The organism is Pigmentiphaga litoralis (assembly GCF_013408655.1).
Classification (GTDB): Bacteria; Pseudomonadota; Gammaproteobacteria; order Burkholderiales; family Burkholderiaceae_B; genus Pigmentiphaga; species Pigmentiphaga litoralis_A.
In genome coordinates this window covers 860673-1087955 of record NZ_JACCBP010000001.1, presented here as the reverse complement: position 1 = coordinate 1087955, position 227283 = coordinate 860673, and the positions used below count along the sequence as shown (strand labels likewise).

Below are 227283 nucleotides of genomic sequence, written 5' to 3'. Positions count from 1 at the left end.
CGTGGCACGCGCGCTGGCCGAGCTGGGTGACGATCGGCCCCGCCGCATCGTGTATGTCTCGTGCAACCCCGCCACGCTGGCCCGCGACGCCGAAGTGCTGGTGAAAGAGGGCGGCTATGTGCTCAGCAAGGCCGGCGTGATCAACATGTTCCCGCACACGGGGCATGTGGAATCGATTGCGGTGTTCGACCTGGCATAAAAAAAGGGCCAATGCGCTGCGGCAGTGGCCCTTTCAATTGCTCCGGGTCTCAAGCCGGAGCCCTACTCACCGGTTACTCGCGGCTGCCGCCAAAGATGCCCAGCAGCGCAAGCAGGTTGGCAAAGACGTTATAGACGTCCAGGTAGATCGCCAGGGTGGCCGACACGTAGTTCGTCTCGCCGCCGTTCACGACCCGCTGCAGGTCCACCAGCATGAATGCCGAGAAGATGACGATGGCCATGACGGACACGGTCAGCATCAGCGCAGGCAGCTGCAGGAAGATGTTGGCCAGGCTGGCCAGGATCAGCACGACGGCGCCGACCATCAGCCACTTGGCCATGCCCGACAGGTCACGCTTGATCGTGGTGGACAGCACGGCCATGGTGCCGAATACCGCCGCCGTGCCGCCAAAGGCCGTCATGACCAGCGTGGCACCGTTGCTGAACCCCATCACGAAACCTATCATGCGCGACAGCATCAGGCCCATGAAGAACGTAAAGAGCAGGAGCAGGCCGACGCCCACGCCGCTTTCCTTGTTCTTTTCAATGGCGAACATCAGGCCGAACGCGCCGACCAGGAACAGGATGGCGGTGATGCCGGGGCTGCGGCCCATGACCGAAGCCAGGCCCGTGGCCATGCCGATATAGGCGCCCAATACAGTAGGCACCAGCGAAGCTGCAAGCAGCCAATAGGTATTGCGCAGCACTCGGTTGCGCACGACCGCACCGGGCGCAGCCCCGGCACGATTGAGGGTGGTGGTACGACTCTCGTTCATTTTGAGCGACTCCTTGATGGTCTTTTGCTCGAACAACCCCGCGAACGGGCTGATAGGTATGAGACACAGAGTATGCACCAGGGTTCCCCGTGACACATCGCCACGGCATCCTGTTTGCACTGACCTACGTATCGCCTTGTCCCCATGATACAATTTAAGGTTAGTTTCACCCCAAAGTATCTGTTTTTATTGGAGTTTTTGATGGCTATCGAGCGTACCCTTTCGATCATCAAGCCGGATGCCGTTGCTAAGAACGTCATTGGCCAGATCGTTTCCCGTTTTGAAACCGCTGGCCTGCGCGTTGTCGCAGCCCGCCTGGTGCAACTGTCGCGCGCCGACGCCGAGCGTTTCTACGCCGTGCACGCCGCACGTCCTTTCTTCAAGGACCTGGTCGACTTCATGATCTCCGGTCCTGTGTTCGTCCAGGCGCTGGAAGGCGAAGGCGCCATCCTGAAGAACCGTGACCTGATGGGCGCAACCGATCCCAAGAAGGCCGAGAAGGGCACGATCCGTGCTGACTTCGCCGACAGCATCGACGCCAACGCCGTTCACGGCTCCGACGCCCCGGAAACCGCAAAGGTCGAAATCGCGTTCTTCTTCCCGGAACTCGAGATCCACAGCCGTTGATTTGCCTAGCTCCCTGCCCAACCTGGAGGTTGAGATGACCGATATCTCGACAATTACCCCCGCAAGCCCGACGTCGCCCGACACGCCCAAGCGGATCAATCTGCTCGGCCTGGACGGGGACTCGCTCGCGTCCATGGTGGGGCAGTGGGGCGACAAGCCGTTTCGCGCCAAGCAGTTGCAGCGCTGGATACATCAGCGCGGCGTGGCCGAATTCGACGAGATGACCGACCTCGCAAAATCGTTCCGCGCCACGCTGGCGGACCGATGCGAGGTTCGGGCGCCTTCCGTCATTACCGCCCAGAAGTCGTCCGACGGCACCCGCAAATGGCTGCTCGACGTCGGCAACGGTAATGCCGTTGAAACCGTATTCATTCCTGAAGATGACCGCGGCACGCTCTGCATTTCGACGCAAGCGGGCTGCGCGGTGGCCTGCCGGTTCTGCTCGACCGGCCACCAGGGCTTCAACCGCAACCTGACGGTCGATGAAATCATCGGCCAGTTGTGGCTGGCCCGCCGCACCATCGAAGCCGACGGCCAGGGCGCGCGCGTGGTCCACGCTGGCGCGCAAGGCGCCGCCGGTCTGGCGGGTGGTGGCATTGTTCCCACGGCCAATACCGACCACCGTGTCATCAGCAACGTCGTGATGATGGGCATGGGCGAACCGCTGCTCAATTACGAGCCGACCGTCCAGGCCCTGAAGCTCATGCTGGACGACAACGCCTACGGGCTGTCGCGCCGCCGCGTCACGCTGTCCACCTCGGGCGTCGTGCCCATGATGGACCGCCTGTCGCAGGACTGCCCGGTGGCCCTGGCGGTGTCGCTGCACGCGCCGAACGACGCGTTGCGTGACGATCTCGTGCCGCTGAACCGCAAGTATCCGCTGCGCGAGCTTATTGCCGCCTGTCAGCGCTACCTGGCGTTTGCACCGCGCGACTTCATCACGTTCGAATACATCATGCTCGACGGCATCAACGATGCCGACGAACATGCGGCCCAGCTCATCGACATCGCGCAGCAGGTGTCGTGCAAGTTCAATCTGATTCCGTTCAACCCCTTCGCCCTGTCCGGCCTGAAGCGCTCACCCCCTGCTCGGGTGCGCCTCTTCGCACAGCGGCTGATGGATGCGGGCATCGTGACCACCGTGCGCAAGACGCGCGGCGACGACATCGATGCCGCGTGCGGGCAACTGGCGGGCGAGGTCAAGGACCGCACCCGCTTCAAGGAAAGAATGGCCACCGACAGCCGGTTCGGCCGTATCGTCGAGGTGCATGAATGAGTGAAGGGCAGGGCGCAATGACCGGTGCAAACGACGCGGCAGCCACTGGCGCGAGCAGTACGGCCACGACGGCCGGTGCAATGCTGCGCGAAGCGCGCGAGCGGCGGGGCTGGTCGCAAGACGAAGTGTCGATCCGTCTCAAGTTTGGCGTGCGCCAGATCGCGGCGCTGGAAGACGAACGCTGGAGCGACCTGCCGCATGGCATGTCGTTGCGCGGCTTCGTGCGCAACTATGCGCGTGTCCTGGAAATTCCGCCCGAACCGCTGCTGCAGGCGATGGGCCCGCGCCTGGAAACGGGCGACCCCGTGTCGTTGGCCCAGGCTTCGTCCCTGTCGAGCCCGCTCGCGCAGTCCGGCGGCCGCGCGTGGCCCAAGGCCGGGCGCAAGCGTCCGGCGCCCTGGATCATCGGCGGCTTCATGCTGCTCGTGGCGATCGCGCTGGTCGCGTATGCCCTGACGCAGCAGGGCGCCCTGTCCGTGCTGACCGGCTCGCCCAAGCCGTCCACGACGGCCCTGGCGCCGGTGGCGCCAGCCACGGAATCGACCGAATCCGTCGCGCCGCCCAACACCACGCCGACCGGCTCGAATGAACCCCTGGGTGTGACGCCGGGCACGCCGGCGCCGCCTGTCGCCGCCGCCGCTGCCGTGGCGCCTCCCGCGGCCACGCCCGAACCCGCCGCGGCCGCGCCTGCTGCCGCCAATGCCGATGGCCTGGTCATCCACACCCGCGAAGCCAGCTGGGTCGAAGTGCGCCGGGCCAATGGCACGGTGGCCATTTCGCAGATCGTGCCCCCCAACACCGACGTGTCGGTCGAAGCTTCCGCCGCGCCGCTGCGCATCGTGATCGGCAACGTCAAGGGCGTGGACGCCCAGTGGCGCCGCGCGCCGCTCGACATGAGCTCGTCCCGCCGCGACAACGTCGCCCGCATGACGCTGAACTGAGAGTCACCCCACGTACCATGCAGACCCCTCACGATCCCCTTACTACCGGCACCGCCCAGACCGCTGCTGCCGCGCCGTTCCCCGCGGGTCCGGCGCCGCGCCGCGCGACCCGCCAGGTCCACATCCGCTGGGACGGCAATGTCGTTGCCGTCGGGGGCGGGGCGCCCGTGGTCGTGCAGTCCATGACCAACACCGACACGGCCGACGCCATCGCCACGGCGATCCAGGTCAAGGCGCTGGCGCTGGCCGGGTCCGAAGTGGTACGTATCACGGTCAACACGGCCGAAGCCGCCAAGGAAGTGCCTGCGATCCGTGAACAGCTGGACCGCATGGGCATCTACGTGCCGCTGGTGGGCGACTTCCACTACAACGGCCACAAGCTTCTGACGCAGTACCCCGACTGCGCGCAGGCCCTGTCCAAGTACCGGATCAACCCGGGCAACATGGGCACCGGCAAGCGCCGCGACGACAATTTCGCCCAGATGATCGATGTGGCCAACCGGCACGACAAGCCGGTGCGCATCGGCGTCAATTGGGGCAGCCTGGACCAGGACCTGCTGGCCCGGATGATGGACGACAACGGCCGCCGCGCCGTGCCGTGGGAAGCGAGCGCTGTCATGCGCGACTGCCTGGTGGTGTCGGCGATCGAAAACGCCCAGCGCGCCGAAAGCCTGGGGATGCCGTCCGACCGCATCATCCTGTCCTGCAAGGTCAGCAACGCGCAAGACCTGATCGCCGTGTATCGCGACCTGAGCGGGCGGTGCGACTACCCGCTGCACCTGGGCCTGACCGAAGCCGGCATGGGCAGCAAGGGCATCGTCGCGTCCACGGCGGCAATGGGCATTCTGCTGCAGCAGGGCATCGGCGACACGATCCGTGTCTCGTTGACCCCGGAACCCAATGGCGACCGCAGCACCGAAGTCGTCGTCGCCCAGGAAATCCTGCAAAGCCTGGGTCTGCGCGCCTTTGCGCCGGTGGTGGTGGCTTGCCCCGGCTGCGGCCGCACCAGCAGCACCGTATTCCAGGAACTGGCCGCCAGCATCCAGGGCTATCTGCGCGCGCAGATGCCCGTGTGGCGCTCGCAATACCCCGGCGTCGAATCGCTGCACGTGGCCGTCATGGGCTGTGTGGTCAACGGTCCTGGCGAAAGCAAGTTTGCCGACATCGGCATCAGCCTTCCCGGGTCCGGCGAACAACCCATCGCTCCGGTGTACATCGACGGCGAACGCAGCCTGACGCTCAAGGGCGATCACATTGCCGAAGAATTCCAGGCATTGGTCGAAGACTACGTCAGCCGCCGGTACGGCGCGCCGGCCACGGCCGCCACGACCACCACGGACGCCTGAACGCGGTTCTTACCGCGATACCAACAACAAGACACCATGGCAGATACTTTCCAGAAACTTTCCGCGATTCGCGGCATGAACGACATCCTGCCGGGCGATTCGGCCCAGTGGGACAAACTCGAAGCGCTGGTGCGCGACTGGCTGCGCAGCTATGGCTATCGCAGCCTGCGCACGCCCGTGCTCGAACACACCCGTCTGTTCACCCGCGGCATCGGTGAAGTCACCGATATCGTCGAAAAAGAGATGTACAGCTTTACCGACAGCCTGAACGGCGAGTCGCTGACGATGCGGCCCGAATTCACGGCCGGCATGGTCCGCGCCACGGTCGAGCACAATCTGATCTACGAACGGCCGCAGCGCGTGTTCGCGATCGGCCCGGTGTTCCGCCACGAACGCCCGCAGCGCGGCCGCTATCGCCAGTTCCACCAGATCGATGTCGAAGCGCTGGGGTTTGCCGGTCCGGATATCGACGTCGAACTGATCCTGATGCTGGCGCGCCTGTGGCGCACCCTGGGCCTGACCGACATCCGGCTCGAAATCAATTCGCTTGGCTCGGCCGACGAGCGCCTGGCCCATCGCCAGGCCCTGATCACGTACCTGGAAGGCTTTCAGGATCAGCTGGATGAAGACGGCAAGCGCCGCCTGTACACCAATCCGCTGCGCGTGCTGGACACCAAGAACCCGGCCCTGCAGACCATGGCCGACGGCGCGCCGCGCCTGCTGGATTTCCTGGGTCCGGAATCCCTGGCGCACTTCGACGGCGTCAAGCAGCGCCTGGATGACGCGGGGGTGGCCTATCGTATCAACCCGCGCCTGGTGCGTGGCCTGGACTACTACAACCTGACCGTGTTCGAGTGGGTGACCGACCGCCTGGGCGCGCAGGGCACCGTGTGCGGCGGCGGCCGCTACGACGGCCTGATCCAGTTGCTGGGCGGCAAGCCCGCGCCGGCAGTGGGCTTTGCGATCGGCATGGAACGCCTGCTGGACCTGTGGACGCAGGGCGCAACCATTGAACCCACGCCGGAATGCGACGTGTACGTGATCCACCAGGGCGAAGCCGGCGCGCGCCGGGCCGCCGCGGTGGCCGAAACGCTGCGCGACGCCGGGCTGGACGTGATCCTGCATGCGGGCAGCCCCAGCTTCAAGTCGCAAATGAAGCGGGCCGACGCCAGCGGCGCCGAATTCGCGGTCATTTTGGGTGACGACGAGATCGCCGCCGACGAAGCCAGCCTGAAGGCGTTGCGCCGCGAGGCTGCCGTCAACCAGCGCCGCGTGCCGCTGGCGGCACTGGTCGACGTGATCATTGCCGAACTGTCGCAGACCGATCCGGACTGATCCGCTGCCGCACCGCGTTTCGCGGGAGTCGGCGGAATCCGGTAACCTCCCGCACTGACATCGCGCAGGCCGCCCCTTACGGCAGGTCTGCGTTCTCTGCCATTGACATTAACCGGGGCATGCATGGCCTACGATTTAGAAGAACAGGAACAGATTGAATCGCTGAAGGCGTGGTGGGCCAAGTACGGCACCGCCATCCTTGGCATCGTGGCGGTGTGCCTGCTGGCCGCCGCGGCGTGGAATGGCTGGAACTGGTATCAGCGCCGCGACGCCGCCCAGGCCATGGCGCAATTCGAAGTGCTGGAAAAGGCCGCGGACGCAGGCGATATCGCCCGCGTCAAGGACAGCGCAGGAACCATCCTGGAAAATTTCGGCCGTAGTGCCTATGCCCCGCGCGCCGCACTGATCGCGTCGAGCGCCTACGCCAAGGCGGGCGACGCCCGCGCCGCCAAGGCGCAGCTGCAGTGGGTCGTCGACCGCAGCAAGGACGACGCCTTGGTGCCGGTCGCACGCCTGCGCCTGGCCGGCCTGCTGCTCGACGAAAAAGCCTACGACGACGCCCTCAAGCAGCTGGGCGCATCGCGGCCGGACGCCTTTGCGGCGCTGTTCGCGGACCGCCGCGGCGACGTGCTGATCGCGCAGGGCAAGCGTGACGAGGCGCGCGCGGCCTACAAGGAAGCGCTCGACAAGCTGGATCCGGCCACGGATCTGCGCTCGTCCATCCAATTGAAGCTCGACGCCTTGGGCGGGGCATGACAGGAACCGTATGGCCATCACATTTCAGCAACGTCACGTTTCACCTCGCGTCCCCGCACTGATGCGCGCCGTCGCCGTCGCGCTGGTCATCGGCGCCCTGGGCGGATGCTCGCTGTTCGGGGGCAACAAGCCCCGCTACGTGCCCGCACCCCTCACCACCTTCACGCCCAACCTGACGGTCAACGCCGTCTGGAGCGTGTCGGCCGGCAACAAGTCAGGCGTGGGCTTCGTGCCGGTCGCCGTCGGCAATTCGGTCTATGCCGCGACGGAAAACGGCACGGTCGGCAAATACGACCTGACCACCGGCGCCACCCAATGGCGCGGATCGGCCAAGCAGACGCTGTCGGCCGGTGTCGGCAGCGACGGCAAGATCACTGCCGTGGCCACGCCGCGCGGTGAAGTCATCGCCTTTGACGACAATGGCCAGATCAAATGGACGGCGCAGGCTACCAGCGAAGTCACCGTGCCGCCACTCGTCGCCGAAGGCATGGTCGTGGTGCGCAGCGGCGACTACCGCGTGCAGGCCTTTGACGCCGAAACCGGCCGCCGCCGCTGGAGCGTGCAGCGTCCGGGCCCGGCCCTGGCCTTGCGTGCTCCCGGCGAAATGCTGCTGTCGAACGGTTTTGTATTTTCGGGTCTGCCCGGCGGCAAGGTCATCGCGATCTCCACGGCCAATGGCGCCATGCGTTGGGAAGGCACCGTGTCGAACCCGACCGGCACCAGCGAACTGGAACGTGTCTCCGACGTGGTCGGCGCCCCGGTCATTTCGGGCCGCCTGCTGTGCGCAGTGACCTACCAGGGCCGCATCAGCTGCTTTGATGTCAGCAGCGGCAACACGACGTGGTCGCGCGAATTTTCCAGCGTGAACGGCATGTCGGCCGACGTGCGTTTTGCGTACTCGGCCAATGACAAAAGCGTGGTCTACGGCTTCGCGCTCGACGGCGGCGCCAATGTCTGGAAGCAGGACGCGCTGCAGCATCGCAGCCTGACCGCCCCGGTCTCGCTCGGCCGCGCCATCGCGCTCGGCGACTATCAGGGTTATGTGCATTTTCTCGGGCGGGAAGACGGTCGTCTTCTCGCGCGCATTGCCACCGATGGCAGTGCAATTGTTTCGCGGCCCCTGGCAACCACACGGGGCTTGATCGTTCAAACCTCGAAGGGCAACCTGGCGCTGCTTGGTGTTGGCGAATAAAGGTTCTTGAGTTCAATGAAACCAGTGGCATTCAAACCGGTTGTCGTCATCGTGGGACGGCCCAACGTGGGGAAATCCACGTTGTTCAACCGGCTCACGCGTTCGCGCGACGCCCTCGTGGCCGACCTTCCGGGTCTGACACGGGACCGCCACTATGGCGAGGGCAGGGTGGGTGACCATCCATTCATCGTCGTGGACACGGGCGGCTTCGAGCCGGTGGCCAAGGAAGGCATCATGGCGCAGATGGCCAAGCAGACCGTGCAGGCCATGGTCGAGGCTGATGTCGTCATTTTCCTGACCGACGGCCGTATCGGCCTGACCGGTCACGACCGCGAAATCGGCGAGCGCCTGCGCAAGTCGAGCCGCAAGGTCGTGCTGGCGATCAACAAGGCCGAAGGCATCTCGCACGCCACGGCAGCCGCCGAGTTCTACGCGCTGGGCCTGGGCGAACCGCTTCCGATTTCGGCCGCGCACGGCGACGGCGTGACCGAGCTGATCGAGATCGCCCTCGAAGGCATGGTCGAGCCGCTGCCCGAACCGGAAGAGTGGGACGGCTACAGCCCGATCGTTGCCCCGTCCGAAGACGAATTCGTGCCGATCGACCCGCTGTCGCACCGCGTCAAGCTGGCTATCGTGGGCCGCCCCAACGTGGGCAAATCGACTCTGGTGAACACCCTGCTGGGTGAAGAGCGTGTGATTGCGTTCGACCAGCCGGGCACCACCCGCGATGCGATCGAAATCGACTTCGAACGCGGCGGGCGTTCGTACACGCTGATCGATACCGCCGGCCTGCGCAAGCGCGGCAAGGTATTCGAGGCGATCGAAAAGTTCTCGGTCATCAAGACGCTGCAGGCCGTCGAGGCCAGCAACGTCGTGCTGCTGATGCTGGACGCCAGCGCCGAGATCTCGGACCAGGACGCGCATATTGCCGGCTTCGTGCTTGAAACCGGCCGCGCGCTGGTGGTTGGCGTGAACAAGTGGGACAGCATCGACAGCGAAAAGCGCGACGAGATCAAGCGCGAGCTGGAACGCAAGCTGCGCTTCCTGTCGTTCGCCAAGGTGCATCACATTTCGGCGCTCAAGAATTCGGGCATCAACCCGCTGCTGAAGTCGGTGCTGGACGCGCACGCCGCGGCGTTTGCCAAGCTGTCGACGCCCAAGCTGACGCGCGAGCTTCAAGAAGCGCTGGAACAGCAGCAGCCGCCCCGCCGCGGCATCTTCCGTCCCAAGATGCGATATGCCCATCAGGGCGGACAGAATCCGCCGCTCATCGTCATTCACGGCAATGGCCTGGACGACATTCCCGATTCGTACCGCCGGTATCTGGAATCGCGATTCCGGGAAACTTTTAAACTCCAGGGCACTCCACTTAGAATCGAGTTCCGGACCAGCGACAATCCCTACAAGGACAAGGCGCCGGTCAAGGCGGTCGATCCGAACAAGCGGCCACGACCGCGTGGACGGAGCCGTTGAAAGGGGCGCATACGTCCTTATATAGGGTGTGTAGTTCGATGATTTAAGCCGATAGTTTTCGGTGATTCATGCAGTCATGTAGGCTAGTTTGCTCGGGGAAAACCCGGTAAAGTAGCCAGGTTGGCATCCGCCAAGAAAAACACAACCAGGAGCCCACTTATGAGCAATAAAGGGCAATTGCTACAAGACCCATTCCTTAACGTGCTTCGTAAAGAACACGTACCAGTGTCTATTTATCTGGTGAACGGTATCAAGCTACAAGGCCAGATCGAGTCGTTCGATCAATACGTGGTGCTGCTGCGGAACACTGTGACGCAAATGGTTTACAAGCACGCCATATCAACCGTGGTGCCATCGCGCCCGGTCAACTTCCAGGTTGAACCCACTGCTGACTGATCGCAATCCGGCAGCTTCAGACAGGCCGCCGCCAAAGGCGCTGATCGTCAGCGTCAATTTCGGCGAGCCTGACTTCGAAGCACAGACCGAAGAATTCCATATGCTTGCGCAAGGCGCAGGCGCAGAGATCGTTGACACGATCATCTGCAAGCGTGCCCGCCCCGATGCCAAACTCTACGTTGGCACGGGCAAGGCGCAGGAGATCGCGTTGGCCGTTCAGGCCAACGACATTGAACTCGTCCTGTTCAATCACAACCTGACCCCCGCCCAGCAGCGCAACATCGAACGCGAGATCAAGGTCCGCGTGGTCGATCGTGTCGCGCTGATCCTGGACATTTTTGCGCTGCGCGCGCAGAGCCATGAAGGCAAGCTGCAGGTCGAGCTTGCTCAGCTGCAGCACCTGGTCACGCGCCTGACACGGATGTGGACCCACCTTGAACGTCAGCGCGGCGGTATCGGCATGCGCGGCCCGGGTGAAGCCCAGCTCGAAATGGACAAGCGGATCATTGCGGACAAGGTTCGCATGCTCAAGGAACGGCTTGGCAAGCTGCAGAAGCAGCGCCAGACCCAGCGGCGTTCGCGCGCCCGGGGTGGTGCGTTCTCGGTGTCGCTGGTCGGCTATACCAACGCCGGCAAGTCCACCGTGTTCAACGCCCTGACGGCTGCCGATGTGTACGCGGCCGACCAGTTGTTTGCAACGCTCGATACCACCACCCGCAAGGTGTGGATCGAAGGCGCAGGCTCGGTGGTGGTGTCCGACACGGTCGGATTCATCCGCGAGCTGCCCCACATGCTGATCGCCGCGTTCCGCGCGACGCTGGAAGAAACGATCCATGCGGATCTGCTCTTGCACGTTGTCGACGCCGCCAGTCCGCAGCGGGACGAACAGATCGCCGAAGTCGACAAGGTGCTCGAGGAAATCGGCGCTGCCGACATCCCGCGCATCCTGGTCTTCAACAAGATTGACCTCACTCATCTGGAGCCCGGGGTCGAGCGTGACGAGCGTGGTACGATTTCGCGAGTGTTCGTCAGCGCGACAGAACGCCTGGGGTTCGATGCTTTGCGGGGAGCGATCGTCGAAGCCAGCCAGGCAGAACCCGTGGTTGTCAGCAGCATCGACAATGACGACCCGCGTTTTCGTACGCAGTCTCCGTCCGTCAGCCCTGCGGCTGACGCCCGCTCCTGAGCGGGCGGGTTCCCCCGTCCGCCTCGCTTTCTAGCAAAGATGCGTCTGCCTTCGATATCAAGAATATTCAATCTGAACGACTCGAACTGGGGCCGCGGTAATAACGGTTCCGGCAATGAGCCTCCACGTCGCCCAAACAACAACAACGACGGCGGCAAGAACAACAATAACGGCGGACCTCCCGACCTGGACGAACTCTGGCGCGACTTCAATCGTCGCCTGGGCGGCCTGTTCGGGCGCAAGCCGGGTGGCCCGCGCGGTGGCGGCAATGGCGGTGACAACAACGGCCGATTCTCGCCGTCGCCACGCGGCGCCGGGATCGGTGTCGGCGTCATCGGCGGCATCGTCGTCCTGCTGTGGCTGGGCTCCGGCTTCTTCATCGTCCAGGAAGGCCAGGTCGCGGTGGTGACGCAGTTCGGCAAATACAAGGAAACGACGCGCGCCGGCTTCCAGTGGCGCTTGCCGTATCCGATCCAGTCGCACGAGATCGTCAACCAGTCGCAACTGCGCACGATCGAAGTCGGTTTCCGCAACAATTCGCGCAGCAAGGTGCTGCAGGAATCGCTGATGCTGACCGACGACGAAAACATCGTCGACATGCAATTCGTGGTGCAGTACCGCCTGAAAGAGGGTGGGGCACGCGATTACCTGTTCAATTCGCGCAATCCCGACGAATCGGTCAAGCAGGCGGCCGAATCGGCCATGCGTGAAGTGGTCGGCAAAAAGAAGATGGACTTCGTCCTGTACGAAGGCCGGACCGAAGTCGCCGCCGAAGTCACCAAGCTGATGCAGAACATCATGGACATCTATGGAACGGGCGTGCTGATCAGTACGGTCGCCATCCAGAATGCCCAGCCGCCCGAGCAGGTCCAGGCCGCGTTTGACGACGCCGTCAAGGCCGGTCAGGATCGGGAACGTCAGGTGAACGAAGGTCAGGCGTATGCCAACGAAGTGATTCCGCGCGCTGCGGGCGCCGCATCGCGTCTGCTGCAGGAAGCCGAAGGCTACCGCTCGCGTATCGTCGAAAACGCCGAGGGTGATGCATCGCGTTTCACCCAGGTGCTGACCGAGTACCAGAAGGCCCCGGGCGTGACCCGCGATCGTCTGTATCTCGACACCATGCAGGAAGTGTTCACCAACGCGTCCAAGGTGCTGGTCGATACCCGTTCGGGCAACAACCTGCTCTACCTGCCGCTCGACAAGATCATGCAGCAGGTATCGAAGGAATCGTCGGCAGCGGTAGCGGCACGGTCCAATGGCAGTTCGAGCACGATGAACAACGGTACGGCATTGCCTTTGCCCGCACCGATGTCCAGCAGCGTGCCCGAACCCACCCCACGGGAAGCCCTGCGCTCCCGCGACCGTAACGTCCCCCGTTGAGACAAGGAACCCCGTCATGGATCGTCTGATTCCCACCGTGGTCGGCCTGCTCATCGCTCTGGCCGCACTTTCTTCCTGCGTTTTCGTGGTCAACGAACGCAATTACGCTGTTGTGTTTGCCTTGGGTGAAATCAAGGAAGTGATCAGTGAACCGGGGCTGTATTTCAAGCTGCCGCCCCCGTTCCAGAACATCCAGCAATTCGACAAGCGTGTCCTGACCATCGACGCGACCGATGTCGAGCGCGTGCAGACTTCCGAAAAGAAGAACCTGCTGATCGACTCGTTCGTGAAGTGGCGCATTTCGGACCCGCGCACGTATTACGTCACCTTCGGCGGCAACGAACGCGCCGCCCAGGAACGTATGTCGGCGCTGCTGCGTGATGCATTGAACGCGTCGATCAACCGCCGCACCGTCAATGATGTCACTTCGAAAGAACGCGACAAGATCATGCAGGAAATCCGGACCAACACCGCCGCGGCCGCCAAGCTGCTGGGTGTGGAAGTGCTGGACGTGCGCTTGAAGCGTGTCGACTTCGCCCCCGAGATTTCCGAGTCGGTGTATCGCCGCATGGAAGCCGAGCGCAAGCGCGTCGCCAACGAGCAGCGTTCGATCGGCGCCGCCGATGGCGAAAAGATTCGCGCCGATGCCGATCGTCAGCGTGAGGTCATCATCGCCGAAGCGTATCGCCAGGCACAGAAGACGATGGGTGAGGGCGATGCGAAGGCATCGGCCGTGTATGCCCAGGCGTTTGGCCAGGACCGCGAGTTCTACAAGTTCTACAAGAGCCTGGAAGCGTACCGCGCGTCGTTCGCCAACAAGGGTGACGTGATGGTGGTGGACCCGAGTTCGGAGTTCTTCCGCTTCATGAAGTCGGCAGGCGGCAACGCCAGCACGCCGGCACCGGCGCCCGCACGATAAGCGGGCAGGCACCAACGTGGCGTTCCGGCAGCGGATTGATCGCTGCCTGCGCCACGGCGGGGCCGGTCCCTTGATTTTGTCCCCGAACGAGTGGACAATAGCGTGTAAGCCAAGAGTCGAGTCGTTTCCTGCGTAGTGCACCGTTCAAGTGCATGTCATCAGCAGGGACCCACCCCGACACAAGCTTGGAAGAAGCGGTTGATGGGCTTGCACTGTGTGCACCCCCGTAGCCGCTTTTTTTTCGTCCATTGATTTTTCATCGTCTTTACCGAGAATCCCGCATGGGCAAATGGCTGTTGCCCGAGAGCCTGGCAGATATTTTGCCGGCCGAGGCCCGGCGCATCGAAGAGTTGCGCCGACTCCTGCTAGACCTGTATCGCACCTACGGCTACGAGTTGGTACTCCCGCCGCTGGTCGAGTATCTCGACTCGCTGCTGTCCGGCAGCGGTGGCGATCTGGATCTGCATACGTTCAAGCTCGTCGACCAGCTTTCGGGCCGGTCGCTGGGCATTCGCGCCGACATGACGCCGCAGGTCACGCGTATCGACGCGCACCTGCTCAACCGTGCCGGCACGACCCGTCTTTGCTATTACGGCAGCGTGCTGCATACCTTGCCGCGGGGCCTCTGGGCCACGCGCGAGCCGCTGCAGATCGGCGCCGAAATCTATGGGCATGCCGGTCCGGAAGCCGATATCGAAGCGCTGCAGCTGGCGGTCGAAAGCGTGCGCCGCGCCGGTGTTCCCAGCTTTCGGGTCGACCTGAGCCATCTGGGGGTCGTGCAGGCGCTGCTGGATGCCGACCCGGCGGCCGCGGGCTTGTCCGACGTCATTTTCGGCCTGCTGCGCGACAAGGACGTTCCTGGACTGGCCGCGCTGGCCGACCAGCTGCGTCCGGACACCGCCAAGGCCTTGCAGGTCCTGCCGACGCTGTATGGCGACCTGGACGTGCTGCAGCGTGCGCGTGACGTGCTGCCGGCCTTGCCGCGGATTGCCCAGGCGCTGGACGCCCTGGCCACGTTGGGCCGGGCGCTGGGTGACCAGCCGGTAGGCGTGGACCTGGCTGACGTGCATGGCTTCCAGTACCACACCGGCATTGTGTTTGCGGTGTATTGCCCGGGCTGGCCGAATGCCATCGTCCGGGGCGGCCGGTACGACGACGTGGGCGAGGTCTATGGCCGCGCGCGTCCGGCCACCGGTTTCAGCCTGGACCTGCGCGAACTGGCGGGGCTGTTGCCCGCGCCGATCGCCAGCCCGGCCATCAGCGCGCCGTGGGGTCTGGAGCCTGCCCTGGTGCAGGCCGTCCGCACGCTGCGCGACGCCGGTCATATCGTCGTCCAGGTTCTTCCCGGCCACGAGCACGAGCAGCAGGAATTCCTGTGCGACCGTGCGTTGGTCTTGCGTGACGGCAACTGGCAGGTCGTGCCGCTGTCGTCCCCCCAGGCTGCGTCGTAGGCGCATCATCCTTATTTGAAATCTGAGCGCCCGTCGCGGGGCTTACTACAAGAGAAGCAGAATCAGCATGGCTAAGAATGTCGTCATTATCGGAACCCAGTGGGGCGACGAGGGCAAGGGCAAGATCGTCGACTGGCTGGCCGAGTCCGTCCAGGGCGTCGTGCGTTTCCAGGGCGGTCACAACGCGGGCCACACGCTGTGGATCGACGGCAAAAAGACCATCCTGCGCCTGATTCCGTCGGGCATCATGCACGCTGGCGTCACCTGCTACATCGGCAACGGCGTCGTGCTGTCGCCCGAAGCGCTGCTGCGTGAAATCGACGAACTGGAAGCCGCCGGCCTGGAAGTGCGCAAACGTCTGCGCGTGTCCGAAGCCTGCCCGCTGATCCTCCCGTACCACGTCGCGATCGACCAGGCGCGTGAAGCGCGCAAGGGCGACGCCAAGATCGGCACGACCGGCCGCGGTATCGGCCCGGCCTACGAAGACAAGGTGGCGCGCCGCGCCATCCGTGTGCAGGACCTGTACGATCCGGCTGCCTTCGACGCCAAGCTTGAAGAAGTGCTGGAATATCACAACTTCGTGCTGGTGAACTATCTGGGCGGCAAGGCTGTGGACGCGGCGCAAGTGCGCGACCAGGCAATGGCGCTGGCCCCGGTGCTCAAGCCCATGGTGGCCGACGTGGCCAACGAATTGTTCGAAGCATCGGCTGCCGGCAAGCGCCTGCTGTTCGAAGGCGCGCAAGGCGCGCTGCTCGACGTCGACCACGGCACCTATCCGTTCGTCACCAGCAGCAACTGCGTGGCGGGTGCCGCGTCGGCCGGCGCGGGCGTGGGTCCGCAAACGCTGGAATACGTGTTGGGCATCACCAAGGCCTATGCCACGCGCGTAGGCTCGGGTCCGTTCCCGACCGAACTCGACGACGACGTCGGCGCTCACCTGGCCAAGGTCGGCAAGGAATTCGGTTCGGTCACAGGCCGTCCGCGCCGCTGCGGCTGGTTCGACGGCGCCGCGCTGAAGCGTTCGATTCGCCTAAACGGCATTTCGGGCCTGTGCATTACCAAGCTCGACGTGCTGGACGGTCTTGAAACCATCAAGCTGGGCGTTGGCTACAAAGTGAATGGCGAATTCCGCGACGTGCTGCCGTATGGCGCCGCCGCCGTCGCCAACAGCGAACCCGTGCTGGAAGAAATGCCGGGCTGGACCGAGTCCACCGTGGGCGTGACCGAATACGACAAGCTGCCCGTCAATGCACAGAACTACCTGAAGCGCGTGAGCGAAGTCTGCGGCGTGGGCATCGACCTGGTGTCGACCGGCCCCGACCGCTTGGAAACCATCGTGCTGCGCCACCCGTTCAAGGCCTGAATTCGCGGGTCTTGCCTGTGATGCATCATGCCCCGGACCGGTTCCGGGGCCACTTTTTTATCGATAAGAATCAATAACGACATGTCAGAAGATAATGACAAGCACCTGTGGGTCAGCTGGGACAAGTATCACCACCTGATCGAGCAATTGGCCCTGACGGTGCATCAGTCGGGTTGGAAATTCGACCAGATCGTGTGTCTGGCGCGCGGCGGTGTGCGCGTTGGCGACGTGCTGTCGCGGATTTTCGACGTTCCCCTGGGCATTCTCGCAACCAGCAGCTATCGCGAGGCCGCAGGTACGGAGCAGGGCGCATTGGACATCGCCCAGTTCATCACGATCACGCGTGGCTCGCTGGGCGGCAACGTCCTGCTGGTCGACGACATGGTCGACACGGGCAACACGTTCGACAAGGTCCATCAGCATCTGCTGTCGCAGTTCTCGGCCATTACCGAGATGCGCACGGCCGTGCTGTGGTTCAAAGGGCACTCCAAAGTCGTGCCCGACTACTACGTCGACAAGTTGCCTACCAATCCCTGGATCCACCAGCCGTTCGAGGACTACGACACGCTCCGTCCTTTCCAGCTGGAAGCCTGGATCCGCAAGGGCGAGGCCGGTTGATCGGTCCTCTGGCATCCGCCGGCGCCTTGCCGCCGGCGCGCCCCACGCGGGCATCGCACAATCATCCCCATCGCGCTGCCGCCCGCGGCGCAGGCCCGGCTTGCCTGCGCAACATGATACGAACGGTGTATTCTATTCAGGCCGGAAAAAATTACCGGTGGAACACTGTTCCGGGTACGCCTTGCCCGGGTTTGCCTTGCAGACCCTTGGCGTCTTCCTTTTACTTTTTGTTCGAGCAGCCTCTGCGCCTGGCCCCTGCGTCCCTGAGCAATACCCTTTCAACACGTGGCTTCGACACGACGTCGAACCGCCGCGGGCTCATTGACACCCTGGCCGCAGCAGTTGAGCTGTGTGCAGACGCAAAAAAGCCCGTCATTGCGATGAACACATGTTCGTGGAACACGCGTTCAACCCAATGCACGGGCGACTTTGCTGCACTGTCGACGCTGGAATCCAAATCAAACCAAGTGGATATCCAGGCAATGACTCAATCGACACTGCGTACCGACGTTCAGACAACTGATATTCGTTGGTGCCCAGAAGAGGACTCGAACCTCCACACCTTTCGGCACACGGACCTGAACCGTGCGCGTCTACCAATTCCGCCATCTGGGCACTGTTGTGATGAACGTTCAACGCATTCGTTGGCGTCGCTCAACAACCTAGCCGCGCATTCTATAGAGATTTTTGACCTTTGACAAACCGATCGCATAACAATTCGCCCAACGCACCTCAGGACTACGATCCGGAAGTGCCGACACGCGAAAAGATCCTGGCCACGCTGCGCGAAGCAGACGGTCCGCTGTCGCCGGATGACCTGGCGGCTACCCTGGGTGTCGACCCGCAAAGCATCGGCTTTCAGCGCCGTCTGGGCGCCATGGAGCGCGACGGGCAACTGATGCCCAACCGCAAGGGCGTGCTGCTGCTGGCCGACAAACTCGACTTTATTGCTGGCCGCGTCCAGGGCCATCGGGACGGCTTCGGCTTCCTGATCCGCGACGACGGCAAGTCCGATATCTTCCTGACACCGAAGGAAATGCTGAAGGTCCTGCATGGGGACCGCGTCCTGGTGAAGCTGTCGGGCAACGACTATCGCGGCAAGCCGGACGGCATCATCGTCGAGGTGATCGAACGCCGCACCAATCGCCTGGTAGGGCGTTTCCTGAACGAGCGCGGCCTGTATATCGTCGTGCCCGAAGACCAGCGCATCAAGCATGACGTGCTGATCCACGAAAGCGACATCGGCGATGCGCAGCATGGCCAGGTGGTCATGGTCGAGATCGTCGAACAGCCGACGCGTCATAGCCAGCCCATGGGCCGCGTGGTGGAAATCCTTGGCGAGATCGATGATCCCGGCATGGAAATCGAGATTGCGGTGCGCAAGTTCAACGTGCCGCATGAATTTTCGGAAGCGGCGCTGGCCCAGGCCGCCAAGCTGCCGAACGAAGTGCGCCGCGGCGATCTGGCGGGCCGTATCGACCTGCGAGACGTGCCGCTGATCACGATCGACGGCGAAGACGCCCGCGACTTTGACGATGCCGTGTATTGCGAGCCCGTCGAGCTGGGTACCGGCACGCGCAAGCGTCCGGGCTGGCGCCTGATTGTGGCCATTGCCGACGTCGCCAACTACGTGGTGCCGGGCAATGCGCTGGACGTGGACGCGCTGGAGCGGTCGACCAGCGTGTACTTCCCGCGCCGCGTGATCCCGATGCTGCCCGAAAAGCTGTCGAACGGCCTGTGTTCCCTGAACGAACATGTGGACCGCTTGGTGCTGGTGTGCGACATGGTCATTCCGGCGACCGGGTCCAAGGCCGGCACGGTGCAGGCCTATCAGTTCTATAACGCCGTCATGCACTCGCATTCGCGCACCACGTACAACGAGGTCTGGAGCGCCTTGCAGATGCCGCACGGCCCGGCGGCGCGCAAGCACGAACATGTGCTGCCGCAGATCGGCAACCTGTACCAGTTGTTCCTGGTCTTCCAGGAGGCCCGCAAGGCCCGTGGCGCGATCGATTTCGACACGGTCGAAACGAAGATCGTCTGCAACGAAGTGGGCCGCATCGAAAGCATCGTTCCGTATGTGCGCAATGACGCGCACAAGGTGATCGAAGAGTGCATGCTGGCCGCCAACACCTGCGCGGCCGACTTCATGGACCGCAGCAAGCATCCTGGCCTGTTCCGGATCCATGAAGGCCCGACGCCCGAAAAGCTGGCGTCTCTGCGTCAGTTCCTGAAGACGCTGGGCCTGTCGCTGGGGGGCGGCGAAAAGCCGACCGCAGCCGATTATTCGGCGCTGCTGGCCAGCACCAAGGGCCGCCCCGACGCGCCCCTGCTGCAGACCATGTGCCTGCGGTCCATGCAGCAGGCCATGTACAGCCCCGACAACGCAGGCCACTTCGGCCTGTCGTATCCGGCCTATGCCCACTTCACGTCGCCGATCCGCCGCTATCCCGACTTGCTCACGCACCGCGTGATCAAGGCGCTGCTGCAGGCCAAGCGGTATGTGCCGCAGGCGCTGGACGGTGCCGCACCGGTGGTGGCCGAAAGCATCAAGGAACACGAACATGCCCTGTGGGAAAAGCTGGGTCTGTTCTGCTCGAGCAACGAGCGCCGAGCCGACGACGCCTCGCGCGATGTCGAAGCATGGCTGAAGTGCTGGTTCGTCCGCGAAAAGGTGGGCGACGTCTTCAGCGGCACCGTGACCGGTGTGGCCACCTTTGGCGTGTTCGTCACGCTGGACGACCTGCATGTGGAAGGTCTGGTGCACGTGTCGGAACTGGGCGCCGAGTACTTCCAGTTCAACGATTCGCTGCACGAACTGCGGGGAGAGCGGACCGGCATGCGCTATCGCCTGACCGACAAGGTGCAGGTGCAGGTGGCGCGTGTGGACCTGGAAGCGCGCCGCATCGAGTTCAAGCTTGTGAAGGGCGTGAGCTACGAAGGCATCCGCAAGGCGCTGGCCCGGGACGACAAGCCTGCCGACGAGGACACCCGTCCCGCGCGCAAGGCAGCGGCTCCGAAGCCGGCCGGCCTGAAAGGCCAGACGCTGAAAGCGGCGCGCCGCCCGTCGGATGACGGCAGTTCTGCCAAGCCCGGCAAGCGGGCATCGGGCAACAAGCGGACCGCGCGCAAGCGTCATTGATGCCAGGGCCCCGCCTTAGGGCGGGGTTTTTGGTTTAATAGCGGTGAACGGCGCTGCCTGAGCAGCGCCGCATGTTTTTCAGGAATCAAGATATGGCAGCCAGCCAGATACTGATCGGGTTCCATGCGGTGTCGGCGCGTTTGCGCTTTGCCCCGGAATCGATCAAGGAACTTTACGTCGAAGCCATGCGCCGGGATCGCCGCATGCTCGCCCTTATTGAACAGGCGCAGGCCGCCGGCAAGTCGGCGCGCGCGGTCGGCATGGAACGGCTTGAAGGCCTCGCCAAGGGCCAGCGTCACCAGGGCGTTGTGGCCCTGGCCGACTCGCTGGAATTGGCGATGGACATCGACGAAGTGCTCGATGACGCGACCGAACCCGCCTTTGTGCTGGTGCTGGACGGCGTGACCGATCCGCACAACCTGGGCGCCTGCCTGCGGACCGCCGACGGCGCCGGCGTGCAGGCCGTGATCGCGCCGCGCGATCGCGCCGTGGGCATCAACGCCACCGTGCAACGCGTGGCGTGCGGCGCTGCCGACACGGTGCCTTACCTGACCGTCACGAACCTGGCCCGCACGTTGCGTGCGCTGAAGGAACGTGGCGTGTGGGTCGTGGGTACGGACGACGAAGCAGAAAAGTCGATTCATGATATCGACGCGTCGCAGCCCATTGCCTGGGTGCTTGGCGCCGAAGGCGAGGGCATGCGCCGCCTGACGCGTGAAACGTGCGACGAACTCGTGAACATCCCGATGGCGGGGTCGATCGAAAGCTTGAACGTCAGCGTGGCGTCGGCGGTCTGCATGTATGAAACCGTGCGTCAACGCGCGGCCAAGAAGGCAGCGAAGTAGGGCGGAGGGGGGCAAATGCATTTCGGCAGCGACAACATGGCGGGGGCGTCGGCTCCGGTGCTGGAGGCCGTGATGGCCGCGAACGAAGGCGCCGTGTCGTCGTACGGGAACGATCCGTGGTGCGACGCGGCCCGTGCGCAGCTTGCCGGCATCTTTGACCATGACGTGAAAGTGTTCTTTGCGAGCACTGGCACGGTGGCCAATTCCCTGGCCCTGGCTGCCCTGGTGCCGCCCTGGGGCGCGGTGCTTTGCCACCGGCAGGCCCATGTCCTCATGGACGAATCCAGTGCCCCCGAATTCTTTACCGGCGGTGCGCGCCTGGTGACCTTGCCGGGCGATGCCCCCAAGGTCACGGCGGCGTCCTTGCGCCGCGGCCTGCGCGTTGCGCCGCATGCGCCGCACAACGTCGTGCCCCGCGCACTGACGCTGACGCAGGCCAATGAAAACGGCCTGGTCTATACCCCCGACGAACTGGCCGAGATCGGCGCCACCGCGCGCCAACTGGGCCTGAAGATCCACATGGACGGCGCGCGGTTTGCCAACGCGCTGGCCTCCTTGAACTGCGCGCCTGCCGACATCACGTGGAAGGCAGGGGTGGACGTGTTGTGTCTGGGCGCGTCCAAGAACGGCGCGCTGATGGCCGAGGCCATCGTGTTCTTTGACGAGGCGGCAGCCGTCGATTTCGACTACCGGCTGAAACGCGCGGGCCAGATGGCAGCCAAGGGTCGTTTCTTTGGCGCGCAATTTGCGGGTTGGTTGACCGACGACCATTGGCTGACCTTGGCGCGCCATGCCAACGCCATGGCAACACAGTTGTCCGACGGCCTGGCTGCCGTGCCGGGTGTCGAGTTGGTCTGGCCGACGCAAGCCAATGAGGTGTTCACGATCGTTCCGGCGCTGATGGCGGAACGGCTGCGGGCCGAGGGTGCGGTGTTCTATGACTGGACGCCAGATGCGCTGCCTGACGGCCGGGACATTGCTGAAGACCAGGCCTATGTCAGGTGGGTGTGTTCGTTCAACACGCGCCAGGAAGAGGTCGACGAACTGCTGGCGCGCGCACGCGCGAGTTAGCGGGGGGGGGCACGCAGGCGCGGCGTCGCTGAGGGCGCGAACTGCGCCCCGGCGCTCGGCGCTCAGGCGCTCAGGACGCGACTCGGCGCTCAGGCGGCAACGCGGTGCTCAGGCCCCTAACCGAGCTCGGGCGCTCTGGTGCTCGGGCTATCAGGCCACGAAGCGTGTCATGCCCTTCGGGGGTCGGCAGAACGAGTACAGCGCCAGGTCGGCCTGCGTGGCCAGTTCGATGGCCAGCGCGCTGGGCGCTGAAATCGTCGTCAATGCCGGGTAGCCCATCCGCGCGCATTTGCGAACCAGTTCATAACTTGCCCGGCTCGACATGGCCACGAAGCCTTCGGGCACGGTGCCCCCGTCGGCTTCTTGCGCAAGCCAGCCGATCAGCTTGTCGAGCGCGTTATGTCGACCGACATCTTCCATGACCTTGTACAACGTGCCATCGGGCAGCGCCCAGGCGGCAGCATGCACGCCGCCCGTCACCTGGTTCAGCGGCTGGTGGTCGGGCAGGGCCGACATCGCGGCCATGACGGTGTCCAGGGACAGGCCACGCGTCCAGGCTGGCCGCGTGACAGGCCCGCTATGCAGATCGAGCGCAGCCAGGCTGTCGATGCCGCACAGGCCGCAACCGGTGCGCCCGGCCAGTGAGCGGCGGCGGTCTTTCAGCCGGGCGAATTCGGCGGACCCGATGGTCAGGTGGACTTCGATGCCCAGCGGACTGCCCTGCAGTTCGATATCGCGGCACGCATCGATGCCATCCAGAATGCCTTCCGACAACGCGAAGCCCAGCGCGAACGCTTCCAGATCCGCCGGGGTCGCCATCATCACCGCATGCGAAATGCCGTTGAACACCAAGGCAATCGCGGTCTCTTCAGCAACGACGACATCGATGGCCGTATCGGCATCGGGTGTCGCGCGTCGAGCCGCTACGGCGCGGGACGTCGGCACGGTGGTCAGGTCACCATAGGCGGCCTGGCCATCGGCACGGTCGGTTCGGCCGCCGGCGCCCGGCGCAAAGGCACAGGCTTGCAGGTCCACCGAAAGGGGAGGGCTCGCCATCGTCAAGGCTGCTGCAGGGCCTGGCGGCCTGCGGGCGTGATCGTGATGTTCCAGACACCGTCCGTCTGTTCGACGCGGACCCAGCCCGGGCCGCGGCGGTTGCCGAAGCCGTCGCCCATCAATGCCAGCGCGCGCAAGACGACGCTCGCGCGTTCGCCCAGGCGTTTGGACAGCCTGGGAAGGGAAACGCCCGTGGGGTATTCCTGCAGGATGGCGAGTAGGGCTTCAGGCGAGGGTGTCTGCATCGGTGGTCGACGTCGAGTCGCTCCGGGCGTGGGCATGATGCGGCGTCAGCATGACCGGGATGGATTTCGAAGTTGGAGTGCGCGCCTGGTCGGCAAAGCTCGACAGGGGCACCAGGCCGTTCGTCTCGGGATAGTAGCTTGCGATACAGCCTCGCGGAATGGCGTATTCCACGAGGAGAAAACGGTCCACGCGACGCGTCTTGCCATCGGTATCGATGCTGGTCAGGTCGACCCAGTCGCCCGCCTTCATGCCCAGCGCGCGAATGTCGTCGGCATGGATGAACACCACGCGGCGATGACCATAGACGCCGCGATAGCGGTCGTTCATGCCATAGATGGTGGTGTTGTACTGGTCGTGCGAGCGGACGGTGGCCAGGTTGAACACCAGGGCGTCTGTCTGCTGGCGCGCCTGATGGATCGGCAGGTCGCGCGGGATCGGTTGCGCAAAGAAATTGGCCTTGCCGGTGGGGGTGTTCCACACCCGTTCGGACGCGGTGTTGCGCAGCCGGAAACCGCCCGGGTGACGCAGCTTGTCGTTGAAGCCGGCAAAATCATCGAACACCTGTTCGATCAACACGCGGATGCGGTCGTAGTCTTCGATCAGGCCGAGCCAGTCGATCCGGCTATCGGGCAGCGTGGCCTTGGCCATGCGCGCAACGATCGCGGGTTCGGACAGCAGGTGGTCGGACGCCGGCGGATTGATGCCCGACGACAGGTGCACCATGCTCATGGAATCTTCGACCGTGACGCCCTGTGCGCCGCCCGCCTGCATATCGATTTCGGTACGTCCCAGGCAAGGCAGGATCAACGCGTCCTTGCCGTGCACCAGGTGGCTGCGGTTCAGCTTGGTCGACACGTGCACGGTCAGCGCGCATTGGCGCAGCGCGGCTTCGGTGACGGCGGTATCGGGCGTGGCGCTGGCAAAGTTGCCCCCCATGCCGATAAACACGCTGGCCTTGCCGTCGCGCATGGCTTCGATCGCCGCGATCGTGTCGAAGCCGGCCGCACGCGGGGTCTGGATGCCAAACACGGCGTCGAGGCGATCCAGGAATGCCTGCGAGGGCTGTTCATAGATGCCCATGGTGCGGTCACCCTGCACGTTGCTATGCCCGCGCACCGGGCAGGCGCCGGCACCTGGCCGGCCAATGTGCCCGCGCAGCAGCAACAGGTTGGTGATCATCTGGATCGTGGCCACCGAGTGCTTGTGCTGCGTGATGCCCATGCCCCAGCACGCGATCACGGCCTTGGCGGCGATGTAGGTGTCGCCCGTGGCGCGCAGCTGGGCCTCGGGCAGGCCCGCTTCCGCTTCGATCGTTTCCCAGCTTTCCGCACGAACGTCGGCCACGAACGCGTCGAACCCGTTGGTATGTTCGGCGATGAACGCGGTATCGAGCACGCGCGGTTGACCGGAAGCCACAGCCGCGTCATCGGCCTCGATCACATGCTTGATGATGCCTTTGATCGCGGCCAGGTCGCCGCCGATCCGCAACTGGTGGTAGTCGGTGCTGATGAAGTTGGAGCCGAGTCCCAGCATGGCCATCGGGCTTTGCGGGTTGGCGAACCGTTCAAGCCCGCGTTCACGCAGGGGATTGAACGACACGATGCGCGCGCCGCGTTTGGCGGCGTCGCGCAGTTCGCCCAGCATGCGCGGATGGTTGGTGCCCGGGTTCTGGCCAAAGATGAAGATGGCGTCGGCGCGCTCGAAGTCGTCTAGCGTGACGGTGCCTTTGCCGACGCCAATGCTGGACCGCAGGCCGGTCCCGCTTGGCTCGTGGCACATGTTCGAACAATCGGGAAAGTTGTTGGTGCCAAATTCGCGCACGAACAGCTGATACAGAAATGCAGCCTCGTTGCTGGTCCGGCCCGACGTGTAGAAGATGGCCTGATCCGGATCGGGCAGGGCACGCAGGTGCCGGCCGATTGTGGCAAAGGCATCGTCCCAGCTGATCGGCACGTAGGTGTCCGTGGCGGCGTCGTAGGCCAGCGGCTCGGTCAGGCGGCCCTGGTCTTCCAGGAAGAAGTCGCTTTCCTGCAGCAGCGACGCGACGGGATGCTTCCTGAAGAAGTCGGCCGTTGCGCGGCGCGATGTGGCTTCGGCGGCCACTGCCTTGACCCCGTTTTCACAGAACTCGAAGGTCGACGCGTGATCGCGGTCCGGCCAGGCGCACCCTGGGCAATCGAAGCCGTCGGGCTGATTGGCCGACAGCATGGTCTTCGCGCCCTTGGCCGCAATGCCATGGCCCAACAATTGGGTAGCGACGCTTTTGAGTGCGCCCCAGCCGCCGGCCGGGTGGCGATAAAACTCGATCTTCTGGGTTTTCATGAGGGTGCCTGTAGTTGCGCTGCGTGGCCCGGACGTCACATGCCTGGGAAGAAGCCCGGCGGCACGGTATGGCCAGCAACCTCACATGTTAACGAATTGGCTGGGAGAACTGGCAAATTCCCCTGCGGCCATGTCGTCTGGCCATGCGGTGCGGCCCCGTCTGGCCCAAAGGAACGGGCCAAAAAAAAGCGACCCGCGGGGTCGCCCTGTAGTACTGACACGTGCCGTGCTGACTCGTTCAGTGCTGACTCGTTCCGTACGAGATCAGTTCATCAAACGGCCGACACCGGGCTTGCCTGGCACGGCAGGCGTGTCGGGCGTGCGGCGACGCTGTTTGAAGGGCCAGGGGCTGCGGTTGGGCGCGGAGGCCGATCCGGAACCAGAACCGGACCCGGCAGCCTGCGCGAGAGGCTCGGCCGCGGCAAGGGAGGCGGTCGACGCGGCGGCCGCTGCAGCAGCCGATGCTGCCGACGCAGCAAGATTGGCCGCGATGTGGATCAGCGACGTGCGCAGTGACCCACGGACTTCAGGCACCGGACGGGCAGCCTTCTGGTTGGCGAGCAAGGCCTTGGCAATCCCGCTTGCCGGCGGGGTTTGCCGCGTGCGCAGGCGGACCTGCGGGGCAGGCAGGCTCAGGCTGATGACCGGATGCGCGTGGGGCCGGGCAGGGTCGATCCGCTGCAGGTGGACCGTATCGCCAATGGGTGACTTGACCTGCAGCTGCAATGGCGCGGCCGACACGGCCGAGGCAGGCAATTGATCGTGACTCTGACCTGCGCTGAACAGGAAGACCGGGCAGCGCGACAGACGACCCGCGAGTTGCAAGGTGCGGATGACGTTGGCGTCGGCCGCGGCCAACGGCGGCATCCAGACCACGACTGCGCCGAAGATCGCGTCCTGCAGGTCGGCTTCGATCGACGCCATGCCTTCGAGCGGCGACGCGCTGCGAACAATGCGGACATGGTTCAGGTCGATGCCGTACTGGATCAGCGTCGGTGCATACGACAGGTAGGCGGGCACCAGCAGCGCCACCGTACGGCCGGTTTGCGTCAGTTGCCGCAGGCAGGGTGCCAGCAGGCGCAGTTCCCCCGCGCCATTGCGCGGGATCAGGATCTGCGTTACGCCGGCCGCAGGCCAGCCACCGTCGGGCAGGGCGGCGTCGAGCGTTGCAAAGCCGCTGTGTATGCCAGGGCGAGTCACGGTCATGGTCAATCTCCGGTTAGTGGAGGATGCCGGCGCGGATGAGACCGACGGCAATGCCTTCCACAGCAAAATCGTCGCGGTCCCGGCTGACTTCGATAGGCTGGAAGTCGGGGTTTTCAGGCAGCAGTTGCAGGCCCGCGGAGGTGTGTTTGAGGCGTTTGACGGTCACCTCGTCGCCCAGGCGGGCCACGATGATCTGGCCGTCGCGGGCCTCGGTCGTTTTCTTGACGGCGAGCAGATCGCCTTCCAGGATGCCGGCGTCACGCATGCTGAGCCCGCGCACTTTCAGGAGGTAATCCGGACGCATCGAAAAGAGGGCTTCGTCGACGCCTATGCTCTTGTCGATATGTTCGGCGGCAAGAATCGGGCTACCTGCCGCGACACGTCCGACCAGGGGCAACATCAGTTGGGCAAGCGCCGCGGGCAAGGCAAGCGGTTCCGCGACGGGTTCGTTGACCAGCCGGATGCCGCGCGACGTACCCGCCGCGAGTTCGATCACGCCCTTGCGTGCCAGGGCTTTCAGGTGTTCTTCGGCGGCGTTGGGCGAACGAAAGCCCAGCTGCTTGGCGATTTCGGCACGGGTGGGCGGGAAACCGGTAAGGCGGATGGCCTGACGGATCAGGTCGAGAATTTCTTGCTGACGGGCAGTAAGCTTGGGCATGGTTGCTCCGCAAAGGCCGCTGTAGCGGTAAGGACTAGCGGTACTGACTGACGTTGCTGACTGACGGTACTGGCTAGCGGTGAAGCTGGAAGACCGACGCTGCTCTGTACGTTTATCCAGTAGCTGTATTTTTATACAGTGTTTCGCTTTGCGCAAGCAAAAGCTGGGCTGAACCGTCCGGCCCGAGCCGGCGGCGCAACAACCAGGCGGGCGGGCGGCCCCTGTCTCGCGCAGGTTTCGCTGTCCTGCCACGCGTCTCTTGCTTTCTTGCCGCGGGTCAGTGATAATCATTGGCTAACTTTTGTGCAAGCGGTTTTCTGTCTAGCGCAAAGCATTGAGCGCGGGCAGCAACAAGCACCCGTAGCATTCAGCACCCGCAGCATTCAGCACTACCTTTTTTTTGGCGCGGATCGATGATCCCGCGCCACCGTCGGCGCCCAGATGCGCCGCTCCGATCCCGCAAAGTGTCTGCGTTATCGATCTTCGAAGCTTGAAGATCGGTCAACCATGGATCGGATTTAACCCTTGTCCGCCTACAGACGCTGGCGGACTAACTCTCTTCGAAAGAAGGGTATCCACAAGGAGCTTCGATGCGTCACTACGAAGTGGTATTTATTGTTCACCCGGACCAGAGCGAACAGGTTCCGGCCATGGTCGAGCGTTACAAGACGCTGATTACCGGCCAAGAAGGCGTCATTCACCGCCTGGAAGATTGGGGCCGCCGCCAACTGGCATACCCGATCCAGAAGCTCGTGAAGGCGCACTACGTGTGCATGAACATCGAGTGCAATCAAGCTACGCTCGACGAACTTGAACACGCTTTCCGCTACAACGACGCCGTGCTGCGTCACCTGGTCGTGAAGCTGAAGAAAGCTGAAACCGCTCCGTCGCCGATGATGAAGATCGTCGAGCGCGAAGAGGCTCGCAAGGTTTCTTCCGAACCCGCCCAAGCCGAGGCTTGAGCGCAGGTTCCACACCGGAACACAGGTCGATGTCCATTCCCTGGGCAACGCGTTGAACCGGGTTCAACTGACGGCGGAAGTCGTCGAGTGCAAGCCTCTCAGGTACACCCCCGCCGGGATTCCGGTGCTGGAACTGATGCTTGCGCATGAATCCGAAGTCATGGAGGGCGGCAGAGCACGCCGCGTCGACATGACCGTCAGCGCACTGGCCATTGGCGATCTGGCCCGCTCGCTCGAACGCACGGCGCTCGGCAAGCGGATGCAGATCCAGGGATTTCTGGCAGCGACCCGGAAAGGGTCAAGCAGACTGAGGTTGCACATTCAGCAGGCGGTCACGGTGGCGCACAGCGCGACTGACCCGGCTGCCGCAACGCCGGTCTCTGGTAATGAAACGGATTGAATACCCAAGGGGTACATCATGGCCGCATTTGGCAAACGGAAAGAAAAGAAGAAGTTTGGTCAACAAAACCCGCTGTTCAAGCGTCGCAAGTTCTGCCGCTTCTCGGCAGCGGGTGTTGACCAGATCGATTACAAAGATGTCGACGTGCTGCGCGACTTCATCCAGGAAAACGGCAAGATCATTCCTGCTCGTTTGACGGGTACGAAGGCGCACTACCAGCGTCAGCTGGATACGGCCATCAAGCGTGCGCGTTTCCTTGCGCTGCTGGCCTACACCGACAACCACAACAGCTGATTGGCGGGAGCACATTATGCAAATCATCTTGCTTGAAAAAGTCATCAACCTCGGCGGTCTGGGCGATGTGGTCAAGGTCAAGAACGGCTATGCCCGTAACTTCCTGATCCCGCAAAAGAAAGCCAAGCGTGCCACGCAAGTCGCTCTGGCTGAATTCGAAGCCAAGCGCGCTGAACTGGAAAAGGCGCAAGCCGAAAAGCTGGCCGCCGCGCAATCGGTAGGCACCAACCTGGAAGGCCAGACCGTCCGTATCTCGCAGAAAGCTGGTGTTGACGGCCGTCTGTTCGGTTCGGTCACCAATGCTGACGTGGCGCAAGCCCTGCAGCAGAATGGTTTCCCCAGCGTGGAAAAGGGCATGGTTCGCCTGCCCAACGGCCCGCTGAAGACCATTGGCGAGTTCCCGGTCGAAGTCGCTCTGCACACCGACGTGGCGGCCAACGTCACCGTCATCGTGTCGGGCGAAGGCTGATCGGCCTGCCTACGGAAACGGGCGTCTGCGGCAGTTTCTGCTGACGCCGCCCGGCTTCATGCATTGAAAAATACCGGCTTCAGGGCCGGTATTTTTTCGTCCGCAACGAACGTCACGATCCGCATCACCCCATCAGATCCGCCAGCGTCAGCGCAAGCACGCAAGTTGCCTTGCGCAGGTCTTCCAGGCGCAGGTTCTCGTCGGTGTTATGTCCACGGGCTTCCATCAGCGTCCGGGGGCCCGCGCCGTACAGCACGGTCGGAATGCCCCGGGCGGCGTAGTGGCGGGCATCGGTGTAGAGCGGCGCGCCATGCACCGGCACGGCCACGTTCATGACCTGCGCTGCCCGGGCCTTCAGCGCCGCGATCAACGGCGCGGCGGCGGGCAGTTCAATCAGGGGTTCGGCCAGCAAGATCCGCCGGATCGTGACTTGGATGCCGGGCGCGGACTCGACGGCGTCTTCAATGATGCGGCGCAATTCGCCTTCGGCATCGAACCCGGCCTCTTCGGGAATCATCCGCCGGTCGATCCGCATCGTGACCCGGTCGGGCACGACATTGGTGTTGATGCCGCCGTGGATCAGGCCCACGTTCAGGGTCGCGCAGTCAATGCCGGGCACGCGGGACCGTTGCCCTGCCAGTTGCCGCCGGTAGGCGTACAACGCCTGCAGCACGTGCGTGGCGCCTTCCAGTGCGTCGATGCCAGTGTGGGGCATGGCCGCGTGCGCCTGCTTGCCGATGACTTCGACTTCCAGGTGCAGGCACCCGTTGTGGGCCGATGTGATCCCGTAAGCGAATCCGGCCGCGATGGCGTAGTCCGGCCGGGTCAGGCCCTGGTCCAGCAACCACTTGGGGCCGACTTCACCCCCGGTTTCTTCGTCGTAGGTAAAGTGCAGTTCCACCGTGCCGTTGAACGGCGCCCCGCGGGATTCGGCGTCGATCAGGGCCAGCAGCGCCCAGGTGTAGGTGGCAAAGTCCGACTTGGATACCGCCACCCCCCGGCCGACCATGGCGGCGCCTTCGGGTGGGGTGACGATGTCGCCCCCGTAGGGGTCGTGGGTCCATCCCTGGCCGGGCGGCACCACGTCGCCGTGCGCGTTCAACGCAATGGTGGGTCCGCCCTGGCCGAAGGTGCGGCGCACGATCAGGTTCACCGCCGATTGCATGCCGACCGCGGCCAGCGCATCGGCAGGTACCGGGTGGGTCTCGACCGCAAGCCCGAGCGATTCCAGCCGGGCCCGGGCCGCCTCGCCATGGGGCTGGCAATCGCCCGGCGGATTGTCGGACGGGACCTGGACCAGCGCCTTCAGAAAGGCGATCTGCTCCGGATGATGGCGATCGATGAAGCCGATCAGGCCTGCGCACGTCGGATCAAGGGTAAGCGTCATATCAAAAGCCTCATCAGGTGCCAACGCAGGCATCAACGCAAGGATCCCCACCTTTCTGCCGGGTAAGTATCTTCGCATTGGCCGCGAGGATTCGCAGCAACGATACCCCCGCCCGAACCCGCCAGCCTATCCGGCGTTGCCCTGCGCGGGTTTGTCCGGTCTGCCAGGGGGGCGGGTACACTGTCGACCTTCAAGGCCGAATCGCAGGCCGAGTTCGATGTCAAGGTTGTGCCTCCTGAATGAACGCTCCAGATCCCCAGATTGAAAACCTACGCATTCCCCCGCATTCCGTCGAGGCGGAACAGTCCGTTTTGGGCGGCCTGCTGCTGGACAATGCCGCGTGGGACCGTATTGCCGATGTGGTGAAAGAAGAAGACTTCTATCGTTTCGACCACCGCATCATTTACCAGCACATTGCGCGGCTGATCGCGCTGGCCCGGCCGGCCGACGTCATCACTGTCTACGAATCCTTGCAGACGTCCGGCAAGGCAGAGGACGCCGGCGGTCTGGCCTACCTGAATTCGCTGGCGCAGAACACGCCGTCGGCTGCGAACATCCGCCGTTATGGCGAAATCGTTCGTGACCGGTCGGTGCTGCGCAAGCTGGTGACCGTGGCGGACGACATCTCGTCGGGCGCTTTCAATCCGCAAGGCAAGGACACCCGGCAGCTGCTGGACGAAGCCGAATCCAAGATCTTCCAGATCGCGGAAGAGGGCGCCCGTGGCGCAGGCGGCTGGCAGGAACTGCAACCGTTGCTGACCAAGGTGGTCGAGCGGATCGACGAGCTGTACCACCGCGACAGCACGTCCGACGTGACGGGTATCTCTACCGGGTTTTCGGATCTGGACAAGATGACGTCGGGCCTGCAGGCCGGCGACCTGATCATCGTCGCGGGCCGCCCGTCCATGGGCAAGACGGCGTTTTCGATCAACATTGGCGAAAACGTGGCGGTGGACCAGGGATTGCCGGTCGCCGTGTTCTCGATGGAAATGGGCGCGTCGCAGCTCGCGATGCGGGTACTGGGATCCATCGGCTACCTGGACCAGCACCGCCTGCGGACCGGCAAGCTGCTGGACGAGGACTGGCCGAACCTGACCCATGCCATCACCAAGATGCAGGATACGCAGCTCTACATTGACGAGACGCCTGCGCTGACGTCGATGGAAGTGCGCGCCCGCGCGCGCCGCCTGGCGCGCCAGTGCGGCACGCTGGGGCTGATCATCATCGACTACCTGCAGCTGATGTCGGGCAATACCGGCGGCGAAAACCGCGCCACCGAAATTTCGGAAATCAGCCGGTCGCTGAAGGGTCTGGCCAAGGAGCTGGGCTGCCCGCTGATCGCGCTGTCGCAGCTGAACCGAAGCCTGGAACAGCGTCCGAACAAACGCCCGGTGATGAGTGACCTGCGGGAATCGGGCGCTATCGAGCAGGATGCGGACGTGATTCTGTTCATTTATCGCGACGAGGTCTACAACCCCGACACGCCCGACAAGGGCACCGCCGAAATCATCATCGGCAAGCAGCGGAATGGCCCGATCGGCACGGTGCGGCTGACCTGGCAGGGGCAGTACACCAAGTTCCAGAACTTCTCGGCAGCGCAATACTAGGCGTGCGACCCGGCGCGCGCGATGGCATTGCCCGGGGCGCGTAGGAAGAAACACGCATTTTGCTGCCAGCCCCGGCATGAAGCTCTGCTAAACTGCGCCCGGTTTTAAACGCGTCACATATCTGTCATATGGCGCAATGAGAGGACGCGATGTTTGCACGCTTCATGCCTAAAGAGGCACGTTTTTTCGATATGTTCGTGGCCCACGCCGATCTGTGCAAACAGGGCAGCCGTGAACTCGTTGCGCTGTTGGCCAATCTGAAAGACGCCGACGTTCGTATCAAGAATATCGAGACGCTGGAAAAGAAAGCCGACAAGATCACGCACGACACGGTCGATCTGTTGCACAAGACCTTCATCACGCCGCTCGATCGTGACCAGATCCACACGCTCATCACCACCATGGACGACATCCTCGACCTGATGGAAGACGTGGGGCAGTGCATCACCTTGTACGACGTGCGCAGCGTCACCCCCGACGCCTGCGCGCTGGCCGACATCGGCGTGCAGTGCTGCGACCGCATCTTCATGGTCGTGAGCCTGATGCACGACCTGACGGATACCGAAAGCATCATGAAGATCTGCGGCGAGATCGATCGCCTGGAATCGGATGCGGATCGGGTCATGCGCCGCGGCATGGGACGCCTGTTCCGTGACGAAGCCGATACCCGCCAGCTGATCAAGATGAAGGCGGTGTACGAAACGCTGGAAGAGATCACTGACCGCTGCGAAGACGTCGCGAACCTGATTGAGGGCATCGTCCTCGAGAACGCCTGAGGCGATCGAGACCATGGATACGCTCCACATCAGTCTCACCACGCTGGTATTGCTGGTCGGATTGGCGCTGATTTTCGACTTCATGAACGGGTTTCATGATGCCGCCAACTCGATTGCCACGGTTGTGTCGACCGGCGTGCTCAAGCCTCACCACGCGGTGGCGTTTGCCGCGTTCTTCAACTTCCTGGCGCTGTTCATCTTTCACCTGAAGGTGGCGGCGACGGTCGGGAAGGGCATCATCGATCCGGGTCTGGTCGACCATTACGTGATCTTTGCCGCGCTGATCGGCGCGATCGCATGGAACGTGATCACCTGGTACTTCGGCATCCCCTCGTCGTCGTCGCACGCGTTGATTGGCGGCATCGTGGGCGCCGGTCTGGCCAGCGCCGGCCCGGCCGCATTGGCGGGCTCGGAAATCCTCTACGTGGTCGCCTTTATCGTGATCTCGCCCTTGCTGGGATTCTTCCTGGGCGGTCTGCTGATGCTGATCGTGTCGTGGCTGATGGTGGGGGTCAAACCCTTGAAGGTCGACAAGTGGTTCCGCCGCCTGCAGCTGGTGTCGGCCGGGTTGTACAGCCTGGGCCACGGCGGCAATGACGCGCAAAAGACGATCGGCATCATCTGGCTGCTGCTGATCGCCGCCAACGTGCCGGGCGCCCGCGAAGAAGTCCCGGCGTGGGTCGTCATCAGCTGTTATGTCGCGATTGCCCTCGGCACGATGTTCGGCGGCTGGCGGATCGTGAAGACCATGGGTCAGAAGATCACCAAGCTCAAGCCCGTGGGCGGCTTTTGCGCCGAGTCGGGCGGGGCGCTGACCCTGTTCCTGGCCGCGATCCTGGGCATTCCAGTGTCGACGACGCATACGATCACCGGCGCCATTGTTGGCGTGGGCACGACCCGCAAATTCAGCGCCGTGCGCTGGGGATTGGCCGGCAATATCGTGTGGGCGTGGATCCTGACCATTCCGGCCTCGGCATTGGTGGCCGCCGGGGCGTGGTGGGTAGGCAAAGCGCTGTTCTAAGGACGGCGATGATCCAGGGCAGCAGCCCCGTTCGTGGCAGCCGGCCCGCCCAACGGGTTTGATGCGTGGCGTAAAAAAGGCGGTGTTCGCAAGAACGCCGCCTTTTTTTTACCTTGGCTACACGCTGGCCGGACCCGTGCGCCGCTTGGGGGGCACCACATATTGCCGCAGCAGGCCCGCGGCTACGCCGGCGTAGACCAGCACTGCCGCCGTGACCCATCCGGCCCGCAACTGCACGCCGTAGAACGCGCCGGTGATCAGGGCGCCGGCCAGCCAGACCGCACCCAGCAGCACGAAGGATCCCATCCACCGCCACGCGACCCGGTCGGCCGGACGGTGGCGGCTGGCGCGGAACTGCAGCGCCGCCGCCGTCAGCAGGACAACCATGATGGGCAGGGCCGGCACGCGGGGCACGATGCTGTCACCCGCCGCCATGCCGGCCAGGCCCAGGGCCCACCACACGGCGAACGGCGCGATGATGGCCGCCAGCGTGCGCTGCCGGATCAAGGCGCCAGGAAACAGCAGCAGCACCGCCATCAGGGTGCAGCCGAACACGGTCGTGGCGGTGTGGCTCACGACCATCAGGTGGCGGAAACTGTCGCCCGCGACGGCCAGGTCCCGCGTGCGATAGAGCGTGGCCGCCGACACCGACAGCAGCACCATGACCCCGCTCAGCCCGAACCAGCGCGCCGCGGCGGCTGCCGGCCGCACCAGCCATACCCCGACTGCCAGCATGAAGGCCGCGCTGGACAGGCCTTGCCGCCACCACCAGGCCGAGGGCAGGGCGCTGATGGGGCGCTGGGCGGGGGTGACCACGGTCTGCGCCAGCGCGCCGAAACGCGTCTTCCAGCTGAGCAGCACCGGTTGTTGGAGCAAACCAGCCAGATGCGACTGGCGGGCAAAGAAGCGCTGCTGGTTTTCGACCGTGTCCAGATGACTGGCGGTGGACGCTAGGTCGTCAGCCCGGACCCGGATGGCGCCACTGCCGGTAAACGTGGCTAGATCCAGCAATTGGGCGTCCTGTCCCAGCGCATGCGCCGGCCCATAGGGAACGGCATCGGCCAGGACCCCATGTTCGGATTCCCCGGCGCGCAGTTCCAGGCCCAGCCAGGGTTGCTGCAAGGCCGCCCACAGGACAATCGCGTTCACGGCAAGGCATGCCAGCAGCGCCAGAAGGGCGATGCGGCCGGCATGCGGGTGCCTGAAAACGACGCGGGGAAGGGGCATGAACAAATGGGACATCCAACAGGTATGTGGGCGGATGATGCAGTAATCCTGGAAGGTGTTCAATCGCGTGGGCGCAGCGGTCCGTAAGGATGAAGGCGGATGGCCGGAAAAGTGAGTAATCGCGTAATATCGCTGGCGTTGTGTAACGTGCAGTCGTCATCCACCCCCACTGAGCGCCGCCACCATGACACCCACCCCGATCGCCCGTCTGCTTGATTCCCCCGCCGTGAATGTGTTTGCCCGTGTGCTGCTGACCTTCATGTACTGGGGCAGCGGACTGTCGAAGCTGATCGACTTCCAGGGGGGCGTCGGCGAAATGGCGCACTTTGGCCTGGAGCCTGCCTGGCTGTTCAATGTGATGACCCTGGTGGTGCAACTGGTTGGCTCGCTCATGATCATCTTCAACCGCTACGCCTGGCTGGGCGCGGGTGCGCTGGCCGTGTTCACCATCGCGACGATCCCGGTCGCCCACGCGTTCTGGACCATGCCGCAGCCGGCGGCCACGCTGGAAATGTATGTCGTCATCGAGCACATTACCGTGCTGGGCGGCCTGCTGATGGCTGCCATCCTGGCGCAGCGATCGACGCGGGGCGGGGCGCTGCCCGGGCGCGCGGCGTAACGCCGCCTTATTTCTTATTTTTCAGGACCAGCATGATTCGCCATATTGTGATGTGGAAGCTCAAGGACCACGCCGAAGGCGCCAGCCGCGCCGACAATCTTGCGAAGGTGAAAGCCTCGCTGGAAAGCGTGAAGGACTGCGTGCCCGGCATCGTCGAATTCGAAGTGGGCATTGCCACGCCCGGCATGGAAGCAACGTTCGACGTGGTGCTCAATTCGCTGTTCGACAGCCAGGAAGCGCTCGATGCCTACCAAGGGCATCCGACCCACGTCGCCATCAAGCCTTTCATGTCGGCCATTCGCGCCGGACGGGAGTGCATGGATTATGTCGTGCCCGCACGCGCTGATCGATGACGCGTCCCGCAGAAGGCCCCCTGACACCGCCGTCCATTCCGTTTCTTGACTGGCTGGGCGGGGAATTCATCATTGCCGAAGCCGGGCGGTGTGAAATCCGCCTGCCCATGCACCCCCATCACCAGAACAGCTGGCACGTGGGGCATGGCGGCGTGATCATGACCCTGCTCGACGTCGCCATGGCCAATGCTGCCCGGTCGGACCATCCCGAGCGGCCTGGGGCGGCCACCGTCGAAATGAAAACCACCTTTGTGCGGCCCGGCAAGGGCGCGGTGCTGGTGGCGCATGGGCATTGCTACCACCGGTCCACCACCATGGCGTTCTGCGACGGTGAATTGCTGGACGAAGACGGCGCCCTGGTCGCCAAAGGCACCGGCACGTTCAAGTTCATACGCAAGTCGCTGGCGACGCCGCAGCGATGAGCGTGGGTGGCCCGATGGCGTTCCCCCCGCTGCAGCACCCGCGTCCGCTGGATCCGCAGGTGGCCGACCTGGTGTCGCGCATCCACCGGGCGAACCGGCCGCCGTATTGGCAGTGCACCCCCGAAGGCGCGCGCGAATTTCACGAGAAGGCCAGCAAGATCCTGGAGATTGCGGCGCAGTCCGTGGCCGACGTGCGCGACGTGGACATTCCCGTGGCGGGCGGACGCATTCGCGCCCGGCTATATGCCGGGCATCTGGCCGCCACCACGGCGCCGCTGGTGATCTTTACCCATGGCGGCGGCTTTACCATCGGCAGCGTCGACAGCTACGACGCCGTCTGCCGCATGCTGGCCAACGGCGCGGCCTGCAAGGTGCTGTCGCTGGACTACCGGCTTGCGCCCGAACATCGCTTTCCCACCGCCGCGCAGGACGTGTTCGACGCCTGGGAGTGGGCGTTTGGCGAACATCGTGAACTGGGCATCGACCCCTATGCGGTGGTCGGCATGGGCGATAGCGCCGGCGGCACGCTGACGGCGCAGGCCACGCTGCGCGCGCGGGACGGCGGCTTGCCCTTGCGCGGCCAGATCCTGTTGTACCCGGGCACCTGCGCCTGGCAGGACACGCCGTCCCACGCCGCCTATGCCAACGGCTACCTGCTGGACGCCAGGACGGTCCAGTGGTTCTTCAGCAATTATCTGCGGGACGACGCCGACCGCCTGGACTGGCGGTTTGCCGTGCTGGATGCGCCGGACTGGCGCGGCGTTGCGCCAACCTTCCTGCAACTGGCCGAATGCGATCCGCTGGTTGACGAGGGACTGGCCCTGGCCAACCGCTTGGCAGCGTCCAACTGCCATGTGACCTGCACCGTCTATCCGGGCGCCGTCCACGCCTTCTACAACATGGGCGGCGCGCTGCGTGTCGCCCGGCAGGCGCACCGGGACAGCATCGCCTATTTGCGGTCGGTCTTTGACATCGCGAACGTGGCCTGACGCACCTGGGCGGGCGCCATCGCGGCTGCCTGTTTGGCGTTGTCAAAACTGCGTTCCACCACCTCGGCCTGGTCGTTCCTGACCTGGATGACGGTCTGGGCGCGCGTGCCGTAGGTCGGGCTGACAATAAAGGCCGATGACAGCGTGCGTTCCCATTCGATCGGGACGCCGGTGCTGGGCAGGTCCAGGTCTTCGGCTTCGGCCGGATCGCTGAGCAGGGCCAGGTAGGCGGGCACCTTTGCTTCGGTGGCCTTCAGCATGGCCAGGTGGCCCGCCGTCCGCACGACCTTGGGCCAGGGCGTGTCCAGCACGGCGTTGGACAGACCATACACCCCCGCTTCAAGGGACACCGGCGCCACGGTCGGGTAGCCGCCCGGGCGATGCCCGAAATACCAGAGGGCGGGGTGGTCCCCGTTCAGGATGCCGGTGACCAGATTGAATCCATTGAACTGGCCGGCGCTGCGCGCCACGGTGTCCAGGTAGGCGCCGGGCGACGCCGTGCCGGTCAGGAAGTCGGCCACCAGGTGCCCGCGCGACAGCAGGTTGGCCCGGTAGGTGTTGGCTTCACGGTAGTTGGTCAAGGCCGCAAAGCGGCCGGACCGGGTGACGCCCATCCAGGTGCCGCCGGCCATGAGGTCACGGCCGGCCCACAGGTCGGGGGCATCGTCCCACCAGTCGGCCGGGGCTGTGGGACGGGTGTAGAACTCGTCCCGGTTGGCCACGACCACAAGGCGCTGGGGGCCGGTGGGATCCCAGGCGAAGGCAATCAGACACATGTTGCAAATTACTCGATGCTGCCGAAGTCGAGGGAAACGGGAATGTCCTCGAAGATTTCTGCGTGACGCGGGCTGGCCAGCCGCGCGCTCAGGCCCGAACTGATCGCGGCCGCGTTGATGGCGTGTTCCAGCGCGCCGATATCCCACACATTCTCGTAGGTTTCCATCCAGGTGCTGACTCCGTCGCGCAGTTCCGGACGGCGTTGCAGCGCGGTGCGGTCGCACCAGGGCTTGCCGGCGTCGAGCACCTGGAAGGCCAGCAGGCGAGCCGCTGCCTGATCGGCGTCGGCAAGCTTGTAATACACGTAGAGATGAGAAGACACGGACATGGGACGACCCTTCAGTCAAAAAAAGCAGGCACCCCTGGATGGCGGGGCGGCAGTGGGCCGGAGCGGCTGACGCGGATTCCGGACGCCGTGGGCGGCGTCCGGTCATCCGGGCAGGGCGTCTGTGTTTCCTGGGCGCGGGCGGCCAGGGGTCAGGCGCCCTTGTCGGCCAGGGGATAAGGAAGCGGGAGCACCGTCAGCACAGGGCCATCGGCGGCGCCCAGGTGCACCGTGCCACTGTCCATCGAGACGAACGTGCTTTCGAACAGCACGGCCACCTGCGACGGGGCGGTGTCGCCGGGCTGGGCGGACAACGCCGCGTTGACCACCCGGCCGCAAGGCTGGGCGGGGTCGGCGCTGTGGAAAATATCGGTGCCGGGCAGGGCGGCGGTTTGCATGGCCTTGGCCTGCACGTCGGCCGCCTGGGCGGTGGCGCGGAACATGCGGCGCTTGAGCTTGCCCAGGTAATGGCTGCGCGCGACCACTTCCTGGCCCGGATAGCAGCCTTTGGTGAAGCTGACGCCACCCACCAGTTCCAGGTTCACGGTCTGGGGCACGAATACGTCTTGCGTGGCGGCGATGATCCAGGGCAGGCCGGCGGCAATGTCATCGGCCTGCCAGGCCGACGCGTCGGCCCGCAAGGCGGTGGCGCCCAGCATGCCGATGGCGGCTGCCACGGTGTCTTCCGTGCCCACCCACCACCAGCGCGCGTGCACGCCGTCGGCCGATTCGGTGGCCGCCGGGGCCGCGATCCACGTGCCGCTGGGCAGATCGACCCGGTCCCAGGCGCCGCGCGGCAGGTCGCCAAAGGCCGCGTTCAATGCGGCGATGCCGCCCTGACGGGCCGTGACGCCAATGACCTTGAGCGGCGCCGCAGCCAGCTTGACCTTGGCGCGCAGCACGAACATGGACAGGCGCTTCTGGAAGGCGGCGGCCAGATCGGACGACACCATCAGGTAGCATCCGCCGTCGGCGGCCTGGGGTTCGGTGCGCGCGTTGTCCATCCACACCACGCCGCTGGCCAGCAGACGGCCCTTGGCCGTGCAGTAGCCGGCCAGACGCGCCTGGTGGGCGCCCAGCGACTTGACGTCCTGCGTCAGCTGGCCTTGCAGGAAGGGAATCGTGTCGGCGCCGGCGGCGTGCACCACCGACAGCATGTCGAGCGGCGTGAGGGCGACAGCGCCTTCGGCCAGCCCGGCTGCGGGAACAGGGGATAATGCGTGGAGCGCATGCATAGTGGGTAAGCCCCGGAAGATGATCGAAGTATTATAGGCAGCCCATGCAAAAACCACATTTCTCCAACAAACGACTGATCGCAATCGTGATCCTCGTGCCCTTGCTGCTGGCCGGTCTTGTCGCCGCCGGTGGCTTCTATTGGCTTCGTGCGCCCCTGGCCCTGTCGGCCGACAAGGTCGACTTCGTGATCGACGAAGGGTCGAGCCTGCGCAGCATCGCCCGGCAGCTGCAGAAAGCCGGGATCCCGGTTCATCCCGATGCGCTGGTCGCCTTTGCGCGCCTCACCGGCACCGATCGCAAGGTCAAGGCGGGCGGGTACGAGATCGTCCGGGGGGATTCGCTGTGGACGGTGCTGAACCGCCTGACGCGTGGCGACGTGACCCAGCGGGACGTGACTTTTATCGAAGGCTGGAACTACCGTCAGATCCGGGCGGCGCTGCGCCGGCACCCCGACATCCGCCATACCCTGGACGGCGTGGACGACGCGACGCTGCTGACGCTGCTGGGCACCACCGCCACCCATCCCGAAGGGCTGTTCTTTCCGGACACCTACCTCTTTTCGGTGGGGTCGAGCGACATCGATATCCTGCGGCGCGCCTATCGCGCCCAGGCGCATGAGCTGGAAGTGGTCTGGGACAAGCGCGCCGCCGATCTCCCGCTGAAGACGCCGTACGAAGCGCTGATCCTGGCGTCGATCATCGAAAAGGAAACCGGCCACGAAGCCGAACGGGACCGCATTTCGGGCGTCTTCATCAACCGGCTGCGGATCGGCATGCCGCTGCAGACCGATCCGACCGTGATCTACGGCCTGGGCGAGAGCTTCGATGGCAACCTGCGCCGCCGCGACCTGCAGGCGGATACGGCGTGGAACACCTATACGCGGCGCGGGCTGCCGCCCACCCCGATCTCGAATCCTGGCCGGGCATCCTTGATGGCGGCCGTGCTGCCCGAGCCGCACAAATACCTGTATTTCGTGTCGCGGGGCAATGGCACGAGTGCTTTTTCCTCTTCGCTGGACGAACACAATCGCGCCGTGGGCACCTATCAGCTGGGCCGCGGCCAAAAGAAATGATGAGCACACCGACTTCCTTACCGCCGCGCGGCCGTTTCATCACCCTGGAAGGGGTGGACGGCGCCGGCAAGAGCACGCACGTTGACTGGCTGGTGGCGCAACTGCGCGACCGGGGCCTGTCCGTGGTCCAGACGCGGGAACCCGGCGGCACGCCGCTGGGCGAAAAGCTGCGCGATTTGCTGCTGAACGACCCGATGCGGCTGGACACCGAAACGCTGCTGATGTTCGCGGGCCGCTGCGAGCATCTGCATACCGTCATCCAGCCGGCGCTGGACGCCGGGCAGTGGGTCGTCTGCGACCGGTTTACCGACGCCAGCTACGCCTACCAGGGCGGTGGCCGCCAGCTGGGCGCAGCGCGCATTGCCGCGCTGGAAGCCTGGGTGCAGGGCGACCTGCAGCCGGATCGGACCTGGTTGTTCGACGTGCCGCTGGCCGTGGCGCGCGAGCGCCTGAACCGGTCGCGAGACCTGGACCGCTTCGAGCGGGAAGGGGACGCTTTCTTTGAACGGACCCGCGCGGCCTACCATGCGCGCGCCGACACGTCGGGCGGGCGTATGCGCATCGTCGATTCCAGCCGCAGCATCGACGCGATCCGGGAAGACCTGGCTGCGGACCTGGCCGGGCTGCTTGCGGGTTGGCCGGCATGAGCGTGCCGCAGTTCTACCCCTGGCAGGTGGAAACCGCGCGGGAATGGCTGGGCGCGCAGCAGCGGGAACGGTTCGCCCACGCATGGCTGATCCACGGCCTGGCTGGCATCGGCAAGGTCGAATTTGCCCGTGCCGCGGCGGCGGCGCTGCTGTGCGAGTCGCCGCAGGGCGGGCTGGCCTGTGGCGTGTGTTCGGCATGTACCTGGTATGGGTCGGGCAACCACCCGGACTTCCGGCGCATCCGCCCCGAAGCCGTGGCTTTGGCCGAAGGGGTGCTGGAAGACGCGCTGGATGGCGACATGGACGAGCCGGCCGAAGCGGGCAAGGCAGCCAGCAAACGCGCGCCGTCCAAGGAAATCCGGATCGAACAGATCCGGTCGATGGAATCCTGGGTCAATACGGGCACGCACCGGGGCGGTTTGCGGGTGGTCGTGCTGTATCCGGCCGAAACGCTCAACACCATTTCGGCCAACGGGCTGCTGAAGGTGCTTGAGGAACCGCCGCCCCACACCGTGTTTCTGCTGGTGTCCGACGCCCCAGACCGCCTGTTGCCCACCCTGGTATCGCGGTGCCGGCGTCTGCCGCTGGCCACGCCGCCCGCCGACGTCGCCCTGCCGTGGCTGGAAGCGCGCGGCGTGAAAGACGCGGCGGCGCAATTGGCTGCGGTAGGCGGTGCCCCCGTCGCCGCCGCGCGCCGCATCGAAGCCGATATTCCGGTGCGGGCCGACTGGCTGGAAACGCTTGCGCAAGCCCTGGCGCGCGGCCAGGCGCCCGATGCCGGGGCGCTGGTCGACACGCTGGACAAAGTGCCCGCCACCGAATGGATCGACGCGCTGCAGCGCTGGTGCACCGATCTGGCGCTGCTGCAGGCGGGCGTGCCGGTGCGCTATTTTCCCTCGTTGGCCGACCCGCTGGGCAAGGTGGCCGCACGGGCCAGCCGGCATGCCGTGGCCGATATGGCGCGCTGGCTGACCCGCCAGCGCCGGATTGCGGCGCACCCCTTGAACGCCAAGCTGTTCGCCCACGACGCGATGCTGCGTGTCACGGCGGCGTGCCTGAAAGCAGCCTGACGGCCCGACCCATTCCCTTTTTAGAGCTGACCTGTCGCCATGTTCGTCGATTCCCACTGTCACCTGAACTTTCCTGAACTGCGCAAGCAATTGCCCGACATCCTTGAGGCCATGGACCGAAATCAGGTGGGGCATGCGCTGGTTGTGAGCGTGAACCTGCCGGATTGGCCCGAACTGATGGAAGTCGTGCACAGCCAGCCCAGGCTGTGGGCGTCCGTAGGCGTGCATCCGGATTACGAGGACACGCCAGACCCATCCGTGGAAGAGCTGGTGCGGCTGTCGGCCACCGACAAGGTGGTGGCGATTGGCGAAACCGGACTGGACTATTACCGACTGACGGGCGACCTGGAGTGGCAGCGGGAGCGTTTTCGCCGCCATATCCGGGCCGCGCGCGAGGTGGCCAAGCCCCTGATCATCCACACCCGGTCGTCGTCAGAAGACACGCTGCGGCTGATGCGGGAAGAGGGCGCGGCGCAAGCCGGCGGCGTCATGCACTGCTTTACGGAGTCCCAGGCGGTGGCGGATGCCGCCATCGACCTGAACTTCTACATCTCGTTTTCGGGCATCGTCACGTTCAAGAACGCCAAGGAACTGCACGAGGTCGCGCGCACCATTCCGCTGGACCGGCTGCTGATCGAGACCGATTCGCCCTATCTGGCGCCGGTACCCCATCGCGGCAAGCTCAATGACCCGTCCAAGGTAATCCACGTCGCGGAGCGGATTGCCGATTTGCGAGGGCTGACGGTGGCCGAAGTGGCCAAAGCGTCGACCGATAATTTCTTCCGTCTTTTCAAAGGGATAGCGCATTGACTTGATGCTCTTGCATATTCTGAGCATCCCATCGCGATCTTGAGACTTCACTTGAGGTTGGTGTGGTTAACGCCAAAAACATGCTTATGAATCAAGTGCTTGCCCAACATATTGAAGGTGAATGATGTCTAGTCGTTTCACGCATTCCGCATATCGTTTGGCAGTGTCCGCCGCTGTCGTGGGTGGGCTGGCCGCCGGTTGGATGGTGCCGAATCCTGCGCAGGCCCAGACCCAGAGTCAGGGCCAGCCCAGGGCGCAGGCCGCCACAGCAGGGCAAACCGCCAGCAAGCCGGCGACCGCTCCAGCCGATTTCTGGATCGATATCGCCAACGACCGCGCTGCCAACGTCAAGAAGTTCCTGGCCAAAGGCGTGAGCCCGAATGCCGTCAACGGCAATTCGAACAGCCCGCTGCTGGAGGCGATCAAGGTCGAGGCCTGGGATACCTACGCGGTGCTGATGGCCGACAAGCGCATCGACCTGAACCAGCGCAACTTGCTGGGCGAGTCGCCGCTGATGTATCTGGCGATCAAGAACGACCTGGCTCGCACCAAGGCGATGATCGACCGCGGTGCCGAAGTGAATCAGCCCGGCTGGACGGCCTTGCACTACGCAGCCACGGCAGGCGCCGATGACATCGTCCGGTTGCTGATCGAGAAATACGCCTATATTGACGCCGAATCGCCCGACAAGTCGACGGCGCTAATGATGGCGGTGCGTTACGGCCATGAATCGACCGTGAAACTGCTGCTGGATGAAAGCGCCGATGGCTATGCCCGCAACGAGGCCGGCAAGAACGCAGTGGACATCGGCAATGAAACGGGGAACCAGCGTATCGCCCAATACGTGGTCGAGCGCCTGAACGAAGAGAAGCGGCGCAAGGCGGCGTCGGGGCGCTGACAGGGCACCTTTACGGGGAAAGCGCCGGGTGAACCGAATTCCAGCTTTCCGCGCTAACCTGTTGATCTGTTTGATGTTATAGGGAGCGTCCGCAGCGCTTCCACCACGACCTGGGCAGGCCGCAGGATGTGTTCGCGTGCCAGTGCCACCGCCTTGCCCACATCGCGGTCCAGGGCGGCATCCATCAGCTCCCGGTGGTCCGCATCGGGATCGCTTAACTCGATCCGCCGGGCAAACGCCCGATATCGCTCGGCGTGCAGGAACATCTGTTCCAGCGCTGCCAGCATCCGCTGCGAACCACAGGCGCTGACCAACGCCATGTGGAAGGCGCGATGGGGCTCATCGAAGTGCGGGTTGCCCATCGGCGGCTCGGTGCTTTCGTATCGGGGCACCTTGCGCACGCGGTGATACGCAACGATCACGCGTTCTTCCCACACGCTGTCTCCCCGGTTGATCGACGCTGTCAGTGCCGCTTCGGACATGAGCAGGCGGGCTTCGCACAGGTCCATCGCGTCGTCGGCGGTCACCGGCGCGGCCAGAAAGCCGCGCTGTTCGGAATGGTGGACCCAGCCTTCCGCAGTCAAACGGTTCAATGCTTCCCGCAAGGGAATGACGCCGCAGGCATAACGGGCGCTCAGCGCCTGGATGCGCAGGCGTGCGCCCGGAACCAGCCTTGCACTGATCAGGTCGTTGCGCAGCGCCTGGTACACCAGGCGGATCAGCGTGGGCCGCGGCTCCGCGCCGTCATGCGGTGCCGGCGTGCGGGCAGGCGACCGCGAGGGCAACTCGGCCGGCAACCTGGCTGGCAACTCAGGCGGCAAATCGGGCGGGATGGAACCGTTGGGATCAGTCACGGTTGAGTAAGTAGTCAGGACTCGCGCATTGTACGGTGGCTTGTCGGTCTACCTACAATCCCTGAATGTCGCCTCGAAAATATATGATTTAAGCTCTGGCACCGCCTCGAGCTGGTGCACGGCGGTGCCCGCCGCTGCCTGTTGCCCACTGGGATCACACAGGCCGAGCGGCCCCTGCTTGCGCGTGGCTTCCGACCTTGCCGCTGCGACGGACACCGCAGGCGTGCCCGCCAGTCGCAGCGTGAAGCCGCCTGGTGCACGCAGCCTGCCGAAGCGCACGTTGTGCCGATCTGTCGCCGACCCGGCGTGAATGCAGCCGCCGGCCGGCCAAAATTCTGTAAATACAATGACTTGAAAGGGGAATGTCATGCGAATCATCACGTTTTCGCTGACGCCGGATGGTGGGCCGCGACCGGGTTTGTGGCTAGACGATGGCGGTGTGCTGGACGTGCAGCGCGCGTTTCATCTGGCTGTCGCATCGGGCACATTGCAGGCCCCGCCCGACATGGCCGAGGCCTTTACCTCGGTGCACGGCATCATTGCGCATGGCTACACCGCGCAGCGCGTGCTGTTCTGGATGGCGACTGCGGCGCGAAGCATCGCCATGGCCGCGGCGCGCGTGGCCCGTGAAGACATCCGCCTGCTGGCGCCGATTCCACGGCCAGCCAAAAACGTATTTTGCGTAGGCCGCAATTACGTCGACCACGTCAAGGAAGGCTACGCGGCGCAGGGTCTGGCGGTAAAGCTGCCCGAACACATCCAGCTGTTCAGCAAGCCGCCCACGACCGTGATCGGGCCGGGCGCCGGCATCCCTTACGACGCCAAGGTGACCCAGAAGCTGGACTACGAAGTCGAACTGGCCGTCGTGATCGGCAAGACCGGGATCAATATCGCCGAAGCCGACGCCTACGAGCATATCTTCGGCTACACGATCATCAACGACATCAGCGCGCGCGACCTGCAGCGCCGGCATGACCAGTGGTTCAAGGGCAAAGGGCTGGATGGCTCGTGTCCCATGGGGCCCTGGATCGTGACGGCCGATCAGATCCCCGATCCGCAAGATCTGGCGCTGACCCTGTCGGTCAATGGCGAGCTTCGGCAGCAGGCGCGCACCTCGCAGATGATTTTCGACCTGCGGCGCATCATTGCCGAGCTGTCGCGCGGCATGACGCTGGAGGCCGGAGACGTGATCGCGACCGGCACGCCCTCGGGTGTCGGCTATGCCATGGATCCGCCGGGACTGCTGTCGCCCGGCGACATCGTGGAATGCGAAATCGAGCACATCGGTACGTTGGTCAACCCTGTCATTGCTGTCTGAGGAGTCCCCATGCCGTATCCGCACCGTGACGTGCCTGCCACCTGGCCCGCGCAACGCCCGCTGGCCGTTCCCATCAGCATCATGCTCGAAGGCTGGGCCGACGACACCGCACCGGGCATCGGCCCCATGGGCAATCCGCTCAAGGCGGGCGTGCTGGACCGGCAGGCGATTTCCTGGGCCGAGTACGGCGCCAAGGTCGGCGCCTGGCGCATTCTGGATCTGCTGGACCGGCACCAGGCCCGGGCCGTGTTCTATGTCAGCGGCGTGGTGGCCGAACGCTATCCGGACCTGCTGGCTGCGATCGTGCAGCAGGGGCACGTGGTTGCCGGGCACAGCTGGAGCCAGCACATGATTCCGGCCTATCTGTCGGAAGCTGAAGAACGGCAGGACATTGCCCGCTGCACCGAGGTACTGACACAGGCCAGCGGCAGCCGGCCCATGGGCTGGATCAGCCCGCGCTGCACGCCCAGCCGGTCAACGGCCCAGTTGCTGGCCGAGGCGGGGTACGCCTGGCATGCGGATACCTTCGATTCCGATGTGCCGTATGCGCTGGACACCCCGGCCGGCCCGATCACGGCCATGCCGTTCTCGATGGAAATCAACGACATGCCGCTGTCGGTGCGGTATGGCAATGAACCGCAAGCCTATACCCGCGCGCTGGCCCGCGTGCTCGACAACTGGGGCCTGCTGGGCACGCCGGCCTGCCTGGACATGACGCTGCATGCGCATGTATACGGCCGTCCGGCTGGCGCGATCGAATTCATTCACGCCATTGATCTGGTGCGCCGCCATGAACAGGTGGCGTGGCTGACGCATCATGCCGAGCTGTCGGACATGATGGCGACGCAGGTCCGGTAAGGCGTCCCCCGCCGTCACACCAGGTCCAGCCGCCCCGGCGCGACGCCCTTGAACACGGTTTCCAGCTGGTCCGGGCGTAGCCCGTACAGCCGCTGGAACACGCCGCCGAACACGCTGCGGTAGTCGTTCAGCACCGGATAGTCCCGGTCCTGGAACAGGGTGGCCTGGCTGACGGCGACCTGTTCGCCTGCGATCCGCCCGCCCCGGACGTTGCCGCCCATCACCCAATAGACGGTGCCGTGGCCGTGGTCGGTGCCGCGGTTGCCGTTTTCGCGGAAGGTGCGGCCAAATTCGCTGATCACCACGACCACCGTGTCTTTCCAGGCCGGGCCCATCTCTTCGGCAAACCCCGCCAGGCCGCGTCCCAGTTCGTCGAAGCGGTTGGCCAGGTAGCCGGTCGCGCCGCCCTGGCCGACGTGGGTGTCCCACCCGCCCACATCCACGAAACCGATCTGGAACCTTGACGCCATCAGTCGCGCCATGCGGCGTGCGTCCCGCTCGAAGCCTTTGGCGGACACGGCATTGCGGCTGGCCGCGTCCATTTCCTTCGCGGCGGCTTCCTGCACCGCATCGCGCACGGCAAAACCTTCGGCAACCTGCGCTTTCCAGGCCGTCTGCTCGTACATGGCGGTGATCGCGGCGGCCTGGCGGGCGTCCACCCCGCCTTTGCCTTGCGCGCCCAGCGCCACGTTGGGCACCTGCGCGTCGCCCCGGAACACCAGCGGCGGCTGGCTGGTGAACGCGACCGGGGCGGGGCGGGAGCGATCGGCATTGAGCACCCCGGCCAGCCGGCCCAGAAAGCCGGACTGATAATCGCGGCGGGCAGTCAGCGCCTGACCCATTTCGACCGTGTCCTGCGTTTCGAAGTGACTGCGGCTGACATCATCGGTGCCCGCAAAGGGCACCCAGGCCAACTCGCCCCGTTGATAGAGGGGATATAGCGACTTGGCCAGGGCGGGATGCAGCCCCCAGTCCGCCGTCAGGGGCAATGCCGCGCCAGGGTCTGCGGCGGCGCCGGCCGCCGGTCGGGCGATGGCAAGCGTGGGCCGCGACTGATAGTAGAAGCTGCTGGAGATCGGCACGAGCAGGTTCGCCGCGTCGTAGGCGCCGCGAAGGAAGACCACCAGCAGCCGGGACGATCCGGCGGCCGGCGCGGCGTACAAGGCGCCGCCCCGCGCGGCCAGCGGCAGCAGGGCCAATCGTTTGAGCAGGTCTCTACGGTGCATGTCGGCTCCTTGCGGCAGGGTAAAGGGCGCCGGTCACCGCGCCATGAATTCCGGGGAAGCCAGCAGCAGGGTGTTCCATTCCTGCTGGGACGTCGCCTGTTCCAGCGCCGCCCGGGTGCCGGCCGCCAGGCGATCGCGCATCGCCTGGTAGTAGACCTCGTTGGCCAGTTGGGGAAAGGCGGGGGCCGGCGCGGCATCGGGGGCATCGCCCCGGAACAGGCCGGCGCTGCTGTATCCCACGGTCCGGGCAATCTCGAAGCGGGTCGTCATCTGGCCGGACCCCGACCATGCGTCCGCCGTCAGGGGATAGCCATCGGGGGTTTCGTGGCCATACAGGGGCTGGCCCAGGCGGCCAAGCCAGTTCTGGATGGGCGCAACGTTCAGCACGGGGCGATCGCCATAGGCCAGCCGGACGGCGGACACGACGTAATGCAGCGGATCCTTGAACTTGCCGGGTCCTTCCAGCGACGCGGCAAAGGCCGGCGACTGGAACAGCGTGCGCATGACGGCGCCAATGTCGCCCTCCGTGCGCGTAAAGGTGGCCGCCATGGCGTCCACCAGGGCGGCGGGCGGATCGTCGGCCACAAAGGCCATCGCCAGGCGCTGGCTGATGTGTCTGGCCGTTGCCGGCGATCGGCTCAGGCGGTCCAGGGCCTCGTCGATCTCGGCCAGGCCTTTGCGAGTCAGCGGCGCGCCCAGCAGGACCTTGTCGCCGTTGTCGTGCCGTGCCGGATTGAACTCGAACAGGCCGTCGCGCACGTACGCGTCGCGTTGGCGGGGGGGCAGGGCAGGCGGATCACCCGCGGTGCGCACGCCCAGGCCGGTCAGCACGCGGGCCAACTCCTGTACGTCGTGCTGGGTGTATCCGCCCCCCACGCCCAGCGTGTGCAGTTCCATCAGTTCGCGCGCAAAGTTTTCGTTGATCCGCCGGTTGGCGTTCTGATCATTGTCCAGATAGCGCAGCATGGCCGGATGGCGGGCCGTGGCGCGCAACAGGTCCCGGAAATGGCCCAGGGCATGCGGGCGGATGGCGCGATCCTCGAAGTCACCCACCAGCACGCGCAGGTCGCGTTTGCCGGCGTAGACATTGAAGTGGTTCACCCAGAACGCCGTCATCTGTTCCTGCAGTTGCCGGGGCGAGTACAGGTCGCGCAGCAGCGACCGGGCCGCGGCTTCGCGTTGCAGGCGGTTCATTTCCTGTTGCCAGGCAGTCTGGGCGGCTTTCTTTTCGGCGTCGTCCGTCAGGGTACGCAGGGTTTTCTGCCGGTCTTCCATGTCGGCGGCCAGCGCGGCCACGGGTTGCCGGGTCAGGGTCATGGCGTCGATCTGGGCCTGCACGGCGTCGGGCAGCGGTGCGTGGGGGTCGGGCCGCAGTTGGTCATCCAGGAAGGCGGCCGTGCCCATGACGGCGATCTGCCGCGCCGACGACGGCGTCGCGCCCCAGGTGACGCGGTTCAGCAGTCGTTCCTGGGCCGTGGGCGTGTTGGCCAGCAAGGGGTAGCCGTCCGCGTTGCCGTGACGGCCCGGTGGCGTGGCGCAGGCGGTCAGCAGCAAGCCCAAGGTCAGGCAGCTGGCCCACCGCACGCGGGTAGGCCAGCTGCGGGCGCTTCGCGCGGCCTGGCGGGCCATGGCGGGGACGGCAGCGGGGGCAGCGGGGGCAGCGGGGGCAGCGGGGGCAGGGCGGGCATTCCACAACAGCACGAAGGGGTGTCTCCAGCAACCAGGCCACACGATAAACGGTGCGGTGGCTATCAGCATGCGCCTGATTACCTTTCATTGTGCTGGACAGTTGTCACATGGATGCGGCGTCATCGAGCGCCAGACTCGCCGCAACGGAAGGAAAGTACGTAGAATCGATGAGCCGCCGTGCACACCGATGGTGCGCGGCGTTCCAAACCGATCGACAACCGATCGACCGCCGCAGTTCACGCCCCCGCGGATCACCTTGCGGGCCACCCTCACGGAGACGACGATCGCCATAGCCTCGCCCACGCCCGTTCCGCCCAGCGGCAGTCCGTCCGCCAGTCGCACACCCGCGTCGTCGATCCGTAATCTCAAGCTGGTCCAGAGCCGCCATCGGCTCGCCATCCTGGTTACGTTGGCCTTGACCTTGGTCGTGCAGTGGTCGGCCACCCTCTATTGGGTCGTTGCCGAGGGCAATGCCACACGGCTGCGCGCCGAAGACGTCTTGCGGCAGATGACGATCGCCATGCGCGAGCAGTCCGAACGGCTGCTGCACGACGTCGATTCGTCGGTCAAGACCGCGAAGTTCTGGATGGACACGCATCCGGGCGACGATCCCCGTACCGATCCGGAATTCGGCCGCCTCATTACTTTGCTGCGGGATTCGTCGGGTGGGCTGATCGACATTCATGTGGTGTCCACCGACGGGCTGTCGTACAGCCTGCCGGCGCAGCGCGGCGTCGCGCCGCAGAACGTGGCGGACCGGGACTTCTTCAAGGCCTACAAGCAGTCGCCTGCATCGAACATGATGATCGGCGCGCCGGGACGCACGCCGGGCACCCTTCAGCTGGCGGTGCCGGTCGCGTCCAGGCTGGACCGCCCGCTGCATGGCATTTCAATGGTCTACGCGTCGATCGAGATCCGGCACCTGAGCGGCATGTACGAAGACATCCGCTTCAAGCCCAACGGCACGGTGGCGCTGCTGCGGGACGACGGTGTCGTGCTGGTGCGGGCGCCCTTCGTGGAACAGTACGTGGGCAGGTCGATCGCCGATGGCTACGACTACCTCCGGCACATCAAGAATGGCCAGTCGGGCATGTATATGTCGGGCAATTCGGCGCTGGACGGGCTGGAGCGGCTGGTCAGCTTCATCCGGCTGACCGACTATCCGCTGACCGTGATTGTGTCGGCCGGCGGGGAGGACACCTTTCGCGCCTGGAGAGAAACTCGCCGCCTGTCCATCATCACCGGGCTGGTCATTTCGGCGCTGCTGCTGGCCGGCGCCCTGGGCGGCTTCTACGTGCTGGGCGTGGTGCAGCAGTCCGAAATCACGCTGCGCCGGCTGGCCCTGTTTGACGCACTGACGGGCTGGCTCAACCGCCATGCCTTCGACGACGCCGCGCAGCGCGAATTTACGGTGGCGGGCCGCCAGTCACGGCCTTTGACGGTCATGTCGCTGGACATCGATCACTTCAAGCGGGTGAACGACACCTACGGGCATGCGGCCGGGGATATCGTGCTGCGCAAATTGAGCCGGCAGTGGGGCAAAAGCTTGCGGTCGTCCGACATCACGGGCCGGCTGGGGGGCGAGGAATTCGCGGTGATCATGCCGGACACGGGCGCCGAGCAGGCGGCCGACATTGCACGGCGGCTGCTGGAAGAAACGCGGGCGCTGGTGATCGAGGTCGATGGCGCCATGATTCAGGTCACGCTGAGCATTGGCCTGGCCACCCTGTCACCTTTCGATTTCAGCTTTGACGACCTGCTGCGGCGGTCCGACGACGCGCTGTATAGCGCCAAGCGGGAAGGGCGCGACCAGGTGGTGGTCGCGCCGTCGCAAAGCTGACCGGCTGACGTAGATCAACGGCATCTACATCAACCGCATTTACATCAACGGCATTTACATCAACCGCGTTTACATTAACCGCATGCGAAAGCGCTTGCCCTTGATGTTGCCCTGGCTGAGCGTGGCGCACGCCTCTTTGGCAATGCGCCGGTCCAGCGCCACAAAGCTTGCAAACTCGGCAATATGGATCTTGCCGACCTGATCCTTGGCCAGGCCGCCGTCGCCGGTCAGTGCGCCCAGGATGTCACCCGGGCGCAGCTTGTCTTTCTTGCCGCCCTGGATGCACAGCGTGACCATCGGTGCGCGCAGCGGGCCGCCGGGCGCGGGCGTCAGCGTCTTCAGGTCCGACCAGCGGATCGGCTTGCCCTGGTAGTTCTCGATCAGGTTGGCCCACCGCATTTCATACGGGGCGACCAGGTTCAGGGCCAGGCCTTTTTCCTGCCCGCGGCCCGTGCGGCCGATACGGTGCACATGCACTTCGGTGTCTTGCGTCACGTCCACGTTGATCACGGCGGCCAGCGAGGCAATGTCCAGCCCGCGCGCGGCCACGTCGGTCGCGACCAACACCGAACAACTGTTGTTGGCGAACTGGATCAGCACGTCGTCCCGCTCGCGCTGTTCCAGGTCGCCATGCAAGGCCATGGCGCTGAAACCCCGGGCGACCAGTTCTTCGGCCAGCTCCCGCACCTGCACCTTGGTATTGCAAAAGGCGATGGTGGACGCGGGGCGGAAGTGCTCCAGCAATTGGGCGACGGCGGCGTTGCGTTCGTCGGGATTGATTTCAAAAAAGTGCTGTTCGATCTGGCTGGCGTCGACCAGGGATTCGACCTTGACCTCGGCCGGGTTGCGCATGAAACGGGCGCTGGCCTTGCGGATGTCTTCGGCATAGGTGGCCGAAAACAGCAGGGTCTGGCGTTTGGGCGGGCAGGCCGACACGATGCGGATCGCGTCTTCCATGAAGCCCATGTCGACCATGCGGTCCGCTTCGTCCAGCACCAGGGTCTGGAGCTTGGTCAGGTCGATGCTGCCGCGGTCGATGTGATCGATCAGCCGGCCGGGCGTGCCGACCACGATGTGGGCGCCGTGCTCCAGCGATTCGACCTGCGGGCGGATGGGCGATCCGCCGGTCAGCGTCAGGGTCTTGATATTGCCGGCAAAGCGCGCCAGGCGGCGCAGTTCCCCGGCCACCTGGTCCGCCAGTTCGCGGGTCGGGCACAGCACCAGGGCCTGCGTGCCGAAGTCGGCGGCGGCCAGCTTGTGCAGAATGCCAAGGCCGAAGGTGGCGGTCTTGCCGCTGCCGGTCTTGGCCTGGGCGATCAGGTCGCGGCCTTCCAGGATCAGCGGCAGGCTTTCGGCCTGGATCGGCGTCATGTCGGTGTATCCCAGGCTGTCAAGATTGGCCAGGATGGCGGGGGCCAGCGGCAGACTGGAAAACGAAGTGGTGGTCACGATAGGCGCCAATACGAGCAGAAAGGGGCAAAGTCTAGCAGGCAGCCCCACAAAGCGGGGATTGGTGGGGCGCGGGATGGGAAGGGACGCGCGCCGCCCGGTAGAATGGCGGTCTGTGTTTCCACCCCTTTTTCCGCTTCCCCGGACTGCCGACCTGACCCTGATGACCGACTCCGTTCGCCTTGCCAAACATATTGCCGATACCAAGGGCTGCTCGCGCCGCGAGGCTGAACAGCTGATCGAAGGGGGCTGGGTCCGGGTGGACGGCAATGTGGTGGAAGAAGCCGGATTCCGCCTGGCGGCCGGTCAACAGACCGAAATCGACCCCAACGCCAAGCCCGTGCCGGTGGACCCGGTCACCATCCTCTGGCACAAGCCGGCGGGCTTCGACGTGAGCGGCAACAGCGATCCGGCGCTGCATAAATTGACGCAGGACACCCGGCTGCCGACCGACCGGTCCCCGCTGCAATTCCTGCGAAAACATTTGTCCAACCTGGAACTGGTCACGCCGATCGACGCGGCGGCCAGCGGGCTGGTCGTGCTGACGCAGGAATTTCGCATCGCCCGCAAGCTGCGGGACGACGCGCCGCGCATCGAACATGAATATCTGGTGGAAGTGACCGGCAACATGGCGCCCGACGGCCTGACGCGCCTTAACGCAGGCGGCTTCTATAAAGGCAAGGTGGTGCCGGCCGCCAAGATCAGCTGGCAGAACGAAACGCGCTTGCGGGTGGCCATCAAGACGCCGCCGGAAGGGCTGATCGACCACCTGTGCGCGCAGGTCGGCCTGAAGGTCAAGACGATCAAGCGCCTGCGGATCGGCCGCCTGCCAGTGGCCGGGCTGGAGCCGGGCCAGTGGCGCTATCTGCTGGGCTACGAGCGCTTCTGACCAGGGGATGTCGGGCATGAACACGTCAGGAAAGGGCGGGGCAGCCAACGGCGCGTCTCTGGCGCCAGGCTTCATGGTCGTCCACAGCAACCGGCTGGAAGACTTGCGCAGCCTGGCAGTGTCGTGGATGCAGCGTTACCCGCTTGCGCCGCTGGAAAACGAAGTGATCCTGGTACAAAGCAACGGCATCGCGCAGTGGCTGAAGCTGGCGTTGGCCGAAGACCCGGCGGCCGATGACACGGCGTCGGCGCCGGGGGCTGGGGGGTCTTCGTTCAGCGGCGGCGGCCATGGTTGCGGAATCGCGGCCGCGATTGACGTGCAGTTGCCGGCCAGTTTCCTGTGGACGGCGTATCGCGCCGTGCTGGGGCGCGCGTCGATCCCCGAAAGCTCGCCGCTCGACAAGGCCAGCCTGACCTGGCGCCTGATGCGCCTGTTGCCCACCCTGATCCACCAGGAATCCTTTGCGCCGCTGCGCCGCTTTTTGCACGACGACGCGCAGATGCGCAAGCTGCACCAGCTGTCCGAACGGCTGGCCGATCTGTTCGACCAGTACCAGGTGTATCGCGCCGACTGGCTGGACGACTGGGCCCATGGCCGCGACCAGCTGATCACGTCGCGCAAGGGCGTGCGGGTGCTGCAGGGACAGGAATGCTGGCAGCCCGCGTTGTGGCGCGCCTTGCTGGAAGATGTGGGCGCCGAAAGCATGTCGCAAAGCCGCGCCGGGGTGCATCAGCGTTTCATGGCCACGCTGCGCACGCTGGAAAGGCGTCCGGCCGGGCTGCCGCGCCGGCTCATGGTGTTCGGCATTTCGTCCATGCCGGCCCAGGCTCTGGAAGCGCTGGCGGCGCTCGGCAAGTTGTGCCAGGTGCTGCTGTGCGTGCACAACCCGTCGCAGCATCACTGGACCGACATCGTGGCCGACCAGGATCTGCTGCGTCACCAATATCAACGCCAGCGCCGCAAGCCGGGCATGCCGGCCGTGATCGACGCGGACGTGCTGCACCGCCACGGCCATCCGCTGCTGGCGGCGTGGGGCAAGCAGGGCCGCGACTACATTCACCTGCTCGACAGCTTTGATGCGCCCGATCAGTATCGCGAGGCCTTTGCGGACGTGAGCGATCGGCGCATCGACCTGTTCACGGAACAGCCGGCCGACACCTTGCTGACCCAACTGCATGACGACGTGCTGCAGCTGCGGGCCATGGAAGAAACGCGCGACACCTGGCCCCCCGTGGACCTGGATGCCGACACGTCGATCCGCTTTCATGTGGCGCACGGCCCGCAACGCGAAGTCGAAATCCTGCACGATCAGTTGCTGGCGCGGTTCAGCGCCGACCCGACCCTGCGGCCGCGTGACGTGATCGTGATGGTGCCTGCCATCGACACCTACGCGCCCCATATCCAGGCTGTCTTCGGGCAGATCGACCACACCGACGACCGCCACATTCCGTTTACGCTGGCCGACCAGGGGCAGCGCGGCCGCGAGCCGCTGCTGATCGCGGTCGAACATTTGCTGCGGCTGCCCGAAAGCCGCTTTGCCGTCAGCGACGTGCTGGACCTGCTGGATGTGCCCGCATTGCGCCACCGCTTCGGCATCAAAGAGTCGGACCTGCCCACCCTGCATCGATGGATACAGGGCGCCGGTATCCGTTGGGGACTGGATGCCGCGCAGCGTGCGTCGCTGGACCTGCCGGGCGGCATGGAGCAGAACACCTGGCGCTTCGGCCTGCGGCGGATGCTGCTGGGGTATGCGGTGGGGCAGGGCGACAGCTTCGACGGCATCGAACCGTATGACGAGATCGGCGGGCTGGACGCCGCGTTGATCGGGCCGCTGGCCGGCCTGCTCGACGCGCTGGACACCACGCGCGATCAATTGGCGATCGATGCCGACCCCATGATCTGGGTGGCGCGGCTGCGCACGATGCTGGCCAGGTTCTTCCTGGCCGATGACGACCGGGACGTGGTGCAGCTGGGCCGGCTGGAACAGCTGCTGGAAGACTGGGAAACCACGTGCGACAGCGTGGGCCTGACCGAACCCTTGCCGTTGACCGTGGTGCGCGAAGCGTGGCTGCAGGCGCTGGACCAGGGGCGGCTGAACCAGCGCTTTCTGGCGGGCGCCGTCAACTTCTGCACGCTGATGCCGATGCGGGCGATTCCTTTCCGGGTGGTGTGCCTGCTCGGCATGAACGATGGCGACTATCCGCGCGCGCAGCCGCCGCTGGACTTCGACCTGATGGGCGGGGACTACCGGCCCGGCGACCGTTCACGACGCGAAGACGATCGGTACCTTCTGCTGGAAGCGGTGCTGTCGGCGCGCGAGCAGCTGTATATCAGCTGGGTGGGCCGCAGCATTCGCGACAACAGCGAGCGGCCGCCGTCGGTCCTGGTGGGGCAGTTGCGGGATCACCTGGCGGCAGGCTGGCAGACGGTGGATGACAGCGACCTGCTGGACGGGCTGACGGTGGTGCATCCGCTGCAGCCGTTCAGCGCGCGGTATTTCCTGCCGTCTTCCGGTAGTGATGACGCCGGGGCGGGTGGGGGGCAGGCAGGGGGTGTTGTAGCGGGGGGTGTGGCGTCGGCGTCGTCCCTGGCAGGCAACCGCGGACTGTTCAGTTACGCCCGCGAATGGGCGGTGCTGCACGGCGGAGGCGATGACATAAGCGATGACCTAGGCGATGGACAGGGGGCGGCGGGCTTCGGGTCAGGCTTCGGCCCCGGACCGGCGTCAAGGCCAGATTCCGGGGCGGGGGCGTCTCTGCACCTGACGACTGCCTCGGCCAATGCATCCACTGCACCCACTGCCTGGACGCCGCCCGATGCGATCGACGTGGCCGAACTGCAGCAATTCCTGCGCGACCCGCTGCGGACGTTCTTCAATCAGCGTCTGAAAGTCTTTTTTGACGACGACACGCCCGAAGCGGTCGACGATGAGCCCTTTGCCCTGGACCCGCTGCAGCGTTATGCGTTGAGCGACAGCCTGCTGCAGGCCGGCATGGCCGCGACGACCCATGACGAAGCCGAAGATGCCCTGGCCCGCCGTGCCACACAGCTGCGCCGCAGCGGCGTGCTGCCCATGGCGGGCTTTGGCGAAAAGCAGCAGGCCGGCTTGTTGGTGCCGCTGCCCGACCTGCTGGCGCGCTATCGCCAGGCGCGCAGCGCGTGGCCGGTGGAAGTCGCGTCCCCCTGGCCCATCGATTTCCATCATGGCAAGGTTCGGGTCGAAGGCTGGCTGGGCGGCTTGCGCCAGGCGGACGGCGACAGCGGGCGGCATGCGGTGCTGACCGCCGTGCCCAATGGATTGCTGGCATCGGCGCGCGCCTTGAAGTGGCATCGCCTGACGCGCCTGTGGGTGACGCACCTGGCTGGCAACGCAAGCGGGCTGGACCTGACCAGCATCGTGGTGGCGTCCGACGTGACCTTGACGTTCGAACCCGTGCCGCCGGTGTACGCGGCCCAGGTGCTGAACGAGCTGGTGGACGGCTGGCTGGCCGGCATGGCCGAGCCCCTGCCGGTGGCGCTGCGCAGTGCGTTCGTGTGGCTGGCGAATGTCGAAGCGGGGCAGGCGACCGGCGCGCGGACCGGCGCGAGCCACGATGATGCCGCGGCGGCGTCCATGCATGCCAAGGCCTATGACGAAGCCCGCAAGGTGTACGAAGGCGGTTTCAACACGACCGGCGAAATGGCGCAGAACCCGTATCTGGCCCGCCATTACCCCAGCGCCGAAGCCCTGTTTGCCGACGGCCGCTTTGCGCACTGGGCCGAGCGGCTGTACCGGCCGCTGTTCGAAGCCGGGACGGCTGCTCTGGAAACCGCCGTCAAGGCAAAGGCGCCGGAATGACGACGCGCAAATTGAACCCTGCCAACCGACGCCATGATGCGGACAGTCGGAACGATGCGGACGAGGGGAACGATGCCATTGACCGCGCCAACGCCGACGCCAGGCCTGACGAACGTGACAGCACGCCGATGTTCGACACGCCGATGTTCGATTCATCGGTGACGGAGGCGGATGACGACGCCCCCATGTTCCCGGATTCGCAACTGGGGTCGGCCGCGGACGATGAACCGATGTTCGCGAATGACGCGCCGATGTTCGGTGGGGCGTCACCCTCCGCCGTACGGGATGACGGGCCAATGTTCCCGGAAGACACCCCGATGTTTCCGGATGACGGCAGCGCGGTCGGGCGCGATGGCGGCGATGACGACGCATTCTTCTTCAATGAAGGCGACGATCAGCAAGACCACGACGCCGACGACGCCGATGCAAACGCGGACGCCTACGCCGACCCCGACGACATCGACGCCGGCAACGACGACGACTTCGTCGAAGACGATCTGTCCGACGCGCCCCTGGCGCTGCGCTTCCCGTTGCAGGGCAGCCGGCTGATCGAAGCCAGTGCCGGGACCGGCAAGACCTTCACCATCTCGGCGCTCTACGTGCGCCTGGTGCTGGGCCACGGCGGCCCGGGCCTGGCGTTCCCGCGCGAGATGGCGCCGCCCGACATCCTGGTGATGACCTTTACGGACGCGGCCACGCAGGAATTGCGCGACCGCATCCGCGCGCGGCTTGCCCAGACGGCACGGTTCTTTCGCGAAGAGATCGCCGCGCCCGATCCGCTGATGGCGCGGCTGCGCGCCGGCTATCCGCGCTCGGCCTGGCCGGGCAATGCCAGCAAGCTGGACATTGCCGCCCAGTGGATGGACGAAGCGGCCGTATCGACCATACACGGGTGGTGCCAGCGCATGTTGCGCGAACATGCGTTCGACAGCGGCAGCCTGTTCACCCAGACCCTGGCCACCGACCACACCGATCTGCTGGCCGATGTCGTACGCGATTACTGGCGGCAGCACTGCTACGGGCTGACCGGTACCGCGCTGGATTGGGTCGAAGCCAACTGGAAGACACCCGACACGCTGCGCGCCAAGGTCACCGGCCTGCTCGGCGCGACCGAGCCTTCGACGCATCTGGTACCCCTGGGCGACCTGATTGCGCAGACGCTGGAGGAACGGCGGCGGCATCTGGCCGACCTGAAGGCCCCATGGGCGGCATGGATGGCGGAACTGATGCCGCTGATCGAGTCCGCCTGCGCCGCCAAGCAGGTGGACGGGCGCAAGCTGCAGGTGGCGCGCACGCGGGGCTGGTGCGATCTGGTGACCGCGTGGGCCACGACGCCCGAGGTCGACGTGCTGGACATCAAGACCGGCTTTGAACGCCTCACCACCCAGGGCATTGCCGACGTGTGGAAAAGCGGCACGCCGCTGACTCACCCGGCGCTGGACGCCATGCCTGGACTGCAGCGCGCGCTCGCATCGCTGCCGCAGCCCGACACGGCGCTGCTGCGGCATGCCGCGCAATGGGTGCGCCACCGTTTCGACCAGGAAAAACGCCGTCGCGCCGAAATGGGGTTCGATGACATGCTGCAGCGGCTGGACGACGCCCTGCATGGCGAAAACGGTGACCGGCTTGCCGACCTGATCCGTACGCAGTTTCCTGTCGCGATGGTGGACGAGTTCCAGGACACCGACCCGGTGCAATACCGCATCTTCGACAAGGTCTACCAGGTCGAGCAGAACCGCGACGATTGCGCGCTGTTGATGATCGGCGACCCGAAGCAGGCCATTTACGCGTTTCGCGGCGCCGACATCTTCACCTATCTGCGCGCGCGGTCCGCAACCGAGGGCCGGCACGCGTCGCTGGACACCAACTTCCGGTCCACCCACGCCATGGTCGCGGCGGTCAACCGGGTGTTTGGCATGGCCGAAGACCGACCGGCGGGGCGGGGCGCTTTCCTCTTTCGGCGTGGCAGCGGCAATCCCGTGCCGTTCCTGTCGGTGGCCGCGGCGGGGCGGAAAGAAGGTTTTACGGAACGCGGGGCTTTGGCACGGGCTGAACTCGAGCCGGGCGGGCTGACGAGGGATGCCGGACGCCACAGCGCCGCGATGCCGGCAAATGCGGCCCACGGCGATGCGGCACATGGCGATGCAGCACATGGCGATGCAGCATCCGGCAATCCGACAGCCGGCCACAGCGCTGCGTTGACGGTCTGGCATATGGCCAGCGACGCGCCGGTCGGCAGCGGCGGCTATCGGCATCACTTCGCCGGTGTCTGCGCAACCGAAATCGTGCGCCTGCTGAATCTGTCGTCACAGGGCGAAGCCGGCTTTGCACGCGACAATGCGCCGGGCTCACCACTCACACCGCTGCGCCCCGCCGACATCGCCATCCTGGTCCGCGACTTTGCCGAAGCCCGCGCCATTCGCAGCGCCCTGTCGCAGCGCGGGGTACGCAGCGTCTACCTGTCGGACAAGGATTCCGTGTTTGACGGTCAGGAAGCCAGCGACGTGCTGGCTTGGCTCAAGGCCTGCGCCGAGCCCGACCTGGACCGCCCCCTGCGCGCCGCCCTGGCCACCCGCACGCTGGCGTTGCCGCTGGCCGCGCTGGAACGCATCAACCAGGACGAACGCCATTGGGAAGACCGCGTCATGCAGTTCCGCCAGTACCGCGGGCTGTGGCGCAAGCAGGGCGTGCTGCCCATGCTGCGGCGCCTGCTGCACGACTTTGACCTGCCGCGCGCGCTGATGCAGCGGCCCGATGGCGAACGTGTGCTGACCAACCTGCTGCACCTGGCCGAACTGCTGCAGCAGGCCGCATCGGAACTGGACGGGGAGCAGGCCGTGATCCGGCATCTGGCCGACCATCTTGGCCAGCCCGGGCAAACGGCGGAAGAGCAGGTGCTCCGCCTGGAAAGCGATGAACAGCTGGTGCGCGTCGTCACGGTGCACAAGTCCAAGGGCCTGGAATATCCGCTGGTCTTCCTCCCCTTTGTGTGTGCCTTCAAACCCGTGGATCCGGCCCGGCCCCCGGTACGGTTTCACGACGCGCAGGGGAAGCTGGTGGTGCGTACCGCACCCGATGCTGACGACGTAGCGCGTGCCGATGACGAACGCCTGGCCGAAGACCTGCGCCTGTTATATGTCGCGCTGACCCGCGCCCAGCATGCGTGCTGGCTTGGCGTAGCCGATCTGAAGCGCCGGGGCGATGCGTCGGTGCTGCATCGGTCGGCGCTGGGCTACCTGCTGGGGGGCGGAGATCCACTGCCGCACAGCGGGGCGTTGGCGCAATGGCTGGATGAACTGACGAAGGTAAGTGCGGAGTCGGGCGATGTGGTGTCGGGGGGTGCGGTGTCAGAAGACACGGCACTGCCACCCCCTGCATTAGCGCATCCGGCACTGCGCGTCGTGCCCGCGCCCGAGGTCACACGAACGTTCCTGCACCAGCCGCAGATCAGGAAGCGGGCGCCCGACGTGCGGCGGCCGCAGCGCAGCAAGGCGGATCACTGGTGGATCGCGTCCTACAGTGCACTGACGATCGCGGATCAGCGGGTGGCGAGTGATGACGGGTTCGACTCGGCCATGCTGGATGCGGGTCCCGATGAACGCGCTGTGCAGGATGAACACCTTGCGCACATTGACCAAGGTCGGGCGATGGAAGCGGGGGAAAGAGGTGCCGGCACGGGCGCCGGCGCCCTTGGCCTTGAAGGCGCCGAAAACGACCTGGGCGACGACCGCTGGGCGCGCGATGCCGACCCTTCAGGCCCCAGCGGCTTCGACGGTGACGACAGTTCCGTTGACGACCTGACCGCCAGCGATCTCGACCTGCTCGCGTTCGGTGACCGCGACGCGGACTTTGGCGATCCCCAATACGGCGACCTGAGCCCCGACACGCCCGAAGCGCAGAAAGCCTTTGACGACGACGTGCCCGACGCCGGCGACGCGTTGAACGCCGCCTACGCCACCGGCAACCCGGGCGTCGGGCTGCACGGTTTTCCGCGCGGCCCCAACCCGGGCACCTTCCTGCACGGCTTGCTGGAATGGGCCGGCGACGAAGGCTTTGGCACGGCCGCCGCCGACCGCGCCGCATTGGTCGACGCCGTGGCGCGGCGCTGCAATCGCCGGGGCTGGGAAGCGTGGATCCAGCCCCTGAGCGACTGGCTGGCGGCCCTGCTGGTATGTCCGCTGCCCACGGGCGCAGGGGCACCGGTCAAACTGTCCGGGCTCGACGCCTATCAGGTCGAAATGGAATTCTGGTTCCAGAGCACCCGGGTTGACGTCACACGTCTGGATGCCCTGGTCCGCCGCCACACCCTGGGCGGCGCGCCCCGCGCCCCCGCCAACCCGGCCTTGCTCAACGGCATGTTCAAAGGATTTATCGACCTGGTGTTCGAACATGACGGCCGCTACTACGTGGCCGACTACAAATCGAACTGGCTCGGCGACGACGACGCCGCCTACACGCAAGACGCCATGCGCAAGGAAATGCTCAAGAAGCGCTATGACTTGCAATACGTGCTGTATCTGCTTGCGCTGCATCGCCAACTGAAGGTGCGTTTGCCCGATTACGACTATGACCGGCACGTGGGCGGCGCGCTGTATCTGTTCCTGCGCGGCAGCCGCGCCCCCTCGAAAGGCGCCTTCCACACACGTCCGCCGCGCGCATTGATCGAAGCGCTGGACGCCTTGTTTGCAGGCCGCAGCCTGACCGGAGTCGCGGCATGAAGAAGAAGCCCGTGGTAGCAGAAGGGCAGGGCGATCTGTTCGCCGGCATGCCGTCGCCAGCAGCGGAAGACGCGCGCGATGACAAGGCCAATCCGGGTGCTGTGTCCGCCCTGCGTGAGCCGGAAGAACTTCCCCCAGCGAACGGTTTGGCGACGGGTTCGGCGCCCGCGACGCCATCGCCGCATCTGGATGACAGCGCGGCGCTGATGACCGTGCTTGAGCAATGGACCCAACGCGGCTGGCTGCGTGCCTTGGACCTGGCCTTTGTCGGCTTCCTGGACCGGCTGCGCCCGGAAGCTGATCCACGCCTGCTGGTTGCCGCTGCCTTGGCCAGTCATCAACTGGGCCACGGACACGTCTGCCTGGACCTGGGCGCGACGCTGGACAGTCCCGACTTTGCCTTGTCCCTGCCGCCCGAAGGGGACACGGGTCGGGGACCGACGCCCTTGCCGTCCGACGTGCTGGCCGGCCTGGATGTCGACGGGTGGCGCGCCGCGTTGGCGGGCAGTCCGCTGGTGGAACAGGTCGATGGCACGCACTTGATTGCCAGCAACGACCCGGCGCTGGCCGACCGTCCGCTGGTGCTGCTGGGCCACCGGCTGTATCTGCGCCGGTACTGGCGCTACGAGCGGCGGGTCGGCGACGCCTTGCGCGCGCGGCTGACCCTGCCGGCTACGCCGCCACCTGACCTGGCAGACAGCATGGGCGCGCTGTTTCCGCGTTCGCTGGCGGCCACCGCCGAAGAATCCCGCACCGATTGGCAAAAACTGGCCTGCGCGCTGGCCGCCCGGGGCGCCTTCAGCATCATCACCGGCGGCCCGGGTACCGGCAAGACCACCACCGTCATCCGCCTGCTGGCGCTGCTGCAACGGCCCGCGGTCGAAGCTGGACAGCCGCTGCGCATCCGCCTGGCGGCGCCCACCGGCAAGGCAGCGGCACGCCTGTCCACATCAATCGGCGAACAGGTCAGCCGGCTGGACGTGGCCGACGACGTGCGCGCCGCCATCCCGACCGACGTCACGACCCTGCACCGGCTGCTCGGCAATCGCCCCGACAGCCGTCATTTCCGCCATCACGCGGGGCATCTGTTGCCGCTGGACGTGCTGGTGATTGACGAAGCGTCGATGGTCGACCTGGAAATGATGGCGGCCGTCCTCGATGCCTTGCCACTGCACGCCCGCCTGATCCTGCTGGGCGACAAAGACCAGCTGGCGTCGGTGGAAGCCGGCGCCGTCCTGGGCGATCTGTGCCGCGATGCGGAGGCCGGCCGCTACAGCGATGCGACGCGCCAGTGGCTGGAAGCCGTCAGCGGCGACCCCGTGCAAGATCCGCAATTGCTGCCCGGTACCGATGACGACTACCCGCTTGCCCAGCAGACCGTGATGCTGCGGCTGTCGCGCCGTTTTGGTGAAGGCAGCGGCATTGGCCGGCTGGCACGTGACGTCAATGCGGCCGATGCCGATGCCGCGCAGGCGACGCTCGAAGCCTTGTCGCGGCAACCCGGCAGCGACACCCGGCACATCGAACTGGAACGTGCCGGCGCCAAAGCCTTGGAAACGCTGGTGCTGGACGGGTACCCAACCGGTACGTCGTATGACGGCGGTGCACCGCAGGGGGCATTCGAAGGCAACGCGCCCATGGCTCAGGGCTCGCGGCACAACGACGAAAGCCCGCCCTCGGCCCAGGGTTCGGGATACGACCCGCGCAGCGCGCCCTCGGCTCAGGGCTACGGACATTACCTGGACGTTTTGCGCCGTGAGCGTCCCCCGGCATCCACCGGCCCCGACGATCCGGCCTGGGCGGCGTGGGCCAGCGCCGTGCTTGCCGCCTTCGACACCTTCCAGCTGCTATGCGCGGTGCGCAAAGGCGACTACGGCGTCGAACGGCTGAACGCCCGCATCGAAACGGCGCTGGCCGCACGCGGCGGTATCGATCCCCGCCAGGCCTGGTACGAAGGGCGGCCCGTGCTGGTCACCCGCAACGATTACGGCCTGGGCCTGATGAATGGCGACGTCGGCATTGCGCTGATGCTGCCCGAAGCCCAGACCCTGAACGGCGCGCCGCGCGAATCCCGGCTGCGTGTCGCCTTCCCGCGCAACGACGGCAGCGGCGCCTTGCGCTTCGTGTTGCCCAGCCGGCTCGGCGCGATCGAGACCGTGTACGCCATGACTGTGCACAAAGCGCAAGGGTCGGAATTTGCGCATACCGCACTGATCCTGCCCGAAGCGTTGAACCCGGTGTTGACGAAAGAATTGATCTACACGGGCATCACACGCGCCAAGACGCGCTTCACATTGATCGAACCCCGCCGCGGTGTCTTCCGGGACGCCGTCGGCCGGCGCGTGAAGCGACTCAGCGGCCTGGTCATGCACCTGTCGCAGGGGGACGAGGGGGAGGCGTCATGACAGCTGGGACTCGCAGTAACAACGGCGTGTGCGCGCGCGTCGTCGCAACAGGAACGCCCGCCAAGGGTGAAGCCGACAGGGCAGCACGTTCATGACCAGCGACCTCTTCGACGCCTTGCCCGACGCCCCGGGCAACCCGCAGCCCCTGGCCGACGGCGCCTGGCTCTTCCCTGGCTTTGCCCGGGCCGACGCCACGGCTCTTTTGGCCGCCATCCATTCCGTGATCGAGGCCGCGCCCTTGCGCCACATGGTCACGCCAGGCGGACACGAAATGTCTGTCGCCATGACCAACTGCGGCCCCTTGGGCTGGGTGTCCGACGCGCGCGGCTACCGGTATTCACCCACTGATCCCCAAACCGGCCAACCCTGGCCGGCCATGCCGTCGGGGCTGCGCAAGCTGGCAATCCATGCAGCCGAACGCGCCGGCTACCCGGCTTACGAACCCGATGCCTGCCTGATCAATCGTTATATTCCCGGCGCACGCATGTCGCTGCACCAGGACAAGGACGAGCGCGACGCGGCCGCACCGATCGTCTCGCTATCGCTGGGACTGCCCGCGACCTTTCTGTTTGGCGGCATGAAACGCGCTGATCGGCCGCAGCGCTACCGGCTGGCCCATGGCGACGTGGTGGTGTGGGGCGGCCCGTCGCGGTTCGTTTTCCACGGCGTCGCGCCCTTGGCCCAGGGGCATCACCTTGACGTCGGGGGCCACCGGTTCAACGTCACGTTCCGGAAGGTGACCTGATCAAGAACGCGCCTTTACACGGGCGCCTGACTGCGCACCCACGCATCCACCGGTTCGCGCGACGCTTCGATAAAGTCCGCCGCCTCGGCCAGGAACGATGACCCCTGGCGAAAATATTCGATCGATACCCCGTGCAAGGCGTTCTTGAGATCGCTGGCCGACACAAAGTCCGACGCCAGAAATTCCTGATAGGCCGGCTGGGCATTCAGGCACAACTCCACAGCCTGGTGATAACTCTGCTGCGCAGTCGTCGCCTTGGCTTCTTGCAGCATGTCATCGATCTCGGCCAGGTTTTCCCCCCGCGCGTTGTAGAAGAGCTGCGCGAAGCCGCCCTGGTCCACGTTGTACTGGAAGAAACTTGCCAGGTAGACCATGAACACGCGTGGGGGAGGGCGCTGCGAATTGTCCGCATGCTGCAGCGTTTCCTGGATGACCCGGTTCAGCTGCGCAAGCAGGTCAGTGGTGTGAACAAGGGATTCGGGCGTCATGGCAATTCCGTAGGCGAAAGGCTAGCCATGACCTTACACGCTCCAGCCCGCGGGGCGGGCTACCAAGCGTGACGACGCAGGGTGACGACGCAGATTGACGACGCAGGGGCGACGACTGCCGGCGCCCTCGTCCTTTTGGCGCATGGCACCTCGTCCTTCCGGCAACTAGGATCGTCCGGTGCGTCTGCGTCTCACTCCATCGCGTCGCGCATCCCGGGGGGGACGTTCACAATGTGGCGAATGGTGAGGCGAGGCGTGTGGGGAGCGCTGGCGGTGTCGGCGCAATTGCTGGTGGTGCCACCCGGCTGGGCCGGAGAGGGAGACGTGCTTGGTCCGGCCCCCAGCAGCCGAGCCACGCTCGACAGGTTCGACGACGCGGATGTCAACGCACGGCGCGACGCGATGGACACGGCTGCCGTCACCTTCCCGATGGAAATCCTTGAATCCCGCGGCGGATACGTCAAGGTCAAGGACGGCGCGGGCACCGACATGTGGCTGCGCAGCAGCCAGCTGCGGATCCGGCGCGATGTTCCGGCCACCGTATGCGTCGCCAGCAATCGACCTCACTATCAAGCTTCAACGCCCGGCATTGCCAGGGATTGCCCATGACCGCCGGCAGCGTTGCGCGCGGCCAGGAGGGTCTGCACGCGCGCGGCCCCGATCGCCTGGCCCTGCGCATCACGCTGACGTCGGCCCTGGCAATCCTGACAGCTTGCGAAACGATGCCGAAGGCAATTTCCAACCTGCCGTTCGCCGACAAGCTCACGTCAGCGCCGTCCGTACAGGGCGCGCTGCCGCCGCCCGAAGCCCGCACCTGGCCCGACAACTATGCCGATGTGATGAACCAGCGTGCCCGAGGCTACGGACTGGCGCGCATGCCGAATGCCGAGGCGTACCTGAACGCCCTGCATGCCCGCATCAAGACCCTGGCGGGTGTGCCGCAATGGCCTGGGCGGGTCTACGTGCTTGGCAGTCCCACCCTGGACGCCTACGTGACGTCGGCAGGAAACATCTACCTTTCCCAGATGTGGCTGGCATCGGCAGAGAGTGAAGACGAAATCGTTGCTCTGCTTAGCCATGAGTTCAGCCATGTCTATCTGCACTATCACCAAATTGACGCCTCGGTGCAGGAAGGCGATCAGGCGGCCGGACAGGCCGCCTTCACCGTCGGCCTGATTGAAAAGCCGGTGCGCGGCTGGAACCACACCGACACGCTGTCGACCAGCTACGCGCTGGGCCGTGACGTGATTGCCTCGGCATGGGGCCGGTCGCAGGAATCGGCGGCCGACAATCTGGGACTGAACCTGAGCCTGAAGCTGGGTTACGGCTACGAAGCCGGATTCAAGACGCTGCTTGAACGCATCGCGAGCTGGGAAGAGCAGAATGCGGCCAGGCAAAAAACGTTGCGTGCGGAACTGCAGGATCCAACAGGTCAGGCAACCGCTGCACGAGTCATGCAGGAGCAGGCACGCAAGGTCGTCCCAAACAGCGGTGCGCTGAACGCGCCGATCAAGGAAGCGTCGGCCAGCGTCGGAAACTGGGTGGCGCAAAGTCGTGATCAGTTGGGGCAGTGGTGGAAGTCGGCCAACAGCAGCCATCCGGATATCGCTGCGCGGATGGACACCTTGGCCAGGTCGGTCGACGCCTTGCCGCCGACGCGGGAAGATCCAGCAGGGCGCGTCGCGCCGTGGAAGCAGATGCAGTCGGATCCCCAGACCGCGACCATCCTGAACAACTATCGGCTGGCGACCCAGGCGCTGGCCAATCTGGAAGATCCCAAGGCACCCGCGTTGGCGCAGCAGGCTGCAAGCGAACCGACCGCGCGGCATGCCTTGCCCTTGCTGGCGCTGTACAAATCGCGGCTGGCGCAGCCTGCGCGTGCCGTCGCGGTGAATGCAAAGGACCCGGGCGCCGTGCTGGATGCCAATTTGACGTCGGACGCGGACCGCAGCTGGGCCGTGTACCTGGAACGCGCCATGCAACTGCAGTCGTCGCGGCAGTATCCGGCAGCCAGACGTGTGATGGACACCGGCTTTGCCTACTTCGACACGGCACGCGATGCGTGGCCCGAAGCGATCCGGTTTACCGGCCAGACGCAGGGGTGGCCGCAGGCAAAAACGCTGGCCGCAAGCTGCGCCAAACGCTTTGCCGGCATGGCAGCGGCGTGCAACGAGGCCGCCAGCAGCCCGGCCGAGCAGACCGCAGCCAACGCGGACCGCCTGCGCAAGGAAAGGCAGGTCGTCGACCAGGTCATCAAGACGCGATGAGCGCCGAGCATCCGGCTGACGGGGTGCCTGCCCGGGCAAGCGCCGCCGTGGACGGCGTTCCCTCGGGCTTCGATCCGCCCGGTGCGCTTCCCCGCCACGTGGAGGACGGAATTGTCTGCACGCACTTCGGTCGCTGGCTTCGCGATGCCATCCCGCAAGCAACAGAGCCCGCCAGGACGCCCACTCAGTTCGTGACCGCCTACGTCATGCTCGTCGTCATTTCGCTGCTGTTATTGGCGCTCGGCAGCCAGATCAACGGCGGCAGCCTGGCCGTCACGCGCTACTTTGCCCGAGGGCAAGCCCCGATCAGCGGACTGGCGTACGACTCGGCAGCCCGCAACCGGATTCTGGTGGTGCTGTACGACAGTCAGTTCCTGGCAGCCAACCGGTCGCCGTGGCCGCTGACCTATGGCGAGCATGCCGACTGGCTGGACCGCCTCGTGCCAGACGACAAGAACCTGCCTGCCGGCATCCTGGTCGACATCACGTTCGGACAGGCAAGAGTGGATCGCACGCTGAGCGAACTTGGCCAGACCTTATGTCGGATCAGGAATCAACATAAGGTGCCGATATTCCTGGCCGGCATCCCGTCGCCCACGACCGGGCAACTGCAGGTGCGTGCGGACCTTCAGGCAGTACGCGACCGGCAGGCGTCACGTGACCAGCCGCGGGATCCCTGTTTTGAATTGGTGGGCGCCTCCATCAGCCTGGATCCCGTCGACCGCCTGGTGTGGAGCTATCCGGTCGCCAGCTACCTGCACAATCAGGAATGGCAAAGCCAGCCCCCGAATGATCAGGCGCGGCCGGCGTTCCGCAGCGCGGCGTTCGCCATGGCGACGGCGGTGACACGGGCGCCAGGCACCGATCCCCGCAATCCGACGCTGGTGCCTGCCTTGGCCCTCAGCAAGGTCGGGCCAGCGCCGCCGGCCATGGCCCTGGTGTGGGGCGCTACGCCTGCCGAGCCCCTGACGGCCAACAATGCCACCATCCGCACCGGCGACGCCGCCGCGCGGCAGGTTGCGGACGGGGAGTGGCGCCATTGCACGCTGACACCTTCAGCGGCGTCGATGTGGTTCCCTGGCTTCCTGCAGCGCCTGGTGGGACGGACGCCGCCGCCGCGGCCGTGTCCCTATCATCAGACCCTGTCCATGGCGGAGGTGGGCAGCATGGAACCTGCCCAGCTGGCCGCGATTGTCCGGGACCGTTATGTCCTGGTTGGCGCAGCGATCCCCGGCTACAACGACCTGATCGAAACGCCAGTGCATGGAACGCTGCCCGGCGTCTACCAGCATGCGATGGCGCTCGACAATCTGCTCACCTATGGGGACCAGTACCGGCTGGACGAGTCCTGGAGTCTGCTGCCATCGACGCATCTGTGGGTACCCGGTCTGCTGGTGATCTGCATCGTGTTCGGGGTGCATCAAGGCTGGCGATGGCTGCGGATCGGGGCAGCCGGCTGGGCAAGAAATTACGCCGGTGGCGGGCCTGCAGACAGTCATCGCGGAGCTGGGCGCCGTGTGTGGGTCTATCTGCTGACCGGGGATAACGGCGCGCTGCCGACGTCGGTCTGCGATCGCGTCGCCCATGCGATGGTCAAGGTGCTGGGATGGGTCGTGCGCATCCTGCTGCAGGCGGCGATCGCGGCGGGCATGATTATGTTTCTGCAAGCGCATTACCGCATCGGCATGCTGCCCATCGCGGAGTTGGTCGGCATGACCCTGGTGGCCGAAGGGCTCCAGCATGTGCATCGTTTCGCCGGCATGCTGCGGGGGGATCCGGAGCATGCCGGCAAACATTGATTCGCTTATGCCCTCGACACCCGCAACACCGACGTCGCGCCGCCTCCACATGCGATCCCCAGCGTGATGACCTGTGCGTCGATGGACGCGGCGCGTGTCGGATCTTCTCCGGTGCCCGGGTTGACCGGATAGGCCGGGAACGCGGATGCCGCAATGGATAGGCGCAGCGACTCGCCTGCGGCCACGGTGACGCATGTCGACTGCATCGTCACGTCCACCAGCGGATCCGCGGGTGGCGTCCGGAAGTGCCGATAGCCGTCCGTCAACGCAATCGACTGGCCCGAAGGCGTCACCCGGGACAGCACGCATGACACGTCGAACGACGGCCGGTCGCTGGTGACGGTCAGGCGCGCGACGACGTCGCCGGCGAGCGTCAACGGGGAGGGCAGCGGCGCGGTCGTGAACGTCAGCACGTCGCCGCGCGCATCGATGCCGGATCGGTCCGCGGGTCCGTTCGGCACGCCAAAGGCGCCGCCAAACGCAGGCACCGGCCGCCAGGGATCGTGGGCGACATAGGCGGTGGTTGGCCCCGAGGTCCGTGCCGCTGTCGATGCCGCCGCCGACTCCATCCAGGAAGCGGCCTCAGCACTCTGCACGTCAGCACCCGCTATTGCTTCTACAGCAAAAGCCATCGGTTCCGCCCGAAGCAGCTTGCCATCGGCCGAGTCGATCGACGCCTTGCCTGACGTCGACAGCACCCAATCCACCGGCGCATCAGGCCACGCGTCAAACTCGCGCCACGCTTTGCTGCCCAGGTCGAACAGGCGCATCGGCTTCGCCTGGTCCACGCCGTTGTCCGCGCCTTTCAGCCACCGGTCGAACCATTGCACTTGCAGTTCATCCATGCCGCCATCGGCCGCCGGTCCAAAGTCCGTGCCGCCCACCTTGCGCACCCACGGAAAATGCAGCCAGGGCCCGACGACCAGCCGCGACGGCACGCCGGCACTGGCGACGGCGCGAAAGCCTTCAATCGTGGGTTCCAGAAATGTGTCGTACCACCCGCCAATGAACAACATGGGCAGCTTGCGCGCCGCGATCTCCGGCAGGCGGGCCGCGGCGGATAGCCCCGTCCAATAGGGATCCTCCGCCGGCGTGTCGATCCACCGATGGTAGTGACTGATCTCGCGATGCCGCTCCATATACGCGGGCCGGGCCTGCACCGTTTCGTACAGCGGCAGCCCGCGCGAGGCGGCCATCAATTCGGTAAAGGCCTGCGTCATGCCTTCATGCCGCGCCGTGTCGGCCGCCAGCTGCGTCGCCCAGCCCAGCGAGCCCTGCAGCCGCAGCGCGCCGTTCACATGGCTCCACCCTTCGCGGCCTTGCCAGGGACCCATGGCTGGGGCAATGGCTTTGAGGGCAGGGCAGTCGTCGCCCGCCAGGATCAGCTGGTTGAAGGCCTGGTACGAAAAGCCGTACATGCCGACGGTGCCCGTGGTGCCTGGCAGCTGGGCAGCCCAGGCGATGGTGTCGATGCCGTCTTCGCGTTCATGTTCACCAATGCGGAAGAAGCCTTCGGACGTGCCGCGGCCGCGGATGTCCTGGATCACAACGACGTAGCCATGCGCGGCATACCAGGCCGGGTGGGCATAGCAGACGGTGGACGCCACGCCGCGTCCATACGCTTGCCGCATCAACAGGACGGGGTAGGGGCCGCCGGTGGCGGGCTGCCATACATCGGCGTCCAGACGCACGCCGTCGCGCGTGGTCATGGACAGGGTGCGGGCGGGCAGAACGGGCAGCATGGACATGGTCAGATGGCACCTTCCGCCAGCAGCGTCGCGCGCTGTTCCCACGCCCGCAACTTGCCCGGGTTCAGCAATCCTTGCGGATCGAAGTCCGCCTTCTTCGCCAGCACGGCCGGGTTCGGCTTGCCCTGCTTGCCATCCTCGACCACATACACATGCGGATTGTTGATGTGCACTCCGCGATCGCGATGCATCTGCATCAGTTCCTGCAGACGTTCCTCGGTCGAAAAGCGGATCAGCTGCAGCCCGCTGCAATTGATCGCGCCTTCCTTGGTCCGCAAGAACTCCAGGTGCATCAATACCTCGCCGTCCAGTTCGCGGTGGATGTCCTTGATCTGCTGCACATAACGTGTCGGGTCGAACGCGCTCTGGATGTAGGTCAGCGACTTGTCGATCTTCATGGCGTGCAGCGTGGTGTGGTTCCACGTGAATTCGATCAGGGTCTTGCGGGATTCGATGACGTCTTCAGCCGACTTGCGATAGGTAATGCGACCGCCAAATGCGTCAAGCAGACCCAGCATGCCCGGCTCCGATGATTCGGCCAGCACCAGCAGCACGGCGTGGCAGCCGTCAGGCAGGTGATCGGCCAACGCCGTCATGTAGCTGGGGATGGGCGCGGCCAGCAGGCAGATTTCCTTCTTGATCATGCCCGGCCCCGATGCCACGGCGGCAGCAAAGTCGACGGCTTCATCAAAGCCGTCGAACACCGCCACGCATTCCATCCAGGACTGCACCGGGGCAAGGGCGACTTCCACTTCCAGCACGATGCCGTTCGTGCCGTAGGCGTGATGCAGCAGCATGGCGTCGGCGCCGCGCAATTCCAGGATGCGCGGTTCGGCTTCCACGGTCATGACCTTGATGCCGAGCACATTGCCCGGCGCAGCCAGCGGGCCGTAGGTGATGGACCCGGCACCGCCAAATCCGCCGCCAAACAGGCCGCCCAGCGTCGCGCTGCGGAAGGTGGACGGCAGCCAGCGCAATTCCAGGCCGGACTTGCGGGCGTATTCGTCAAATTGCGCCAGACGGATGCCGGCCTGCGCGCGGCCGACACCATTGCGCGCCCAGCAAAAGCCGTTGTAGCCGCTCATGTCGAGCACGACGCCGCCATGCAAGGGAATCGCCTGGCCGTAATTGCCGGTGCCGCTGCCGCGGATCGTGATCGGCACATTGGCCGCCGCGCATGCCGCGACCACCCTGCGCAGTTCGTCTTCGGTCCGGGGCCGCACAGCGATGTCGGCGCTTTTGTCGGCCAGTTGCCGCTTCAGCACCGGGCTGAACCACGCAAAATCCTGCGACAGGCGAGCGACCCGGGACGTGTCGGTGACCCAATCCAGATCGGGGATCAAGCCGGGGAGGGCCGCGGCGGATGCGGCAACGGCGGACGTATCGAAGGCGGACGCGCCGACGGGGGACGCATCGACGGGCATCGTACGGAAGGCGGGCGACTGTGAGGCGGACGAATCTGCGGGCATGGCGGTTCCTGGACAGGTCCGGTCATGCGGTCAACCCTGGGCTGAGCAACGCTGACCGATTGATTTGATCGTTCGGTCAAATTAAGCAATCGCCGTGCCATCCTAGGCCTTGCTGCTGTCGTCGGGGCCACGGGCCTCGCACGGCCCGCAGGTGCGCTACAGCGGTGCGAGGCCGCAGCCGAGCAGCACCAGATTAGTGATTTCGCGCACGACCGTATCGCGGGGCAGGGGAAGAGACCTATCCGGCGGGTCCGACCGGCTGACGTCACCTTCGGCATCACTCGCCACATCGTCTTCGGCGTGCCCTGTCGCCTGCAGCATCACCCGCACTTGCAGCGCGTAATCGGCGTAATGCTGCGTCATGGCCCAGATGTGCATCAGCAGCAGGCGCGCGTCCAGCGCGCGCAGCTTGCCTTCGGCCACCCAGCGCTCGATCAGGTCGATCTTGGTCTGTGTCGACGCCAACGCGACCGGCCAATAGCTGCCCAGGTTGGGACCGCCATCCAGCAGCTCGCGGGTGAACAGTCGGGACAACATCGGATTGTCGAGCGAATAATCCACCTTTTCGCGAATGTACCGGACCAGCACGGCGCGCGGATCGTCTTCCTGGCCGTCGACCACGAACACGTTGGACCATCCTGCCAGCACTTCACGCAGCAGTTGCTGGTACAGCTCGTCCTTGCCGGCGATGTAGTAATGCAGTTGCGGTTTGGTCAGCCCGGCGCGCTGCGCGATCGCCTGCGTCGACGCGCCCTTGAACCCGTGCTGACTGAATTCAATGATCGCGGCGTCGCGGATCGCGGCCAGGATGCGGGCGCGGCCCGGGCGATTCCGGGTGCGGGGTGCGGCGGCAACAGGCGATTCCATGGGCGGCAAGGAAAAAAGGAGGAGGGTGGGGGAGGAACGACAGCAGCAGGGCCCCCGGACCGGGCTGCCGGGAATTTAAGCATGAAACCCCGTCCGCGCCGAGGCTGCCCCGCAGTCGTCAGGCCCTATGATGTCGGACTGACGCTTACGTCTTACCCCACGCAAGGAGATCTGCCATGCCCCATTCCCCGCTCGCCACTGTGCAGGCGTTGGTGTTCGATGTTTTTGGAACCGTGGTGGATTGGCGTAGCGGCGTGGCGGCCCAGGCGGCGACTTTTCTGGCCGCCCAGGGTCAGGCGTCCGCCGATCCGTACGCATTTGCCGATGCCTGGCGCAAGCGCTATGCGCCCGCCATGGCCGATGTGCGCCAAGGCAAGCGGCCCTTCGTGCGGCTGGACGTGCTGCATCGCGAGAACCTGGAGGCCATCCTGCCGGACTTCGGCATCCAGCGAAAAGACGTTGCCGACGACGCGCTGAACACGCTGAATCTGGCGTGGCACGCACTGGCGCCGTGGCCCGATTCGGTCGCCGGACTGAGGCGCCTCAAAAGCCGCTACATCATCGCGCCGCTGTCCAACGGCAACATCCGGCTGATGCTGGACATGGCGAAGCAGGGCGGTCTGCCGTGGGATGCCATTCTGGGCGCCGAAGTGGCCCAGGCGTATAAGCCGGCGCCCGAAGCCTACCTGCGCACGGCCGATGTGCTGGGACTCGACCCCTCGCAAATGTGCCTGGTCGCCGCGCACAACGGCGATCTGGCTGCCGCACGCGCCTGCGGTTACCGCACCGCGTTCGTAAAGCGCCCGACCGAACATGGCCCGAACCAGACCACCGATCTTGCGGCCGCGCAGGATTGGGAGGTGATCGTCGATGACTTTGGCGCGTTGGCGACGGCGTTCGGGGTCTGATGATGGGTGCTGTCGTTCACGCCGTCCATCTCAGCCCGACCCATAGCTTCAGCAAGACCACCCAGTTCAGCATCCGTGTCCTGGAAGGCCTGGGCGTGGAAGGGGACGCGCACATGGGCGTGACCGTCAAACACCGGTTTCACGTCAAGCGCGATCCGACCGCCCCCAATTTGTGCCAGGTCCACCTGATCCCGGACGAACTGCACGACACGCTGCAGGCGGCCGGCTTTCCGGTCACGGCCGGGCAGTTGGGCGAAAACATCACGACTCGAGGCATGACCCTGGCAGACCTGCCAGTTGGCACGCGGCTGGCCATCGGCAACGACGTCGTGCTGGAACTCACGGCCATGCGCAACCCGTGCGTCTGGATCGAACGTTTCATGCCGGGCCTGCTGGCGCAGGTCAAAACGACGGATGAAAACGGGAAAGTGATCCGCAAGGCCGGCGTCATGAGCATCGTGCTGCAGGGCGGTGAAGTTCATGCCGGCGACCCGATAGCCGTCACCTTGCCGCCCTTGCCGCACCGCGCGCTCAAACCGATCTGACGGGTCGGCCTGCACGCGGGCGGGCCGTGGGCGCCGCTGTTTCAGCCGGCCATTACTTGGGCGCCTGGCGGAACCAGCCGGCCAACGACAGGCGGTCACGGGTGGACGGCAGCACTTCATGCGGCATGTCGGCGGACATGAACAAAACCAGCCGTCCGGCATCGGGCTGCACATCGATCGATGCCGACCCCGGCGGATGCAGCCGCAGCGCGCCGCCATCCGCCAGCGACCATCCTTCGTTCAGATACAGCACAGCCGACACCACCCGCGCATCGTTGTCCCGGAATCGATCCAGGTGCCGCACGTATCCCGCGCCCGGCGCGTAGCAGGCAAAGTGCGTTTCGTAGTCTCGCAGACCCAGAAAGAACTGGCCATTCAACGCATCACGCACGCCGTCCATGACCTGCATATACGCATCGCAGGCAGGCGACAGTCCCCGTTCCAGCCAAAGAATCCGGTCGCCCCGCAAGGTCGGCACCGTCACGCGCGCCGAGCCGATCCCCACGCCAGCCGGCCGGAAGCTGCCGTCATCCGCGCGCTGGCGGCATTCGGCGGCAAGCTCGGCTGTGAGCAAGGAGGGCAAAAACAGGGGCTGGTCGGCCCAGCCATGATCGGCCAGGTGATCCAGCGTCGCGGCAAGCAGGATCCCGGAGGGGCACAAAGGCGCGGGCACGGGCGCAGACACGGCGATACCCGCGGCAAGCGGACACACGGACGACATAAGACGAGGACTTCCTGGCGATCGGGCGGTACGGCGACCTGTCGATAGCCAAGATCAGCTAGCGTCCTGAGTGCGTCGTCGAATCGGAATCGGCGTGATTCGACGGCGGGTGCGTGGCGTTCATTATGCCCGGTCGGCGGGCTCAACCGTACGGTTCACCAGGCGTTCAGCCTCCTGGATGGGCAGCGCGCCGCGCTTGCCCAGATAGCGGACGAAAGACGCCATCGGCACCGCCCCACACGCGCAACTTCATAACTCGCATAATGTATATTATGTCAACTCACGTTGATACGTAAAAGGACGGGTTGGCCATGCACGCCCTCCAACCCGTCCCACCTATCCCTTTACCGATCCGACACCTTCACCACCACCGTCTTGATCTGCGTGTAATGGTTCAAGGCCTCGGCGCCTTTCTCCCGGCCGTAGCCTGAATTCTTGAACCCGCCAAACGGCGTCTCCACGCCGCCGCCGTGGTAGTTGTTCACGTACACCTGCCCGGCATCCAGCGTTCTGGCCATCCGCATCGCGCGGTTCACGTCCTGCGTCCACACGGCGGCGGCCAGGCCGTAGTCCGTGGCATTGGCGATCGCCACGGCATCCGCCTCGTCATCGAACACCATCACGCTCAACACCGGGCCAAAGATTTCTTCCTGAGCCACCCGCATGGCGGGCGTGACGCCGGTCAGCACCGTTGGCGCAACGAACCAGCCCTTGCTGCCCACGCCATCCGGACGGCCGCCGCCGCAGGCAACCGTGGCGCCTTCATTGCGCGCTACGTCCAGATAGGACAAGACCCGATCGTATTGATCGCGCGTGGTCAACGGCCCCATGGATGCGCCGTGCCGGGTGTCGCCCACCTGTTCCTTGGCGGCCAGTGCCGCCAGACCGGCGACCACCTGGTCGTGGATGCCGCGTTGCACCAGCAAACGCGATCCGGCCGAGCAGATCTGGCCCGAGTTGCCCATGATGGCGGCATAGGCGGCCGGAATGGCGGCGTCCAGATCCGCATCGTCGAACACGACATTGGCCGACTTGCCGCCGAGTTCCAGGCTGAGCGGAATGATGCGTTCGGCCGCGACGGCGCCGACTTGCCGGCCCGCCCGGATTGATCCGGTAAACGTCACTTTGCGCACGAGCGGATGGCCGACCATGGCCGCGCCTGCTTCGGCGCCGTAGCCCGGCACGACATTCAGCACGCCGGGCGGCAACCCTGCCGCGCTGGCGATACGGGCAAGTTCCAGGCAGGAAAACGGCGTTTCTTCAGACGGTTTGACGACCGACGTATTGCCGGCGATCAGTGCCGGCGCAATGCCCCGCGCGGCCTGTTGTAACGGCGAATTCCACGGAACGATGTTGCCGCACACGCCGAACGGCTCGCGAATCGTGAAGGTGTGCAAGGCAGGATCGCCCACCAAGGTTTCGCCTCCCAAGGCATGGGCCAGGTCCGCGTAATAGTCGAAATACCGGGCGGTCACGGCCACGTCGTTGCGGGACCGTGCCAGGGCCTTGCCGGTTTCTTGCGCCTGCAGCGCGGACAGGTCCTCGGCCTCGGCCCGGATCGCCGCAGCCACGTTGCGCATGATCTCGGCGCGCCGGGTCACGCCCAGCGCTTTCCAGGCCGGAAACGCGGCGTGGGCGTCTTTTACCGCGGCATCGATATCGGCTTCCGATCCGCGTGCCACGCGCGTCAACAGGTCTTCGGACGCCGGATCGACCTTGTCGAAGTATTGCCCGTCCAGCGGCGCGCGCCAGTTGCCGTGGATGAAATGGTCATATTGCGTTTTCATGGTCTCCCCTACCCTCAATTCATGGTCATGCCGCCGTCGACCGTCAGGTTCTGACCGGTCATCATGCGGGCTTCCGGACGGACCAGGTACGCCACCGCGCCGGCAATATCGCCTGGCTGCAGGTCTTCGTGCATGGCGCGCGCGTCGCGTGATCCGGCAAGCTGGCTTTCCCGTTGCCCTGCCGTGGCCATGACGCCATCGCTCAAGGTAAAGCCAGGGGACACGGTATTGACGCGTACGCCAGACTCGCCAAGTTCACGGGCCAGAACGCGGGTCATGGCCAGGACGGCGCCCTTGCTGGCCACATACTGCAGCAGCATGGGATTGCCCTTGGCGACGGCAGCCGACGCAATGTTCACGATCACGCCCGCCTTGGCCTCGCGCATTGTTGGCGCGACCATGCGGCAGCAATGCCAGACGCCCTCCACATTGACTTCGAACACCCGGCGCCATTCGTTCGGCGGAATCTGGTCGAACGGCCGCTTGGCCAACGACGTGTAGATGCCGGCATTGTTGATCAGGACATCGATGCGCCCGTATCTTGCCAGCACCGCCTCGGTCATGGCCTGGACCTGTTCCGCGTCGCTCACATCGGCGTCATGGCCAAGCGCGTGCTCGCCCAGGTCCTGGGCGGCGTCGGCCGATCCTTTCAGATCAACGATCACCACCTCAAAATCGTCTTCAATCAGGCGGGCTGCGATCGCCCGCCCGATTCCCTGCGCGCCACCGGTCACGATGGCGACGCGTGCTGTGTGTCTGTCCTGCATGCTTCGGTTTCCTTGCATTCAATTCATGGTGGCGCCGGAATCCCGGGCGATGGCTCCCCAGCTGTCCTTTTCCTTTACAACAAAGCGGGAAAAGTCCTCGGGCTTGCTGATGACGGGCTCGGCGCCAATCGCGTTGAGCTTTTGCGTGATGGCGGCCGAATGAAAGCGGGTGTTCAAGGCGTCGGCCAACTGCGCGACCAGCGCGGGCGGCGTGCCCTTGGGCGCCCACAAGCCATACCAGTTGGTCAGCACATACGACGGCAGGCCCGACTCTTTCATCGTGGGCACGTCCGGCAGCATGGACGACCGTTCGGGTGTCGTCACCGCCAGGGCCTTCAGCTTGCCCGCCTTTACGAACGACAGCGAAGACGTCATGGAGTCGAACATGACCTGCACCTGCCCGCCCATCAGGTCGGTCAGCGCGGGCGAGCTGCCCTTGTAAGGCACATGCAGCAGATTGACGCCCGCCACTTTCTTGAACAGTTCGCCGGCAAGATGCGGTGCGCCGCCATTGCCCGCGGACGCAAAGGCCACCTTGCCCGGATGGTCCTTGATATAGGCAATCAGTTCGCGCACGTTGTTGACGGGCAGCGATGTGGGCACCAGCAGCGTCAACGGGACCTGCACCAGCTGCGTCACCGGGGTGAAGCTGTCGATCACGTCAAAGCTCACCTCCTTGAAGATGGCCGGGTAGATGACGTGCGCGGACGCGTTCACAAGCAAGGTCGCCCCGTCCGGGCGGGCGCGCGCCACCATGTCGGCGCCGACCATGCCCCCTGCCCCGGCCTTGTTTTCCACCACGACCGTCACGCCGAGCGACTTGGCCAGTTCATCGGCGGCCATGCGGGCGGCGATGTCGGTCGGCCCGCCGGGGGGATATGGCACGATCATCCGCACGGGGTTGGCGGGATACGGACCGGCTGCTCCGGCGCCGGCCGCCATGGCAAACAGCAAGCCTGCGCAGACGGCCCGCGCGGACGGCGTTAATGAAAGGCGGAAGGGCTTCACGTTGTCTCCTGTCGTTATGGATCTTGTGCAGGCAGTGTAGGAAGGACGTCGCCTATTAGTAAAATGCATTCGATTCGACCAATAATGCATGTATTGCATAAATCGGCGTACCGGCGCATTCCATGCACAACTTCGACATCCTCGGGCTGGAGGCCTTTGTGGCCATTGCCGACCTGGGCAGCTTCACGCGCGCGTCGCGCTACCTGCATATTTCCCAGACGGCGCTGAGCCGCCGTCTGGCCAAGCTGGAGACCGCGGTGGGCGGCGCGCTGATCACGCGGAGCACCCGTGCGTTGCAGCTGACGCAGCCCGGCGCGCTGTTCCTGCCGCGTGCCCGGCGGCTGATCCGCGAACTGTCGGTGGCCATGCAGGAACTGAAAGAAAACACGATGCAGGGATACGGCCAGGTCATTTTTGCGTGCCTGCCCACGATCACGGCCAACTTGCTGTCGCCGGCCATCGCCGCCTACGGGCGCCTGTTTCCGCGCAATCGCCTGCAGATCCTGGATCGTTCGGCCACCGAAATCCGGGACGCCGTGCAGCGGGGCGACGCCGAATTCGGCATTTCCGTGCTGGCCGGCGACACCGACAGCCTGGTACGCCGCCGCCTGTTTTCCGACCCCATCGCCCTGGCCTGCCCGGCGGACCATCCTTTCGCCAACAGCAAGGCGGTGTCGTGGGCGGACCTGAAGGACCAGGCCCTGATCGGGATTGGTGCGCTGAGCGGCCTGCGGGTGCAGATCGAAATGGTGGCCAAGCAGCATGGGTTTCCGATTCGCCATGCCTATGAAGTCCAGCATCTGGCGACTGCGGTCGGCCTGGTGGCGGGCGGCGCGGGCATTGCGGTGCTGCCCCGAGGCGCCTGCAGCGGCTTGGGCGCGGCAGGCTTGCGGGTGGTGCCGCTGGTCGAGCCCCATGTCGAACGGGTGATCGAAATTTTTGTGCGGGAAGGCCACGTGCTGTCACCCGCCGCCGAGCCCTTGTTCACGCTGCTGGTCGACACCTTGTCGGACAAGGCGACGGCGGAGGCAGCATGACGGCACGCAAAGCGGACGTCACCGCCTCGCGTTATCCCGACACCCCCGACGGCCGCTACTTCGTCGTGCGCGGCCGCCTGTGGCGCAAGTCGAATCCGTCGTTGTCGGAAGACGATCGCGCGGTGCTGGTCAAACAATTGATGGATGCACGCCGGGCCTTGCGGGGCACGCCGCCCCAAGCGGAAAGCGACGCAGCCCATGCCGCCGTCGACCAGGCCAAGACGGCGCTGGGCGAACGGGGCCCGGTCTGGTGGACCGACGGCGCGCCCGACTACAACCGCAAGATGGTAAAGAACACGCCGTATGCGGCGTGGTTCGCGGGGTTGACCGACACAGGGGATTGAAACGGCAGGCGGGACGACGGAAAGGCGACGTGACGGGCCGACGTCCCCCATGGCGACGCCCCGGCACCCGCTTCTTCCCCGATCCGCATTTCTGCTTTGTCATCCCGGTGCTGGGACTGCGTCCCCGGGCTTCCTATACTCGTGCCAACTCGAAAGGCGCCCTTGGCAGCCGACATAGCCGAGCACAGGAGACCGCATGACCCCACTTCGTTTCACGGCATCCGCCGTGGCCGCCGCCGTCGTTACGATCGCGCTTCCCCTACACGCCGCCCACGCCGCCGACACCTGGCCCAGCCGTCCGATTCGCCTGGTCGTCCCGTACGCCGCGGGCGGCCCGACTGACGTCATTGCCCGTCTGATCGCACAAAAGATCGGCCCGTCTCTGGGCCAGGCCGTTGTGGTCGAGAACAAGCCCGGCGCTGGCGGCACCATTGGTGTCGACAACATGGTGCGCGCCACCGGGGATGGCTACACGATCGCGCTCGCTGCGCCGGGCCCCCTGGCCGGCATGCAGACCTTGATGAAAGTGCCCTACTCGCTGGATGACATCCAGTATCTGACCCTGGTCGCGCGGATCCCGGCGGTGATTGCCGTGAATGGCAAGTCGCCCTATACGTCTTTGAAGGACCTGATCGCGGCCGCCAAGGCCAAGCCGGATGCGCTCAACTACAGTTCGGCCGGTGCCGGCACCACGCCGCACATTGGCGCCGAACTGTTCAAGCAGGAAGCCGGCATCCGCATCACGCACGTGCCCTACAAGGGCGCCGCCCCGGCGGTCACTGCCGTGTTGAGCAACGAAGTGCAGATGACGATGGTAGATCTGACGCCCGTGCTGCCGCACGTTGCCACCGGTGGCATGCGGGTGCTGGCGATCGCGGGCAAGCAGCGCGCAACGCAGCTGCCGGATGTGCCAACCACGGCCGAAGCCGGTATGCCGAACGTGTTGATGGACACCAATTACGGCATTATTGCCCCGGTGTCGACGCCGCCTGAAGTGGCGACCAAACTGCGCAACGCCATCGTGGCTGCCTTGCAGGACCCGGAACTGAAGCAGAGCTTTGCCAAGCAAGGCGCGGATGTGCAGACGTCAACGCCCGCCGAATACCGCGCGTTGATGAAGCAGGAAAACGCCAAGTGGCAGAAGGTGGTCACGCGCGGCAACATCACGCTGGAATGACCTGACGTGACATGACGTGGCACGGCTGGCGTTCAGCTCGGGCCGTTCCGCACCGAATGGCCTGGGCTGCCCCGATCGTTCAATGTTCTTGGCAGCCAAGCCCTTTGCCCTGCCCGACTGCCCCCGTGCCCTGTCGCACTGCATGCCCTGCCCTGCCTGCCCGCCCCCACCTATCCAGGATCGCCATGCCCATCGTTTCAACTGCCATTACCCCCTGCACGCAAGGCCTGCACGACGCCCAGTGGAAGTTTGCGCGCGCAAAGGTGCCGCAGCTGGAAGGCTGGGTGCTCAGCCTGACGGACGACGAAGGCAATGTGGGACGCGCCTATGCGCATGCCATTCCTGCCATCTCCACGCATGGCGACGGCGCGCGATCGGCGCTGGAATTCATCACACCCTCCCTGGTCGGCCGGGATGCGACCGATATCGCCAGCATCATGGAAACCGTTGACGTGCAGCTGGCTTTCCAGCCAAGCGTCAAGGCCGCGGTGGACATGGCCCTGCATGACCTGCTGGCGCGGAAATTGGGGGTTCCCATCTACGTGCTGCTGGGCGGCAAGCTGCGGGACAGCGTGCCGCAGTCGCGGATCCTGCCGATCAAGACGCCGGCCGAGATGGCGGCGATCGCCGCGCGGCTGGCCGAAGAAGGGTATGGCCAGCTGAAGTTGAAGCTGGCGGGCGACACGTCACTGGATGTGCAGCGTATTGCCGCGGTGCGGGACGCCGTGGGCGATGCCGTCGTCCTGACGCTGGACCCGAATCAGTCGTATCACGCCAAGCAAATGATCAGCGCTTTCAGCAAGATGGAACGTTATGACATTGCCTTGATCGAGCAGCCCGTGCCGCAGCGGGATTGGGCGGGACTCAAGCTGGTGACAGACACCTTGCCGGTCGCGATCGAGGCCGACGAAAGCGCCCAGACGCTGGACGATGTCTACCGTCTGGTCACGGACCGCGTGGCCGACGTGATCAATCTTAAGGTAACGAAGCTGGGCGGTTTCCGCCGCTTCATGGATGCCGCACGCATCTGCGATGCGGGGGGTGTCGGATGCCGCATGGGCGCCGCCTTCGGGCCGGCATTGATGCAATCGGCCAGCCTGCAGGCCGCAGTGGCGTTGCGCGCCCTGCCCTACGCCTGCGAGCTGTCCGAACATCAACATCTGAAAGACGATCCCTTCACGCCGTTGCCCGTCGTGAAGGGGGTGATCCACTTGCCCGAGGGGCCGGGCTGCGGCGTGACGTTCGCCGATCAGACTTCGTCGTAGTCGCTGCCGCCGTCGTCAAAAAAGCCCGAGCCGAAGTCATCGTTGGACGTGTCGTCGGCCGCGACCTGCTCCTTGTTGCCGCCGCCCCAGTCCCAGGTGTCATTGCCGTCATTCGCCGTGGCGTCGTTACCGCTCGCGGCGTCGTTGCCCTGGTTGCTGTCCGCCAGCGCATCGGGCTTGGCATGTTCCGCCGCGTTCGCATTGGCGCCGTGACCGCCGAACAGTCCGCCCAGCAGGTTGCCGAGCATCATGCCGCCGGCCACACCCATGGCTGTTTGCGCGGCGCCCGCCAGAAAACCACCGCCGCGCCCTGCCGGTGCAGCAGCCTGCGCAGGCGCCATATTGCTGCCTGCGGGCGGCGCCGCGCCCAGGGGTTGACCGCTAGGCGTCAGGGTTTGCGACGGTGACCGTCCGTCATTGAACGCACTGGCGCCCGCCGCCGACGTGGTGGTTCCGGGCGGAGGCGTCCGGCCAAAGTAGCCGCCACTTTCTTCCAGACGACCCGATGCCTGGGCGGGCGCCGCGTTGGCCGCGCCCTGTGCCGGGCTGAATCCGCCCGAACCCATTCTGGCCTCGGCGGCCTTGAGCGCCTGTTCCTGCATCAGGACCGTCTGCGCCAGGTAATACGCTGCGCCGGGCATGGCGTCGATGCGCGCCTGAATATAGGCTTCGGCTTCGGGATCACGCGCGGTGCCGTTGCGGCCCACTTCTTCCATGCGTGCAAACAATCCCTGGATGGCTTTGCGGTCTTCGATGTCCATGACGAACACTCCTACGGTACGTCCCGTCATCCGGACGGGGCGGCATTAATGGGCCAGCAGCAACTGGGGCAGCATTGCGCGGATCCGCCGACGTAACGGCCGATCCGTCGATCGATGGATGCAGCATATGCCATGCATCCCGTCGGTATGACCGGAGCCGCTGCGGCTTGCTCCAGCCATTTACCGCTGCTTACGCTTGACTCGACCGCCGCAGGCTGAAGGCGGGTCCGTCATCCTCGCCTTGCACCAGCAAGACCGGCACGCGGCTCAGGCGCAGGACACCTTCGGCCACGCTTCCCATCAACAATCGGCGAACCCCCCGGCGGCCATGCGTCCCCATGACGATGATGTCCACCGACGCCTCACGCGCGGCCTGGTCGATGGTGATGGCGATGCCACCCGGGGCAAATGGCTCTTCGATCAGGCGTTCGCTGTGCGCAACGCCCGCCGTGGCCAACTCGGCGGCAGCCCGCTGCAGGTAATCACGACCGGCATCCAGCAGCTTCTGATTGGCGGCAGCGGGCGCGAAATACCCCACGTCATCCGCCGCGCCCGCGTCGTCGATCACATGAACCAGGTGGACTTCACATGAAAGCGCCTTGCCGAGCTTGATCGCTTCCTTCAATGCCAGTGCGGCGGGCGTGCTGCCGTCGACAGCAAGCATGATGCGTCGGTACATGGGATTCTCCTTGCCGGAAACATCGATAGCCGGATTATGCGCGAGGCCGGTCCGGTGTGGCGTTGTCGGGCAGGACAGAAAGCGCCATGGGACAAAAGCGTCCGAGCGCGAAAAGAAAGGGGTTCGGGTAAGCTCTCGCCACCTTGCTCCCTGGCGCTTCCGATGACATCCCGCCCTGCCCTGCCGCCCCGCTCGCCAACCTCCCCTGCGCCGTCGTCCGGCGCGCCGGAACGTCTGTCGGTGTGGGATCACGCCAAGCGCGAATGGCTGCTGTGCATCGCTGTCGTGCTGGCGCTGGTGCTGGCCGTGGCCGATCCGCAGCCGGGCGAACGTTATCTGGAATGGCTGGATGGCCCCACGCTGGCGGGCCTGTTTGCGCTGCTGGTGGCGACCCAGGCCGTGCGGCGCAGCGGGTATGTGCAGGCGGCCGCGTGGCAGCTGACCGACCGGATGACGAGCCTGCGCGGGCTGGCGTTGGCGCTGGCGGCGGGCGCGGCGGTGTCATCCATGCTGCTGACCAACGACGTCAGCCTGTTCCTGCTGGTGCCCCTGACCCTGGCCATTGCCCAGACGCTGGACCTGCCCGATCCGGTGCGCCGGCGAATGGTGATAGTGCTGGCGTTTGCGGTGAATGCGGGGTCCATGTTGAGTCCGATCGGCAACCCGCAGAATCTGTTGATCTGGCAGGTGTCAGGCGTGGATGCCTGGCATTTCGTGCTGTGGATGCTGCCGGCGTGTGCGGTCAACATGGTCGCGCTTGCGTTGTTCATTTTGCTGGCGTTTCCGTCGAAGTCCGCTGCCCTATCGGCGGCAGCGTCAGATTCGAAGACAGCCTCGACGACGACAGCAACATCAACCGCAACTTCGACGAAAGCGTCAGCCGCTACCATCACCGCCACGCGCGGTGGCCCTGCCCGTGCTGCGCGCGAAGACACGCCTCGCAAACCAGCCCTGGCATTGACGGCCGCCGCCATGCTGATTGCCACCATCGTGCTGCTGCAGGCCGGACACGCCTATGTGGCCGGGCTGGTGGCGGCACTGCTGTTTCTGGTGGTGGACAGGACGTCTCTCAGGCAGGTCGACTGGGCCTTGCTGGCCACCTTTGCCGCGCTGTTCATCGGACTGGGCCACCTTGCCGATTGGGGGCCTGTTCAGGCGCTGGCACGGCAAGTGGACTGGGCGCATCGCCTGACACTGTTCGCCAGCGGCGCCGGCCTGTCGCAGATCATCAGCAACGTGCCGGCCACCGTGTTCCTGTCGCAGTTCACCAAGGAATGGCAGACCCTGCTGATCGCCGTGAACGTGGGTGGCTATGGCCTGGCCATCGGATCCATGGCGAACCTGATTGCGTTGCGGCTGGAAGGCTCGAAGCGGATCTGGTGGGACTTCCACGTGTACAGCGTCCCGTTCTTCGTGGTCGTTGCCGCTGCGACGTATGCGATCGCCGTGGGAATCTGACCGCAGCTACGTCGACGTCGACACCAGCAGCAACACCACCCCCACCAGCACCAATCCCACCCCCAGCCGTTCCCGTCCGGTGGCGGTCTGTGCAAACACCTTGCGCGACACCACCTGCGCAAACAGGACTTCAAGCAGTCCCAAGGTCCGGACATTCACGGTCGCGGTCAACGCAAAGGCGATGTACCAGAACTGGGACGCCACGGCGCCGACGCAGCCTGCCAGCAAGGACGAACGCCACGATCGCAAGATCGCCAGCAGCACGTCACGCTTGAAGACCAGCAGCCACACCACAAGAATGATCGTTTGAAGGACCAGGCCCGCGACCAGCGTGGACGTGGCCCGCAGCACGAAGGATCCGCTGTCCAGCGACAGCAAGGCCCCACGAAAGCCGACCGACGACAGAGCAAAGCCGGCGCCCGACGCAATACCCAGCAGCGCGGGCCGCCAGCCCGAACCCGCCAGGGTGGCGCCCTTGCCTTTCAGGGACATGAGCACGACGCCGGTTGTGGCCACGATCACCGCGCACGCGCCCCACACCGACAAATGATCGCCGAGCACGACCACGCCGAACACCGCCACCTGCAAGGGCTCGGTCTTGATATACACGGTGGATAGCGCAAAGGATCGCAGCTGCATCGTCGCCAGCATCAGCGCCGTGGCGGCGATCTGCGTCACCGCCGCCCCGGCCACAAACGCGGCAAAGCGCCAGTTGAACGCGGGCAGGCTTTCGCCGCCCACCATCAGCACCACGACCAGGAACACCAAGGAAAACGGCAGGCCATACAGAAAGCGGACCTGCGTGGCGCCAATGGTGCCCAGTGTATCGGTCAGCCGGTGCTGCATGGTGTTGCGGGCGGTCTGTGCGGCAGCGGCGATGACCGTCGCAGGTATCCAGAGCAGGGTCAGGTCCACGGGACGACGCCAGGAAGACAGAAGGGGCCGATCATACGCGATGACCTTGAAGTCACACCAGGGTGACGCAAGCTGCGCAACGCCCGGACCGCCGCCGCCTTAAGGCGGCGAAGCCCCGCACCGGCGCATCAGTCCTGGCCGGCCCTCGCGGGCAGCCGCTTGGGCACACCGAACAAGGTCAGCGTGTATTCGGTCAGCTCATACCCCAGTTCATCTGCAATCGCTGCCAGCCGCTTTTCGATGTCGGGGTCGAAAAATTCCATGACCTCGCCGGTCGCCTGGGACACCAGATGGCCATGGTGCCGCTCGCCGTCGTTCAACTCGTAGACGGCCTTGCCGCTGCCCAGCTGGCTGCGTTTGAGCAGCCCCGCCTGGTCGAATTGCGTCAGGACGCGATACACAGTGGCAAGACCCAGATCGACGTGGTCCTGCGTCAGGATCTTGTAGACATCCTCGGCGCTCAGGTGCCGGTGCGAACTGGTCCGGAACACGTCAAGGATCTTCATGCGGGGAAAAGTCACCTTCAGTCCACTGGACTGCAGGTCGATCGGGTCGGTACTCATGGGCGCTCCAGACACGCAAGGAAAGCGGAGAGGAAGACGGGTGGACGCCAGCCAGCGCCAGTCATTACCCGCCCGCAACCTATTGTGCACCCGCCGCGCAGCCCCGCAGGGCGCCGTTACACCGCGTCTTTCATTCGCGGTATCCACGGGATTGCCGTCACGCCCGCGAACACCATCAGGCCCACCACCACCGACCACAACACGGAATCCAGCCCGCCGCCGAAGCCATGCACCGCGAGGCTCCCGATGCCCACCACGACGATCACGCGCAGCACGCCTGCGGCCACCGGCCAGTGCATCCGCCGCGCGCCCTGCGACGCGAAGTACAGCGACAGGCCAATGCCGATCAAGCCATAGAACGGCGCCACGGTGCGCAGGTAGCGCACGCCGATCTCGATAGCATCGGCATCATGCGTAAACAACCCCAGCCAGGCGTGCGGGAACACTGAGGCGCCCAATCCCACGGCTTCGGTCACGGCGGCAGCCACCAGCGCGCCGGTCCAGGCCACCTGGCGCGCGCGCTGCCACTGCCCTGCGCCCACATTCATCCCGACCATCGCAACCAGTCCACTACCGACGCCGAACACGATAGGGATCTGCAGATATTCCAGGCGAATCCCCAGCCCGAACCCCGCCAGCGCGTGCGTCCCGAGCGGACTGACCAATGTCGTCGCCACCACCACGGCCAGATTGGTCGTCAGGTTGTTGATCAGGGCCCAGCCCCCCACGCCCAGGATGTCGGCAAACCCCGCCCAGTGCAGGCGGTGATGCCAACTGAGCTTGAGGCCGCCCGTGCCGCGCACCAGCTTGAACAGCAGGATCGCCGTGGCCAGCACGTAATACAGCACCAGGGCCAGTCCGGCGCCGGCAATGCCCATCGCCGGAATGGGACCCAAGCCGAAGATCAAGACGGGCGACGTGACAAACAAGACCAGGGTGCCCAGCGTCAGCACGATCGCCGGCAGGGCCATGTTGCCCGTGCCCCGCAGCACGCTCGCCATCAGGTTGGCCACCCACAGAAAGATGGCGCCCAGGAAGATGACGTTGGAATACGTCAGCGCCGCCTTCAGCGCCTCGCCCTGCCCGCCCATGGCGGAATACAGCAGCGGCCCGCCCGCGATGGCTGCGACCCTAAACAAAACGCCCGCGGCAATGGCCAGGACGAAGGCGTGCAGCGCCAGGGCCTCGGCGTGTTCATGCCGGCCGGCGCCCAGGGCGCGCGCAATCGCGGACGAGACGCCGCCGCCAATGCCGCCCGCCGACATCATCTGCATCAGCATGACAACCGGAAACACCAGGGCCGCGCCCGCCAGCGCATCGACGCCCAGCAGACCCACGTAATAGCTTTCCAGGAAGTTGGCGGCCGCCTGCGACAACATCATCAGCAGGTTGGGCGCCGCCAGCATCAAAATGGTGGCCAGCACGGGGCCGTGCAGCAAGCGCTGCGCGCGCAGCGCGGCTGCGGTAGGCGGCGCGCCGGACGGCGATGAGAGGGAAGAAGCCGGCGCCGACGCCGCCACGCCTGGCCCCGATGACGATGGCGCCAGCGGACTAGACATCGCTGTCGCCAATCAAGGATCGCAACGACGCCCTGAGAATATCGTCCGACAACGGGCTGCCCCGTGTCGCACGCGCCAAGGTCAATGCCCCGACCAACGTCGCCAGCTGCGCCAGCGCCACATCACGATCGCCCTGGGCCGAACGTTCACCCGACGCGGCCATCAGCCGTTCGATCATGCCTTCCAGACCCTTCAGGAACGCGTCCCGCACCGGCTTGCCATCGGGTTCGCGAGCCACATCGGCGGCAAGCGCCACAGCAGTGCATCCGGTCCCCGCCCGCTCGCGGTGCCCCGGCGAAAGATACGCGGCAACGTAGCGGGCAAACTGGTCAGCCTCGGGCCCCCAGTCCTGGAAGCGCGCCTGCCATTTCAACGCGGAGTCTTCAAACGCGCGTTGACAGGCGATCGTGGCCAGGTCGTCCTTGGACGCGAAATGACCATAGAAGCCGCCGTGGGTCAGGCCCACTTCGGCCATCAGGTTGGACACACTGATGCCATTGAGCCCATGTTCGCGAAACAAGCGGGCCGACGCATCGGCAATGGCCTCGCGGTGTGCGGCGGCCTGCTCTCGGGACACTCTTGCCATGCCAATTCTCCAGCAAAAATCCATCTTACATTACGACCGTCATTAATACTAGCATGCAACCCGTACAGACACTCACTTCTTCCCACGGAACACGCGTGTAATATCCCGCCATCTCTGACCGCCCTGCCGCCCTTCCCGGGAGGCGACATCCAATGTCCTTCAAAGACCAGCTTTTCGTCCTCAGCCAATATGCGGCGCCGCATGACCTGATCTCGAAAGCGTTTGGTGCCGCATCGGAATGCCGCACGCCCGCCATCAAGAACTGGATGATCACCACGTTCATCCGCAAGTACGGCGTGGACATGAACGAAGCCTTCCTCCGTGATCCGCTCGCCTACGACACGTTCAACGCCTTCTTTACCCGCGCGCTCAAACACGGCGCGCGGCCGCTGGACACCACCGACGGCGCGGTGTTGTGTCCCGCCGATGGTGCGGTCAGCCAGCTGGGCCGGATCGAGCAAGGCAATATCTTCCAGGCCAAGGGTCACAGCTTTACCGCACGCGACCTGCTGGGCGGCGATGCGGCCCGCGCCGCACCGTTCATGAACGGGCAATTCGCCACCGTGTACCTGTCGCCGCGCGACTATCACCGCGTGCACATGCCGCTGGCCGGCACGCTGCGCGAAACGATTTACGTGCCCGGGCGGCTGTTTTCCGTGAACCCGGTCACGGCCAGCCAGGTGCCGGGGCTGTTTGCCCGCAACGAACGTCTGGTCTGTATGTTCGACACCGAACTCGGGCCGATGGCCGTGGTCCTGGTCGGCGCGATGATCGTGGGATCGATGGAAACGGTCTGGGGCGGACGGGTCGCGCCGCACAGCCCCGATGTGGTGGTCAAGCGCTACACCGCAGACGGCGCGTCGCCGGTCCGCCTGGACAAGGGCGCCGAGATGGGCCGCTTCCTGCTGGGATCGACAGTGGTCTTGTTGTTCGGCGCAAACCGGGTGCGGTGGGATCCCAAGTTTGCAGCCCTGGTGCCGACGCGGATGGGTGAACGCATGGCGATGCCCTATCCGTAAGGGAAGGCAGCAAGGGTGGACTGTACCCACGGCACGATGCTGTAGGGGCGAAATGCAGATTGCCACTATGCGGTAAACGTACCCACCAATAAAACTACCCGCCAATAAAAACGCCGCCGTGCTTGCGCAGGGCGGCGTTTTCATTTGTGCCTGGAACCTTCAAGGATGCTGCCACGCAGCGGGGCATAACGCGTTGACGCCGTCATCCTCGCCACGGCAGCGCCCAGGCAAGCGCCTGGCGCGCAGCTTAGTAGTACACGTGCTCGCCGCGGTTGGCCTTCCATTCCTGTTCGATAAAGGCCGCGTCTTCGGCGTTCTTCGGACGCACGCCAATCAGGATGCCGCCCTTTTTCACGCCTTCTTCATAGTGGCGAACGCGCTCTTCCGGAATGCCCCAGCCGACCAGTGCGCCAACCAGGCCGCCTGCCGCCGCACCGGCGCCCGCACCGGCAAACGCTGCTGCCAGCGGGCCGGCGATAACCAGGCCCAGGCCTGGCAGGACCAGCGACGTGCCGATGGCCGCCACCGCCGCAGCGATTGCGCCGATCGTGCCGCCAATCGCGCCGCCGACGCCAGCGCCCTTCGCGGCCTTGTTGCCCAGTTCGGTCTCTGCCAGTTCGGTGTTGCCGAAATGGGTGGCGCGCGTGTCGTCCGACATCACGACGTTGATGTCATCGCTGCCGTAGCCGCGCGTGCTGACGGAGTTATAGGCGCGCTCGGCGGATTCGCGGTCGTTGAACAAACCGGTGACAGGACGGGTATCGCTAAACGTATCAGCCATGGATGTGCCTCTTTTTGTGGGTGTTGGGTAACGGTTGAGTTCAAGCAATCGGCGTTCCCGCCCCCGCAAGCCCAGCGCCATCAACGGATTGCGCAAAGTTGTGGACCCTGCTCGGCAATAATCACCGGACACTTTTGCAAATCTCTCCGATTCTGCCGATTCGCACGCCTTTCTCGTCTCACTTCCGCACTTTGGGCAATCCAGCTACAGGTAAACCCGGTATTTGAAGTAACCTCGCGGGCTGCAATCACCCCTTCCCTGCCCCTCATTAATGATCCGTTTCCAGCAAGTCACCCTCATTCGCGGCATCAAGCCGCTGCTCGACAAGGTCGATGTCCTCCTCAATCCGGGCGACAAGATCGGCCTGATCGGGGCCAATGGCGCCGGCAAGTCGAGCCTGTTCGGCCTGTTGCGGGGTGAACTGCATCCGGATCAGGGCGACCTGAGCTTCCCGCCCACCTGGCGCGTGGCCTACGTGGCGCAGGAAACGCCCGCACTGGACCGTTCCGCCATCGACTACGCCATTGACGGCGACGTGGGCCTGCGCGCGCTGGAAGCCCGCCTGACCGAACTGGAAAGCGAACCCGACACCGCCGAGAACGGCCTGATGATCGGTGAGCTGTATGGCCTGCTGGCTGACGCCGACGCCTACACCGTGCGGTCGCGCGCCGAACAGCTGCTGCTGGGCCTGGGATTTTCGCTGGCGCAGATGGACGAACCGCTGACGAGCTTTTCGGGCGGCTGGCGCATGCGCCTGAACCTGGCGCAGGCGCTGATGTGCCCGTCAGACCTGTTGCTGCTGGACGAGCCGACCAATCACCTGGATCTGGATGCCATCATCTGGCTGGAAGACTGGCTCAAACGTTATCCCGGCACGTTGCTGGTCATTTCGCATGACCGCGACTTCCTGGACGAAGTGGTGAACGTGATCGTCCACATCGACGATCGCAAGCTCAAGCGCTATTCGGGCAACTACAGCTCGTTCGAACGCCAGCGCGCCGCGCAGATGATTCTTGCGCAAGGCATGATGGAAAAGCAGCAGCGCCAGCGCGCGCACCTGAAGTCCTTCATCGATCGCTTCTCGGCCCAGGCCAGCAAGGCCCGTCAGGCGCAAAGCCGGATCAAGGCACTGGCCAAGCTGGAAGAGATCGCCCCGCTGCGTCCGCCGGCAGAATTTTCATTCACCTTTCGCGAACCGCTGCGCGCGCCCGATCCCCTGCTGATCATGGACGGTGTGCAGGCAGGCTACCGGCTGGGCGAACCTGAAGACAAGGCCGCGGCGCACAAGGTCATCATCGACGGCATCAATTTTTCACTCCAGGGCGGCCAGCGTATCGGCCTGCTGGGCGTGAACGGCGCGGGCAAATCCACGTTCATCAAGACGATCGCCGGCGAATTGCAGGCCTTGAGCGGGGACACCGTGTTCGGCAAGGGCCTGTCGATCGGCTACTTTGCCCAGCATCAGGTCGAAATGCTGCGCCACGACGAATCGCCGCTCTGGCACATGAACAAGATCGCGCCCACCACACGCGAGCAGGAACTGCGCAACTTCCTCGGCAGCTTCAACTTCGCGGGCGACATGGCGACGGCATCGATCAAGCCGTTTTCGGGCGGTGAAAAGGCGCGGCTGGCCCTGGCGCTGATCGTATGGCAGCGGCCCAACCTGCTGCTGCTGGACGAGCCGACCAATCACCTGGATCTGGAAACGCGCGAAGCGTTGACCATGGCGCTGGCCCAGTTCGAGGGCACGCTGGTGCTGGTATCGCACGATCGGCATTTGCTGCGCGCGACGACCGACCAGTTCGTGATCGTGGCCGACGGCGCGGTCAAGCCGTTCGACGGGGACCTGGACGACTACAAGAGCTGGCTGTTCAAGACGAAACTGGCGGCAAAGGCATCGGCGGCGCTGCAATAAGTCGCGGACCGGTGCCGGGCGCGATCGACCCAGCGGTGTGGGTTCAGCTGACCGCAGGGCGGTGATGCCTAGCGCTGCGTGTTGAGCTCAGCGGCCGAGGTGGTCGTAACCGACGCCGCGTCACCTGCTGCTTCTCTGGCCAATGCTTCGAGCACCAGCCGGTCTTCTTCAAAGGTCAACGCCACCTTGGACCGTTCATAGCTGCGCCAGGCCTGACGGCGCGCTGCCTCGGCCAGCCTCCCCTTCGTGCCCAGGCTCACGGCGCCCAACGCTTTCTGCGTCCGCACACCAATTTCGATCAGGCTGGCGCCGTCGCGCGACAGCGGGTCGAACGTATCGCGGATCAGGTCGGCCTCATCCAGCTCCACCAACGTCAGATGCGTGAAGCGCCCAGGCTTGGCCGACGCCTCGTCTTCGGGCGCCACGGCCGTATCGATCAATATGCGGGCCAACGCGCTGATCACACCAATTGCGGTACCGGGATCGTTGACCGCCGCCGACAAGGCCCGCTGCCCGATTTCGGCCATCACGATCACGCCAAAGCGCGGGTCCTGCTCAAAGCTGCGCTCCGCGCCGATCACAAACGCCGCCTCCAGCTTGCGCTGTTCGTCGACCGACAAGGCTGGCGGCTGGGACCACACCGCCACGACCCGCGCGGGGTGCAGCATCGCGCCCGGACGAACCACGATGTGCAGCGTCGCCTTGGCCTTTTTTGCGGCCTCGTTCAACCGGCCCATGTCCAGATGCTGCAGGTAGCCCGTTTGCGACAAATGCAAAGGCACGCCATGCACCGTCTGCGCCGGAGCAGGCATCGCACCCAGCAAAGGGTCGCGCCGATAAGCTTGCAATGAGGTGACAGCGGCAGCTTCCACCGTGGCGATCGTGGTGCTCAAGCGGCCGATCGACGACAGGGTCTGGATCCACCGCAACAGCGACACGATGATGTAGATCAGCACGCAGATCGTGCCGGCCAGCAGCACGAAGCGGCCGGCGGGGCCGTAGTACCCGACCCCCAGGGCACACAAGGCGATGATGGCGTAGATGAACGCCGCGATGAAGCTGGCGATCGCCGACTGGGCGCGGTCGTCGGCCATGACCAGACGGGTCGCGCGTGGCGTGGCGGACGTCGATGCCGACGTGAACGCGCCCACCAGGATCGATAGCGAAAAGGTGCTGACCGCCAGCATGCTGGACGCGATGATCGTCAGCAGCCCCTGCAGGGTGCTGCGCTCGATATCCGGCACGGCGCTGTCGGGCACGTAGTAATTGGCGACGGCAGCGATCAGGGCGGCAAAGACGGCGAACACGCTCCACAGCGTAGGCCGCCACCACATCTGGGCGCGAAGCCGGTGCCACAACAAGGTCAATCGAAACATGGAACGCCCGGGGTCAAGTGGCAAGGATGAGCCTGCATCCTAACGGCATCGCCGATGCGCCGGGTAAGGCACGGTAACCGGGGCCGTCGAATGGTTACGCGGCTGCAGTTCGCGGTGACGCCGGGGAAGGTTACGCGGCTGCTGTTGGCGGTGACGCTGGCGATCACCGCCAACAGCCAGATTCAACTGCCCGGCCGGTCCGCGTCGCGGCGCTTGCGCCGTTTGCGCAGCACCGGCTCGGTCAAGGCCGCGGCCGTCGCGGCGATCAGACCGGCAGACCACCGGCGGTCGTCCCACCGGTCCCCAGGAATGGCGAACCAGGGCTTGGCGCCCGGAAACGGAAAGCCGTCTTCCACCTCGCCCAGGTACTCACGGCCTGCGTCGGTCGCCTTCAGGTAGACCTGATCGCCAACGACCAGCGCCACGACCTTGCCATCGCAATACACCGCGTATTCGCCAAACATCTTGCGCGACGTCACGATGCCCGCGTCTGCCACTTGCTCCAGCAGGTAATCGATGGTGCTCTGGCGGGTGCCCATGGCAGCTGGGTGCGTGGCTTACGCCGCGGCGTCGCGACCGGTTGCGGAGTCGGCTGCGGAACCGGCCGCGGCCGTGGTCGATGCGGTCGATGCGGTCGTTGCGCTTCCTGCGGGCGCCGCGGCGTCGACCCGGATCGTGACCGACATCGATTCCGTCTTGCCCGGCGCCACCACCAGCACGTCGTCCCAGACCCGCGCCGTTTCAATGCAGACCATGCGCTGCCAAGCGTCATCCGGAAACTGCGACAGCCGCGCGGCCTTCTCCACCCACGGGTTCCACACCACGGCGGACCGCGACTGCGATGCCTCGATATGAATGCGGCGCTGCCAGCCCGGATCCACGATCTCGATTGCCCGGTCGATGCCCGTGTAGATCCGGTCCGTTTCGCCCTCGATCCGGATCGGCCCCGTCTGCGTGACAGGCTCCCAATTCCGCATCGTGTCGATGTAGGTCGTGTCTTCCAGGCCTTCAATCGTGATCTGACGGCTGTCGCTGACCGCAAAGTACGTATGCAGCGCCTGGCTCACCGTGATTGGCGCGTCGCCGAAATTATGGGTGCACAGCTGGATCTCCAGTGTTTCGCCCATGCGGAAACGAATCAGCAGATCGGCCGGGTGCTTCCACTCGCCCGACCCATTGGGCATGTGGCAATGAAAATCCATCACCACCCGCCCGGACTCCGCCGTTGCTGCGCCCGGCTCCCACTCCACGCCGCGCACCACGCCATGCGCAGGCGCCGCGGCATCGGGGGCAAACATGTCGCGCACGGGCTGCGGATTGCGCGCCAGGTCGCCAAACCACGGCCAGCACACCGGCACCCCGCCCCGCAGCGGCTGACCCCGCAGAAACTTCGCGTCCTCGCTCAGCCAGACAATCGGCGGCTGGCCGTGCGGCGTGTAGCTGAGCAGTTGCGCGCCCTGCGTGGCAATCAGGGCTTCCGCCCACTGGGTGCGGACCCGCCAGCAGGCAAGCTCGCCCATCTGGACGGATTCGATCGTGGCGGCATCGGGCGCGGCGGACATACGGGTGTTCCTTGGTGACGGCGGGGTGTTCGGGATTGCCGGATGATGCCCGGCATGTCTGGCAGCGCAGCGCGCGTGCGCGCAACGCCATCGGCCTGCCGGGCAGCGCAAGCTGCGAAAGTATGGCGGCTTTTTCGGCCGCCTGCCACACCACCCAAACGGCTGGCACAACCGCTAACGGTTTGGTGGTACGCGTGGGCGTCGGGATGGCGGGATCGCGCAGGCAGGCATTTCAGCAGGTGGCCGTCTGATTGGCCATCATGGGCCTTCATCCGTGAACAGGTCCGTGCGGGGCGCCGGGCGACTGGGACCTGCCACGTCACCGTGCGTGACGCTGCTGGCATAGCGGTAATGGCTGGCGGCGAACCAGGGTGCGGACTTGCCGTTGTCCAGGTCTTGATGCGTTGCTGCCTGGATCAGTGAGCGCGCGAGCGCTTCGAGGCCATCCAGTCGCTCAACCGCCGTCGCCTCAACCAGGAAGATCCATTCTTTCCCCGCAGGCGCCTCATCCACGTTCCGCATGGCTTGCGGCCCCGCCGACTCGACGCGTCCGACCGTCACCGACGTCACGATGTGCCGGGCGCCTTCAGCCAGCAGGCGATGCGCGCTCTGCGTCATGGCGTCGTCGCTGCCCTCTATAAGCACCACCCGCAACACCAGCAAGGCGCTTGCGCGTGATGTACCTGCCAGGGCGACTTGCCGGCAGGGTTTGCGCAGAAACTGCGACAACGCCGGGCGCATCGACGCGCTCCACGGCGTCGGGTGGTCGACCAGATCCTGATAGGCCGCCGTCTCCAGCGCGGACAGATCATTCAAGTCGTAGCGGGTGAAATAGCGCGGCTGCCCCGGACGCGTGGCGACATAACGCGTGCCGGACAAGAAGCCCGGCGCCCAGACCCGTTCGGGCACGTGCTCCAGCGTGTGCCACCGTTCATAGTCTTCCCGGCGAGATGGATCGATGTCGTTCCACAGCGCCAGGAACGCAGCGGCTGGTGCGGCGTCCCGGCTCACTGGCGTGCCTTTTTTGGCTGGTGGCGGCTGGCCTTGGCTTCAGCGGCTTTGGTGTTAGCAGCTTTGGCGTGAGCGGTGGCCTCGGCCCTGGCAATCTGCTGCTGCCTTGCCAGCTCACTTTGCAGGCGTTCACACGTGGCCTGCCAACGGCCGCTGTCTTCGCGCGCTGCGGCCAGCCGGCCTTCCGACTCGCCGAGCCGCGCCTGCAACGACCCGATCTGGTTCTGCAGTGTCGCGACGGCGCGGGCCTGCTCGGACATCGTCTCGTTCAGCTTTTGCTGGGCCTGCTCCAGTTGTTTGGCCAGGCGATTGCTGCGCTGACGTTCCTGGTCCAGGTCCAGCAAAGCACGCCGTTCGATCGCCACATGGCGTGCCTCGGACGCCGCGCTGTCCTCTCGGAATTTGTCGAGCTGGGCATTGAATGTCGCCAGGATCTTTTCCGTGTCCGCCTGGGCGGCCTGCAGTTCCTTGCGAGCCACATCGCGCTCGCTGGCTGCGATGGCCTCGGCCTGCGCAGCGGCGGCCAACTGACGGGCGTGCGCTGCGTGATCGGTGGTCCGCTGATCCGCCAGGCGGGCGTAGGCGGCCTCACGATCCGCCAGGCGACCCGACAGATCGTCTGCACGCCGCCGCTCGGTGCCGAGCAACGCAGTCAGGCGAGCCTCGGCAGCTTCAAACGCCGCCGCCTGGTCGCGCGCAACGGCTTGCGCCGCCCTCACCTCCTCCGCCGCTTCGGCGCGGGACGCCGTCAGCCCGTCCGTCGCCGCCTGCTGCGCCAGCGTCCACATCGCCGCCAAGGATTCCGCCGCCGCCGTCTTGAGCGCGTCGGGCAGGTCAGGATGCTCAATGCGCACCCGGCTTTTCTCGCGCAGTTCCTGCCAGAACTGGCGCAGCGTATCGGACGGAACAGACATGCTGCCACGACGCACGAGCTGGTACAGGCGATTTACCGTCGGCGTGATGCCGTACCGCAGGAACATCAACGCGCACACCTCTTTGTAGAGGAGCTGCGTATTCGGAAACTGCTTTTTCAGCTCTTCAACGTCGGCGGCAAGCTGGTTTTCGTCTACGGCGGGCGTGATCATGCGGCATCCTTACGTAATATCAAATATTACTACGTAATACGTAATTATATTGAACAAAGACGCTTGTTTTTTGACATTATTGTTCTACTGTCAAATAATTATGGATGTTTGTCTGAATCGGATCGGAAATCGTGGAGACGTGCGGCTCGCGAGTCCTGGAGTTTGGTCGAGACGCGTGGAAGGTGGTCCGGCGCCCGTGCATTGAGGCTACGGAGAGATTTGCGCTCAAGTCGCCATGGAGCTTGATCGACGCAGGTTCAGAGCGGCGTGGCTGGGGAAAACAAGCGTTTTCAGCCAATTCACCGCAGGTACGCCGCGGGTCAGCAGAATCAAAACGCCATCACCGGGAAAAACAACCGTTTTCAGCCAATTTCACCGCAGGCCTGCCGCGGGTTAGCGAAAACGGGCACTTGGCGCCGGAGGGCGCGATGCAAGGCTCGCCGCGTCCCTCAGTGGAAAATGGACGCGTGATGCCAAATCAACGAACGCGTCATCGCTCTTTGCCCGGCGCGATCGATGCCTGATGCGGGGATCAGAGATGCAAAAAACGCGCGATGCAAGACTCGTCGCCTGCCTACCCGCAAAAATGGAAGCCATGGATGTGAAGCCTGAAAAACCTGCCAGTGCAGCTACTACCGGGATCGCCCCGGCGTCACCCGTCCTGGCTTTGCTGTTTGACCTGTCCAGCGAACTCGATGGCAGCGCAGGCAGCAATCGTGCGACCGCCGCCCGCTCACAGATCGCCGCCAACGCCGACATCGACGCGCTCAAAGCCTGGCTGGCCCGCTTCACCCAGACCAAAACCACCTTCGACAGCTACCGAAAGGAAGCCGAGCGCCTGCTGTTATGGTCAGTGATCGAACTGCGCAAGCCCCTGGCCTCCCTGACGCACGAAGACCTCCTGGCCTATCAGCGTTTCCTGGCTGACCCGCAGCCTGCGCACCGATGGGTGATGCCAGCCGGCCGCAAGCGGGCGCGCGGCGACGCCGGATGGCGACCGTTCGCCGGCCCGCTCTCCCCCGCCAGCCAGCGCCAGGCCATCGTCATCCTCAACACGCTGTTCTCGTGGCTTGTGCATGCGGGGTATCTGGCCGGCAATCCCTTGTCGCTGTTCCGGCAGCGGCAACGTCATGCCGCCCCGCGCGTGGTCCGCTACCTGGACGATGCGATGTGGCAAGAGGTCAAGGCGACGATTGCGGACCTGCCCCGCGACACGCCGCGGCATCTGGAGCACTACTACCGCGTCCGCTGGCTGTTCACCCTGCTGTACCTGAGCGGCATGCGGATATCCGAGGTGGCCAACAACACCATGGGCGCATTCTTTCCCCGGCGGGACCGCGCAGGCGCGACGCGTTGGTGGCTGGAAATAGTCGGGAAAGGCGACAAGCTGCGCCTGGTGCCGGCCACCACGGAGTTGATAGACGAACTGGCCACCTACCGCCGCGCATCCGGCTTGCCGCCCGAGCCCGCGGCCGGCGAAACGCGCCCGCTGCTGGCGCCCATTGGCGGCAAGGCGCGGCCCATGACCCGCAGCGCCATCCACATCATCGCGAAACAGGTGTTCGCCCGAACCGCCGACCGGGTGCGCGCCCGCGGGCCTGACCATGCCCACACGGCAGACATCCTGGACGCCGCATCGGCCCACTGGTTGCGACACACAGCCGGTTCGGCCATGGCAACGGGCGACATGGACCTGCGCCACGTGCGCGACAACCTGGGCCACGCCTCGCTAACCACCACCAGCCGCTACCTGCACAGCGACGACGACGCCCGCCACCAGGCAACCGAGGACAGCCATCGGTTGGGGTGGTGACAAGGCGGCGAGGCCCAGCGGTGAGGCCCGGCGGTGAGGCCCGGCGCCAAGCCCCCCGCGGTCACAAAGCCATGGGGCAGCGCGGGTCGGTCATAATGCCCGTAACGCCTCCTGCACCCGGCACTCGCGCTTGTCTACGCGGCCGCCTTGCCGGCACCGCATCCTGGTTCCCCACGGTAACTGTTGCCCATGCTCCACCCACCCCTGCCAGTCCGATTCGCCAACTGCCGCGCTGCAATCCAATGGGCGCGCCGAAGCCTGCCCGCCTTGACGCCATCGCTTGCGATGGCTGCCTTGACGGTCGCCGCAGCAACGACAGCAACCGCATCAACCGCATCAACCGGCACAACAACGGTCCACCAGGCGAAGGTGACGATGTCTGCGTCTGCCGCTGTCACGTCGGTCCAGCCAAACCTGACGAACTTTTTAGCGGCCAGCACCACCACCCCTATCCCTATCACGCCGACGATAGCCGCAACCCCAACCATCCCAGCCCCAGCGATCCAGCTCGCGGCCGCGACCGGCAAACCGGCCCGCTCCGGCGCGTCCATCTACAGCGTCAGTTGCGCGTCCTGTCACACCTACGGCATGCGCGGCGCGCCCAAGCTGACCGATAAGGCTGCCTGGGCGCCGCGCCTGGCGCAACCGCCCGGCACGCTGACCGCGCACGTCATCAAAGGCCTGGGCTGGATGCCGCCGCGCGGCACGTGTTCGGCCTGCTCCGACGACGACATCCAGGCCGCCGTCGACTACATGGTGTCCCGCCTGCCCACGCGCTGACCCGTCTGGCGACGGGAACGCCCCCTTTCTGAAGGACCTTCCGTGCCCTACCTGCAACTCGACGTCAACGCGCATTACCCGGTGGAAACCAAACAGCGGCTGGCCGCGAAAATGTGCGAGACCTACGCCGACATGATGTCGGTCGACATCCGCCGCATCAGCGTCGCGATCCGCGAACTGGGCGACGGCGGCGTCTGGCGCATACCCGAAGCGGGCAGCGAGCCCGTCCAGGTGTCGATGTTGATGCTGGACATCCGCCGCGGCAGGCCGGCCGAGCAGCGCATGGACGTCGCCCGCGCCCTCTGCGCTCACTGCATCGAAGTCTTGGGCTTGGCCGAAGATCGCCTGAACGTCGAATTCACCCAGCATGACGGCGACGAGATGTACCACCCGGCGCTTGGCGGATACAGTCCGGACTGGACGCCGGGCGAGGCCTGATCGAGGTTCGAACCAGAGCCTGCCAGACCGACTCCACTGCCAGACCAACCCCACTTTGCTGCCGACCCCTTGCCATGGGAGAACGATCGTTCTACCATGGTGCGCATGCCGCCGAACCCCATTCAGAAGAAGCATCCCAGCCCCGACCCGTTCTCCCGCTTGCTGGAAACTACCGAGTCGCTCGTCTATCGCAACGGCATCCACGCCACGGGTATCGATGCGATCGTCAAGGCTGCGGGTGCGTCCCGCAAGACGGTGTACGCGCATTTCGGGTCGAAAGACGTGCTGGTCGAGGCTGCCTTGCGTGCTCGCCATGACCGCTGGATGCACTGGTTCCGCACCGAAACGCTTGCCATCGGGCACGATGCCGCTGCCCGCCTGCTGGGCATGTTCAAGGTGCTGGAAAGCTGGTTTGCCGACCCGGGTTACCACGGCTGCGCGTTTCTGAACGCGGCGGGTGAAATCGGGGACGCGGCATCGCCGATCCGGATGCTTGCGCAGGAACACAAGGCGGATCTCCTGGCATTCATTGTCGAGACGGCTTCCGGGCTCGATGTGCCGGCCGCCGCCCGGACCACCCTGGCGCGCCAATGGCTGATCCTGATCGACGGCGCCATTGCCGTTGCCATGGTCAGCGGTGACGCGGCCGCGGCGCGAGACGCCCAGGCAGCCGGCGCGGCCTTGCTGGCCGCCATGTCCGCGCCCCGTTAGACCCTACCCCTTCGCCCCCCTCGACTCAACCGAAAGGTCTTCCATGTCCGAACCCGACCGCCCGCCTCTCCCGCCTTTCAACGAAACCACCGCCACGCTCAAGGTCCGCCTGGCCGAAGACGCCTGGAATGGCCGCGACCCGGCCAAGGTGGCGCTGGCCTACACGCCCGACAGCCGCTGGCGCAACCGGAGCGAGTTTGCGACGGGCCGGCCCGAGATCATCGCGCTGCTGACACGCAAGTGGGCGCGCGAGCACGAATACCGGCTGATCAAGTCCTTGTGGGCGTACCAAGGCAACCGGATTGCCGTGCGCTTCGCGTACGAATGGCACGACGACGCGGGCCATTGGTTCCGGTCGTACGGGAATGAAAACTGGCTGTTCGACGCCGCCGGTTACATGGCGCAGCGCCATGCCAGCATCAATGATCTGGCGATCAAGGAGGCGGACCGGGCCTTTCTGTGGCCCCAAGGCCGCCGGCCCGACGACCATCCGGGGCTGGAGCACTTCGGGTTCTAGGGCGCCGGCAACACCATTCGGCCGCGCAAGGGTCGCCGTCGAACGCCCCGGCCGCATAAAAGCCGGGTCGCCACGGCGCCGTTCACCCGCTTACGCAGCCGGCGTTTGCGCCCAGAACGCGTCCAGCTGCGCCACCCACCGGGCTTTCTCTTCGTCAGTCGCAAACGCGGCTTCGAGGCTGTTGCGGGCAAGCAGATACCCGGTCTCTTCACCCAGGGGCAGCGCTTCGAACACCGCCAGGTAGTTCGTATTCAGATAGCCCCCGAAGTACGCGGGGTCGTCGGAATTCAGGGTGACAGCCACACCGGCGTCCAGCAGCATGGGCAGGCTGTGCGCTGTCATGTCGTCGAATACCTTGAGCTTCACGTTCGACAGCGGGCAGACCGTCAGGGCGATCTTTTCGGCGGCAAGGCGCTGCAGCAGCGCCTGATCTTCGATCGCCGTCACGCCATGGTCGATGCGTTCGGCATGCAGCAGGTCCAGCGCGTCACGGATGTTCTGCGCCGGGCCTTCTTCGCCGGCGTGGGCCACGCGGCGCAGTCCCAGGGCTTCGCACCGGGCAAAGACGCGGGCAAACTTTTCGGGCGGATTGCCTTGCTCGGACGAGTCCAGCCCGACGCCGATCAACCGGGGCACGGTCTTGAAACAGGCTTCGGCCGACGCCAGGGTCGCAAACGCGTCCTCTTCCGACAGATGCCGCAGAAAGCACAGGATCATCCGGCTCGACAGGCCGTGGCGGGCTTCGGCGTCGTCCAGCGCGCGGGAAATGCCGTTCACGACGACCTCCACGGGCACGCCGCGCGCGATATGCGTCTGGGGATCGAAAAAGATTTCGGTATGGACGATGTGGTCAGCCACGGCGCGTTCCACGTAAGCCCACGTCATGTCATAGAAGTCCTGTTCGGTCAGCAGGACACTGGCGCCTGCGTAATAGATGTCCAGGAAGGACTGCAGGTCGGTAAAGGCATACGCATCCCGCAGCGCGTCGACCGACGGGTACGGCAGCGTGACGCCATTGCGCTCGGCCAGCGCAAAGATCAGCTCGGGTTCGAGCGACCCTTCGATATGCATGTGCAGCTCGGCCTTGGGCATGGCGCACAGCTTGCGCGCCAGGGGCGACTCGGAAAACAGGGTGGACGACGAGGTGGTGGGGGCAAGAAAGGACATGCTCGGGCTCCGTGGCAACTCGACGCGCACGGGCGAACGAGGATCGATTGTCGCGCGGCCGCAAAAATGGGGGTGTCGCGGCGCGTGTTCAGCGTGCTTTGCGAAGGAATGTGTTTCACTTGAAGGCACGTCCGGCGCCCTGAATACGGGCCTGTCGCCCGATGCGCCGGACCGCGTAGATTACCATTCGGGGCGGCCGCAGCCGGTGTGCTAACGTCACTGTCGCGTGCCCCCTTTCTCTTTTGCTGCACAATTTCGTATGCCGACCCCCTTGCTCCGTTCCGTTGACGACTCCACTCCCGTTCGTTCCGCCCCTCACGCCGCGCTGACCTTTACCGCGCCGCCTGAAGTGCGCGTGCTGAGCGACATCCTGCCCGACGACCCCCTGCTGATGATGGGTGCCGGGCCGGTGCCGATTCCCGAGGCGGTGGCGCGAGCGAATTCGGTGGTGATCAACCACCTGGGCGCCACGATGTCGACGATCATCTCGCAGGTCAAGGAGATGGGCCGGTACGTCTTCCAGACCAAGTCGGAATGGGTCATGGGCGTGGCCGGTCCGGGTTCGGCGGCCATGGAAATGGCGATCAGCAACCTGGTGCTGCCGGGCCACAAGGTGCTGTGTGTGGTGAACGGCTTTTTCAGCGCACGAATGGCTGAAATGTCGCGCCGCCTGGGCGCCGAAGTCATTACCTTCGATGTGGACGGCCATCACTACGCGCCGGCCGACGAAGTCGAAGCACTGATCGCCAAGCACCGTCCGGAATGCCTGACCATCGTGCAGGGCGAAACGTCCAACACGGTGTTCAACCGCGAACTGCCCGCCATTGCCCGCGCCGCGAAAAAGTACGGCTGTCTGGTGATCGTGGACGCCGTCTGCACGCTGAGCACGATGCCGCTGCAGATGGACGACTGGCAGATCGACGCGGTGATTACCGGCGGCCAGAAGGGCCTGTCGTCAATTCCTGGCGTGTCGCTGATCGCGTTCTCGAACGAAGCCTGGGACCGCATCAACAGCCGCACCACCACCAACTCGCACTGGTGCCTGGACGCCAAGCTGGCCGAAAATTTCTGGCACAAGGGCGGCTACCACTACACGGCGCCGGTGTCTGGCGTGCTGGCGCTGCACGAAGCCCTGCGCCTGGTCTGCGCCGAAACGCTGGAAGAGCGCTTTGCACGCCACTACCGCTGCTCGCAGGCGCTGCAGAACGGGATCGAGGCCATGGGCCTGCGCCTTTTCACGCCGCCCACCTCGCGCCTGAATTCGGTGGTCGGCATCGCGATCCCCGACGGCATGAACAACGCCGACATCTGCGCGCACATCTCGAACCGTTATCACGTCGAGATTTCCGGCTCGTTCGGCCTGCCCATGGTCCGTATCGGACAAATGGGCGAGCAGTGCCGCGCGCACAACCTGTTCCGGACGCTGCATGCGCTGGGTTCGACCGTGCGCGACATGGGCGGCAAGGTGGACCTGCCCGCCAGCATGGCCACGCTGGAATACAGCCTGCATAACGCGCTGGTCTGATCTCGCGCCGGCTTCTTCCCGACCTTACGCCGCGCCGCCCGTGTGCTTGTCACGCGGGCCGGTCGCGGCGGCGTTTCCTGCCTGTATCGTGACGACCCCATCCATTCCTGCCGACGATCCGGCTCCCGAACCGCCCGAGCGCCCTGGCGACAACCAGTGCTGCCAAAGCGGCTGCGAGCCCTGTATCTTTGATCTCTACGCCGAAGACATGCAAGCGTGGCGGGACGACTTTCGCGCCTGGGAAGTGCGCCAGGCCAGCCGCAAGGCCGCAGGCTGATCCAGGCTACGCCTGGCCCGCCACCACGTTCACACTCATCGCGATGATGAACACGTTCAGGAAGAACGCGATCACGCTATGCACCAGCGCCATGCGGCGCAGATGGCGGCTGGTGATCTGCACGTCAGACACCTGGAACGTCATGCCAATCACCAGCGCAAAGTACGCAAAGTCCCAATAGTCGGGAGGCTCGGCGCCCGGAAATTCCAGGCCCTGATGGGCTGCGCCATAGTTGCCATAAAAGCCGTGGGCGTAATGCAGCGCGAACATCACGTTCATGTACAGCCAGGACAGCAGGATGCTGCCGATGGCGATGACCACCGGCCACGCGCCCCCGCCGCCCTTTCCCAGCCGCAGTTCGACGCCGAGGGCCAGCAGCACCACGGCAGACAGCAGCACGCTCGTCCACAGGATGCCCCATCGCCCCACGTCTTCTTCCTTGGCGCGATGGCGCATGGTGTCCGGCGTGGACTTGGCAAATACGTAGGCGGTGGTCGACAGGAAAAAGAAGGCGGCGGCATCAAAGCCCAGCAGCAGGCACAGGGGCCACGCCGTGTGGCTCATCCACAAGGCAGTCGCAACGGCGACAAGGATCAACGCCGCAACGAACAGCCGTGGATGGGCGCGAACCACCAGGAAGCGGGCGTGAGAAGGAGCGGTGACAGTCACGAGGACTCCGGCAACGGAACAACGGATGAGCAAGCAGTCAGACGCCAGTGTGCCGGGGTCTGGACGTGTTAACTATGACAGCTTGCTCGTCTGCTGCGATTTGTGACACTTCGACGCGAAATGGGGGTATCCCAACGCGTGCAACTGCCGTTAACTAGGCCGTATCCCGTGTTGTATGCAACAACGAACTCATGCACCCCATGTCCTCCGTCACGCCGATCCGATTCACCGGTACCTTTCATTCCGCCTTTGCCGTCAATGGGCCCGGTTGCGCCGGCTGCCGCGACGGCGAAGAGCTGGGTTTCGACTTCAGCTATGCGTATCAACCGATAGTTGACCTCGACAACAACACGATCTTTGCGCACGAAGCGCTGGTCCGCGGTCCGGAAGGCGAACCCGCGTCGTCAGTTCTGGGACGTGTGACCGACGACAATCGCTACCGTTTCGACCAGGCCTGCCGCCGCAAGGCCATCGAAGGCGCGGCCGATATCGGCTTGTCGCAGCGCCTGTCGATCAACTTCCTGCCCAATGCGATCTACCAGCCCGAAGTCTGCATCCGCACCACGCTGGAAGCTGCCCGCCAACACGACTTTCCGGTCGAGCGCATCATTTTTGAGGCGACGGAAGGCGATCGGGTCGAAGACGCCGCGCGGCTGGCGGCGATCCTGCGGTATTACCAGCGCAGCGGCTTCCTGACGGCGATTGACGATTTCGGCGCCGGGTATGCCGGCCTGACGCTACTGGCCGAATTCCAGCCCGACATCATCAAGCTGGATATGGCCCTGGTACGCAATATCGACTCCAGCGTTCCACGCCAGGCCATTGTGAAAGGCCTGATGCGGACGTGTTCGGATCTTGGCATCCAGGTCATTGCCGAAGGCATTGAAACCCTGGCCGAGCGCGACTTCTTCTACAACGAAGGCGTTCGCCTGATGCAGGGCTATCTCTTCAGCAAGCCGGCGTTCCAGTCGCCGGGCTCCATCAACCCGTCGTCCTGGGTGTAACTGCCCTATAGGGACTCCGCACCTGAAGGCAGCGGCGCCAGTTCCATTGGCGCCAGCGGCACCGGGTCGGGCAAGGATGCCGGCGCGATCGGCATCACATCCACGTCCTCGCACCCTGGCAAGGGCACACTCGCCAACACGCATGCCGCGCTGGCGCTGCCGATGTCATTGATCGCCAGCGCCAATGCGTCGCCCAGCCGGCGCAGATCGTCCTGGGTCAGCCACCGGTCCAGGCCGCCCTTGCCATAGGTCGTTTCAAACGTGATGGCATTGACCCGGTCCTGCTGCGATCGCCACCACCAGCTTTCAGGAAAGAAGTGGTTCAGGAAGTTTGCGCCGCCGTCTTCATTTTCGGTGGTGACCTGCCCTTCGTAATAGGACGCCGTCAGTGCGACCAGGTGTTGCTGCTTGCGCCACAGCCGTTGTTCGGCAAGACCAAACTCGTCTTCGCCCCCGAAGTGCGGGATGAAGAATGCCGGCATGTCCACCGCGGCGTTCGATGCATGCAGATTGAGCGCGATGTCGAACCGCCCGCCGGCCTGCAGTACCGGCAGGATGCCACCCCGCAGCACCACCTGGTTTTCATACGGCGCCGGCGCGTCGCCGGGCACGTCGGCGCCTGACGCGTCGAATCGCCAGCTGTCTTCCAGGTTCACACTGGCTGGCGTCGTGCGGTAATTGCCCGCGATGACGCCGTCGGGGTTATGCATCGGCACGATCTTGAAGATATAACGCGACCGCAGGGACCGGCCGACGGCGTCATCAGCGAGCACACGCGGAATCAGGCCTTCCAGCAGGAACGATGGACCTGTCTCGCCGGGGTGCGTCCGGGCATGAAGCCAGACATACCGCTTCGGCACGCCGGGGATGGAAAGACTCGCATCTTCAAGGGTCAGCAGCGTGATGGGTTTTTGGTAGACCGGCGAGATGCCCAGGGTTTCGCGCCGGACCAGGGGCGACGCCGCCAGGCGGTTCAGGAACGCATCAAGGTCGGCCGTGGTGTACGGGAAGGTCCGTGCAATCGACACCGGACCGGAAAAGGCTTTGCGGATCGTTGCGCGGCAGTTGACCAGCGCCTGGCCGCGGCACCCCTGCCAGCTGATCTCGTCGTCGCGAAAATGGGTCCACTGCACGCCGTCGTACGAGTACACCGGCATGACCGGGTATCGGGATCCAAAGCCGTCAAACTCCAGCGTCAACGGCCGGTCCGGAGACACGTTGGCGACCTTGACATAAAACCACGTGCGGAAGCTCGCAGGCAGGCCAGGATCGTCATTATCGTTCTTGAGCGACAGCCGCCAGGTCGTTTCCTGCGGATCCAGGGCGCGGATGGCGCCGATGCCCCCGGACTCGAAATCGCTGGTGAACACGGGGCGCACGCGCGCCAGGTCGGCCGCTGGCCCCGCCGGACCGGTGGCGCAGGCTTGCAGGGCGAGCAACAGGCTGACGGCCAGGGCGCGCCAGAAGGGATGTCTCATGGTGCGGATGCAGAGGGGCCAAGGGATGGCCATTATCCCCGAAGGTGTCATCCCGGGTGGTGACCCGGCCCGGCCAACGTTGCGTCGCGTTGCGAATCTTTCGGCAATCACACACCGTGGCCGGGGCTACACCGGCTGCGCAGGGCACGCTGTGCTATATATCGTCGATATTCATCGTACCGACGGCCCTTGCCGCCGTCCCCCACGAGCAAGACATCATGACCGACCTGTCGACACCCCCCTCCCAACCCGATCCCGCGCAGCAGGCGCGTCCCGAAGCGGTGCCCTTGTGGCCGCTTGAACAGATCGTGGCCGATCTGCGCGCCGAACGCATGAAGTGGCGATCCGCCCAGCAGCGCCGTATCGAACCGGGCGCCCGCGAACTGCCATCGACCGACGTGCTGCGCGAGATCGTCGCCGCCTTTCGCGGCGCCCTCTTCCCGCTGCGCCTGGGCCCGGCCGATCTGCGCCCCAGCAGCGAAGATTATTACGTGGGCCATACGCTGGACGCAGCCTTGCACCGCTTGCTCGAACAGGTGCGGCTGGCCTTGCGTTATGAACACCGCACCTTGGGTTCGCCGTCGCCCGACGTGGAACAGCAAGCCATTGCGATCGTCCATGATTTTGCAGCCAGCCTGCCGCGCGTGCGGGCCTTGCTGGATAGCGACGTGGAAGCGGCTTTCTATGGCGATCCGGCGGCAGGCAGCGTCGACGAAGTGCTGCTGTGCTATCCGGGGGTGGTGGCGCTGATTCATCACCGGCTGGCGCACGAACTGTATCGCCGCGGCGCGCGCCTGCTGGCGCGGATCGTGGCCGAAATTGCGCATTCGCAGACCGGGATCGACATCCACCCCGGCGCGCAGATCGGCAGCGCCTTTTTCATTGACCACGGCACGGGCGTGGTGATCGGCGAGACGGCTGTGATCGGCAATCGCGTGCGGCTCTATCAGGCCGTCACGCTGGGTGCCAAGCGCTTCCCGACCGACGAGACGGGGGCGCTGCAAAAGGGCTTGCCGCGTCATCCCCATGTCGAAGACGACGTCGTGATCTACGCCGGCGCAACCATCTTGGGCAACATCACGATCGGCAAGGGGTCGACGATTGGCGGGAATGTGTGGCTGACACGCAGCGTGCCAGCCGGCAGCCACGTGACCCAGGCCAGCAGCCACCAGGAATGCCCCGAAAGTTGAACGGGACAGGCCGGCGGCAATGCGGCCGTGGGATGGGGCCGGTCCAGGCCTCGGGCTGACCTGGGCCTGACCTGGGCCTGACCTGGGGCTGACCTCAACCAAGCCGAATCCTGGCCGCCCTAGCCGGCCTTCATGCAGGTGCTGACGAAGCTTTTGTAATCGTCGCCCTTGCGTCCGGCGCCCTGCTTGCTGCAGGACGCCATCCTTTCCTGCGATGTCATGGGCTTGGCTTTCAGGCACTGGCTCATGAAGCCTTTGTAGTCATCGCCCTTCTTGCCCTTGGCCTGCCCATTGCATTCGGCCATTTTCGTCTGCTGCGCGGTCTTGGGTTTGGCGGCGGGGTCAGCCGCCCCGGCCGCTTGCCCAGCCATTTGCGCCTGCACCGGCCCGGCCAGCAACGCGCCGAACAGTGCCCCAGCCATCAGTCCATGCTTTACGCCCATCGCAAGATATCGCTTCATTGCCTGCTCCAGAGACCGCACGCCGGCCTGCGCGGGATGGCTGACCGGATCAGCGCATTATCTGCCTCGGTCCCGTAAAGCTCAACCGTGCTAAGGGTGCAGGTCGTTGCGGTCTTTCCGCTTGGTCACGGTGACGCAACCCGTCTCCCCATCCACGCAGACCCAGTCGCCCGTTTCGATCACCGACAACGGGTCCTGATCGAAGTCCGTGACCGAGGGCGCATGCGTGACGACGGCTCCCAATGCCATCTTGGTGGTCATCTCGTTGAATAGCATGGCGGCCGGCGCCACGCCGGCGATGCGCGCGATATGGAATTGCCCGGACCAGCCCGACGACCCTTTGGCGCCCGGGAACACCAGCACCTTGCCCGCGAACGAGACGCCGCGCAGTTCGTGGCGGGTTTCGATGATGGTGCCGGTGCGCGGGTCGATGCCGCCCCAGCCCGAGATCCGCTCGCGCGTGACCAGCGCTTCGCCTTCGGCCACGCCGCCGACAATGGCCCGGCCCCGCAAGGTGATGGAGCTCATCGCAGTCCCCCGTTCCAACGCCCGGTCACCGCCGCGTCGATGCAGTCGGCGGTGGAGCCGAACCACGCCTGGATGCCCATGATCGCGGGCAGATAGTGCACCTGCTTGGCCGAATCCACCGCTGCCACCTTCACCCCCTTTGGCATGACGCGGCCCAGGGCCGAACAGGTGTCCGACATCAGAAAGCCACCGGCTTCGGTAATGATGCGCGTATAGCCGTTCTGGTCGCAGATCTGCTTGGTGGCGCGCGGCGTGAAGATCCACAGATTGGAATTCACATGCACCTTGCGGCCTTCGAGCAGCTGGCACACTTCCCAGATCTGTTCGATGCTGTAGTGCGGACAGCCCAGCATCACGAAGTCCACATCCACGTCCGACGCTGTTGCATTCAGATTGTCATAGGTCTCGCGCAACTCCTTGCGGCCAAACACGAAACGCTCGATGGGCCGGTTGCCCCCAAAGGCGGCTTCGACACTGGGCGCTTCGGGCGTGTACCCGGGGATGTGATACATCTCCACCCCGCCTGACGACGCAGCCGCGGCGCCGAAATGCTTGAGGCGGACCATGTTCGGCGCCCGGCCGATGCCAGTGATCACGGGAACGCGATCCTGTACCCGGTCACCCACGAAATAGCCCAGCATTCCCCAGTCCGACATGCTCTCGATCGGCACGTCGACGTCAATGGCGTGCGTGCCGCGGCGATTTTCGTCGATGTGGTAGCCCCAGTACGGAATCTTGCCGGTCAGCATCGCCGCGCCGGTGCTTTCACGGCCTTCGGCATTGGACTTGGCGCCCAGCACGGCGTTGATGTAGATCACGGCGGACGATTCCATCCAGGCGCAATGTTCGCCGCGCGCAGGCAGATTGCCGACCTGGTACGGCGCGCAGGTGTTGAGCAACTGCACGCCCAGGCCGGCGCTGTAGGCGTCGCCCTTGCGGAAGATGCGCACCACGTCTTCGCCCACCCCTTGCTCGGCCGCGTGTTCGGGATCGATGCCCTGCTGCAGGTGACTGCTGTACACCGACACCTTTGGGATGCGCACCACTTCGCGCGAATCCAGATTGAATTCCGAAAAGACGGCATCCAGGCCACCCGCCTCGTCGGCGTATTTGCGCATGAACGGCGTGGTCGCGCCGATCGTACCGGCAACGTTGCGGGTATCGACCAGGCGTTCCGCCCCCAGGGCATTGCCGTAGCGGACCAGCAAGTCCATGGCCTTCTGTTTCGCGATGCCGTGCTCGCCGTCGTACATCGCCTGTTCGTGATCGGTCAGTCTCATCTCACCTCCTGAATGCGCGGCGTCACGCTCCAGGCGGACGCTGCGTCTAGGCCGCGCTGGATGCGTGACCCGGGGTCGGCACGAAGCCCCCCACTTCCCTGGCGATCGCCCTTGCGGTCGCCAGCAACATCGGCGCGACATCCTGCCGAAGATGCGCTTCGGAAAACAGGAACGCCGGGCCGCCACAATTGAGGGCGACGATTTCGCCGCCCGGCACGACCAGCGGCACCGCCACCGAATGAATGTCGCGGTGGAATTCCCCCAGCGACATGCAATAGCCATGCACATCGGCGTCATCCCGAGCCCGGGTGTAGCCGGCCTTCAGGCGGCGCCATTCGTCCGCTCCCGCCCCATCGCGCAACTGGGATTCCAGGCGCTCGCGCTCGCGGATGTCGCTGACCGCGCTGAGGTACGCGCGGCCCAGCGCCGAACTCACCATCGGAAACCGCGATCCCACCCGCAGCCGCGCCAGCAGCAATGCTGCACGGGGGGACGCCGTTTCCACCAGCACCATGTCCAGGCCATCCCGCACGCCCAGATACACCGCACCGTTCGCCTGGTCGGCCAGCGCCGCCATGTGCGGCCGGGCAAAGGCCCGCAAGTCGATCCCGCCCAAAAACGCCTGCGCCAGGGAAACGACACCGGCGCTCAGTGAAAACCGTTCGGTCCCGGCGGCCTGCTTCATCAGCCCCAGGGCCACCAGGGTCGTCGCCAGACGCGTCACGGTGGGCTTCGGTATGCCGGTCATCCGGGCCAGTTCGGCATTGCTCAGATCACGCACGTCTTCCCGAAAGCACCGCAGGACGGCAATGCCGCGCTCCAGGGCCGACACCGTGGCGCCTGCAGGCGTGTCGTCGGTATCGCCGATTGCCGGGGCGCCGGGGGAAGTCTTGCCGCGTGATGCCATCATGGTCTCCAGGGCGGCGCGCCGGGGCGGGCGGGCCGTTCTACAAAGGGAACGATGCGCAGAACGTATCGTGCAGCCATTATAGGAAGGCGCCTTGGCCTTGCGATCCCGGGGCAGGACATTCCTGTCCTGGCAAATCGGCTTGCGGCCCTGGATTTCCATGGATCCGGACGCAGAGTCGGTCAGTCGGCCACGGCGCCTGTCGTCTTGACGACCTTGGCCCACTTCGCCATTTCGCTCTTGATGTAGGCATCGAACTGGGCCGGCGTATTGCCCACTGGCGTCATGCCGATATCGTTCAGGCGCTTCTTGAATTCAGGCGTCGCCAGCACGCTGGCAATGTCCTTGCTGATCTTGTCGACGATGTCGGGCGGGGTCGCGCGCGGCACCACCAGGCCGAACATGCTCTGCACATTGAAACCAGGCAGCGTCTCGGCCACGGTCGGAATATCCGGCGCGCTCGGATCGCGCTGCGCGCCGGCCACGGCCAGCGCCTTCAGCTTGCCGGCCTTGATGTACGGCATGGACGAAAACAGCGGGTCGATCAACAGCGGCACCCGTCCGGCCATGACTTCCGTGTAGGCCGGACCGCTCCCCTTGTAGGGGATGTGCAGCATATCGATCGACGTCTCGGTCTTCAGCAATTCGCCTGTCAGGTGCATGGAACTGCCACTGCCCGGAGAGGCGTAGCTCAACTTGCCGGGCGACTGCCTGGCCATGGCGACCACATCGGCAATCGAATTTGCCGGGAAAGACGGTGTCGCCGTGATCACGATCTGCGAGGTCGCCATCAGCGACACGCCCGCCAGGTCCTTGATCGTGTCGAAGGGCAGCTTGGGCCGCATCGCCGGGTTGATGACGTGCGACGTCACCACCATGCCGATGGTCTGTCCGTCGGGTTCCGACCGGGCCACGAAATCCGTGCCGACAACCGTGTTGGCGCCAGGTTTGTACATGACGACGACCGGCTGGCCCCAGGTCCTGGTCAGCTGTTCCGACACCAGGCGGCTCAGGATGTCGATCGCGCCGCCCGGCGCGTTCGGAACGATCAGGGTGACCGGGCGCGACGGATAGTCCTTTGCGGTGGGGGTGGGGGTGGCGCCGGCCGCCGGCAAGGCGCTCATCGCCAGGGACGTCAGGCCGGCCGACACACAGGCCAGGGCGCGCAGCATCGTTTTCATCGTGTCTCCTTGCGGGCCAGGCCCGGCCGGCGCTCGGGGCGCCTGTTGTATCGACTGGCTGCCACGGGAGGTGTCGGCGGGCCGCGCTGGCGAACCTGTCAACAACGCCGTATCAGCGAATGGGCACGATTTTGATCCTCCGCCCAATCGAAGTCAATTATTCTGGAACGCTATTTCATAATATTTAGAGGTATCCGGGAAGGAGTTCAGGCAGGTGGCACGGCTGCGTAACAAAGCGCGATGGGAGGACGTTTTCGTCCTGCCCGCGCCTGCAGATGCGCGCCTGACGCGGTACATTGGCAGCCTTGTTTCCGCCTTGCCAGGACCTGCCTCATGACGACGCCTACCCTCCCCGTGCTTGCCACACCGCTCACCTCTTCCGCCGTCCGCGTGATGCTGCTGGGATCGGGCGAGCTCGGCAAGGAAGTGATCATCGCGCTGCAGCGCCTGGGCGTCGAAGTGATCGCCGTGGACCGCTATCCGAATGCGCCCGGCCATCAGGTAGCCCATCGCGCGCACACCGTTTCCATGACTGACCGCGACGCCTTGCGCGCCATCATCGACCTGGAACAGCCGCACGTCATCGTCCCCGAGATCGAGGCGATCGCGACCGACCTGCTGGTCGAGCTGGAGTCGGCCGGTGTCGCACGGGTCACGCCCACGGCCCGCGCCGCGCAATTGACCATGAACCGGGAAGGCATCCGCCGCCTGGCGGCCGAAACGCTGGGGCTGCCCACGTCGCCCTACCGCTTCGCCGCCACGCTGGATGAACTGCGGGATGCGCTGGACCACATCGGCTACCCGTGCATCATCAAGCCGGTCATGTCCTCGTCCGGCAAGGGCCAGTCGCGCCTGGATGGCCCGCAAGACATCGAGTCTTCCTGGCGTTATGCGCAGGAAGGTGGCCGCGTCGGCGCCGGCCGGGTCATCGTCGAAGGCTTCATCCGCTTCGACTACGAAATCACCCTGCTGACCGTGCGTGCGGTCGGCGCCGACGGCCAGATCCATACCCATTTCTGCGATCCGATCGGCCACGTCCAGGTCGATGGCGACTATGTCGAAAGCTGGCAGCCCCAGCCCATGGCCGACAAGGCGCTTGAACGCGCGCGCGACATCGCGCTCAAGGTCACGGGCGAGCTGGGGGGGCTCGGCCTCTTCGGGGTGGAACTGTTCGTTGCGGGGGATGAGGTCTGGTTCTCTGAAGTCAGCCCGCGCCCGCACGACACCGGCATGGTCACGATGATCACGCAGGCGCAGAACGAATTCGAGCTGCATGCCCGCGCCCTGCTGGGCCTGCCGGTATCGACGGCCTTGCGCCAGCCCGGCGCCAGCAGCGTGATCTACGGCGGCGTCGACGCCAAGGCCGTGCAGTTCGACGGCGTGGCGGCCGCGCTGGCCGAGCCGGGTACGGATATCCGCCTGTTCGGCAAACCGGAATCGTTCGTCAAGCGCCGCATGGGGGTGGCGCTGGCCGTTGCCGATACGGTCGATGCGGCGCGTACCAAGGCCAAGGCGGCATCGGCCAAGGTCACCCCTCGGGCGGTGTCTGACCCGGCGCAGGGCCAGGGCTGAGGACCCCCAATGGCTTCTTCGCCCCTGCTGGCGCTGTTCTGGTTCCGCCGCGACCTTCGTCTTGCCGATAACGTCGGCCTGTTTCGCGCCCTGACCGAGAACGACGCGGTCATACCGGTGTTCATTTTCGACAAGGACATTCTTGACGAGCTGCCCCGGCAGGATCGGCGGGTGGCCTTTCTTCACGGCGCCATTGCCGATCTGAAGGCCCGCCTTCAGGCTGCCGGATCGGACCTGGTCGTGCGGCACGCCCGGGGGCGGGAGGCCATCCCGGCGCTGGTCAAGGAGTTTGGCGCGTCGGCGGTCTTCACCAATGAAGACTACGAGCCCGATGCCCATCAACGGGACGCGGCCGTGATCGACGCCCTGGATGCCCTGGGCATTCCGCTGCGCCTGTTCAAGGACACCGTGATCTTCAGCAGCAGCGAGATCCTGACCAAGCAGGGCCGGCCGTACACCGTGTTCACGCCATACAAGAATGCATGGCGCAAGGCGCTCAAGCCCGAGCACTATGCCGAGGCGCCCAGCATGGACCACCTGAAGTCGCTCAAGAAGGTCGATGGCGGCAAGATGCCGACGCTGGAAGCCTTGGGCTTCGAGCCTTTGTCCAGCAAGGATCCGCATCCCGAGCCCACACCCGACGGCGCGAGCAAGCGGCTGGACCGCTTCGTGGCCAAGGTGATCGATGGCTACAAGCAGTCTCGCGACCTGCCGGCCGTGCCCGGCACGTCCTACCTGTCGGTGTACAACCGCTTCGGCCTGCTGTCGGTCAGGCATCTGGTACGGGCGTCCCTGAAAGCCATCGAGGGCAGCCAGGGCGCCGCGCGCGAAGGCGCCGAAACCTGGTTGAGCGAGCTGGTCTGGCGCGACTTCTACTTCCAGTTCCTGTACCACCACCCCACCGCCGTCGACGGCCCTTACCGCGAGGAATATACGGCGCTGGAATGGGAAAACGACGATGGCCTGTTCCAGGCATGGTGCGACGGCCAGACCGGCTACCCCTTGGTCGATGCGGCCATGGCGCAGATCAACAGCACCGGCTACATGCACAACCGGCTGCGCATGGTGACGGCCTCGTTCCTGACCAAGGACCTGCTGGTGGACTACCGCAAGGGCGAGGCCTACTTTGCCGTCGCCCTGATCGACTACGACCAGGCGGCCAATAACGGCGGCTGGCAGTGGGCAGCGTCGACCGGATGCGATCCCCAGCCCTACTTCCGCATCTTCAGCCCATCGCGTCAAAGCGAACGCTACGACCCCGACGGCGAATTCATCAAGCGGTTCCTGCCTGTCTTCAAGGACGTGCCCGGCAAGTATCTGCATGCGCCGTGGGAACACACGGCCAAGCTGGCCGAGTACGGCATCGAACTGGGCAAGCATTACCCCAAGCCGGTGGTGGATCATGACGAGCGCCGGCTCAAGGCCCTGGACATCTTCAAGGCAGCGCGGGCGGCTGCTCAACGGTAAGGCCTGATTTACACTACGCGGCAGGTGGCCGGGACCCTGACTTCGTGTGGGCGTGGCCTCTGCATCTTGCCTGTTTCCTCCCGCCAGCCTGCGTCCTCCTTCCGACCCCGGCCCCTACTCGTCGTCAGTCCACCCCACTCCCGTGCCCCAGACTCCCACTACTTCACGCCCGCTCGTCGTGGCCGCCATCATGGCGTCGATGAGCATGATCGCCATCGAGGCGACCATTGTCGCCACTGCCATGCCCCAGATCGCCGCCGACCTGGGCGAGCTGCGCTACTACAGCTGGGTGTTCGCGTCCTTCCTGCTGACGCAGACCGCCATGACCGTCGTGTTCGGCAAGCTGTCAGACCTGTACGGCCGCAAGCCCATGGTGCTGTTCGGCATTGCCGTCTTTCTGATCGGGTCCATCCTGGCAGGGTACGCGTGGTCCATGACCTCCATGATCGTGTTCCGCCTGATCCAGGGCGTGGGCGCCGGGGCGGTGCAGCCGGTGGTCATGACGATCATTGCCGACCTGTTCCCGGGACGGGAACGCGGCAAGGTGCAGGGCTGGCTGGCCAGTGTGTGGGCGATTTCCGCGGTGCTGGGGCCGATGGTGGGCGCGCTGATCATCCACAAGTTGTCGTGGGCCTGGATTTTCTGGATGAACATTCCGGTCGGGCTCGCGGCGGCCTGGGGTTTCATCAAGTACCTGCACGAAACGCCCAAACGCAAGGAAAGCTCGATCGACTTCCTGGGTGCGGCGCTGTTCACGGCCACCGTGGCCGCGGCGATGATCGCCCTGACCGATGCAGGCACGACCGACCACGTGCGCGCGTGGAGTGCTGCCGGCGCGTTTGTCGTCTTCCTGGTGCTGTTCCTGCTGCAGGAACGCCGGGCGGCCGACCCGATGATTTCCTTCGCGCTGTGGGGCCGCCGTCCGATCGCCGCCGTCAATGGCGCGATGGTGTTTGGCAGCATGTGCATCATGGGCCTGACGACGTTCCTGCCCATGTACGTGCAGGGCGTCATGCACCGCACGCCGGTCGTCGCCGGGCTGGCGCTGACGATGGTCATGCTGGGCTGGCCGGTCGGGTCCACGATCGCCGCAAAGCTGTTCCCGCGCTACGGCCTGCGCCGCATGCTGATCATTGGCAGCTTTCTGGTGCCGATGGGCGTGTTCGTCTTCATCTTCCTGAACCCGGACAGCAGTCCGCTCCTGGCCGGGTTTGGCTCGCTGGTCATCGGTTTCGGCATGGGATTCATGGGCGTCTGTTCGCTGGTGCTGGTCCAGGAAATTGTCGAACCCAACGAGCGCGGTGCGGCCACCGGATCCAATCTGTTCGCCCGCAATCTGGGCAGCACGATGGGGGCGACCTTGCTGGGCGCGGTCTTCAACTACGGCCTGGCCCACACGTCCGGCATCGCGGCGGTGACGTCCGAGCAACTCAAGCAGGTACTGGAAAATTCCGCCGGCGCGGCCGCCATCAGCGGGCCGGTGCAGCAGGCCATGCACCAATCGCTGCACATCACCTTCTACGCCATGCTTGTGGTGTCGGTGCTGGTGGTCGTGCTGATGCTGTTGATTCCGCCGGTGCCGCTGGCCGAATCCCGCGCGCGGGCCAAAGCGCCGGCCGACGCGGCGTCGAACGCGGCGCACCAAGGGTGACGCACCAGGTGTGGCGCACCGCCTGCTATCGCAGCCCGACCAGCGCTGCCACCGTCGCAACCACGGCCAGCACCAGCGTCGGGTAGAACGTGAGCGCAAAGCCGAGCGCGCGCGACGGCGCGCCGCCCGAATAGCCGCGCCAGAACAGGACCCGGCCGACCACGAACAGCATTGCCGCCGCCGGCAAGGCCGCCTGCCATTCCCGCGGCAGGGTCACGGCCCAGATCAGGTAGGTCGGGATGGCCAGGACGACTTGTTCGAGGGTGTTCTGCAAAATGGCCTGATAGTTGCGCACCGTCCAGCTGCCGCCGGTCATGCCGCGACTGCCCGCCATGCCGGCGCCGGTCAGCCCGCTGCCGGCCAAGCCGCTGCCGTCGATGTCTTCGGCATGCAAAAAGCGGTGCCGCGCCATCACCCCGATCACGGCGGCCAGGCACAGCAACGGCAACAGCGCCCAATGCAGCGCCGCAACCAGCGACGCCGTCGGCCCGATCAACGGCAGCAAGGCTCGCGGCGCAAGCGCGATCATCAGGACCAGCAACAGCAAGGTCATCGCCATCCCGATACCCATGCCCCGCAACACGCCACGTTGAACCGTGCGGTGCGTGGCGGTGGCGGGTTGACGTTCCGGGGTCGGGCGCAAGGTGGCAGTGCGGCGCGGGGGCGTGGCGGTCGTTCTCAAGGCGGCGACTCCGTGGCGCGGCGGGCGCGGCGGCTGCGGGTGTGGACCCAGCGGACCGCCACAGCGTGAATGGGGGCTGTCTCGGGTCGCGCGCCGGGGGTCGTCAAGTACGGAGCGAGCCGCACTGGGGGCGATCATGGGATGCGCGACGTCGGACTGCGTTTCGCAGTTGACAGCCTGGCCAGTAGACCGCAAATCGCGCAGGCCTCGGATCGGTCAGATGGCGCAGTCGGACGGCCCGCGCGGATGAGGATGATGCGCCCGGGCGTTTGCACGAGCCGCGCCATGCCGCCCGGGAGGCGCAGATCAATAATGCGGCGGCAACTCTTCCCGCAGGCTGCGGAACGGCGTGGCGCCTTCCGGCACCTGCTGGCGCAGATCCGCGACTTCGCGCGCCAGCTGCTCGATCAGTTTCTGCTGCCGCACGATGGTCTCGTTCAGCTGATCAAGCAGGTCTTCGGTAAAGCTCGCCTTGATCTCGAGTTCGTTCAGGCGATGTTCCAGGGCCTGCGTGTCGGTCACGCCGGCTCCATGCCATTGTCCTGCTTGATGCCCGCCGTATCGGCCGACACCATGTAGTCGAGCAAGGCGCGCGCGGCGTCGGGCTGCGTGCTGGACGCGGCGATCCCGCCCGAAAACGTCGTCATCAGCTGAATGGAGGGCGGCATCGGGCCCAGGATGGTGATGCCTTCGATCGGCATCAGTTCGCTCAGCTGCTGGAAGCCCAGGTCCACTTCGCCCTTGGCCATGAACGCGCCGACCGGTACGCCCGGGGGCGCCAGCACGATACGATCCTTGATCTGTTCCGTGATGCCCCAGCGGTCGAACAGCTTCGCCAGGTAGACGCCGCTCGGGCCGGTCGAATAACCGATCGAGCGTGCCGCCAGAATCGCTGCCTTGACCGAGGCTTCGGAACTGATGTCGACGGCCGGTTCACCCTGGCGGACCGCGATCGCCACGCCGGACTGGACGATATCCGTCCGGCTGCCAGCAACGAGGCGCTCCTTGCCGGTCAATTGATCGATGACATTGGCGGCCAGCACCACGATGTCCATGGCCTCGCCCGCTTCCACGCGCCGCGCCGCTTCGACGCCCCCAACCGAAATCAGCTCGACATCCACCTCGGCAGCCGCCGGGTAACGCGCCACCAGATCGGCCAGCAGCGCCTTGGTTGCCATGGAAGAAAGGATGCGGATGGGAGTCGCCATGAAGTCACCTTGTGTGATCGGTTGAGCGCGGGGCCCGGCATTACACCATACGCCAGCTTCAATCCTCGATGCCGCGTTCCGCCAGGTATTCCTCGTACGGACCGTGGTAGTCGACGATCTCGCCCGATGGCAGGATTTCGATCACGCGAGTGGCCAGGCCGGACACGAACTCGCGGTCATGCGACACGAACAGCAGCGTGCCCTGGAATTTCTCAAGTGCGAACTGGAGCGATTCGATCGATTCCATGTCCAGGTGGTTGGTCGGTTCGTCCATCAGCAGCACGTTGTTCTTGGTCAGCATCAACTTGCCGAACATCATGCGGTTCTTTTCGCCGCCTGACAGCACCGGCACGGTCTTGACGATGTCGTCGCTGGAAAACAGCAGGCGGCCCAGGATCGAACGCAGGGTCTGGTCGTCTTCACCACCCAGGCGCCAGCGGCCCATCCAGTCGAACAGGTTGTCGTCGGTCTGGAACTGGTCGGACACGTCCTGGGCCATGTAGCCCAGGTTGGCGTTGTCGGACCATTTCAGGCGGCCGCCGCTGGGTTCCAGGTCGCCGGCCAGCATGCGCAGCAGGGTCGTCTTGCCCACGCCGTTCGCGCCGATGATGGCGATCTTTTCGCCTGCTTCGACCATCGCCGAGAACGGCTTGATGACGACCTTGTCGTCATAGGACTTGCGCAGGTTTTCGATCTCGACGGCCTGGCGGTGCATGATCTTGAGCGGTTCGAACCGGATGAACGGGTTCTGGCGCGACGACGGCTTGACCTCGACGGCTTCGGACTTGATCTTGTCGATCATCTTCAGGCGCGACGTGGCCTGGCGGGCCTTGGACTTGTTGGCCGAGAAGCGGCGCACGAAGTCCTGCAGGTCGGAAATGCGTTCCTTGGCCTTGTTGTTGCTGGCGCTGATGCGCTCGCGCGCCTGGGTCGACGCAAGCATGTAGTCGTCGTAGTTGCCCGGATAGATGCGGACTTCGCGGTAGTCCAGGTCGGCCATGTGGGTGCAGACCTGGTTCAGGAAGTGGCGATCGTGACTGATGATGATCATCGTCGACTGATAGCCGTTCAGCACGTTTTCAACCCAGCGGATCGTGTTGATGTCCAGGTTGTTGGTCGGCTCGTCCAGCAGCAGGACGTCGGGGCTCGAAAACAGCGCCTGAGCCAGAAGGATCCGCAGCTTCCAGCCCGGCGCGATTTCGCGCATGGGCAGCTGGTGCTGTTCGACCGGGATTTCGAGGCCCAGCAGCAGTTCGCCCGCACGCGCTTCGGCGGTGTAGCCGTCATATTCGGCGAACTTGGCTTCCAGTTCGGCCGCGTGCATGTAGTCGTCGTCGGTCGCATCCGGATTGGCGTAGATGGCGTCGCGCTCGGTCATGGCCTGCCACATTTCTTCGTGGCCCATCAGCACGACGTCCAGCACGCGGATGTCTTCGAACGCAAACTGGTCCTGGCGCAGCTTGCCCAGACGCGTGTTCGGTTCCAGCGCCACGTTGCCCGCGGTCGGCTCCAGGTCGCCGCCGATGATTTTCATCAGCGTCGATTTGCCGCTGCCGTTCGCGCCGATCAGGCCGTATCGGTTGCCTTCGCCGAATTTGACCGAGACGTTTTCGAACAGGGGTTTGGGACCGAACTGGATGGTTAGGTTAGCGGTAGAAATCACGGCTGGTATGGACTCGCTGGAGGACGGTGTGTGATCAGAAGGGGGTGCCGGTGCAAGGCGCGCGATGGCGCGGCGTGCGGCGATCGATCAACCCGGTAGTGTATCAAGGCTTGGCACGCGAGGATAGGCAAGGCCGGCGCCGCGTCGGATCAATTCGCGTTGGCGAAGCGTTTTCGCGACAACTTGTCAGAAGATTGAATCAAGTAGCGGCGGATCCGTGCGTGTTGCGCGCAGAAGACCAGGCTGTTTTTGTCACATTTTCTTGCGCCGCCCGGCAAGAATGACACACGGGTTTGTTACCATTGGGCAGTGGCAGTACCCCGGAGGCCGCGCTCCGGGTGCCGCCCGCGCTCCGCCGTGTCGTGCTTGCCTTCGTGTCTGCCCCATACGCCCGTCCCTCGCCGCCGCTTCCCCGCGCGACGAGCACGGTGCTGCGTCGGGCCCGTGCGGGCGACGCGCGGCGGGCTCGCCGCACTTCCGTCAATTCACAATTACAAAGAGCGAAGCACGCTACATGTCGCTATTGACCCTTGTCATCCTTCCCTTCATCGGCAGTGTTCTGGCGGGCCTTCTGCCCGCCAATGCCCGCAATCGGGAAGCCTGGCTTGCCGGCTTGATCGCTTTGATCGGCACCATCCAGGTGGCGATGTTCTACCCCGACGTCTCTTACGGCGGCATCGTCCGCTATGAAGCCGAATGGCTCCCTACCCTTGGCCTGAACTTCTCGCTGCGGATGGACGGCCTGGCGTGGGTCTTCTGTCTGATGATCCTGGCGATCGGCCTGCTGGTGGTGCTGTATGCGCGCTACTACATGTCGCCCGAAGACCCGGTGCCGCGCTTCTTTTCCTTTTTCCTGGCCTTCATGGGGTCCATGCTCGGCATCGTGCTGTCGGGCAACCTGATCCAGCTGGCGCTGTTCTGGGAACTGACCAGCCTGGTGTCCTTCCTGCTGATCGGGTATTGGCACCACCGCGCGGACGCCAGACGGGGCGCGCGCATGGCGCTGACGGTCACGGCGGCGGGCGGCCTGTGCCTGTTCGCGGGCATTCTGGTGCTGGGCCACGTGGTCGGCAGCTACGACCTGGACGTGGTGCTGGCGTCGGGCGACCTGATCCGCTCGCATCCCTCGTACACCGTTGCGCTGGCCCTGATCGCGGTTGGCGCGCTGACCAAAAGCGCGCAGTTTCCTTTCCATTTCTGGCTGCCGCACGCCATGGCCGCGCCCACCCCGGTGTCGGCCTACCTGCATTCGGCGACGATGGTGAAGGCCGGCGTGTTTATCCTGGTCCGGCTCTGGCCGGTGCTGGCGGGCACCGATGAATGGTTCTGGATTATCGGCGGCGCGGGTCTGTGCACGCTACTGCTGGGTGCGTACGCCGCCATCTTCCAGCAGGACCTGAAAGGCCTGCTGGCGTATTCCACGATCAGCCACCTGGGCCTGATCACGCTGCTGCTGGGCCTGGGCAGTCCGCTGGCCACGGTGGCGGCGATCTTCCACATCATGAACCACGCGACCTTCAAGGCGTCGCTGTTCATGGCGGCGGGGATCATCGACCATGAAAGCGGCACGCGCGACATCCGCAAGCTCAGCGGCCTGTACCGCCTGATGCCGGTCACGGCAACGCTGGCCATGGTGGCCAGCGCGGCCATGGCGGGCGTGCCCCTGCTGAACGGCTTCATCTCGAAAGAAATGTTCTTTACCGAAGCCGTGGTGGTGGGCGACGCCATCGGCATGAAGTACGCGCTGCCGATCGCGGCGACAGTGGCCGGCGCGTTCAGCGTGGCGTATTCCCTGCGCTTCATGCATGACGTCTTTTTCGGTCCCCCGCCCAAGGATCTGCCACGCACGCCACACGAGCCGCCCCGCTGGATGCGCTTTCCGGCCGAACTGCTGGCGTTTGCCTGCCTGCTGGTTGGCATCATCCCGAGCTATACCATCGCCCCTTTCCTGGCGACTGCCGCGCGCGCCGTACTGGGGGACGAAGTGCCCCATTACAGCCTGGCGATATGGCACGGGTTCAACCTGCCGCTGGTCATGAGCTTTGTTGCGCTGGGCGGCGGCGCCCTGCTCTACATGACGCTGCAAAAGACCCTGCGCCTGAGCACCGTGGAACGCCTGCCCCTGCTGTACCGCCTGAGCGGCAAGCGCAGTTTTGACCGTGTCATGGCGCTGTCGACGGCGTTTGCCGAGCGGCTGACCGGCGGCCCGGGCACGCGCGGCCTGCAAACGCAGCTGCTGTGCATCGTGTGCATGGCCTTGCTGGTAGGCACCGTGGCGCTGTACGGCACGGGCGACCTGCGTGGCCCTGTCGCGCCGTCGGCCGTCGATCCGTTGTTCGCGCTCATGTGGATCATCGGCATCGTGTGCGCGGTCGGCGCGGCTTACCAGGCCAAGTATCACCGGCTGGCGGCCCTGACGCTGCTCAGCGGGGCCGGACTGGTCACCTGCGTGACCTTCGCATGGCTGTCCGCGCCCGATCTGGCGCTGACCCAGCTGGCGGTTGAAGTGGTCACGACCATCCTGATCCTGCTGGGCCTGCGCTGGCTGCCCCGCCGGAAAGAACCGAAGGAACTGGGCATCCGCACCCCCATGGGCGCCTGGTTCCACCGGGTGCGCGACTTTGCGATCGCCGTGGCGGCGGGCGGCGGCATGGCGCTGTTGGCCTACGCGATGCTGACGCGTCCGTACCCGGATTCGATCGCCAAGTTCTTCCTGGACAATTCCTTGCCTGGCGGGGGCGGCGGCAACGTCGTCAACGTGTTGCTGGTGGACTTCCGTGGCTTCGATACGCTGGGCGAAATCACGGTGCTGGGCATCGTGGCATTGACCGTGTATGCGCTGCTGCGGCGCTTCCGGCCGGCGCCGGAAAGCATCGCCCTGCCGCATCAGCAGGTCGACCAGGGCAAACGGTCGCCCACGGCGGGCCCGGGCCACGACGCCGCATCCGCCTACCTGGTGGTGCCCGGCGTGATGGTGCGTGCGCTGCTGCCGGTAATCGCCATGTTCGCGATCTATCTGTTCAACCGCGGCCACAACCTGCCGGGCGGCGGCTTTGTGGCGGGCCTGGTCATGTCGGTCGGCCTGATCCTGCAATACATGATGGGCGGCACGACCTGGGTCGAAAGCCACCTGAAACTGAACCCGCAACGCTGGATCGGGCTGGGCCTGCTGTTTGCCGTCATCACGGGCGCGGGCGCCTGGATGTTCGGCTATCCCTTCCTTACGTCCCATTCGGCGCACCCGATCCTGCCCCTGGTGGGTGAAGTGCCGCTGCCCAGTGCTTTCCTGTTCGACCTGGGCGTGTTCACGCTTGTGGTCGGCGCCACGCTGCTGATCCTGACCGCGCTGGCCCACCAATCGATCCGTAGCCATCGCGCGATCCAGCACACGGCAGCCGCCGAAGGGAGCCGTTGATGGAACTCGTCATCAGTATCGCGATCGGGGTCCTGGGCGCATCGGGCGTGTGGCTGCTGCTGCGGCCCCGTACCTTCCAGGTCATCATGGGCCTGTCGCTGATTTCCTATGCCGTCAACCTGTTCATCTTTTCGATGGGCCGGCTGTCGATCAATCAACTGCCCATCATCGGAGGCGATCGCCCCTTGTCCCTGGAGCATTACGCAGACCCCCTGCCCCAGGCGCTCGTCCTGACTGCCATCGTCATCGGTTTTGCCATGACGGCCCTGTTTCTGGTCGTCCTGCTGGCGTCACGCGGCCTGACCGGCACTGACCACGTCGATGGCCGGGAGGTCGAATGATGGGCTTCCTGATGGACCACCTGATCGTCCTGCCTATCGTCCTGCCCATGGCGGTGGGCGCGTTCATGCTGCTGCTGGGCGAACGCCGCACCTGGTTCAAGGCGTCGCTGAACGGCCTGTCCACCCTGGCCATGCTGGCCATTGCGATTGCCCTGCTCCGGCAGGCCGACAACGGCGTGCCGGTGTCGGTTGCGGTCTACCTGCCCGCCAACTGGCAGGCGCCGTTCGGGATCGCCCTGGCGGCGGACCGCCTGTCGGCGCTGATGCTGCTGATCACGTCGGTGCTGGGCCTGGCCTCGCTGATGTTTTCGGTGGCGCGCTGGCAGCGGGCTGGCGTGCATTTCCATTCGCTGTTCCAGTTCCAGCTGATGGGGCTGAATGGCGCATTCCTGACCGCCGACCTGTTCAACCTGTTCGTGTTCTTTGAAGTGCTGCTGGCGGCGTCGTACGGCCTGCTGCTGCACGGGTCGGGGCCGGACCGTGTCAAGGCCGGCCTGCATTACATTGCCATCAACCTGACCGGGTCGATGCTGTTCCTGATTGGCGTCAGCATCATCTATGGCATTACCGGGTCGCTGAACATGGCCGACGTGGCCCTGCGCATCGGCCAGGTCGCCGCCACAGACCGCAGCCTGCTCGAAGTGGGCGCGGCGATTCTGGGCGTGGCCTTCCTGATCAAGGGCGGCGCCTGGCCCATGAACTTCTGGCTGCCGCCGTCCTACGCGGCGGCCAGCCCGCCGGTCGCGGCGGTGTTCTCGATGATGACCAAGGTCGGCATCTATGTGCTGCTGCGCCTGTCGCTGCTGCTGTTCGGCGACAACGCGGGCGACTCGGCCGGCTTCGGGCATGACTGGCTGCTGTACACGGGCCTGGTCACGCTGGGCTTCGGTGGCATCGGCATGCTGGCCGCGCAGAACCTGGGCCGGGTCGCGGGCTACAGCGTGATCATCTCGTCGGGCACCTTGCTGGCTTCGATCGGCTTTGGGCGCGTGGGGGTCACGGGCAGCGCGTTGTTCTACCTGCTCAGCTCCACGCTGGCCCTGGGCGCCTTCTTCCTGCTGATGGAACTGGTCGAACGCAGCCGCACCTTCAGTTCCGACCTGCTGGCGATCACCCGCGAAGCGTTCGGGCTGGACCTGCCGACCGACAACGACGACAACGACCACACCAACGTGGGCGTTGCGATTCCGGCCGCCATGGCTTTTCTGGGGCTCAGTTTCATTGCCTGCACGCTGCTGCTGACCGGCATGCCGCCGCTGTCGGGCTTCATCGCCAAGTTCTCCTTGCTGACCGACGTGTTGAACCCCACGGGGCTGACACCGGATTCGTCCGTCGAGATCACCATGACGGCGTGGGTGATGCTGGCCCTGCTGATCGGCACGGGCCTGACCGGGGTGATCGCGCTGACCCGCACCGGCATCCGCGTGTTCTGGGCGCCGTCGGGCCGCGCCGTGCCGCGGTTGCGGGTGATCGAGACCTTCCCGATCGCCGCGCTGCTGGTCTTGTGCGTGATCATCACACTGCGCGCGGAGCCCGTCATGCGCTATATGGATGCGACCGCGGCGGCGCTGCACGCCCCCGACGACTACATCCGCAGCGTGCTGTCGGCCCGGCAACTGACCGAGTCGGCCACGCAAGCTCCAAGCAAGGTCACCCTGGAGGCCCGTCCATGATCGCGCGCATCCTTCCCTGGCCTTTCATGTCGGCCTTGCTTCTGATCATGTGGCTGCTGCTGAACCAGACGATTGCGTTCGGCCACATCGTGCTCGGCGCCGTGCTGGCGATTGCGCTGCCGCTGCTGACGTCGTCGCTGCGGCCCACCAAGGCGCGGGTGAAGCGGCCCGGCGTGATCATCAAGCTGTTCCTGATCGTGACCTGGGACAGCCTCCTGTCCAACATCGCCGTGGCGCGCATCGTCCTGGGCAGCAAGAAAGCCCGCGACAACTCGGGCTTCATCAAGGTGCCGCTGGACCTGCGGGACCCCTACGGCCTGTCCACGCTGGCCGTGATCCTGACCGCGGTGCCCGGCACGGTGTGGAGCGAGTTTTCGGAAGATGGGGACATCCTGACCGTGCACGTGCTGGACCTGACCGACGAAACAACGTCGATCCGGACCATCAAGGACCGCTACGAAAAACCGCTGATGGAGATTTTTGAATAATGTCGCTTCTTTCCATCGCGACCCTGTTCGCGTCGGCCTGCTTCTGCATCGCGATGCTTTTGGCCATGCTGCGCGTGCTGCGCGGCCCGGCGGCGCAAGATCGCGTGCTCGCCCTCGATACGCTCTACATCAACGCCATGCTGTTGCTGCTGGTGCTGAGCATCCGTTTTGCCAACACCCTGTATTTCGAGGCTGCCCTGTTCATCGCGCTGCTGGGCTTTGTCAGTTCGGTGGCCATGGCCAAATTCCTGCTTCGCGGCGAGGTGATCGAATGACGGTGGCGCATCAACTGCCCTTCTGGGCGGAAATCATCGTCTCGCTGCTGCTGGTGATTTCAGGGGTGGTGACGCTGATCGGCACCCTGGGCCTCTGGCGCTTTCGCAACTTCTATCAGCGCATGCACGGCCCGACCATGGGAAGCTCGCTGGGCCTCGGCACGATCCTGCTCGCGTCCATCATCGCTTTCAGCCTGCAGGAAGAACGGCCGGTCCTTCATGAAGTGCTGGCCTGGGTGTTCCTGACGCTTACCATTCCCGTGACCACCATGATGCTGGCGCGTGCCGCGCTGTACCGTCACCGCCGCGAAGGCAAGAACGTGCCGACCCGTCACAAGCCGGACGATGACGACGCGAACGAGATTCGCCCCACGCACGACGAAGAAAGCTGACGTACGACGCCGTACGCAGCACACTGCCTGCAGAAGCGGCGGCCCCTCGCGGGCCCCGCAGGCAGTCCCCAAGGCAGATTTGCTTACAAACCGGCTGAGCCACGGATAACCGCAGGTTAAACACTGCGGCGACAATACGCACCAGTCAAAAGGCAGATAGGTTTGGGTGATAATCGGCCTGTCGCCATCCACAACAACAACAGTCTGGCCACATGATTTCCATCTATCAGCTCAAGCCGCGCTTCCAGGCCCTGCTCCGGCCGCGTGTCGTCCAGTTGCACGCGCGGGGCGTCACGGCCAATCAGGTCACCGTGTTCGCCGCGGTGGTGTCCGTCCTGTTGGGGCTGTTCCTGGCCTTCCAGGCCAATCACCCCTGGCTGTTCCTTCTGGTTCCCGTCTGGATGTTTGCCCGGATGGCGCTCAACGCCATCGACGGGATGCTGGCGCGTGAATTCGGCCAGCAGTCCCGTCTGGGCGCCTATCTGAACGAGCTGTGCGACGTGGTGGCCGATGCCGCCTTGTACCTGCCCTTTGCAGCGCTGTTTGGCGTGGCCACCGGCTGGGTGATCCTGGTGGTGCTGCTGGCCACGATCAGCGAATACGCGGGCGTGCTCGGGCTGATGGTCGGCGCGACCCGGCGCTACGACGGCCCCATGGGCAAGAGCGACCGCGCCTTCTGCTTTGGCGTGCTGGGCCTGGCGGCGGCGATCGGCGTGCCGGCCTTCCTGCTCAATCTGCTGTTGATCGTCGTGGCTGTCCTGCTGGTGGTCACGATCTACAACCGGGTGCACCGCGGACTTGTCGAAGCGGCGGCCCTTACTCCCACCGAATAGGAACGTCGCATGCGTGCCGGCCAGTCCCTTACCTTTACGACCCACGACCAGCAGACCCTGTTCTATCGCCATTGGCCCGCCCAGGTTGAAACCGCCGGCGTGCCGCGCCGCGCCCTGATCCTGTTCCACCGTGGCCACGAGCATTCAGGCCGGATCGGGCACATTGCGGACGAGATCGATCTGCCCGGCTACGACGTGTTTGCGTGGGACGCACGCGGTCATGGCGAGTCGCCCGGTGAACGCGGCGACAGCCCCAGCGTCGGCACCAGCGTGCGCGACATCAATACCTTTGTGCAGCACCTGTGCCGCACGCATGACATCGCGATCGGCAACATGGCGGTGATCGCGCAAAGCGTGGGCGCCGTGCTGGCCGCCGCCTGGGTGCACGATTACGCGCCCAAGATCCGGGCGCTGGTGCTGGCGTCACCGGCATTCAAGGTCAAGCTGTACGTGCCGTTCGCGCTGCCTGGACTGCGGCTGATGCGCCGGTTTCGCGGCAACTTCTTTGTGAACAGCTACGTCAAGGCCAAGTTCCTGACCCACGACCCGGCGCGCATCGCGTCGTATGACAGCGATCCGCTGATCACCAAGGCGATCTCCGTCAACGTGCTGTTGGGACTGTACGAGACTGCCGAACGTGTCGTGGCCGATGCGCAGGCCATCCAGGTGCCGACCCAGGTGCTGGTGTCGGGGTCGGACTTCGTGGTGCACCGCGGGCCGCAGCAGCGTTTCTTTGATCGCCTGAGCCATCCGCGCAAGGAACTGCACATCCTGCCCGGCTTCTTTCACGACACGCTGGGCGAGCGGGACCGCGCGATTCCGATCGGCCGCGCCCGCCGCTTCATTCAGCAGCAGTTCGATCAGCCCCTGCAGCGATTGAGCCTGCTCAATGCAGACCGGGTCGGGCCGTCCTGCGCCGAAGCGGAAAGCCTGGCGACACCGCTGCCGCCGAATTCTCTACGCGGCCTGTACTGGCGCTTTACCCGGGCCAGCCTGGGCTTTGGGCGGCACTGGTCCACCGGCATCAAGCTGGGACACGATACCGGCTTCGATTCGGGGAGCACCCTGGATTATGTCTACCGCAACCAGCCCGCCGGCAAGACGCCGATCGGCCGGATGATGGACAAGAACTATCTGGAATCGATTGGCTGGCGCGGTATCCGCCAACGCAAGCTGCATGTGGAAGAACTGCTGCGGCTGGCCATGGCGCGGCTGCGCGCGCAAGACCGGCCGGTGCGGATCGTCGATATCGCCGCGGGGCACGGCCGTTATGTGCTGGACGCCTTGACCACGCGCGGCCCGCTGCCCGAGTCCATCCTGCTGCGGGACTACAGCGACATCAACGTGCGCGATGGCCGCGCGCTGATCGACGAACGGGACCTGGCCGACATTGCCCGGTTCGAGCGTGCCGATGCGTTCGACCGGCCCAGTCTGGCCGCCATCGATCCCCGCCCTACCGTGGGAATCGTGTCGGGCTTGTACGAACTGTTTGGCGACAACCGGATGGTGTCGCAATCGCTTGCGGGCCTGGCCGATGCCATCGAACCCGGCGGCTACCTGGTCTACACCGGCCAACCGTGGCATCCGCAGCTGGAACTGATCGCGCGCGCCCTGACCAGCCACCGTGACGGCACGGCGTGGGTCATGCGCCGGCGCAGCCAGGACGAAATGGACCAGCTGGTCGAAGCCGCAGGGTTCCGGAAGGTGGAACAGCGGATCGACGAATGGGGCATCTTTACGGTGTGCCTGGCGCAGCGCGTGGGCGGATGACCACCGCCCTGCCCGCAGGCGCAGGCGCGCCCGACGCGTTGCTGCAACGCCCGCGTGGGCTCTGGAAGCGAGCGGTGCTGTGGCTATTGCTGCTGGCGCCGCTTTTTTTTGGCACCTATGGCTTTGCCACGTGGGCGACCGCGCAGCGTGCAGAGGTGGGCAGCGTCGTGTTTGGATGGGAACATCTGATTCCCTTGTGGCCGTGGACGATCGTTCCCTATTGGTCGATCGATTTGCTCTACGGATTGTCCTTGCTGGCGTGCGCGACCAAGCGTGAACTGGATACCCATGGCCGCCGGCTGCTGACCGCGCAGGCGATTGCGGTGACGTGCTTCCTGCTGTTTCCGCTGCGGTTCAGTGTGGACCGGCCCGCGCAAGACGGCGTGTTCGGATGGATGTTTGACGTGTTGATGGGCTTCGACAAGCCCTTCAACCAGGCGCCGTCCTTGCACATCACGCTGCTGGTGGTGCTGTGGGTGTGCTTCGCGGCGCATTCGCGGGGCATCTGGAAGCTGCTGGTGCATGGGTGGTTCGCGTTGATCGGACTGTCGGTGCTGACAACGTGGCAGCATCATTTTGTGGATCTGCCGACTGGTGTGCTGGCCGGATGGCTGTGTGTGTGGCTGTGGCCGGATCAGGGGCCGAGTCCGTTGGCGCGCGGTCGTGGGACGAAGGTTCTGCGAGCAGGTCCCGGGTGGCGTGGTTTGCCAGCGGATCAAGGCCGGAGTTTGCTGCGGTCGGGTCATGGGCCTGAGGCTGCTGGCGAGGCAGGTTTGGGTGCGAGCAAGGCCGCTCTGGGTGCGGGCGCGGCCCCTTTTGGTGCTGGCGAGGCGCCTTTTGCTACGGGCGATGCCCCTCGGGCTGCGGCCCAGGCGCGGCGACTGGCGTGGCGGTATCTGGCGGGCGCGGTGGTGTTTGCGGTGCTGGCTTGCCTGGGCGGCACGGCACTGTGGTTGGCGTGGCCTGCGTTGTCGCTGGGTTTGGTCGCGTTGAACTACGCGTGGCTCGGCCCGGCCGGATTCCAGAAGCGGGCCGATGGCACCCTGAGTCCGGCGGCGCGGTGGCTGTTCGCGCCGTACCTGTTGGCGGCGCGGATCAACGCGGCATGGTGGACGCGGCGGCATCCGCACGCGGATGCAGTGGCCGATGGTGTGTGGCTGGGGCCATTACGGGCGTGGAAAGCCGGGGCGTCGGAAGAATACGCAACGGATCGGGTTGCAGCGGACGCCTACGCAGCAGTTGAATACGCAGCGAATCAATCCGCAACGGATCGGGATGCAACGCATGAATACGCAGCGAATGAATACGCGGCGGATCAATACGCAACGGATCAACCCGCAACGGATGGGGATGCAGCGCATGAAGATGCAACGGATCGGGATGCAGCGAACCGTGACGCAGCGACCCCTGAATCTGCGGGCCTTCTCCCGAACACAGCGGCACGCAATGCACTGCCCACGTCGAACGCTCCGATGTTTGCCGGACTGATCGACATGACGGCTGAAATCGGTGCCGATCCTGCGGGTCGTGCGTATGCCACCTTCCCGGTTATGGACCTGACCGTCCCCAGTGTCCTGGCCTGCCAGGCGGCCGCGGACGCCATCGAACAGATGCGGCAGCGTGGCCTGGTGCTGGTTGCCTGTGCACTGGGCTATTCACGCAGCGCCACGGCGGTGGCGGCATGGCTGTTGTCGACGGGCCGCGCCACGTCGGTGGACGATGCCATCGCGCAGTTGCAGCGTGCCCGCCCGCAGATCGTGTTGACGGCGGCGCACCGCGCGGTGCTCGATGCCGTCAAGGATGCCGGGCTGCACACCTCAGCGCCGTCAGCTGCGCCTTTCTGTTCACCTCCCCTCCCACCGCCTCTTCCACCGGAAACGCCCCATGCCGTCTGACCTCGGCCTGCTCACCCTGGCCAGCGTGCTGCGACGCGGACGGCAGCTGGATCATCTGTCGTCGTCGATCACGATCATCGCCCTGGCCTGGGGGCTGCTGCAATGGCCGATGGGCTTCGGCACGCGGGTGGGCAGCGCGTTGGCGACGTTGCTGGTGCTGGTGGGTGTGCTGCAAAAGATCTGGGCGATGCGGGTGGCGCTGGACGCCGATCTGTTTGATGCGCTGGGGCGTGGGGACGCCGACGGCGACGCAAGCGACCCGCGCAGCGGTGCCGAGCGGCGTGGTGACGGGGCTTCTGGTGACGGGGCTTGTGGTGACGGGGCTTCTGGCGACGCGGCTTCTGGCGACGGCGACCTTGAGAAGACCAGGCAGGCGAGCGCGTCGTCGCTCAGCGCGCGGCTTGCCACCCGCCTGGCCGCCATGGACGCCATGCTGGTCGGCACCGGCTTGATGCCTGCGCGCCTGGCTGGCCGGCCGCTGGCGCCGCGCACCCACGGGGCCTTGCGTCTGCTGGTCGTCCAGGCGGCAATTGTGGGATTCCAGGTGGCGTTGACGCTCAGCAGCCTGCTGGCCATGCCCTGGCTGTTTCCTGCGTATTGATAGCGGCAGCCCCAGCCATGACGTCGACGCCAGACAACACGCCCCCACGTATCACGCCCCCACCTGTCACGCCCCCACCTGTCACGCCCCCACACGCCGCCGGCCCGTTCGATCCCGATCCCCGCATTCCCCCTCGCCCCCCGAAGGACTCCAGCATGTTTGCGCCCGTTGCCGCTCTTGCCATCACCGCCGGCGCTCGCGCCTTGACTGGCGCGCGTGCCTTGTGGCTGGGCTGCGCGCCGCAGCCGGTGCAGCGCATCTACTTTGCCAATCACAGCAGCCATGCCGACTTCGTGTTGTTGTGGTCGTCGCTGCCGCCGGCGTTGCGGGCTCGCACCCGGCCCGTGGCGGGCGCGGACTATTGGCACACCAGCGCCACCCGCCGCTATCTGATCCACAAGGTCTTTAATGGCGTACTGGTTGAACGCCAGCGCAGCGACCCGTCGGCCAACCCGTTGCAACCGATGCTGGACGCGCTGGACGCAGGCGATTCCTTGATCCTGTTTCCGGAGGGTACCCGCAACATGGAAGAAGGCCTGCTGCCGTTCAAGAGCGGCATCTATCGGCTGGGCCTGGAACGGCCGGCAGTGGAGCTGATTCCGGTGTGGATCTCTAACCTGAAGCGGGTGATGCCCAAGGGTAGCGTGATCCCCCTGCCGCTGCTGTGCACCTTGAGTTTTGGCGCGCCGCTGCACGTGGCGGAGGGCGAATCCAAAGAAGATTTTCTGGAACGCGCCCGCAGTGCCTTGCTGTCGCTGTCGACGGAGCAGGTGTGATGACGACTTTGTCTTGCAGCCCTGGCCCTCGCACCACCCTCTTCTGCACCTCGCTTCCCGTCGCGAGAACCCCATGGGCGATCTGATGCACGACCATACCTTCCTGCTGTTCGCCGGCATTGGCGCCGTGCTGGCGTTTGCCTCGCTCGTCGGCTTCCTGCTGAAGTGGCGCGCGGGCCCCGGACCGCATTCGGTCATCGACAACCTGAACTCGCGGATCAATGCCTGGTGGGTGATGGTGCTGGTGATCGGCCTGGCCTTCCTGCTTGGGCGCTGGGCCGTCATTTTGCTGTTCTATGCGGTGTCGTTCTATGCGCTACGCGAATTCATCACCCTGGCCCCCACGCGGCGCGGCGATTACCCGGCGCTGGTGGCGGCGTTCTATCTTGCGCTGCCGCTGCAGTACATCCTGATCGGCATGAACTGGTATGGCATGTTCGCCATCTTCATTCCGGTCTATACGTTTCTGCTGCTGCCGATTTTGTCGACCCTGCATGGCGATGCCACCCGGTTCCTGGAACGCGCGTCCACGGTGCAGTGGGGCCTGATGATTGCGGTGTTCTGCATTTCCCATGTGCCTGCCCTGCTGACGCTGGACATTCCTGGCTACGCCGACCGCAATCTGCTGCTGATCGCCTATCTGGTGATCGTGGTGCAGTCGTCGGACGTGCTGCAGTATGTGTGCGGCAAGCTGGTCGGCAAACGCAAGATCGCGCCGCACCTGTCGCCATCCAAGACACTGGAAGGCTTTGTAGGCGGGCTGGCGCTTGCGTCCTTGCTGGGCGCGGCGTTGTACTGGATCACGCCGTTCAATCCCTGGCAGTCCGGGCTGATCGCGCTGCTGCTGAATCTGCTGGGATTCTTTGGCGGGCTGGTGATGTCGGCGATCAAACGCGATCGCGGCGTGAAGGACTGGGGCCACATGATCGAAGGCCACGGCGGCATGCTGGACCGCCTGGATTCGGTGTGCTTTGCGGCCCCGATCTTTTTCAATGTGGTGCGTTACTGGTGGACCTGAGGCCGACTGGCTGGGCGTGACGGCGTTGGCGGAACGCGGGCAAGATGTGCCCGCGGCCGCGGCCGCGGACTAGCGGGCGATAGTGGTGTCAGGCATGGTCGTGGTCGTGGCCGTGGCCGTGGTCGTGATCATGGTCATGGTCATGGTCATGCTCACCGTGGTCATGATCATGACCTGCATGATTCCGCTCATGCGCCTCGAACACCAGATGCGCCATGCCGTCTTCGGTCGCGATGCCGACCCGTTCGCCCACCGGGAGCGTCGCCTTGGTCTTGACGTGGCCAAACGGCAAATCCGTTACCACCGGCACCTTCACTTCACGGCGCAGCCACGCATGGACCGACGCCATGTCGTACCCGCCATCCAGCGGCGATAGTTTGTAGTCGGTAAAGCTGCCTAGCACGATGGCTTTCTGTTTGGCCAGCACGCCCGCCTGGTGCAGTTGCAGCAGCATGCGTTCGACTCGATAGGGGTGTTCGTTGACGTCTTCCAGGAACAGCACGCCGCCCTTGATCTTGGGCAGGTAGGGCGTGCCGATCAGGGACACCAGCATGGCCAGGTTGCCGCCCCACAGTACCCCGCGGGCATCGACCGGGTCTGCATCCGGGCTGTCGAAGCTCAGCACTTCCAGCTCGCCGCGCAGCGTCTCGCCAAACAGGGCCGCGGTCAGGTCGTCGACGCGCTTGCCGCCAAAGTCGAACACGGCCATCGGGCCTGCATAGCTGACTGCGCCGGTCTTGGCGAGCAGGGCCAGTTGAAAAGCAGTGAAATCGCTGTGGCCGATGAAGGTCTTGCCGCTGTCGGCCATGGCCTTCCAGTCGATGCGGTCCAGCAGCCGCGACATGCCGTAGCCGCCGCGGGTCGCCATCACGAACTGCGACTTTTGCGTGGCGGCACGCTGCAAGGCAGCCAGGCGCTGCGCATCGGTGCCCGCGAATCGTTCGTGGCGCAACGACGCGCCTCGATCCATCGATACCTTGAAGCCTTCGGCGGACAAATGGGTTTTGGCCCGCACCAGGGTCTCGGGATCCAGCACCGCACCCGACGGCGACACCAGGTAGATGCCGGGCCGGGCGGGCGCGCGGCGGCGCGGGGTGGGCGCAGCAGCGGCGTTGGCGTCGGGGGCGTCGCAGATCGGGCAGGCAGGCATGAACGGGGAATCCAAAGCAAAAAAGGCAGCCGCATTGTCGCCCGGAACGCCGGCGCGGCCAAACGCGCGAAGGGGTGCGCGCCAGTGAACGGCCGGGGACCGACACCCGCGAACGCGCGGCCGACGCAAGACCGGGTCGGCGCCATCCGTCCTTACGCAGCCGGGTCAGTCGCCTCGCCATCCGTCAACGCATCGGGCACGACCTGCGGCCCTGCCCCGGCCCCTTCCCGTTCCGCCAGTCTCCTTGCCTTTACCGCATCCCGCCTTGCCCGGAAGAAGGCCCGCAGCAGGTCCGCGCATTCCGCGGCCAGCACGCCGCCTTCCACCACGGTCTGGTGATTCAGCTGCGCCACCGCCGGCAGGTCGATCGTGCCGCCACACACCCCTGTCTTGGGATCCGGCGCGCCAAACACCACGCGCGCCAGCCGGGTATGCAGCATGGCGCCCATGCACATCGCGCACGGTTCCAGCGTCACGTACAAAGTGGCGCCGGGCAGCCGGTAATTGCCGACCGCGGTGCACGCGGTGCGCAAGGCAACGATCTCGGCATGGGCCGTGGGGTCGCTGTTGCCGATCGGGCGGTTGGATCCTTCACCCAGCACCCGGCCATCCGCAGCCACCAGCACGGCGCCCACCGGCACTTCGCCCCGGTCCCACGCCTGCCGGGCCAGCACCAGCGCCCGCGCCATGTGATGGCGATCCACGGCGGCGTGATCAACTGGCAAGGCGCCTGGCAGGCCGCCCGGGTGGCCGCCTGCAGGGCCACCTGCAAGGCCGCCCGCGTGGCCGCCTGCCAATGCGCCTGCCCCGCTCTGCGACCCGGCGTGCGCCTTGGCCGCCGAGCCGATCTGCGCGTCGCCCCCCTTCCCCGGCCCCGCCACCCTTATTTCTCCACCGGGTGCCCGGCGGCGATCCAGGCGTCGATGCCGCCGGTCAGCGGCCGCACGCGCTGAAAGCCCTGCCGGCGCAGCTGCGACGCCAGCTGCGCGGCCGAAATCTCGTTCGGGCAGGCGCAATACACGATCACTTCATCATCGGGCCGGCCTTCCAGCACGAAGCCTTTCATGCCTTCGATCGGCACGGCAATCGCGCCGGGAATGCGCCCTTGCTGCTGCAACAGCGGCGTGCGCACGTCCAGCACCGTGGGTGTCAGGCCCTGGTCGTGCAGTTCCTTCAGTTCCGCCACGGTCACGCGCGCCATGTGCAGCGACCGCAGCAGCGTGTGCCGCTGCCACAGCTTCTTGCCGATAAAGACCGCGAACACCACGGCCACCAGCAGCAGTCCCCACTTGCCCAGTTCGGCCAGGGCAATCAGCAGTTCGTCGATGCCGCTGCTGAAGATGGAACCCAGCGCGATGGCCGACCCGGCCCAAAGCGCGGCGCCCAATCCGTCAAACAGAATGAAGGTGCGGCGCGGCGTGCCGACCATGCCGGCGAGCGCGCTGGCCAGGGACGCAAAGCCCGGAATGAATTTGGCGACCAGCAAGGACCAGGCGCCCCACCGCGCATACACGGACGCGGTCTGGCGCACGCAGGTGTCAGGCGAAATCGAAATGCGGCACAAGGTCGACATGACGCGTCCGCCATACCGCTTGCCGGCTTCATACCAGATGGTGTCTGCCAGCAGGGCCGACCCGATCGCCACCGCCAGCAGCAGCGGCGCCGACAGCTCGCCGCGCCCCAGCATGGCGCCGGTGATGACCAGCGTGGGATAGGCGGGAATGGGCGCGCCGAGCTGTTCCACGAACACGTTCGCGAACACGATCAGCAGGCCATATTGCTCAATCAGATGGAAAAGGAAGGACATGACGCGGGGATTCCTTGCGCGCGTGCTGGCGCGGTCGGAACCCGGCGGCAGCAGCCGAGGGGCATTCTACTCCTGCCCCCCGGCTGCCCCGACCCGCGCGATCAGCTGATGACTTTCATGCCGCCAGATCGAAATACAGGACTTCGGCGTCCTGGCCGCCTTCGAACACGACTTCGCGTTCGTCGGACACCTTCAGTGCATCGCCGGCCTTGAGCACCTGCCCGTTTACCGTGAGCGCGCCACGCGCCACATGCACATACCCCTTGCGGCTGGGATCGATGGCCTGCACCACACGTTCGCTGCCATCCAGCAGGCCGGCGTACAGCGTGGCGTCCTGGTTCACGGTCAGGGATCCGTCACGACCATCGGGCGACACCACCACACGCAGGCGGCCACGCTTTTCGGTCGCGTCGAACTGGCGTTCCTGATAGTTGGGCCGCACGCCCTTGAACTTGGGCAGGATCCAGATCTGCAGGAAGTTGACCGTGTCGGTGCGCGAATGGTTGAACTCGCTGTGGCGCACGCCGGTGCCGGCGCTCATCAACTGCACGTCGCCCGGGCGGATCACCGAACCCGTGCCCATCGAATCCTTGTGTTCCAGTGCGCCGTCCAGCACATACGAAATGATCTCCATATCGCGGTGGCCGTGTTCACCGAAACCCTGGCCGGGCGCCACCGTGTCGTCGTTGATCACACGCAGATCGCTCCAGCCCATTTCCTTGGGGTTGTGGTATTCGGCGAACGAGAAAGTGTGATGGCTGTTCAACCAGCCGTGCGAGGCGTGACCGCGATCTTCAGCTTTGCGTACGAGGTTCATGGTGTGGCTCCTGTCAGGACCGTGTCGGTCGTTGTTGGCATGGACTGAACTTTACGCCTTGATTATCCGATCGATAAGCGCAAAGATTTGGCCTGTTTGATCGGATAATCCGATACATTAGCGGCTGACCTTGACTGTCTGGATGCCAACATGCGTATGCCCCGAACCACCCTGGAACAGTGGGCCGTCCTGCAGGCCATCGTCGACCAGGGGGGCTTTGCGCAGGCCGCCGAGCACCTGCACCGCAGCCAGTCGTCGGTCAGTTATATGGTGTCCCGGCTGCAGGAACAGCTGGGCGTGGAACTGCTTGTGATGGTTGGGCGCAAAGCCCAGCTGACCGATCACGGCAAGGCCCTGCTGCGCAGCGCGTCTGAATTGCTGGCGGGTGCGCATCGGCTGGAACACACGGCCGCCAGCCTGCGGCAAGGGTGGGAATCCGAAATCGGCCTGGCGGTGGACGTGGCGTTTCCCAAGCCGCTGCTGCTGCGCGCCCTGGCGCGCTTTACCCAGTCAGTCACGCAGACCCGGGTGCAGCTGCGCGAAGTGGTGCTGTCGGGCGCGGACGAGGCCCTGCTCGATCAGGGCACCGATATCGTGATCGGCACCCGCGTGCCGTCTCAGTTCCTGGGCAAGCTGTTGATTGATGTGGACTTCATCGCCGTCGCGTGTCCCGACCATGCGCTGTTCCAGCTGGGTCGCGCACTGACCATGGACGACCTGCGGCTGGAACTGCAGATCGTGGCGCGCGATTCGGGCACCAGCAAACCGCGCGACGACGGCTGGCTGGGCGCCGCGCAGCGCTGGACGGTCACCAGCATGGAAACGTCGGCCGACATGGTGGCCAGCGGCCTGGGATTCGCGTGGCTGCCCCGGCACGTGATCCAGCCGATGCTGGACACCGGCCGCGTCGCGCCCTTGCCGCTGGCAGAGGGCGGCACACGGCGCGTGCCCCTCTATCTGGTGTCGGGCAAGCCGGGACAGATCGGGCCGGCTGCCCGCGAATTGTCGGAGATCCTGCAGGACTGCGTGCTGGGCGTCACCTTTCCCGGTCCCGGCGCAGCAGCGGCGTCTTGATCGCCTGCGCCACCCCCACCCCCAGCAAGGTCACCACGCCGCCGATCACGTCGTAGGCGTGCAGCGTCTCGCCCAGGAACGCCATGGCGATCGCCACGGTAAACACCGGCAGCAGGTTCATCAGGGCGGTGGTGCGCATCGGCCCCAGGCGGGCAATGCCCAGCATCCACAGAAATGGCGCCAGCACCGATGCCGGAATGCCGGCATACAGCACCAGCGGCAAGCCGGCCTGCGTGATGGGCGGCGCGCCGTTGATCAGGTAGTACACGAACAGCACCGGCACGGCGCACCAGGTCTGCACTGTCAGGGACTGCCAGTTGCCCAGGGGCAGCTTCCATTTCTTGAGCAGTACCGCGTAGCCCGCATAGGCCAGGCTGGCCAGCAGCATCAGCCCGTCCCCCAGCCGCACGCCGGCAGTCAGCAGCGACGCCGGATCGCCATGACTAAGCAGATACGCCAGGCCCGCGATCGACAGCAGCCCGCCCAGCACGGCGCCTACGGTGATCACCTCGCGCAGGATCAGCACACTGAGCACGACGGCCAGCAAGGGCATCAGCGAAATCACGATGCCCATATTGGTGGCGGTGGTGGTGCTGGCCGCCACGTAGGCCAGGCACTGGTACAGCACCATGCCCAGCATGCTGAGGACGAACAGCTTGGGCAGCAGGCGCACGACCAGGGCGCGCGCGCGCCATACCGACCGGCCAAACACCAGACCCAGCAAGCCCCCGGCCAATACCCAGCGAAACAAGGAAATGGCGGCCGGGTCGATAACGCCCGCCGCCAGCTTGCTGACGATCGTATTGACCGCCCAGATCATGACTGCCAGCAGCGGCGCCAGCAAATGCGCGGCGGTCATGCCCGATGCTCGCTGAAAGACACGGCCGGCGGCGGCCGGCTGCCGAACGCGATTACGGCCAGCAGCACGACCTGCAAGGGCAAGCGCCACAGCAAGGCGGCGGGCGGGATCTGCGGGAAAAGTTCTGGATGCAGCCACATGTAGACGTTGGCCGGCGTGACGCAGACCGTCAGCGCGATCAGGCCCCAACCGGCTGCGCGGCGGCTGGGCCGCCAGAGCAGTCCGGCTGCGCCGAGCAATTCCAGGGCGCCCGTGATGTAGACCGCAGGCAGGGCCCAGGGCAGGAAGGGGGGAATCGTGGAGGCGAATATCTCGGGCGACATAAAATGCGCGATGCCGCCGATGCCGAACCACAAGACCACGACGGCCAGGGCGGCGACGCGCCAGAAGCCGAGGCGGCCGGTTGACGAAAGGGATGACGTGGGCAAAGGGACTAGGCCTTGCAAGAGTGGGGGGCGGCGGATGCCGCGCAGGTGCGACGCACCCAGCGCAGCGGTCGCTAGCCTAGCATTGCGGCGCGCTTGTGGCATCATGCCGGCCCCCGCCGCATCGCGGACCCGCAATCAGGCCGTCAACGGCCGCGGTCGGGACCAATCCGGATTGACAACTTGAAATACTGTGAAGCGTCCGAATGGTTGAGTTGCGGTTAAGTTATCGACACTTCATCTGTAAGGAAGAGGCCTACATGGTCGATATCATCATCACTGAGACCCACCCGGTGCTCCAGCGTGGGTTGCAGCAGATTCTCACCGAAGTCGATCCAAGCTGGGTGCCTATTCCCCGCTCGACGCACGACCTGCGTCACCCCCAGGCCTATGCGGGCGCCGACATGATCCTGTTCTCGCTGCCGATCGAGCAGGACGCGCTTGCCCGCGACGTGGCCATTGCCGCGTCAATTCCCCGGCCCAACATCCTGTTCCTGTCGCCCGATCCCATCATGGTCACGCCGATGCTGCCCGCGGCGTCGAACGTGCGGGGCTGTGTGGACAGTGGCGCCTCGGTAGAGGTGCTGGTGGCGTCGATCCGGTTGGTGCGGGTCGGTGGCCGCTGCTTCCCGGCCGTCCAGCAGCCGGTGCCGCCGGGCCTGACGTCCCGTCTGGTCAAGCCGCTGGATCCGCCTGGTCAGCAGCAGAATGCAGACATGGAATTGCTCGGCATTACCGCCAGACAGTATGAAGTGCTGGTCGCCCTCGCCCGGGGCCACTCGATTCAGGCAGTTGGCGAACTGCTCAACATCTCGATTTCTACCGCCAAATCTCACGCTTACGCACTCTACCGTAGGCTCGGTGTTAACAGTAAATCCGAAGCGGTCTATGAAGCGTCTCGGCGCGGCGCCAGCTTCGATTGGGACGCACCCACTGTGGTAGCGGCGCCCGACGTGTTTCACCATGTATCCCGCTCGACAGCAACCGACACACCTTCCAGCAACGTCGCGCAAGACGACGACTTCGAATTCGATACCGCCCCGCCCGACCTGGTCCGGTGGTGGCCGACAGGGAAGTAAGCCTTCCCTTCAGTCAGGCCGGGAAGCAGACCTTCCCGACCGCTCGCCAGCAAGTGATCCTTGACTGGGAGCTCAGGAAGCCGCCTCTTGTTCCGCGGCTTCCTTGTCCCGCAAAGCCTGCGCTGCCTCCGGGTTCAGCGCCCGCCCCGGCCCCTTTGGTTCGGTCAATGGCGCAGGCATCGGGAAGCGTCCACGGTCCACACTGCGGCCCGCCAAAAGCCCGCCCGCAATCTGCAGTTCCAGACGCTCTTCATCCCGCCGCCGCACTTCGGTCATGAGCGTGACGACATCGTCGTCCGCCACGCCGAGGCCCCGCAGCGCCGCCTCGCCCATGGCCATGGCCGACTCGAACGTTTCGCGGATCTGGTATTCGACCCCCTTGCCGATCAGGGCCAGCGCATGCCGCCGGTCGTAGGACCGCACGTACAACTGCGAGCGCGGAAAATTGTGCTGCACCAGTTCGACGATGCGATCGGTGGTCTTTTCATCGTCCACGCACACCAGGATCGCGCGCGCACTGGCCGCGCCCGAGGTGCGCAGGTCTTCGAGCCGCGAGCCGTCGCCGTAGAACACCTGGAAGCCGAAGTTGCCGGCCGACCGGATCATGTCGGGGTCGTTTTCAATAATGGTGATCGTGATGCCGCGGGCCAGCAGCGCCTGGCTGGCGACCTGCGAAAAACGGCCGAAGCCGATGATCAGCACTTCGCCCTCGGCGCTGGACGCGCGCTCGATCCCTTCCATCGACACTTCCTTGCGGTTCGGGAACAGCTTGCGCGAGGCGATCAACGCCAGCGGCGTCAGCGCCATCGACAGGATCACGATGGCCGTGAAGATGGCGCTGGTGTTGACGTCCAGAATGCCGGCGGCGCCCGCCGCCGAATACAGCACGAACGCGAATTCGCCGCCCTGGGCCAGCACGGCGGCGCGGCGGATCGCTTCGATGTGCGAGCCCTTGAACGCACGCGCCACGACGTAGATGCCCACCGCCTTCAGGGCCATGTAGCCCGCCACACCCGCCACGATCACCTGCCATTCCCGGGCAAAGATCGACAGGTCCAGCGACATGCCGACGCCCATGAAAAACAGCCCGAGCAGGATGCCGCGGAACGGTTCGATGTCGGCTTCCAGCTGGTGGCGGAAGCTGGATTCGGACAGCAGCACCCCGGCGACGAAAGCGCCCAGCGCCATCGACAGCCCGCCCAGTTCCATGGCCAGCGCCGCGCCCAGCACCACCAGCAAGGCGGCGGCCGTCATCACTTCGCGGGCGCGGGCGCCCGCCAGGATCCGGAACATGGGATTGAGCAGCCAGCGCCCGGCGGCCAGCAAGGCGGCCAGCGAGCCGATGGCAACGCCGACGGTCACCCAGCGCGACGCGTCGTCACTGTCGGACGTGGCGGGACCGACAAAAGCGACCAGGGCCAGCAAGGGCACGATCGCCAGGTCTTCCAGCAACAGGATGGAAACGATGCGCTGGCCATAGGGCGTGGAGGTCTTGCCCTGTTCGTCCAGCACTTGCACCGCAATGGCGGTGGAGGACAGCACGAAGCCCATGGCGCCGACAAAGGCCACCGCATGCGGCAGGCCGGCCAGAATGCCGACGCCCGTCAGGATGGCGCCGCACACAACGACCTGAGCGACGCCCAGGCCAAAGATTTCCTTGCGCAGGCTCCAGAGATGCGACGGTTGCATCTCCAGCCCGATCACGAACAGGAACATGACGACGCCGAGTTCGGCGATGTGCAGCACCGATTCGGGATCCCCGAACAGGTCGAAGCCAAACGGGCCCATGACCAGGCCGGCCGCCAGATAGCCCAGCACCGACCCCAGGCCCAAGCGCTTGAACAGGGGCACCGCCACCACGCCTGCCGCGAGCAGCGCCACGATAGGCACCAGCTCTTTTGCGTATCCTTCCACCGCCATCCGAAATCACCCGTCTTGTAAGTTGGGCATCATTCTGCATGGCGGCGGTCGCGGTGGACAGCTTTTTATGGCAGGGCGCAGGGCGCTTGCGCCCCCTGGGTGCTTAACGCGTGGCGGGCACCACGGTGCGATGCTCGCGGATCACCCCACCCCCTTCGACGCTGCCGCTGGTGGTGCCCTGCTTCATGCGGGCCACGCATTCGGCCTTGTCGCTGGCGGGCAGCGACTCGCAGCGCGCCAGCGCGTTCTTCTGGTACTGGTCACCGGCGCCGTCGGCCAGGCGGTTGCGGCGGGCTTCATCGCGCGCGGCGCCCGCTTCGCGGATGCAGGTGGCGCGGTCCTGGTTGGACGTGCCGCTGGTGCATGCCGCCATCTCTTTCTTGTATTGCGCGTCGATGTCAGCCGATGCGCTGGCTGCGAGTGCGGCCGACGAAAAAGCCAGCGCGCCAAGGACGCCCGCTGCAAGGTGGCGAAGGCGCAGGGCCGGGAAGTGCTTGGGTGAAGAAGACAGGCTCATGGTCAAACTCCCTTTTTATCGTTGTGGGGAACATCGGAAACTGAAGTGCTGGAATGGTTGATGTCTTGATGACGTGTGTCTTGATGACTGGTGTCTTGCCGACTGCTGCCGCCCTGGATGCTCCCGCGCGGTTGCCGCATCGGCATCTGGTCGATGGTGCCGAACAGGGTCTTTGCGTCGATCACGCCCTGCTCGCGCATCTTGACGCCGCCATCCAAGCCGACCAGCAGCACGGTCGCGGGCGCATCGGCCGCCACGTCCATGGCGCCGCGGATGGCGCGCGCCTGGTCCGCCGACAGCCACGCGTCGTCGCGGCGGGCGCGATCGCCCACCACCACGTACAAGACCATCTGGCGTTCCTTGAACGCGGCCTGGTTGGCGGGCGTCTGCAGGATGTCCTGCATCCTGACCAGCGTGGGGTCGGTCGCGGACGGCGCGACGATCACCAGCGGCCGGGTCTTCCACCGCTCGGCTACCAGGGGGTTGGCGCCGTTGGTGTTGCCACCGGCCGACCCGGCCACCGCCGTGTCCGGCACGGCAAACGACGCCGCGCAGGCCAGGCCCGCACCGACCAGCAGGCCAAGCAGGCCGCGTCGCGATGCGTTACGGTTCAAGCGCCATCCGGTCATCATGGTGTCATCCTTGGAGTCATGTCGGGGGCTGTCCGGGCCATCCGCATCAGGTCTGCGGCGGTTGGCCGTTGGATGCCGACAGGCCGCCGTCCACGGGCAGATTCACGCCCGTAATGAAGCGCGCATCGTCGCTGCCCAGGAAAGCGATCACGTCGGCAATGTCTTCGGCTTCGGCCGCGCGGCCCAGCGGAATGCGCTCCATGAACTTGGCCATCAATTCCTTGTTGGCGAACATGTCGTCCGTCATCTCGCTGCGCGTCAGGCTGGGGCACACGGCATTGACCCGCACGCCGTCACGGCCATGGTCCATCGCCAGCGCGCGCGTGAAGTTGGTCACCGCGCCCTTTGCCGCGTTGTACACGCTCATGCCCCAGTCGCCGCCCAGGCCCGACACCGACGACGTATTGACGATGGAACCCTTGGTCTTGATCAGTTCCGGCAAGGCGGCGCGGCAGCCATGGAAGACGCCGTCCAGGTCGGTCGCCATGACCTTGCGCCAGTCTTCTGCGGACACCTCGGTGATCTTGCCTTCAACCACGGTACCGGCGTTGTTGACCAGCACGTCCAGCCGGCCGAAGCGGGCGACCGCGTCTTGCACCAGGCCTTCCACGTCGGACAGGTCCGCCACGTCGGTCGGCCGGACCAGCACCTTGTCATCGTTGCCCAGGGTCTTGGCGACGTCGTCCAGTTTGTCGCGCGTGCGCCCGGCCAGCACCACGGATGCGCCCTCCGTGGCAAAACGGCGCGCTGTCGCCGCCCCGATTCCCGAGCCCGCGCCCGTGACGATCACCACCTTGTTCGTATACCGTTCCATATTCGGCTCCTTGCAGCATGCCGTGCCATCCTGTTCCTAATGGCACCTGCATCGTTTCATTAGTGCTATAGTCGTTCGCCACCCGCGGGGCGTCGTCCCGGCGGATCGCGGCAACCTCCAGCTAATCAAAGAACGGGTGACCCGGGCAATGAGAGATGCGCAACCAAGCATGACGGATGCCCCGCCGCCGCCCCGCCCCGCGCATGCGGCCGGACGGCCCACCCGCGATCAAGCCAGTGCGCTCGCCGATCACATCGTCGATGCCGCCACCCGCCTCATCACCAAAAACGGTTACCAAGCCACCAGCATCGACGCCATCGCGCGCGAGGCGGGTGTGGCAAAACGCACGCTGTACAGCCGCTTTGCCGCCAAGGAAGACCTGCTGGTGGCCGTGCTGCGCCGGCTGGTGAACGACGTCGTGCCGCCTTTGCGCACCGATGCGCAGCGCGTGCCGCTCAAAGACCGTCTGGAAGCCTTTGGCGCGGATCTGCTCGATTGTTCGTCGGGTCCCACCGCGACCGCCTGGCGGCGGTTGATCATGGCGGAACTGGTCCATGTGCCCGACCTGTCTGCCCTGGTCCGACGGGAAACGGTCGACATCATCGACGGCTTTGTCGGCGCCCTGCTTCAGGACGCCGTGAACCGCGGCGACTTGCCGGCCATCGACATCCCGTTTGCCGCGCGCAGCTATCGGGCGCTACTGTGCGCCCCGGTGCAAGACCCGACGGTGTGCGCTGGCAATGTGCCGCCCGGGCACGTGCAGGATGCCGTGGCGTTCTTTTTACGGGGCTGCGGCTGCCGGGCTGGCGGCGCGGCGCCGACCGACGATGTGCGGGCATCGGCAGCCCGGCCGGCGGAAGCGTCGGCGGCCACGTCCGCACGGGCATCGTCGGGCGCATCGGCAACGACGATAGCGGGCAACGCTGCGTGCACGACCGCGATCGCACCAGCCGACGGATACGCGCCATGAATGCGCAGCCCCTGCCGGCCGTCGCCACGCACGACGCGCCGTCCGCCAACGACACCTTCCTGACGGTCGATACGTCGGCGTCCCCGCCCCGCCTGCGCCTGTCGGGCGACTGGACTCTGGCCCATTACCAGGTCCTGCTGCGCCTGGCGCGCAAGCATTCCTTCGCTGGCCAGGCCGCCCCGCACGTCGACCTGAGCGGCATTGGCGCGCTCGATACCGCGGGCGCATCGGCCATCGTGGAACTGCTGGGCCCGCATCTGCTTGACCTGGTTTCACAGCCCGACGCATTGGCCACCCAGGGTCTCGCCCCCAACCGGCAGGCCTTGCTGCGGACGGTGGCCGAAGCCATGTGCACGCGGTGCCGCGCGGCGCCGGTGCCGCCCACGTCCGCGCTCATGGACGTGATCGAACACATCGGGCGCGCGATGGCGCGATGCTGGCAACTGGCCGCCTACCTGCTCGGCTTTATCGGACTGACGCTGGAAGCGCTGGCCCGCAACCTGTTCCGGCCGCGCCGCTGGCGGGTAACCGCCGTGGTCGCGCAGATCGAACAGACCGGCCTGGACGCCGTGCCCATCGTGGCGCTGCTGACCTTCATGGTGGGCGCCGTGATCGCGTTTCTGGGCGCCACCGTGCTGGATGCCTTTGGCGCCAGCATCTATACGGTAGACCTGGTGGCCTTTGCGTTCCTGCGGGAATTTGCCGTGTTGCTGACCGCGATCCTGATGGCCGGCCGGACCGCCAGCGCCTTTACCGCGCAGATCGGGTCCATGAAGGCCAACGAAGAGATCGACGCGATTCGCGCGCTGGGCATGAACCCGGTGGACCTGCTGGTGCTGCCCCGCGTGCTGGCGCTGTTGATTTCGCTGCCGGCGCTGACCTTCATTGCCATGATTGCGGGCATCACGGGCGGCGCGATCGTGTGCGCGCTGAGCCTGGACATCTCGCCCAGCATGTTCCTGTCCATCCTGCATCAGAACCTGGAAGCGCGGCACTTCCTGCTGGGCATGGCCAAGGCGCCCATCTTTGCGTTCCTGATCGCCATCGTCGGCTGCCTGGAAGGCTTCAAGGTCAGCGGCAGCGCGCAGTCCGTAGGCGAACACACCACGTCGGCCGTCGTGCAATGCATCTTTATCGTGATCCTGGTGGATGCCGTCGCGGCCCTGTTCTACATGGAGATGGGATGGTGACCGCGGCCGACAGCATCATTGCCGTGCGCGGCGTCACCAACCGCTTCGGCACGCAAACCGTGCACCAGGACCTGGATCTGGACGTGCGGCGCGGCGAAGTGCTGGGGGTCGTCGGCGGGTCCGGCACGGGCAAGTCGGTGCTGCTGCGAACGATCATCGGCTTGCAGCAACCGGCATCGGGCAGCGTCCATGTGCTGGGCGGCGACCTGATGACCCTGGACGCCGACGCACGCTCGCGCATCGAACGGCGCTTTGGCGTGCTGTTCCAGCGGGGCGCCCTGTTCTCGTCGCTGACCGTGGCCGAGAACGTGGCGCTGCCGCTGATCGAATATGCCGGCCTGTCGCGCGACGATGCCGAGCACCTGGCCGAGGTCAAGCTGGCCCTGGCCGGCCTGCCACCCGAAGCGGGCGCCAAGATGCCGTCGGAACTCTCCGGCGGGATGGTCAAACGCGCGGCCCTGGCTCGCGCCCTGGCGCTGGACCCGGACATCCTGTTCCTGGATGAACCGACCGCCGGCCTGGACCCGATCGGCGCGGCTGCCTTCGACCGGCTGATCGTGACGCTGCGCGATGCGCTGGGCCTGACCGTATTTCTGGTCACGCACGACCTGGACACCCTTTACGCCATCTGCGATCGGGTGGCCGTGCTGTCGAACAGGAAGGTGCTGGTGAACGACCGGATCGACGCCGTAGCCGCCACCGACGACGCCTGGATCCAGGACTACTTTCATGGCCCGCGCGGCCGGGCGGCCGAGGTGGCCAGGACCACGCACGCCCCGCGCGCCACCGCTGCACCTTCCGCTTCCCCAACCGCTGATTCTTCGGAGCAACGCTGATGGAAACCCGAGCGCACCACGTGCTGATCGGCCTTTTTACCGTGGCCATTGCGGCCGCCGCCCTGGCCTTCGGGCTGTGGCTCAGCAAGTCCCACCGCGACCGCGAAATCCACTACTACAACATCGTCTTCAATGAAGCGGTCAATGGCCTGACGCGCGGCAGTTCGGTGCTGTATAGCGGCATCACCATTGGCGATGTGGTCCGGCTGACGCTGGACCCGAAAGATCCGCGCCGTGTGCTGGCCCGCGTGCGCATCGAAGGCGATGTGCCGATCAAGCAGGACACCCGGGCGCGCCTGGCGCTGACCGGCATTACCGGCACGTCGGTGATCCAGCTGAGCAACGGATCGCCCGAAAGCCCCCGCCTGGAAAGCACCGATGGCGAAGACCCGATCATCATCGCGGTGCCGTCACCGATCAACCAGTTCCTGACCAGCGGCGAAGACCTGCTGATCAGCGTGAACGAGATCCTGGCCAGCGCCAAGACGCTGCTGTCCGAAGACAACGGCAAACGGGTCAGCCATATCCTGGAAAACATCGACAGGGCGTCCAACACCATGACCGCCCAAGGCGATGGCCTGCGTGAACTGGTGCAGCAGATGACGCTGGCCAGCCGCCAGGCAACGGCGTCCTTGGCGCAGGCCGGCACGCTGGTCACCAGCGCCAACACGCTGGTGACGCAAGACGGCGCGCGCACCCTGGGCAGCGCCGAAAAGGCCATGCAGTCGCTGGAGCGCACGGGCACCACGCTGGAGCAGTTGTTGACCGAGAACCGCGATGCGCTGACCGGTGGCGCGCAAGGCCTGGCCGAACTCGGGCCGGCAATTGCGGAGTTGCGGACAACGCTGGCGTCGCTGCGCGGAATTTCGCGCCGGCTTGAAGACAATCCCGCGAACTACCTGCTGGGTCGCGAAAACATTCAGGAGTTCCAACCATGAGGATGACGATGAGGGGAGTGTCGTCGGCTTGGCGGGCGGCGCGTTCAGGCGTTCTGGGGGCGGCGGTGGTGACCTGGCTCGGTGCCTGCTCGGTGCTGCCCGATGCGGAGCCCGTCACGATCTATCAGTTGCCGATGGCACATGGTGGGGTGAATGCGGCGGCGGCGGCGGCCTCCGGTGCGGCAGGCCCGTCTGCGTCGACCTCGGCGCCTTCCGCATCCGTTTCACCCGGGTCACCGCGCAGCCGCGCCGACTGGTCACTGCGTGTCGTCAAACCTGCCAGCAGCGCGGTCACCGACAGCCCGCGAATCCTGGTGCTGCGCGAGTCCAATCAGGTCAACGCCTACCAGGCCGTGCGCTGGAGCGATCCCGCGCCCGCGCTGTGGCGCAACCGGCTGACCGCCGCCTTTGTGGAAGACGGCCGCGTCAGCGCCTTGAGCACCGATGACGCCCCGGCGCATGCCGACCTGGAGCTGGCCGGCGACCTGCGATCGTTTCAAGTTGAATACCAGGGCGCGCAGCCCGTGGTGGCGCTGCGGCTGGATGCCCGGCTGGTACGAACCGGCACCCGGCGAATCGTGGCGTCGCGCAGCTTCATGGTCATGCAGCCGGTCACTGGCAGCAAGGTGCCGGAAGTGGTGACGGCGTTTGGCCAGGCGGCCGATGCCCTGTCGGCCCAGGTGGTGGACTGGACGCTGACCCAGTCACCGGCGCGCTAAGGCAGCGTGTTCAGTTCAGGGCAGCGGGTTCAAGCCGGCCACCGAACTGCCCAGACGATTACGGCTTGAAGAACGGCGCCTGCGTCATCAGGCGGTTTTCCTGCGAGATCAGGTAGCCGGCTTCACCACTTTTTTCCTGATACGCATGCCAGGCCGGATCGGCCTGCATCGCGGCGCGGCGGGCGGCGCGGTCGGCGGCGTCCTGATACACCCAGATGTGCAGGAAGCTGTTCACATTGCCCGTCTCGGTCACCGCATACAGCAGCGGCTGGCCCAGGTGCTTGCTCTGGACAGGAAAGCCCAGGCTTTCGTACAGCGCCAGATGCTTCTTGATGGTGCCGGGTTTGCAGGTGTAAGTGCGAACGTCGTAGAGCATGAAGAGTCCTCGTTGGGGGTGAAGGTCGGGGGATGGGAATCGGGTGACCCGGCGCGACCTGCGGGTAACACGTAGGCAGCGCGCCAGACGGAATCCTACAGCACGATCAAGAATACACACGCACCCAGGGCCAGCATCAGGAAGGGATTGACCTTGGTCAGCATCAGCGCCAGCGTCGACGCGGCCGCCACCGCCCAGGCCCACGCCCCGCCTTCAGCCGCGCGCAGCACGGTGCACGATGCGGCCAGCACCATGCCGGCAGCAACAGGCACGAGGCCGGCTTCGATCGCGCGGATCCACGGGCGGCCGGCATGGCGGGTCCAGACGTGGGCCAGTCCGTAGACCAGCACGGATGACGGGACGAAAATCGCGAACGATGCCACCAGTGCCCCGACCAGGCCGGACACCTGCCAGCCCACCAGGGTCACCAGCAACGACCCCGGTCCGGGCGCCAGGCGCGACAGCGCAAACAGATCCAGGAACTGCGCATTGCTCATCCAGCCATACACGTCGACCGACTGGCGGTGAATGTCGGCGACCACGCTTTGCCCCCCGCCCACGGTCAGGAAAGAAAGCGGCAGGAACACCCGCAACAGGTCCAGCATGGCGCGACCCATCAGCGTGCTGCCTTGCCGCGCAGTTGCAGATACGCCGTGCCGATCGACAGCGGCGCCAGCGCGCCCACCACCCACAGCAGCGGAAGGCGAAGCGCAAAGATCGCCACGAACGTCGCGACCATGAACAGCAGCGGCAACATGCCGCGCGCTGCCCGCCGCGCGGCACGCAGGCCCGTCTGCAAGGACAGCCCGACAGCAGCCGCCGCGATCCCGGCCAGTGCCACATGCACCGCATGAATGTGCGTGACCTGCGCGAACACGCCCGCCAGCACCAGCACGACGGCCATCGGCGGAAGCACCAGACCCAGGGACGCGGCCAGCGCGCCCTGCCCGCCCTTCAGCCGAAAGCCGAGCCAGATCGCCAGGTTGACCACGTTCACCCCCGGAAAGGCCTGGGCCAGGGCAAGGCCGCTTAAGAAATCGGCCTCGGTCAGCCAGCCGCGGCGCTGCACGATCTCGCGCATCATCCAGCCGCTCAACCCGCCGCCGAAACTGGTCAGCCCGATCAGGGCGAACACCTTGAACAGCTCGCGCGCGGTGGGCGGAACGGCGGGTGGCGTGTGGGGAGGCGTTGGCGTGGACGACGACAGTGTCGCCCGGGAAGCGTCAGGCAGCGGCGGCGCGGAACGGATCGACATGGCGATGGGCGGCGCGGGATCGGGAGCCGATCATCTTACGCCGGGCCAGATGTCGCGCAGCTTAACGCTGCGCTGCCCCGGGGCTGAGATCGGGGGCTGAGATCGGGACTGAGATCGGGACTTAGATCGGGGCCTGAGATCCGGGCCTGAGATCGGGGCCTGAGAGCGGGGCCCGGGATCGCGGCCCGGGATCGGGCGGCGCGCGCCGGACGGCCCGCCTGCCTGACCTGCGGTTGATGCGACTGCTTAAACCGCTGGATCGCTTTCGGTCGCCTTCAACTGCGCCTGCAGGTAGTTTTCAAGGCCCACCATCGTGATCTGACGCAGTTGCTGCTCCAGCCAATAGGCGTGGTCTTCTTCCGTATCGCCCAGCTGCGCCAGCAAGATGTCGCGCGTCACGAAATCGCGCACGCGCTCGCAGATCACGATGCCTTCCCGCAAGGCGGTACGCACTTCTTCTTCGACATCCAGATCGAAACGCAACATTTCGGGCACGGTCTTGCCCACGCGCACCGCGGCCACCCGCATATCCGGCGTGCCGTCCAGCATCAGGATGCGGCGGATCAGGGCGTCCGCATGCATCGTCTCGTCGGCCATCTCGTGATTGATGCGTTCGTACAGCTTCTTGTATGACCATTCGTCGTACATGCGCGAGTGGATGAAGTATTGGTCCCGCGCGCCCAGCTCACCCGCCAGCAGCGTATTCAGATAGTCGATGACTTCGGTATTGCCCAGCATGGCCTGCATCCTTCAAGAGCGCCGCGGAACAGTCCGCGAATCGGCCATTGTACGGGCAGCAGTCAGCCGGCCTTGCCAGTCGGGTCGTCGGGAGTTTCCGTAACACCTGACTCACGGATTGCGGCCAGTTGCTCAAGCAATCCGGGCACCCAATCCCGAAGCGTCCCCCACACAATGCTGGGGTCGATATCGAAATACCCATGTGCCATTCGATTGCGCATGTTGCGCATGCTGCGCCAAGAGACTTCGGACCGGGCCTGAACAAAATCGGGATAGCCATCCATCAACCTTGTGGCAGCCTCACCCATGATGATGAAACTCATCACGACCGCCTGTTGTGTGCGTTTGTCAGCCAGGAAGCCAGCCTCGTCCATCCCTTCGACGAAGCCCTGGGCATCGAGCGCTGCCTGCGCGATATGGTCCAGGTAGTCGCCCAACCTTTGGTGCTTCATACCGGCTTGGCCTCGGCAAGGACATCATCCCGAAACTTTCCGGGAAGGTCGCCAGGGGTGAGCAAATCGACGTCCACGCCCAGCAATGCCTTCAGTTCTTCTTCGAGATCACCAAGGTCCAACAGCGTTGCGCCCGGCAACGCATCGACCAGCAGGTCCAAGTCGCTGCCGTCGCGATCCGTGCCATGCAGCACCGAACCAAAGACACGAGGATTGGTGGTAGGAAAGCGCGCGACAGCTTCGCGCACAGCGCCACGGTTCATTTCGAGCACAACGGACGGTCGCATAGGGGTCCCTGACAGGCTGACGTTGGCGAATGGGTGAGCAGACGGCAAACATGCCTTTTTCACTCCGCCTGCGCAGCCTCATTATCGCCCACCCCAGCGCGCCTGCACCACTGCCCGCAATGCCACGTAGGACGCCGTTGTCCTAGGGCTTGAAGAACGGCGTGGGCGTCATCAGGCGGTTTTCCTGCGAGATGAGCCAGCCGGCTTCGGCGCTCTTGGCCATATAGGTGTGCCAGGCAGGGTCGGCTTGCAGCGCGGCGCGGCGGGTGGCGCGGTCGGCGGCGTCTTTGTAGACCCAGATGTGCAGGTAGCTGTTCACGTTGCCCGTCTCGGTCTGCGCGTAGACGATCGGGTCGCCCAGGTGCTTGCGCTGCGTGTCGAAGCCGTGTTCGGCGTACATGGCCAGATGCTTCTTGATCGTGCCCGGATGGCAGGTGTAAGTGCGAACGTCGTAGAACATGGGAAATCCTTGTGAGTCAGAGGGAATACATCGAAAGCGTCAATCCGCCGATGCGCCGGACCGCTCGACCAGCCCGCCCCAGCGCGTGACTTCCTGCGCCACGTAGGTCTGGAAGGCGGCGTGGGTATCGCCGATCGGCTCGGCACCCAGCTCTTTCAGGCGCGCCTGGACGGCGGGGTCGCGTACGGACGCGGCGATTTCGGTGGACAGCAGGGTGACGATGGCGGGCGGAGTGGACGCCGGGGCGAACAGGCCGAACCACGACTTGGCGTCCAGGGCCGGGTAGCCCGCCTGAGCAAAGGTGGGAACGTCGGGCAGGCTGGCGTGGCGCGTGGCGCCGGTCAGGGCCAGGGGGCGCAGCCGGCCGGCGGTCACTTGTGGCAGCACTTCGGGCAGGTTGGCGAACATGGCCTGCACTTGCCCGCCGATCAGATCGTTCTGGGCTTGCGAGCCGCCCTTGTACGGCACGTGCGCCATCTTGACGCCGGCCAGGGTGTTGAACTGTTCACCGGCCAGATGCGCCGCGGTGCCCGTACCGCCGGACGCAAAGTTGACCTGGGCGCCGGCCCGCTGCGCAAACGCGGCAAGCTCTTTGGGCGTCTTGGCCGGCACGCTCGGGTTGACGACCAGCAACAGCGGCACGGAGGCCAGGTTGGACAGCGCGGCGAAATCGGTAATGCGGTAGTCCAGCTTGCGGTACAGGGTCTGGTTGATGGCGTGGGCGGACGTGGCCATCAACAGCGTGTAGCCGTCGGCTTCCGACCGCGCAACCTGGGCTGCGCCAATGTTGCCGTTGGCGCCCGCCTTGTTTTCCACCACCACGGCCTGTCCCATCCGTTCGGCCATTTTCTGGGCCACGGTGCGGGCGATGACATCGGTGGCGCCGCCAGGGGCAAAGGGCACGACGATGCGCAGCGGGCGATTCGGGAAGTCGCCGCGGCCCTGTTGGGCGTGGCTGGCCGCGATCGGCAGTGCGCACAGGGACGACAGCAGCGCCGCGCACATGACCCGGCGGGACACGGCGCCGCGGGCCGGAACCCGGTCGGCCGGCGTACGCATGGCGAATGAAGGAAGGGCGCGGGCGCGCGGGGTCTGGGGCATGTCTCGTCTCCGGTCTTGGAAGTCCGGCGCTGCGGCGGGCCGCGCGTCGGTGTGTGTCCAGACTGTACGGAATCCCGGCGCCTGCGCGTTAGGACGAAAACGAGAATGATCGGTACTTTTCCACGGACGGGAGGCCGGAACGCGCTACGCCGCCCCCGCCTCAGCTGGCCGGGCATGGCGCTTTCGGAAGTCGCCCGGCGTCGTCTGCGTATGCCGCTTGAAGAAGCGGCAGAAATACGCCAGGTCGTCATACCCCAGCTGATACGCCACTTCGGCAATGCCCATGTCGGTCAGTGACAGCAATCGCTTGGCTTCCAGCAGCACCCGCTGCTGGATCACCTGCCCGGCAGTCCGGCCCGTGGCGCGTTTGACGGCGTCGTTCAATTGCCGCTCGGTCACATGCAGTTGGCTGGCGTAGGCCGGCACGGGCAGGCATTCCAGAAAGTGCTGGTCGACCCGCTGCTGGAAGCGCCGCGCCAGGTGGACTCCTTGCGCCGACACGCCCTCCTGGCTTGCAGGCGGTGGCGCCAGCCGGCGCAGCCGGGTCAACAGAATCAGCAGATAGGATCGAACAATATCCAGCCGGCCGTCGCCCTCCCCCAGGTATTCCGCCTCGATGGCTTCCACCAGGGGCAGCAGGTCGTTGTGCTGGTCGGCGGTCAGGTAAAGCGCGGGCTGGCCGCTGGCCACGTCAAAGAAAGGAAACTGCGCGGCCAGGTCGGCGCGCGGGAACATCTGCAGGAACAGATCGGCGCTGATGTTCATCACGAAGCCGCGCGGCGGCACGGACGATGTCCACGAATGGATCTGCGCCGGGCTGACGAAAAACACCGTGCAGGGCTGCACCGGATGCGGCACGAAGTCGAGCAGATGCACGCCCTGCGCCTGCGTCATCCACAACAGGTGATAGTAGTTGTGCCGATGGGCGAACGCGCGCGGGATGTCGGCACGGTCCTGCAGGCGGACCATGTCGAAGTAGAACGAGGCGTCGTCGCCCCCGAACGCCGACCTGTCGAAGGTCGGCAGGTCCGGGACGGCCGCGGCCACCATGGCGCCGCCCTGCCGTCGTCAGTCGATGCCGTGGAACGGCGCGTCGTCGACGCCCACGTACGCCGGCGGACGCCAGCTGGCGTCGCGCATCGAATGCTGCAACTGGTTTTCGACGCCCAGCAGCACCGCAAAGATGGCCATGCGAACCGGGATGCCATTGTCGGTCTGGCGGAAAATGGCCAGCCGCGAGTCCTGGTTCAGGTCGGTGCTCAGGTCGTTGGCGCCTTCGCGGCTGTCGCGGGGCAAGGGGTGCATGACCAGGGTGTCGGGTCCGCACACGGTTTCGACCAGGGCCTGGTTGATCTGGAAATCGGGCTTGTAGCCTTCGAACGATTCGTTCACGAACCGTTCTTTCTGGATGCGTGTGGCGTAGACCACGTCGGCGCCCTTCAAGCCTTCCGTCAGGGACTCGGTCTGCTCGATCACGTGGCCGTTGCGCGAAATCTGCTCGATGATGTAGCTCGGCATTTCAAGTGCGGTGGGGGCGATCAGCGTCAGCTTCAGGCCGCGATACAGGGCCAGCAGCTTGACCAGCGAATGCACGGTACGGCCATATTTCAGGTCGCCGACCAGCGCGATGTGCGCACCGTCAACAATCTTGCCAAGCCGCGCGAATTCTTTCTGGATGGTGTACAGGTCCAGCAGCGCCTGGCTGGGATGTTCGCCCGGGCCGTCGCCACCGTTGATCACCGGAATGTTCGTGGCACGCGCAAATTCGGCCACCGATCCCTGCTCGGGATGCCGCACGACCATGGCGTCGACATACCCTGCCATGACGCGGCTGGTGTCATAGATCGATTCGCCCTTGGCCATGGACGAAAAGGTAAAGCCCGTGGTGTCGCACACCGACCCGCCGAGCCGGCAGAATGCGGCGCCAAAGCTGACCCGGGTCCGCGTGCTGGCTTCGAAAAACAGGTTGCCCAGCACCGCGCCTTCCAGCACCCGCGACACCTTCTGGCGGCGCGCGATGGGCTGGACGACATCGGCCACCCGGAACAGCCCTTCCACCGATTCCCGCGTGAACTGATCGACCGACAGCAGCTGGGGCCGGCCTTCGAACAGCATTCGGTCGCGCAGTGCGCCAGTATGTACGCTAGGCGTAGAGTCGGCCGACAGCTCGGCACTGCTCAGGATCTCGGCCGTGAAGCGTTGCACGATCTCCGGCATCTGCCGGCTTTCCTGCGAGTCTTCGGGCAGCAGCCAGGTGTCGAGTGCCCGGCGGCTGACGCCGATGCGGGTTGCAAACGCATCGCGCGTCATATTGAGGCGACGCATCGCGTCACGCAGGAAAGTCTGCTGTTGGAGATCCATGGGGCACCCGGAAGAATATACGCAGTGCGCAGATTCTATAGGAAGCACCGTCCGTTTGCACAACGGTTTATTGCGGGTCAGCCCAGCTTGCGGGTGGCGGCTTTGCTGTCTGTAGGATCCTTGTCGGAGCCGTCCGTGTCGTCCGGCGTTTGCCGCGCGGGCGCAACGGCTTTTCGCACCGCCGCCCGCCATTGGTCACAGCCGCAGAACACACATGCGCCCAGTCCTTTTTCGGTTGGCGCCTCGACATGCCCGCAGCGCCAACAGGCGCGCAAGTCGGGCAAGGTCAAATGGTCATCATTGGCCCCGCCGGCATCGGGCGACAAGGACAAACCAGGGCGCGGGTCCCGAAAGCGGATCAGGGACAGTCCCCCCGACGCCTCGACATACACACGCCGCAGTTCGCCCAGGTGCTGCACGTTCAGCGCCCGCAATTCGGACGCCAGCATCTCGCGCGACAGGCGCAGGCCATTCAACTGGTCGAGCAGATATCGGCCGTCCTGCACCAGCACCGATACATCGCCTTGCGCCAGCGTTTCCAGCTTGCGGCTGCGGAATGACAGCCACGCCAGGCCGCGCTGCAGTCCCATGGTGATGGCCAGCACGATCAGGGCGGGCAAAATGCCCTGCGTCACCACCTGGATCGGCACGCCGATCGCGGCGCCCAACATCAGCACCACGGCCAGTTCGTTGGTCGTAAGCTGCGCCGCGAACCGTTTGCCCATCAGCCGCATGAATACCAGCAGCAGCACGTACATCACGCCTGCACGCCACAGCACCTCGATCAGGAAAGGCCACGGCGCATCCCCGATCAACATCTTCTGCCAATCCGGCATCGCGCCCCCTACGCCTTCAATTCGAGGACGGCGGGCGTCCACGTGTGCTGATGGCAGCTGGGGCAGTCGGACACCGGCGCGGGGTCGGATGCGATCAGCCGGCCGCAGCAGCCGCACGCCCACTGCCCGTCAACGCGGGCCTCATGCAGCAATGGTGTGTCGAATTCGGGCAAGACCGACAGTCCGGGGCGGCAGGCCTCGGCCGGCACCACCGACAAGCTGCCCGACGGTTCAAGGAACGCCCGGCTGATCTGCCCCAGGTGCTGGAAGCCCTGCAAACGCAGCAGCTCGAACAGTTTGTTGCGGCCGACCACGGTCTTGGCCATGCCGTCGATCAGCAGTTCGCCTTCACGGACCAGCGGGGCCACGTCGGTCGAAATGGCCATTTCGATACGCCGATGCCGCAGCCCGATCCGCATGACCAGGCGCTGCAGGACGATGACCACCGCGGCAATGATCAGCGGCGGGAGCAGCCCCCGGTCGCCTGACTGCAGCGGCACCCCGATCGCGGCGGCCAGGGTGATCACCAGCGAAATTTCGAACAGCGTGAATTGCGCGGCGACGCGGCGTCCCAGCAGCCGCATGACGACCACCAGCAGCACGTAGGTCAGTGCCGTGCGGATCGCCACTTCAATAAGAAACGTCGGGGGCGCATTACCGAACAGGATTCGGTGTATGTCGGTAAGCTGGAACTCGGGCATGGCAACGCGGCAACACACTGACAACCATCACCGTGCCGTCCACGCATGCGGTGTGCCTGCAATGTGGCACGCCATGACGCCATACGGCCGGCTCTGCCAGCGCTGCCTTGCAGGTGTTTCCGGCTCATCGATGGCCACGCCGCACTCTTCCATGCGCTCGCTTACGCCGTCCCGCTAGATCCGCCGACGGCCTCGCACAAACAGCAGCAGTCCGACCACGAAGGCGATCGCGCCATACACCGCCCACTGCATCTGCCCGGTCATGAAACTGCCGGGCAGCACGTTGATGCCTTGCAGGACCCAGATCAAGCCCAATGCCATCAACACGACACCAGCCACCACCATCACGATACGCATTGCCCTGCTCCCTGGAAAACTGAGGAAAGGTGACACCGCTGCCGCTAGGCAACCGCAGGCGCGGCCTGCCGCCCCCGCCGCCGCCACAACTGCCACGCCAGAAACACGACCACCACCACGTTGAACGCCAGCACCACAAAATTGATGACCGACGGATGCGCGATGAAGTGCTTGAGTTCGAACGGCACATAGATGCCGCCCGACACCGCGCCCAGCCATTCGGCCCACGCCCGATCGCGCCACAGTCCGAAGGCTTCAACAAAGCGGATCAGAATGTACGCGGCAACGATGGCCATGATGGTGCGCAGGTTGGCGTCTTCCAGCACATCGGCATAGTGCAGAAAGATTGCCGGGTAACGCGCCGTGGGGTTCCAGCCGAAATGGCCCACCAGTTCATTGGCCAGATGGCGAACGTCGTAGTGGACCAGGCTGAGCAGGCCGAGCGCGCCCGCGAACGCCGCGGCGCCTTTTGCGGCTTCGAACAGCGCAATGGCTCGGCGCGCGCGCCGTTCACCGGAACGGGCGTCGTCATGCCGAGGCGCAGCCCCCTGCCCGGCGGCCGTCCCTGCGGCCGTCCCTTTACCGCGCGGCGTCGCCGTACCGGTATTCATGGGTGATGTCGTCAAGCCGCGCCTTCAGCGCCGGATCCAGCGTCATGTCGGCAGCGGCCAGTGTCGCGTCCAATTGCTCGGGCCGGCTTGCGCCCAGGATTGCCGACGTGATGGTGGGATTGGCCAGCACCCAGGCCACCGACGCCGTCGTCAACGACACGCCGGCATCGGCCACGGCCTCGCTCAGCTTGCCCACGGTCTCGAACTGCTTTTCGTGCCAATACCGTTCCTGATAGCGCTCGGCGGCCGTCCCCAAGGTAAAGCGGCTGCCTTCGGTCGGGCCCGTATCGAAGCGGTGCTTGCCCGTCAGCAGGCCGCCGGCCAGCGGGTTGTACGACAGCACGCCCAGCTTTTCTTCGGCGCACAGCGGCAGCAATTCACGTTCGATTTCGCGGAACAGCAGGCTGTAGCGCGGCTGCACCGACACGAAGCGCGTCAGCCACTTCACGTCGGCGCGGCCCAGCGCGCGCGCCAGGCGGTAGGCCAGGAAATTCGACACGCCAATGTAGCGGGCCTTGCCATGCTTGACGATGATGTCGAGCGCTTCCAGCGTCTCGTCCAGCGGCGTATCGACATCGTCCGAATGCAGTTGGTAGAGATCGACGTAATCGGTATTCAGGCGGCGCAGCGAATCGTTGATGGCGTCAAGCAGATGCTTGCGGGACGCACCTTGTTGCCAAGGCGCGCTGCCCATCTTGCCCACCGCCTTGGTCGCCACGATGAACTGGTCGCGGCGCCCTTCCAGCCACTGGCCCACGATCTCTTCGGTCTGGCCGACGGTGCGCAGACCGCCGCCCAGGGGATACACGTCGGCGGTATCGATGAAGTTGACCCCCGCCCCGGCGGCCTTGTCGAGAATCGAGTGGGCAACGGCGGCTTCGGTCTGCAGGCCGAAGGTCATGGTGCCCAGGCACAGGCGCGAGACGGTCAGACCGGTCGCGCCGAGTCGGGTGGTTTGCATGGTTGGAGCGCTCCGAGTGGCATAAGAGGACAAGCCTCGTACGTTAATTCAGCGCCCCGCGTGTTGGGAAGAGCGGCCATGCGTGCTTACACCTGACCCGCCAGGCGTCTACGCAATGCCATTCAGCTCGTTGACAGCATCGGCTGGCAACACCAGGCTTGCGACCGCCAGGTTCTCGTGCAGATGCGCGACCGACGACGTGCCCGGAATCAGCAGGATGTTGGGCGAGCGTTGCAGCAGCCACGCCAGCGCCACCTGCAACGGCGACGCGCCCAAGCGCTGCGCCACCGTGCTCAGGGTGTCGGACTGCAGCGGCGAAAAGCCCCCCAGCGGAAAGAACGGCACGTAGGCAATGCCATCGGCGGCCAGCGCGTCGATCATGGCATCGTCATTCCGATGCGCCAGGTTGTAGTGGTTCTGCACGCAGACGATGTCGCAAATGCCCCGGCCTTCCGTTAGCTGCGTTGGCGTGATGTTGCTCAGGCCGATATGTTTGACCAAGCCCTGCCGCTGCAACTCCGCCAACGCGGTCAGCGGCGCTTCGATCGATCCTTCGGCCGGGCCGTGCGTGTCGAACATGATGCGCAGGTTCACCACTTCCATCGTGTCCAGACCCAAATTGCGCAGGTTGTCATGCACGGCGGCGGTCAGCGCTTCGGGCGAATACGCGGGCAGCCAGGCGCCTTTGTCATCCCGGCGTGCGCCGATCTTGGTGACGATGACCAGATCATCGGGGTACGGGTGAATGGCGTCGCGGATCAGCTGATTGGTGATGTGCGGGCCGTAGAAATCGCTGGTGTCGATGTGGTTGACGCCCTTGGCGATGACTTCGCGCAGTACGGCCAACGCCGCGTCGCGATCACGCGGTGGGCCGAACACGCCGGGGCCGGCCAGTTGCATGGCGCCGTACCCCAGACGGCCGACCTGTCGGCCACCCAGGGAATAGTGCGACGCGTTCGAAACAGAGGATGGGGACGAGGAAGACAGTGACGACGAAGACAGCGACGACGAAGACATGAACACACTCCAGATATGCAGAAGCCGGATCGGCAGGAAGTCGGTAGACAGGTGGGTCAGAACCCGAGCAGGACCTCACGATAGCGGTGTCCGTGCCGTTTGATAATCCAACACAATCCGCACGGGCTGTGCGATATTCCGGACAATGAAAATCGACCTGAATGACTTGGCGGCGCTGGCTGCCGTGGCGCGCGCTGGCGGCTTTCGTGAAGCCGCCCGCACGTTGAACACCAGCCCGTCCGCATTGAGCGATGCCGTGCGCCGGCTGGAAGAACGCCTGGGGGTGCGGCTGCTGAATCGCACCACCCGCAGCGTGGCCCCGACCGAAAGCGGCGCCGCCCTGATCGTGCGGCTTGGGCCCGCGTTGTCGGAACTGGAAGCCGCGGTCGATGCCGTCAAGGAATTGGAAGGCCGCCCTGCCGGCACCCTGCGGCTTAACGTACCGATCAGCGCCGCACGGCTCGTGTTGCCCGCGATCGTGCCGCATTTTCTGGCCGCGTACCCCGCCGTCAAACTGGATGTGGTGGTCGATGACAGCTTTGTCGATCTGCTGCAGGAAGGCTGCGACGCCGGCATCCGTTACGACGAAAGCCTGGCGCAAGACATGATTGCCGTACCCATCGGACCGCGCGTGCAGAAACTGGCCACGGCCGCGTCGCCGGCTTACCTGAACCGTCGCGGCCGGCCTGTCCATCCCCATGATCTGATGCAGCACGATTGCCTGCTTGGGCGGTTTCCCAGCGGTTCGATGCCTGCCTGGCAATTCGAAAAGGACGGCAAGGTCGTGCGCGTCGAACCGAGCGGCCCCCTGACCGTGCGCATCGGCGCCGCGGTGGACCTTGCCGTCGATGCCGCGATTGGCGGCGTCGGCATCGTCTATCTGTTTGAAGACTGGCTGCGGCCGCACTTCGCCAGCGGCGCGCTGGAACCGGTGCTGGAACCCTGGTGGCAGCCGTTCTCCGGACCCTTCCTGTACTACCCCGGTCGGCGACTGGTGCCTGCACCACTGCGCGCCTTCATTGACTTCATCAAGGCCGAGCCGCAGGGCGTGACGTCCGCCGCAGCCTCTGACCAGACGTCCGCTCCAGTCCGGCGGCGTTCCGGCCGCGACTGCGGTTAACAAAATAAACCTTTTGAGTTGCACGCGATTTAGGTGCAGGATTTCGTAGTCAGTCTGCCTTCCCTATTCCCTTTACAAGGTCATGGTCATGTGGATACTGCTTTTCCTTCCCTTCATCGGGCTGCTGTGGGTGCCCTTCTATAACCACGAGCTGCCATCCCTGTTCGGCTTCCCTTTCTTCTACTGGTATCAATTGGCGTGGGTGCCCATCACCGCGTTCATCACCTGGCTGCTGTATCGCCGCCATATCCAAAAGGAAGGTGAATGATGGACGCCCAGATCAATTGGACCGCGCTGTGGGTCTTCCTCTTTTTCTTCGTCCTGGTGACCGTGCTGGGCTTTGGCGCGTCACGGTGGCAACGGGGCACCAATTCCCATCAGCATCTGGATGAATGGGGCCTGGGTGGCCGGCGATTCGGCACGTGGATCACCTGGTTCCTGGTCGGCGGCGACTTCTACACGGCCTACACGGTCATTGCCGTGCCGGCCCTGGTGTACGCGGTGGGGGCCTATGGCTTTTTCGCCCTGCCCTACACGATCCTTGTCTATCCGATCGTGTTCCTGATCATGCCGCGGCTCTGGACGGTCGCGCAAAAAGCCGGGCACGTGACGGCGGCGGACGTCGTCTATGGCAAGTTCAAATCCAGGCCCCTGGAGCTTGCGATTGCGGTCACTGGCGTGGTGGCCACCATGCCCTACATTGCGCTGCAACTGGTCGGCATGGAAGTGGTCATCAAAGCCTTGGGCTTGACGGGTGAACTGCCGCTGGCCGCGGCCTTCGTCATCCTGGCGCTCTACACGTATTCCGCCGGTCTGCGTGCGCCCGCGCTGATTGCGTTCGTCAAAGACCTGATGATCTACATCGTGGTGCTGGTGGCGATCGTCCTGGTGCCCGCCAAACTGGGCGGTTACGGCGCCGTGTTCACGTCGGCCAGCGACGCCTTTGCCGCCAAGGGGGGCGCGACCGGGCTGTTCCTGCAGCCGCAACAGTTCCTGCCCTACGCCACGCTGGCATTGGGGTCGGCACTGGCCGCGTTCATGTACCCGCACACCTTGACGGGCATCTTTGCCGCCAAGAGCGCGAACACGATCCGCAAGAACGCTGTCTTCCTGCCTGCGTACACCTTGCTGCTGGGCCTGATCGCGTTGCTGGGCTACATGGCGCACGCCGCCAACCTGAAGGTGCAGACCAACAACGACGTGGTGCCCGCGCTGTTCAACGCCCTGTTCCCGCCGTGGTTCGCGGGCTTTGCGTTCGCTGCGATTGCCATTGGCGCGCTGGTGCCGGCCGCCGTGATGTCGATCGGCGCGGCCAACCTGTTCACCCGCAACTTCTGGAAGGCCTATGTGAACCCGCAAGTCACACCGGCTGGCGAAGCCAAGGTGGCCAAGCTGGTGTCGCTGGTCGTCAAGGTGGGCGCGCTGGTGTTCATCCTGTTCCTTCCGACGCAGTTCGCGCTGGACCTGCAACTGCTGGGCGGCTTGTGGATCCTGCAGACCTTCCCGTCCGTGGTGCTGGGTCTGTTCATGAACCGCTTTCGCAGCACGGCATTGCTGTGCGGCTGGATCGTGGGCCTGGCCGGGGGCAGCTGGCTGGTGTTCAAGGACGGCATCAAGCCGGTTCACACGTTCGTGATCGGCGGCGATCCGTACAGCATGTACACGGGCCTGGTCGCGCTGATCGTGAACCTGATCGTCGTGGTGATCGTGCAGTTCATTCACGACCGGGTGTCGCCGGTCAAGGTGACGGCGCCGGTCGGAACATGATGGGATCGGTAGTGGCATAAAAAACGGGGACAGGCCTGGATGGCTGTCCCCGTTTTTTTTATTGCTGACGGATGGGGGTCGGGGCCACGACGTCGTTCAAGCCCCGACTCCGCCAGCGCACTGACATCGCCAATGCTCGGACGCCATCATGCTGCTCGCGTTATCACGCCTTGGCCAGCTTGATGGCCGACGGCGCTGCCGTCAGGTAGCCCACCGCGCTGCCGAAGCGGTCCTTGTAGTTCGCGCGCACCAGCGGATCCAGCGTCGGCTTGACCTTGTCATGCAAGCCGGCTTCCCAATCGCCCACGTGCTGGAAGTTGCTCATGATGTACGTGAAGCCGTAGATCGAATCCACCGCGTGCAGGCCGGTCGACTCGGCGCCCGACGGGCACGACAGCACCCGCGCCAGCACCTTGGTGTCGACGTTGTAGGCCCACAGGAAGTTGTTCACGTGCATGCTGCTGTCCTCGCCAATGAACAGCGTGCGCAGCGTTTCCGAAAACTTCAGGTTGTCCGGATTGCCCAGCTTGTCGGGATTGGCCAGGTTGCCGAGTGCATCGGCGGCAGCCAGGTCCTCGCCCACCAGCGCGGCCGGCGCGGCCATGTCCACCGGCACCCAGGCGCTGTCGATCGCGGCGCCCGCCGTGTCCTTCTGGTTTGAGGTCATGTTCAGCGCATACACGGCGCCAGCGCTGATCGCCTTGTCCACCGCCACATCGGTCGACGCGGCATTGCCCTTCACCATCGACTTTTCCACGCGCGACATGGCCGAGTACAGCACCTTGTCCTTGATGTTGACCGTCGTGCCTTCCAGCTTCGTGAAGCCCATGCTGCCGCCGACCAGGGCCGCGTAGCGATGCGTCTCCAGGTAGGCCGCGGCCTTCGTCATGCCCGGCTTGATACGGATCCAGTTGAACGTGCCATTGAAGTTGATCTTGGTGAACGTGGTGTCCGCCGGATCCGCCGTGCGGACGTCCATGATGTCCGTCGACTTCAGGCTCTTGGCCATCGCTTCGATTTCGGCGCTGGTCGCGTTGCCGATCTTGATCCAGGTCAGCTTGGCCGACCCCGCGCCCGCCGACGACGTCTGCGTCCACTTCGCGACATACAGCGCGCCCGACGACAGATCGGCCGCCTTGTCGGCGATGAACATGAACAGGCCGCCGTTGGTCGCATCGTCGCCCATCAGCACCGTGCGCTGGTCCGGCATGACCTGCACCAGTTCATGCGAGATGCGGCCCAGGCAATAGTGCTTCTTGATCGTGCCCGTGCCATCCGGATTCACCGTCACTTCCGGCAGGTGGCCATAGTTGTACGGATTGGCGGTCGTCTCATTGCCATACAGGCTCTTGCTGAACGCCTTGAACTGCGCGTTGGTGGCAATGGTGCTGGCGTCCGGTTCGTACTCCTCGCTAGACAGATGCGTATTCCACGGCGACAGGCTGGCGCCACAGGTGATCCACAGACCGTTGACCTTGGACGTATCCACGTTGTGATACTTGACCAGCGTCAACGCGCCCGTCGTCTTGTCTTGGTCCAGCGTCAGCACCGCAATCGGCGACGGCAACTGGCCGTAGACCGACGCCAGGCTCTGGTCACGCGACGTGTATTCGAACTGCACCACCGCGAACACGGTGTTGCCCTTCACGCCTGGGACGGCAGGATTGGCCAGCGTCAGCAGCGAGCTGCCGTCGGGCGAATCCGAAAAGAACTGACGCTCCTTGCCGGCGACGGAACGATCGATGATCGGCTGGTTGTTGATGTCCACATAGCCGCCGCTCAGGATCGTGCCGCCCGCGCCATTCGGCACCAGGTCGCCCGTCACAAAGAATGGCTGATACGACAGCGCGTAGGTCTGCGCGGTGCCATCGCTGTACGTGACCTTCAGGCTCGAACCCACGGTGGTCGTGGCCATCTGCGCGGCATTGGCCAGCGACGGCGCGGCCATCGGCGTGAAGGTGGCCGACTGGAACGTCACGCCCGGCGCCGGGGTGAAGTCATTGTCATCGCCGCCCCCACAGGCAGCCAGCAGCGACGCCGCCGACACGGAGCCGGCAAGCGGCAGGATCGGTGCGCCAGCCAGGGCCTTGAGCAGGTTGCGGCGGGAAAGATTCAGGGTATCGACCATCGTTACGTTCCTTGGTGAAAGCGGAAGGCTTTGAACGGAACGAAGTCTATGGATGCCGTATGACAGTTTGGGGAATATGAGACGTCGCACAAAATTCACTTGAAATTTGCGCGAAACCGACATTCAGGTGGGCGTCAGATTATGTTCAGGACGATGTCAGGGGGGTGATGGCACGCCTGGAAGATGCGTGGAAATGTTCTGCGACGTTGTGCCGCGCGCGGGTACGTTCAAGCAAGCGCGTCCATGACCGCTTGTGGATTGCGCTCGATCACATTGAGCAACACAAGCGCGGGTCCGCGGGGTGTGCGATCGCCTCGCTCCCAATGCCGCAAGGTCGCGGTCGAAAACCCAAAGCGAGAGGCAAACTGCTCTTGCGTCATGCCAACCTTCGCACGCACGGCCTTCACATCCACGGCACGCGGACGGTGGACGCGTACGCCCCGCTCGTCGCCCCGTGCGTGTGCGATGGCCTCTTGAAGTCCCTGCTTGATATCGTCGAACGCGGTGCTCATACCTTCTTCCCTTTACCTATCTGGACCAGTACGTTGACCAATCCCGCTAACTCATTGCGCTCGCGCTGCGTGAGATTGGCTTTGTCTCCCTTTGCGTAGAGAGACAACAAGTAGAGCGGCATCAACTCGTTATGGAAGTAATAGATGACGCGGACCCCGCTGCTTTTTCCTTGACTGCCACGACGCCAACGAAGCTTACGCACGCCGCCCGTGCCTTCCATCACATCGCCCGCCTTGGGATGTTCGGCCAGGTAGGTAATCAGATCATGGCGCTCCGTCAGGCTCATGAGCGTATCGGCCGAACGAGAGAAAGTAGGCAGTTCAGCAATGCCTAGCAGTGGATCAATCATCGGTTAGTGTAATCCAATGGATTATACGGTCGTCATTCCTAGAGCAAGCAAGCAGTGCCTGGAATGGACAAAGAGTCGATGATGGTTACCGTCTGCCACGGCCTCGTCTATGCGGGAAGGCCGTTATAGATCTCACAGTCAGGCCGATGCAGAAAAATGATGAAATGCATCGCAAGAAAAACCGCGCGACCTTGCGGTTCGCGCGGCATAAGAGCAGGGGAAAGGACAGCCATCGGGGTCGATTGGCCAGGCGTGGATCACCCCTCCGGCAACGACCACCCTCCCCCCAGCGCGCGAATCAGATCCACGGCGGACCGTGCGCGCTCGCCATCCAGCTGCGCCGACGTGCGGCGCTGCACCAGCACCGTCCGGTCGGCATCGATCACGTTCAGGTAGCTGACTGACCCTTCGCGATACTGCAGTTGCGCAATCCGCGCGGCACGGGTCGACCCTTCCACGGCGGCGTCCTGCTCGCGCGTCTGCTGCGCCAGCAGGCGCAAGTTCGCCAGGTTGTCCTCGACCTCGCGGAAGGCGTTGAGCACGGTCTGGCGATACTTGGCAACGTCTTCTTCATACACGGCGCGGGCGTTGGCCAGGCCGGCTTCGCGGCGGCCGCCGTCGAAAATCGGGATCGACAAGGCGGTGCCGACCAGCGGGCCGAGCAGGAAGGCGCGGCTGGACCACTGGAACAGGTCGCCCAATTGCGACGACTCGTAGCCCAGGGCGCCGGTCAGGTTCAGGCGCGGAAAGAACGCGGCGCGGGCGGCGCCGATGCGGGCGTTGGCGGCGGCCATGGCGCGTTCGGCGGCGGCGATGTCGGGCCGGCGTTCGAGCAGGGACGATGGCAGGCCCGCCGGGACGCCGACCGCGATGCGGGTCAGCGGCTGCGGGGCCAACGTGAACTCGGCGGGGGTCTTGCCAAGCAGGATCGCCAGCGCATGTTCGGACGATGTCCGCATGCGTTCGATGCCCAGCGCATCGGCGCGGGCCGACGCGAGTTCGCTACGTGAGCGGGCCAGGTCGAGTTCGCTGATGTCGCCTTCGTCGTAGCGGCGCTGGATCAATTTCAGGGTCTGCTCACGCAGCGCTACCGTGCCGGCATACAAGGCCTGTTCGGCGTCGCGTTCGCGGATCTGGAAGTAGGCTTGCGCCACGTCGGCCTGCAGCACAAGCCGCACCGATTGGAACAGGGCTTCGCTCTGTTGGGCGTCCGCTGTGGCGGCGCTGACGTTGGAGGCGACGCGGCCGAACAGGTCCGCTTCATAGGCCACGCTGGCCTGCGCGCGCCACAGCGTCGTGGCGTTCGTGTCGCCGTCGGCGCCCAGGCCGCGAGATGCGGGCGACGGGCGCTGGCGGGTCGGGCCGACGCCGGCATCCACCGTTGGCAGGCGGTCGGCCTGGGCATTGCGTTGCAGCGCCCTGGCCTGCTCCAGCCGCGCGGCGGCGGCCTGCAGGTCCTGGTTGGCGGCAAGCGCGTCGGCTTCGAGCGCGTTCAGCACGGGGTCGTTGAACACCGTCCACCATTCGCCGCGCGCCACGGCTTCGGACGGTTCGGCGGGTTTCCATTGGTCGCCGACCGGCGGCGGGGCTTCCTTGAAGGCGGCCGGGGTCGAGACCTCGGGCCGGTCGTACACGGGGGCCACACTGCACCCGGCCAGGATCAGCAGCGATGCCAGCAGCGCCGATCCGGTCTTGAGAGTCGAAATCATGATGCATCTATCCTTGGATTCAATGGCCGGGGGCGACGACGGGAGGGACGCCATGAGGCGCAACGTGCGGCGCGGCATGGGGTGCGGCGGACGTCAGCGACCGGCCGCTCATCTTGCGCAGCAGCACGTAGAACACCGGCGTCAGGAACAGGCCGAACAGGGTCACGCCGAGCATGCCGAAGAACACCGCAATGCCCATTGCATGGCGCATTTCCGAACCCGCGCCGCTCGACAGCACCAGCGGCACGACACCCATGATGAACGCGATGGACGTCATCAGGATCGGGCGCAGACGCAAGCGGCTGGCTTCGATGGCGGCGTCAACGATCTTGGCGCCTTGCAGTTCCAGTTCGCGGGCAAATTCCACGATCAGGATCGCGTTCTTGCACGCCAGTCCGACCAGCACCATCAACCCGATCTGCGTGAAGATGTTGTTGTCGCCATCGGTCAGCCAGACGCCGGTCAGGGCAGCCAAAAGGCCCATCGGCACGATCAGGATTACGGCCAGCGGCAGGGTCAGGCTTTCATACAAGGCGGCCAGCACTAGGAACACCAGCAGGACGCTGATCGGAAACACCCACATGCCGGCATTGCCTGCCAGGATCTGCTGGTAGGTCAGGTCGGTCCATTCGAACTTCACGCCGGCGGGCAAGGTTTCGGCCGCGATCCGTTCGATCGCTGCCTGGGCCTGGTTGGTCGAATAGCCGGGCGCCGGGCCACCGTTGATGTCGGCCGCCGTGTAGCCGTTGTAGCGAACCACCATTTCCGGGCCGAACGTATCCGTGACCTTGACCAGGGACGAGAGCGGCACCATGTCGCCCGACCGGTTGCGGGTCTTGAGTTGCAGGATGTCGTCGGCGGTGGCACGGAACGGCGCATCGGCTTGCGCCCGTACCTGGTACACCCGGCCAAAGCGGTTGAAGTCGTTCACGTACAGCGACCCCAGGTAGATCTGCATGGTGTCGAACACGTCGGTGACGGGCACGCCTTGCTGCTTGGCCTTGACGCGGTCCAGGTCCACGTCCAGTTGCGGGACGTTGATCTGGTAGCTTGAAAATCCGGGGCCCAGTTCAGGCGCCTTGGCGGCGGCTTTCAGGAAGTCCTGCGCGGCCGCATCGAGCTTGGCATAGCCGACTGCACCTCGATCTTCCAGTTGCAGCTTGAAGCCGCCCATGGTGCCCAGCCCCATGACCGGGGGCGGCGGGAATACCGCGATGAAGGAATCGCCGATCGCGCCGTACTGCTTGTTCAAGGACGCGGTAATCGAATCGGCGGTCAGGCCGGCCTTGTGGCGTTCATCAAAGTCCGTCAGGGTCACGAAGACAATGCCGGCGCTCGAACTGTTGGTAAAGCCGTTGATCGACAGGCCCGGGAAGGCAATGGCGTTGGATACGCCCGGCTCTTTCAGCGCGATGTCGGTCATGCGGCGGATCACCGCGTCGGTCCGGTCCAGCGACGCGCCGTTGGGCAGCTGCGCAAAGCTGATCAGGTATTGCTTGTCCTGCGCCGGCACGAAGCCGCCCGGCACGATGTACGAGATCCCGATCGTGGCCGCAAGCAGCACCGCGTACACGACCATCGACGCACCCTTGCGCGAGATGGCACCCTTCACGCCGGTGGCGTACCGATCCGACGCGCGGCCAAAGAAGCGGTTGAAGCCGGCAAAGAAACGGCCCAGCACCTTGTTGATGCCACGGGTCAGCCAATCGGGCTTGTCGTGATGGCTGCGCAGCAGCAAGGCGGCCAGCGCGGGCGACAGGGTCAGGGAGTTGAAGGCCGAGATCACGGTCGAAATCGCGATCGTCATGGCGAACTGTTTGTAGAACTGCCCGGTCAGGCCGGTCATGAAGGCCAGCGGCACGAACACGGCAACCAGGGTCAACGAGATCGCGACGATAGGACCGCTCACTTCCCGCATGGCCTGGTAGGTCGCCTCTCTGGGCGTCAGGCCGTCGGCAATGTTCCGCTCGACGTTCTCGACCACCACGATGGCGTCATCGACCACGATCCCGATGGCCAGCACCATTCCGAACAAGGACAGCGCATTGATCGAGTAGCCGAACGCCAGCATCAGCGCAAAGGTACCGACGATCGACACGGGCACGGCCACCAGCGGAATGATGGACGCGCGCCAGGTCTGCAGGAACAGGATCACGACCAGCACCACCAGCAGGATGGCTTCGATCAGGGTGTGGACCACCGCCTTGATACTGGCGCGCACGAACTGCGTGGGGTCGTACATGATGCTGAATTCAACCGAGTCGGGAAATTCGGCCGACAGTTCCTTCATCGTCGCGCGCACCTGATCGGACACGGCCAGCGCGTTCGCGCCGGGCGCCTGCAGGATGGCAATCGCCACTGCGCTCTTGTTGTCGAGCAAGGCGCGCAAGCCGTATTCGGAAGCCGCAAGTTCCACCCGCGCCACATCGGCCAGGCGGGTCACGCTGCCGTTGTCGGAGGTCTTCAGGACGATGTCGGAAAACTCTTCTTCGGTCGTCAGACGGCCTTGCGTGTTCACCGACAGCTGCAAGGGCTGGCCCGGCAGGCTGGGCGACGCACCGATCACGCCGGCGGCCACCTGCACGTTCTGCTCGCGAATGGCGGCAATGACTTCGGGGGCCGTCAGGCCGCGCTGCGCGACCTTGGCCGGATCCAGCCACACGCGCATGGCGTAGTTGCCCGATCCCCACAGCACGACTTCGCCCACGCCCTGGATCCGGGCAAGCCGGTCCTTGACGTTGATGACCGCGTAGTTGCGCAGGTAGGTGTTGTCGTAGCGGTCGTCTGGCGAGATCAGGTGCACCACCATCGTCAGCGTGGGTGAACTCTTGACGGTCGTGACGCCCAGGCGCTGGACGTCTTCAGGCAGCCGCGGCAAGGCCTGCGACACCCGGTTCTGCACCAGTTGCTGCGCCTTGTCGGGGTCAATGCCCAACTTGAAGTTGATGGTGATCGTCAGGTTGCCGTCGCTGTTCGCCTGCGACTGCATGTACAGCATGTCTTCGACGCCGTTGATGGATTCCTCAAGCGGCGAAGCCACCGTTTCGGCAATGACCTTGGGGTTGGCGCCCGGATACTGCGCGCGCACCACGACGGACGGCGGCACGACTTCGGGGTATTCCGAAATCGGCAACTGGAACACGGCCAAAAGGCCTGCCAGCACGATCAGCACGGACAGTACGCCCGCGAAGATCGGCCGGTCGATAAAGAATCGGGAGATGTTCATGATGACTTCTTATTGAGGTTCACACGCGCTTGCGAGCAACGTCGCCGGCGACCGGTGCACTGGGATTGCCGGCCATCGGCACGACACGCGGGGTGACGGCGTCGCCCGGGCGTACGCGCTGCAGCCCGTTGACGACGATGCGATCGCCGGCCTTCAAACCGGATTCGACGATGCGCAGGCCGGACTGGTTGGCGCCGACCTTGATCTCGCGATAGGCGGTGCGGTTCTTGTCGTCCACCACCAGCACGAAGCGTTTGTCCTGGTCGGTGCCGATCGCCTTTTCGTCGATCAGCAGACCGTCACGCGGCGAACTGCCACCCAGCTGGATGCGGGCATACAGCCCGGGCAGCAAGCTGCCATCGGCGTTGTCGAACACGGCGCGCACGCGGATCGTGCCCGACGACGTATCCAGGCGGTTGTCCACCGACGCCACGCGGCCTTCACGCGAATAGCCCGATTCGTTCGCCAGCCCGAGGTGCACCGGGATCACGCTCTTGGACGAGCTGCGTGCCGGATTGATGTACTTCAGGAAGCTTTGTTCGTCGACGTCGAACGACGCATACAGCTTGGACACCGACATGAGCGTGGTGAGCGGCTGCGACGCGGCGCCCGCGGCCACGACGTTGCCCAAGGTGACTTCGGCGCGCGACACGCGGCCGGCCACCGGCGCGGTAATGCGGGTGTATTCCAGGTTCAGGCGGGCGGCTTCCAGGGCCGCCTGCGCGGCCTGCAGATTGGCGGCGGCTTCACGCGACGCGTTCTGCTTTTCTTCGTAGTCGCGGCGGGCCACGGCGTTGTCGGCCAGCAGGCGTTCGGCGCGCGCCATGTCATTGCCGGTCCATGACGCGCGGGCTTGCGCGGCGGTGACTTGCGCCTGGGCGCGCGACACTTCGGCGGCATACGGGCGGGGATCGATGGTGAACAGCGGGTCGCCCTTCTTGACCAGGCTGCCGTCTTCGAAATGGACTTGCACGATGCGGCCGGACACCAGGGGCCGGATGTCGACACGGTCGATCGCTTCCAGCCGGCCGGAATAGTTCTGCCAGTCGACGATACGACGGGCGACGACTTCGGCCACATCCACCTGCGGCGCAGCCGGCGCCGCGACGGCTGGGGGAGTATCTTCGGCCACCGCGTAGACGCAGAAGGCGGTCAGCCCGCCGGCGGCGATGAGCGCGGCGACGGCACTGGCCGTGGCACGTTGCTTGAACTTGATCATAGGGATTCCTTGGGTGGGGGTTCGGGAAGGAAAAAGGAAGGACGGCCGGGTCAGGCCACCGGCAGCGGCGCGGGCAACACCAGCTGGCGCCGCAGAAAATGAACGATGTCTTCCAGCGCCGGCAGATGGCTGCGCAGCGCGGCGTGGGTCACATCGGCAAAGCGGGCGACCTGCGTACGCACGCCGACGGCAATTAGCTCGGCGGCATAGCGCTCTGCTTCCACATGCAGCACGTCGCATTCGGCCGTGGCGATACAGGCTGGCGGCAGGCCCCGCAGGCGGCGCGATTCCAGCGGCGCGGCATAGGGATGGATACGCTGCATCAGTTGCGGCAGGTACTGGCGATAGCAGTCGGCGCAATCGGCGGCGGTCAGGTCCGACCGCAGCCGGGTCGCATCGCCCAGGCGGGTCATGCTGGGATCGAGCATGGGGCCGATCAGCGCCTGGGCCGACACGGCGACCACGCCGCGGTCCCGTGCGATCAGCGCCAGGCAGGCAGCGATGTTGCCGCCTGCGTCGTCACCGGCCACCGCCAACCGCAGGGGGTCGGCGCCAAAGTCCGGCGCGTGAGCCACGGTCCACAGGGCGGCGGCGTACGCATCTTCCGGCGCAGCGGGAAACGGACGCTTCGGCGCCAGGGCATAGCCCACGGTCAGCACGGCGGCCGGGCAGGCCTGCGCAATGAAGCGCGCCGGTACGTCGGCGTCGTCCAGACCACCGCCTACGAAGCCGCCGCCATGGAAATACAGCACGGTCGGCAGCAGGCCCACGCCCGCCGGACGGTACAGCCGCATCGGAATGATGCCGGCCGGACCGGGAATGGCGAAGCTGTGGACCGTCACGGGGCCGGTCGGGCTGGGATCGCGGGCGGGAAACGCCGGAAGGGTGTTCATTGCGAAAGGCGGATATCGCCGGCAAGTTGGGATGGACGGATTCTGGGAGTTTCGCCTTGCCGGATAAACACCTATAATCCGGCAACACTATTCGTCCTGAGCAAACAATCTTTTCGATTGTGCGGATTCCTTCTGGAAAGCGCCGCGTTCTGCGCCGCTTTTCTGGCGGTCCGCCGTCCACATGCGCCCGGGACCCTCCTCTGCTCACGGAGTCCGCCATGGATCGCTTCCAGGCTATGCAGGTGTTCACGCGTGTCGTGGACGCCAACAGCTTTACCCAGGCCGCCGAATCGCTGGGCCTGCCCCGCACCACCGTCACCACCACCATCCAGAACCTGGAAAAGCTGCTGCAGGTACGTCTGCTGAACCGGACCACGCGCCGGCTGAGCCTGACCCCCGACGGCGCGGCCTACTACGAACGGTGCGCGCGGATTCTGGCGGACGTCGAAGACACCGAAGCGTCGTTCCGCGACGTGGCGCGCGGGCCCAAGGGCCGGTTGCGGGTGGACGTGCCCAGTTCGATCGGACGCAAGATCCTGATTCCGGCGCTATCGGAATTCCGTACGCGATACCCCGATCTGGAACTGGTGATCGGCATGACCGACCGGCCGGTGGACCTGGTGCAGGAAGCCGTCGACTGCGCGGTGCGCGCAGGTAACCTGGCCGATTCGACCATGGTGGCGCGGCGCATCGGCAACTTCCATGGGGTGACCTGCGCGTCGCCCGACTACCTGGAACGCTACGGCACGCCGACCACGCTGGACGACCTGGCCCACCACCAGGCCGTGCACTACTTTTCCAGCCGCACGGGCCGCACCATCGATTGGGACTTCATCGTGGATGGTGAAGTGCGCGAAATGAAGGTCGAAGGCGGCGTGTCGGTCAACGACAGCGATGCCTATGTCGACTGCGCCCTGCAAGGCATGGGCATGATCCAGTCGCCCCGCTTTCTGGTGTTGCCGTATCTGCAGTCGGGCGAACTGCGGGAAGTGCTGTCGCAATGGCAGCCTGCCCCGCTGCCGATTTCGGTCGTGTATCTGCACAACCGGCATCTGTCGCCCAAGGTCCGGGCCTTTGTGGACTGGGTGGCGGATCTGTTCGGCGGGTGCCCGCTGCTGAGCGGCGAGCCGTTCGACGAGAACCAGGAATGCACGTTCGGCAAGATCGAGCCTGCAACGACGCTGCGGGCGGTGCTGGAACAGAACAGCGTGGTGGACAGCGTTTTCTGAGGCGCGCGGGGCATGACATGACGTGAGGGACATAGGGCCGCCCGATTTTCGCCGCCCTTGCTTTTAATGATGACCATCATTTAAGATCCAGGCATCCCCGCTGCCCAGGATCGTCATGTTCGCGCTGCCTTTGTCCCGCTGGCTTGCCCGGCGCCATTTTCATTACGCCTGGGTGATCGCAGGTGTCGCCTTCCTGACCATGTTGACGACGTCCGCGGCCCTCGGCCTGCCGGGCGCCATGCTCTTGCCGCTGAGCGGCGAATTTGGCTGGAACACCGAACAGATCTCGTCCGCCCTCGCCTTGCGATTCGCCTTGTTCGGTTTGATGGGGCCGTTCGCGGCGGTGTTCATGGAACGGAATGGTTTGCGCGCGGTGGTCACCACGGCGTTGGCGCTGGTGGCGGGCGGGCTGGTGTTGTCCACCGGCATGTCGCACTTCTGGCAACTGGTGACGCTGTGGGGCCTCGTGCTGGGCGTGGGTTCGGGCATGACGGCGCTGGTGCTGGGCGCGGTGGTGGCCAACCGGTGGTTCGACCGGCACCGAGGCCTGGTGATCGGCGTGCTCACGGCCAGTTCCGCCACCGGCCAGCTGGCCTTCCTGCCGCTGGCAGCCTGGCTGATCCAGCACCACGGCTGGCGGTGGGCGGTGATCCCGACCGTGATCGTCGGCGCGATCGTGGCGGTGCTGGCGGTGACGCTGCTGCGCAGCCATCCGCGCGACCTGGGCCTGGCGCCGTATGGAGCCGATGACGCGACGGTGAAGGCGGCGGCATCGGCGCCGGCTTCTTCGGCGGCTTCGGCGGCTTCGGCGGCTTCGGACGCGTCGCCGCCGCCGCGATCGGTTCCCGATGCCACCGCTGTCCCGGGCTCGATGGCGCCGCCACGGCCTTCGTTCCTCGCCCCCTTTTCCGTACTGCGCAGTGTGTCCGGCAACCGCACCTTCTGGGTGCTGGCCGGCACCTTCTTCATCTGTGGCCTGAGCACGAACGGCCTGATCCAGACCCACTTCATCACCCTGTGCGGCGACTTCGGCATGGCCGCCGTGCCCGCCGCCAGTGTGCTGGCGTTGATGGGGGCCTTCGACTTTGTCGGCACGATCCTGTCCGGCTGGCTGTCCGACCGCTACGACAGCCGCAAGCTTTTGTTCTGGTACTACGGCCTGCGCGCGCTGTCCTTGTTCTGGCTGCCGCACTCGACCTTCACCCTGTACGGCTTGTCCTTGTTTGCGATGTTCTACGGGCTGGACTGGATTGCCACCGTGCCACCCACGGTCAAGCTGGCCGCGGCGGAATTCGGCCGGGAACGCACCGGCGTCGTGTTCGGGTGGATCTTTGCCGCTCACCAGCTGGGGGCAGCCGTGGCGGCCTACGGCGCGGGTCTGTCGCGCACCCTGCTCATGACGTACACGCCCGCGCTGTATGGCGCGGGCATTGCGTGTCTGATTGCAGCAGTGCTTGCATTGACCATCCGGCGCATGTCCAGTGCAACGGTTGCACCGCCCCGCCCCCCCGTTGGGGATCTGGCTCATCCATAAGGGCGACGGTCAGGCCGGCGGTCCTCACGTAAGCTCCAAGGTCTATGCCGGGCGGCGGGATTTGCGCCACAGGTGCCGACGGGGTTGGTTGCAAGGCGCCAACCGGTCGGCGATACTCACCCGCGTCGTGCCGCTTACGCGTTTTCCCGTAAGCCAGAGCCTCCGCCCTGAGCCGATCCGACTTTCAGAACCCAATCCATGTCTCACTGCGGTGCCCCGATCCCCGAGGGGGACCAGGCGCGTGTCGATGCCTTGCATCGGCTCGATGTCCTGGATACCTTGCCCGAACCCGCTTACGACGACATCGTGGCGCTTGCCAGTCACATCTGCGGCACGCCCATCGCGCTGGTGTCGCTGGTCGATACCGAACGGCAATGGTTCAAGGCCAAGGTCGGTCTGGGCGCGCAGGAAACCCATCGTGACCTGGCCTTTTGCGGACACGCCCTGCTTTTGCCCACCGAGGTCACGGTGGTGGAAGACGCCACGCTGGACCCACGCTTTCGCGAAAGCCAGCTCGTCCTGGGGCCGCCCTACATCCGCTTTTACGCCGGCGCCCCAATCGTCACGACCGAAGGTCACGTGCTGGGTACGGTGTGCGTGATCGACACCGTGCCGCGGCTGCTGAGAGCTGACCAGCTGGCCGCACTGCGATCGTTGGCGCGCCAGGCCGCGCAGTTCCTGCAGATGCGAGAAGCGGCCAAGGTCAGCCAGCAAATGGCGATAGACCTGGCTGCCACCGTGCGTGAACGCGACGCGGCGCTGGAGCATGCCGCCATCATGTCGCGCGAAATCGACCATCGCGTCATGAACAGCCTGCAGATGATTTCAGCCTTGCTGGAGATGCAGAGCCAGCAACAGAAGAACACCGACGCCGGCGCCGCCCTGCGCCGCGCCGTGGGCAGCGTGCAGGCCATCGCGCGTGTTCACCAGCAGATTCACCTGGCCGAATCGGGCGAACGGCCTGACGCCACCGCGTACCTGGCCAGGCTGTGCGAAGAATGCTCACGGGTATTCGACCATGGCGCGCCGGTCATGGTGGAAGGCCCGGTGATCCATGTGGAGACCGATGATCTCGTCTCGCTGGGATTGATCGTGAACGAGCTGGTCACCAACTCGTTCAAGCACGGCGCCGGCCACGTCGGCGTCAAGCTCAGCGCCCATGACGGGCGGATCGACCGGCTGGTGGTGACGGATGACGGCCCCGGCCCGCCAGAAGGTTTCACCCTTCAGGGTGGCCGCGGGCTGGGCATGCGCGTGGTGCGTTCCCTGGCGCGCAAGCTGGGCGCGGATGTCAGCCTGTGTTGCGGGCCATCGGGACACGGCGCGGTGGCGACGCTGCAGATGCGTCCTGCCGAGGCGTAAGCGATAGCGTGCGCCGGCGCCGCCACGCGGCCGCTTCGAATCCCAATTCGCTGACCAATGCCAATGCCGCCGCGGGCAACGCCCCGGCCATCAGCAGGCCGTGATCGTTCAGCGCCAGGCCTGTCACGATCCGCTCGCCATACCCGCCTGCACCAATAAAGGCCGCAATCGTTGCCGTGCCGATCGCGATCGACGTGGCAGTGCGAATGCCGCTCAGAATGGTCGGGCGCGCCAGCGGCAGGTCGATCAGCCGCATGCTTTGCGCCGGCGTCAGCCCCAGGGCCAGCGCGGCAGACCTCAGCCCGGGCGGCACTTCGGCCAGGCCCGTGCAGGTATTGCGCAGGATAGGCAGCAAGGCGTACAGCGTGAGGGCGACCAACGCTGGCAGAACGCCGATCCGCCCGGTCATCGAGATCAACACGGCCAGCATCGCCAGCGACGGCACGGTCTGCAGCAGACTGGCCACGCCCAGCACGATCGTGCGCGACCGCGGGCTGGACGCGACGGCCACCCCGGCCGGGATCGCCACCGCGCAGGCGATCAGCACCGACACCGCAACCAGCAGCAGATGCTGCAGCGTCAGCCGCAGCAAGTCCGGCCCGAACAGCTTGCCCAGAAAGCCTGACGCGCCCGACGCGGCGTCCACGGATTGCCCACCCAGATGGTCACGGGCAATCCGATCGAACGGCACGCCGTGCAATTCGGCACGGGCGTTCATCCCGATCATCTCGGCTTCATCGATCGACCCCGCCAGGGTGCCGATGGCAGACCAGGCTGCGGGGAAGCGCTGCGGTACATCCAGCCGGTGCAGCAGCACCGCGTCGTAGCGCGGAAAATATTTGCGATCGTCAACCAGCACCAACAGGTCCAGCGCTTCGATCTTGGCATCGGTGGTGTAGATGTCGATCACGTCGGTGCGGCCTTGCGCCAGGGCGTCGTAGGCCAGCCCGTGGTCCAGCCCGGTGGGTGCCTGCGGCAAGCCATAGCTCGCCGCCAGTCCGCGCCAGCCATCGGCGCGTCCGATGAATTCGTTGGACAGGCCAAAGCGCAGCGACGGATGGGCGGCCAGATCACTCAGTGTCGTGACGCCCAGACGCGCGGCGTCCGCCTTGCGCATGGTCAGCGCATAGCCGTCGTTGAAGCCCAACGGGATGTCGACGCCCAGGCCCAGCGGCGCCAGTTGCTCTCGCAGTTGCGGCAGCGTCAGGGTCTGCTGCGATTTAAGGATCTCTTGAGCGATGGTGCCGACATATTCGGCGTAGACGTCAATGCTGCCTGCCCGCAGGGCCTCGAACACGATGGCCGTATTGCCCAAGCCCTGCAGCACGCGCGGCGGCTCGCGCGTGGCCACCGCGGCCGTCTGCGCCAGGATTTCGGCCAGGATGTAGGACTCGGTGAACCGTTTCGAGCCGACGCGCAGCGTGCCGGCATCCTTGGCAAGGGTGGCGGTGGTGGCGGCATGCACCGGCCCGGTCGACAGGTACACGGCCAGCGCCAGCATCAAGACGTAAAAGCACGCCCGCGCTGCCCCCTTCACCCACGCGCAAGCCCCGGCAGGCAGGGTGAACCACTGCAAGTCGCCACTACGCATCACTCGCCGCCCAGGTATCCAAAGCCGCATCAGGCATAAGCCGCCGCTTCCGCATCGCCCACCCCATGCGCGCGGCCGCCGGCGCCGGTCTGGCCGCGATGCAGGTTCAGCGCGGTGTTGATGATGCCGATATGGCTGAACGCCTGGGGGAAATTACCCAGCATGCGTTTGGCCTTCGGTTCCCACTGCTCCGCCAGCAAGCCCACGTCATTGCACAGATCCACCAGCCGTTCAAACAGCGCAAGTGCGTCATCGCGCCGCCCCATCATCACGTAGACGTCGGCCAGCCAGAACGAGCAGACCAGGAAGGTGCCTTCGCCCGGCGGCAGGCCATCCGTGCCGCTTTCCGACGCATAGCGCTGCACGAAGCCGTCGCACATCAGGGTGGATTCGATCGCGTCCACGGTCCGCACAATGCGGGGATCATCGGGCGGCAGAAAGCCCGTCAGCACCAGTTGCAGGAGGCTGGCATCCAGTTCGCGCGACCCGTAGGACTGCACGAAGCATCCCAGGTCGGTGTTGTAGCCCTCGCGGCATACCTCGGCATGGATCCGGTCGGCCGTGGCCCGACAGCGCGCGCGCCAACCGGCGTCGTCATAGGGGTCGTCGTCTTCTGGCGCCCGCGCCAACCGGTCGAACGCCACCCAGGCCATCACCTTGGAATGGGTGAAATGGCGCGGTTCGCCCCGGATTTCCCAGATGCCCCGGTCCTTGCCCTGCCACGCTTTTTCCAGGAACGGCACCATCACCTGCGCAATGGCCGCGCTGCGCCGATGGCGAGGCAGCCCGCCGCGCAAGGCCTGCATCATTGCGTCGGTGACTTCGCCATAGATGTCCAGCTGGGTCTGCGTGGCCGCTTCATTGCCGATACGAACCGGGCGCGAGCCCTCATAGCCGTCCAGCCAGGGCAGTTCCTGTTCCGGCAGGCGGCGCTCGCCCCCCAGGCCGTACATGATCTGCATCTGTTCCGGATTGCCAGCCACGGATCGCAGCAGCCACTCGCGCCAGGCGCCGGCTTCTTCGAAGTAGCCAAGGTTCATGAATGCGTACAGCGTCATGGTCGCGTCGCGCAGCCAGCAATACCGGTAGTCCCAGTTCCGTTCGCTGCCGATGCATTCCGGCAGTGACGTGGTGGCCGCCGCCACGATGCCGCCGGTCGGGCCGTAGGTCAGCGCCTTCAGGGTCACCAGCGACCGTTTGACCGCCGCGCTCCAGGAGCCGACCTCGGGGCAGCGATTGGCAAACGCTTCCCACCAGGCCTGCGTCCGGCCAAGCTCGGCGGCCGCATCCAGCGGTGCGTGCAGGGCTTCATTGGAAGGCTGATGCGACAGCACGAACACCACCCGGTCACCCGGGCCCACGGCAAACTGGCTGCCGGTGTGATGGTCCTGCGGCACCAGCGGCGCGTCGGTGCGCAGCACCAGCATGTCGGGGCCGGCCACCGCCGTGAGGGTGTGGGCATCGGCTTTTTCGACCCACGGCACGGCGCTGCCATAGTCGAATCGCATGACCAGGTCCATCTCGAACGGCACGGTGCCCGACACACCTTCCACGATGCGCACGATGCTGGACGTGGCATTGCCATGCGGCATGAAGTCGGTCACGCACGCCGTGCCAGAGTCGGTGGCATACCGGGTCTGCAAGACCATCGTGCCATCGACATACTGCCGGTCGACGCGATAGCCCGGCGTGGCCGGCGCGATCTTCCAGCAGCCGTTGTCGACCGTGCCAAGCAAGGCCGCGAAGCACGCCGGTGCATCGAATCGCGGCACGCACAGCCAGTCGATCGACCCATCGCGCGAGACCAGGGCGGCGGTCAAGGTGTCGCCCAGCAAGGCGTAGTCTTCGATCCGCGCAACCGGCGCGGCCGGCCTGCTGCCCGTCGTGCTCATGCGGCGGGCGCCGCGCTGCGATCCAGATACCAGACCAGGTCACCGTCGGCATGCACACGCGCGGCAGGCAAGGCCCTGTCGCCCGCGAACACGCGGGTCAACGCCGGCTGCTTGGCGGCGCCTTCCACCATGAACAGCACCGTGCGGGCGCTGGCCAGCGCCGGATAGGTCAAGGTGATGCGCGTTTCGGGCTTCTGGTCCCGCACGGCAACGACCCACGCCGCCGTCTCGTCCAATTGCGTTGCCCCGGGAAACAGGGACGCGGTATGGCCATCGTCGCCCATGCCCAGCAGGTTCACGTCGAACAGAGGCCGCGCGGGATCCAGTGCCGATGCGCCGTAGTAGTCCTGCAGTGTGCGCTGGTACGCGGCGGCGGCGGCTTCCGGCTCGCCGTCGGTCGGCATGGCGTGAATGTTGGCAGGCGGAATGGGCACGTGGGACAACATCGTTTCGCGGGCCATGCGTGCGTTGTTGTCGGGGTGATCGGCCGGAACGAACCGTTCGTCGCCCCAGAAGACGTGCACGCGATCCCAAGGAATCCGGCGGGAAATATCCGGTGTGGCGAGCAGCGCATACAAGGGCTTGGGCGTCGAGCCGCCCGACAGCGCGAGGGCAAAGCGCCCTTCGGTCTGCGCGATGCGGTCCACGAGCCAGGCCGCGCACGCGTCGACCATCTGACGACGGTCATCGAAAATCTTGGTAGCAGGTGATGCCATGGCTTTCCTGGATGCTTGGGGGTCAGTCATTCGTTCGGGTGCCGGTCGCGCCCGCTGTCGGGGCGTCGGGGGCGGCTGTCGGGGCGCCGGGGGCGGCGCCCAGCACATAACGGTGGATTGCCGCCGCCACGCCGTCGTCGCTATTGCTCGCCGTCACCACATCGGCCCGCGCCTGGACCGCCGCCTCGCCCTGCCCCATGGCGATCGCCCAGCCGGCCTGGCCGAACATCGGCACATCGTTGTCAGCGTCACCGATCACGGCCACATGCGCCATGTGCACGCCGACCAACTTGGCCAGCGCCACCACCGCATTGCCCTTGTTGGCCTGCGGGGCCGTTAGGTCCAGATAGTAGGGCTGCGACCGGACTGCCGTCGCGCGGTCTGCCAGCTGCGCCGCCAGGGTCTGCTCCAGCTGCGCGAGCAAGGCGTGATCGTCGCTGGCGCCCACCATCTTGTCCACCCGATCCAGATAGGGCGTGAAATCGTCAACCAAGGTCGGGCCGTAGCCCAGCGTCACGGTTTCCTTGTCGACCAGCCGCCCACTGTCCTTCAGCACCAGCCACAGGTCGTCTGCGAACACCCAGGCATCCACGCCGTGCGCGGTCAGCACATCGACTGCCTCGCGCGCCGCGTCAGCCGGGATCCGGTGGGTGACCGCCACGCTGCCGTCGGCATGCAGCACGACGCCACCATTGAACGCGGCATACGGCAAGGTCACGTGCAGGGCCTTGAGCACGGCGGCCATCCCGCGCGGCGGCCGGCTGCTGACCAGGGTGAACGCCACGCCTGCATCACCCAGCGCCCCCACCGCGGCCACGTTGGCCTCGCTCAAGGACTTGTCAGGCCGGACCAGCGTGCCGTCCACGTCCGAGATCAGCAAGGCGATCGACGGGAGTTGGCGGGCGGTCATGCGAGCGAATGCCAGCTGCGCCCATCGCGGCCCAGCAAGTCGTCAGCCGCAGTCGGGCCATCCTTGCCGGCGGCATAGGGTTCGACCGTGCCGCCACCCGCCCAGGCATCCAGGAACGGCTGCACCGCCGCCCAGCCATTCTCGATATTGTCGGCGCGCTGGAACAGCGTCTGGTCGCCGATCAGGCAGTCATAGATCAGCGTTTCGTAACCGGTGGATGGCTGCATCTCGAACACATCGGCGTACGAAAATCCAAGCTGCACCGTTTCCATCTCGACCGTCGGGCCGGGGCGCTTGGCCTGGATCGCCAGCCACATGCCTTCGTCGGGCTGAATCTGGATCACCAGGTAGTTCGGCATCATGCGGTCAATGCCCAGATTTCGGAACTGCGCATACGGCGCTGGCTTGAAGTAGATGACGATTTCGGTATCGCGTACGCTCATGCGCTTGCCGGTGCGCAGGTAGAACGGCACGCCGGCCCACCGCCAGTTATCGACCATGACTTTCAGGGCCACATAGGTCTCGGTGGTGCTGGAGCGTGCGACGCGAGGCTCGGACTTGTAGCCCGGAACCTTTTCGCCATTGACCGTGCCAGCTCTGTACTGGCCGCGCACGGAATTGGCGCGCGCCTGGGCGGGTGTCGGCGGACGGATCGCACCGATCACCTTGGCTTTTTCACCCCGCACGGCGTCGGCGCCGAAGGCGGCGGGCGGTTCCATCGCGACCATGGCCAGCAGCTGGAACAGGTGGTTCGGAACCATGTCGCGCAGCGCGCCGGTGGTCTCGTAGAAACTGCCGCGATCTTCGACGCCCACGGTTTCGGCCGCCGTGATCTGCACGTGGTCGATGTAGTGGTTGTTCCAGAACGACTCGAACAGCGCATTGGAAAAGCGGCTGACCAGAATATTCTGGACGGTCTCCTTGCCCAGGTAGTGATCGATACGGAAGATCTGCCGTTCGTCCATGACCGCCAGGATCTGCGCATTCAATTCGCGCGCCGACGCCAGGTCATGCCCGAACGGCTTTTCAATCACGACACGGCGAAAGCTTCCTTCGTTTTCTTTCAGCAGCCCGGACTTGCCCAGGCGTTCCACCACCACACTGAAAAAGCGCGGCGACGTGGCCAGATAGAACACGGCGTTGCCGGTGCCCGACTCGCGTATCCGTTCCGCCACGGCCTCGTAGGTCGCGTCTTCCAGAAAGTCGCCTTCAATGTACGAAATGCGCTTGGCCAGCTTTTGCCACAACGCTTCGTCCAGGGGTTGGCTGTCGCTCTTGGCGGCTTTCTTGGCCGCCTGCGCGCGCACAAAGTTGGCAAGCTTGTCGCGAAAGGCGTCGTCCGTCACGCTGTTGTGGTCGACACCCACGATCTTCAGGTCGGCGCCAACGAGGCCATCGCGGGTCAGGTTGTACAGCGCCGGAGTCAGCAGGCGCTGCACCAGGTCGCCGTGCGCGCCAAACAGGAACAGGGTGGCGGCGGGCGCCTTGGTCGCAGTGCTTTGCGTCTTGGTCGCTTTCGGCTTCGCCATTACTGGGGCACCTCGACGTGGCCGCCAAAGCCATAACGCATTGCAGACAGCATCCGGTCACCATAGGTGTGTTCCTGACGCGAACGAAAGCGCGCGAAGAGCGCACTCGCCAGCACCGGCGTCGGCACGGCTTCTTCGATCGCGGCCTGGATCGTCCAGCGCCCTTCCCCGCTGTCCGACACCGCGCCCGTGTACCGCGCCAGTTCCTGGTCTTCCGCCAGCGCGCTGGCGGTCAGGTCCAGCAGCCACGACGAGATCACGCTGCCCCGCCGCCAGACCTCGGCCACATCGGCCAGGTTCAGGTCGAAGCGCTGTTCTTCGGGCAGATGCGGCGACGCCTTCATTTTCAGGATGTCGAAGCCTTCTGCGTAAGCCTGCATCATTCCGTATTCGATGCCGTTATGAACCATCTTCACGAAATGGCCCGAGCCGGCGGGGCCGGTGTACAGATAGCCGCGCTCGGACCGGTCATCGGCCACCTTGCGGTTTGGCGTGCGCGGGATCGATCCATAGCCTGGGGCCAGGGCATCAAACAGGGGTTCGAGCCGGTCAAAGGCTTGGGCCGTGCCGCCGATCATCATGCAGTAGCCGCGTTCCAGGCCCCACACGCCGCCCGATGTGCCGACGTCGATGTAGTCGATGCCTTTCTTGGCGAGGCCCATCGCACGGCGGATGTCGTCCTTGTAGAAGCTGTTGCCGCCATCGATGATGGTGTCGCCGGCTTCGAGCAGATCGGCCAGTGCGGCCACGGTCTGTTCGGTCGGGTCGCCCGCGGGCAGCATCACCCACACCGCGCGCGGCTTGGTCAGCGACGCGACCACGCCTGCCAGATCGCTGGCGCCCGTTGAACCGTCCTTGGCCAGGTCCTGCACGGCCTCGGGGTTGTGGTCGTACACGACCGTCTCATGACCATGACGTTGCAGCCGGCGCGCAATATTGCCGCCCATGCGGCCCAATCCGATGATTCCAAGTTGCATGAAGGTATCCCAGAAGAAGTGGAAGTCAGGCCAACGCGGTGGACACGGCGTCCGCCAGCTGGGCCAGTCCGGCATCGACGTCACCGCCGACGATGTGCACGCGCAAGGTACGGCGGCCGCGTTCAACCAGCACCTGCAGGTCGCCCTGCGCCTGCGCCGCGATCACCACGCCAAACGTGATGCGGCGGCCAGGAATCGGCAGGTCGGTGGCGGGGTCCGCCGTGATCTGAAGGAACACGCCCGAATTGGGCCCGCCCTTGTAGGCTTGCCCGGTCGAATGCAGGAACCGCGGCCCGAAGCCGCCCACGGTGGCGCAGCCGCTGGTTTCACGGATGGCCTGGCGGATGCCGGTCAGCACCGCTTCATGCGCCGCGTTGCGTTCCACATAGGCCAGCACCGCCGCGTAGTCATGGTCGGACAGGCGGCCCAGATGCGCCGCCAGAATGCCCCCCGCCGTCCCATCGGCCTTCAAGGACGCGTCGCCATAAAAGGCCAGATGGCCGTCGGTCGCCAGCGGCGCGGCGTCGCCCAGCGATCCGCTTTTTTCGAACGCGTCGGTCAGCGCCCGCGTCTTGATCTTGCTGGCTTCGACATCGGGCTGGTCGAAGGGATCGATGCCGATGACCGCACCGGCGATGGCCGTGGCGACTTCCCAGCGGAAGAATTCCTGGCCAATCAGTTCCGGACGCGCCAGGGTGATGCGCACGACCGGATGCCCGGCCGCCGCCAGCGCGTCGACCTTCGCATCCAGGTCCGCCGCGTCATCGCCCGCCACACGAAGGTAGGCGAACATGCGGTCGTTGCCATAGCTGTCGGGGCCGGCCAGCGGTTCGCCGTCGACGGGGATCACGCCCTTGCCTTCCTTGCCGGTCGATTCGGCCAGCAACTGCTCCAGCCAGGACCCGATGCTTTCGATCCGGGGCGACGCAATGACGGTGAGCTTGTCGCGGCCCGCCTTGACCGATTCACCGATCGCCACGCCCAGTTGCACCCCCGGGTTCGAGGCCGGCGGCGCGCTGGGGCCGCAAGCGCGGACCATGGCCTGGGTATCGGCAAAGAACCGTTCGACGTCGTGTCCGGCAATGCCGAAAGGCACGATGCCGAACACGGACAGCACCGAATACCGCCCGCCAATCGTGGCATCGCCATGAAAGATGGCGCGGTAGCCATCGGCCTTGGCCAACGCTTCGAGCTTGGAACCGGGATCGGTCACGGCCACGAACTGCTTGCCGTTGCGACCGGCCTGCTCGAAAAAGTAGGCCGCCAGGATTTCAGGTTCCAGCGTCGAGCCCGACTTGCTGGACACGATGAACAGCGTCTTGTCGATGTCGATCAGCGACTGGACCTTGCGGATCTGCGCGGGGTCGGTCGAATCCAGCACATGCAACTCGGCGCCGCCCTGGCAGCCGAGGGTACGCGCCAGAACTTCCGGGCCCAGGCTGGAACCGCCCATGCCGAGCAGGACGGCGTCACGAAAGCCGTCCTGCTTGACCGCGTCCGCCAACGCACGCACGGCGGCGGCATCCACCTGCCTGCCTTGCGCGGCCGAGAACCACCCTTGCCACTTGGCCTCGTCGGTATTGGTCCACAGTGTCGCGTCCCCCTGCCACATGCGCCGCGTCCACCCTTCGCGCGCGGCGCGCGCCAGCGTGTCATCCACCGCTGTCTGCAAGGCGTCCGGCAGATGCAGCGTGGCCGCATTCAAGGCGTCGCCCAGAAAGGCCGTACGCTTGCCTGCCACGCCCGCCAGCAAGGCATCGGCCGCATCCGAAAACTGTTGCGCGCCGTCTTCCACCAGCGCGGCCGTGATGCCTGGCAGGTCCAGGCCCAGCCGGTCCACGTCGGCCAGCACCTGGCGCGCCGCATCGATGTCGGTGTCTATCGTCCGCGCCACCTTGCCATGGTCGCGAAACGCGTCCATCGTCTTGGGCGGCATGGTATTGACCGTGTCGGGACCCACCAGGGTGTCGACGTACAAGGTGTCGGGATAGTCCGGATTCTTCACGCCCGTGGATGCCCACAACAGCCGCTGCGGCGCCGCGCCCTTGGCTTCCAGCGCCTGCCAGCGGTCGCTCTGCATCGATTCCAGGTAGTGCTGATAGGCCACCTTTGCATTGGCAATGGCCACCTTGCCTTTCAAGGCCTTGAGCGTTGCCGCATCCTTGTCGTTCCCGGCCAGCCGCTTGTCGATTTTCTTGTCGATCTGGGCATCGATCCGGCTCACAAAAAAGCTGGCCACGCTGGCAATGCCGCGCACCGGCTTGCCCGCCGCCGCCCGCGCTTCCAGCCCCGCCACATAGGCTTCTGCCACCGCCAGGTAGGAGTCGACCGAAAACAGCAAGGTCACATTGACGTTGATGCCGTCTTCGATCAGCGCGCGGATCGCGGGCACGCCGGCTTCGGTGCCGGGCACCTTGACCATCAGATTGGGCCGGTCCACCGCCGCCCACAGGCGCCGGCCTTCTTCCAGCGTGTCCTGGGTGTTCATCGCCAGATACGGCGACACTTCCAGGCTGACATAGCCGTCCAGCCCGTCCAGCCGGTCGTACACCGGCCGCAAGATATCGGCCGCGGCACGGATGTCTTCGATCGCCAGGTGCTCGTAGACGTCCACGACATCGGCATCGGATTGCTTCAGGAAGGCCTGCAGGCTGTCGTCGTAGGCCGTCCCCTGCCCCATCGCCTTTTCAAAGATCGACGGGTTGGAGGTCACACCGGTCAGGCCGTCTTCACGTACCAGTTTTTCCAGGCCGCCTTCTTTCAGGAATTCCCGGCTGACAAAATCCAGCCAGACCGCCTGACCGGCGTCACCCAGCTGGGTCAAGGGATTGCTCATTCCGACCTCCTCAACGCGATCTGCTCGCGCGCCAGCTTGACCAGGTTGTCGACCGTAAAGCCGTACTTGGCTTGCAGCTTGCCGATTGGAGCCGACGCGCCAAAGCTGTTCATGACCAGCTTCGCGCCCTTCATGCCGACATAACGGTCCCAGCCCATGGGCCCGGCCTGCTCCACCGCCACGCGAGCCAGCTGGTCAGGCGGCAGCACCTCGTTGCGATAGGCCTCGTCCTGCAGTTCGAACAGTTCCCAACTGGGCATCGACACGACCCGGGCGCGCACGCCGTCTTGCTTGAGCGCCTCGTAGGCCTGCAGGCACAGCGACACTTCGCTGCCGGTGCCGACCAGGATCACTTCGGGCGCGCCGCCTTCCGCGTCGGCCAGCACGTAGGCACCCTTGGCCAGACCACTGGCCGGCGCGTACTTGCTGCGGTCCACCGTCGGCAATGCCTGGCGTGACAGCACGATGGACGACGGCCGGTCGCTTTGCGACAGCGCGACTTTCCAGGCCTCGGCCGTTTCGTTGGCATCGGCCGGACGCAGTGTCGTCATCCCAGGGATGCCGCGCAATTGCGCGAGCTGCTCGATCGGCTGGTGGGTCGGACCATCTTCACCCACGCCGATCGAATCGTGCGTGAACACGAACACCACCGGCAGTTCCATGATCGCGGCCAGGCGCAGCGGCGGCTTCATGTAATCGCTGAACACCATGAAGGTGGCGGTATACGGCCGCAGATAGCACAAGGCCATGCCGTTGGCGATGGCGCCCATCGCATGTTCACGAATGCCGAAGTGCACGTTGCGGCCGGCATAGTCCTGTGCCGAAAAGCTGCCGGCGCCTTCGAAATTGAGCTTGGTCTTGGTCGACGGCGCCAGGTCCGCCGCGCCGCCCAGCAGCCACGGCACCTTGGCCGCGAACGCGTTCAACACCTTGCCGCCCGCATCGCGCGACGCAATCCCCTTGGCGTCGGCGTCGAACGTCGGCACGGCGTCATCCCAACCATCGGGCATCTTGCCGCGGCGCATGCGGTGCAGTTCATCGATCTTTTCCGGCTCGGCTTCCTGGGCCTTGGCCAGCGCGGCTTCCCACGCTTCAAAGTCGGGCGCAACCCGCGCGATCATCAGATCACGCAAGTGGTCGCGGACGTCGTCGGGGACCCGGAAATTCGCGTCTTCGGGCCAGCCGTACGCGCGTTTGGTCAGCTTGATTTCTTCGGCGCCCAGGGGCTCGCCGTGCGCCGCCGCCGTGTTGTGCTTGTTGGGCGACCCGTAACCGATCACGCTGTCGACCACGATCAGCGTGGGCCTGTCCGTCGTATCCTTGAAGGTCTGCAAGGCCGCGGCGATCGCGGCCGTGTCGTTGGCGTCGGCCACGTGCAGCGTGTTCCAGCCATAGCCGCGGAACCGCTCGGCCACATTTTCGCTGAACGCCAGTTCGGTGTGCCCTTCGATGCTGATGGTGTTGTTGTCATACAGCCAACACAGGTTGGCCAGCTTCAGGTGGCCGGCCATCGAGGCCGCTTCGCCCGAGATGCCTTCCATCATGTCGCCGTCGCCGCACAACACATAGACGTCGTAATCGAACAGCGGCGTGTCGCCGCCTCCGTTGAAGCGGTCGCCCAGCCAGCAGGCCGCCATGGCCATGCCGACACTGTTGGCGCAGCCTTGGCCCAGCGGACCCGTCGTCGTTTCCACGCCGGTCGTCATGCGGTATTCGGGGTGCCCCGGCGTGCGGGAATCCATCTGCCGGAACTGCTTGATGTCGTCAAGGCTGACCGCGGGCCGGCCCGTGCGCTCGCCTTCGGCATCGATCTCGCCCACGCCCGACAGATGCAGCAGGCCATACAGCAACATCGACGCGTGGCCGACCGACAGCACGAAACGATCGCGGTTGGGCCAGTCGGGTTGTTCGGGGTGGAAGCGCAGGAAGTCGCGCCAGAGGGTGTAGCCCACGGGGGCCAGCGCCATCGGGGTGCCGGGGTGGCCCGAGTTGGCCTGCTGGACGGCGTCCATGGCCAGAGTGCGGATCGTGTTGATCGCGAGCGTGTCGGTTCCCGAGGGAGCCGCGCCCGACGGGATCGTCGAGGCCAATGCTGGGGAAGTGCCCATAGTTCTCGCTCCTGGTTGTGCAAGGCGGATGCTGCACGGCAGCAAGAACCGCGCCCATCTTGCCCAGTCAGGGCACCGCCAGGATGGACGATGCCCGATGCTCTAGGTGGACTGGCCGTTCCGGGTGAAGTTCGGCCGCGATTGTCACCAAGCGCGAGCACGCGTCCTGCCCACGGCCACGCCAGATCCCCCTTGGAGCCTTGCCCCACCGGCATCTTCTGCCGATGAGCTGCTACTTTTACTCGCGTGAGGTTTCAGTCTGCTGTCAGACATCCTGCCCGGCTTCGACACGTGCAAGCAGGTCCAGCGCATTGGGCACCGCTTCGCCCTGCGCCGTGTTGTCGAACACGACCCATGCGGTCTGCCCGTGCCGGACCGACTCGCGCACCGCCTCGGCCTCTGCAGCCAGCACCTCGTCAGGATACGCCGACCGGTAGAGCACCGGGGACCCATGGAGTCGAACATAGGTCATTTCCGTCCCACCCACGGGCGGCGGGAGGCCGACCGGATTCGGATCGGCGCGCACAAAGCTCACCCCATGCCTTGCCATGACGCCCGTCGCGGCCTCGGTAAACCACGTGCGGTGACGCGGCTCGCACGCCAGGGGTGCAGGGGTCGACTGGCGGAGCGATGCGAAAAACGCGGGCGCAACGGCGTCGTCAAAGGCAAGTGACGGCGGCAGCTGCACCAGCAGGCAGCCCAGCTTGGGGCCCAGCACGTGCACCCCTTCCAGGAAGTCAGCCAGCAAGGCGTCGATGCCGGCCAGCTTCTGGTCATGGGTGATGGTGCGCGGCAGCTTGACCGCGAAACGGAAGTCGTCAGGCACCGAGTCGCGCCATCGTGCGTAGGTAGCCGGGCGATGGGGGCGATAGAACGAGGTATCGATTTCGACGGCGTTGAAGACGCGGGCGTACCGTTCCAGATGGCTGCCGTCGCCGGGAAAGCGGTCGGCCACGCGTGATGACAGGCTCCACCCGGCGCAGCCGACGCGCATCGACGCGCCCGCCACCGATCCGCCCCCCGAGGATCCGCCCGCCACCAATCCGCCACCCGCCTTGCCACCTGGCCGTGCGTGGGCAGGCGTATCGCCTTGCTTCCCCGGACCGTCAGCGCTTACCTGAAACCCGTCTTGTTTTCGCATAAGAGTGCCTACTCACCTGTTAGTACTGACAGGTCGGCAAGGCGCATGCCCAATCGACGGACCTACAATCGCCACTGGCTTATTCGATGCATCCATTGGCGTCGCTGCGCCTTTGTTCTTGCCCTGGATACCCTTGCGCCAGGCGCCGACCGGGCCTTCCTTGACCTTTGCGAGTGTCGGCATGCCAGACAGAATTCTTGCGCTTCCCCCCAACCAGCGGGCAGCGCTGACCGACCTGGAACGATTCCAGTCCTACACCACCGAAAGTCTGCGCCCCCACGTCGTGGCGATGATGATCCTGTCGATCATCGGGCTGGGCATCTTCGCCACGGTGTTCCCGCAACCGCCAGCCATCGACGGCATGGTGCCCCGCATGGGCATCCTGTCTACGCTCAGCCTGATCGCCTGGTTCTGTTCGCGGACGCCCACCTATCGCGGCTTTGTCCTGTGGAAGGTGGTGTATGTCACCTCCTACAGCCTGGCGCTGCGCGGCTACCTGTCGGGGGAACTGGCCCACGAACTGTGGAATCTTGCCTTGTGCTGCACGGTCATGGTGGTCATTGCGCCCTTGATGCAGACACGGCTGGAATGCGCGTTCAACATGGCCGCGGCGTGGGTGATCCTGACGCCGATCGACCGCGTTCCGGAAAGCATGACCGGCAACGAAGCGGGCATTCTTGTCATCTCGGGCAGTGTCATGGTCTGCGGCATCCTGAGCTTTCGGGCGTCGGCCGCGCAGCGCGCCCAGACCTTTCGGCGCGCCGAACAGCTTGCCAACTTTGCCTACGCCGACCCGCTTACGTTGCTGCCCAATCGCCGGTCGTTCCTGACCCACGCGCCGGAATTCCTGCGCGGCTTGCCCCGGCCGGGCCTGGCCGCCGCCGTCATGATGCTGGATGTGGACGACTTCAAGCGGGTGAACGACACCTTCGGCCACGACGCGGGCGATCAGGCCTTGTGCGCGATCGCAAACGTGCTGGCCGACCTGGGCAAGGACCAGCTGGTGGCGCGATGGGGAGGGGAAGAGTTCGTGGTGCTGGCGCGCGCGGATTCGGCGGCCGGCCTGAACTGGTTTGCGGAACAGGTGCGACGGTCGGTCAACACCTTGCGCCTGCCGCACGGCGCGCTGTCCGTCAGCATCGGCATGGCCGATGTGGCGCCGGGCGAAAGCCTGAGCGACCTGCTGATACGGGCCGACAAGGCCCTCTATGCCGCCAAGCACCAGGGCAAGAACCGGGTGGCGCGCGCCGCGTAAGCGGCGCGGCCAGAGCGGCCCACCCGATCAGGCGCCCTGGCGCCTCATTGCGAGCCGTCGTCTTACTGCAGGAACGACGGCTTGGCGTAGCCCGGGAAGTTCTTGTCGACCACGGCCTTGAAGTCAGCCGACTTGTAGGCCTCGGTAATGTCCTTGGCCCACTGCGAGTCCTTGTCGGCGCGCTTCACGGCCACGACGTTCAGGTAGTAGTCGGGCGTCTTTTCCAGCACCACGGCTTCGGTCAGCTTCAGGCCCGACGACACGGCAAAGTTGCCCGTGATGATCGCGTAGTCGACGTCACCCAACGAACGCGGCAGCTGCGCGGCTTCCAGTGGCACGAACTTCAGCTTGCGCGGATTGCTGTCGATATCCTTTTCCGACGCGCGCAGCGGATCCACGCCAGCCTTCATGGTGACCAGCTTGTTCTGCTGCAGCAGCAACAGTGCACGGGCCAGGTTGGCGGGATCGTTCGGGATGGAAAAACGATCGCCGTCCTTGACCTCGTTCAGCGACTTGCGCTTGCTCGAATACGCACCCAGCGGCGCGATCGGACCCTGGACGATTTCCACCAGGTCCAGCTTCTGGTCGGCGGCGAACTTTTGCAGATAGACACGATGCTGGAAGAAGTTGGCGTCGAGCGAGCCCTGGGCCAGCGCCTGGTTGGGCTGCACGTAGTCGTTGAACTCGACCAGCTTGACCTTGTAGCCCTTCTTTTGCAGCAAGGGCACGATGCCCAGCTTCCATTGGTCGCTGTTGGACCCGGCGGTCACGCCCACGACCAGGTCTTTCTTGTCGGCCTGGGCGTGCGCGCCAACGGCAACGGTGCCCAGCGACGCGGCCAGGACGGACAACAACAGCTTGCGACGAACGGTAAACATAAAGAAGGTCTCGATAGAAAGAAGAATCAGATGAATGGCAGTGGATGCAAGGTAGCGGGCTCAGCGCTTGTCCAGGCGGCGCGCAATGCCGTTGCCTGCGAACTGGATGATCTGCACCAGCACCAGCAGCAGCGCCACGGTCAGGATCATGACGTCGGACTGGAAGCGATAGTAGCCATAACGGATGGCGATGTCGCCGATCCCGCCGCCGCCCACCACTCCGGCGATCGCCGAATACGACAGGAAGCTCACCGCCAGGACGGTCAGCGCCAGCACCAGGCCCGACCGCGCTTCGACAATCAGCACGCGCCAGACGATCTGCAGTTCGGACGCGCCCATGGCGTGGGCCGCCTCGATCACGCCGCGCGGCACGTCGCGCAGGCATTGTTCCACCAGCCGCGCAAAGTAGGCGATGGCCGCGATGGACAGTGGCACCGCGGCCGCGACCGGACCGATCGACGTGCCCGCAATGATGCGCGTGAACGGCACCAGCGCCACCAGCAGGATGATGAACGGAAAGGACCGGACCGTATTGATGATCCAGTTCAGCGCAACGAATACGAATCGGTTGGCCAAAGACTGGCCGGGGCTGAGCAGGAACAGCAAGATGCCCAGCGGGCCGCCGATCAGGATGGCGGCGCTCAGGCCGATGCCCAGCATCAGAAAGGTCTGCCCGATGGCAACCCACAGCTCGGGCAGGATGGCGACAATGTTGTCAGACACGGGGCGGCTCCAGTTCGGTATCCACGGCCAGATCACTGGCGTCAAGGCGGTCGTGGGCAGTCAGGCCCGCGTCGTCACCGCTTTCCGGATCGATCGCCCGCGCCTTGCGCAAGGCGCCCAACTCGCGGCCCAGCTGCGTGCGGCGCGGGGTGTCCGGGGGATCGCTCAGGGCGAACTGTTCCACTACCTTGCCCTCTTCCACTACCGCCACCTGGGTGCACAGCGCCCGCACCACCGACAGTTCATGGGTCACGATCACGATCGTCACGCCCAGCTTGGCATTGATGTCGCGCAGGGTGGCCAGCACGGCGCGGGTCGTTTCCGGATCCAGCGCCGACGTGGGTTCGTCGCACAGCAACACGGCCGGCCGCGGTGCCAGCGCGCGGGCAATGGCCACGCGCTGCTTCTGCCCGCCCGACAACTGCGCCGGATAGCTGTCGGCCTTTTCGGACAGCCCGACGATATCCAGGCACTCGCGCACACGCCGGGCCACGGCGTCCTTGTCACGCACGCCATGGATCTTGAGCGGAAAGGCCACGTTGTCGAACACCGTGGCGTTCTGCAGCAGGTTGAACTGCTGGAAGATCATGCCGATGGTCTGGCGCATGTCGCGCAGCGCGCGTTTCGACAGGCGCGTCAGGTCGTCGTCGCCTACATACACGGCGCCGCTGTCGGGACGTTCAAGCAGATTGATCAGGCGCATCAGCGTCGACTTGCCGGCTCCGCTCTTGCCGACCAGGCCGAACACTTCGCCGCGCGCGATCGACAGGGACACGTCATCGACGGCCTGGAACATCTGTTTGCCGGGAAGCACAAAGGACTTGCAGACCGACTGCAGTCGGATGAGCGGCGCGCCTGGCGCAGCCGCCCGGACGTCATTACCCATGGCGGCGAGCCACCGGTGCGGAACGACGAGTCACAGGCACGACGAAAAGGGCCGCAGTCAACTGCTGCGGCCCTGGGAACGTGGAACGATCCAAATGGAATAAAGACATGCTGCCAGTATCAATAAAAATGCTAAATCCGGGAAATAATAAGAAGTGGTTTTCATATTCCCCCTGCAATATAAGCGCCCGGCGGTGACCCGGGCAAGTTCAGGCGGCCGGCTCGATCAGCGTGGCAGGCTTGAACGGCTTGCTGACATAGGGCGATCCGCGCTCGCCAAAGCGCCACGGCAGGTCGATCGCCTTGGAAATGCCGATGCGTGGACCCGCGATCACGTCCACCGGGCCGGATGGCGCGATCAGCGCGAAGGGCGGCGCAAAGACCGACAGGCCATAGTGGCCCTGGCTGATGGCCAGCGCCTGGGTCAGCCGCCCCGGGCCGGCGCACAGCAGCCGGTCGTTGGTCATGCCGCGGCGCGCGCGCATGGTCTCGATGCCCTCGGTCGGCTCAAGTGCGCGGATCAGGACGCCCGCCCCGTGGCCGTCTTCGCGGCACACGATATTGAAACACCAGTGCAGGCCATAGGAACGGTAGATATAGGCATGGCCCGGCGGCCCGAACATGGCGGCGTTGCGGCCGCTGGGTCCGCCAAAGGTGTGGGACGCGGGATCGTCACGGTCATAGGCTTCCGTCTCGACAATCCGGCCGCCGATGCCGTCCACCAGCACGGTGCAGCCGATCAGCGCGCGGGCAACGGTGGGGGCGTCGGCAGACAGGTCGATCGGAAAGCCGGCAACGCTGGCTGATTCGGACGGCAAAGTCGGGCGCAAAGGTCGGGTCAAGGTGGCAATGAACGGGTTGGGGACGGCGGCAAGGAATGCAGCCGATATTTTGCCCTGCCATCCCGATCCGCTGTCGGGGACAGGCGCAGAGTTAAACAGAATGTTTAACATTGCCCACCCTGCTTCAGGCTACAACGGGTCAGCTCATCCGCAGTGGCGTCCGCCCTGCCCCTCTCTGTTTGCCTTGTTTCAAGGAATCCTCATGCTGACCTTTCGCCATGCTGCTCTTTTTGTTGCCTGCCTGACCGCTGCCGGGTCCGCCCTGGCCCAGGCGCCGGCGATGACCCGCGTCCCGGGTGAAGTCGTTGCCGCCACCGCCACCACGCTGACCGTCAAGCACATGAGCGGCGAGACCGTCGAAATCATGGCGCCGGCCAATACGCCGGTGCTGGCGATGAAGCCCCTGACCCGTGCCGACATCAAGACCGGCACGTTCGTCGGGATTGGCGCCAAGAAAGAAGCCGATGGCAAACAGACCGCCATGCAGGTCGTCGTGTTTCCGGAATCGGCACGCGGCACCGGCGAAGGCCACCGTGAGTGGAACCGTGGCGCCGACAGCACCATGACCAACGCCAACGTGGACGCCGTGGTCGACAGCAAGAATGGTAATGACGTGAAGCTGTCCTACAAGGGCGGCTCGCAAACCATTACCGTGCCGGCTGACGCCAAGGTGATCACCTGGGTCCCCGGCACACGGGCCGATGTCATGGCCGGCAAGAAAGTGGTGGTGAACGCCACGATGATGGACGGCAAGCCGACCGCCAGCCGCATCATGGTCGAAAAGGACGGCGCCCTGCCGCCGATGTAAGGTCAAAGGTCGTCGGGCGGCGGGATCAGCGCGTACATGGCGGCGTCGCAGGGCCGCCCGTCGAACCACAGCCGGTTGCGCGACACGCATTCGAACGTGGCGCCGGCTTTCTCGGCGACCCGCCGGCTGGCCGTGTTGTCCACCTGGGCCAGGATTTCCAGCCGCGTCAGTCCCAGCTCGCGAAATCCGTAGGCCGCGATCACCCCGACCGCCTCGCTCGCCAGCCCCTGGCGCTGCCGGCTCGCCCGGATCCAGTAGCCGATGTTGCCGTAGTTGTGCTCCCGGTTGATCTGGTTGATCGAGATGCCACCTAGCAGGGTCTTGCCATCCGGTGTAAAGATGCCGAACTCATAGCTGGTCTCGGATTGCAGATTGTCGGCACACAGCGCAAACCACTCGCGCGCCTCGTCGGTCGTGTAGTCGGCATGGCACCAGGGCATCCACGCCATGAGCGACCCCACGGATTCGAAGACGGCGTCGGCAAACGCGTCGGCGTCGGCCTGGCGGAAGGGGCGGATGCAGAGGTGGGCAGAGTCTAGAGGCAACATCGGTGATGCGATCCCGGTGCGAACGTAAACGCCAGCCTACCCTAAAGCGCCACCACATTCACGGTCTTGCCCAGCACTTCCTGGATGACCGGCACCAGATGATCATGGTGGGTCAGGAAGACGACCTGCGTGTGCCGCGACAGGTCGCCCAGCGCCCGCAGCCCCGCACGCGACCGCGCGTCGTCGTAGTTGATGAAGAGGTCATCCGCCACGAATGGCAAGGCCAGGGCGTGCTGCAGATGCTGGTGCAGCGCGGCCAGCCGCAAGGCCAGATACAGCTGGTCCCGCGTGCCTTCGCTCATGCCTTCGACCGGCACCAGGGGCCCGCCCGGGCGTTTGCCCATCAGGGTCAGCGGTTCACTGTCGAAGTCCACGGCCAGCAGCTCGAACGAGCCGAGGGTCAGCCCGGCAAAGATGTCGCTGGCGCGTTTGAGCATCGGACCCTGCCGCGTTTCGCGATAGCGGTCCACCGACCACTTCAGCAGCCGCGCGGCCGTGGCGACCTTCAGGTAGCGTTCGACCGCGCCCGTCATGCGGGCCAGCGATTCCTGCTTGCGGCCTTCGGCGCGCGCGGCGTCATCGGACCCGGCCATGGCGTTCAGCGCGGCCTGGGCCGTGGACAGCTGCGCAGACAGCGCGTTCTGGGTGTCCATCAACGCATCGGCTTCGGAGGTCAGCTGCGCAAGTTGCGCCGACACGTCGGCCGGGTCCGACCCGTCCACCTCGGCAAACAAGGCGTTCAGGGCCAGGCCGTCGCCACTCTCGGCCAGCTGGTGTTCGGCCGCGGCGACGGCGTCGCGCAGTTGGCGATGCCTGTCGGACCGGGCGATGGCTGCCGCCAGTTCCTCGTGCGTGGTGGCGCCTGCCTGGGTCATCCAGGGCCGCAATGTGGCTGCCAGGCCGTCCTGCCGGGCCACGGCGTCAGCCACGGCCTTGGCGGCGGCCATGCGGGCAGTGGTCAGGCGTCTGACCTCGGCCTGCTGTTCCATGGCGGCGGTCGCCTGCTGCTGCAGGGCAATGGCGATGTCCGCCGCGCTGCGGTCCGCGATGGGCAGACCGGCCAGGCCGCCCAGCCGCTGCGCTTCGGCGTCGAACTTGGCCAGATCGGCACGCATGGTGTCAATGCGGCCGATGCGCAGCTTGCTCATTTCAGTCAGGGCCGCGTCAATGCTGGCGACCAGTTCCAGAGAGGCCTGCGCGTGCGCCAGGTCGGCATCGGCTGCAATACCGACGCCCGATGCGGCGTGCTTCCAGGCCGCTTCCCATGCCGTCAGCGCCGCCTGGGCGGCTGCCACGGCGCGGGCCAGGTCGTCCACGGCGACCGTGGCGTCGGACCACTGGGTTTCCAGGGCCCGACGCTGGCCCTGGGCATCGTTGACCTGCTGGATCAGCGCCGTGGCATGCAGCAGCAGCCGGGGCAGCGAGTCCGGCCGATCAAGCCGGCCGGCTTCCTGCGACCCGAGTCCGCGCGTTCCGGCTTCTTGCATCCCGGCATCCCGCAAGGCGTCGTGCAGGTCTTGCGTCGCCGCTGCCACGGCGGCGTCCCACGACGCCTCCACCCGGCGGGCATCGTCCAGGACGTCGGCCGCCTCGATCGCCGCCGTGCGCGCAGCCATCCAATCCGCGACGCCTTCGGGCGCCATGCCGGGCAGACCGTGGGCGGCGATGGTGACCGCCCAGTCCGCCCGCCGCGCCGTGTCGGCCGCGCGCAGGCGTTCCTGCTGCGCCGTGGTCTGCGCGCGCTCGGCGGTCAGGCGCGCCAGATCGTCTTGCAGGCGCTTGAGTTCGCTCGCGTGATGGACGGTGTTCTCGCGGCGGTCGGCCACATCGTCGGCCTCCCGCAGCAGGGCCTCGTAGTCCGGGGCGGACAGCGGCAGCACCGATTCGCCGGACGTGATCCTGGCCCAGGCGTCGTCGCGGCGGCGGCGGGCGGCCAGGACATCGTCCCGGCTGACCGGCTGCCACGTGTCCCGGTAGCGCTGTACGTCGCCAGACTGCTTGCGCAGATCATCGTCCAGCCGCGCCAGACGCGTGTCCAGCGCGCGCAACTCGGCGGCGTCGGCGGCCTGCTGCTGGCGCAAGGCGTCGACGGCATCCAGGCGGGGCAAGGACATCCCCCGCAAAGTCTCGACGGGCGCCCGCCACGCCCCCAGCGCGGCGCCCGCGGCGTCGGCACGGGCTTGCAGCCGTTCCACTTCCAGCCGGTACTTGCGCTGCGTGGCGTCGGTGTCCCCCAGTTGCTGGGCGGCCTGCACGGCGGCACGCAAGGCCAGCGGCACGTCGCCCTGCGGCAAGGCGTCCAGCTGGGTGCGCACCCGGTCCCGTTCGCGCTGCCGGGTGTCCAGGGCCTGCGTGGCGGCCTGCACGGCCTGCACCCGGGCGCCGCGTTCGCGCATCAGGCCGTCCAGCGATCGGCGCAGCGGCAAGGCCGGGACGCGCTGCAACAGCTCGGCCTCGGTCGCCGCATCCCATCCCAATTCTCTGGCCGCCTTGGCCGCCGTGGCCCACTGCGCATCCACCTCGGCCTGACGCCGCAGAATGTCGCCGGCATGCGCGCGGTATTGCAGACGCCACTCGTTCAGCGCAAGGATGTCGTCGTGCAGCGCGATCAACCGCGCGTCGGGCGACAGGCCCTGCAAGGCCGCGTCGCAGTCGGCCACGATCTGCAACTGGCTCTTGCGCTGGGACTCGGCCAGGGCCATGTCCCGTTCGGCCGCGGCAAGCTGCCGCGCCGCGTCCTCGGGCAGGTCGGGCGGACTGCCCAACACGGCCATGTCGTCGCGCCGCTTGCGCAGGTCGGCCACATAGGGCGCCACCCGGCGGATCCGTTCCAGCGCGGTGCGGCGCGCGGTCAGCGCGGCCTGCGATGCCCTGGCCGCGCGCAGGTCCGCTTCGAGCCGCACCACCTGGCCTTCGGCATCCGCCCAATCCTTGGTGCGCACCGTCAGCTTCTTCAGTTCGGCGACGGCAGCTTCATAGTCGTCCAGCGCCGCGTAGTAGGCGCGGTCCTTGGCCTTGCGCGGCGACCACAGCTTGTCGGCCTCGGCCTGCAGCGCATCGCGCACCGTGCCCAGGCTGGCCACCCCGGCCGCCGATTCGAACAGCATCTGGCCGATGTCGCTGCCCGCGGTCAGGATGTGATGCCCGCCATCGATCAGACGCTGGTGGTTCAGGCCGAACATCTGTTCAAAGAACGCGCGGTCCGAAGCGCCCAGATACGGGGTCAGCGTGCCATCGGGCAGCGGCTGGTCGTCGGGACCGCGCACCGTCTGCTTGATCCCCTTGGTCCGATGAAAATGCAGGGTGTCGCCGCCCTGGTGCAGCACGGCGCCCAGCCGCAACTCGCTCATCGGATGCAGGAAGGCGTGCGGCGGGCTTTTTGGAAAGCCGTACAGCAGATCGGACAGCGCGGCGCGCAACGTGGACTTGCCCGCCTCGTTCGCCCCCACCACCACATGAAAATCCTGTTCGGCGCGCGGCAAGGCGACCTCGCGGTCGGTGAACTTGCCATACCGAATCAGTTCCAGCCGGTCGATCCGCATCAGCGTGCCTCCCCGGCCGAGGCCAGATGGGCCAGCAGCCCCGGGGTGACGTCATCGAGCAAGGCCGACAGATCGCCGCTGCGGATGCGCTCCAGTTCCGGCATGCTTTTCAGTACGTCCAGCGGCAGCTTGTTGACCATGGCCTGCAGGTCGGGCAGCAGGCTGTCCAGGAATTCGGTGCTTTGCGGCGCTTCGGCCAGCAGGGTCTGCAAGTCGGACAAGGCGTCGGACCGTTCGGCCAGCCGGCTTGCCGTCCGGGCCGGCGTGGTGCGCACCTTGAGCTTTTCGATCCACACCCGATCCGACCCCAGCGCCGTGGCCAGCGCCAGGACCTCAGCGCGCAACTGCGCTTCCAGGCCAAACAGCGCGCCGTGCGCGGGCGACGCGCCCTGCAGGGTCACGCGCAGGGCAAGCGGACGGCCGTCCGCGCCGTCGGCCACGACCTGATCCAGCGCGCGGCCCACCGCCGCAAGGGCGTCCCCGAAACTGTCGGCCTCGGTCACGTCCACGTCCAGCGCGTGCCAACGCAGCACATCGACCAGCATGCGATCCACGGACCGGATCTCGTTGCCTTCGGCCGTCACCAGCACCGCGCCACGCGGACCGGTTTCGCGAATGTGGCGGCCCTGCAGGTTGCCCGGGAACACGATCGTCGACTTGCCGCGGTGGATCACGTGTTCATGCACGTGGCCCAGCGCCCAGTATTCGTAGCCCTTGGCTTCGAGTTCGGCGATCGATGTCGGCGCGTAGTTGGCGTGCGCCGCATTGCCTTCCAGCGCCGTGTGCAGCATGCCGATGTTCAGATAGCCCTCGGCATAGGCCGGATAGGTCGCGGCCAGGTTGTCGGTGGTCGCGGCGTCCTTGAAGCTGCGTCCATGCAGCGCCACCTTGTGCGCTTCCAGATACAACGTGTGGGCCTTGCGCGTCTCGAACACGAACACGTTGTCGGGCAGCTGCAGCTTGCGGGTCATTTCGCTTTCGGCGTCGTGATTGCCCAGCAGCAGATAGACCGGAATGCCGGCGCGGCGCAGGCGTCCCATCTCGCGCACAAAGAACAGACCGGTGTTGAAGTCCTTCCAGTTGCCGTCGTACAGATCGCCCGAAATGACCATGAAATCCACGGATTCGGTCAGGGCGTCATCGATCAGGCGGGTAAATGCGTCGCGGGTCGCGGTGCGCAGCAGGTCGGCCGGGGCATCCTGGTAGGCCGACAGGCCCACCAGCGGACTGTCGAGATGGATGTCGGCCGTGTGTATGAACTTCATGCAGCGATATTCCTGGTGTTACATCTGGCGGTAATTCTTGGCGCGGTGGCGGGCTTTGCACACACCTTGTATGCAGGCCATCGAATAAGGTGAAGTCTGCCAGAAACTTGCGCAAGGAGTTCCGCATGGCCGTGATCACCACCGACATTCCCGCCCGGCTTGACCGGTTGCCCTGGTCCACCTGGCATTGGCGGGTCGTGATCGCACTGGGGATCGCGTGGGTGCTGGACGGACTGGAAGTGACGCTGGTCGGGTCGCTGGGCGGCATCCTGGAACGGCCCGACACGCTGGCGCTGAGCGCGGCGCAGATCGGGGCGTCGGGGTCGATCTACATTGCCGGGGCCGTGATAGGCGCCCTGGTCTTCGGGCGGCTGGCCGACCGGCTGGGGCGCAAACGCCTGTTCCTGATCACGCTGGCCATCTACATGGCGGGATCGCTCGCCACCGGGTTCTCGCAGGAATTCCTTTTCTTTACGCTCTGCCGCTTCGTGACCGGGCTGGGGATCGGTGGCGAGTACGCCGCCATCAACTCGGCCATTGACGAACTGATTCCGGCCCGCGTGCGCGGGCGCGTGAATCTGGCCATCAACGGCAGCTTCTGGGTCGGCGCGGCCCTGGGCGCCGGGTTGAGCCTGGTGCTGCTGGACCCCGCCGTGCTGGGACCCGTCACGGGATGGCGAGCCGGTTTCATCCTGGGCGGCGTGCTGGCCTTTGCCATCCTGCTGGTGCGGCGCGACGTGCCGGAAAGCCCGCGCTGGCTGCTGTCCCACGGTCGTGCCGACGAGGCCTTGCGGATTATTGAAGACATCGAGGCCAAGGTCGCACGCCAGCATGGTCCCCTGCCCCCGGTCACCACCACCATGACCTTCACGCGCCAGGCGTCCCCCACGATAGGCCAGGTCGCGCGGTTGCTGTTCCAGCGCTACCGGCAGCGCAGCGTCGTGGCGCTGGGGCTCATGATTTCGCAGGCCTTTTTCTATAACGCCATCTTCTTTACCTACGCGCTGGTGCTGACCCGCTTCTATGGCGTGGCGGATGACAAGGTGGCCTGGTATCTGTTTCCGTTCGCGCTGGGGAATGTGTTGGGACCGCTGATCCTGGGGCCGCTGTTCGACAAGATAGGCCGCCGCAAGATGATCGCCTTTACCTACGGCATGTCGGGGGTCGCGCTGGCGCTGACGGGCTGGTGGTTCCTGGAAGGCTGGCTGACGGCGCTGACGCAGGCCTTGTGCTGGTCGGTCGTGTTCTTCCTGGCGTCGGCCGCGGCCAGTTCGGCCTACCTGACCGTCAGTGAAGTGTTTCCGCTCGAAATCCGGGCGCTGGCGATTTCGGTATTTTATGCCGTGGGCACCGGCGCAGGCGGATTTGTCGCCCCCGTGCTGTTCGGCGCGCTGATCGAATCGGGCAGCCGGCCTGCCGTCACGACCGGCTACGCCATCGCCGCCGTGCTCGTGATCACAGCCGGGCTGGTCGCCTTGAAATGGGGGGTGGATGCCGAGCGGCGGTCACTGGAAGATGTCGCGTCCCCCCTGGGCGCCGAGGAGGACGCGATCACGCCCTCCCCTTAGCCGTAGCGCTCTTCCGTCCACGGGTTGCCGCGGTTGTGATAGCCACGCTGTTCCCAGAACCCGGGTGCATCGTTCTCGCGGAATTCGATCCGGCGGATCCACTTGGCGCTTTTCCAGAAGTAAAGGTGCGGCACGATCAGGCGCACCGGCCCGCCGTGGTCCGACGACAGCGGCTTGCCCTGCCACGAATGCGCCAGCAGCACCCCTTCAGCCGCAAAATCTTCGATCGTCAGGTTGGTCGTGTAGCCGTCGTGCGAGTGCAGCAGCACATGGCGCACGGCGTCGTGCGGGGCCACCGCCGCCAGCAGGTCTTGCGTGGACACGCCCGACCACCGGTTGTCATAACGCGACCAACTGGTCACGCAATGGATGTCGGACACGTCATCGATCTGCGTCTGGCCGGTAAACGCCGTCCAGTCCCAGATCACCGGATGGTCGACCGCGCCAAACAGCTCCAGCCGCCAGTCGGCGGTGGACACCACCGGCTGTTCCCCCAGATCTAGCACGGGCCAGTCTTCGGTACGGTGCTGGCCCGGCGGCAGCCGCGCGGATTCCGGCCGGTCGGCGCGGCGCGCAGGCAGGCGATGGTCCTGCGCCCATCGGGTCTTGGTCTGCGTCAGCTTGGAGGGCGGGGGCGTGGCGGGGTCGAAGGCGCTGTCATCGGACATGGGGGATCTCCGTAGGCGAAAAGGCAGGTGGAATAGCCAGAAGGATAACTCCGGCATGGCTGCGGCCGCCCCGCCATGCAGTCTGCCCGCATCGCCCCGGTGACCTGCCTCAATCCAGCTTCACCCGCGCATCGCGCACCACCTTGCCCCACATCGCGCGGTCGTCGGCAATGAATCGGGCAAACGCGTCCGGCGTCGTCGCACGCAATTCACCGCCGTACTGCCGCCACTTTTCGGCCAGCTCCGGATTCTTGGCTGCCTGCTGCATGGCCTCGCTCAGGCGATTCAGGATAGGCGCGGGCGTTCCGGCAGGCGCCAGCAAGCCTTGCCAGGCCAGCGGCCGGTAGTCGGGCAATCCGGCTTCTTCGAACGTGGGAACGTCGGGGAATGCCGGATGGCGCGCCTTGCCGGTAATTGCCAGGAGCTTGAGCTTGCCGGCCCGGATGCTGCCGGCTGCCGCAGGCAAGCCATCAAACATCAGTTGCACCTGGCCCGCCATCAGGTCGCCGTAGGGGCTGCTGCTGTTGTACGGCACAAAGGTCATCTTGGTGCCCGACGCGGACCCGAACCATTCGCCCGCCAGGTGCGAGTAGCTGCCCACGCCCTGGCTGGCGGTATTCAGGCTGTCGGGCTTGGCGCGCAGCATGGCGATCAGCTGCTTGCCGTCCGCCGCCGCCACCTTCGGGTGGGCGATCAGCCCGGTGTTGAGCACCCCCAGCAGGCTGACCGGCGCAAAGTCCTTTTCGGCATCGAACGGCAGCCTGGTGTACAGGTGCGGCAGCACGGACAAGGAACTGGTAGTCCCGATGTACAGCGTGTAGCCGTCGGGCGCCGCCTTGGCCGCCGCTTCGGTGCCGATGATGCTGGACGCGCCGGGCCGGTTGTCCACGAACACGGTCTGCCCGAGCAGTTTTGTCAGTTCGCCGGCGATTTCGCGGGCATTGGTGTCCGGCCCGGTGCCCGCCGCGAACGGCGCAATGATGCGGATCGCCTTGCTGGGATAGGTGTCGGCATGGGCGGCCGGCCCGGCCAGCACGGACGTCAGGATCGCCGTCGCGCCTGCGGTCATCCGCAAGGTTCTGCGCAGGCGCAGATTCGGCGTGGTAACCAAGGTCGACGGCAACGTCAGGGAGGATAAGAGGGCAGGCAAACGGCAAGCAGGCAAACGGGTCATCGCGGTCTCCACCATAAGGTCGCGGCGCGTGGGCGCGCCGGCGGGTTTGTCACGCAGCGCGGTTGTCCGGCTTTTTACCGCTGCGTCATTTGTTATTTTCAATATACGATAATTTCTATATCATTAACCACAAATAACGCAGCCTAAATTGCAAACTTCTCTTTTGAAGGAATCGGAGACATGACTCAGGCACCCTCTTCCGGCGGGCTTTCGCTGGCCTTCAGCCACTTCGGCATCTACGTCCAGGACCTGGACGCCATGGCCCGCTTCTACACGGGGGCGCTCCGTTTCACGCAAACCGATAAAGGCGACCTGGGACATGTCCAGCTGGTGTTCCTGAGCCGCGACCCCAACGAGCATCACCAGATCGTCCTGGCCACGGGCCGGCCGGCCGACCTGCCCTTCAACCTGATCAACCAGATCTCGTTCCGGGTACCCGATATCGCCACGCTGCGGCGGTTCCACACCCGTCTGAATGACTCGGGCGCGACCGATATGCAGCCGGTCACGCACGGCAACGCCATTTCGCTTTACTGCCGCGACCCGGAAGGCAACCGCCTGGAATTGTTCGTCGACACGCCCTGGTATTGCGCGCAGCCTCTGCGGGTCCCGATTGACTTCGCCGACAGTGACGACGTGATCCTGGCGAAAGCCGAAGCCATCGCCACCCGCACACCCGACTTCATGTCGCGCGCCGACTGGCAGGCCAAGGTCGCGGCCAAGATGCGCGCCGATCAGGATGTCTGAAGTGGCGTACGACGTTGCCGTCGTCGGTCTGGGGCCCAGCGGCGCCATGCTCGCGAACCTGCTCGGCGCGGCGGGCCTGTCGGTGCTGGTGCTGGAACGGCTGCCGGACGTGGTGCCGACCCCGCGCGCCATCCATTTCGATGGCGAAGTCATGCGCGCCTTCCAGTCCATCGGCCTGGGGGATGCCGTTGCGGCCATCGCCCGGCCCGGCACCGAAGGCATGCATTTCGTCAACGCCACCGGCCGCACCTTGCTGGTCCGGCGGGGCTCGGCACTGGCCGGACCGCATGGCTGCGCGAACAACTATTACTTCCACCAGCCGGAACTGGAACGGGCGCTGCGCGATGGGTTGCAGCGTTACCCGAATGTTCAGGTCAGGCTCGGGTTCGATCTGGAATCGATCGACGTAACGGGGGATGGCGCCACGCTGCTAGGCAGGGAAGTCGGGATGGAAGCGGCCGGCGGCGAGCCCCCGCCGCCTGGGCCGACCGAGACGTTCCGCGCCCGGTATGTGGTCGGCGCGGACGGGGCGCGATCGCTGGTCCGCAAGACCATGGGCTCGACCCGAGAAGACCTGGGCCTGCATCAGCCCTGGCTGGTGTTCGATGTGATGCTCAATCGCGGTGTCGACCTGGACCTGCCCAGGCACACCGTGCAGCACTGCGACCCGGCGCGGCCCATGACCTACTGCAACGTGACCGACCGGCGCCGCCGCTGGGAAATCATGCTGATGCCCGGCGACGACCCGGCCAGGCTGGTCGAACCCGACACCTTGTGGCAACTCGTGTCACGCTGGGTGCGGCCCGACCAGGCCACGCTGGAACGCGCCGCCATCTACACCTTCCATTCGGTGATCACGCAAGGCTGGCGCAAGGGTCCGCTGCTGCTGGCCGGCGATTCGGCCCATCAGACGCCGCCTTTCCTGGGTCAGGGCATGTGCGCCGGCATCCGCGACGCCGTGAACCTGGCGTGGAAGCTGGTGGCTGTCTTGCGGGGCGATGCCAACGACGACCTGCTCGACACTTACGAAGCCGAGCGCGCGCCACACGTGCGGGCGTTCATCGATCTGGCCGTGCAATTGGGTGACCTGATCCAGACCACGGATCCCGAGGCGGCACGGGCACGTGACGCCCGCTTTGCCGACGGGTCCCCGGCGCTGTTCGACAGTCCGACCCCCCGCCTGCCGCCCGGCGCGCTGACGCAGGATCACCCCGCCGCCGGCCGCCCCCTGATCCAGCCGCGGCAGGACGATGGCACCGGCTTTGACGCGGTGCTGGGGCACGATTACGCGCTGCTGGTCGATACGCAAAGGTGGCCTGCGAAGGCGGACCCCGGCGCGCCATCGGCGCCGGCCGTCCCGCCCCCCTCGCCCCGCCTGCGCATCCTGACCGACCTGCCCCCCGCCCTGCGCGCGTGGCTGCAGGACCATTCCGCCGCCGCGGTGCTGGTGCGGCCCGACCGCTACATTGCCGCCGTCGCCCACGACCCCGGCAACCTGCCCGCCCTGCTCACCCACTTTCCTTTCTCCCCCCACAGGCCATCATGAAACTCATCAGCTTCGACTACCGCGGCACCGCGTCCTACGGCGCGGTCAAAGGCGACCGCATCATCGACCTCGGCGCGCACTTCGGCTCCGCCATTCCTGACCTCAAGGCGCTGATCGCCGCCGACCGCATCTTTGAAGCCGCCGGCATTGCCGATGCCGAATCGGCCCCCTCCGTTCCGCTGGCCGCCGTCACGCTGCTGCCCGTCATTCCCAACCCGGGCAAGATCGTGTGTGTCGGCCTGAACTACGCGGACCATGTGCAGGAAACGGGCCGCACCGTCACGGAAAGCCCCACCCTGTTCCTGCGCGTGGCGGAATCGCAGGTTGCGCATGGGGACGACATCGTGCTGCCGCCCGAGTCGGGCCGGCTGGACTACGAAGGGGAAATCGCCATCGTGATCGGCAAGGGCGGCCGCCGCATCAGCGAAGACGACGCCTGGTCGCACATTGCCGGCTACGCCTGCTACAACGACGGCAGCCTGCGCGACTGGCAGACCGCCACGCCGCAATGGACGGCGGGCAAGAACTTCTGGCGCACGGGCGGGTTCGGACCCTGGATGGTCACGGCAGACGAAATCGCGGCCGGTCAGGTCATGACCCTCATCACGCGCCTTAACGGGGTGGAAATGCAGCGCACCACCACCGACCGCCTGATTCACAGCATCCCCAGGCAGATCGCCTTTATCTCGACCTTCACGCCCTTGTCGCCGGGGGATGTGATCGTGACCGGCACGCCGGGCGGCGTGGGCGCCAAACGTCAGCCACCGGTCTGGATGAAACCGGGTGACGTAGTCGAAGTGGACGTCGATGCCATTGGCGTGCTGCGCAACGGCATCCGGACCGAATAAGCCCGCGGTACACGGCACGAAAACGGCGGCCGCAGCCGCCGTCCCGTATCCGTCCAACGCCGTGTCAGGCCAATGCGGTATCCACGATCACCTGGGCTTCGGCCAGCAACTGTTTCAGGTGCGCGTCGCCCTGGAAGCTTTCGGCATAGATTTTGTAGATGTCTTCGGTGCCCGACGGCCGCGCGGCAAACCAGCCGCTCGGCACGATCACCTTGATGCCGCCGATGGCTTCGTTATCCCCCGGCGCACGGTCCAGCACGGCCTCGATCTTTTCGCCAGCCAGCTGGTCGCTCGACACCTGCGCCGCCGACAACTTCGACAGCTTCTTTTTCTGGTCCGGCGTGGCCGGCGCGTCCACCCGGCTCGACACCGGATTGCCCAGCTCCGTCGTCAGGTCCTGGTACAGCGCGCCAGGATCCTTGCCCATGCGCGCCGTCATCTCGCCCGACAGCAAGGCCAGGGAAATGCCATCCTTGTCGGTGGTCCAGCAACCGCCATCGAAACGGGCAAACGATGCGCCCGCGCTTTCTTCGCCGCCAAACGCCAGCGATCCGGTGTAGAGGCCATCCACGAAATACTTGAAGCCTACCGGCACCTCATGCAGGCGGCGGCCCAGGCGCGCGGCCACGCGGTCGATCATGGAACTGCTGACCAAGGTCTTGCCCACGGCCGCGTCCGCGCGCCAGTTCGGCCGGTTGCGATACAGGTAGTCGATGGCCACGGCCAGGTAGTGATTGGACGGCAGCAGCCCGACGCTCGGCGCCACGATGCCATGGCGATCGTGGTCCGTATCGCACGCAAAGGCCACGTCATAGCGGTCCTTCATGGCGATCAGGCGCTGCATCGCAAAGCGGGACGACGGGTCCATGCGGATCTTTTCGTCCCAGTCCAGCGTCATGAAACTGAAGGTGGGATCGACTACGGTGCTGACCACATCCAGGTCGATGCGATATTGCTCCTGGATCCGCGACCAGTAGTGCACACCCGCGCCGCCCAGCGGGTCGACACCCATCCTGACCCCTGCCCCGCGAATCACGTCAAAGTCGATGACCGAGGCCAGGTCGTTCACGTACATGGACAGATAGTCGAATGACTGCGTGGTCGATGCGGCGCGCGCCTGGGCGATCGGCAAGCGGCGCACGCCCGCCAGGTCGCCTTCGATCAGGCGGTTTGCTTCGGTCTCTATCCATTTGGTGATGCCGGAATCGGCCGGGCCGCCGTTGGCCGCGTTGTACTTGAAGCCGCCACTGTCGGGCGGATTGTGCGATGGCGTGACCACGATGCCGTCGGCCAGCCCGCTGGTCCGGCCGCGGTTGTAGTTCAGGATAGCCAGCGATACGGCCGGGGTCGGCGTGAACTCGTCCCCCGTCGCGATCATCGTCGTCACCCCATTGGCAGCCAGCACTTCCAGCGCGGTTTCAAACGCCGGCAAGGACAGCGCATGGCTATCAAAACCGATGAACAACGGACCGTCGATGCCCTGCTGCGTCCGGTAGGCAACGATGGCCTGCGAGATGGCGGCCACGTGCTGCTCATTGAAGCTGCGGTCGAACGATACGCCCCGATGCCCGGATGTCCCGAAGGCGACCCGCTGCGCGGCCTGCGTCATGTCGGGCGCCAGGTCGGCGTAAGCCGCCAGCAATCGGGAAACATCGACGTATTGCGCGGACGTGGCGGGCGTGCCGGCTAGGGGATAACGCTTCATGGGGCAGAGACTCTCTGATATCGGTGTGGGGGTCGGGTGGCGCACAACTCTACACCGGAAATTGCGTACGCCGACATCCGCCCTGCCGAAACCCCCCACGAAATTGCTGCGATCTATAACGGCCTTTCCGGGGCGGCTTCGGTCGTCATGGCGCGCAGGGTCGCGGCATGGGCGGCCGCTGCATCCGCCTCGGCCAGCCGCTCGGACGCGGCAACATGCCGGCCGCTGGCCGCCGCGGTCTGGGCCATCCGCCGCAGCAGCATTTCCTTTTCGTGCAGCGCGCGCACGGCCGCCCACACCGCCTCTTCGGCGGCCACTGCCTGCCCGTGGGCCAGGCTGGCTGCCGTATAGCCGTGCCCGGTATGGCAGCGGAAGCGCGCCGGTCCGCCCTGCTCCACCTCCCATAGCGTCCCGTGGCATTCCGGGCAGGTAAAGGTCGTCGGCTTGGCAATGTCGGCAAGGGCGGTCACGTCGGGGTCTCCCAGCAGGAAACGGTTTTCAATATCGATCAGGTGGCGCCGCTTGTCAGCGGCAGACACTTCCGACGACGGCTGGTGCATCAGGGTCAGCAAGGCCTGCGCAATGCCGGACGGGGCCACGCAGGCATCGACCTGCACGGCAGCCAGCGCGTGGCGCGGCATGCTCTCGGATTCGGCCGTGGCGGGGTCCTGCACGATCACCGCGCCACCGCAATCCTTGATGGCCTGCAGGCCGACGCAGCCATCGTCCAGGTCGCCGGACAGCAGGATCCCCACCACCGCCGGGCCCTTCGATAACGCCGCGGAACGAAACAAGGGGTCGATCGCCGGCCGGGCAAAGTTTTCCTTTGCGCCATGGGATAGCAAGGTGCCGGCCGCCGTCAGCAGCAGATGGCAGTCGGGGGGCGCCACCACGATCTCGCCGTAGCGCAGCGCTTCGCCGTGCCCGGCATGCGCCACCGGCAAAGACGTCTCCTGCGACAGGATGCTGGGCAAAATGCTGTGGTGCGCGCCAATGTGCGCCACGACCAGCATCGCCGCCGGGAAATCCGGCGGCAGCTCGCGCAGCACCGTGCGCAATACTTCCAGCCCGCCGCGCGACAGGCCGATCACGACCACGTCCCGCGTGGCTGCCGCCGAGGGGTCGCGCGCGTTCACGGTCTTACTTCGCGGCGGACGACCGCGATTTGGTCACGGTGCGCTCGGCCCACGCTTCCAGGTCGGCAGCCGTAACCAGCACGCGGCCATCCGAGGTGGGCTGACCTTTCTGCTGCGCGGCTGCATGGATGGCGCGGAAATTCTTGCGATAGCTCTTGATCAGGCTATCGGGGGCCATGTCGGCGCCGAAATATTCCACCAGCGCCTTGGCGCTGATCGCGGCGTCGGTCTCGCCGTCCGGGTAAGCCATGTTGAACCGCACACACGCCGTGTCGGCTTTGGCTTGCGGATCGTAATTCATGCTGTGGCTCCTGTATCCAGGTCTAAAAAAAAGCGCCCCCCGACCGAGCCAGGGGGCACAAGCATGTGCTGCACTCTCGCAACACAAACCAAGATGCCCACACCACGCAGACACCTCGGAGAGCTGCGTCCCGCCCTACCCAGAACTAACCAGCCGGGACGCAGGTCTTTCCTCGCAAGTTGGATGCCCGACCGTAAACGAGCAGCATTCTCGCCTTTAAGCATCGTCCCGACGTTCCGTTCCTACAATCCTCGCACCGCCAACTACTCATGAATACTCACCCCTGGATGACAATGGCATGGGATCCCCCATGCAAAAGGCCCGCAAGGCGCCCGACTAGGATCGGACGGCGTGCGGGCCTCTGGACAACCCCGTCAGCGACGGCTGACGCGGGAGGGATCAGGACTCTGCCGTTTCCTCCTGCTTCACGGCTTCGACCTCGCTGTCCTGCTGTTCGCCCCGGGCACCACCGGCGTTCTGCTGGGCGGCGCGACGGCTGGCGTGGCTCATGGCGCCTGCAGCACGGGCTTCCTGGGTAGTGAACTGGTGCGCACGTCCACTGCGGTGAGCGGCTTTGCCGCCTTGCGAGGCTATCTCGCGTTGCCGCTGGCGGTCCATTGCGGCAAAGCCGCGCGGGGCGCGTGCGGGAGGTGAATCTTGGTCGGCCATGGGGTCTCTCCTGACTACTTGTGTGATAGGTCGCGGCGGGAAACACACTTCGTTTTCTGCTTGTCACACACTGCAAAGGTCGTACCTGCGACCCATTCCCATCCATATCGGGTGAGCTTTAGTGAAATATGTTGCGCTGCTTTGCAACATTTTCACATCGTTCCCCATTCCTTACTCTTCCATGAATGCCCTCTTTCACGCCGTTACGGGCACTACCGCGGCTTCGATTACGGTTTCCCCCCTCCCGACGCCGAAGTAACGCAGGCCGCATTCCTGGACATAGTTGGCGTCATAAATGTTCCGGCCGTCAAAGATGGCAGGTTGGTTCAGGGTCTTGGCCAGCCACCGGAAATCCGGCGACTTGAACTCGCGCCATTCGGTCACCACCACCAGCACATCCGCGCCCAGGCAGGCATCCCTTGCCGACCCGACCAGCGCCAGGTCCGGATCCTTGATCACCGCCGCGACGCCAGGCGCCGCGACCGGATCGTAGGCCCTGACCCTGGCGCCCGCCGCCAGCAGCTCCCGGATCAACACAAGGCTGGGCGCATCGCGGATGTCATCGGTATTCGGCTTGAAGGCCAGTCCCCAGACGGCGATGGTGCGGCCGGACAGGTCGCCCAGCACCTTGCCCACCTTTTCAAACAACAGGTGCTTCTGCCGCTCATTCACGCGCTGCACGCCGGCCAGCAGGTCCAGCGGTTCATCGTTGTCCGCGGCGAGGCGGCTCAGGGCACTCACGTCCTTGGGCAGGCAGGACCCGCCGTAGCCTACGCCGGCATACAGGAAATGATGGCCGATGCGCGGATCCGCGCCCGCGCCGCGCCGTACCTCTTCAATGTCGGCGCCCACCTTTTCGGCCAGCCGGGCCAGCTCGTTCATGAGCGAGATGCGCGTGGCCAACATGGCATTGGCCGCGTACTTGGTAAATTCCGACGACCGCACATCCATGGCGATCAGCCGGTCATGGTTGCGGTTGTACGGGCTGTACAGGGCGCGCAGCAGGGTCAACGACGCGGTGTCGTAGGTGCCCACCACGATCCGGTCGGGCCGCTGGAAGTCGTCGATCGCGCTGCCCTCCTTCAGGAACTCGGGGTTGGACGCGACCGTGACCTTCCATGGAGACCGCATGGTCCGCAGCAGCGCCTGCACGGCGTCCCGCACGCGGTCGCAGGTCCCGACCGGCACGGTCGACTTCACCACCAGCACCACGTCGCGGTCGATATACCGCACAGCTTCCATTGCCGCTTCCAGCACCCTTCCCACGTCGGCCGACCCATCCTCGGCGGGTGGCGTGCCCACCGCGATAAAAATGATGTCGGCATCACATACCGCGCGCGCCATGTCGGTCGTGAAGGTCAGCCGCCCGCCCGTGGCGTTGCGGCGCACGACTTCGTCCAGGCCGGGTTCGAAAATGGGGATGTCACCCCGTTCCAGCCGCGCGATTTTTCCGGCATCCCGGTCCATGCAGCTCACGTGGTTGCCCACGTCCGCCAGGCACGCCCCGGTCACCAGACCCACATAGCCCACACCAATGACAGCAAGATTCATGATCGTTATCCCAAAACGGAGGCGGTCGCCTCGGGTTGCTCAGGCGATTCGGACGACCCGGCCCGCGTCGGCAGCCGCTGTCGAAGCCGGTGCGGACGCTGCCGATCCCGTGCGGTCGCGGAAATAGGCAATGGTGCGGGTCAGGCCCTCGGTCACCTGGGTGCGCGGATCCCAGCCCAGCACCTCGCGCGCGAGCGAAATATCCGGGCAGCGCCGCACCGGATCGTCCCCGGGCAACGGAAACAGCCGCACCTCTGACCGGCTGCCGGTCAGCGCGACGATCTCCCGCGCAAGTTCGAGCATGTTCATTTCTGACGGGTTGCCAATATTGACCGGGCCCCAGAAATCGTCGGGGCTGCGCATCAGCCGCATCAGCCCGTCGATCAGATCGTCCACATAGCAGAAGGCGCGCGTCTGCGTGCCGTCGCCATAGATGGTGATCGGCTCGTTCGCCAGGGCCTGCATGATGAAGTTCGAGACCACGCGCCCGTCGTCGGGGTGCATGTTGGGGCCATAGGTATTGAAGATGCGCGCCACTTTCACCCGCAGGCCATATTGGCGGCGGTAGTCCGCAAACAGCGTTTCCGCGCAGCGTTTGCCTTCGTCATAGCAGGCACGGATCCCGTTCGGATTCACGTGCCCCCAGTACGACTCGCGCTGCGGATGATCCGTGGGGTCGCCATACACTTCGCTGGTCGACGCCTGCAGAATCCGCGCGCCCACCCGTTTGGCCAGGCCAAGCATATTGATCGACCCATGCACGCAGGTCTTGGTGGTCTGCACGGGATCGTGCTGGTAATGCACCGGCGACGCCGGGCACGCCAGGTTGTAGATCTCGTCCACTTCCACATACAGCGGAAACGTGATGTCGTGCCGCATCAGCTCGAAGCGCGGATGCCCGAGCAAGGGGGCGATATTCGCCTTCGTGCCGGTATAGAAGTTGTCGACGCACAGCACGTCGTGCCCTTCTTCTACCAGCCGGGTGCACAGGTGCGACCCGAGGAATCCTGCCCCACCTGTCACGAGCACGCGCAGGCTGTCCTTTTCTTTCATGATGCAAGCTCCAGGGGTCGGGGTGTGGAACGCGATGGCGATGACTGGGTGACCTCGGCAAACAGCGCCATCCAGTCGCGCACGAAACGCTGGATGCCGAAGCGCCGCAAGGCTTCGATGCGCCCGGCCTCGCCCCATTCGCGCGCCAGTTCGCGGTTGTTCAGCAGCGTGTGCATCACGTCGACCAGGCGGTCGATGCGCGTGTCCACGTAGCCGGTCACTTCGTTCTTGATGAGCGTGGTCATTTCCGTCGTGGCCAGGCCGACGACCGGCACGCCCGCCATCATGGCTTCGATCACGGCCAGGCCCAGGCTGGTGTAGCGGATCGGGTTGAAGAAAAAGCGGTATTGCGCGACGAACGGCTGCACCTGCATGTTGGACACTTCGCCAATGCCGCCAGCGCGCTCCGCGTCCATGCCGATCAGGTCCAGCGGCACCTGCTGGCGCACCTGCTCGAATACATCCGCACCCAGGCGCCGGCCCCGCTGCACCAGGTGGTTCACCACCACGATCCCGCTCTCGGTATCGCCGCCGTACACCACGCCTTCGGCGGGCAGCACGCCATGTTCGATCACGCGGGTCGGCGTCTCGCCGCTGTCCCACATCAGCGCATTGAACGCCGTCACATGGACCAGGGTGCCCGCGGGTTCCTGGAACCAGTGCCGCGTATCGGTCGGGTGGCCTTGGGGCGGATCGTGTTCGATGTAGACCCGCGGCAGATCGCGCTGCGCGGGCGACAACATGCCCGTCACATCCTGTTCATAGGGCCCGCGGGACTGGAACAGCACGCAGTCGAAGTCGTGGCCCTTGACCTCGTCATACGAAATGGCGTGCACGTTGGCGCCCCAGGGAAAGCCGGTGCCCGGATGGGCATAGCCCGGAGGATTGCCAGGCTTGGTCACGATCCAGAAGTGATGCGGCACCTGGGTCAGGTAATACAGGTAGTTGCCGTGGACGTGCCAGGTCAGAATGTTCAGCGGTGCGGGCATGTCAGGCATGCGAGGTCTCCTGTCGTTCAAGTTGGCGCCGGACCTGGGCAAGCACGTCGTCGACGGCAACGCCGCGCGCGCACTCATGGTCGGTCGGGCAGGCATGGAAAGCGCACGGCCGGCACGGCATGTCGTGCCACAGCACCGGATGCAGATCGCGATCCAGTGGCGCCCAGCGGGCGACGTCGCTGCCCGAGGCAATCACCACGCTGGGCGTGCCGACCGCAGCGGCGACGTGCGACACCCCGGTGTCGTTGCAGACCAGCAGCCGGCATTGCGCCAGCAAGGCCGCCAGTCCCCCCAGGCTGGTCAGGCCGGTCAGGTCGATCAAGGGCGCGTCGACCCGATCCAGCAGTTGCCGGGTCAGGCTCCGTTCGTCCCGGCTGCCCGTGACGGCCACGGTATGGCCCTCGGCAGCCAGCCAGGACGCCACCGCGGCGAACCGGTCCACGGGCCAGCGCCGCGACAGCAGCCGGGCGCCCGGGTGCACCAGAATCGTGTCGGCCGGCCGCAAGTTCAGCTGCCGGGCCATCGCATCGCACTCGCGCTGGTCTTCCAGGGTCAAGGGAAAGTCCAGTTCGGTGGACCGCACCGGAATGCCCAGATGCGCCATCAAGGCGGTGTAGCGCAGCGGCTCGGGCAAGTCGTCCGGCCAGGCCAGGAAAGTCGGGCCGCGCGGGGTCCATTCGGGCGGCTCAAACCCCGCCACGACCTTGGCGCCAAGCAGGTCCACGATGTCGTTGACCTGATAGCCCGTGCCGTGCAACTGGATCGCCAGGTCGAACTGGCGCGCCTGCGCGGCGGCATAAAAGCCGGGCAGCTCATGCGGCCGGGGCATCTGTTCGGGCATGCCGTCCATGCCGGGAAAGATCAGCAGGTCGTCCAGATAGTCGCTGTAGCGTTCGACGAATCCTCGCGCTTCGGGCAGGCCGACCAATGTGATTTCCGCCGTGGGCGCGGCCTGCCGCAAGGCGCGCAGCGCCGGCACCGTGCACAACAGGTCGCCCAGCTGCAGTGCGCGAAAGACCGCGATGCGGCGCGGCGGCGTCGTCCAGGAAAGGGAAGATGTCGTCATACCAGCGCCGTCCTGAAACGCAGGGCGCCCACCATGCCCCAGAAGATCGACAGCGGTGGAATCAGGATCGAGGTCACCAGCATCTCGATCACATGCCCCGGATCGCGCGACGTGTGCCGGATGCGCAGCGCAAAGAAGCGCAGGGTCAGCACGGCCCACACTGTCAGCGCGACCCAGCCCAGGGCGGCGTTGTCGATGGCCAGCGCAATGACCAGCGCCAGAAGGCTCAGGACGATGACGATATAGCTCCAGGGTGGCCCGCGCCGGATGCGTTCACGGAACAAGGCCGGATGTTTCTTGTGGAGCAAGGCATCGAAGCACACCTTCTTCTGCTGGCTGACACTGACCCCGCGCGGCGCGGAGCGCACCGGGTGCACCACCAACGCAGCCGGCGCATTGACGATAGTGTGGCCGCGTGACAGCAACATGAACTGCAGGTCCGAGTCTTCGCGCCACGCCATCGTGAACCGTTCATCGAACCCGCCGATCTCTTGCAACGCCGACTTGCGCACGAAACAATTGGCCGTGGCGAACTCGGCGCGCGTCAGCCCGCTGGAATCCAGCTCGAAGTCCGTGGGGTTGGGCGGCAGGGGCATCTCGATCCGGCCCATGGCGGCAGCCGGCCCGCCCGCCATCACTTTCTCGCCTTCGGTCAGCCACAGGGGCGCCGGCACCGTGTCGTCGTCCGTAAACGCGATGATGTCGGCACGTGCCCGCTCCCACCCGCGGTTGCGGGCAGCGGCCGGGCCCTGGGTACCCACCACCGGCACATAGACCAGATCAGGCCCGGTCGGACGTTGCGCCGCGAAGCGCGCGACCAGGTCCCGCGTCGCCTCGCTCGGGCCGTCATCGGCCACGATGATTTCATAGCGATCCGCCGGGTAGTCCTGCGCCAGCAGCGCCACCAGGCAGCGTTCCAGCAGGTCGTGCCGCTGATAGGTCGGCACCACCACCGACATTGAAGGAGCCGCGACCGTCATGCCGATTTTTCCAGCAGGAAGGATCCGATCGACAACGCATCCAGCGGCGAGGTCCAGAACGATTCAATGGCATCGCGCGGCGAGCAGACCACCGGCTCGCCCCGTGTGTTGAACGACGTGTTGACCAGCACGGGCACGCCAGTGTGACGCTCGAAGGCGGCCAGCAGATCGTGATAGAGCGGATGCTGATCGCGGCGCACCGTCTGCACGCGCGCCGTGCCGTCGGTATGGCGCACGGCCGGAATGCGGTCGGCCTTGTCCGGCAACACATCAAAAATGAACAGCATGAACGGGGCAACGATCGGCCCGGGCCGGCCCGTGGCGAACCAGTCGCGTGCGCGATCTTCGATCACGGCGGGTGCAACTGGACGGAAGTCCTCTCTATCCTTGATCTCGTTCAAAATTGACTGCATGTCAGGATCGATGGGCGACGCAAGAATGGACCGGGCGCCCAGCGCGCGCGGGCCGAACTCCATGCGGCCCTGGAACCATCCGATGATCTTGTTCTGCGCAAGCAGCTCGGCGACTTCCTCCGCCACGTTGTCCAGCTTGCGGTACTTGAGCTTCGACCGCTTCAGGAACTGCTCGATCTCCGCATCGCTGTATTCGGGTCCCAGGAACGCGTGGTGCATCACCCAGCGCTTGGCGGCAGGCCCGCGCTGCTCGCGGTCCACCCACAGCGCCGCGCCCAGCGACGTGCCCGAATCCCCGGCGGCGGGCTGCACCCAGATCTCGCTGAACGGTCCATGCTCGCGCAGCCGCGCGTTCATGACGCAGTTCAGCGCAACGCCCCCCGCCATGCACAGCTTGTCGGCGCCTGTTTCGCGGTGCAGCCAGGCGGCCATCTTCTTGACGGTTTCTTCCAGCACATGCTGCAGCGAATGGGCAATGTCGTAATGGATGGCTTCGAGCGGGCCGCCCCGTTCGCGCGCCGGCCCGAACTTCTGCACGAAATCCACCGGGGCGACGGTGTAATTGCCTTCGTTGTCGACCTGCACGATCTCCTGGAATTCGCGCACGAAACGCGGCTCGCCATACGACGCCAGCGCCATCACCTTGTATTCGTCCGACGAATGCAGAAAGCCAAGATAGCGGGTCAGGTCTTCGTACAGCAGGCCCAGCGAGTGCGGCAGGTTGACCTGCTTGATGCGGCGGTAATGGCCGTTGACGAAGTGGCCATAGCTGGTGGTGGCGCGCTCGCCACGGCCGTCCATGGTCAGCACCGCCGTGTTGTCGAAGGGCGACGCCAGATAGGCGCTGGCTTCGTGCGCCAGGTGGTGTTCCACGTAATGCCACTTGGCCGCGATGCTGTCGGGCGTCACGCCGCGAAAGCGTTTTTCCAGATGATGCGGCGCGCCGTTCGCGAGCTGTCCCGGCGCATTCACGATGTAGCAAAGAAACAGCGGATCCCACGGCGACCCGTTGGTGTCGGCCGCGCGCGCGGCCGACGGCTTCAGGGGCAGCGTGATGCTGCCTTCATCCATCTTCGAACCCAGCAGCAGCGCGGGATCATACGAGTAGGCAAAGTGATCGACCTCCGCCAACGAAATGCCCGCCACGCTCAGGCAATAGTCAATGGCATGGAACGGCAGTTGCCAGGTCGTGAACGGCACGGGCCGCTTGCCATGCTTGACGTGGGTGAAGCGTTCTTCTTCCGCCGCCGCGACCACCACCCCGTCATGGACCAGGGTGGCCGAGCAGTCGTGATAGACCGCATTGATGCCCAATGTGTACATGCTGATGACTCCTTGTGCGGCCGGCTCAGGCCGCGGGTTCTAGGGGATGCGCAATCGGATGCAGTTCTCTTGCCGCGGCGATCACGGTCTCGGGCGTGACGCCGCGCAGGCACTGGTGATGGCCCTGGGGGCATTCGCTGCGGTAGCAGAACTTGCAGGGCACGTCGTGGAACAGCACGCGGCTGCGCACCTGCCACGGGGTGTGCTGGGGGTTGGTCAAGGCATACAGGTCCACCACCGGGGTGCCAAGCGCGGCAGCCAGATGGACCGGACCACTGTTGTTCGACACCAGCACGGCGGCACCTTCGATCAGCGCGGCAAACTCGCCCAGGCTCAACGCGCCGGCAATGCTGGTGACGCCTTTGCCTGCCAGGGTCGCCACGGCGCCGGCCAGGTCGGCCTCGTCGGGCCCACCGGTCACCAGCACCGGCCCCCGGTCATCGTCCGCCAATGACCGGGCGACGATGGCGAACCGTTCGGCCGGATACCTGCGCGACGGCGCCGTCGCGCCCGGGTGCACCAGCGTCCAGCCGCGTTCGGGCGACAGGCCGCGGGCCGCCAGCTTGCTGCGCAGGCTGATGCGGTCGGCGGCGGCCACGTCGAACACCAGGCGCTCGTCCGCCACGGTGGCTCCCACCGTTCGCACCAGGTCCAGCTGCCGCTGCGTTTCGTGCCGGCCGTTGTCTTCCACGGCGGTATCACGCACCCAGTCCGTCAACAGCCGATAGGGGTTCTCGCGGCAATGGGCAAGCACCCTTGGAATGCCGGCAAAGCGGCACAACATGGCGGCCGGCAACGCGCTCTGGCTGTACACCGTGAAAATGACCGCGGCGTCGAACTCCCGGCTGCGCAGGCGCTCGGCCATCGCCAGATCCGCGGTGCCATCGGCGGTGCCGTTGGACTTGACCCACGGTGCGTCATACACAATCACCTCATCGACGCACGGCAGGAACGGGGTGATCGCCGCGCCCGAAGGCGATGCCATCAGGGTCAGATGCGCGCCAGGAAACGAAGCCTTCAGTGCACTGAGGGCCGGCGTCGACATCAACACGTCGCCCAGGTTGTCCAGCCGCACGGCCAGGATGCGGCGCACGCCGTCCCACGGCGCGCTCATGTCCCGCTCCCTTGCGTGGTGGGTCCGCTTGCCTGCGCAAGGGCCAGTTGCTCGCAGACCACGCGCGCGGCCGCCGCAAAATCCGGGCAACGAAAGTGCGGCGTGCGCTCAGGCGTCAGCTGCCATTCGGTTTCGTTGCCGTTGTCGATCAGGATGGTCTGGCACCCTACCCGCCGGCCCGCTTCGATATCGTGAAGGATGTCCCCGATCATCCACGATTGGTCCAGCGCCACGCGGCGCTCGCGCGCCACCTGCTCGAACAGGCCCGACGCGGGCTTGCGGCAATCGCAGGCCACGGCATATTTGCGGACCGTGCCATCGGGGTGATGCGGACAGTAGTAGAAGTCGGCCAGATCCGCGCCGGCGTCATCGAACATCTCGGCCAGACGCAAATGCACGGCGTCCAGCGCGACCTCATCGAACCGCCCCAGCGCAATGCCCGACTGGTTGCTGACCACAATCAACGGCAGTCCGCAGCGCGCGAGCGCCTGCAGCCCTTCGCGGGCGCCCGGCGCGAACCGCATCTGCTCGGGGTCGACGTTGTAAGGCACGTCTTCGACCAGCGTGCCGTCCTTGTCCAGAAAGATCGCACCAACGCGCGACGAGCGGGCGGCCTGGGCGCGACCCGGCGTATAGGGGGACATCGGAGCCTCCGCGCCCGTCCGGGGCGCTTCGTTGCCATGCAGGTGTAGTGAGTGTTCGCTGGGCATCCTGGCGTCACTCCATGATCACGACACGGGAGCGCGCCGTCACCGGTGCCTCCACCGGCCGCGCCGCCTGCGTATAGACGGCCAGCAGGTCCTGCGCCACGCGGGCCCACGAATAGAACTGCCGGGCCCGCGCGTGGCCCGCCTGGCCAAACCGCGCGCACAGCGCCGGGTCTTTCGCAAGAATCGCCAGGCGTTCGGCCATCGCGATGGGATCGCGCGCCGGGACCAGAAAGCCGGTTTCGCCGTCCCGCACGGTGGCCTTGATGCCGCCCACGGCGGATCCGATCACCGCCTTGCCGCAGGCCATGGCCTCGACCGGCGTAATGCCGAACGGCTCGTACCACGGGGTCGTCGCAAAGACATCGGTTGCGCAATAGAACGTGCGCAAGGCATCCCGGTCGCGACGCCCCACGAAGCGCACCAGATCCGCGGCGCCCGATGCGTCGGCAATGCCGCGCAGCCGGCCCAGTTCGGGGGTGGCGATCTCGTTGGGTTCGGCAGAGTTGCCTCCCACCACATAAAGATGTGCATCGATGCCGTGATGCCGGCGCAGTTCGCCCACGGCACGAATCACGTTGTCCACGCCCTTGCGGGGCACCATGCGGCCCAGCTGCAACACCGTGAACGCGTCGGGGTCCCACCCCAGGGCAGCCCGGGCCTGCGCCATCGGCATCGGCGAAAACTCCTGCGCATCGAATCCGCAAGGCACGACGGCAATCCGGTCCGGCGCCGCGCCATACAGCTGCGTCAGATCGGCATAGTCCTGCGGGCATTCGGCCACGATGCGATCGGCTTCACGCACCAGACGTTCTTCAATGCCGAACCGCGCGGCAGGAAACTGGTCGGCCTCGCCCTGATGCTGTCGCCGCACCTTGC

Annotated in this window: 209 protein-coding genes and 1 tRNA gene (2 of these 210 running past the window's edge); 98 read left to right on the top strand and 112 right to left on the bottom strand. The window is 65.5% G+C overall.

Annotated features, from left to right (window positions below; genetic code table 11):
• A protein-coding gene (rlmD, locus tag HD883_RS04795; protein ID WP_179587586.1) for a 23S rRNA (uracil(1939)-C(5))-methyltransferase RlmD crosses the window boundary here: on the top strand, positions 1-199 show its 3' portion. It extends 1187 nt beyond the left edge of the window; 199 of the gene's 1386 nt are visible here — the last part of the coding sequence; its start codon lies beyond the left edge, outside the window; it ends in the stop codon at positions 197-199.
• A 73-nt stretch (positions 200-272) separates the two neighbouring features.
• On the opposite strand, the gene HD883_RS04790 is transcribed toward rlmD, so the two are convergent.
• Entirely contained in the window at positions 273-974 is a 702-nt protein-coding gene (locus tag HD883_RS04790) for a Bax inhibitor-1/YccA family protein (RefSeq protein WP_179587587.1), read from the bottom strand.
• Between the two features lie 201 nt (positions 975-1175).
• Here HD883_RS04790 and ndk point away from each other — a divergent pair, with 201 nt between their 5' ends.
• The 15 genes from ndk (at position 1176) to HD883_RS04715 (ending at position 17233) form a co-directional block, all read left to right on the top strand.
• Positions 1176-1601: a nucleoside-diphosphate kinase gene (gene ndk / locus HD883_RS04785; protein WP_179588729.1), complete on the top strand. Its 426-nt coding sequence runs from the start codon at positions 1176-1178 to the stop codon at positions 1599-1601.
• A 34-nt stretch (positions 1602-1635) separates the two neighbouring features.
• A complete protein-coding gene (gene rlmN, locus HD883_RS04780; RefSeq protein ID WP_179587588.1) occupies positions 1636-2877 on the top strand; it encodes a 23S rRNA (adenine(2503)-C(2))-methyltransferase RlmN in 1242 nt (413 codons plus the stop codon).
• Positions 2874-3818: a RodZ domain-containing protein gene (locus tag HD883_RS04775; RefSeq protein ID WP_179587589.1), complete on the top strand. Its 945-nt coding sequence runs from the start codon at positions 2874-2876 to the stop codon at positions 3816-3818. Before rlmN ends, HD883_RS04775 begins: the two co-directional genes overlap by 4 nt.
• 17 nt (positions 3819-3835) lie before the next feature.
• Positions 3836-5164: a flavodoxin-dependent (E)-4-hydroxy-3-methylbut-2-enyl-diphosphate synthase gene (gene ispG / locus HD883_RS04770; RefSeq protein WP_179587590.1), complete on the top strand. Its 1329-nt coding sequence runs from the start codon at positions 3836-3838 to the stop codon at positions 5162-5164.
• 36 nt (positions 5165-5200) lie between these two features.
• Positions 5201-6499, top strand: coding sequence for a histidine--tRNA ligase (hisS, locus tag HD883_RS04765; protein WP_179587591.1), 1299 nt, complete (start codon positions 5201-5203; stop codon positions 6497-6499).
• A 123-nt stretch (positions 6500-6622) separates the two neighbouring features.
• The gene (locus HD883_RS04760; protein WP_179587592.1) at positions 6623-7255 is read left to right on the top strand and encodes a YfgM family protein; all 633 of its coding nucleotides are present in this window, start codon (positions 6623-6625) and stop codon (positions 7253-7255) included.
• Positions 7256-7265: 10 nt separating this feature from the next.
• Positions 7266-8447, top strand: coding sequence for an outer membrane protein assembly factor BamB (gene bamB, locus HD883_RS04755; protein ID WP_373563310.1), 1182 nt, complete (start codon positions 7266-7268; stop codon positions 8445-8447).
• A gap of 24 nt (positions 8448-8471) precedes the next feature.
• Positions 8472-9920: a ribosome biogenesis GTPase Der gene (gene der, locus HD883_RS04750; RefSeq protein ID WP_179588731.1), complete on the top strand. Its 1449-nt coding sequence runs from the start codon at positions 8472-8474 to the stop codon at positions 9918-9920.
• Between the two features lie 159 nt (positions 9921-10079).
• Positions 10080-10316: an RNA chaperone Hfq gene (hfq, locus tag HD883_RS04745; RefSeq protein ID WP_179587593.1), complete on the top strand. Its 237-nt coding sequence runs from the start codon at positions 10080-10082 to the stop codon at positions 10314-10316.
• Positions 10317-10356: 40 nt separating this feature from the next.
• Entirely contained in the window at positions 10357-11502 is a 1146-nt protein-coding gene (gene hflX, locus HD883_RS04740) for a GTPase HflX (RefSeq protein WP_257022409.1), read from the top strand.
• Positions 11503-11541: 39 nt separating this feature from the next.
• Positions 11542-12882, top strand: coding sequence for an FtsH protease activity modulator HflK (hflK, locus tag HD883_RS04735; protein WP_373563309.1), 1341 nt, complete (start codon positions 11542-11544; stop codon positions 12880-12882).
• Between the two features lie 16 nt (positions 12883-12898).
• On the top strand, positions 12899-13801 hold the full coding sequence (gene hflC / locus HD883_RS04730; RefSeq protein WP_179587594.1) for a protease modulator HflC: 903 nt from the start codon (positions 12899-12901) through the stop codon (positions 13799-13801).
• A gap of 281 nt (positions 13802-14082) precedes the next feature.
• Positions 14083-15252, top strand: a complete 1170-nt coding sequence (locus HD883_RS04725) for an ATP phosphoribosyltransferase regulatory subunit (RefSeq protein ID WP_179587595.1) — start codon at positions 14083-14085, stop codon at positions 15250-15252.
• 67 nt (positions 15253-15319) lie between these two features.
• Complete coding sequence (locus HD883_RS04720; protein WP_179587596.1) at positions 15320-16615, top strand: adenylosuccinate synthase; 1296 nt, start codon at positions 15320-15322, stop codon at positions 16613-16615.
• Positions 16616-16696: 81 nt separating this feature from the next.
• Positions 16697-17233 carry a phosphoribosyltransferase gene (locus tag HD883_RS04715; protein WP_179587597.1) on the top strand — a complete coding sequence of 179 codons (537 nt, stop codon included), beginning with the start codon at positions 16697-16699 and terminating at the stop codon, positions 17231-17233.
• Between the two features lie 530 nt (positions 17234-17763).
• Here HD883_RS04715 and HD883_RS04710 read toward each other — a convergent pair.
• A tRNA-Leu gene (locus HD883_RS04710) sits at positions 17764-17848 on the bottom strand.
• 79 nt (positions 17849-17927) lie between these two features.
• Between HD883_RS04710 and rnr the strand changes: the two genes are divergently transcribed.
• The 3 genes from rnr to HD883_RS04695 all read left to right on the top strand — a co-directional run bounded on the left by rnr (position 17928) and on the right by HD883_RS04695 (position 22291).
• On the top strand, positions 17928-20375 hold the full coding sequence (rnr, locus tag HD883_RS04705) for a ribonuclease R (protein WP_179587598.1): 2448 nt from the start codon (positions 17928-17930) through the stop codon (positions 20373-20375).
• A 92-nt stretch (positions 20376-20467) separates the two neighbouring features.
• Positions 20468-21220, top strand: coding sequence for a 23S rRNA (guanosine(2251)-2'-O)-methyltransferase RlmB (gene rlmB / locus HD883_RS04700; protein WP_179587599.1), 753 nt, complete (start codon positions 20468-20470; stop codon positions 21218-21220).
• A gap of 15 nt (positions 21221-21235) precedes the next feature.
• Positions 21236-22291: a threonine aldolase family protein gene (locus tag HD883_RS04695; RefSeq protein ID WP_179587600.1), complete on the top strand. Its 1056-nt coding sequence runs from the start codon at positions 21236-21238 to the stop codon at positions 22289-22291.
• A gap of 150 nt (positions 22292-22441) precedes the next feature.
• Here HD883_RS04695 and fdhD read toward each other — a convergent pair whose 3' ends face one another.
• The 5 genes from fdhD to lexA all read right to left on the bottom strand — a co-directional run bounded on the left by fdhD (position 22442) and on the right by lexA (position 27779).
• Positions 22442-23347, bottom strand: a complete 906-nt coding sequence (gene fdhD, locus HD883_RS04690; protein ID WP_179587601.1) for a formate dehydrogenase accessory sulfurtransferase FdhD — start codon at positions 23345-23347, stop codon at positions 22442-22444.
• Between the two features lie 2 nt (positions 23348-23349).
• On the bottom strand, positions 23350-23592 hold the full coding sequence (locus HD883_RS04685; RefSeq protein ID WP_179587602.1) for a hypothetical protein: 243 nt from the start codon (positions 23590-23592) through the stop codon (positions 23350-23352).
• Positions 23573-25915, bottom strand: a complete 2343-nt coding sequence (locus HD883_RS04680) for an FdhF/YdeP family oxidoreductase (RefSeq protein WP_179587603.1) — start codon at positions 25913-25915, stop codon at positions 23573-23575. Before HD883_RS04680 ends, HD883_RS04685 begins: the two co-directional genes overlap by 20 nt.
• A gap of 264 nt (positions 25916-26179) precedes the next feature.
• On the bottom strand, positions 26180-27121 hold the full coding sequence (locus HD883_RS04675) for a hypothetical protein (RefSeq protein WP_179587604.1): 942 nt from the start codon (positions 27119-27121) through the stop codon (positions 26180-26182).
• 13 nt (positions 27122-27134) lie between these two features.
• The gene (gene lexA, locus HD883_RS04670; RefSeq protein ID WP_179587605.1) at positions 27135-27779 is read right to left on the bottom strand and encodes a transcriptional repressor LexA; all 645 of its coding nucleotides are present in this window, start codon (positions 27777-27779) and stop codon (positions 27135-27137) included.
• 590 nt (positions 27780-28369) lie between these two features.
• Here lexA and rpsF point away from each other — a divergent pair.
• The 4 genes from rpsF to rplI are packed head-to-tail and all read left to right on the top strand — an operon-like array spanning position 28370 to position 29904.
• On the top strand, positions 28370-28741 hold the full coding sequence (rpsF, locus tag HD883_RS04665) for a 30S ribosomal protein S6 (RefSeq protein WP_179587606.1): 372 nt from the start codon (positions 28370-28372) through the stop codon (positions 28739-28741).
• A gap of 52 nt (positions 28742-28793) precedes the next feature.
• Entirely contained in the window at positions 28794-29141 is a 348-nt protein-coding gene (gene priB, locus HD883_RS04660; RefSeq protein WP_179587607.1) for a primosomal replication protein N, read from the top strand.
• An 18-nt stretch (positions 29142-29159) separates the two neighbouring features.
• Positions 29160-29435 (top strand): 30S ribosomal protein S18, encoded by a 276-nt coding sequence (gene rpsR, locus HD883_RS04655; protein ID WP_179587608.1) that lies wholly within the window; start codon positions 29160-29162, stop codon positions 29433-29435.
• Between the two features lie 16 nt (positions 29436-29451).
• Positions 29452-29904 (top strand): 50S ribosomal protein L9, encoded by a 453-nt coding sequence (rplI, locus tag HD883_RS04650; RefSeq protein WP_179587609.1) that lies wholly within the window; start codon positions 29452-29454, stop codon positions 29902-29904.
• 124 nt (positions 29905-30028) lie between these two features.
• Here the strand turns inward: rplI and HD883_RS04645 are convergent, their stop codons facing one another.
• A complete protein-coding gene (locus HD883_RS04645; RefSeq protein WP_179587610.1) occupies positions 30029-31291 on the bottom strand; it encodes a M20/M25/M40 family metallo-hydrolase in 1263 nt (420 codons plus the stop codon).
• A gap of 239 nt (positions 31292-31530) precedes the next feature.
• Here HD883_RS04645 and HD883_RS04640 point away from each other — a divergent pair, with 239 nt between their 5' ends.
• From HD883_RS04640 to HD883_RS04630, 3 genes are all read left to right on the top strand, one after another.
• A complete protein-coding gene (locus HD883_RS04640; protein WP_179587611.1) occupies positions 31531-32898 on the top strand; it encodes a replicative DNA helicase in 1368 nt (455 codons plus the stop codon).
• A 149-nt stretch (positions 32899-33047) separates the two neighbouring features.
• Positions 33048-33674, top strand: a complete 627-nt coding sequence (locus HD883_RS04635) for a DUF47 domain-containing protein (RefSeq protein ID WP_179587612.1) — start codon at positions 33048-33050, stop codon at positions 33672-33674.
• Positions 33675-33687: 13 nt separating this feature from the next.
• Entirely contained in the window at positions 33688-34695 is a 1008-nt protein-coding gene (locus HD883_RS04630; RefSeq protein WP_179587613.1) for an inorganic phosphate transporter, read from the top strand.
• A 117-nt stretch (positions 34696-34812) separates the two neighbouring features.
• Here the strand turns inward: HD883_RS04630 and HD883_RS04625 are convergent, their stop codons facing one another.
• The gene (locus HD883_RS04625) at positions 34813-35922 is read right to left on the bottom strand and encodes a hypothetical protein (protein WP_179587614.1); all 1110 of its coding nucleotides are present in this window, start codon (positions 35920-35922) and stop codon (positions 34813-34815) included.
• Between the two features lie 184 nt (positions 35923-36106).
• On the opposite strand from HD883_RS04625, the gene HD883_RS04620 reads away from it, so the two are divergent.
• From HD883_RS04620 to HD883_RS04605, 4 genes are read left to right on the top strand one after another with little or no spacing between them, the layout of a single operon-like run.
• A complete protein-coding gene (locus HD883_RS04620) occupies positions 36107-36541 on the top strand; it encodes a DoxX family protein (RefSeq protein WP_179587615.1) in 435 nt (144 codons plus the stop codon).
• 32 nt (positions 36542-36573) lie between these two features.
• On the top strand, positions 36574-36894 hold the full coding sequence (locus tag HD883_RS04615; protein ID WP_179587616.1) for a Dabb family protein: 321 nt from the start codon (positions 36574-36576) through the stop codon (positions 36892-36894).
• Entirely contained in the window at positions 36891-37316 is a 426-nt protein-coding gene (locus HD883_RS04610) for a PaaI family thioesterase (protein WP_179587617.1), read from the top strand. The genes HD883_RS04615 and HD883_RS04610 overlap by 4 nt, the downstream gene beginning before the upstream one ends.
• A 14-nt stretch (positions 37317-37330) precedes the next feature.
• Complete coding sequence (locus HD883_RS04605; protein ID WP_218863233.1) at positions 37331-38305, top strand: alpha/beta hydrolase; 975 nt, start codon at positions 37331-37333, stop codon at positions 38303-38305.
• On the opposite strand, the gene HD883_RS04600 is transcribed toward HD883_RS04605, so the two are convergent.
• The 3 genes from HD883_RS04600 to ygfZ form a co-directional block, all read right to left on the bottom strand.
• Complete coding sequence (locus HD883_RS04600) at positions 38266-39081, bottom strand: NRDE family protein (protein WP_179587618.1); 816 nt, start codon at positions 39079-39081, stop codon at positions 38266-38268. The genes HD883_RS04605 and HD883_RS04600 overlap by 40 nt on opposite strands.
• Before the next feature lie 8 nt (positions 39082-39089).
• Positions 39090-39410: a DUF4936 family protein gene (locus HD883_RS04595; protein WP_179587619.1), complete on the bottom strand. Its 321-nt coding sequence runs from the start codon at positions 39408-39410 to the stop codon at positions 39090-39092.
• A gap of 149 nt (positions 39411-39559) precedes the next feature.
• Positions 39560-40642: a CAF17-like 4Fe-4S cluster assembly/insertion protein YgfZ gene (gene ygfZ / locus HD883_RS04590; RefSeq protein ID WP_179587620.1), complete on the bottom strand. Its 1083-nt coding sequence runs from the start codon at positions 40640-40642 to the stop codon at positions 39560-39562.
• A gap of 44 nt (positions 40643-40686) precedes the next feature.
• Between ygfZ and mltG the strand changes: the two genes are divergently transcribed.
• The 5 genes from mltG (at position 40687) to HD883_RS27905 (ending at position 45140) form a co-directional block, all read left to right on the top strand.
• Complete coding sequence (gene mltG / locus HD883_RS04585) at positions 40687-41715, top strand: endolytic transglycosylase MltG (protein ID WP_179587621.1); 1029 nt, start codon at positions 40687-40689, stop codon at positions 41713-41715.
• Positions 41712-42362, top strand: a complete 651-nt coding sequence (gene tmk / locus HD883_RS04580) for a dTMP kinase (protein WP_373563308.1) — start codon at positions 41712-41714, stop codon at positions 42360-42362. Before mltG ends, tmk begins: the two co-directional genes overlap by 4 nt.
• Positions 42359-43432: a DNA polymerase III subunit delta' gene (holB, locus tag HD883_RS04575; RefSeq protein ID WP_179587623.1), complete on the top strand. Its 1074-nt coding sequence runs from the start codon at positions 42359-42361 to the stop codon at positions 43430-43432. Before tmk ends, holB begins: the two co-directional genes overlap by 4 nt.
• Positions 43433-43471: 39 nt before the next feature.
• Positions 43472-44242 (top strand): TatD family hydrolase, encoded by a 771-nt coding sequence (locus HD883_RS04570; RefSeq protein WP_179587624.1) that lies wholly within the window; start codon positions 43472-43474, stop codon positions 44240-44242.
• Positions 44243-44405: 163 nt separating this feature from the next.
• On the top strand, positions 44406-45140 hold the full coding sequence (locus HD883_RS27905; RefSeq protein ID WP_179587625.1) for an ankyrin repeat domain-containing protein: 735 nt from the start codon (positions 44406-44408) through the stop codon (positions 45138-45140).
• Positions 45141-45193: 53 nt separating this feature from the next.
• Here HD883_RS27905 and HD883_RS04560 read toward each other — a convergent pair whose 3' ends face one another.
• On the bottom strand, positions 45194-45994 hold the full coding sequence (locus HD883_RS04560) for a GntR family transcriptional regulator (protein WP_179587626.1): 801 nt from the start codon (positions 45992-45994) through the stop codon (positions 45194-45196).
• A gap of 367 nt (positions 45995-46361) precedes the next feature.
• On the opposite strand from HD883_RS04560, the gene HD883_RS04555 reads away from it, so the two are divergent.
• Together HD883_RS04555 and HD883_RS04550 are read left to right on the top strand one after the other, a co-directional pair.
• Positions 46362-47312 carry a fumarylacetoacetate hydrolase family protein gene (locus HD883_RS04555; protein ID WP_179587627.1) on the top strand — a complete coding sequence of 317 codons (951 nt, stop codon included), beginning with the start codon at positions 46362-46364 and terminating at the stop codon, positions 47310-47312.
• 9 nt (positions 47313-47321) lie between these two features.
• Positions 47322-48170 (top strand): polysaccharide deacetylase family protein, encoded by an 849-nt coding sequence (locus HD883_RS04550; RefSeq protein ID WP_179587628.1) that lies wholly within the window; start codon positions 47322-47324, stop codon positions 48168-48170.
• 14 nt (positions 48171-48184) lie between these two features.
• Here the strand turns inward: HD883_RS04550 and HD883_RS04545 are convergent, their stop codons facing one another.
• A complete protein-coding gene (locus HD883_RS04545) occupies positions 48185-49396 on the bottom strand; it encodes a DUF1501 domain-containing protein (RefSeq protein WP_179587629.1) in 1212 nt (403 codons plus the stop codon).
• Between the two features lie 33 nt (positions 49397-49429).
• Positions 49430-51097, bottom strand: a complete 1668-nt coding sequence (locus HD883_RS04540; RefSeq protein ID WP_373563307.1) for a DUF1800 domain-containing protein — start codon at positions 51095-51097, stop codon at positions 49430-49432.
• Positions 51098-51341: 244 nt separating this feature from the next.
• Here HD883_RS04540 and HD883_RS04535 point away from each other — a divergent pair, with 244 nt between their 5' ends.
• Complete coding sequence (locus HD883_RS04535; protein ID WP_179587630.1) at positions 51342-52925, top strand: sensor domain-containing diguanylate cyclase; 1584 nt, start codon at positions 51342-51344, stop codon at positions 52923-52925.
• Between the two features lie 69 nt (positions 52926-52994).
• Here the strand turns inward: HD883_RS04535 and dbpA are convergent, their stop codons facing one another.
• Positions 52995-54374, bottom strand: coding sequence for an ATP-dependent RNA helicase DbpA (dbpA, locus tag HD883_RS04530; RefSeq protein WP_179587631.1), 1380 nt, complete (start codon positions 54372-54374; stop codon positions 52995-52997).
• A gap of 163 nt (positions 54375-54537) precedes the next feature.
• Here dbpA and HD883_RS04525 point away from each other — a divergent pair, with 163 nt between their 5' ends.
• The 5 genes from HD883_RS04525 (at position 54538) to alkB (ending at position 66969) form a co-directional block, all read left to right on the top strand.
• Positions 54538-55263, top strand: coding sequence for an RNA pseudouridine synthase (locus HD883_RS04525; RefSeq protein WP_179587632.1), 726 nt, complete (start codon positions 54538-54540; stop codon positions 55261-55263).
• A 16-nt stretch (positions 55264-55279) separates the two neighbouring features.
• A complete protein-coding gene (recC, locus tag HD883_RS04520) occupies positions 55280-59101 on the top strand; it encodes an exodeoxyribonuclease V subunit gamma (protein WP_179587633.1) in 3822 nt (1273 codons plus the stop codon).
• Positions 59098-63819, top strand: a complete 4722-nt coding sequence (locus HD883_RS27600; RefSeq protein WP_218863239.1) for a UvrD-helicase domain-containing protein — start codon at positions 59098-59100, stop codon at positions 63817-63819. The genes recC and HD883_RS27600 overlap by 4 nt, the downstream gene beginning before the upstream one ends.
• Entirely contained in the window at positions 63816-66224 is a 2409-nt protein-coding gene (gene recD / locus HD883_RS04500; RefSeq protein ID WP_179587634.1) for an exodeoxyribonuclease V subunit alpha, read from the top strand. The genes HD883_RS27600 and recD overlap by 4 nt, the downstream gene beginning before the upstream one ends.
• Before the next feature lie 91 nt (positions 66225-66315).
• Positions 66316-66969 carry a DNA oxidative demethylase AlkB gene (gene alkB / locus HD883_RS04495; RefSeq protein WP_179587635.1) on the top strand — a complete coding sequence of 218 codons (654 nt, stop codon included), beginning with the start codon at positions 66316-66318 and terminating at the stop codon, positions 66967-66969.
• A 14-nt stretch (positions 66970-66983) separates the two neighbouring features.
• Here the strand turns inward: alkB and HD883_RS04490 are convergent, their stop codons facing one another.
• Positions 66984-67457 carry a DMP19 family protein gene (locus HD883_RS04490; protein WP_179587636.1) on the bottom strand — a complete coding sequence of 158 codons (474 nt, stop codon included), beginning with the start codon at positions 67455-67457 and terminating at the stop codon, positions 66984-66986.
• Positions 67458-67712: 255 nt separating this feature from the next.
• On the opposite strand from HD883_RS04490, the gene HD883_RS04485 reads away from it, so the two are divergent.
• The 3 genes from HD883_RS04485 to HD883_RS04475 all read left to right on the top strand — a co-directional run bounded on the left by HD883_RS04485 (position 67713) and on the right by HD883_RS04475 (position 71523).
• Positions 67713-68066 (top strand): hypothetical protein, encoded by a 354-nt coding sequence (locus HD883_RS04485; RefSeq protein WP_179587637.1) that lies wholly within the window; start codon positions 67713-67715, stop codon positions 68064-68066.
• Positions 68063-69724, top strand: a complete 1662-nt coding sequence (locus HD883_RS04480; RefSeq protein ID WP_179587638.1) for a M48 family metalloprotease — start codon at positions 68063-68065, stop codon at positions 69722-69724. Before HD883_RS04485 ends, HD883_RS04480 begins: the two co-directional genes overlap by 4 nt.
• Positions 69725-69915: 191 nt before the next feature.
• Positions 69916-71523, top strand: coding sequence for a CHASE2 domain-containing protein (locus HD883_RS04475; RefSeq protein WP_179587639.1), 1608 nt, complete (start codon positions 69916-69918; stop codon positions 71521-71523).
• 5 nt (positions 71524-71528) lie between these two features.
• On the opposite strand, the gene HD883_RS04470 is transcribed toward HD883_RS04475, so the two are convergent.
• The 3 genes from HD883_RS04470 to HD883_RS04460 form a co-directional block, all read right to left on the bottom strand.
• Entirely contained in the window at positions 71529-73271 is a 1743-nt protein-coding gene (locus tag HD883_RS04470) for a CocE/NonD family hydrolase (protein WP_218863241.1), read from the bottom strand.
• 2 nt (positions 73272-73273) lie between these two features.
• Positions 73274-74695, bottom strand: coding sequence for an FAD-binding oxidoreductase (locus HD883_RS04465; RefSeq protein ID WP_179588738.1), 1422 nt, complete (start codon positions 74693-74695; stop codon positions 73274-73276).
• A 201-nt stretch (positions 74696-74896) separates the two neighbouring features.
• Positions 74897-75607, bottom strand: coding sequence for a TetR family transcriptional regulator C-terminal domain-containing protein (locus tag HD883_RS04460; RefSeq protein WP_179587640.1), 711 nt, complete (start codon positions 75605-75607; stop codon positions 74897-74899).
• Positions 75608-75783: 176 nt separating this feature from the next.
• Between HD883_RS04460 and HD883_RS04455 the strand changes: the two genes are divergently transcribed.
• Both HD883_RS04455 and HD883_RS04450 read left to right on the top strand, forming a co-directional pair.
• Positions 75784-76515, top strand: a complete 732-nt coding sequence (locus HD883_RS04455) for a haloacid dehalogenase type II (protein WP_179587641.1) — start codon at positions 75784-75786, stop codon at positions 76513-76515.
• 2 nt (positions 76516-76517) lie between these two features.
• Entirely contained in the window at positions 76518-77060 is a 543-nt protein-coding gene (locus HD883_RS04450; protein ID WP_179587642.1) for an MOSC domain-containing protein, read from the top strand.
• Positions 77061-77112: 52 nt separating this feature from the next.
• On the opposite strand, the gene HD883_RS04445 is transcribed toward HD883_RS04450, so the two are convergent.
• The 4 genes from HD883_RS04445 to HD883_RS04430 all read right to left on the bottom strand — a co-directional run bounded on the left by HD883_RS04445 (position 77113) and on the right by HD883_RS04430 (position 81343).
• Complete coding sequence (locus tag HD883_RS04445; RefSeq protein WP_179587643.1) at positions 77113-77781, bottom strand: 2OG-Fe(II) oxygenase; 669 nt, start codon at positions 77779-77781, stop codon at positions 77113-77115.
• Between the two features lie 344 nt (positions 77782-78125).
• Positions 78126-79568 carry an aldehyde dehydrogenase family protein gene (locus HD883_RS04440; protein WP_179587644.1) on the bottom strand — a complete coding sequence of 481 codons (1443 nt, stop codon included), beginning with the start codon at positions 79566-79568 and terminating at the stop codon, positions 78126-78128.
• Positions 79569-79582: 14 nt separating this feature from the next.
• A complete protein-coding gene (locus HD883_RS04435) occupies positions 79583-80335 on the bottom strand; it encodes an SDR family NAD(P)-dependent oxidoreductase (protein ID WP_179587645.1) in 753 nt (250 codons plus the stop codon).
• Between the two features lie 18 nt (positions 80336-80353).
• Positions 80354-81343 carry a Bug family tripartite tricarboxylate transporter substrate binding protein gene (locus HD883_RS04430; protein ID WP_373563306.1) on the bottom strand — a complete coding sequence of 330 codons (990 nt, stop codon included), beginning with the start codon at positions 81341-81343 and terminating at the stop codon, positions 80354-80356.
• Positions 81344-81465: 122 nt separating this feature from the next.
• On the opposite strand from HD883_RS04430, the gene HD883_RS04425 reads away from it, so the two are divergent.
• The 4 genes from HD883_RS04425 (at position 81466) to HD883_RS04410 (ending at position 85166) form a co-directional block, all read left to right on the top strand.
• Entirely contained in the window at positions 81466-82380 is a 915-nt protein-coding gene (locus HD883_RS04425) for a LysR family transcriptional regulator (protein ID WP_179587646.1), read from the top strand.
• Complete coding sequence (locus HD883_RS27595; RefSeq protein WP_179587647.1) at positions 82377-82724, top strand: hypothetical protein; 348 nt, start codon at positions 82377-82379, stop codon at positions 82722-82724. The genes HD883_RS04425 and HD883_RS27595 overlap by 4 nt, the downstream gene beginning before the upstream one ends.
• 196 nt (positions 82725-82920) lie before the next feature.
• A complete protein-coding gene (locus HD883_RS04415; protein WP_179587648.1) occupies positions 82921-83901 on the top strand; it encodes a Bug family tripartite tricarboxylate transporter substrate binding protein in 981 nt (326 codons plus the stop codon).
• Positions 83902-84086: 185 nt separating this feature from the next.
• A complete protein-coding gene (locus HD883_RS04410; protein WP_179587649.1) occupies positions 84087-85166 on the top strand; it encodes a mandelate racemase/muconate lactonizing enzyme family protein in 1080 nt (359 codons plus the stop codon).
• Here the strand turns inward: HD883_RS04410 and HD883_RS04405 are convergent.
• Together HD883_RS04405 and HD883_RS04400 are read right to left on the bottom strand one after the other, a co-directional pair.
• Positions 85151-85927, bottom strand: coding sequence for a DUF2076 domain-containing protein (locus HD883_RS04405; protein ID WP_179587650.1), 777 nt, complete (start codon positions 85925-85927; stop codon positions 85151-85153). The two genes, HD883_RS04410 and HD883_RS04405, sit on opposite strands and share 16 nt — an antisense overlap.
• A gap of 190 nt (positions 85928-86117) precedes the next feature.
• Positions 86118-86606 carry a universal stress protein gene (locus HD883_RS04400; RefSeq protein WP_179587651.1) on the bottom strand — a complete coding sequence of 163 codons (489 nt, stop codon included), beginning with the start codon at positions 86604-86606 and terminating at the stop codon, positions 86118-86120.
• 162 nt (positions 86607-86768) lie between these two features.
• Here HD883_RS04400 and HD883_RS04395 point away from each other — a divergent pair, with 162 nt between their 5' ends.
• A complete protein-coding gene (locus HD883_RS04395; protein ID WP_179587652.1) occupies positions 86769-88064 on the top strand; it encodes an SLC13 family permease in 1296 nt (431 codons plus the stop codon).
• A 6-nt stretch (positions 88065-88070) separates the two neighbouring features.
• Here HD883_RS04395 and HD883_RS04390 read toward each other — a convergent pair whose 3' ends face one another.
• The 4 genes from HD883_RS04390 to HD883_RS04375 form a co-directional block, all read right to left on the bottom strand.
• Positions 88071-88979: an EamA family transporter gene (locus tag HD883_RS04390; RefSeq protein ID WP_179587653.1), complete on the bottom strand. Its 909-nt coding sequence runs from the start codon at positions 88977-88979 to the stop codon at positions 88071-88073.
• Between the two features lie 128 nt (positions 88980-89107).
• Positions 89108-89542 (bottom strand): transcriptional repressor, encoded by a 435-nt coding sequence (locus tag HD883_RS04385; protein WP_179587654.1) that lies wholly within the window; start codon positions 89540-89542, stop codon positions 89108-89110.
• A 116-nt stretch (positions 89543-89658) separates the two neighbouring features.
• Positions 89659-91101, bottom strand: a complete 1443-nt coding sequence (locus tag HD883_RS04380; RefSeq protein WP_179587655.1) for an MATE family efflux transporter — start codon at positions 91099-91101, stop codon at positions 89659-89661.
• Positions 91094-91687, bottom strand: coding sequence for a TetR/AcrR family transcriptional regulator (locus HD883_RS04375; RefSeq protein WP_179587656.1), 594 nt, complete (start codon positions 91685-91687; stop codon positions 91094-91096). Before HD883_RS04375 ends, HD883_RS04380 begins: the two co-directional genes overlap by 8 nt.
• 152 nt (positions 91688-91839) lie before the next feature.
• Here HD883_RS04375 and asd point away from each other — a divergent pair, with 152 nt between their 5' ends.
• Positions 91840-92706, top strand: coding sequence for an archaetidylserine decarboxylase (asd, locus tag HD883_RS04370; RefSeq protein WP_179587657.1), 867 nt, complete (start codon positions 91840-91842; stop codon positions 92704-92706).
• 247 nt (positions 92707-92953) lie between these two features.
• On the opposite strand, the gene HD883_RS04365 is transcribed toward asd, so the two are convergent.
• Positions 92954-93487: a general stress protein gene (locus tag HD883_RS04365; RefSeq protein WP_179587658.1), complete on the bottom strand. Its 534-nt coding sequence runs from the start codon at positions 93485-93487 to the stop codon at positions 92954-92956.
• A 271-nt stretch (positions 93488-93758) separates the two neighbouring features.
• Between HD883_RS04365 and HD883_RS04360 the strand changes: the two genes are divergently transcribed.
• Positions 93759-95402: an ABC-F family ATP-binding cassette domain-containing protein gene (locus HD883_RS04360; protein ID WP_179587659.1), complete on the top strand. Its 1644-nt coding sequence runs from the start codon at positions 93759-93761 to the stop codon at positions 95400-95402.
• A 68-nt stretch (positions 95403-95470) separates the two neighbouring features.
• Here the strand turns inward: HD883_RS04360 and HD883_RS04355 are convergent, their stop codons facing one another.
• The 5 genes from HD883_RS04355 to HD883_RS04335 form a co-directional block, all read right to left on the bottom strand.
• Positions 95471-96778, bottom strand: a complete 1308-nt coding sequence (locus HD883_RS04355) for a DUF2254 domain-containing protein (protein WP_179587660.1) — start codon at positions 96776-96778, stop codon at positions 95471-95473.
• A gap of 182 nt (positions 96779-96960) precedes the next feature.
• Positions 96961-97317, bottom strand: coding sequence for a TfoX/Sxy family protein (locus HD883_RS04350; protein ID WP_179587661.1), 357 nt, complete (start codon positions 97315-97317; stop codon positions 96961-96963).
• An 18-nt stretch (positions 97318-97335) separates the two neighbouring features.
• The gene (locus HD883_RS04345) at positions 97336-98340 is read right to left on the bottom strand and encodes a D-hexose-6-phosphate mutarotase (RefSeq protein WP_179587662.1); all 1005 of its coding nucleotides are present in this window, start codon (positions 98338-98340) and stop codon (positions 97336-97338) included.
• 258 nt (positions 98341-98598) lie between these two features.
• Positions 98599-99351, bottom strand: coding sequence for a DUF4286 family protein (locus HD883_RS04340; protein ID WP_179587663.1), 753 nt, complete (start codon positions 99349-99351; stop codon positions 98599-98601).
• Positions 99348-100436, bottom strand: a complete 1089-nt coding sequence (locus HD883_RS04335; RefSeq protein ID WP_179587664.1) for a DNA-binding protein — start codon at positions 100434-100436, stop codon at positions 99348-99350. The genes HD883_RS04340 and HD883_RS04335 overlap by 4 nt, the downstream gene beginning before the upstream one ends.
• Positions 100437-101031: 595 nt before the next feature.
• Between HD883_RS04335 and HD883_RS04330 the strand changes: the two genes are divergently transcribed.
• The 5 genes from HD883_RS04330 (at position 101032) to HD883_RS04310 (ending at position 104695) form a co-directional block, all read left to right on the top strand.
• Entirely contained in the window at positions 101032-102249 is a 1218-nt protein-coding gene (locus tag HD883_RS04330; protein ID WP_179587665.1) for a tyrosine-type recombinase/integrase, read from the top strand.
• 375 nt (positions 102250-102624) lie between these two features.
• Complete coding sequence (locus tag HD883_RS04325; RefSeq protein WP_218863243.1) at positions 102625-103029, top strand: c-type cytochrome; 405 nt, start codon at positions 102625-102627, stop codon at positions 103027-103029.
• A 42-nt stretch (positions 103030-103071) separates the two neighbouring features.
• Complete coding sequence (locus tag HD883_RS04320; protein WP_179587666.1) at positions 103072-103467, top strand: tautomerase family protein; 396 nt, start codon at positions 103072-103074, stop codon at positions 103465-103467.
• Positions 103468-103572: 105 nt separating this feature from the next.
• Entirely contained in the window at positions 103573-104178 is a 606-nt protein-coding gene (locus tag HD883_RS04315) for a TetR/AcrR family transcriptional regulator (RefSeq protein ID WP_179587667.1), read from the top strand.
• Positions 104179-104221: 43 nt separating this feature from the next.
• Positions 104222-104695 carry a nuclear transport factor 2 family protein gene (locus HD883_RS04310; RefSeq protein ID WP_179587668.1) on the top strand — a complete coding sequence of 158 codons (474 nt, stop codon included), beginning with the start codon at positions 104222-104224 and terminating at the stop codon, positions 104693-104695.
• A gap of 90 nt (positions 104696-104785) precedes the next feature.
• Here the strand turns inward: HD883_RS04310 and HD883_RS04305 are convergent, their stop codons facing one another.
• Positions 104786-105862, bottom strand: a complete 1077-nt coding sequence (locus HD883_RS04305; RefSeq protein ID WP_179587669.1) for an adenosine deaminase — start codon at positions 105860-105862, stop codon at positions 104786-104788.
• 391 nt (positions 105863-106253) lie between these two features.
• Between HD883_RS04305 and HD883_RS04300 the strand changes: the two genes are divergently transcribed.
• Both HD883_RS04300 and HD883_RS27590 read left to right on the top strand, forming a co-directional pair.
• Positions 106254-107387 carry a pyridoxal-phosphate-dependent aminotransferase family protein gene (locus HD883_RS04300; RefSeq protein WP_257022401.1) on the top strand — a complete coding sequence of 378 codons (1134 nt, stop codon included), beginning with the start codon at positions 106254-106256 and terminating at the stop codon, positions 107385-107387.
• An 88-nt stretch (positions 107388-107475) separates the two neighbouring features.
• Positions 107476-107664, top strand: a complete 189-nt coding sequence (locus HD883_RS27590) for an oxidoreductase-like domain-containing protein (protein ID WP_373563305.1) — start codon at positions 107476-107478, stop codon at positions 107662-107664.
• A gap of 6 nt (positions 107665-107670) precedes the next feature.
• Here HD883_RS27590 and HD883_RS04290 read toward each other — a convergent pair whose 3' ends face one another.
• Entirely contained in the window at positions 107671-108333 is a 663-nt protein-coding gene (locus HD883_RS04290) for a DUF1345 domain-containing protein (RefSeq protein WP_373563304.1), read from the bottom strand.
• Between the two features lie 200 nt (positions 108334-108533).
• Between HD883_RS04290 and HD883_RS04285 the strand changes: the two genes are divergently transcribed.
• Positions 108534-109337: an EAL domain-containing protein gene (locus tag HD883_RS04285; protein WP_179587672.1), complete on the top strand. Its 804-nt coding sequence runs from the start codon at positions 108534-108536 to the stop codon at positions 109335-109337.
• 5 nt (positions 109338-109342) lie between these two features.
• Here HD883_RS04285 and HD883_RS04280 read toward each other — a convergent pair whose 3' ends face one another.
• Positions 109343-110815, bottom strand: coding sequence for a M14-type cytosolic carboxypeptidase (locus HD883_RS04280; protein ID WP_179587673.1), 1473 nt, complete (start codon positions 110813-110815; stop codon positions 109343-109345).
• Positions 110816-111096: 281 nt separating this feature from the next.
• On the opposite strand from HD883_RS04280, the gene epsC reads away from it, so the two are divergent.
• A complete protein-coding gene (epsC, locus tag HD883_RS04275) occupies positions 111097-112005 on the top strand; it encodes a serine O-acetyltransferase EpsC (RefSeq protein ID WP_444964355.1) in 909 nt (302 codons plus the stop codon).
• 119 nt (positions 112006-112124) lie between these two features.
• On the opposite strand, the gene HD883_RS04270 is transcribed toward epsC, so the two are convergent.
• From HD883_RS04270 to HD883_RS04250, 5 genes are all read right to left on the bottom strand, one after another.
• Positions 112125-112466, bottom strand: coding sequence for a PsiF family protein (locus HD883_RS04270; protein ID WP_306455898.1), 342 nt, complete (start codon positions 112464-112466; stop codon positions 112125-112127).
• A 90-nt stretch (positions 112467-112556) separates the two neighbouring features.
• The gene (locus HD883_RS04265) at positions 112557-112994 is read right to left on the bottom strand and encodes an aconitase X swivel domain-containing protein (protein WP_179587675.1); all 438 of its coding nucleotides are present in this window, start codon (positions 112992-112994) and stop codon (positions 112557-112559) included.
• The gene (locus tag HD883_RS04260) at positions 112991-114274 is read right to left on the bottom strand and encodes an aconitase X (RefSeq protein ID WP_179587676.1); all 1284 of its coding nucleotides are present in this window, start codon (positions 114272-114274) and stop codon (positions 112991-112993) included. Before HD883_RS04260 ends, HD883_RS04265 begins: the two co-directional genes overlap by 4 nt.
• A 46-nt stretch (positions 114275-114320) precedes the next feature.
• On the bottom strand, positions 114321-115184 hold the full coding sequence (locus tag HD883_RS04255; RefSeq protein ID WP_179587677.1) for an IclR family transcriptional regulator: 864 nt from the start codon (positions 115182-115184) through the stop codon (positions 114321-114323).
• Positions 115185-115363: 179 nt separating this feature from the next.
• The gene (locus HD883_RS04250) at positions 115364-116362 is read right to left on the bottom strand and encodes a tripartite tricarboxylate transporter substrate binding protein (protein WP_257021991.1); all 999 of its coding nucleotides are present in this window, start codon (positions 116360-116362) and stop codon (positions 115364-115366) included.
• Positions 116363-116695: 333 nt separating this feature from the next.
• Between HD883_RS04250 and purT the strand changes: the two genes are divergently transcribed.
• The 3 genes from purT (at position 116696) to HD883_RS04235 (ending at position 121052) form a co-directional block, all read left to right on the top strand.
• Positions 116696-117934, top strand: coding sequence for a formate-dependent phosphoribosylglycinamide formyltransferase (gene purT, locus HD883_RS04245; RefSeq protein ID WP_179587678.1), 1239 nt, complete (start codon positions 116696-116698; stop codon positions 117932-117934).
• 9 nt (positions 117935-117943) lie between these two features.
• On the top strand, positions 117944-119401 hold the full coding sequence (locus tag HD883_RS04240) for a cryptochrome/photolyase family protein (protein ID WP_179587679.1): 1458 nt from the start codon (positions 117944-117946) through the stop codon (positions 119399-119401).
• 142 nt (positions 119402-119543) lie between these two features.
• Positions 119544-121052 carry an MDR family MFS transporter gene (locus HD883_RS04235; RefSeq protein ID WP_179587680.1) on the top strand — a complete coding sequence of 503 codons (1509 nt, stop codon included), beginning with the start codon at positions 119544-119546 and terminating at the stop codon, positions 121050-121052.
• A 25-nt stretch (positions 121053-121077) separates the two neighbouring features.
• Here the strand turns inward: HD883_RS04235 and HD883_RS04230 are convergent, their stop codons facing one another.
• The 4 genes from HD883_RS04230 to HD883_RS04215 all read right to left on the bottom strand — a co-directional run bounded on the left by HD883_RS04230 (position 121078) and on the right by HD883_RS04215 (position 124605).
• A complete protein-coding gene (locus tag HD883_RS04230; protein ID WP_179587681.1) occupies positions 121078-121734 on the bottom strand; it encodes an MAPEG family protein in 657 nt (218 codons plus the stop codon).
• 306 nt (positions 121735-122040) lie between these two features.
• Positions 122041-122256, bottom strand: coding sequence for a SlyX family protein (locus tag HD883_RS04225; protein ID WP_179587682.1), 216 nt, complete (start codon positions 122254-122256; stop codon positions 122041-122043).
• Positions 122253-122942: a substrate-binding domain-containing protein gene (locus HD883_RS04220; RefSeq protein WP_179587683.1), complete on the bottom strand. Its 690-nt coding sequence runs from the start codon at positions 122940-122942 to the stop codon at positions 122253-122255. Before HD883_RS04220 ends, HD883_RS04225 begins: the two co-directional genes overlap by 4 nt.
• A 58-nt stretch (positions 122943-123000) precedes the next feature.
• Positions 123001-124605 (bottom strand): ABC-F family ATPase, encoded by a 1605-nt coding sequence (locus HD883_RS04215; RefSeq protein WP_179587684.1) that lies wholly within the window; start codon positions 124603-124605, stop codon positions 123001-123003.
• 514 nt (positions 124606-125119) lie between these two features.
• On the opposite strand from HD883_RS04215, the gene HD883_RS04210 reads away from it, so the two are divergent.
• From HD883_RS04210 to HD883_RS04150, 12 genes are all read left to right on the top strand, one after another.
• Positions 125120-128020: a monovalent cation/H+ antiporter subunit A gene (locus HD883_RS04210; protein WP_179587685.1), complete on the top strand. Its 2901-nt coding sequence runs from the start codon at positions 125120-125122 to the stop codon at positions 128018-128020.
• The gene (locus HD883_RS04205; protein ID WP_179587686.1) at positions 128020-128361 is read left to right on the top strand and encodes a Na+/H+ antiporter subunit C; all 342 of its coding nucleotides are present in this window, start codon (positions 128020-128022) and stop codon (positions 128359-128361) included. Before HD883_RS04210 ends, HD883_RS04205 begins: the two co-directional genes overlap by 1 nt.
• On the top strand, positions 128361-130034 hold the full coding sequence (locus tag HD883_RS04200) for a monovalent cation/H+ antiporter subunit D (protein ID WP_218863481.1): 1674 nt from the start codon (positions 128361-128363) through the stop codon (positions 130032-130034). The genes HD883_RS04205 and HD883_RS04200 overlap by 1 nt, the downstream gene beginning before the upstream one ends.
• The gene (locus HD883_RS04195; RefSeq protein ID WP_218863247.1) at positions 130031-130522 is read left to right on the top strand and encodes a Na+/H+ antiporter subunit E; all 492 of its coding nucleotides are present in this window, start codon (positions 130031-130033) and stop codon (positions 130520-130522) included. Before HD883_RS04200 ends, HD883_RS04195 begins: the two co-directional genes overlap by 4 nt.
• Positions 130519-130797, top strand: coding sequence for a K+/H+ antiporter subunit F (locus tag HD883_RS04190; RefSeq protein WP_373563420.1), 279 nt, complete (start codon positions 130519-130521; stop codon positions 130795-130797). Before HD883_RS04195 ends, HD883_RS04190 begins: the two co-directional genes overlap by 4 nt.
• The gene (mnhG, locus tag HD883_RS04185) at positions 130794-131189 is read left to right on the top strand and encodes a monovalent cation/H(+) antiporter subunit G (protein WP_179587688.1); all 396 of its coding nucleotides are present in this window, start codon (positions 130794-130796) and stop codon (positions 131187-131189) included. Before HD883_RS04190 ends, mnhG begins: the two co-directional genes overlap by 4 nt.
• Positions 131190-131404: 215 nt before the next feature.
• Positions 131405-132022 carry a CDP-alcohol phosphatidyltransferase family protein gene (locus HD883_RS04180; protein ID WP_444964356.1) on the top strand — a complete coding sequence of 206 codons (618 nt, stop codon included), beginning with the start codon at positions 131405-131407 and terminating at the stop codon, positions 132020-132022.
• A 9-nt stretch (positions 132023-132031) separates the two neighbouring features.
• The gene (locus HD883_RS04175; RefSeq protein WP_179587690.1) at positions 132032-133792 is read left to right on the top strand and encodes a bifunctional alpha/beta hydrolase/class I SAM-dependent methyltransferase; all 1761 of its coding nucleotides are present in this window, start codon (positions 132032-132034) and stop codon (positions 133790-133792) included.
• Complete coding sequence (locus HD883_RS27455; protein ID WP_218863249.1) at positions 133789-135687, top strand: dual specificity protein phosphatase family protein; 1899 nt, start codon at positions 133789-133791, stop codon at positions 135685-135687. The genes HD883_RS04175 and HD883_RS27455 overlap by 4 nt, the downstream gene beginning before the upstream one ends.
• Positions 135677-136288: a hypothetical protein gene (locus tag HD883_RS04160; protein ID WP_179587691.1), complete on the top strand. Its 612-nt coding sequence runs from the start codon at positions 135677-135679 to the stop codon at positions 136286-136288. The genes HD883_RS27455 and HD883_RS04160 overlap by 11 nt, the downstream gene beginning before the upstream one ends.
• A 155-nt stretch (positions 136289-136443) precedes the next feature.
• Entirely contained in the window at positions 136444-137064 is a 621-nt protein-coding gene (locus HD883_RS04155; protein ID WP_179587692.1) for a lysophospholipid acyltransferase family protein, read from the top strand.
• Positions 137065-137137: 73 nt separating this feature from the next.
• Positions 137138-138082 (top strand): phosphatidate cytidylyltransferase, encoded by a 945-nt coding sequence (locus HD883_RS04150; protein WP_257021990.1) that lies wholly within the window; start codon positions 137138-137140, stop codon positions 138080-138082.
• Between the two features lie 88 nt (positions 138083-138170).
• Here HD883_RS04150 and HD883_RS04145 read toward each other — a convergent pair whose 3' ends face one another.
• The 4 genes from HD883_RS04145 to HD883_RS04130 form a co-directional block, all read right to left on the bottom strand.
• Positions 138171-139232: an LD-carboxypeptidase gene (locus tag HD883_RS04145; protein ID WP_179587693.1), complete on the bottom strand. Its 1062-nt coding sequence runs from the start codon at positions 139230-139232 to the stop codon at positions 138171-138173.
• A 152-nt stretch (positions 139233-139384) separates the two neighbouring features.
• Positions 139385-139969 carry a tRNA adenosine(34) deaminase TadA gene (gene tadA / locus HD883_RS04140; RefSeq protein ID WP_373563419.1) on the bottom strand — a complete coding sequence of 195 codons (585 nt, stop codon included), beginning with the start codon at positions 139967-139969 and terminating at the stop codon, positions 139385-139387.
• A gap of 146 nt (positions 139970-140115) precedes the next feature.
• Complete coding sequence (locus HD883_RS04135; RefSeq protein ID WP_179587694.1) at positions 140116-141039, bottom strand: rhodanese-like domain-containing protein; 924 nt, start codon at positions 141037-141039, stop codon at positions 140116-140118.
• A gap of 115 nt (positions 141040-141154) precedes the next feature.
• Positions 141155-141856, bottom strand: a complete 702-nt coding sequence (locus HD883_RS04130; protein ID WP_179587695.1) for a pirin family protein — start codon at positions 141854-141856, stop codon at positions 141155-141157.
• Positions 141857-142006: 150 nt separating this feature from the next.
• On the opposite strand from HD883_RS04130, the gene HD883_RS04125 reads away from it, so the two are divergent.
• Positions 142007-142930 carry a LysR family transcriptional regulator gene (locus HD883_RS04125; protein WP_179587696.1) on the top strand — a complete coding sequence of 308 codons (924 nt, stop codon included), beginning with the start codon at positions 142007-142009 and terminating at the stop codon, positions 142928-142930.
• Here HD883_RS04125 and HD883_RS04120 read toward each other — a convergent pair.
• Both HD883_RS04120 and HD883_RS04115 read right to left on the bottom strand, forming a co-directional pair.
• Positions 142893-143789: a DMT family transporter gene (locus HD883_RS04120; RefSeq protein WP_179587697.1), complete on the bottom strand. Its 897-nt coding sequence runs from the start codon at positions 143787-143789 to the stop codon at positions 142893-142895. The two genes, HD883_RS04125 and HD883_RS04120, sit on opposite strands and share 38 nt — an antisense overlap.
• On the bottom strand, positions 143786-144217 hold the full coding sequence (locus HD883_RS04115) for a DoxX family protein (RefSeq protein WP_179587698.1): 432 nt from the start codon (positions 144215-144217) through the stop codon (positions 143786-143788). The genes HD883_RS04120 and HD883_RS04115 overlap by 4 nt, the downstream gene beginning before the upstream one ends.
• A 257-nt stretch (positions 144218-144474) precedes the next feature.
• Here HD883_RS04115 and HD883_RS04110 point away from each other — a divergent pair, with 257 nt between their 5' ends.
• A complete protein-coding gene (locus HD883_RS04110) occupies positions 144475-145293 on the top strand; it encodes a response regulator transcription factor (protein WP_179587699.1) in 819 nt (272 codons plus the stop codon).
• 72 nt (positions 145294-145365) lie between these two features.
• Here HD883_RS04110 and HD883_RS04105 read toward each other — a convergent pair whose 3' ends face one another.
• The 4 genes from HD883_RS04105 to HD883_RS04090 all read right to left on the bottom strand — a co-directional run bounded on the left by HD883_RS04105 (position 145366) and on the right by HD883_RS04090 (position 149176).
• Entirely contained in the window at positions 145366-147213 is a 1848-nt protein-coding gene (locus tag HD883_RS04105) for a monovalent cation:proton antiporter-2 (CPA2) family protein (protein WP_179587700.1), read from the bottom strand.
• Between the two features lie 103 nt (positions 147214-147316).
• Positions 147317-147730: a hypothetical protein gene (locus HD883_RS04100; protein WP_179587701.1), complete on the bottom strand. Its 414-nt coding sequence runs from the start codon at positions 147728-147730 to the stop codon at positions 147317-147319.
• Between the two features lie 2 nt (positions 147731-147732).
• Positions 147733-148362, bottom strand: coding sequence for a DUF4174 domain-containing protein (locus tag HD883_RS04095; RefSeq protein WP_218863250.1), 630 nt, complete (start codon positions 148360-148362; stop codon positions 147733-147735).
• A gap of 46 nt (positions 148363-148408) precedes the next feature.
• Entirely contained in the window at positions 148409-149176 is a 768-nt protein-coding gene (locus tag HD883_RS04090; protein WP_179587702.1) for an SDR family NAD(P)-dependent oxidoreductase, read from the bottom strand.
• 169 nt (positions 149177-149345) lie between these two features.
• Between HD883_RS04090 and HD883_RS04085 the strand changes: the two genes are divergently transcribed.
• The 5 genes from HD883_RS04085 to HD883_RS04065 are packed head-to-tail and all read left to right on the top strand — an operon-like array spanning position 149346 to position 153829.
• The gene (locus HD883_RS04085) at positions 149346-150146 is read left to right on the top strand and encodes a TetR/AcrR family transcriptional regulator (protein WP_179587703.1); all 801 of its coding nucleotides are present in this window, start codon (positions 149346-149348) and stop codon (positions 150144-150146) included.
• Positions 150143-151336, top strand: a complete 1194-nt coding sequence (locus HD883_RS04080) for an ABC transporter permease (RefSeq protein WP_179587704.1) — start codon at positions 150143-150145, stop codon at positions 151334-151336. The genes HD883_RS04085 and HD883_RS04080 overlap by 4 nt, the downstream gene beginning before the upstream one ends.
• Positions 151330-152172, top strand: a complete 843-nt coding sequence (locus HD883_RS04075; protein WP_218863252.1) for an ABC transporter ATP-binding protein — start codon at positions 151330-151332, stop codon at positions 152170-152172. The genes HD883_RS04080 and HD883_RS04075 overlap by 7 nt, the downstream gene beginning before the upstream one ends.
• Entirely contained in the window at positions 152172-153110 is a 939-nt protein-coding gene (locus HD883_RS04070) for an MlaD family protein (RefSeq protein ID WP_179587705.1), read from the top strand. Before HD883_RS04075 ends, HD883_RS04070 begins: the two co-directional genes overlap by 1 nt.
• Positions 153107-153829, top strand: coding sequence for an ABC-type transport auxiliary lipoprotein family protein (locus HD883_RS04065; RefSeq protein ID WP_257021987.1), 723 nt, complete (start codon positions 153107-153109; stop codon positions 153827-153829). The genes HD883_RS04070 and HD883_RS04065 overlap by 4 nt, the downstream gene beginning before the upstream one ends.
• 58 nt (positions 153830-153887) lie before the next feature.
• Here HD883_RS04065 and HD883_RS04060 read toward each other — a convergent pair whose 3' ends face one another.
• From HD883_RS04060 to HD883_RS03985, 16 genes are all read right to left on the bottom strand, one after another.
• Complete coding sequence (locus tag HD883_RS04060) at positions 153888-154205, bottom strand: NIPSNAP family protein (protein ID WP_179587706.1); 318 nt, start codon at positions 154203-154205, stop codon at positions 153888-153890.
• A 95-nt stretch (positions 154206-154300) separates the two neighbouring features.
• Positions 154301-154822 (bottom strand): chromate transporter, encoded by a 522-nt coding sequence (locus HD883_RS04055; protein WP_179587707.1) that lies wholly within the window; start codon positions 154820-154822, stop codon positions 154301-154303.
• Positions 154822-155460, bottom strand: coding sequence for a chromate transporter (locus tag HD883_RS04050; RefSeq protein ID WP_179587708.1), 639 nt, complete (start codon positions 155458-155460; stop codon positions 154822-154824). The genes HD883_RS04055 and HD883_RS04050 overlap by 1 nt, the downstream gene beginning before the upstream one ends.
• A gap of 246 nt (positions 155461-155706) precedes the next feature.
• Positions 155707-156198 carry a bacterioferritin gene (gene bfr / locus HD883_RS04045; RefSeq protein WP_179587709.1) on the bottom strand — a complete coding sequence of 164 codons (492 nt, stop codon included), beginning with the start codon at positions 156196-156198 and terminating at the stop codon, positions 155707-155709.
• 62 nt (positions 156199-156260) lie between these two features.
• A complete protein-coding gene (locus tag HD883_RS04040) occupies positions 156261-156650 on the bottom strand; it encodes a HepT-like ribonuclease domain-containing protein (protein ID WP_179587710.1) in 390 nt (129 codons plus the stop codon).
• Positions 156647-156937: a nucleotidyltransferase family protein gene (locus HD883_RS04035; RefSeq protein ID WP_179587711.1), complete on the bottom strand. Its 291-nt coding sequence runs from the start codon at positions 156935-156937 to the stop codon at positions 156647-156649. Before HD883_RS04035 ends, HD883_RS04040 begins: the two co-directional genes overlap by 4 nt.
• Positions 156938-157079: 142 nt before the next feature.
• Positions 157080-157397, bottom strand: a complete 318-nt coding sequence (locus HD883_RS04030) for an NIPSNAP family protein (protein WP_179587712.1) — start codon at positions 157395-157397, stop codon at positions 157080-157082.
• A 39-nt stretch (positions 157398-157436) separates the two neighbouring features.
• Positions 157437-158498, bottom strand: coding sequence for a Bug family tripartite tricarboxylate transporter substrate binding protein (locus HD883_RS04025; RefSeq protein ID WP_257021986.1), 1062 nt, complete (start codon positions 158496-158498; stop codon positions 157437-157439).
• 144 nt (positions 158499-158642) lie between these two features.
• Complete coding sequence (locus HD883_RS04020) at positions 158643-159548, bottom strand: helix-turn-helix domain-containing protein (RefSeq protein ID WP_179587713.1); 906 nt, start codon at positions 159546-159548, stop codon at positions 158643-158645.
• An 18-nt stretch (positions 159549-159566) separates the two neighbouring features.
• Positions 159567-160859, bottom strand: a complete 1293-nt coding sequence (locus HD883_RS04015) for an aspartate carbamoyltransferase (RefSeq protein WP_179587714.1) — start codon at positions 160857-160859, stop codon at positions 159567-159569.
• Positions 160860-160936: 77 nt separating this feature from the next.
• Positions 160937-161677 (bottom strand): DUF421 domain-containing protein, encoded by a 741-nt coding sequence (locus HD883_RS04010; RefSeq protein WP_179587715.1) that lies wholly within the window; start codon positions 161675-161677, stop codon positions 160937-160939.
• A 26-nt stretch (positions 161678-161703) separates the two neighbouring features.
• The gene (locus HD883_RS04005; RefSeq protein ID WP_179587716.1) at positions 161704-162396 is read right to left on the bottom strand and encodes a DUF421 domain-containing protein; all 693 of its coding nucleotides are present in this window, start codon (positions 162394-162396) and stop codon (positions 161704-161706) included.
• Positions 162397-162570: 174 nt separating this feature from the next.
• On the bottom strand, positions 162571-162753 hold the full coding sequence (locus HD883_RS04000; RefSeq protein WP_179587717.1) for a hypothetical protein: 183 nt from the start codon (positions 162751-162753) through the stop codon (positions 162571-162573).
• 44 nt (positions 162754-162797) lie between these two features.
• Complete coding sequence (locus HD883_RS03995) at positions 162798-163364, bottom strand: DUF2127 domain-containing protein (RefSeq protein WP_179587718.1); 567 nt, start codon at positions 163362-163364, stop codon at positions 162798-162800.
• A complete protein-coding gene (locus HD883_RS03990; RefSeq protein WP_179587719.1) occupies positions 163333-164325 on the bottom strand; it encodes an aldo/keto reductase in 993 nt (330 codons plus the stop codon). The genes HD883_RS03995 and HD883_RS03990 overlap by 32 nt, the downstream gene beginning before the upstream one ends.
• 108 nt (positions 164326-164433) lie before the next feature.
• Entirely contained in the window at positions 164434-165342 is a 909-nt protein-coding gene (locus tag HD883_RS03985; protein WP_179587720.1) for an aldo/keto reductase family oxidoreductase, read from the bottom strand.
• 145 nt (positions 165343-165487) lie between these two features.
• Here HD883_RS03985 and HD883_RS03980 point away from each other — a divergent pair, with 145 nt between their 5' ends.
• The 3 genes from HD883_RS03980 to mctP all read left to right on the top strand — a co-directional run bounded on the left by HD883_RS03980 (position 165488) and on the right by mctP (position 168229).
• Complete coding sequence (locus tag HD883_RS03980; protein ID WP_179587721.1) at positions 165488-166462, top strand: LysR family transcriptional regulator; 975 nt, start codon at positions 165488-165490, stop codon at positions 166460-166462.
• A gap of 88 nt (positions 166463-166550) precedes the next feature.
• Complete coding sequence (locus tag HD883_RS03975) at positions 166551-166730, top strand: DUF3311 domain-containing protein (RefSeq protein WP_179587722.1); 180 nt, start codon at positions 166551-166553, stop codon at positions 166728-166730.
• Positions 166730-168229 carry a monocarboxylate uptake permease MctP gene (mctP, locus tag HD883_RS03970; protein ID WP_179588753.1) on the top strand — a complete coding sequence of 500 codons (1500 nt, stop codon included), beginning with the start codon at positions 166730-166732 and terminating at the stop codon, positions 168227-168229. The genes HD883_RS03975 and mctP overlap by 1 nt, the downstream gene beginning before the upstream one ends.
• A 163-nt stretch (positions 168230-168392) precedes the next feature.
• Here mctP and HD883_RS03965 read toward each other — a convergent pair whose 3' ends face one another.
• From HD883_RS03965 to HD883_RS03935, 7 genes are all read right to left on the bottom strand, one after another.
• Positions 168393-170357: a PhoX family protein gene (locus tag HD883_RS03965; protein WP_179587723.1), complete on the bottom strand. Its 1965-nt coding sequence runs from the start codon at positions 170355-170357 to the stop codon at positions 168393-168395.
• Positions 170358-170584: 227 nt separating this feature from the next.
• On the bottom strand, positions 170585-170869 hold the full coding sequence (nadS, locus tag HD883_RS03960; RefSeq protein WP_179587724.1) for a NadS family protein: 285 nt from the start codon (positions 170867-170869) through the stop codon (positions 170585-170587).
• Positions 170866-171219: a type II toxin-antitoxin system RelE/ParE family toxin gene (locus tag HD883_RS03955; RefSeq protein WP_179587725.1), complete on the bottom strand. Its 354-nt coding sequence runs from the start codon at positions 171217-171219 to the stop codon at positions 170866-170868. The genes nadS and HD883_RS03955 overlap by 4 nt, the downstream gene beginning before the upstream one ends.
• Before the next feature lie 257 nt (positions 171220-171476).
• Positions 171477-172928 (bottom strand): efflux transporter outer membrane subunit, encoded by a 1452-nt coding sequence (locus tag HD883_RS03950; protein ID WP_179587726.1) that lies wholly within the window; start codon positions 172926-172928, stop codon positions 171477-171479.
• Positions 172929-172947: 19 nt separating this feature from the next.
• Complete coding sequence (locus HD883_RS03945) at positions 172948-176154, bottom strand: efflux RND transporter permease subunit (protein ID WP_179587727.1); 3207 nt, start codon at positions 176152-176154, stop codon at positions 172948-172950.
• Positions 176155-176173: 19 nt separating this feature from the next.
• Positions 176174-177373 carry an efflux RND transporter periplasmic adaptor subunit gene (locus HD883_RS03940; protein WP_179587728.1) on the bottom strand — a complete coding sequence of 400 codons (1200 nt, stop codon included), beginning with the start codon at positions 177371-177373 and terminating at the stop codon, positions 176174-176176.
• Positions 177374-177423: 50 nt separating this feature from the next.
• Positions 177424-178266 carry an alpha/beta hydrolase gene (locus HD883_RS03935; RefSeq protein ID WP_179587729.1) on the bottom strand — a complete coding sequence of 281 codons (843 nt, stop codon included), beginning with the start codon at positions 178264-178266 and terminating at the stop codon, positions 177424-177426.
• A 218-nt stretch (positions 178267-178484) separates the two neighbouring features.
• Here HD883_RS03935 and HD883_RS03930 point away from each other — a divergent pair, with 218 nt between their 5' ends.
• From HD883_RS03930 to HD883_RS03920, 3 genes are all read left to right on the top strand, one after another.
• On the top strand, positions 178485-179495 hold the full coding sequence (locus HD883_RS03930; RefSeq protein ID WP_179587730.1) for a LysR family transcriptional regulator: 1011 nt from the start codon (positions 178485-178487) through the stop codon (positions 179493-179495).
• Positions 179496-179610: 115 nt separating this feature from the next.
• Complete coding sequence (locus HD883_RS03925; protein WP_179587731.1) at positions 179611-181029, top strand: MFS transporter; 1419 nt, start codon at positions 179611-179613, stop codon at positions 181027-181029.
• 198 nt (positions 181030-181227) lie between these two features.
• Positions 181228-182391: a histidine kinase dimerization/phosphoacceptor domain -containing protein gene (locus tag HD883_RS03920; RefSeq protein ID WP_179587732.1), complete on the top strand. Its 1164-nt coding sequence runs from the start codon at positions 181228-181230 to the stop codon at positions 182389-182391.
• On the opposite strand, the gene HD883_RS03915 is transcribed toward HD883_RS03920, so the two are convergent.
• The 9 genes from HD883_RS03915 to HD883_RS03875 all read right to left on the bottom strand — a co-directional run bounded on the left by HD883_RS03915 (position 182321) and on the right by HD883_RS03875 (position 196091).
• A complete protein-coding gene (locus HD883_RS03915; protein ID WP_179588754.1) occupies positions 182321-183892 on the bottom strand; it encodes a glycine betaine ABC transporter substrate-binding protein in 1572 nt (523 codons plus the stop codon). The two genes, HD883_RS03920 and HD883_RS03915, sit on opposite strands and share 71 nt — an antisense overlap.
• A 119-nt stretch (positions 183893-184011) precedes the next feature.
• Positions 184012-185874: a glycoside hydrolase family 15 protein gene (locus tag HD883_RS03910; RefSeq protein ID WP_179587733.1), complete on the bottom strand. Its 1863-nt coding sequence runs from the start codon at positions 185872-185874 to the stop codon at positions 184012-184014.
• On the bottom strand, positions 185871-186590 hold the full coding sequence (gene pgl / locus HD883_RS03905) for a 6-phosphogluconolactonase (RefSeq protein ID WP_179587734.1): 720 nt from the start codon (positions 186588-186590) through the stop codon (positions 185871-185873). Before pgl ends, HD883_RS03910 begins: the two co-directional genes overlap by 4 nt.
• A 22-nt stretch (positions 186591-186612) precedes the next feature.
• Positions 186613-187500, bottom strand: coding sequence for an HAD family hydrolase (locus HD883_RS03900; protein WP_179587735.1), 888 nt, complete (start codon positions 187498-187500; stop codon positions 186613-186615).
• Positions 187497-189029, bottom strand: coding sequence for a glucose-6-phosphate dehydrogenase (gene zwf, locus HD883_RS03895; protein WP_179587736.1), 1533 nt, complete (start codon positions 189027-189029; stop codon positions 187497-187499). The genes HD883_RS03900 and zwf overlap by 4 nt, the downstream gene beginning before the upstream one ends.
• A complete protein-coding gene (gene gnd / locus HD883_RS03890; protein ID WP_179587737.1) occupies positions 189029-190006 on the bottom strand; it encodes a phosphogluconate dehydrogenase (NAD(+)-dependent, decarboxylating) in 978 nt (325 codons plus the stop codon). The genes zwf and gnd overlap by 1 nt, the downstream gene beginning before the upstream one ends.
• 25 nt (positions 190007-190031) lie before the next feature.
• A complete protein-coding gene (locus tag HD883_RS03885; RefSeq protein ID WP_179587738.1) occupies positions 190032-192842 on the bottom strand; it encodes a bifunctional transaldolase/phosoglucose isomerase in 2811 nt (936 codons plus the stop codon).
• Positions 192839-194950, bottom strand: coding sequence for a transketolase (gene tkt / locus HD883_RS03880; RefSeq protein ID WP_179587739.1), 2112 nt, complete (start codon positions 194948-194950; stop codon positions 192839-192841). Before tkt ends, HD883_RS03885 begins: the two co-directional genes overlap by 4 nt.
• Before the next feature lie 265 nt (positions 194951-195215).
• Entirely contained in the window at positions 195216-196091 is an 876-nt protein-coding gene (locus HD883_RS03875; RefSeq protein WP_306455903.1) for a DUF72 domain-containing protein, read from the bottom strand.
• Between the two features lie 181 nt (positions 196092-196272).
• On the opposite strand from HD883_RS03875, the gene HD883_RS03870 reads away from it, so the two are divergent.
• Complete coding sequence (locus tag HD883_RS03870; RefSeq protein WP_179587740.1) at positions 196273-197346, top strand: GGDEF domain-containing protein; 1074 nt, start codon at positions 196273-196275, stop codon at positions 197344-197346.
• A 62-nt stretch (positions 197347-197408) separates the two neighbouring features.
• Here HD883_RS03870 and HD883_RS03865 read toward each other — a convergent pair whose 3' ends face one another.
• The 4 genes from HD883_RS03865 to HD883_RS03850 all read right to left on the bottom strand — a co-directional run bounded on the left by HD883_RS03865 (position 197409) and on the right by HD883_RS03850 (position 200674).
• Positions 197409-198224: a MetQ/NlpA family ABC transporter substrate-binding protein gene (locus tag HD883_RS03865; RefSeq protein ID WP_179587741.1), complete on the bottom strand. Its 816-nt coding sequence runs from the start codon at positions 198222-198224 to the stop codon at positions 197409-197411.
• 60 nt (positions 198225-198284) lie between these two features.
• Positions 198285-198947, bottom strand: a complete 663-nt coding sequence (locus HD883_RS03860; RefSeq protein WP_179587742.1) for a methionine ABC transporter permease — start codon at positions 198945-198947, stop codon at positions 198285-198287.
• Entirely contained in the window at positions 198940-199833 is an 894-nt protein-coding gene (locus HD883_RS03855) for a methionine ABC transporter ATP-binding protein (RefSeq protein ID WP_179587743.1), read from the bottom strand. The genes HD883_RS03860 and HD883_RS03855 overlap by 8 nt, the downstream gene beginning before the upstream one ends.
• 208 nt (positions 199834-200041) lie before the next feature.
• The gene (locus tag HD883_RS03850) at positions 200042-200674 is read right to left on the bottom strand and encodes a DNA-3-methyladenine glycosylase (RefSeq protein ID WP_257021985.1); all 633 of its coding nucleotides are present in this window, start codon (positions 200672-200674) and stop codon (positions 200042-200044) included.
• Between the two features lie 202 nt (positions 200675-200876).
• On the opposite strand from HD883_RS03850, the gene HD883_RS03845 reads away from it, so the two are divergent.
• Positions 200877-201482: a hypothetical protein gene (locus tag HD883_RS03845; RefSeq protein ID WP_179587745.1), complete on the top strand. Its 606-nt coding sequence runs from the start codon at positions 200877-200879 to the stop codon at positions 201480-201482.
• 2 nt (positions 201483-201484) lie between these two features.
• Here HD883_RS03845 and HD883_RS03840 read toward each other — a convergent pair whose 3' ends face one another.
• From HD883_RS03840 to HD883_RS03830, 3 genes are read right to left on the bottom strand one after another with little or no spacing between them, the layout of a single operon-like run.
• A complete protein-coding gene (locus HD883_RS03840; protein WP_179587746.1) occupies positions 201485-202030 on the bottom strand; it encodes a GNAT family N-acetyltransferase in 546 nt (181 codons plus the stop codon).
• A 41-nt stretch (positions 202031-202071) separates the two neighbouring features.
• The gene (locus HD883_RS03835; RefSeq protein ID WP_179587747.1) at positions 202072-205572 is read right to left on the bottom strand and encodes a YhaN family protein; all 3501 of its coding nucleotides are present in this window, start codon (positions 205570-205572) and stop codon (positions 202072-202074) included.
• Complete coding sequence (locus HD883_RS03830) at positions 205572-206837, bottom strand: metallophosphoesterase family protein (protein WP_179587748.1); 1266 nt, start codon at positions 206835-206837, stop codon at positions 205572-205574. The genes HD883_RS03835 and HD883_RS03830 overlap by 1 nt, the downstream gene beginning before the upstream one ends.
• Before the next feature lie 125 nt (positions 206838-206962).
• Between HD883_RS03830 and HD883_RS03825 the strand changes: the two genes are divergently transcribed.
• Complete coding sequence (locus HD883_RS03825) at positions 206963-208405, top strand: MFS transporter (protein WP_179587749.1); 1443 nt, start codon at positions 206963-206965, stop codon at positions 208403-208405.
• Here HD883_RS03825 and HD883_RS03820 read toward each other — a convergent pair.
• Positions 208402-209073 (bottom strand): sulfite oxidase-like oxidoreductase, encoded by a 672-nt coding sequence (locus tag HD883_RS03820; protein WP_179587750.1) that lies wholly within the window; start codon positions 209071-209073, stop codon positions 208402-208404. The genes HD883_RS03825 and HD883_RS03820 overlap by 4 nt on opposite strands.
• 109 nt (positions 209074-209182) lie before the next feature.
• Positions 209183-210142, bottom strand: a complete 960-nt coding sequence (locus tag HD883_RS03815) for a Bug family tripartite tricarboxylate transporter substrate binding protein (RefSeq protein WP_257021984.1) — start codon at positions 210140-210142, stop codon at positions 209183-209185.
• Between the two features lie 285 nt (positions 210143-210427).
• Between HD883_RS03815 and HD883_RS03810 the strand changes: the two genes are divergently transcribed.
• From HD883_RS03810 to HD883_RS03800, 3 genes are read left to right on the top strand one after another with little or no spacing between them, the layout of a single operon-like run.
• Complete coding sequence (locus tag HD883_RS03810; RefSeq protein ID WP_179587752.1) at positions 210428-210994, top strand: VOC family protein; 567 nt, start codon at positions 210428-210430, stop codon at positions 210992-210994.
• Complete coding sequence (gene mhpA, locus HD883_RS03805) at positions 210987-212540, top strand: bifunctional 3-(3-hydroxy-phenyl)propionate/3-hydroxycinnamic acid hydroxylase MhpA (protein ID WP_179587753.1); 1554 nt, start codon at positions 210987-210989, stop codon at positions 212538-212540. Before HD883_RS03810 ends, mhpA begins: the two co-directional genes overlap by 8 nt.
• A complete protein-coding gene (locus tag HD883_RS03800) occupies positions 212537-213388 on the top strand; it encodes a fumarylacetoacetate hydrolase family protein (protein WP_179587754.1) in 852 nt (283 codons plus the stop codon). Before mhpA ends, HD883_RS03800 begins: the two co-directional genes overlap by 4 nt.
• A 64-nt stretch (positions 213389-213452) precedes the next feature.
• On the opposite strand, the gene pgm is transcribed toward HD883_RS03800, so the two are convergent.
• From pgm to HD883_RS03735, 13 genes are all read right to left on the bottom strand, one after another.
• A complete protein-coding gene (gene pgm / locus HD883_RS03795; RefSeq protein ID WP_179587755.1) occupies positions 213453-215093 on the bottom strand; it encodes a phosphoglucomutase (alpha-D-glucose-1,6-bisphosphate-dependent) in 1641 nt (546 codons plus the stop codon).
• 113 nt (positions 215094-215206) lie between these two features.
• Positions 215207-216229 (bottom strand): chemotaxis protein CheB, encoded by a 1023-nt coding sequence (locus HD883_RS03790; protein ID WP_179587756.1) that lies wholly within the window; start codon positions 216227-216229, stop codon positions 215207-215209.
• A gap of 4 nt (positions 216230-216233) precedes the next feature.
• On the bottom strand, positions 216234-216530 hold the full coding sequence (locus tag HD883_RS03785; protein WP_179587757.1) for a hypothetical protein: 297 nt from the start codon (positions 216528-216530) through the stop codon (positions 216234-216236).
• Positions 216531-216929: 399 nt separating this feature from the next.
• Positions 216930-217199, bottom strand: coding sequence for a KGG domain-containing protein (locus tag HD883_RS03780; protein ID WP_179587758.1), 270 nt, complete (start codon positions 217197-217199; stop codon positions 216930-216932).
• Between the two features lie 195 nt (positions 217200-217394).
• Positions 217395-218750: a UDP-glucose dehydrogenase family protein gene (locus HD883_RS03775; RefSeq protein WP_179587759.1), complete on the bottom strand. Its 1356-nt coding sequence runs from the start codon at positions 218748-218750 to the stop codon at positions 217395-217397.
• Between the two features lie 39 nt (positions 218751-218789).
• A complete protein-coding gene (locus HD883_RS03770; RefSeq protein ID WP_179587760.1) occupies positions 218790-219803 on the bottom strand; it encodes a UDP-glucuronic acid decarboxylase family protein in 1014 nt (337 codons plus the stop codon).
• Positions 219800-220792, bottom strand: a complete 993-nt coding sequence (locus HD883_RS03765) for a glycosyltransferase family 4 protein (RefSeq protein WP_179588756.1) — start codon at positions 220790-220792, stop codon at positions 219800-219802. Before HD883_RS03765 ends, HD883_RS03770 begins: the two co-directional genes overlap by 4 nt.
• A gap of 1 nt (position 220793) precedes the next feature.
• On the bottom strand, positions 220794-221867 hold the full coding sequence (locus HD883_RS03760; protein WP_179587761.1) for a glycosyltransferase family 9 protein: 1074 nt from the start codon (positions 221865-221867) through the stop codon (positions 220794-220796).
• On the bottom strand, positions 221864-222847 hold the full coding sequence (locus tag HD883_RS03755; protein ID WP_179587762.1) for a glycosyltransferase: 984 nt from the start codon (positions 222845-222847) through the stop codon (positions 221864-221866). The genes HD883_RS03760 and HD883_RS03755 overlap by 4 nt, the downstream gene beginning before the upstream one ends.
• Entirely contained in the window at positions 222844-224583 is a 1740-nt protein-coding gene (locus HD883_RS03750; protein ID WP_179587763.1) for a carbamoyltransferase family protein, read from the bottom strand. Before HD883_RS03750 ends, HD883_RS03755 begins: the two co-directional genes overlap by 4 nt.
• Positions 224584-224608: 25 nt before the next feature.
• Positions 224609-225697: a lipopolysaccharide heptosyltransferase II gene (gene waaF / locus HD883_RS03745; RefSeq protein WP_179587764.1), complete on the bottom strand. Its 1089-nt coding sequence runs from the start codon at positions 225695-225697 to the stop codon at positions 224609-224611.
• Positions 225694-226341 (bottom strand): D-glycero-alpha-D-manno-heptose-1,7-bisphosphate 7-phosphatase, encoded by a 648-nt coding sequence (locus tag HD883_RS03740; protein ID WP_179587765.1) that lies wholly within the window; start codon positions 226339-226341, stop codon positions 225694-225696. The genes waaF and HD883_RS03740 overlap by 4 nt, the downstream gene beginning before the upstream one ends.
• Before the next feature lie 73 nt (positions 226342-226414).
• A protein-coding gene (locus HD883_RS03735; RefSeq protein ID WP_179587766.1) for a glycosyltransferase family 4 protein crosses the window boundary here: on the bottom strand, positions 226415-227283 show its 3' portion. It continues 409 nt past the right edge of the window; 869 of the gene's 1278 nt are visible here — the last part of the coding sequence; the start codon falls outside the window, past its right edge; the stop codon is at positions 226415-226417.

What these genes read in the sequence shown, in the direction of transcription:
- HD883_RS04790 (WP_179587587.1), bottom strand. Translation starts at nt 974, where the DNA reads ATGAACGAGAGTCGTACCACCACCCTCAATCGTGCCGGGGCTGCGCCC.
- ndk (WP_179588729.1), top strand. Translation starts at nt 1,176, where the DNA reads ATGGCTATCGAGCGTACCCTTTCGATCATCAAGCCGGATGCCGTTGCT.
- rlmN (WP_179587588.1), top strand. Translation starts at nt 1,636, where the DNA reads ATGACCGATATCTCGACAATTACCCCCGCAAGCCCGACGTCGCCCGAC.
- HD883_RS04775 (WP_179587589.1), top strand. Translation starts at nt 2,874, where the DNA reads ATGAGTGAAGGGCAGGGCGCAATGACCGGTGCAAACGACGCGGCAGCC.
- ispG (WP_179587590.1), top strand. Translation starts at nt 3,836, where the DNA reads ATGCAGACCCCTCACGATCCCCTTACTACCGGCACCGCCCAGACCGCT.
- hisS (WP_179587591.1), top strand. Translation starts at nt 5,201, where the DNA reads ATGGCAGATACTTTCCAGAAACTTTCCGCGATTCGCGGCATGAACGAC.
- HD883_RS04760 (WP_179587592.1), top strand. Translation starts at nt 6,623, where the DNA reads ATGGCCTACGATTTAGAAGAACAGGAACAGATTGAATCGCTGAAGGCG.
- bamB (WP_373563310.1), top strand. Translation starts at nt 7,266, where the DNA reads ATGGCCATCACATTTCAGCAACGTCACGTTTCACCTCGCGTCCCCGCA.
- hfq (WP_179587593.1), top strand. Translation starts at nt 10,080, where the DNA reads ATGAGCAATAAAGGGCAATTGCTACAAGACCCATTCCTTAACGTGCTT.
- hflK (WP_373563309.1), top strand. Translation starts at nt 11,542, where the DNA reads ATGCGTCTGCCTTCGATATCAAGAATATTCAATCTGAACGACTCGAAC.
- hflC (WP_179587594.1), top strand. Translation starts at nt 12,899, where the DNA reads ATGGATCGTCTGATTCCCACCGTGGTCGGCCTGCTCATCGCTCTGGCC.
- HD883_RS04725 (WP_179587595.1), top strand. Translation starts at nt 14,083, where the DNA reads ATGGGCAAATGGCTGTTGCCCGAGAGCCTGGCAGATATTTTGCCGGCC.
- HD883_RS04720 (WP_179587596.1), top strand. Translation starts at nt 15,320, where the DNA reads ATGGCTAAGAATGTCGTCATTATCGGAACCCAGTGGGGCGACGAGGGC.
- HD883_RS04715 (WP_179587597.1), top strand. Translation starts at nt 16,697, where the DNA reads ATGTCAGAAGATAATGACAAGCACCTGTGGGTCAGCTGGGACAAGTAT.
- rlmB (WP_179587599.1), top strand. Translation starts at nt 20,468, where the DNA reads ATGGCAGCCAGCCAGATACTGATCGGGTTCCATGCGGTGTCGGCGCGT.
- HD883_RS04695 (WP_179587600.1), top strand. Translation starts at nt 21,236, where the DNA reads ATGCATTTCGGCAGCGACAACATGGCGGGGGCGTCGGCTCCGGTGCTG.
- fdhD (WP_179587601.1), bottom strand. Translation starts at nt 23,347, where the DNA reads ATGGCGAGCCCTCCCCTTTCGGTGGACCTGCAAGCCTGTGCCTTTGCG.
- HD883_RS04685 (WP_179587602.1), bottom strand. Translation starts at nt 23,592, where the DNA reads ATGCAGACACCCTCGCCTGAAGCCCTACTCGCCATCCTGCAGGAATAC.
- HD883_RS04680 (WP_179587603.1), bottom strand. Translation starts at nt 25,915, where the DNA reads ATGAAAACCCAGAAGATCGAGTTTTATCGCCACCCGGCCGGCGGCTGG.
- HD883_RS04675 (WP_179587604.1), bottom strand. Translation starts at nt 27,121, where the DNA reads ATGACCGTGACTCGCCCTGGCATACACAGCGGCTTTGCAACGCTCGAC.
- lexA (WP_179587605.1), bottom strand. Translation starts at nt 27,779, where the DNA reads ATGCCCAAGCTTACTGCCCGTCAGCAAGAAATTCTCGACCTGATCCGT.
- rpsF (WP_179587606.1), top strand. Translation starts at nt 28,370, where the DNA reads ATGCGTCACTACGAAGTGGTATTTATTGTTCACCCGGACCAGAGCGAA.
- rpsR (WP_179587608.1), top strand. Translation starts at nt 29,160, where the DNA reads ATGGCCGCATTTGGCAAACGGAAAGAAAAGAAGAAGTTTGGTCAACAA.
- rplI (WP_179587609.1), top strand. Translation starts at nt 29,452, where the DNA reads ATGCAAATCATCTTGCTTGAAAAAGTCATCAACCTCGGCGGTCTGGGC.
- HD883_RS04645 (WP_179587610.1), bottom strand. Translation starts at nt 31,291, where the DNA reads ATGACGCTTACCCTTGATCCGACGTGCGCAGGCCTGATCGGCTTCATC.
- HD883_RS04640 (WP_179587611.1), top strand. Translation starts at nt 31,531, where the DNA reads ATGAACGCTCCAGATCCCCAGATTGAAAACCTACGCATTCCCCCGCAT.
- HD883_RS04635 (WP_179587612.1), top strand. Translation starts at nt 33,048, where the DNA reads ATGTTTGCACGCTTCATGCCTAAAGAGGCACGTTTTTTCGATATGTTC.
- HD883_RS04630 (WP_179587613.1), top strand. Translation starts at nt 33,688, where the DNA reads ATGGATACGCTCCACATCAGTCTCACCACGCTGGTATTGCTGGTCGGA.
- HD883_RS04625 (WP_179587614.1), bottom strand. Translation starts at nt 35,922, where the DNA reads ATGCCCCTTCCCCGCGTCGTTTTCAGGCACCCGCATGCCGGCCGCATC.
- HD883_RS04620 (WP_179587615.1), top strand. Translation starts at nt 36,107, where the DNA reads ATGACACCCACCCCGATCGCCCGTCTGCTTGATTCCCCCGCCGTGAAT.
- HD883_RS04615 (WP_179587616.1), top strand. Translation starts at nt 36,574, where the DNA reads ATGATTCGCCATATTGTGATGTGGAAGCTCAAGGACCACGCCGAAGGC.
- HD883_RS04610 (WP_179587617.1), top strand. Translation starts at nt 36,891, where the DNA reads ATGACGCGTCCCGCAGAAGGCCCCCTGACACCGCCGTCCATTCCGTTT.
- HD883_RS04605 (WP_218863233.1), top strand. Translation starts at nt 37,331, where the DNA reads ATGGCGTTCCCCCCGCTGCAGCACCCGCGTCCGCTGGATCCGCAGGTG.
- HD883_RS04600 (WP_179587618.1), bottom strand. Translation starts at nt 39,081, where the DNA reads ATGTGTCTGATTGCCTTCGCCTGGGATCCCACCGGCCCCCAGCGCCTT.
- HD883_RS04595 (WP_179587619.1), bottom strand. Translation starts at nt 39,410, where the DNA reads ATGTCCGTGTCTTCTCATCTCTACGTGTATTACAAGCTTGCCGACGCC.
- ygfZ (WP_179587620.1), bottom strand. Translation starts at nt 40,642, where the DNA reads ATGCATGCGCTCCACGCATTATCCCCTGTTCCCGCAGCCGGGCTGGCC.
- mltG (WP_179587621.1), top strand. Translation starts at nt 40,687, where the DNA reads ATGCAAAAACCACATTTCTCCAACAAACGACTGATCGCAATCGTGATC.
- tmk (WP_373563308.1), top strand. Translation starts at nt 41,712, where the DNA reads ATGATGAGCACACCGACTTCCTTACCGCCGCGCGGCCGTTTCATCACC.
- holB (WP_179587623.1), top strand. Translation starts at nt 42,359, where the DNA reads ATGAGCGTGCCGCAGTTCTACCCCTGGCAGGTGGAAACCGCGCGGGAA.
- HD883_RS04570 (WP_179587624.1), top strand. Translation starts at nt 43,472, where the DNA reads ATGTTCGTCGATTCCCACTGTCACCTGAACTTTCCTGAACTGCGCAAG.
- HD883_RS04555 (WP_179587627.1), top strand. Translation starts at nt 46,362, where the DNA reads ATGCGAATCATCACGTTTTCGCTGACGCCGGATGGTGGGCCGCGACCG.
- HD883_RS04550 (WP_179587628.1), top strand. Translation starts at nt 47,322, where the DNA reads ATGCCGTATCCGCACCGTGACGTGCCTGCCACCTGGCCCGCGCAACGC.
- HD883_RS04545 (WP_179587629.1), bottom strand. Translation starts at nt 49,396, where the DNA reads ATGCACCGTAGAGACCTGCTCAAACGATTGGCCCTGCTGCCGCTGGCC.
- HD883_RS04525 (WP_179587632.1), top strand. Translation starts at nt 54,538, where the DNA reads ATGACCGACTCCGTTCGCCTTGCCAAACATATTGCCGATACCAAGGGC.
- recC (WP_179587633.1), top strand. Translation starts at nt 55,280, where the DNA reads ATGAACACGTCAGGAAAGGGCGGGGCAGCCAACGGCGCGTCTCTGGCG.
- HD883_RS27600 (WP_218863239.1), top strand. Translation starts at nt 59,098, where the DNA reads ATGACGACGCGCAAATTGAACCCTGCCAACCGACGCCATGATGCGGAC.
- recD (WP_179587634.1), top strand. Translation starts at nt 63,816, where the DNA reads ATGAAGAAGAAGCCCGTGGTAGCAGAAGGGCAGGGCGATCTGTTCGCC.
- alkB (WP_179587635.1), top strand. Translation starts at nt 66,316, where the DNA reads ATGACCAGCGACCTCTTCGACGCCTTGCCCGACGCCCCGGGCAACCCG.
- HD883_RS04490 (WP_179587636.1), bottom strand. Translation starts at nt 67,457, where the DNA reads ATGACGCCCGAATCCCTTGTTCACACCACTGACCTGCTTGCGCAGCTG.
- HD883_RS04480 (WP_179587638.1), top strand. Translation starts at nt 68,063, where the DNA reads ATGACCGCCGGCAGCGTTGCGCGCGGCCAGGAGGGTCTGCACGCGCGC.
- HD883_RS04470 (WP_218863241.1), bottom strand. Translation starts at nt 73,271, where the DNA reads ATGTCCATGCTGCCCGTTCTGCCCGCCCGCACCCTGTCCATGACCACG.
- HD883_RS04465 (WP_179588738.1), bottom strand. Translation starts at nt 74,695, where the DNA reads ATGCCCGTCGATGCGTCCCCCGTCGGCGCGTCCGCCTTCGATACGTCC.
- HD883_RS04460 (WP_179587640.1), bottom strand. Translation starts at nt 75,607, where the DNA reads ATGGAATCGCCTGTTGCCGCCGCACCCCGCACCCGGAATCGCCCGGGC.
- HD883_RS04455 (WP_179587641.1), top strand. Translation starts at nt 75,784, where the DNA reads ATGCCCCATTCCCCGCTCGCCACTGTGCAGGCGTTGGTGTTCGATGTT.
- HD883_RS04450 (WP_179587642.1), top strand. Translation starts at nt 76,518, where the DNA reads ATGGGTGCTGTCGTTCACGCCGTCCATCTCAGCCCGACCCATAGCTTC.
- HD883_RS04445 (WP_179587643.1), bottom strand. Translation starts at nt 77,781, where the DNA reads ATGTCGTCCGTGTGTCCGCTTGCCGCGGGTATCGCCGTGTCTGCGCCC.
- HD883_RS04440 (WP_179587644.1), bottom strand. Translation starts at nt 79,568, where the DNA reads ATGAAAACGCAATATGACCATTTCATCCACGGCAACTGGCGCGCGCCG.
- HD883_RS04435 (WP_179587645.1), bottom strand. Translation starts at nt 80,335, where the DNA reads ATGCAGGACAGACACACAGCACGCGTCGCCATCGTGACCGGTGGCGCG.
- HD883_RS04425 (WP_179587646.1), top strand. Translation starts at nt 81,466, where the DNA reads ATGCACAACTTCGACATCCTCGGGCTGGAGGCCTTTGTGGCCATTGCC.
- HD883_RS27595 (WP_179587647.1), top strand. Translation starts at nt 82,377, where the DNA reads ATGACGGCACGCAAAGCGGACGTCACCGCCTCGCGTTATCCCGACACC.
- HD883_RS04415 (WP_179587648.1), top strand. Translation starts at nt 82,921, where the DNA reads ATGACCCCACTTCGTTTCACGGCATCCGCCGTGGCCGCCGCCGTCGTT.
- HD883_RS04410 (WP_179587649.1), top strand. Translation starts at nt 84,087, where the DNA reads ATGCCCATCGTTTCAACTGCCATTACCCCCTGCACGCAAGGCCTGCAC.
- HD883_RS04405 (WP_179587650.1), bottom strand. Translation starts at nt 85,927, where the DNA reads ATGGACATCGAAGACCGCAAAGCCATCCAGGGATTGTTTGCACGCATG.
- HD883_RS04400 (WP_179587651.1), bottom strand. Translation starts at nt 86,606, where the DNA reads ATGTACCGACGCATCATGCTTGCTGTCGACGGCAGCACGCCCGCCGCA.
- HD883_RS04395 (WP_179587652.1), top strand. Translation starts at nt 86,769, where the DNA reads ATGACATCCCGCCCTGCCCTGCCGCCCCGCTCGCCAACCTCCCCTGCG.
- HD883_RS04385 (WP_179587654.1), bottom strand. Translation starts at nt 89,542, where the DNA reads ATGAGTACCGACCCGATCGACCTGCAGTCCAGTGGACTGAAGGTGACT.
- HD883_RS04380 (WP_179587655.1), bottom strand. Translation starts at nt 91,101, where the DNA reads ATGTCTAGTCCGCTGGCGCCATCGTCATCGGGGCCAGGCGTGGCGGCG.
- HD883_RS04375 (WP_179587656.1), bottom strand. Translation starts at nt 91,687, where the DNA reads ATGGCAAGAGTGTCCCGAGAGCAGGCCGCCGCACACCGCGAGGCCATT.
- asd (WP_179587657.1), top strand. Translation starts at nt 91,840, where the DNA reads ATGTCCTTCAAAGACCAGCTTTTCGTCCTCAGCCAATATGCGGCGCCG.
- HD883_RS04365 (WP_179587658.1), bottom strand. Translation starts at nt 93,487, where the DNA reads ATGGCTGATACGTTTAGCGATACCCGTCCTGTCACCGGTTTGTTCAAC.
- HD883_RS04360 (WP_179587659.1), top strand. Translation starts at nt 93,759, where the DNA reads ATGATCCGTTTCCAGCAAGTCACCCTCATTCGCGGCATCAAGCCGCTG.
- HD883_RS04355 (WP_179587660.1), bottom strand. Translation starts at nt 96,778, where the DNA reads ATGTTTCGATTGACCTTGTTGTGGCACCGGCTTCGCGCCCAGATGTGG.
- HD883_RS04350 (WP_179587661.1), bottom strand. Translation starts at nt 97,317, where the DNA reads ATGGGCACCCGCCAGAGCACCATCGATTACCTGCTGGAGCAAGTGGCA.
- HD883_RS04345 (WP_179587662.1), bottom strand. Translation starts at nt 98,340, where the DNA reads ATGTCCGCCGCGCCCGATGCCGCCACGATCGAATCCGTCCAGATGGGC.
- HD883_RS04335 (WP_179587664.1), bottom strand. Translation starts at nt 100,436, where the DNA reads ATGATCACGCCCGCCGTAGACGAAAACCAGCTTGCCGCCGACGTTGAA.
- HD883_RS04330 (WP_179587665.1), top strand. Translation starts at nt 101,032, where the DNA reads ATGGATGTGAAGCCTGAAAAACCTGCCAGTGCAGCTACTACCGGGATC.
- HD883_RS04325 (WP_218863243.1), top strand. Translation starts at nt 102,625, where the DNA reads ATGTCTGCGTCTGCCGCTGTCACGTCGGTCCAGCCAAACCTGACGAAC.
- HD883_RS04315 (WP_179587667.1), top strand. Translation starts at nt 103,573, where the DNA reads ATGCCGCCGAACCCCATTCAGAAGAAGCATCCCAGCCCCGACCCGTTC.
- HD883_RS04310 (WP_179587668.1), top strand. Translation starts at nt 104,222, where the DNA reads ATGTCCGAACCCGACCGCCCGCCTCTCCCGCCTTTCAACGAAACCACC.
- HD883_RS04305 (WP_179587669.1), bottom strand. Translation starts at nt 105,862, where the DNA reads ATGTCCTTTCTTGCCCCCACCACCTCGTCGTCCACCCTGTTTTCCGAG.
- HD883_RS04300 (WP_257022401.1), top strand. Translation starts at nt 106,254, where the DNA reads ATGATGGGTGCCGGGCCGGTGCCGATTCCCGAGGCGGTGGCGCGAGCG.
- HD883_RS04285 (WP_179587672.1), top strand. Translation starts at nt 108,534, where the DNA reads ATGTCCTCCGTCACGCCGATCCGATTCACCGGTACCTTTCATTCCGCC.
- HD883_RS04280 (WP_179587673.1), bottom strand. Translation starts at nt 110,815, where the DNA reads ATGAGACATCCCTTCTGGCGCGCCCTGGCCGTCAGCCTGTTGCTCGCC.
- HD883_RS04270 (WP_306455898.1), bottom strand. Translation starts at nt 112,466, where the DNA reads ATGAAGCGATATCTTGCGATGGGCGTAAAGCATGGACTGATGGCTGGG.
- HD883_RS04265 (WP_179587675.1), bottom strand. Translation starts at nt 112,994, where the DNA reads ATGAGCTCCATCACCTTGCGGGGCCGGGCCATTGTCGGCGGCGTGGCC.
- HD883_RS04260 (WP_179587676.1), bottom strand. Translation starts at nt 114,274, where the DNA reads ATGAGACTGACCGATCACGAACAGGCGATGTACGACGGCGAGCACGGC.
- HD883_RS04255 (WP_179587677.1), bottom strand. Translation starts at nt 115,184, where the DNA reads ATGATGGCATCACGCGGCAAGACTTCCCCCGGCGCCCCGGCAATCGGC.
- HD883_RS04250 (WP_257021991.1), bottom strand. Translation starts at nt 116,362, where the DNA reads ATGAAAACGATGCTGCGCGCCCTGGCCTGTGTGTCGGCCGGCCTGACG.
- purT (WP_179587678.1), top strand. Translation starts at nt 116,696, where the DNA reads ATGACGACGCCTACCCTCCCCGTGCTTGCCACACCGCTCACCTCTTCC.
- HD883_RS04240 (WP_179587679.1), top strand. Translation starts at nt 117,944, where the DNA reads ATGGCTTCTTCGCCCCTGCTGGCGCTGTTCTGGTTCCGCCGCGACCTT.
- HD883_RS04220 (WP_179587683.1), bottom strand. Translation starts at nt 122,942, where the DNA reads ATGGCGACTCCCATCCGCATCCTTTCTTCCATGGCAACCAAGGCGCTG.
- HD883_RS04210 (WP_179587685.1), top strand. Translation starts at nt 125,120, where the DNA reads ATGTCGCTATTGACCCTTGTCATCCTTCCCTTCATCGGCAGTGTTCTG.
- HD883_RS04205 (WP_179587686.1), top strand. Translation starts at nt 128,020, where the DNA reads ATGGAACTCGTCATCAGTATCGCGATCGGGGTCCTGGGCGCATCGGGC.
- HD883_RS04200 (WP_218863481.1), top strand. Translation starts at nt 128,361, where the DNA reads ATGGGCTTCCTGATGGACCACCTGATCGTCCTGCCTATCGTCCTGCCC.
- HD883_RS04195 (WP_218863247.1), top strand. Translation starts at nt 130,031, where the DNA reads ATGATCGCGCGCATCCTTCCCTGGCCTTTCATGTCGGCCTTGCTTCTG.
- mnhG (WP_179587688.1), top strand. Translation starts at nt 130,794, where the DNA reads ATGACGGTGGCGCATCAACTGCCCTTCTGGGCGGAAATCATCGTCTCG.
- HD883_RS04175 (WP_179587690.1), top strand. Translation starts at nt 132,032, where the DNA reads ATGCGTGCCGGCCAGTCCCTTACCTTTACGACCCACGACCAGCAGACC.
- HD883_RS27455 (WP_218863249.1), top strand. Translation starts at nt 133,789, where the DNA reads ATGACCACCGCCCTGCCCGCAGGCGCAGGCGCGCCCGACGCGTTGCTG.
- HD883_RS04160 (WP_179587691.1), top strand. Translation starts at nt 135,677, where the DNA reads ATGCCGTCTGACCTCGGCCTGCTCACCCTGGCCAGCGTGCTGCGACGC.
- HD883_RS04155 (WP_179587692.1), top strand. Translation starts at nt 136,444, where the DNA reads ATGTTTGCGCCCGTTGCCGCTCTTGCCATCACCGCCGGCGCTCGCGCC.
- HD883_RS04150 (WP_257021990.1), top strand. Translation starts at nt 137,138, where the DNA reads ATGGGCGATCTGATGCACGACCATACCTTCCTGCTGTTCGCCGGCATT.
- HD883_RS04145 (WP_179587693.1), bottom strand. Translation starts at nt 139,232, where the DNA reads ATGCCTGCCTGCCCGATCTGCGACGCCCCCGACGCCAACGCCGCTGCT.
- HD883_RS04135 (WP_179587694.1), bottom strand. Translation starts at nt 141,039, where the DNA reads ATGTCCTTCCTTTTCCATCTGATTGAGCAATATGGCCTGCTGATCGTG.
- HD883_RS04130 (WP_179587695.1), bottom strand. Translation starts at nt 141,856, where the DNA reads ATGAACCTCGTACGCAAAGCTGAAGATCGCGGTCACGCCTCGCACGGC.
- HD883_RS04125 (WP_179587696.1), top strand. Translation starts at nt 142,007, where the DNA reads ATGCGTATGCCCCGAACCACCCTGGAACAGTGGGCCGTCCTGCAGGCC.
- HD883_RS04120 (WP_179587697.1), bottom strand. Translation starts at nt 143,789, where the DNA reads ATGACCGCCGCGCATTTGCTGGCGCCGCTGCTGGCAGTCATGATCTGG.
- HD883_RS04110 (WP_179587699.1), top strand. Translation starts at nt 144,475, where the DNA reads ATGGTCGATATCATCATCACTGAGACCCACCCGGTGCTCCAGCGTGGG.
- HD883_RS04105 (WP_179587700.1), bottom strand. Translation starts at nt 147,213, where the DNA reads ATGGCGGTGGAAGGATACGCAAAAGAGCTGGTGCCTATCGTGGCGCTG.
- HD883_RS04100 (WP_179587701.1), bottom strand. Translation starts at nt 147,730, where the DNA reads ATGAGCCTGTCTTCTTCACCCAAGCACTTCCCGGCCCTGCGCCTTCGC.
- HD883_RS04095 (WP_218863250.1), bottom strand. Translation starts at nt 148,362, where the DNA reads ATGATGACCGGATGGCGCTTGAACCGTAACGCATCGCGACGCGGCCTG.
- HD883_RS04090 (WP_179587702.1), bottom strand. Translation starts at nt 149,176, where the DNA reads ATGGAACGGTATACGAACAAGGTGGTGATCGTCACGGGCGCGGGCTCG.
- HD883_RS04085 (WP_179587703.1), top strand. Translation starts at nt 149,346, where the DNA reads ATGACGGATGCCCCGCCGCCGCCCCGCCCCGCGCATGCGGCCGGACGG.
- HD883_RS04080 (WP_179587704.1), top strand. Translation starts at nt 150,143, where the DNA reads ATGAATGCGCAGCCCCTGCCGGCCGTCGCCACGCACGACGCGCCGTCC.
- HD883_RS04075 (WP_218863252.1), top strand. Translation starts at nt 151,330, where the DNA reads ATGGTGACCGCGGCCGACAGCATCATTGCCGTGCGCGGCGTCACCAAC.
- HD883_RS04070 (WP_179587705.1), top strand. Translation starts at nt 152,172, where the DNA reads ATGGAAACCCGAGCGCACCACGTGCTGATCGGCCTTTTTACCGTGGCC.
- HD883_RS04065 (WP_257021987.1), top strand. Translation starts at nt 153,107, where the DNA reads ATGAGGATGACGATGAGGGGAGTGTCGTCGGCTTGGCGGGCGGCGCGT.
- HD883_RS04060 (WP_179587706.1), bottom strand. Translation starts at nt 154,205, where the DNA reads ATGCTCTACGACGTTCGCACTTACACCTGCAAACCCGGCACCATCAAG.
- HD883_RS04055 (WP_179587707.1), bottom strand. Translation starts at nt 154,822, where the DNA reads ATGGGTCGCGCCATGCTGGACCTGTTGCGGGTGTTCCTGCCGCTTTCT.
- HD883_RS04050 (WP_179587708.1), bottom strand. Translation starts at nt 155,460, where the DNA reads ATGTCGATCCGTTCCGCGCCGCCGCTGCCTGACGCTTCCCGGGCGACA.
- bfr (WP_179587709.1), bottom strand. Translation starts at nt 156,198, where the DNA reads ATGCTGGGCAATACCGAAGTCATCGACTATCTGAATACGCTGCTGGCG.
- HD883_RS04040 (WP_179587710.1), bottom strand. Translation starts at nt 156,650, where the DNA reads ATGAAGCACCAAAGGTTGGGCGACTACCTGGACCATATCGCGCAGGCA.
- HD883_RS04035 (WP_179587711.1), bottom strand. Translation starts at nt 156,937, where the DNA reads ATGCGACCGTCCGTTGTGCTCGAAATGAACCGTGGCGCTGTGCGCGAA.
- HD883_RS04030 (WP_179587712.1), bottom strand. Translation starts at nt 157,397, where the DNA reads ATGTTCTACGACGTTCGCACTTACACCTGCCATCCGGGCACGATCAAG.
- HD883_RS04025 (WP_257021986.1), bottom strand. Translation starts at nt 158,498, where the DNA reads ATGCCCCAGACCCCGCGCGCCCGCGCCCTTCCTTCATTCGCCATGCGT.
- HD883_RS04020 (WP_179587713.1), bottom strand. Translation starts at nt 159,548, where the DNA reads ATGGTGGCCGCGGCCGTCCCGGACCTGCCGACCTTCGACAGGTCGGCG.
- HD883_RS04015 (WP_179587714.1), bottom strand. Translation starts at nt 160,859, where the DNA reads ATGGATCTCCAACAGCAGACTTTCCTGCGTGACGCGATGCGTCGCCTC.
- HD883_RS04010 (WP_179587715.1), bottom strand. Translation starts at nt 161,677, where the DNA reads ATGTTGATCGGGGATGCGCCGTGGCCTTTCCTGATCGAGGTGCTGTGG.
- HD883_RS04005 (WP_179587716.1), bottom strand. Translation starts at nt 162,396, where the DNA reads ATGCCCGAGTTCCAGCTTACCGACATACACCGAATCCTGTTCGGTAAT.
- HD883_RS04000 (WP_179587717.1), bottom strand. Translation starts at nt 162,753, where the DNA reads ATGCGTATCGTGATGGTGGTGGCTGGTGTCGTGTTGATGGCATTGGGC.
- HD883_RS03995 (WP_179587718.1), bottom strand. Translation starts at nt 163,364, where the DNA reads ATGAATACCGGTACGGCGACGCCGCGCGGTAAAGGGACGGCCGCAGGG.
- HD883_RS03990 (WP_179587719.1), bottom strand. Translation starts at nt 164,325, where the DNA reads ATGCAAACCACCCGACTCGGCGCGACCGGTCTGACCGTCTCGCGCCTG.
- HD883_RS03985 (WP_179587720.1), bottom strand. Translation starts at nt 165,342, where the DNA reads ATGTCTTCGTCGTCGCTGTCTTCGTCGTCACTGTCTTCCTCGTCCCCA.
- HD883_RS03980 (WP_179587721.1), top strand. Translation starts at nt 165,488, where the DNA reads ATGAAAATCGACCTGAATGACTTGGCGGCGCTGGCTGCCGTGGCGCGC.
- HD883_RS03975 (WP_179587722.1), top strand. Translation starts at nt 166,551, where the DNA reads ATGTGGATACTGCTTTTCCTTCCCTTCATCGGGCTGCTGTGGGTGCCC.
- mctP (WP_179588753.1), top strand. Translation starts at nt 166,730, where the DNA reads ATGGACGCCCAGATCAATTGGACCGCGCTGTGGGTCTTCCTCTTTTTC.
- HD883_RS03965 (WP_179587723.1), bottom strand. Translation starts at nt 170,357, where the DNA reads ATGGTCGATACCCTGAATCTTTCCCGCCGCAACCTGCTCAAGGCCCTG.
- nadS (WP_179587724.1), bottom strand. Translation starts at nt 170,869, where the DNA reads ATGAGCACCGCGTTCGACGATATCAAGCAGGGACTTCAAGAGGCCATC.
- HD883_RS03955 (WP_179587725.1), bottom strand. Translation starts at nt 171,219, where the DNA reads ATGATTGATCCACTGCTAGGCATTGCTGAACTGCCTACTTTCTCTCGT.
- HD883_RS03950 (WP_179587726.1), bottom strand. Translation starts at nt 172,928, where the DNA reads ATGATTTCGACTCTCAAGACCGGATCGGCGCTGCTGGCATCGCTGCTG.
- HD883_RS03945 (WP_179587727.1), bottom strand. Translation starts at nt 176,154, where the DNA reads ATGAACATCTCCCGATTCTTTATCGACCGGCCGATCTTCGCGGGCGTA.
- HD883_RS03940 (WP_179587728.1), bottom strand. Translation starts at nt 177,373, where the DNA reads ATGATCAAGTTCAAGCAACGTGCCACGGCCAGTGCCGTCGCCGCGCTC.
- HD883_RS03935 (WP_179587729.1), bottom strand. Translation starts at nt 178,266, where the DNA reads ATGAACACCCTTCCGGCGTTTCCCGCCCGCGATCCCAGCCCGACCGGC.
- HD883_RS03930 (WP_179587730.1), top strand. Translation starts at nt 178,485, where the DNA reads ATGGATCGCTTCCAGGCTATGCAGGTGTTCACGCGTGTCGTGGACGCC.
- HD883_RS03925 (WP_179587731.1), top strand. Translation starts at nt 179,611, where the DNA reads ATGTTCGCGCTGCCTTTGTCCCGCTGGCTTGCCCGGCGCCATTTTCAT.
- HD883_RS03920 (WP_179587732.1), top strand. Translation starts at nt 181,228, where the DNA reads ATGTCTCACTGCGGTGCCCCGATCCCCGAGGGGGACCAGGCGCGTGTC.
- HD883_RS03915 (WP_179588754.1), bottom strand. Translation starts at nt 183,892, where the DNA reads ATGCTGGCGCTGGCCGTGTACCTGTCGACCGGGCCGGTGCATGCCGCC.
- HD883_RS03910 (WP_179587733.1), bottom strand. Translation starts at nt 185,874, where the DNA reads ATGAGCACGACGGGCAGCAGGCCGGCCGCGCCGGTTGCGCGGATCGAA.
- pgl (WP_179587734.1), bottom strand. Translation starts at nt 186,590, where the DNA reads ATGGCATCACCTGCTACCAAGATTTTCGATGACCGTCGTCAGATGGTC.
- HD883_RS03900 (WP_179587735.1), bottom strand. Translation starts at nt 187,500, where the DNA reads ATGACCGCCCGCCAACTCCCGTCGATCGCCTTGCTGATCTCGGACGTG.
- zwf (WP_179587736.1), bottom strand. Translation starts at nt 189,029, where the DNA reads ATGGCGAAGCCGAAAGCGACCAAGACGCAAAGCACTGCGACCAAGGCG.
- gnd (WP_179587737.1), bottom strand. Translation starts at nt 190,006, where the DNA reads ATGCAACTTGGAATCATCGGATTGGGCCGCATGGGCGGCAATATTGCG.
- HD883_RS03885 (WP_179587738.1), bottom strand. Translation starts at nt 192,842, where the DNA reads ATGAGCAATCCCTTGACCCAGCTGGGTGACGCCGGTCAGGCGGTCTGG.
- tkt (WP_179587739.1), bottom strand. Translation starts at nt 194,950, where the DNA reads ATGGGCACTTCCCCAGCATTGGCCTCGACGATCCCGTCGGGCGCGGCT.
- HD883_RS03875 (WP_306455903.1), bottom strand. Translation starts at nt 196,091, where the DNA reads ATGCGAAAACAAGACGGGTTTCAGGTAAGCGCTGACGGTCCGGGGAAG.
- HD883_RS03870 (WP_179587740.1), top strand. Translation starts at nt 196,273, where the DNA reads ATGCCAGACAGAATTCTTGCGCTTCCCCCCAACCAGCGGGCAGCGCTG.
- HD883_RS03865 (WP_179587741.1), bottom strand. Translation starts at nt 198,224, where the DNA reads ATGTTTACCGTTCGTCGCAAGCTGTTGTTGTCCGTCCTGGCCGCGTCG.
- HD883_RS03855 (WP_179587743.1), bottom strand. Translation starts at nt 199,833, where the DNA reads ATGGGTAATGACGTCCGGGCGGCTGCGCCAGGCGCGCCGCTCATCCGA.
- HD883_RS03845 (WP_179587745.1), top strand. Translation starts at nt 200,877, where the DNA reads ATGCTGACCTTTCGCCATGCTGCTCTTTTTGTTGCCTGCCTGACCGCT.
- HD883_RS03840 (WP_179587746.1), bottom strand. Translation starts at nt 202,030, where the DNA reads ATGTTGCCTCTAGACTCTGCCCACCTCTGCATCCGCCCCTTCCGCCAG.
- HD883_RS03835 (WP_179587747.1), bottom strand. Translation starts at nt 205,572, where the DNA reads ATGCGGATCGACCGGCTGGAACTGATTCGGTATGGCAAGTTCACCGAC.
- HD883_RS03830 (WP_179587748.1), bottom strand. Translation starts at nt 206,837, where the DNA reads ATGAAGTTCATACACACGGCCGACATCCATCTCGACAGTCCGCTGGTG.
- HD883_RS03825 (WP_179587749.1), top strand. Translation starts at nt 206,963, where the DNA reads ATGGCCGTGATCACCACCGACATTCCCGCCCGGCTTGACCGGTTGCCC.
- HD883_RS03820 (WP_179587750.1), bottom strand. Translation starts at nt 209,073, where the DNA reads ATGTCCGATGACAGCGCCTTCGACCCCGCCACGCCCCCGCCCTCCAAG.
- HD883_RS03815 (WP_257021984.1), bottom strand. Translation starts at nt 210,142, where the DNA reads ATGACCGCAGGCGCGACGGCGATCCTGACGTCCGTGCTGGCCGGGCCG.
- HD883_RS03810 (WP_179587752.1), top strand. Translation starts at nt 210,428, where the DNA reads ATGACTCAGGCACCCTCTTCCGGCGGGCTTTCGCTGGCCTTCAGCCAC.
- mhpA (WP_179587753.1), top strand. Translation starts at nt 210,987, where the DNA reads ATGTCTGAAGTGGCGTACGACGTTGCCGTCGTCGGTCTGGGGCCCAGC.
- HD883_RS03800 (WP_179587754.1), top strand. Translation starts at nt 212,537, where the DNA reads ATGAAACTCATCAGCTTCGACTACCGCGGCACCGCGTCCTACGGCGCG.
- pgm (WP_179587755.1), bottom strand. Translation starts at nt 215,093, where the DNA reads ATGAAGCGTTATCCCCTAGCCGGCACGCCCGCCACGTCCGCGCAATAC.
- HD883_RS03785 (WP_179587757.1), bottom strand. Translation starts at nt 216,530, where the DNA reads ATGAATTACGATCCGCAAGCCAAAGCCGACACGGCGTGTGTGCGGTTC.
- HD883_RS03780 (WP_179587758.1), bottom strand. Translation starts at nt 217,199, where the DNA reads ATGGCCGACCAAGATTCACCTCCCGCACGCGCCCCGCGCGGCTTTGCC.
- HD883_RS03775 (WP_179587759.1), bottom strand. Translation starts at nt 218,750, where the DNA reads ATGAATCTTGCTGTCATTGGTGTGGGCTATGTGGGTCTGGTGACCGGG.
- HD883_RS03770 (WP_179587760.1), bottom strand. Translation starts at nt 219,803, where the DNA reads ATGAAAGAAAAGGACAGCCTGCGCGTGCTCGTGACAGGTGGGGCAGGA.
- HD883_RS03765 (WP_179588756.1), bottom strand. Translation starts at nt 220,792, where the DNA reads ATGCCCGCACCGCTGAACATTCTGACCTGGCACGTCCACGGCAACTAC.
- HD883_RS03760 (WP_179587761.1), bottom strand. Translation starts at nt 221,867, where the DNA reads ATGACGACATCTTCCCTTTCCTGGACGACGCCGCCGCGCCGCATCGCG.
- HD883_RS03755 (WP_179587762.1), bottom strand. Translation starts at nt 222,847, where the DNA reads ATGACGGTCGCGGCTCCTTCAATGTCGGTGGTGGTGCCGACCTATCAG.
- HD883_RS03750 (WP_179587763.1), bottom strand. Translation starts at nt 224,583, where the DNA reads ATGTACACATTGGGCATCAATGCGGTCTATCACGACTGCTCGGCCACC.
- waaF (WP_179587764.1), bottom strand. Translation starts at nt 225,697, where the DNA reads ATGAGCGCGCCGTGGGACGGCGTGCGCCGCATCCTGGCCGTGCGGCTG.
- HD883_RS03740 (WP_179587765.1), bottom strand. Translation starts at nt 226,341, where the DNA reads ATGTCCCCCTATACGCCGGGTCGCGCCCAGGCCGCCCGCTCGTCGCGC.